General features: G+C 65.6%; 192 protein-coding genes and 1 pseudogene (2 of these 193 only partly in view). 85 read left to right on the top strand and 108 right to left on the bottom strand.

Features of this window, described 5'->3' with window-relative positions; translation table 11 throughout:
- Together N440_RS08840 and N440_RS08830 are read left to right on the top strand one after the other, a co-directional pair.
- A protein-coding gene (locus N440_RS08840; RefSeq protein WP_133934794.1) for an FdhF/YdeP family oxidoreductase crosses the window boundary here: on the top strand, positions 1-1,735 show its 3' portion. 551 nt of this gene lie to the left of the window's left edge; only the last 1,735 of its 2,286 coding nucleotides appear in the window; its start codon lies off the left edge, out of view; the stop codon is at positions 1,733-1,735.
- 476 nt (positions 1,736-2,211) lie between these two features.
- Positions 2,212-2,751 (top strand): DUF411 domain-containing protein, encoded by a 540-nt coding sequence (locus tag N440_RS08830; protein ID WP_133934792.1) that lies wholly within the window; start codon positions 2,212-2,214, stop codon positions 2,749-2,751.
- Between the two features lie 97 nt (positions 2,752-2,848).
- Here N440_RS08830 and blaL1 read toward each other — a convergent pair whose 3' ends face one another.
- The 4 genes from blaL1 to N440_RS08810 form a co-directional block, all read right to left on the bottom strand.
- On the bottom strand, positions 2,849-3,721 hold the full coding sequence (gene blaL1 / locus N440_RS08825; RefSeq protein ID WP_049457130.1) for a L1 family subclass B3 metallo-beta-lactamase: 873 nt from the start codon (positions 3,719-3,721) through the stop codon (positions 2,849-2,851).
- A gap of 95 nt (positions 3,722-3,816) precedes the next feature.
- Positions 3,817-6,240 carry a TonB-dependent receptor gene (locus N440_RS08820; RefSeq protein WP_133934791.1) on the bottom strand — a complete coding sequence of 808 codons (2,424 nt, stop codon included), beginning with the start codon at positions 6,238-6,240 and terminating at the stop codon, positions 3,817-3,819.
- An 80-nt stretch (positions 6,241-6,320) separates the two neighbouring features.
- Positions 6,321-7,172, bottom strand: coding sequence for a FecR domain-containing protein (locus N440_RS08815; protein ID WP_133934790.1), 852 nt, complete (start codon positions 7,170-7,172; stop codon positions 6,321-6,323).
- On the bottom strand, positions 7,169-7,693 hold the full coding sequence (locus N440_RS08810) for an RNA polymerase sigma factor (RefSeq protein WP_133934789.1): 525 nt from the start codon (positions 7,691-7,693) through the stop codon (positions 7,169-7,171). Before N440_RS08810 ends, N440_RS08815 begins: the two co-directional genes overlap by 4 nt.
- A gap of 202 nt (positions 7,694-7,895) precedes the next feature.
- Between N440_RS08810 and N440_RS08805 the strand changes: the two genes are divergently transcribed.
- Together N440_RS08805 and N440_RS08800 are read left to right on the top strand one after the other, a co-directional pair.
- On the top strand, positions 7,896-8,162 hold the full coding sequence (locus N440_RS08805; protein ID WP_133934788.1) for a hypothetical protein: 267 nt from the start codon (positions 7,896-7,898) through the stop codon (positions 8,160-8,162).
- A 9-nt stretch (positions 8,163-8,171) separates the two neighbouring features.
- Positions 8,172-9,350 (top strand): low temperature requirement protein A, encoded by a 1,179-nt coding sequence (locus N440_RS08800; RefSeq protein WP_133934787.1) that lies wholly within the window; start codon positions 8,172-8,174, stop codon positions 9,348-9,350.
- Here the strand turns inward: N440_RS08800 and N440_RS20345 are convergent.
- The 3 genes from N440_RS20345 to N440_RS08775 are packed head-to-tail and all read right to left on the bottom strand — an operon-like array spanning position 9,347 to position 13,506.
- Positions 9,347-10,792 carry a hypothetical protein gene (locus tag N440_RS20345; protein ID WP_166671548.1) on the bottom strand — a complete coding sequence of 482 codons (1,446 nt, stop codon included), beginning with the start codon at positions 10,790-10,792 and terminating at the stop codon, positions 9,347-9,349. The genes N440_RS08800 and N440_RS20345 overlap by 4 nt on opposite strands.
- A gap of 16 nt (positions 10,793-10,808) precedes the next feature.
- The gene (locus tag N440_RS08780; RefSeq protein WP_243831314.1) at positions 10,809-12,308 is read right to left on the bottom strand and encodes a DUF6384 family protein; all 1,500 of its coding nucleotides are present in this window, start codon (positions 12,306-12,308) and stop codon (positions 10,809-10,811) included.
- A gap of 1 nt (position 12,309) precedes the next feature.
- A complete protein-coding gene (locus N440_RS08775) occupies positions 12,310-13,506 on the bottom strand; it encodes a cell surface protein (RefSeq protein WP_133934783.1) in 1,197 nt (398 codons plus the stop codon).
- A 304-nt stretch (positions 13,507-13,810) separates the two neighbouring features.
- Between N440_RS08775 and N440_RS08770 the strand changes: the two genes are divergently transcribed.
- Entirely contained in the window at positions 13,811-14,245 is a 435-nt protein-coding gene (locus N440_RS08770; RefSeq protein WP_133934782.1) for an EamA family transporter, read from the top strand.
- 51 nt (positions 14,246-14,296) lie between these two features.
- On the opposite strand, the gene N440_RS08765 is transcribed toward N440_RS08770, so the two are convergent.
- The 6 genes from N440_RS08765 to N440_RS08740 form a co-directional block, all read right to left on the bottom strand.
- Positions 14,297-14,938 (bottom strand): response regulator, encoded by a 642-nt coding sequence (locus tag N440_RS08765; RefSeq protein WP_133934781.1) that lies wholly within the window; start codon positions 14,936-14,938, stop codon positions 14,297-14,299.
- Positions 14,931-15,986, bottom strand: coding sequence for an ATP-binding protein (locus N440_RS08760; protein ID WP_133934780.1), 1,056 nt, complete (start codon positions 15,984-15,986; stop codon positions 14,931-14,933). Before N440_RS08760 ends, N440_RS08765 begins: the two co-directional genes overlap by 8 nt.
- A 277-nt stretch (positions 15,987-16,263) precedes the next feature.
- Complete coding sequence (locus N440_RS08755) at positions 16,264-17,004, bottom strand: MgtC/SapB family protein (RefSeq protein WP_133934779.1); 741 nt, start codon at positions 17,002-17,004, stop codon at positions 16,264-16,266.
- Positions 17,005-17,034: 30 nt separating this feature from the next.
- Complete coding sequence (mgtA, locus tag N440_RS08750) at positions 17,035-19,794, bottom strand: magnesium-translocating P-type ATPase (protein ID WP_133934778.1); 2,760 nt, start codon at positions 19,792-19,794, stop codon at positions 17,035-17,037.
- A 63-nt stretch (positions 19,795-19,857) separates the two neighbouring features.
- A complete protein-coding gene (locus N440_RS08745; protein ID WP_006447714.1) occupies positions 19,858-20,157 on the bottom strand; it encodes a hypothetical protein in 300 nt (99 codons plus the stop codon).
- Positions 20,158-20,478: 321 nt separating this feature from the next.
- Positions 20,479-20,784 carry a hypothetical protein gene (locus tag N440_RS08740; protein ID WP_133934777.1) on the bottom strand — a complete coding sequence of 102 codons (306 nt, stop codon included), beginning with the start codon at positions 20,782-20,784 and terminating at the stop codon, positions 20,479-20,481.
- Between the two features lie 250 nt (positions 20,785-21,034).
- On the opposite strand from N440_RS08740, the gene N440_RS08735 reads away from it, so the two are divergent.
- The 4 genes from N440_RS08735 to N440_RS08720 are packed head-to-tail and all read left to right on the top strand — an operon-like array spanning position 21,035 to position 27,367.
- Positions 21,035-22,213, top strand: coding sequence for an efflux RND transporter periplasmic adaptor subunit (locus N440_RS08735; protein WP_243831313.1), 1,179 nt, complete (start codon positions 21,035-21,037; stop codon positions 22,211-22,213).
- Positions 22,210-25,323 (top strand): multidrug efflux RND transporter permease subunit, encoded by a 3,114-nt coding sequence (locus N440_RS08730; RefSeq protein WP_133934776.1) that lies wholly within the window; start codon positions 22,210-22,212, stop codon positions 25,321-25,323. The genes N440_RS08735 and N440_RS08730 overlap by 4 nt, the downstream gene beginning before the upstream one ends.
- Complete coding sequence (locus tag N440_RS08725) at positions 25,320-26,009, top strand: heavy metal response regulator transcription factor (RefSeq protein ID WP_014037326.1); 690 nt, start codon at positions 25,320-25,322, stop codon at positions 26,007-26,009. Before N440_RS08730 ends, N440_RS08725 begins: the two co-directional genes overlap by 4 nt.
- Positions 26,006-27,367 (top strand): heavy metal sensor histidine kinase, encoded by a 1,362-nt coding sequence (locus N440_RS08720; RefSeq protein WP_133934775.1) that lies wholly within the window; start codon positions 26,006-26,008, stop codon positions 27,365-27,367. Before N440_RS08725 ends, N440_RS08720 begins: the two co-directional genes overlap by 4 nt.
- A 9-nt stretch (positions 27,368-27,376) precedes the next feature.
- Here the strand turns inward: N440_RS08720 and pip are convergent, their stop codons facing one another.
- Positions 27,377-28,336, bottom strand: coding sequence for a prolyl aminopeptidase (gene pip / locus N440_RS08715; RefSeq protein ID WP_133934774.1), 960 nt, complete (start codon positions 28,334-28,336; stop codon positions 27,377-27,379).
- A gap of 114 nt (positions 28,337-28,450) precedes the next feature.
- On the opposite strand from pip, the gene N440_RS08710 reads away from it, so the two are divergent.
- Both N440_RS08710 and N440_RS08705 read left to right on the top strand, forming a co-directional pair.
- The gene (locus N440_RS08710) at positions 28,451-29,116 is read left to right on the top strand and encodes a TraX family protein (protein ID WP_133934773.1); all 666 of its coding nucleotides are present in this window, start codon (positions 28,451-28,453) and stop codon (positions 29,114-29,116) included.
- Positions 29,117-29,348: 232 nt separating this feature from the next.
- A complete protein-coding gene (locus tag N440_RS08705; protein ID WP_133934772.1) occupies positions 29,349-32,759 on the top strand; it encodes an ATP-binding protein in 3,411 nt (1,136 codons plus the stop codon).
- A 105-nt stretch (positions 32,760-32,864) separates the two neighbouring features.
- Here N440_RS08705 and N440_RS08700 read toward each other — a convergent pair whose 3' ends face one another.
- Positions 32,865-35,063 carry a TonB-dependent siderophore receptor gene (locus N440_RS08700; RefSeq protein ID WP_133934771.1) on the bottom strand — a complete coding sequence of 733 codons (2,199 nt, stop codon included), beginning with the start codon at positions 35,061-35,063 and terminating at the stop codon, positions 32,865-32,867.
- A 240-nt stretch (positions 35,064-35,303) separates the two neighbouring features.
- Between N440_RS08700 and N440_RS08695 the strand changes: the two genes are divergently transcribed.
- A complete protein-coding gene (locus tag N440_RS08695) occupies positions 35,304-35,888 on the top strand; it encodes a TetR/AcrR family transcriptional regulator (protein ID WP_133934770.1) in 585 nt (194 codons plus the stop codon).
- 53 nt (positions 35,889-35,941) lie between these two features.
- Complete coding sequence (locus N440_RS08690) at positions 35,942-37,054, top strand: crosslink repair DNA glycosylase YcaQ family protein (RefSeq protein WP_243831312.1); 1,113 nt, start codon at positions 35,942-35,944, stop codon at positions 37,052-37,054.
- 68 nt (positions 37,055-37,122) lie between these two features.
- Here N440_RS08690 and N440_RS08685 read toward each other — a convergent pair whose 3' ends face one another.
- The 5 genes from N440_RS08685 to N440_RS08665 form a co-directional block, all read right to left on the bottom strand.
- Positions 37,123-37,401 carry a DUF3325 domain-containing protein gene (locus N440_RS08685; protein ID WP_053449847.1) on the bottom strand — a complete coding sequence of 93 codons (279 nt, stop codon included), beginning with the start codon at positions 37,399-37,401 and terminating at the stop codon, positions 37,123-37,125.
- Positions 37,398-39,008, bottom strand: a complete 1,611-nt coding sequence (locus N440_RS08680) for a PepSY-associated TM helix domain-containing protein (RefSeq protein WP_133934768.1) — start codon at positions 39,006-39,008, stop codon at positions 37,398-37,400. Before N440_RS08680 ends, N440_RS08685 begins: the two co-directional genes overlap by 4 nt.
- The gene (locus N440_RS08675) at positions 39,005-39,304 is read right to left on the bottom strand and encodes a DUF3649 domain-containing protein (RefSeq protein ID WP_133934767.1); all 300 of its coding nucleotides are present in this window, start codon (positions 39,302-39,304) and stop codon (positions 39,005-39,007) included. The genes N440_RS08680 and N440_RS08675 overlap by 4 nt, the downstream gene beginning before the upstream one ends.
- Positions 39,305-39,356: 52 nt before the next feature.
- The gene (locus N440_RS08670; RefSeq protein WP_133934766.1) at positions 39,357-41,534 is read right to left on the bottom strand and encodes a TonB-dependent siderophore receptor; all 2,178 of its coding nucleotides are present in this window, start codon (positions 41,532-41,534) and stop codon (positions 39,357-39,359) included.
- Positions 41,535-41,729: 195 nt separating this feature from the next.
- Positions 41,730-42,566 carry a siderophore-interacting protein gene (locus tag N440_RS08665; protein ID WP_133934765.1) on the bottom strand — a complete coding sequence of 279 codons (837 nt, stop codon included), beginning with the start codon at positions 42,564-42,566 and terminating at the stop codon, positions 41,730-41,732.
- Between the two features lie 169 nt (positions 42,567-42,735).
- Between N440_RS08665 and N440_RS08660 the strand changes: the two genes are divergently transcribed.
- Complete coding sequence (locus N440_RS08660; RefSeq protein WP_133934764.1) at positions 42,736-43,350, top strand: TetR/AcrR family transcriptional regulator; 615 nt, start codon at positions 42,736-42,738, stop codon at positions 43,348-43,350.
- A 20-nt stretch (positions 43,351-43,370) separates the two neighbouring features.
- Here the strand turns inward: N440_RS08660 and N440_RS08655 are convergent, their stop codons facing one another.
- The 3 genes from N440_RS08655 to N440_RS08645 all read right to left on the bottom strand — a co-directional run bounded on the left by N440_RS08655 (position 43,371) and on the right by N440_RS08645 (position 46,267).
- Positions 43,371-44,291 (bottom strand): ABC transporter six-transmembrane domain-containing protein, encoded by a 921-nt coding sequence (locus N440_RS08655; RefSeq protein WP_133934763.1) that lies wholly within the window; start codon positions 44,289-44,291, stop codon positions 43,371-43,373.
- A 179-nt stretch (positions 44,292-44,470) separates the two neighbouring features.
- Positions 44,471-45,547: an ATP-binding protein gene (locus N440_RS08650; protein ID WP_133934762.1), complete on the bottom strand. Its 1,077-nt coding sequence runs from the start codon at positions 45,545-45,547 to the stop codon at positions 44,471-44,473.
- 3 nt (positions 45,548-45,550) lie between these two features.
- Complete coding sequence (locus tag N440_RS08645) at positions 45,551-46,267, bottom strand: response regulator (RefSeq protein ID WP_133934761.1); 717 nt, start codon at positions 46,265-46,267, stop codon at positions 45,551-45,553.
- A gap of 255 nt (positions 46,268-46,522) precedes the next feature.
- On the opposite strand from N440_RS08645, the gene N440_RS08640 reads away from it, so the two are divergent.
- Together N440_RS08640 and N440_RS08635 are read left to right on the top strand one after the other, a co-directional pair.
- The gene (locus N440_RS08640) at positions 46,523-47,704 is read left to right on the top strand and encodes an efflux RND transporter periplasmic adaptor subunit (protein ID WP_133934760.1); all 1,182 of its coding nucleotides are present in this window, start codon (positions 46,523-46,525) and stop codon (positions 47,702-47,704) included.
- Between the two features lie 2 nt (positions 47,705-47,706).
- Positions 47,707-49,650, top strand: coding sequence for a MacB family efflux pump subunit (locus tag N440_RS08635; protein ID WP_133934759.1), 1,944 nt, complete (start codon positions 47,707-47,709; stop codon positions 49,648-49,650).
- A gap of 48 nt (positions 49,651-49,698) precedes the next feature.
- Here N440_RS08635 and N440_RS08630 read toward each other — a convergent pair whose 3' ends face one another.
- From N440_RS08630 to N440_RS08605, 6 genes are all read right to left on the bottom strand, one after another.
- Positions 49,699-50,100, bottom strand: a complete 402-nt coding sequence (locus tag N440_RS08630) for a hypothetical protein (RefSeq protein WP_133934758.1) — start codon at positions 50,098-50,100, stop codon at positions 49,699-49,701.
- 405 nt (positions 50,101-50,505) lie between these two features.
- The gene (locus N440_RS08625; RefSeq protein ID WP_133934757.1) at positions 50,506-52,215 is read right to left on the bottom strand and encodes a diguanylate cyclase; all 1,710 of its coding nucleotides are present in this window, start codon (positions 52,213-52,215) and stop codon (positions 50,506-50,508) included.
- A 115-nt stretch (positions 52,216-52,330) separates the two neighbouring features.
- Positions 52,331-52,954: a DNA-3-methyladenine glycosylase gene (locus N440_RS08620; RefSeq protein ID WP_166671577.1), complete on the bottom strand. Its 624-nt coding sequence runs from the start codon at positions 52,952-52,954 to the stop codon at positions 52,331-52,333.
- A 74-nt stretch (positions 52,955-53,028) separates the two neighbouring features.
- Complete coding sequence (locus tag N440_RS08615) at positions 53,029-53,988, bottom strand: cation diffusion facilitator family transporter (RefSeq protein WP_133934755.1); 960 nt, start codon at positions 53,986-53,988, stop codon at positions 53,029-53,031.
- A gap of 73 nt (positions 53,989-54,061) precedes the next feature.
- Positions 54,062-54,664, bottom strand: coding sequence for an AprI/Inh family metalloprotease inhibitor (locus N440_RS08610; RefSeq protein ID WP_243831311.1), 603 nt, complete (start codon positions 54,662-54,664; stop codon positions 54,062-54,064).
- A 159-nt stretch (positions 54,665-54,823) separates the two neighbouring features.
- Positions 54,824-56,623, bottom strand: a complete 1,800-nt coding sequence (locus tag N440_RS08605) for a DUF262 domain-containing protein (protein ID WP_133934753.1) — start codon at positions 56,621-56,623, stop codon at positions 54,824-54,826.
- 157 nt (positions 56,624-56,780) lie between these two features.
- On the opposite strand from N440_RS08605, the gene N440_RS08600 reads away from it, so the two are divergent.
- On the top strand, positions 56,781-57,791 hold the full coding sequence (locus N440_RS08600; RefSeq protein ID WP_133934752.1) for a hypothetical protein: 1,011 nt from the start codon (positions 56,781-56,783) through the stop codon (positions 57,789-57,791).
- Positions 57,792-57,940: 149 nt separating this feature from the next.
- Here N440_RS08600 and N440_RS08595 read toward each other — a convergent pair whose 3' ends face one another.
- Positions 57,941-58,585 carry a TetR/AcrR family transcriptional regulator gene (locus tag N440_RS08595; RefSeq protein ID WP_049457117.1) on the bottom strand — a complete coding sequence of 215 codons (645 nt, stop codon included), beginning with the start codon at positions 58,583-58,585 and terminating at the stop codon, positions 57,941-57,943.
- A 123-nt stretch (positions 58,586-58,708) separates the two neighbouring features.
- Here N440_RS08595 and N440_RS08590 point away from each other — a divergent pair, with 123 nt between their 5' ends.
- Positions 58,709-61,003 carry a TonB-dependent receptor gene (locus tag N440_RS08590; protein WP_133934751.1) on the top strand — a complete coding sequence of 765 codons (2,295 nt, stop codon included), beginning with the start codon at positions 58,709-58,711 and terminating at the stop codon, positions 61,001-61,003.
- A 17-nt stretch (positions 61,004-61,020) separates the two neighbouring features.
- Complete coding sequence (locus N440_RS08585) at positions 61,021-61,917, top strand: tyrosine-protein phosphatase (RefSeq protein WP_133934750.1); 897 nt, start codon at positions 61,021-61,023, stop codon at positions 61,915-61,917.
- A gap of 99 nt (positions 61,918-62,016) precedes the next feature.
- On the opposite strand, the gene N440_RS08580 is transcribed toward N440_RS08585, so the two are convergent.
- The 4 genes from N440_RS08580 to N440_RS08565 all read right to left on the bottom strand — a co-directional run bounded on the left by N440_RS08580 (position 62,017) and on the right by N440_RS08565 (position 65,769).
- A complete protein-coding gene (locus N440_RS08580) occupies positions 62,017-62,274 on the bottom strand; it encodes a hypothetical protein (protein WP_133934749.1) in 258 nt (85 codons plus the stop codon).
- Positions 62,271-63,623 carry a TFIIB-type zinc ribbon-containing protein gene (locus N440_RS08575; protein ID WP_133934748.1) on the bottom strand — a complete coding sequence of 451 codons (1,353 nt, stop codon included), beginning with the start codon at positions 63,621-63,623 and terminating at the stop codon, positions 62,271-62,273. Before N440_RS08575 ends, N440_RS08580 begins: the two co-directional genes overlap by 4 nt.
- 20 nt (positions 63,624-63,643) lie before the next feature.
- Positions 63,644-64,783 (bottom strand): SPFH domain-containing protein, encoded by a 1,140-nt coding sequence (locus N440_RS08570; RefSeq protein ID WP_133934747.1) that lies wholly within the window; start codon positions 64,781-64,783, stop codon positions 63,644-63,646.
- A gap of 101 nt (positions 64,784-64,884) precedes the next feature.
- Positions 64,885-65,769, bottom strand: coding sequence for an NAD(P)-dependent oxidoreductase (locus N440_RS08565; RefSeq protein ID WP_133934746.1), 885 nt, complete (start codon positions 65,767-65,769; stop codon positions 64,885-64,887).
- Positions 65,770-66,201: 432 nt separating this feature from the next.
- On the opposite strand from N440_RS08565, the gene N440_RS08560 reads away from it, so the two are divergent.
- Positions 66,202-67,698 carry a helix-turn-helix domain-containing protein gene (locus N440_RS08560; protein WP_133934745.1) on the top strand — a complete coding sequence of 499 codons (1,497 nt, stop codon included), beginning with the start codon at positions 66,202-66,204 and terminating at the stop codon, positions 67,696-67,698.
- Between the two features lie 56 nt (positions 67,699-67,754).
- On the opposite strand, the gene N440_RS20455 is transcribed toward N440_RS08560, so the two are convergent.
- From N440_RS20455 to N440_RS08475, 17 genes are all read right to left on the bottom strand, one after another.
- Positions 67,755-68,168, bottom strand: a complete 414-nt coding sequence (locus N440_RS20455; RefSeq protein WP_243831309.1) for a hypothetical protein — start codon at positions 68,166-68,168, stop codon at positions 67,755-67,757.
- Between the two features lie 35 nt (positions 68,169-68,203).
- Complete coding sequence (locus N440_RS08550; protein WP_133934744.1) at positions 68,204-69,283, bottom strand: hypothetical protein; 1,080 nt, start codon at positions 69,281-69,283, stop codon at positions 68,204-68,206.
- Between the two features lie 20 nt (positions 69,284-69,303).
- Positions 69,304-69,651: a hypothetical protein gene (locus N440_RS08545; RefSeq protein WP_006479484.1), complete on the bottom strand. Its 348-nt coding sequence runs from the start codon at positions 69,649-69,651 to the stop codon at positions 69,304-69,306.
- A gap of 48 nt (positions 69,652-69,699) precedes the next feature.
- Positions 69,700-70,284 carry a RebB family R body protein gene (locus tag N440_RS08540; protein WP_133934743.1) on the bottom strand — a complete coding sequence of 195 codons (585 nt, stop codon included), beginning with the start codon at positions 70,282-70,284 and terminating at the stop codon, positions 69,700-69,702.
- Complete coding sequence (locus N440_RS08535) at positions 70,281-70,517, bottom strand: RebB family R body protein (protein WP_008265905.1); 237 nt, start codon at positions 70,515-70,517, stop codon at positions 70,281-70,283. Before N440_RS08535 ends, N440_RS08540 begins: the two co-directional genes overlap by 4 nt.
- 69 nt (positions 70,518-70,586) lie before the next feature.
- Entirely contained in the window at positions 70,587-70,859 is a 273-nt protein-coding gene (locus N440_RS08530; RefSeq protein ID WP_005416651.1) for a RebB family R body protein, read from the bottom strand.
- A 60-nt stretch (positions 70,860-70,919) separates the two neighbouring features.
- On the bottom strand, positions 70,920-71,186 hold the full coding sequence (locus N440_RS08525) for a RebB family R body protein (protein ID WP_006446865.1): 267 nt from the start codon (positions 71,184-71,186) through the stop codon (positions 70,920-70,922).
- Positions 71,187-71,212: 26 nt separating this feature from the next.
- The gene (locus N440_RS08520; protein ID WP_005416649.1) at positions 71,213-71,482 is read right to left on the bottom strand and encodes a RebB family R body protein; all 270 of its coding nucleotides are present in this window, start codon (positions 71,480-71,482) and stop codon (positions 71,213-71,215) included.
- A 43-nt stretch (positions 71,483-71,525) separates the two neighbouring features.
- Positions 71,526-71,816, bottom strand: coding sequence for a RebB family R body protein (locus N440_RS08515; protein WP_005416648.1), 291 nt, complete (start codon positions 71,814-71,816; stop codon positions 71,526-71,528).
- 244 nt (positions 71,817-72,060) lie between these two features.
- The gene (locus tag N440_RS08510; protein WP_133934742.1) at positions 72,061-73,017 is read right to left on the bottom strand and encodes an NUDIX domain-containing protein; all 957 of its coding nucleotides are present in this window, start codon (positions 73,015-73,017) and stop codon (positions 72,061-72,063) included.
- A gap of 30 nt (positions 73,018-73,047) precedes the next feature.
- Positions 73,048-74,727, bottom strand: coding sequence for a hypothetical protein (locus tag N440_RS08505; RefSeq protein WP_133934741.1), 1,680 nt, complete (start codon positions 74,725-74,727; stop codon positions 73,048-73,050).
- A 176-nt stretch (positions 74,728-74,903) separates the two neighbouring features.
- Entirely contained in the window at positions 74,904-76,241 is a 1,338-nt protein-coding gene (locus tag N440_RS08500) for a transporter (RefSeq protein WP_133934740.1), read from the bottom strand.
- 46 nt (positions 76,242-76,287) lie between these two features.
- Positions 76,288-77,037 (bottom strand): hypothetical protein, encoded by a 750-nt coding sequence (locus N440_RS08495; protein WP_133934739.1) that lies wholly within the window; start codon positions 77,035-77,037, stop codon positions 76,288-76,290.
- A gap of 13 nt (positions 77,038-77,050) precedes the next feature.
- Positions 77,051-77,755 (bottom strand): C39 family peptidase, encoded by a 705-nt coding sequence (locus N440_RS08490; protein ID WP_006446620.1) that lies wholly within the window; start codon positions 77,753-77,755, stop codon positions 77,051-77,053.
- 98 nt (positions 77,756-77,853) lie between these two features.
- The gene (locus N440_RS08485) at positions 77,854-79,170 is read right to left on the bottom strand and encodes an adhesin (protein ID WP_133934738.1); all 1,317 of its coding nucleotides are present in this window, start codon (positions 79,168-79,170) and stop codon (positions 77,854-77,856) included.
- A 42-nt stretch (positions 79,171-79,212) separates the two neighbouring features.
- Positions 79,213-79,830, bottom strand: a complete 618-nt coding sequence (locus tag N440_RS08480) for a hypothetical protein (protein WP_133934737.1) — start codon at positions 79,828-79,830, stop codon at positions 79,213-79,215.
- Positions 79,827-80,357, bottom strand: coding sequence for a hypothetical protein (locus N440_RS08475; protein ID WP_133934736.1), 531 nt, complete (start codon positions 80,355-80,357; stop codon positions 79,827-79,829). Before N440_RS08475 ends, N440_RS08480 begins: the two co-directional genes overlap by 4 nt.
- 395 nt (positions 80,358-80,752) lie before the next feature.
- Between N440_RS08475 and N440_RS08470 the strand changes: the two genes are divergently transcribed.
- The 4 genes from N440_RS08470 to N440_RS08455 all read left to right on the top strand — a co-directional run bounded on the left by N440_RS08470 (position 80,753) and on the right by N440_RS08455 (position 83,301).
- Positions 80,753-82,108: a sigma-54 dependent transcriptional regulator gene (locus N440_RS08470; protein ID WP_133934735.1), complete on the top strand. Its 1,356-nt coding sequence runs from the start codon at positions 80,753-80,755 to the stop codon at positions 82,106-82,108.
- Between the two features lie 68 nt (positions 82,109-82,176).
- Positions 82,177-82,638 (top strand): helix-turn-helix transcriptional regulator, encoded by a 462-nt coding sequence (locus N440_RS08465; protein WP_133934734.1) that lies wholly within the window; start codon positions 82,177-82,179, stop codon positions 82,636-82,638.
- Between the two features lie 10 nt (positions 82,639-82,648).
- Positions 82,649-83,074, top strand: a complete 426-nt coding sequence (locus N440_RS08460) for a VOC family protein (RefSeq protein WP_133934733.1) — start codon at positions 82,649-82,651, stop codon at positions 83,072-83,074.
- Positions 83,071-83,301 (top strand): hypothetical protein, encoded by a 231-nt coding sequence (locus tag N440_RS08455; RefSeq protein ID WP_133934732.1) that lies wholly within the window; start codon positions 83,071-83,073, stop codon positions 83,299-83,301. Before N440_RS08460 ends, N440_RS08455 begins: the two co-directional genes overlap by 4 nt.
- Positions 83,302-83,308: 7 nt before the next feature.
- Here the strand turns inward: N440_RS08455 and N440_RS08450 are convergent, their stop codons facing one another.
- The 9 genes from N440_RS08450 to N440_RS08410 all read right to left on the bottom strand — a co-directional run bounded on the left by N440_RS08450 (position 83,309) and on the right by N440_RS08410 (position 94,386).
- Positions 83,309-83,995 carry an HAD family phosphatase gene (locus N440_RS08450; protein WP_133934731.1) on the bottom strand — a complete coding sequence of 229 codons (687 nt, stop codon included), beginning with the start codon at positions 83,993-83,995 and terminating at the stop codon, positions 83,309-83,311.
- A gap of 54 nt (positions 83,996-84,049) precedes the next feature.
- Positions 84,050-85,294 (bottom strand): TolC family protein, encoded by a 1,245-nt coding sequence (locus N440_RS08445; protein WP_133934730.1) that lies wholly within the window; start codon positions 85,292-85,294, stop codon positions 84,050-84,052.
- Positions 85,291-85,596, bottom strand: coding sequence for a DUF3240 family protein (locus tag N440_RS08440; RefSeq protein WP_133934729.1), 306 nt, complete (start codon positions 85,594-85,596; stop codon positions 85,291-85,293). The genes N440_RS08445 and N440_RS08440 overlap by 4 nt, the downstream gene beginning before the upstream one ends.
- Positions 85,593-88,676 carry a CusA/CzcA family heavy metal efflux RND transporter gene (locus N440_RS08435; protein WP_133934728.1) on the bottom strand — a complete coding sequence of 1,028 codons (3,084 nt, stop codon included), beginning with the start codon at positions 88,674-88,676 and terminating at the stop codon, positions 85,593-85,595. The genes N440_RS08440 and N440_RS08435 overlap by 4 nt, the downstream gene beginning before the upstream one ends.
- Before the next feature lie 3 nt (positions 88,677-88,679).
- Entirely contained in the window at positions 88,680-89,789 is a 1,110-nt protein-coding gene (locus N440_RS08430) for an efflux RND transporter periplasmic adaptor subunit (RefSeq protein ID WP_243831308.1), read from the bottom strand.
- Between the two features lie 120 nt (positions 89,790-89,909).
- Positions 89,910-91,304, bottom strand: coding sequence for a histidine kinase dimerization/phospho-acceptor domain-containing protein (locus N440_RS08425; RefSeq protein WP_133934726.1), 1,395 nt, complete (start codon positions 91,302-91,304; stop codon positions 89,910-89,912).
- A complete protein-coding gene (locus N440_RS08420) occupies positions 91,301-91,966 on the bottom strand; it encodes a response regulator transcription factor (RefSeq protein WP_133934725.1) in 666 nt (221 codons plus the stop codon). The genes N440_RS08425 and N440_RS08420 overlap by 4 nt, the downstream gene beginning before the upstream one ends.
- An 84-nt stretch (positions 91,967-92,050) precedes the next feature.
- Complete coding sequence (locus N440_RS08415) at positions 92,051-92,791, bottom strand: DNA/RNA non-specific endonuclease (protein ID WP_133934724.1); 741 nt, start codon at positions 92,789-92,791, stop codon at positions 92,051-92,053.
- Between the two features lie 290 nt (positions 92,792-93,081).
- A complete protein-coding gene (locus N440_RS08410) occupies positions 93,082-94,386 on the bottom strand; it encodes a hypothetical protein (protein ID WP_133934723.1) in 1,305 nt (434 codons plus the stop codon).
- Between the two features lie 152 nt (positions 94,387-94,538).
- On the opposite strand from N440_RS08410, the gene N440_RS08405 reads away from it, so the two are divergent.
- The 3 genes from N440_RS08405 to N440_RS08395 all read left to right on the top strand — a co-directional run bounded on the left by N440_RS08405 (position 94,539) and on the right by N440_RS08395 (position 97,991).
- Positions 94,539-96,113 carry an alpha/beta fold hydrolase gene (locus N440_RS08405; protein WP_133934722.1) on the top strand — a complete coding sequence of 525 codons (1,575 nt, stop codon included), beginning with the start codon at positions 94,539-94,541 and terminating at the stop codon, positions 96,111-96,113.
- Between the two features lie 25 nt (positions 96,114-96,138).
- A complete protein-coding gene (locus N440_RS08400; RefSeq protein WP_133934721.1) occupies positions 96,139-97,626 on the top strand; it encodes a S41 family peptidase in 1,488 nt (495 codons plus the stop codon).
- 101 nt (positions 97,627-97,727) lie between these two features.
- Positions 97,728-97,991 (top strand): hypothetical protein, encoded by a 264-nt coding sequence (locus N440_RS08395; protein ID WP_166671547.1) that lies wholly within the window; start codon positions 97,728-97,730, stop codon positions 97,989-97,991.
- Here N440_RS08395 and N440_RS08390 read toward each other — a convergent pair whose 3' ends face one another.
- Positions 97,992-98,921: a DUF6708 domain-containing protein gene (locus N440_RS08390; RefSeq protein ID WP_133934719.1), complete on the bottom strand. Its 930-nt coding sequence runs from the start codon at positions 98,919-98,921 to the stop codon at positions 97,992-97,994. It abuts the gene before it with no gap.
- Positions 98,922-99,068: 147 nt separating this feature from the next.
- On the opposite strand from N440_RS08390, the gene N440_RS08385 reads away from it, so the two are divergent.
- Positions 99,069-100,316: a hypothetical protein gene (locus N440_RS08385; protein WP_133934718.1), complete on the top strand. Its 1,248-nt coding sequence runs from the start codon at positions 99,069-99,071 to the stop codon at positions 100,314-100,316.
- Positions 100,317-100,361: 45 nt separating this feature from the next.
- Here the strand turns inward: N440_RS08385 and N440_RS08380 are convergent, their stop codons facing one another.
- A complete protein-coding gene (locus N440_RS08380; protein WP_133934717.1) occupies positions 100,362-101,996 on the bottom strand; it encodes a fatty acid--CoA ligase in 1,635 nt (544 codons plus the stop codon).
- A 129-nt stretch (positions 101,997-102,125) separates the two neighbouring features.
- On the opposite strand from N440_RS08380, the gene N440_RS08375 reads away from it, so the two are divergent.
- On the top strand, positions 102,126-102,800 hold the full coding sequence (locus N440_RS08375) for a response regulator transcription factor (protein WP_053508519.1): 675 nt from the start codon (positions 102,126-102,128) through the stop codon (positions 102,798-102,800).
- 4 nt (positions 102,801-102,804) lie between these two features.
- Here the strand turns inward: N440_RS08375 and N440_RS08370 are convergent, their stop codons facing one another.
- Genes N440_RS08370 through N440_RS08355 form a run of 4 tightly spaced genes read right to left on the bottom strand, consistent with a single transcriptional unit; the run spans position 102,805 to position 109,733 of the window.
- The gene (locus tag N440_RS08370) at positions 102,805-106,140 is read right to left on the bottom strand and encodes a PAS-domain containing protein (RefSeq protein ID WP_133934716.1); all 3,336 of its coding nucleotides are present in this window, start codon (positions 106,138-106,140) and stop codon (positions 102,805-102,807) included.
- Positions 106,141-106,176: 36 nt separating this feature from the next.
- Positions 106,177-106,662, bottom strand: coding sequence for a MaoC family dehydratase (locus N440_RS08365; RefSeq protein WP_133934715.1), 486 nt, complete (start codon positions 106,660-106,662; stop codon positions 106,177-106,179).
- Complete coding sequence (locus tag N440_RS08360; RefSeq protein WP_133934714.1) at positions 106,659-107,537, bottom strand: alpha/beta hydrolase; 879 nt, start codon at positions 107,535-107,537, stop codon at positions 106,659-106,661. Before N440_RS08360 ends, N440_RS08365 begins: the two co-directional genes overlap by 4 nt.
- A gap of 33 nt (positions 107,538-107,570) precedes the next feature.
- A complete protein-coding gene (locus N440_RS08355) occupies positions 107,571-109,733 on the bottom strand; it encodes a TonB-dependent receptor (protein ID WP_133936004.1) in 2,163 nt (720 codons plus the stop codon).
- A gap of 221 nt (positions 109,734-109,954) precedes the next feature.
- Between N440_RS08355 and N440_RS08350 the strand changes: the two genes are divergently transcribed.
- Entirely contained in the window at positions 109,955-110,956 is a 1,002-nt protein-coding gene (locus tag N440_RS08350; RefSeq protein WP_133934713.1) for a PHB depolymerase family esterase, read from the top strand.
- Here the strand turns inward: N440_RS08350 and N440_RS08345 are convergent.
- The 6 genes from N440_RS08345 to msuE form a co-directional block, all read right to left on the bottom strand.
- Positions 110,944-111,786 (bottom strand): helix-turn-helix transcriptional regulator, encoded by an 843-nt coding sequence (locus N440_RS08345; protein WP_133934712.1) that lies wholly within the window; start codon positions 111,784-111,786, stop codon positions 110,944-110,946. The two genes, N440_RS08350 and N440_RS08345, sit on opposite strands and share 13 nt — an antisense overlap.
- Before the next feature lie 45 nt (positions 111,787-111,831).
- Entirely contained in the window at positions 111,832-111,954 is a 123-nt protein-coding gene (locus N440_RS20545) for a hypothetical protein (protein ID WP_279587426.1), read from the bottom strand.
- 156 nt (positions 111,955-112,110) lie between these two features.
- Positions 112,111-113,358 carry an arsenic transporter gene (locus tag N440_RS08340; protein ID WP_133934711.1) on the bottom strand — a complete coding sequence of 416 codons (1,248 nt, stop codon included), beginning with the start codon at positions 113,356-113,358 and terminating at the stop codon, positions 112,111-112,113.
- Positions 113,359-113,489: 131 nt separating this feature from the next.
- A complete protein-coding gene (locus N440_RS08335; protein WP_006446276.1) occupies positions 113,490-114,524 on the bottom strand; it encodes a methionine synthase in 1,035 nt (344 codons plus the stop codon).
- A 38-nt stretch (positions 114,525-114,562) separates the two neighbouring features.
- On the bottom strand, positions 114,563-115,540 hold the full coding sequence (locus N440_RS08330) for a DUF1852 domain-containing protein (RefSeq protein WP_049458583.1): 978 nt from the start codon (positions 115,538-115,540) through the stop codon (positions 114,563-114,565).
- Positions 115,541-115,597: 57 nt separating this feature from the next.
- Positions 115,598-116,179 carry an FMN reductase gene (msuE, locus tag N440_RS08325; protein ID WP_133934710.1) on the bottom strand — a complete coding sequence of 194 codons (582 nt, stop codon included), beginning with the start codon at positions 116,177-116,179 and terminating at the stop codon, positions 115,598-115,600.
- Between the two features lie 175 nt (positions 116,180-116,354).
- Here msuE and N440_RS08320 point away from each other — a divergent pair, with 175 nt between their 5' ends.
- The 3 genes from N440_RS08320 to N440_RS08310 all read left to right on the top strand — a co-directional run bounded on the left by N440_RS08320 (position 116,355) and on the right by N440_RS08310 (position 119,727).
- Positions 116,355-117,269 carry a LysR family transcriptional regulator gene (locus N440_RS08320; RefSeq protein ID WP_049458627.1) on the top strand — a complete coding sequence of 305 codons (915 nt, stop codon included), beginning with the start codon at positions 116,355-116,357 and terminating at the stop codon, positions 117,267-117,269.
- Entirely contained in the window at positions 117,269-118,141 is an 873-nt protein-coding gene (locus N440_RS08315) for a methylenetetrahydrofolate reductase (RefSeq protein WP_133934709.1), read from the top strand. Before N440_RS08320 ends, N440_RS08315 begins: the two co-directional genes overlap by 1 nt.
- A gap of 107 nt (positions 118,142-118,248) precedes the next feature.
- The gene (locus N440_RS08310; protein ID WP_166671546.1) at positions 118,249-119,727 is read left to right on the top strand and encodes a serine hydrolase; all 1,479 of its coding nucleotides are present in this window, start codon (positions 118,249-118,251) and stop codon (positions 119,725-119,727) included.
- Between the two features lie 10 nt (positions 119,728-119,737).
- Here the strand turns inward: N440_RS08310 and N440_RS08305 are convergent, their stop codons facing one another.
- On the bottom strand, positions 119,738-120,016 hold the full coding sequence (locus N440_RS08305; protein ID WP_133934707.1) for a hypothetical protein: 279 nt from the start codon (positions 120,014-120,016) through the stop codon (positions 119,738-119,740).
- Between the two features lie 202 nt (positions 120,017-120,218).
- Here N440_RS08305 and N440_RS08300 point away from each other — a divergent pair, with 202 nt between their 5' ends.
- The 4 genes from N440_RS08300 to N440_RS08285 all read left to right on the top strand — a co-directional run bounded on the left by N440_RS08300 (position 120,219) and on the right by N440_RS08285 (position 132,607).
- Positions 120,219-120,746, top strand: coding sequence for a DUF6622 family protein (locus N440_RS08300; RefSeq protein WP_133934706.1), 528 nt, complete (start codon positions 120,219-120,221; stop codon positions 120,744-120,746).
- A 160-nt stretch (positions 120,747-120,906) separates the two neighbouring features.
- Positions 120,907-123,069 carry a type I secretion system permease/ATPase gene (locus tag N440_RS08295; protein WP_133934705.1) on the top strand — a complete coding sequence of 721 codons (2,163 nt, stop codon included), beginning with the start codon at positions 120,907-120,909 and terminating at the stop codon, positions 123,067-123,069.
- On the top strand, positions 123,066-124,487 hold the full coding sequence (locus N440_RS08290) for an HlyD family type I secretion periplasmic adaptor subunit (RefSeq protein ID WP_133934704.1): 1,422 nt from the start codon (positions 123,066-123,068) through the stop codon (positions 124,485-124,487). Before N440_RS08295 ends, N440_RS08290 begins: the two co-directional genes overlap by 4 nt.
- A gap of 746 nt (positions 124,488-125,233) precedes the next feature.
- Complete coding sequence (locus N440_RS08285; RefSeq protein WP_243831307.1) at positions 125,234-132,607, top strand: calcium-binding protein; 7,374 nt, start codon at positions 125,234-125,236, stop codon at positions 132,605-132,607.
- A 75-nt stretch (positions 132,608-132,682) separates the two neighbouring features.
- On the opposite strand, the gene N440_RS08280 is transcribed toward N440_RS08285, so the two are convergent.
- Entirely contained in the window at positions 132,683-133,879 is a 1,197-nt protein-coding gene (locus N440_RS08280; RefSeq protein WP_133934703.1) for an MFS transporter, read from the bottom strand.
- 89 nt (positions 133,880-133,968) lie between these two features.
- Here N440_RS08280 and N440_RS08275 point away from each other — a divergent pair, with 89 nt between their 5' ends.
- The 9 genes from N440_RS08275 to N440_RS08235 all read left to right on the top strand — a co-directional run bounded on the left by N440_RS08275 (position 133,969) and on the right by N440_RS08235 (position 147,437).
- The gene (locus N440_RS08275; protein WP_133934702.1) at positions 133,969-134,649 is read left to right on the top strand and encodes a metalloregulator ArsR/SmtB family transcription factor; all 681 of its coding nucleotides are present in this window, start codon (positions 133,969-133,971) and stop codon (positions 134,647-134,649) included.
- A gap of 155 nt (positions 134,650-134,804) precedes the next feature.
- Positions 134,805-135,329: a sigma-70 family RNA polymerase sigma factor gene (locus N440_RS08270; protein ID WP_006445987.1), complete on the top strand. Its 525-nt coding sequence runs from the start codon at positions 134,805-134,807 to the stop codon at positions 135,327-135,329.
- Positions 135,330-135,331: 2 nt separating this feature from the next.
- A complete protein-coding gene (locus tag N440_RS08265; protein WP_166671545.1) occupies positions 135,332-136,372 on the top strand; it encodes a FecR domain-containing protein in 1,041 nt (346 codons plus the stop codon).
- 112 nt (positions 136,373-136,484) lie between these two features.
- Positions 136,485-139,553, top strand: coding sequence for a TonB-dependent receptor (locus N440_RS08260; protein WP_133934700.1), 3,069 nt, complete (start codon positions 136,485-136,487; stop codon positions 139,551-139,553).
- A gap of 77 nt (positions 139,554-139,630) precedes the next feature.
- Complete coding sequence (locus N440_RS08255) at positions 139,631-141,034, top strand: hypothetical protein (protein ID WP_243831306.1); 1,404 nt, start codon at positions 139,631-139,633, stop codon at positions 141,032-141,034.
- 187 nt (positions 141,035-141,221) lie between these two features.
- Positions 141,222-141,908, top strand: a complete 687-nt coding sequence (locus N440_RS08250; protein WP_133934699.1) for a sigma-70 family RNA polymerase sigma factor — start codon at positions 141,222-141,224, stop codon at positions 141,906-141,908.
- Complete coding sequence (locus N440_RS08245) at positions 141,905-142,942, top strand: FecR domain-containing protein (RefSeq protein ID WP_133934698.1); 1,038 nt, start codon at positions 141,905-141,907, stop codon at positions 142,940-142,942. The genes N440_RS08250 and N440_RS08245 overlap by 4 nt, the downstream gene beginning before the upstream one ends.
- Positions 142,943-143,050: 108 nt before the next feature.
- Positions 143,051-145,507, top strand: coding sequence for a TonB-dependent receptor (locus tag N440_RS08240; RefSeq protein ID WP_243831305.1), 2,457 nt, complete (start codon positions 143,051-143,053; stop codon positions 145,505-145,507).
- 46 nt (positions 145,508-145,553) lie between these two features.
- Positions 145,554-147,437 (top strand): PepSY-associated TM helix domain-containing protein, encoded by a 1,884-nt coding sequence (locus tag N440_RS08235; protein WP_133934696.1) that lies wholly within the window; start codon positions 145,554-145,556, stop codon positions 147,435-147,437.
- Positions 147,438-147,458: 21 nt separating this feature from the next.
- Here N440_RS08235 and N440_RS08230 read toward each other — a convergent pair whose 3' ends face one another.
- The 4 genes from N440_RS08230 to N440_RS08215 are packed head-to-tail and all read right to left on the bottom strand — an operon-like array spanning position 147,459 to position 151,222.
- Positions 147,459-148,496 (bottom strand): alpha/beta hydrolase, encoded by a 1,038-nt coding sequence (locus N440_RS08230; protein WP_133934695.1) that lies wholly within the window; start codon positions 148,494-148,496, stop codon positions 147,459-147,461.
- Entirely contained in the window at positions 148,493-148,939 is a 447-nt protein-coding gene (locus tag N440_RS08225) for a cupin domain-containing protein (protein ID WP_133936001.1), read from the bottom strand. Before N440_RS08225 ends, N440_RS08230 begins: the two co-directional genes overlap by 4 nt.
- 55 nt (positions 148,940-148,994) lie before the next feature.
- Positions 148,995-149,981 carry an aldo/keto reductase gene (locus N440_RS08220; RefSeq protein WP_133934694.1) on the bottom strand — a complete coding sequence of 329 codons (987 nt, stop codon included), beginning with the start codon at positions 149,979-149,981 and terminating at the stop codon, positions 148,995-148,997.
- A gap of 11 nt (positions 149,982-149,992) precedes the next feature.
- Positions 149,993-151,222 carry an MFS transporter gene (locus N440_RS08215; protein ID WP_133934693.1) on the bottom strand — a complete coding sequence of 410 codons (1,230 nt, stop codon included), beginning with the start codon at positions 151,220-151,222 and terminating at the stop codon, positions 149,993-149,995.
- A 169-nt stretch (positions 151,223-151,391) separates the two neighbouring features.
- On the opposite strand from N440_RS08215, the gene N440_RS08210 reads away from it, so the two are divergent.
- The 4 genes from N440_RS08210 (at position 151,392) to N440_RS08195 (ending at position 157,866) form a co-directional block, all read left to right on the top strand.
- Positions 151,392-152,279 (top strand): LysR family transcriptional regulator, encoded by an 888-nt coding sequence (locus N440_RS08210; RefSeq protein ID WP_053508457.1) that lies wholly within the window; start codon positions 151,392-151,394, stop codon positions 152,277-152,279.
- Positions 152,280-152,382: 103 nt separating this feature from the next.
- The gene (locus N440_RS08205; protein WP_133934692.1) at positions 152,383-155,031 is read left to right on the top strand and encodes an excinuclease ABC subunit UvrA; all 2,649 of its coding nucleotides are present in this window, start codon (positions 152,383-152,385) and stop codon (positions 155,029-155,031) included.
- A 280-nt stretch (positions 155,032-155,311) separates the two neighbouring features.
- Entirely contained in the window at positions 155,312-156,352 is a 1,041-nt protein-coding gene (locus tag N440_RS08200) for an alpha/beta hydrolase (protein WP_133934691.1), read from the top strand.
- Between the two features lie 32 nt (positions 156,353-156,384).
- Positions 156,385-157,866: a porin gene (locus N440_RS08195; protein WP_133934690.1), complete on the top strand. Its 1,482-nt coding sequence runs from the start codon at positions 156,385-156,387 to the stop codon at positions 157,864-157,866.
- A gap of 19 nt (positions 157,867-157,885) precedes the next feature.
- Here the strand turns inward: N440_RS08195 and N440_RS08190 are convergent, their stop codons facing one another.
- Positions 157,886-158,290 (bottom strand): helix-turn-helix domain-containing protein, encoded by a 405-nt coding sequence (locus N440_RS08190; protein ID WP_133934689.1) that lies wholly within the window; start codon positions 158,288-158,290, stop codon positions 157,886-157,888.
- Positions 158,291-158,375: 85 nt separating this feature from the next.
- Here N440_RS08190 and N440_RS08185 point away from each other — a divergent pair, with 85 nt between their 5' ends.
- Positions 158,376-159,005 carry a cation transporter gene (locus tag N440_RS08185; RefSeq protein WP_133934688.1) on the top strand — a complete coding sequence of 210 codons (630 nt, stop codon included), beginning with the start codon at positions 158,376-158,378 and terminating at the stop codon, positions 159,003-159,005.
- A gap of 44 nt (positions 159,006-159,049) precedes the next feature.
- Here N440_RS08185 and N440_RS08180 read toward each other — a convergent pair whose 3' ends face one another.
- Positions 159,050-160,003 (bottom strand): alpha/beta hydrolase, encoded by a 954-nt coding sequence (locus N440_RS08180; RefSeq protein ID WP_133934687.1) that lies wholly within the window; start codon positions 160,001-160,003, stop codon positions 159,050-159,052.
- A 168-nt stretch (positions 160,004-160,171) separates the two neighbouring features.
- Here N440_RS08180 and N440_RS08175 point away from each other — a divergent pair, with 168 nt between their 5' ends.
- The 3 genes from N440_RS08175 to N440_RS08165 all read left to right on the top strand — a co-directional run bounded on the left by N440_RS08175 (position 160,172) and on the right by N440_RS08165 (position 162,091).
- Positions 160,172-160,741 carry a TetR family transcriptional regulator gene (locus N440_RS08175; RefSeq protein WP_133934686.1) on the top strand — a complete coding sequence of 190 codons (570 nt, stop codon included), beginning with the start codon at positions 160,172-160,174 and terminating at the stop codon, positions 160,739-160,741.
- A gap of 61 nt (positions 160,742-160,802) precedes the next feature.
- The gene (locus N440_RS08170) at positions 160,803-161,279 is read left to right on the top strand and encodes a nuclear transport factor 2 family protein (RefSeq protein ID WP_049458548.1); all 477 of its coding nucleotides are present in this window, start codon (positions 160,803-160,805) and stop codon (positions 161,277-161,279) included.
- 80 nt (positions 161,280-161,359) lie between these two features.
- Positions 161,360-162,091: a hypothetical protein gene (locus N440_RS08165; protein ID WP_133934685.1), complete on the top strand. Its 732-nt coding sequence runs from the start codon at positions 161,360-161,362 to the stop codon at positions 162,089-162,091.
- A gap of 17 nt (positions 162,092-162,108) precedes the next feature.
- On the opposite strand, the gene N440_RS08160 is transcribed toward N440_RS08165, so the two are convergent.
- The 8 genes from N440_RS08160 to N440_RS08115 form a co-directional block, all read right to left on the bottom strand.
- Complete coding sequence (locus N440_RS08160) at positions 162,109-162,534, bottom strand: hypothetical protein (RefSeq protein ID WP_243831304.1); 426 nt, start codon at positions 162,532-162,534, stop codon at positions 162,109-162,111.
- Between the two features lie 45 nt (positions 162,535-162,579).
- Positions 162,580-162,936 (bottom strand): hypothetical protein, encoded by a 357-nt coding sequence (locus tag N440_RS08155; RefSeq protein WP_053449767.1) that lies wholly within the window; start codon positions 162,934-162,936, stop codon positions 162,580-162,582.
- Positions 162,937-163,502: 566 nt separating this feature from the next.
- On the bottom strand, positions 163,503-164,153 hold the full coding sequence (locus tag N440_RS08150) for a hypothetical protein (RefSeq protein WP_133934683.1): 651 nt from the start codon (positions 164,151-164,153) through the stop codon (positions 163,503-163,505).
- 1,577 nt (positions 164,154-165,730) lie between these two features.
- The gene (locus N440_RS08135; RefSeq protein WP_133934682.1) at positions 165,731-166,921 is read right to left on the bottom strand and encodes a hypothetical protein; all 1,191 of its coding nucleotides are present in this window, start codon (positions 166,919-166,921) and stop codon (positions 165,731-165,733) included.
- Between the two features lie 1,815 nt (positions 166,922-168,736).
- Positions 168,737-169,702, bottom strand: coding sequence for a hypothetical protein (locus tag N440_RS08130; RefSeq protein ID WP_133934681.1), 966 nt, complete (start codon positions 169,700-169,702; stop codon positions 168,737-168,739).
- Positions 169,699-171,588 carry a hypothetical protein gene (locus N440_RS08125; RefSeq protein WP_133934680.1) on the bottom strand — a complete coding sequence of 630 codons (1,890 nt, stop codon included), beginning with the start codon at positions 171,586-171,588 and terminating at the stop codon, positions 169,699-169,701. Before N440_RS08125 ends, N440_RS08130 begins: the two co-directional genes overlap by 4 nt.
- Complete coding sequence (locus N440_RS08120) at positions 171,585-172,157, bottom strand: hypothetical protein (protein WP_133934679.1); 573 nt, start codon at positions 172,155-172,157, stop codon at positions 171,585-171,587. The genes N440_RS08125 and N440_RS08120 overlap by 4 nt, the downstream gene beginning before the upstream one ends.
- Before the next feature lie 1,463 nt (positions 172,158-173,620).
- On the bottom strand, positions 173,621-174,547 hold the full coding sequence (locus tag N440_RS08115) for a hypothetical protein (RefSeq protein ID WP_133934678.1): 927 nt from the start codon (positions 174,545-174,547) through the stop codon (positions 173,621-173,623).
- A 191-nt stretch (positions 174,548-174,738) separates the two neighbouring features.
- Here N440_RS08115 and N440_RS20340 point away from each other — a divergent pair, with 191 nt between their 5' ends.
- From N440_RS20340 to N440_RS08105, 3 genes are all read left to right on the top strand, one after another.
- The gene (locus tag N440_RS20340; protein ID WP_162292569.1) at positions 174,739-174,891 is read left to right on the top strand and encodes a hypothetical protein; all 153 of its coding nucleotides are present in this window, start codon (positions 174,739-174,741) and stop codon (positions 174,889-174,891) included.
- Positions 174,892-174,974: 83 nt separating this feature from the next.
- A complete protein-coding gene (locus N440_RS08110; RefSeq protein ID WP_133934677.1) occupies positions 174,975-175,685 on the top strand; it encodes a lasso peptide biosynthesis B2 protein in 711 nt (236 codons plus the stop codon).
- Positions 175,686-175,688: 3 nt separating this feature from the next.
- Complete coding sequence (locus N440_RS08105) at positions 175,689-177,530, top strand: asparagine synthase-related protein (protein WP_133934676.1); 1,842 nt, start codon at positions 175,689-175,691, stop codon at positions 177,528-177,530.
- Here the strand turns inward: N440_RS08105 and N440_RS08100 are convergent.
- The 4 genes from N440_RS08100 to N440_RS08085 are packed head-to-tail and all read right to left on the bottom strand — an operon-like array spanning position 177,527 to position 183,462.
- Positions 177,527-178,237, bottom strand: coding sequence for an ATP-binding cassette domain-containing protein (locus N440_RS08100; RefSeq protein ID WP_053449737.1), 711 nt, complete (start codon positions 178,235-178,237; stop codon positions 177,527-177,529). The two genes, N440_RS08105 and N440_RS08100, sit on opposite strands and share 4 nt — an antisense overlap.
- A gap of 12 nt (positions 178,238-178,249) precedes the next feature.
- The gene (locus tag N440_RS08095) at positions 178,250-179,608 is read right to left on the bottom strand and encodes an ABC transporter permease subunit (RefSeq protein ID WP_133934675.1); all 1,359 of its coding nucleotides are present in this window, start codon (positions 179,606-179,608) and stop codon (positions 178,250-178,252) included.
- Positions 179,605-181,068 (bottom strand): DUF3526 domain-containing protein, encoded by a 1,464-nt coding sequence (locus tag N440_RS08090; protein ID WP_133934674.1) that lies wholly within the window; start codon positions 181,066-181,068, stop codon positions 179,605-179,607. Before N440_RS08090 ends, N440_RS08095 begins: the two co-directional genes overlap by 4 nt.
- Before the next feature lie 9 nt (positions 181,069-181,077).
- On the bottom strand, positions 181,078-183,462 hold the full coding sequence (locus tag N440_RS08085; protein ID WP_133934673.1) for a TonB-dependent receptor: 2,385 nt from the start codon (positions 183,460-183,462) through the stop codon (positions 181,078-181,080).
- Between the two features lie 172 nt (positions 183,463-183,634).
- Here N440_RS08085 and N440_RS08080 point away from each other — a divergent pair, with 172 nt between their 5' ends.
- From N440_RS08080 to N440_RS08060, 5 genes are all read left to right on the top strand, one after another.
- On the top strand, positions 183,635-185,338 hold the full coding sequence (locus tag N440_RS08080) for an ABC transporter ATP-binding protein (RefSeq protein WP_133934672.1): 1,704 nt from the start codon (positions 183,635-183,637) through the stop codon (positions 185,336-185,338).
- 415 nt (positions 185,339-185,753) lie between these two features.
- On the top strand, positions 185,754-187,928 hold the full coding sequence (locus tag N440_RS08075; protein WP_133934671.1) for a TonB-dependent siderophore receptor: 2,175 nt from the start codon (positions 185,754-185,756) through the stop codon (positions 187,926-187,928).
- Between the two features lie 58 nt (positions 187,929-187,986).
- Complete coding sequence (locus N440_RS08070; protein ID WP_133934670.1) at positions 187,987-188,280, top strand: hypothetical protein; 294 nt, start codon at positions 187,987-187,989, stop codon at positions 188,278-188,280.
- A complete protein-coding gene (locus N440_RS08065; protein WP_133934669.1) occupies positions 188,267-188,566 on the top strand; it encodes a hypothetical protein in 300 nt (99 codons plus the stop codon). The genes N440_RS08070 and N440_RS08065 overlap by 14 nt, the downstream gene beginning before the upstream one ends.
- Positions 188,567-188,577: 11 nt before the next feature.
- Positions 188,578-190,155: a PepSY-associated TM helix domain-containing protein gene (locus tag N440_RS08060; protein ID WP_133934668.1), complete on the top strand. Its 1,578-nt coding sequence runs from the start codon at positions 188,578-188,580 to the stop codon at positions 190,153-190,155.
- Between the two features lie 42 nt (positions 190,156-190,197).
- On the opposite strand, the gene N440_RS08055 is transcribed toward N440_RS08060, so the two are convergent.
- Positions 190,198-190,509, bottom strand: a complete 312-nt coding sequence (locus tag N440_RS08055) for a hypothetical protein (RefSeq protein ID WP_133934667.1) — start codon at positions 190,507-190,509, stop codon at positions 190,198-190,200.
- Positions 190,510-190,752: 243 nt separating this feature from the next.
- On the opposite strand from N440_RS08055, the gene N440_RS08050 reads away from it, so the two are divergent.
- Positions 190,753-191,184 (top strand): BLUF domain-containing protein, encoded by a 432-nt coding sequence (locus tag N440_RS08050; protein WP_133935999.1) that lies wholly within the window; start codon positions 190,753-190,755, stop codon positions 191,182-191,184.
- A gap of 172 nt (positions 191,185-191,356) precedes the next feature.
- Here N440_RS08050 and N440_RS08045 read toward each other — a convergent pair whose 3' ends face one another.
- Both N440_RS08045 and N440_RS08040 read right to left on the bottom strand, forming a co-directional pair.
- Positions 191,357-192,844 carry an EAL domain-containing protein gene (locus N440_RS08045; RefSeq protein WP_243831303.1) on the bottom strand — a complete coding sequence of 496 codons (1,488 nt, stop codon included), beginning with the start codon at positions 192,842-192,844 and terminating at the stop codon, positions 191,357-191,359.
- A gap of 345 nt (positions 192,845-193,189) precedes the next feature.
- The gene (locus N440_RS08040) at positions 193,190-193,555 is read right to left on the bottom strand and encodes a hypothetical protein (RefSeq protein ID WP_133934666.1); all 366 of its coding nucleotides are present in this window, start codon (positions 193,553-193,555) and stop codon (positions 193,190-193,192) included.
- A 211-nt stretch (positions 193,556-193,766) separates the two neighbouring features.
- Here N440_RS08040 and N440_RS08035 point away from each other — a divergent pair, with 211 nt between their 5' ends.
- Positions 193,767-194,201 (top strand): BLUF domain-containing protein, encoded by a 435-nt coding sequence (locus N440_RS08035; RefSeq protein WP_049458478.1) that lies wholly within the window; start codon positions 193,767-193,769, stop codon positions 194,199-194,201.
- Between the two features lie 617 nt (positions 194,202-194,818).
- On the opposite strand, the gene N440_RS08025 is transcribed toward N440_RS08035, so the two are convergent.
- The gene (locus N440_RS08025; protein ID WP_049458482.1) at positions 194,819-195,118 is read right to left on the bottom strand and encodes a hypothetical protein; all 300 of its coding nucleotides are present in this window, start codon (positions 195,116-195,118) and stop codon (positions 194,819-194,821) included.
- Positions 195,119-195,179: 61 nt separating this feature from the next.
- On the opposite strand from N440_RS08025, the gene N440_RS08020 reads away from it, so the two are divergent.
- The 3 genes from N440_RS08020 to N440_RS08010 all read left to right on the top strand — a co-directional run bounded on the left by N440_RS08020 (position 195,180) and on the right by N440_RS08010 (position 197,683).
- Entirely contained in the window at positions 195,180-195,794 is a 615-nt protein-coding gene (locus tag N440_RS08020) for a hypothetical protein (protein WP_133934665.1), read from the top strand.
- A 262-nt stretch (positions 195,795-196,056) separates the two neighbouring features.
- Positions 196,057-196,791, top strand: coding sequence for a hypothetical protein (locus N440_RS08015; protein WP_133934664.1), 735 nt, complete (start codon positions 196,057-196,059; stop codon positions 196,789-196,791).
- A 1-nt stretch (position 196,792) separates the two neighbouring features.
- Positions 196,793-197,683, top strand: coding sequence for a hypothetical protein (locus N440_RS08010; RefSeq protein ID WP_133934663.1), 891 nt, complete (start codon positions 196,793-196,795; stop codon positions 197,681-197,683).
- Between the two features lie 282 nt (positions 197,684-197,965).
- Here the strand turns inward: N440_RS08010 and N440_RS08005 are convergent.
- Positions 197,966-198,088, bottom strand: a pseudogene (locus tag N440_RS08005) (AcaB family transcriptional regulator); the annotation flags it as partial.
- A 208-nt stretch (positions 198,089-198,296) separates the two neighbouring features.
- Between N440_RS08005 and N440_RS08000 the strand changes: the two are divergent.
- A complete protein-coding gene (locus N440_RS08000) occupies positions 198,297-199,478 on the top strand; it encodes an HNH endonuclease (protein WP_133934662.1) in 1,182 nt (393 codons plus the stop codon).
- A gap of 533 nt (positions 199,479-200,011) precedes the next feature.
- Positions 200,012-204,100 (top strand): hypothetical protein, encoded by a 4,089-nt coding sequence (locus N440_RS07995; RefSeq protein ID WP_133934661.1) that lies wholly within the window; start codon positions 200,012-200,014, stop codon positions 204,098-204,100.
- Between the two features lie 75 nt (positions 204,101-204,175).
- On the opposite strand, the gene N440_RS07990 is transcribed toward N440_RS07995, so the two are convergent.
- Positions 204,176-205,255, bottom strand: coding sequence for a site-specific integrase (locus N440_RS07990; RefSeq protein WP_133934660.1), 1,080 nt, complete (start codon positions 205,253-205,255; stop codon positions 204,176-204,178).
- 103 nt (positions 205,256-205,358) lie between these two features.
- On the opposite strand from N440_RS07990, the gene N440_RS07985 reads away from it, so the two are divergent.
- The gene (locus N440_RS07985; protein ID WP_133934659.1) at positions 205,359-206,264 is read left to right on the top strand and encodes a DNA-binding protein; all 906 of its coding nucleotides are present in this window, start codon (positions 205,359-205,361) and stop codon (positions 206,262-206,264) included.
- Between the two features lie 683 nt (positions 206,265-206,947).
- Here N440_RS07985 and N440_RS20540 read toward each other — a convergent pair.
- The 3 genes from N440_RS20540 to N440_RS07975 all read right to left on the bottom strand — a co-directional run bounded on the left by N440_RS20540 (position 206,948) and on the right by N440_RS07975 (position 209,259).
- Positions 206,948-207,079: a hypothetical protein gene (locus tag N440_RS20540; protein ID WP_279587425.1), complete on the bottom strand. Its 132-nt coding sequence runs from the start codon at positions 207,077-207,079 to the stop codon at positions 206,948-206,950.
- Between the two features lie 270 nt (positions 207,080-207,349).
- Complete coding sequence (locus tag N440_RS07980) at positions 207,350-208,669, bottom strand: glycoside hydrolase family 2 (protein ID WP_243831302.1); 1,320 nt, start codon at positions 208,667-208,669, stop codon at positions 207,350-207,352.
- Between the two features lie 104 nt (positions 208,670-208,773).
- Positions 208,774-209,259: a DUF6265 family protein gene (locus tag N440_RS07975; protein WP_133934658.1), complete on the bottom strand. Its 486-nt coding sequence runs from the start codon at positions 209,257-209,259 to the stop codon at positions 208,774-208,776.
- A gap of 89 nt (positions 209,260-209,348) precedes the next feature.
- Between N440_RS07975 and N440_RS07970 the strand changes: the two genes are divergently transcribed.
- On the top strand, positions 209,349-210,197 hold the full coding sequence (locus N440_RS07970; protein WP_133934657.1) for an AraC family transcriptional regulator: 849 nt from the start codon (positions 209,349-209,351) through the stop codon (positions 210,195-210,197).
- Positions 210,198-210,243: 46 nt separating this feature from the next.
- Here N440_RS07970 and N440_RS07965 read toward each other — a convergent pair whose 3' ends face one another.
- From N440_RS07965 to N440_RS07955, 3 genes are all read right to left on the bottom strand, one after another.
- Positions 210,244-211,059: a hypothetical protein gene (locus N440_RS07965; RefSeq protein ID WP_133934656.1), complete on the bottom strand. Its 816-nt coding sequence runs from the start codon at positions 211,057-211,059 to the stop codon at positions 210,244-210,246.
- 79 nt (positions 211,060-211,138) lie between these two features.
- Positions 211,139-211,738 (bottom strand): hypothetical protein, encoded by a 600-nt coding sequence (locus tag N440_RS07960; protein ID WP_166671543.1) that lies wholly within the window; start codon positions 211,736-211,738, stop codon positions 211,139-211,141.
- A gap of 252 nt (positions 211,739-211,990) precedes the next feature.
- Positions 211,991-212,470: a GNAT family N-acetyltransferase gene (locus N440_RS07955; RefSeq protein WP_133934654.1), complete on the bottom strand. Its 480-nt coding sequence runs from the start codon at positions 212,468-212,470 to the stop codon at positions 211,991-211,993.
- Positions 212,471-212,603: 133 nt separating this feature from the next.
- Between N440_RS07955 and N440_RS07950 the strand changes: the two genes are divergently transcribed.
- Both N440_RS07950 and N440_RS07945 read left to right on the top strand, forming a co-directional pair.
- Positions 212,604-214,799, top strand: a complete 2,196-nt coding sequence (locus tag N440_RS07950; RefSeq protein WP_133934653.1) for a hypothetical protein — start codon at positions 212,604-212,606, stop codon at positions 214,797-214,799.
- Between the two features lie 72 nt (positions 214,800-214,871).
- Complete coding sequence (locus N440_RS07945; RefSeq protein WP_133934652.1) at positions 214,872-215,357, top strand: TspO/MBR family protein; 486 nt, start codon at positions 214,872-214,874, stop codon at positions 215,355-215,357.
- A gap of 16 nt (positions 215,358-215,373) precedes the next feature.
- Here N440_RS07945 and N440_RS07940 read toward each other — a convergent pair whose 3' ends face one another.
- Positions 215,374-215,667, bottom strand: coding sequence for a hypothetical protein (locus N440_RS07940; protein WP_049458084.1), 294 nt, complete (start codon positions 215,665-215,667; stop codon positions 215,374-215,376).
- 267 nt (positions 215,668-215,934) lie between these two features.
- On the opposite strand from N440_RS07940, the gene N440_RS07935 reads away from it, so the two are divergent.
- Genes N440_RS07935 through N440_RS07925 form a run of 3 tightly spaced genes read left to right on the top strand, consistent with a single transcriptional unit; the run spans position 215,935 to position 221,028 of the window.
- A complete protein-coding gene (locus N440_RS07935; RefSeq protein WP_133934651.1) occupies positions 215,935-218,172 on the top strand; it encodes an ATP-binding protein in 2,238 nt (745 codons plus the stop codon).
- Entirely contained in the window at positions 218,169-218,636 is a 468-nt protein-coding gene (locus N440_RS07930) for a response regulator (RefSeq protein ID WP_053449729.1), read from the top strand. Before N440_RS07935 ends, N440_RS07930 begins: the two co-directional genes overlap by 4 nt.
- The gene (locus N440_RS07925) at positions 218,629-221,028 is read left to right on the top strand and encodes a hybrid sensor histidine kinase/response regulator (RefSeq protein WP_133934650.1); all 2,400 of its coding nucleotides are present in this window, start codon (positions 218,629-218,631) and stop codon (positions 221,026-221,028) included. The genes N440_RS07930 and N440_RS07925 overlap by 8 nt, the downstream gene beginning before the upstream one ends.
- 2 nt (positions 221,029-221,030) lie before the next feature.
- On the opposite strand, the gene N440_RS07920 is transcribed toward N440_RS07925, so the two are convergent.
- The 3 genes from N440_RS07920 to N440_RS07910 are packed head-to-tail and all read right to left on the bottom strand — an operon-like array spanning position 221,031 to position 223,028.
- Positions 221,031-221,693: an NAD(P)H-binding protein gene (locus N440_RS07920; RefSeq protein WP_208322783.1), complete on the bottom strand. Its 663-nt coding sequence runs from the start codon at positions 221,691-221,693 to the stop codon at positions 221,031-221,033.
- A gap of 40 nt (positions 221,694-221,733) precedes the next feature.
- Entirely contained in the window at positions 221,734-222,408 is a 675-nt protein-coding gene (locus N440_RS07915) for a ChrR family anti-sigma-E factor (protein WP_133934648.1), read from the bottom strand.
- On the bottom strand, positions 222,405-223,028 hold the full coding sequence (locus tag N440_RS07910) for a sigma-70 family RNA polymerase sigma factor (protein ID WP_133934647.1): 624 nt from the start codon (positions 223,026-223,028) through the stop codon (positions 222,405-222,407). Before N440_RS07910 ends, N440_RS07915 begins: the two co-directional genes overlap by 4 nt.
- Before the next feature lie 134 nt (positions 223,029-223,162).
- On the opposite strand from N440_RS07910, the gene N440_RS07905 reads away from it, so the two are divergent.
- The 9 genes from N440_RS07905 to N440_RS07865 form a co-directional block, all read left to right on the top strand.
- A complete protein-coding gene (locus N440_RS07905; RefSeq protein WP_133934646.1) occupies positions 223,163-223,930 on the top strand; it encodes a hypothetical protein in 768 nt (255 codons plus the stop codon).
- Between the two features lie 81 nt (positions 223,931-224,011).
- A complete protein-coding gene (locus N440_RS07900) occupies positions 224,012-224,962 on the top strand; it encodes an acyl-CoA desaturase (protein WP_133934645.1) in 951 nt (316 codons plus the stop codon).
- Position 224,963: 1 nt separating this feature from the next.
- Positions 224,964-226,241 carry an FAD-dependent oxidoreductase gene (locus N440_RS07895; protein ID WP_133934644.1) on the top strand — a complete coding sequence of 426 codons (1,278 nt, stop codon included), beginning with the start codon at positions 224,964-224,966 and terminating at the stop codon, positions 226,239-226,241.
- Positions 226,238-227,005 carry a DUF1365 domain-containing protein gene (locus N440_RS07890; RefSeq protein ID WP_133934643.1) on the top strand — a complete coding sequence of 256 codons (768 nt, stop codon included), beginning with the start codon at positions 226,238-226,240 and terminating at the stop codon, positions 227,003-227,005. The genes N440_RS07895 and N440_RS07890 overlap by 4 nt, the downstream gene beginning before the upstream one ends.
- Positions 227,002-228,261: a cyclopropane-fatty-acyl-phospholipid synthase family protein gene (locus N440_RS07885; protein WP_133934642.1), complete on the top strand. Its 1,260-nt coding sequence runs from the start codon at positions 227,002-227,004 to the stop codon at positions 228,259-228,261. Before N440_RS07890 ends, N440_RS07885 begins: the two co-directional genes overlap by 4 nt.
- 1 nt (position 228,262) lies before the next feature.
- Positions 228,263-228,811, top strand: coding sequence for a DUF2878 domain-containing protein (locus N440_RS07880; RefSeq protein ID WP_133935995.1), 549 nt, complete (start codon positions 228,263-228,265; stop codon positions 228,809-228,811).
- Positions 228,808-229,593 (top strand): DUF1295 domain-containing protein, encoded by a 786-nt coding sequence (locus N440_RS07875; RefSeq protein ID WP_133934641.1) that lies wholly within the window; start codon positions 228,808-228,810, stop codon positions 229,591-229,593. The genes N440_RS07880 and N440_RS07875 overlap by 4 nt, the downstream gene beginning before the upstream one ends.
- On the top strand, positions 229,590-230,663 hold the full coding sequence (locus tag N440_RS07870; protein WP_133934640.1) for a cyclopropane-fatty-acyl-phospholipid synthase family protein: 1,074 nt from the start codon (positions 229,590-229,592) through the stop codon (positions 230,661-230,663). The genes N440_RS07875 and N440_RS07870 overlap by 4 nt, the downstream gene beginning before the upstream one ends.
- Before the next feature lie 8 nt (positions 230,664-230,671).
- On the top strand, positions 230,672-230,686 hold the 5' portion of the coding sequence (locus tag N440_RS07865; protein ID WP_133934639.1) for a lipocalin family protein. Its footprint extends 519 nt past the window's final position; the window shows 15 of its 534 coding nt (coding positions 1-15); its start codon is at positions 230,672-230,674; its stop codon lies off the right edge, out of view.

Here is a 230,686-nt window from a genome sequence, read left to right as displayed (position 1 = left end):
CATGTGCCACGAGCCGACCAGCCGTGGCCTGCCACCGGCCATCGGCGTGGGCAAGGGCACCATCGTGCTGCAGGACTTCGAGCATGCCGAGGCGATCTTCGTGATCGGCCAGAACACCGGCACCAATTCGCCGCGGATGATGAGCAACCTGGTCGAGGCGCGCAAACGTGGCATCCCGATCGTGGCGGTGAACCCGATGCCCGAGCGAGCGCTGATCCGCTTCGCCGAGCCGCAGGACGTGGTGCAGATGGCCACGCTGGGTTCCACCGAGATTTCCAGTGAGTTCGTGCACATCCGCATCGGCGGCGACCTGGCGCTGATCAAGGGCATGATGAGGGTGATGTTCGAACGCGAGGCGCAGGGCGAGCATGTGCTCGACCACGACTTCCTGGCCGAACACACCGTGGGGCTGGACGCGCTGCGCGACGATGTGATGGCGCAGGACTGGGACGATCTCGTTCGCGTCTCCGGCATCTCCGAAGCGCAGATCCGCCGCTGTGCGGAGATCTACATCCGCTCCAACGCCACCGTGATCTGCTACGGCATGGGCCTGACCCAGCACCAGTACGGCTCGCGCCTGCTGCAGCAGGTGGCCAACCTGCTGATGCTGCGCGGCAACTTCGGCAAGCCCGGCGCTGGCATCGGGCCGATCCGCGGCCACTCCAACGTGCAGGGCGATCGCACCGTCGGCATCGACGAGAAGCCCAAGCCGGCCTACCTGGACCGCGTGCAGCAGGTATTCGGCTTCGATCCGCCACGTGAGCACGGCCACCATGTGGTCGAGTCGATCGAAGCGATGCTGGATGGCAGCGCCAAGGTGTTCATAGGCCTGGGTGGCAATTTCATCCATGCCGTGCCCGATACGCCGCGCGCCTATGAGGCGATGCGCGGCCTCGAGCTGACCGTCGGCATCGCCACCAAACTCAATCGCGGGCATCTGGTGCATGGCCGCGATGCGTTGATCCTGCCGGTGGTGGCGCGCTCGGAACGTATCGTGACACCGGCCGGCGAGCAGTTCGTCACCATCGAGGATGCGATGTCGAACGTGACTGCTTCGCGCGGTGTGCTGGAACCGGTCAGTGCCGAGGTGCTGCCCGAGGTCGAGATTGTCTGCCGCATGGCGATGGCAACGCTGCCTGGCAGCAAGGTCGATTGGGCCGCGTGCATGCACGACTACACCCCCATCCGCGACCTGATCGCGGCGGTGTACCCGGAGATCTACACCGGCTTCAACCAGCGCATCCAGCAGCCGCATGGCTTCCACCTGGATATTCCGCCGCGCCGCCGGGTGTGGCCCACGCCCAATGGCAAGGCCAACATCCTGGTGATGCCCGGCCTGGACGTGGACGAGCCGGTGGATGACCCCGAGATGCTGCGGCTGGCCACGGTGCGCTCGCATGACCAGTACAACACCACCATCTACAGCTACAACGACCGCTACCGCGGCGTGTACAACGATCGCATGGTGCTGTTCATGAACATCGAGGATCGGCTGGCGCGTGGGCTGCAGAAGGAAGCGCAGGTCAGCCTGGAGACGATCACCCGCGATGGCGTGAGCCGGCGCATCGACGGCCTGACCGTGCTGGACTACCCGATGCCGCGCGGCGCGCTGGCCGGCTATTACCCCGAACTGAATCCACTGCTGCCGCTGGACTACTACGACCGGATCAGCGGCACCCCGGCGGCCAAGTCGATTCCGGTAAGGATGCGTGCGATGGCGGCGGCGATAGCGTAATGCGCGCATCGGCTATCATCGAGGCGTGAACCTGCCTGGCCTGCTGTTGCGATGGATGCTGCTCCTTGCCCTGGTGCTGAACGCACCGGCGCTGGCGCTTGCGTCGCTGCCGGATGCAGCCGTAGCTACAGCAGGGCATTGCGCCGCCCCGCATTCCACCGCCATGGACGGATGCTGCGACGAAGCGGCATCAACGCTCTGCCCGAGCGATGAGTGCGAATGCCCACCGGCCTGCCTGGGCATGCTGGCCACGTTGAATGGAACGCCCGCGTCGCCCTGGCGCGAGGCGCCTATGCCGTTCAACGCGGCGCAACGCGCGCCGCCGCCTTTGCCGGGCCCGTTGCGGCCACCCATCGGTTGATTCCTGCAGGCGCGCAAGCGCCTGCCATGGCTGCTCATTCGACTTACGACCCTACCTGCGCCATTGATGCGCCGGTGGCGGGCGGTACTGCCCGCATCTGCAAAGGAATCAACCCATGAACCGTTCTCTCTCCCTCGGCCTGCTGCTGGGCACCGTGCTTGCCACCGCCGCCTGCGCACGCGCTGCTGAAGACGCCACCGCTGCGTCGTCTGCAGGGCAGGCCCCGGCGGCACCCATCAAGGCCAGCCCGGCCTCGATCGATCCCGCATTGCCGATCGCTGTCGTGCACAAGACCGCCAGCTGCGGATGCTGCGGCATCTGGGTCGACCACCTGAAGGCCGAAGGCTTCCAGGTGGAGGTGCGCGATACCGATGACATGAACCCGATCAAGGTCCGGCTGGGTGTGCCGGCCGGCAAGGGCTCCTGCCATACCGCCGAGATCGGCGGCTACGTGGTCGAAGGGCATGTGCCCGCCGAGGACATCAAGCGCCTGCTGGCCGAGCGCCCGGCGGCGCGCGGTCTGGTGCTGCCGGGCATGCCGGCCGGTTCGCCGGGCATGGAGATGCCGGATGGCTACGTGCAGCCGTATACCGTCGAGCTGGTGCGTACCGATGGCAGCATCGAGGCGTTCGCCGAGCATGGGCAGGGCGGCTGACCTTGTAGAGCCGAGCCCACGCTCGGCTTGCTCTTTGTAGAGTCGAGCTGTGCTCGACTGTTCTTCGCTTCAGTCGAGCAAGCTCGACTCTACGGAATCAATGGGCGTGGGCTGTTTCCTTGGCCAGCTGCGCGTTGAACTTCGCCTCGGCGTCATCCGCGTAGGCCTTGCAGGTCAGTGCCTTGGCACCTGCCTTGCTGCCGGCGGCATAGTCCCAGTGGCTGGCGCCCGGGTGTGGCGTCAGCAGCAGGTCGCAGGGCAGCCCGCGCACGGTGGCGAAGCTGCGCGTGTAGTCCTCGATCAAACGCGGATAGCGGACGTTGCCACGCAGCTGGTAGCCCGGCGCGCTCAGGCTGTCGGCATAGGCAATGCGCACCGGCTTGCCCTCGCGCGTGTCGGTCCAGGTCCAGGCCGTGCTGCCGGGGGTGTGCCCGGGCATGAAGTGTGCGGTGAAGGCGATGCCACCCACGGTGACCACCTCGCCATCCATGACGATGCGGTCGGTGCTGGCCGGCGGATAGGTGATGTCATCACCGAAGTGCAGGTCATCACTGCCGCCGCGTGCCAGCAGGACCGCTGATTCCGCGTTGGCGACCACGCGCGCTCCGGTACGGCGCTTCAGTTCCGCCACCGGGCCGGCGTGGTCGGCATGCGCATGGCTGAGCAGGATCAGCCGCAGGTCCTGCGCTGCCACGCCGCGTGCCTTCAGGTTGTCGAGCAGGTGGCCGGCCATCTGTGGCATGCCGCCGTCCAGCAGCACCGCGCCTTCGCTGGTCTGTACCAGCAGCGCGGTCAGGTTATCGGTGCCGATCTGCCAGGTGTGGTCGGCAATCTGCAGCGGTGCCATTGGCTGCAGCCAGGACGCATCCACGGTGTATGCCCGCAGCTGTGGCAGCGGTGCTTCGGCGGCTGCCGCGTGGGCGACCGGCAGTGCAGCAGCCAGGGTGAGGGCGAGCAGGGAAGAGCGCATGGTCCAGGTCCGCTTGAAGGAGGCCCAGAAACTAGCATGGGCCTCCTTCATCGCGTTCCGCATAGTTTTCATGGCTCCCATAAGGGCGCCATGGATCAGTAGCGATACTGCCAGCCCAGGGTCAGCACCCGGCCACGGCCGGAGAAGTAGCTCGGGTTCGACGGCGTGGTCTGCGAGTAGTAGCTGATGTACTGCCTGTTGGCCAGGTTCTGCACGCCCAGGGTGAAGCTGTGCTTGTCCAGCGCGTAGCGCGCGACCAGGTCCACGGTGGTGTAGCCCTTGAACTCGGCTACCCGCGCGCCCTGCAGGTCGAAGTCGCGGTCGAATGCGCGGCTGGCCTGCAGCCGCGTGCTCAGCTGCGGTGTCCAGTTCTGCTCCCAGAACGCGGTCAGCCGGTTCGGCGCGATGTTGACGCCGGCCAGATCGCTGTCGAGGCGGCCATCGAGGTTGGCATCGTAGCGGCCGTTGGCGCGTGCGTAGCCCAGGCCGAGGCGGCTGTCGCCCAGGCGCAGGCGCAGGTTGGTCTCGAAGCCTTCCACCCGGGTGGCCTGGCGCTGCACCGCGTAGGCGTCGATGCCCGGGTCGTAGACCAGCACCGAGCCGAGCTTGGATTCGGAGGTGTAGTAGGCGATGTCGCCGCTGAAGCGGCCATCGTCGTACTCCAGCCCGATTTCGCGGTTGTCCGACACGACCGGGGACAGGTCGATCAGGCTGTCCACGCGCTGGCCGTCTCGGTTGATCGCGCGCAGCACCCGGCCGACGTCGGCCACCGTGTAACCCTCCGAGTAGGAGGCGTACGCATTGAGGCGATCATTGAGGTACCAGACCGCGCCGAAGTTGGGCAGGGTCTCGCTCATGGTCGGCTTGCCGCCGGCTACCTTGCGCGCGCCATAGCGGGGCAGGGTGGTGTAGTCGCCCACTTCCAGCTCGCCCTTTTCGTAGCGCAGGCCGCCGGACAGCATCAGGTGGTCGGTCGGCCACCAATGCAGCTGCAGCAGCGGTGACAGGCTCTGGTAAGTGGTCTGCGGCACCCAGTTCATGCCACTGGCCAGCAGCACCTGGTGGGTGCGGTCGCGCAGGCCGTCCAGGCCCAGGGTCACGTCCAGCGTGGTGTCGGCGATGCGGGTCCAGCTCTGGGTCAGCTTGAAACCGCGCTTGTCCGATTCGTTCTGGGTCTGGTCCCACGCGGCGTTGGCGCCGGTGTTGCCCCACGGGTCCCACTGGCTGGCGCCATAGCGGCCTTCGAAATCGACCGCGAAGGCCTGCGCCTGGAAGCGGCCACCGAGCAGATCGGCAGCGCTGTAGTCCAGGGTCAGCGAGCGCGAGCGGTTCATCGGCGGCTCCAGCGGCGTGTCACCGCGCACCGAAATCGTCGGCCGACCGGTGCGGTAGTCACCGTTCACCGCCAGGTAGTTGTCCAGCCCGCGCAGTTCGTAGCGGTTGGCCATCAGCTGCAGCCGATGGCCCTCGGCAATGGTCCAGCCCAGCTTGGCGAACACATTCGACGAGGTCGAATCCATCAGCTCGCCCTGCGCATTGGTGCCGATCGAACGGCCCTCGCCATCATGGAACAGGCCCTGCTTCTCATAGGCCAGGCCGGCGACCAGGTCGAACTGCTCACCGCGCACACCGACCAGCGCAGAACCGCGCTGGCCACTGTCATCGCGGCGGCTGGGCAGGGCGCTGCTGTAGCTGATGTGGGTGTCGAGCAGGAATGCACCGGGCTCGCTGGGCGCGCTGCGGGTGATGATGTTGACGATGCCGCCGGTGCCACCGATGCCCTGCAGCGCGTTGGCACCATGGATGACCTCGATGCGTTCGATCATCGCCGGGTCGATGGTGTGCGAGTCACGCGAGCCATCGCGCAGCGGCGTCGACTGCGGCACGCCATCGACCATGTACAGGATGCCGCGGCCGCGCATCGTTTCACCGTAGTTGGACATCTTCTCGCGCGCCGGCGCGAAGGCCGGGATCTGCGAGGAGAGTACGCGCGAGACGTCCGAGCCCAGCGCCAGCTGCTGCGCGATGTCTTCGCGGGTGAGCACGGTGATGGTGTTGGGCATGGCGGTCTCGCCCTGCGGCATTCGCGCGGTCGAGGCCGATACCGTGACGCGGGCCAGCGAGGTCGGTGCCGCAGCTGCAGGCGCCCGCGCCGGGGCGTTGGCCTTTGCCGGCGCTGGCGCTGCCGCGGCGCTGACCACGAAGACGCCCGGCGAACGTTCCTGCAAGGCCAGGCCCTGTCCCGCCAACAGCCGCTGCAGGGCGTCGCGTGGGGTGTAGCGGCCGTCCAGCGCCGGGGCCGTGCGGCCGCTCACGCTGTCGGCGGCGAACAGCAGCTGGATGCCACTCTGCCGCGCCAGTGTGTTGAGCGAGGCCTGCAGCGGGCCGGCGGGCAGATGCAGCTCCATCGGTGCAGGCGCAGCGGCCTGCGCGGCGGCGGGCAGGGCAGCGCAGAGGCAGGCGGCGAGCAGGGAGGGCGCCAGCCGACGCAGTGCGGCGGGCGAAACAGGGCGGGTCATGCGGGGTCCTTCGGAGGGGTTCAAGCACCTGCCGGATGGGATGGCGCGCAACCCACCCTTGCGGAGGCGATCAAGGGCGATCAATCGCGCCTGCGCAGGTGCAGGCTGCCATCGGCGGCGGTGTGCACCTGTACCGGCAGGATCTCCGGCAGCAGCGCCACGGCGGTGTCGGCGCGGTCGGCGTCGAACACACCGGACACCTGCAGCAGGCCCAGGCTGGGGTCATCCAGTACGATCGGGCGGTCGTGATAGCGCTGCAGGATCCGCAGCACCTCCGCCAGCGGCAGCCGATCGAACTGCAGCCGCCCGGTGGTCCAGTCGGCCGGGTCGGTGTCGATCGCCTCCGGTGGAGAGATCGCCCCCGGCTGCGCCAGCAGGCGCTGGCCGGGCTTCAGGCGCTGCTCGGCATCGCTGCCCTCGGCGCGTACCCCCACCTCGCCGCGCCACAGGGTCACTTCGCTCAGATCGCCCTGGCGATCCACATCGAACACGGTGCCGTAGTTGCGTACGCGCACCGGTCCGGCATCGACCTCGAAGCGTCGCCATGCGGAATGCTGCACCTGGAAGCGGACGCGCCCCTGGATCAACACCACCTGCCGTGAACGCAGGTGGCGACGCACCTGCAGGTGGGTGCCGGCATCGAGCAGCAGGCGGCTGCCGTCGGCCAGATCGAGTGCGCGACGCTCGCCTGCCGCGGTGCGATGGTCCTGCACCTGCCAGGCCGGATCGACCAGCAACAGCGCGCCGGCCATCAGTGCCAGTGCCGGCAGTACGACCTTGGCGGCGCGGCCGCCGCGACGACGCCGGAGCATTTTCGGGTCCGGCAGCGGAAAGCGTTCCTTCAGCGCATCGCGATGCTGGTCGAGCAGTTCATCGGTGGTGGGCGCCTGCGACGGCTGCGGCCGCGAGGGTGGCCCGGATGTGCGTCTCATCGCTGTGCGGCCTGCTGGCGGCAGTCGGCCATGGCCAGCCGCAGGTGGCGCTCCACCGCCTTCAGGCCGATACCCATCCGCTGCGCGACCTCGGCCTGGGGCAGTGCGTGGATCTTGTGCAGGATGAACACCTGCTGGCGCCGGCACGGCATGCGCTCGATGGTCGCGCTCAATTGCTGCAGCGCCTGCTGGCCCTGGGCCTGCTGCTCGGGCCCGGGTCGCGGGCAGGCGTCGTCAGGCAGTTCGGCATGTGCTTCCACCCAGTGCCGGCGCAGATCCTCGGCGCGGCAGCGATCAACCGCCGCGTCATGCGCGATCCGGCGCAGCAGCGCGATCGGTTGCCGTGCATCGTGCTGCGGCGGGCGCTCCAGCAGGCGCACGCAGACGTCGTGCACCACCTCGCGGGCCAGCCCGGGCGAACGGAAGCGGCGGCGCAGGTAGTCCACCAGTTCCTCGTAGTGGCGCACCAGCGAAGACACCAGCGGCAGCGCGGGTGGGTGAGGCGAGGGCAGCTGGGACATCCGGACCGGCAACAGGGGCGAAGGGCGGCTGCAGGGAGGGTATCCCTGCACGATGACGCAATACTAATGGGAACCGTTCGCGTTTGCCATGTCCCGGCTGCCATTGATTGTTCGCAGCGGCTGGAAGGTGAAACCACGATCATCGGCTGGAGCGCAGAATCGGCCCGGGCTAGCCTGCCTGCAGGCTCAAGGAGATCGTTGCATGCACGTGCTTCTGGTGATCACCGCCGGCGTCCTGCTGCTGGGCGTGTTCCTGCTGTTCGGCCGGCTCTGGAGCGTGGGCAGCTCGCAGCTGCCTGCCGCGCTGATCGCGTTCATCGCCACCTGGCTGCTGGTCTCGGTGGCCAACATGTGGATAGGGGTCAGCAAGGCCGGCTACAGCGTGCGCGAGGAACTGCCGATCCTGCTGCTGGTGTTCGCCGTGCCGGCACTGCTGGCGGGCCTGTTGTACTGGCGCCTGGCGCGCTGAAGGCCGGCCATGAGCACCCGACTGCGCCTGCCCGCGCTGCGCCATCGCGATGGCCACCATGCCCGCGTGACCTACGAAGAACTGTTCTTCGACCTGGTCTACGTGTTTGCGGTCACCCAGCTCAGCCACCACCTGCTGCACCACCTTGATCTGGCCGGCGTGCTGCAGACCCTGGTGCTCTGGTTCGCGGTCTGGCTGGGCTGGCAGTACGCCTGCTGGGTCAGCAACTGGTTCGACCCGCAGGCGCCGCGCATCCGCGGACTGCTGTTTGCCACCATGCTGCTGGCGCTGCTGATGTCGTCGTCCATTCCCGAGGCGTTTGCCGACCGGGCCTGGATGTTCGCCGGGGCCTACGCCACGATGCAGGTGGGGCGCACGGCATTCGTCCTGTTCGAGGTCGGCCGCAACCATCCGCTGGCCCCCAACTTCCGCCGCATGCTGGCCTGGGTCAGTGTTTCGGCGTGCTTCTGGCTGGCCGGTGCCGCGGCCGATGGCGCTCTGCGCCTGGCGTTGTGGGCGGTGGCGGTGGCCTGCGAGTACATCTCGCCGATGTTCGGTTTCGCGTTCCCGGGCATGGGCCGTTCGCACACCCGCGACTGGACCATCGAGGGCGGGCATCTGGCCGAGCGCTGCCAGCTGTTCGTCATCGTGGCGTTGGGCGAGACCCTGCTGGCCACCGGCGGCGTGCTCAGTGAAGTCGAGCACTGGAGCGGGGAAGTGGTCTCGGCGGTGCTGGCCACGTTCGCCGGCACGATCGCCATGTGGTGGCTGTACTTCGGCATCTCCAGCCGCGATGCCACCGAGGCCATCACCCATGCCGAAGACCCCGGGCGGATGGGCGCCAACTTCCATTACGTGCATGCCTTGCTGATCGCCGGCATCATCGCCACGGCGGTGGGCAACGATCTGGTCATGGACCAACCGCGTGCAGCCGTCAGCACGGTGTACGCCACGGTGCTGGTGGCCGGGCCGTTGATCTATCTGCTGGGCAGCGCGCTGTACAAGCGCGTGGTCTACGGGCACGCGCCGCGTTCGCATCTGCTGGGCGCCGCCGCGCTGCTGGTGCTGGGCCTGGCGTTGCCGCGGATGCACCTGCTGGCCGCCGGATGGCTGACCAGCCTGGTGCTGCTGGGCGTGGGACTGCTGGACACGCGGCTGAAGCGGCGCACCCGGCAGGTGGAGGGCTAGAACCCGCCGCCGGTCTTGAAGCCACCGCCACCGCTGATGCCGCCGCCGCTGCGGAAGCTGCTGCCGCTGGAACTGGAACTGGAACTGGAACTGGAGCTTGAACTCGAACTCGAGCTGGAGCTGGAGCTGGAACGAGAGCTTGAACTGCTGGATCCGCCCGCAAGCAGGTCGAACAGGCTGCCAGAGGAGCGGGTGGCGCTTCGGCTGCTGGTTGTGCTGAAGAAGGACGCGGCGACCGTGGACGAGGTGGCCGCCCGGTAGGTCGACGCCTTGTAGGCCTGGCGCTCGATGTCGGCAGCGGCCTGGTAGCTGCTGCGGGCGGCCTGCAGGTCGTCCAGGCGCTTCTTCAGTACAGCCATTTCGCGGGTGTGCTCACCGACCAGGCCTTCGATCTCGTCCAGGCGAAGACGAGTGCGGTGGATGCGTTCAAGCACGGCATCGTCTTCGCCGGAGGCGGTGACGCTCACGCGCCGGTACAGGTCGTCCATGCTGGTGGCCGACAGCCTGCGTGCCAGCGCGACGAGCAGGGCGCTGCCTTCGGCATCGGTCCAGCTGCGGAAGCCATCGATCTCTGCCTGCTTGGCATCCACGGCCTGCCGGTGCAGCTGCTCGGCCAGCAACGCCTGTGCCACCTCGCCCTGTGCCGCCTGCAACTGCTGCCGCAGCGGGTCGCCACCTGCGTGGGCAAGCGCGGCGTCGCGCGCCTGCTGCACCGGCTCACGCGCCGCAGCGACCTCGTCGCGGGCACGTCCGGCATGCAGCTGCAGGTAAGGCGGAAGCTCGACCAGCGTTGCGTACTCCCGACGCGCCCGGTCGAATCCGCACAGCTCGGCCAGCCAGCCATCGACGGTGCGTACCACTGGCCAGCCGCGATAGACCGTGCCGCCGAAGCCGCGGCCATGCAGGTACATGAAGATCGGGTCGGCCTGGTAGGCGCCGGCCTTGGCGTCATGTTCCGCCTGCGCCGAAGCGGCCATGCGCTCGACCGTATCGGCGCGCGCTTCGGCCAATTGCAGGTCGCTCTGCAGCGCCCGATAACCCGGCTCTGCGTCCAGTGTGGTGTCCACCTGCTCCTGCAGGGCCTGCAACCGCTCACCGGCCGCATTGCGTGTGGCAATGGCCTCTTGCGAACGCTGTTGCAGTGATTGTTCGATGTCCAGCAGTACGCGCAGCTCGTCGGCCAGCACCGTTGCTTTGCGATCGCGGCGCTTCAGGTCGGCGTTGGACTGTTGCAGCAGGTCGCGGGCCACCACCGGTGGCGAATCCACGGCCGCCTCGGCCTGCAGGCGCGCCAGTGCGTTGAACTCCTCGCGCACCTGCCCGTGCAGGGATTCCTGTTCCTCGATCAGGTTCCGGCACTGATCGCCACGCTCGGCCAGCCGTGCCTGGACCTGCCGGATATCGGCCACAACGTCGGCGATGGCGTCGTTCAAATCTCTCATGTCAGCTCCTTACCCATCACCATTGGGTGATGTAGCCGCCGGTGGTGGGCATGCGGAAACGCGGCGACAGGCTGCCGCGCGGCTTGCTGCCGATCTGGTCGTCCTCGATGATGCCGTTGTCCTGCTTGTCGGCTGCGACCCGGTTGTAGGTGGTCTCCGGCACGCGTACGGCGAACAGCGAGGCCCACTCATCCTTGCCGGTTTCCTCGTTGCGGATCAGCAGTTCGGTGGCGTTGCCGGCCTCGTCCAGTGCTTCGGTCACCAGGTAGTAGTTGCGGCTGCCATTGGCCTTTTCGCTGTAGCGCCAGACGCCGGTACGCTCACCGTCACGGTTGACGATGCGGTACACCAGGGTCTTGGACAGCAACGCAACCAGCTGGCCGACCTCGTCGATCGCCGGCCCGGCTTCGGCCAGTGTCTCGACGCGGACCCGCTGGGCGGCCTGGTCCAGCGCACGTTCCAGCCGTTTGCGGTCTTCGCCCGCAACGCCCGTGGCCAGGCCGTCGGCCTTGAGCTGGGCCAGCCGCTCGTTGAGTGCGACCAGCTTGTCGGCGCTGCCGATCAGCTCCTTCAGGGTGGTGACCGCCTGGGTGGCCGCGGCCATGTCGCCGGCGCGAAGTGCGACATCGCCGGCGGTGTAGGCGCGTGCGCGTACCTTCTCGGCGTCCGGCGTGAGGCGTGCCGCCCTTGCGGCGGTGTCGGTGGTGTCCAGCAGTTCGCTGGCATCGATGGCCTGGCCGAGCGTGGTCACCCGCTCGGTCAGTGCGGGCAGGGTTTCCCTGGCGCGCGCCAGCAGCGCTGCGGCGGCCTGCCGCTGCTGCTCCACCTGGGCGGCGGCCTGTTCGCCGGTGGCGCTGCCACCGCTGCTGATACGCGTGAGTTTGTCCTGGCGGATCAGGGTGGGCAGGCCCGCCATGGCGGCGTGCACGCCGGCGAAACGCCGTTGCGCTTCCGCCAGCGCTGACTGGGCGCGCTCGGTCAGGGACTGCAGGCGCTCCGCACTGGCGCTGGCGCGCGGCAGCAGCCCCTGCAGGGACTGTTCCTGCCGGGCCAGCAGGGCACGCGCTGCCGCGGCTTCCTGCTGCTGCGCTGCCACCTTGTCGTTCAACACCTGGACGTTCTTCTGCACGTTGCTTTCGTGCACGAACGCGCCGAAGCTGCGCGCCATCATCAGCAGCGCACCGAGCACCAGCAGCACCAACGCCGCTATCAGCGCCCACTTCAGCAGCCGACGGCGATCGATCCAGCGCCGGGCCAACCAGGCCTTCCAGCCGCGCGGCGCAGCATAGAGGTAACGCTGCTCACGCTGGGCCTGGATGCCGGCCTCGAGGATCTCGTCGGAGACCTCGATGCCCTGCGAGCGGTACAGTTCAAGCAGGCGCTGCTTGAGCCTCGCCTGGTCATGGCCGCTGTCGGCCAGTGCCTTCATTTCGGCATTGCGGTAGCGCAGCTGGTCGACCACGTCCATGGTCAGCAACGCATCCTGCAGCTCGGCAGGGGCCATCGTCGCACTCACGTCAGCGCGGCTCCGGGCTCGGCGGTGCCTGCAGCAGTGCGGCGAAACGCTGCTTGCCCTGTTCGACATACTCGGCAATCTCCGCCGAGTCGCGGGTGGCCTGGCTGCGCAGCTGCTCGATTTCCTGCAGCGACGTCTCCTGGAAGCGCACCACCGCATCGACCAGCCTGCGCACCGAATCGACGCCGATGGTGGCGCCGTAGCCGGCCTTCAGGCCCTCGTGCAGCACTTCATCGCCAATGTTGGCCACCGCTTCCAGCCCCTTGGAGGTGCCCTCGGTCATCGCATTGAGCGCCTGCGTGGACTCGTGCAGCCCCATCTGCGTGGTGAAGGCCAGGTTCAAGGCGGTGAAGCTGGTTTCGTTGGTAGAGAAGAACACCACCGAGCGCTCGTTGACGCGGCGCTTGACCTCGTGCGACTGGTGCACGCGCAGCATGATGGCCTCGGAGGTGGCGTAGTTCACCTGCAGGTTCTCGGCCAGATCCTTGGCCAGCTGGTAGCGCGACTCCTCGGCCTGGCTGCTGCGCAGCGCTTCATCGCGGGCCATCACCAGGCGACCGGTATCGGCGGCATCAGCGGCCGGGTCGGCCGATTCCACGCGCTGTTGCGCCTGCTTCAGCGCTTCGCGCGCTTCGGCCAGCCTCTGCTCCTGTAGCTTCAACAGCTCATGCGCCTGGATCTCGGCATCCTTGATCGACAGGCGGAAGTCGCCGTACATCTCCAGCACGCGCGATTCACGCTGCAGCTGCTCGGCCGAATCGCGGCTGACCTCCAGGAACGTACGGCGGATCTTCTCGAACCGGCTCGGGATATCGCCGCGCGTGACCTTCATCCACAGGTTCTGCAGGCGCTCGCCCATGTCGATCTTGCCGTCGCGGACCTGTTCGACCATGGTGCTGGCATCGTCACGGATGCTGTCGAAGGCGCGGACGATCTCGGTGTAGCGGTCGGACACCTTGGCCGAGCTGATTTCATCACGCATCACGGCATTGAAATGGCCGGACTGCTGCAGCACCCGGGCGATGGCCACCACGCGGCCCTGGTCAAGCGTGGACAGCTGCGAAACCAGCGCGATGGCCGGTGCGTTGTTGTCCTGCGGGGCGGCCAGGCCCAAGCGGCGCAGCGTAGCCATGGCGCGGTCGAGGTAGGTGATCGGCGCGGTAGCGGCCGGCGTGGCAAGCAGAGTGTTCTCGGGCATATCGACGGCTCCGGTCAGGGCGTGCTGGAAAGATCCTGCCGCGCAGAGCGGGCAGATCGCTGCGGATGGGTGGGGCGGCCGGGCAGGCGTCTCGCGCTGCATGGCAGGGCCGCCCTGGCCAGGGCAACGGACCCGTTGCGAATGAGAGTGGCGTCCTGTTCGAGCATCGATGAAGCGCTCCCTGCTGATCGCCCCCTGGCGATTCCAGGTCCATTGTAACGGGGGTGATGGTCAGGTGAAGCCCCACCGATGGCAGGGTGGAGTAGCGTTGGCGCACGTGCCGGCGCAGGCAAGCGAGGCCTTTGTGCAGAACCTACCGCAGTGGTTGATCTGGGCTGGACTGTCTGCCGTGTTCGCGGCGCTGACCGCGCTGTTCGCCAAGGTCGGCGTCAAGGGCGTCGACTCGGACCTGGCCATGGCCATCCGCACCCTGATCGTGGCGGCGGTGATCCTGCCGCTGGTGGTGGTGACCGGCAAGTGGTCCAACCCGCTGCTGCTGCCGGGGCGCACCCAGCTGTTCCTGGTGCTCTCCGCCCTGGCGACCGGCGCCTCATGGCTGTTCTACTTCCGCGCGCTGCAGAGTGGCGAACTGGCCAAGGTCGCGGTGGTCGACAAGTTCAGCGTCGTGCTGGTGATCGTGCTGGCCTATCTGCTGCTGGGTGAACGGCCCAACCTGCGCGAGTGGAGTGGCATCGGCCTGGTCGTGGCCGGGGTGATCGTGCTGGCCACCCGGAAATAGCGCAGGCGGAATGCGGTGCGACGCTGCCGACCGCTCTGCCTTGCTGCAGGGTCAGGGCGTGCCCGCCTGCAAGCGGTCGTACATCCGCACCAGATCGACCAGATTGCGTGCGCCCATCTTGCGCATCACCTGTGCGCGGCGCACCTTCACCGTGATCTCGCTGACCGCGAGGTCGCCGGCGATCTGCTTGTTGAGCCGCCCGCGTACCACCCCATCGACCACCTCGCGCTCACCGGCATTGAGCGTGTTCCAGCGTTGCTGCAGGGCATCGAGTGCCTCGCCGTCGCGGCGGCGCTGGCGGTCCAGCTCGATGCCCTTGTGGATCGCATCCAGCAGCTCCTGGTCACGGAACGGCTTGGTCAGGAATTCGATGGCGCCGTCCTTGATCGCGTTCACGCCCATCGCAATATCGCCGTGGCCAGTGATGAACACCACCGGCAGCTGCAGGCCATGCGTGCCCATGCTGCGATGGAACTCCAGCCCGCTCTGGCCCGGCATGCGCACATCCAGCACCAGGCAGGCCGGTGCATCGTCCAGTTCGTGGTCCAGGAACGCCTGGGTGGAGGCGAAGGCCCTTACCTGCAGTCCCATCGAAGCCAACAGATCCTCAAGCGCCGCGCGCACCGAGGGGTCGTCGTCGATCACGTAGACGATCGGTGCCGGATCGACAACCGGGGCAGTGGGCTTACGCATGAGGAACATCCGTGGCGATGGGCAGGTCGAAGACGAAGCAGGCCCCGCCGCCGCTCGGGCGTTCGGCGCGGATCCGGCCGTCGTTGGCTTCGATCATCGAACGGCTGAGGCTGAGGCCGAGGCCAAGACCATGTGACTTGGTGGTCCAGAACGCATCGAATACACGCTCGGGATGGTCGGCGGGGAGGCCGACACCGCGATCGCGCACGCTGAGGCTGATCCGCTGGCCGTCGCGCTGGGTCAGCAGCGACAGGCGCCTGTCAGCGGCAGGCACCGCTTCCATCGCGTCGACCGCATTGAGGATCAGGTTGCCGATCACCTGCTGCACCTGCACCCGGTCGGCCTGCACCGGTGGCAGGTCGGCATCCAGCAGCAGCGCCACCGCCACGCCATGCCGATCCAGCTCGCTGCGCGACAGTGCCAGCATTTCTTCCACCGCCTGGTTCAGATCGAAGGCGCGTCGCTCCGGCGCGGCACCCTGGGTCAGGCCGCGGATGCGCGCGATCACGTCGCCGGCGCGGTGCGCATCGGCCAGGATGCGGGCCACGGTCTGCCGCGCCTTGTCCACGTTCGGCGGGTCCTGTGCCAGCCAGCGCTGGCAGGCCTCGGCACTGCTGGCGATGGCCGCCAGCGGCTGGTTCACCTCGTGCGCGATGGAGGTGGTCAGCTCGCCCACGGTGGACGCGCGCGCGACCCGCAGCAAGCGCCCTTGGGCCTCCTGCACCGCCGCCTTGGCCGCTTCCATGTTCAGGGCCAGGTAGGTGGTGATGCCGATCACCAGCATGCCGATCACCGAATTGACCAGGCCGATGCGGTAGGTGCCGAAGCGGGTCAGGAAGAAGCTCAGAGCGGTCAGCGCGATGCAGGCAAGGGCCAGCGCGATCAGCCCACGTGCGCTCAGCACGCGCGAGGCGGCCAGGATGACCGCCGCGTAGAAACACGCCGCCGCAACGGCGTAGTCGGTGACGGTGTCGATCAGGAAGATCGCCGCCATCACGACGATCAGGGCCAGCAGCACCAGGGGGCGACGGGGCGACAGCGATGGCATCGGGGTGGCTCCCTGGCGTGGGTGGAAAGGATAGCAAAGCGGGCATGGGTCGGTTGCCGACCGGTAGTGCCGGCCGCTGGCCGGCATCTGCAGGATCTTCCCGGAGTTCATGAGGTTGCCGGCCAGCGGCCGGCACTACCGCAGCGGCAGGCATGGCATCTGATGGTTTGTGCCGACCAACGGTCGGCACCTACCGAGGCAGGGTGCGAAGGCAGGATGTGCTGGCTGCGGGTGGGTGCCGACCGTTGGTCGGCACGACCCCGAGTAGTCCGCCTCGCTACTCCTCCAGGCTGGCGTTCCAGAACCCCTGCAGTACGCCAGGCGTGGTCGCCAGCGTTGCCAGCACGGCATCCAGTTCGCCGGCATCGACCGTGGTGGCATACAGCACTGCTTCGATCTCCACATCGCGCTCGCCAAACGGCCGCTGGTCCACTGCGCGCACCGGGTACTGTGCCTGCTCCAGCAGCAGCAACAGCTGGTCGAGCACGTCGGCCTGCTGCTCGCGCTGGCAGACCACGTTGATCGCATAGGTCGCCTCGCTGAAGGCTTCCGGCAGCGGCTGCCGCTGGATGCGATTGACCACCGGCCGCAGCAGCGTATTGGCGGCCAGCACGAACAGCGCCGCCATCAGCGCCTCCGGCAGCAGCTTGATGCCGGCGCACGCTCCCACCGCCGCCGAGCCCCACAGGGTGGCAGCGGTGTTCAGGCCGGATACCTGCGCGCCGTCCTTCATGATCGCGCCGGCACCGAGAAAGCCGACGCCGGAAATCACATAGGCCACCACATGCAGCGGCGACGGCGGCCCGCCGTACAGGTCATGGAAGCGCACGGCCAGGTCGACGAACACCGCCGCGCCTACCGCCACCAGCGTGTTGGTACGCAGCCCGGCAGTGCGCTGGCGCAGTTGCCGTTCCAGGCCGATGGCCGTTCCCAGCACGAAGGCCACCGTCAGGCTGATCAGCGAGCTCAGGGTGGCGCCGGCGTTGAACGCCGGCAGGTTCGGATTGATGTCGAGCATCCATTTCTCCCTGGACAAGACGACCGGCGCTTACTGCCAGCCGTAGCGACGGATGTAGAACTTCTTCAGCGCGGTGGTCAGCACTGCATAGCCGAACAGGATCGCCACCAGGAACGGCCAGTAGCTGGCCGGCAGGGCCTGCAGCTTGAAGTAGCCAGCCAGCGGACTCATCGGCAGCGCCACGCCGATGGCCATGATCAGGCCGGTCATCAGCAGCAGCGGCGGCGCGGCGATGCTCTGCAGGAACGGCACCTTCGGCGTGCGGATCATGTGCACGATCAGGGTCTGGGTGAGCAGGCCGACCACGAACCAGCCGGACTGGAACAGGCTCTGGTCGGCCACGGTACGCGCGTCGAACACGTACCACATCAGGGCGAAGCAGGTCAGGTCGAAGATCGAGCTGATCGGCCCGAAGAACACCATGAAGCGGCCGATGTCCGCCGGGTTCCACTTCAGCGGCTTGCGCACCAGCTCCTCGTCCACGTTGTCGAACGGAATGGCGATCTGCGAGATATCGTACAGCAGGTTCTGCACCAGCAGCTGCAGCGGCAGCATCGGCAGGAACGGCAGGAAGGCCGACGCCACCAGCACCGAAAACACGTTGCCGAAGTTGGAACTGGCGGTCATGCGGATGTACTTGAGCATGTTGTTGAAGGTGCGCCGGCCCTCGATGACGCCTTCCTCCAGCACCATCAGGTTCTTTTCCAGCAGGATGATGTCGGCAGCCTCCTTGGCGATGTCCACGGCGCTGTCCACGCTGATGCCGATGTCGGCCGCACGCAGCGCGGGTGCATCGTTGATGCCGTCGCCGAGGAAGCCGACCACCTTGCCCTGTGCGCGCAGCTCGCGCACCAGGCGCTCCTTGTGCAGCGGCGTCAGCCGGGCGAACACGCGATGGTGGTGCAGCGCCCGCGACAGTGCGCCATCATCCATGCGCTCGATCTGCGGGCCGGTCAGGATCGTGTCCGCGTCCAGCCCGACCTGGGCGCAGACGCGGGCGGTGACCAGTTCGTTGTCGCCGGTGAATACCTTCACCTCCACGCCATGCGCGGCCAACGCCTGCAGTGCCTGCGCGGCCGACTCCTTCGGCGGGTCGAGGAAGGCCACGTAGCCGACCAGGGTCAGGTCGCACTCGTCGGCCTGCGAGTAGGCGGTCTGGCTGGCTGCGGTTTCCTTCATCGCCACCGCCACCACGCGCAGGCCCTGTTCGTTCAGTTCCTCGGTGGTCTGCCGCACGCGTGCCAGGCGGCGCTCGTCCAACGGCATGTCGTGGCCGTTCTCGCGCACGGTGCTGCACACCGCCAGCATCTCTTCCACCGCGCCCTTGCAGATCAGCTCATGATGATCCTCGCGCTCGGACACCACCACCGACATGCGGCGGCGCTCGAAGTCGAACGGGATTTCGTCCACCTTGTGGTAGTCCTGCGACAGCCGCAGCGAGCTCTGCAGCTCCACGTGCTCCAGCACCGCGCGGTCGAGCAGGTTGATCAGCCCGGTCTGGAAATGGCTGTTGAGGTAGGCGAAGGACAGCACGTCCTCCGAATCGTGACCGAACACGTCGGTGTGGCGTTCCAGAGCGATCTTGTCCTGGGTGAGGGTGCCGGTCTTGTCGGTGCACAGCACTTCCATCGCGCCGAAGTTCTGGATCGCATCCAGGCGCTTGACGATCACCTTGCGCCGCGACAGCAGCACCGCGCCCTTGGCCAGGGTGGAGGTGACGATCATCGGCAGCATTTCCGGGGTCAGCCCCACCGCCACCGACAGCGCGAACAGGAACGCCTCGGTCCAGTCGCCCTTGGTCCAGCCGTTGATCAGCAGCACGAACGGCACCATCACCAGCGCGAAGCGGATCAGCAGCCAGCTGACACTGTTGACGCCGGCCTGGAATGCGGTGGGCGCACGGTCGGTGGCGGTGCTGCGCTGGGCCAGGGTGCCGAAGTAGGTGCGGTTGCCGGTCGCCAGTACGATGGCGGTGGCGGTGCCGGACACCACGTTGGTGCCCATGAACAGCAGGTTGTGCTGCTCCAGCAGGCCGGCCAGGCCATCGCCCGGGTGCGCGAACTTCTCCACCGGCAGCGATTCACCGGTCATCGCCGCCTGCGCCACGAACAGATCCTTGGCGGTCAGCACGCGGCAGTCGGCTGGAATCATGTCGCCGGCCGACAGCACGATGTGGTCACCGGGCACCAGTTCGCGGATCGGCAGGTCCAGCAGGCGCGCCGGGCGGCGGCTGTGCAGGTGTGCACCGAAATACTGGTCGGCCACGTCGGCGGCCTCGGTACCCGGATTGCGGCGCAGCACCCGTGCGGTGTTGCCGACCAGGGCCTTCAGGCGTTCGGCCGCGCGGTTGGAACGGCCCTCCTGCACGAAACGGATCAGCGTGGACAGCAGCACCATCGCGCCGATCACGATCGTCGCCTTGAGGTCTTCGGTCAGCCAGGACACCGCCGCCAGCACGGTCAGCAGCAGGTTGAACGGATTGCGGTAGCACTGAAACAGGTGGCGCCACCACGGCAGTGGCTTTTCGTGATCGACCTCGTTGGGGCCGAGCGTGGCCAGCCGCTCCCCGGCTTCGTGCGGGCTGAGGCCATCGGCATGCGAATCCAGCGTGGCCAGCAGCTCGGCTTCCGGCTGCTGGGCCAGGGTGACCAGGCCGGTGGTAAGCGCGAACGGCGCCACTTCGGCACTGCCCGGGCCGAAGCCAGCCTCGGGCATCGCACGGCGGCGGAACAGGTTGCCTGCGCGACGGCTGCGCAGGAAGGCGTTGAACCAGGCGTTGAGCAGGCTCATGGGACTCTCCTCGAATGTCAGAGCCGGCCGGGGCCGGAACACGAACGGAACGGGTGGGACAGGTCAGGCGTGGCGCATCGCCAGCACCGCCGGCGACCACGGCTGCATGTGCAGGCGCTGGCTGCCGCCGATGCAAAGCGGCTTCATCGCATCGCGCAGGGGGTAGGGCAGGTGGCGCAGCACGTTGATGCGCTCGCTGATCGGCAGCAGTGACAGCGCGTCGGCCACCACGCGTGGCGAGCCGAGCGACAGCGAACGGGCGAACATGACCGGGCCGTGCTGCAGCAGCTGGCTGCGCAGGGCGGCAACATCGCGCTCACCGATCAGGCGGCGCAGGGTGATGTAGAGGATCTTGTAGGACATGGGGGCGATCTCCAGGCAGGCGGCACCTGGCGATCCCCCGTCACTCAGGCAGGCAGGGACCGGCGGGCAGGCGCCAGGAACAGGCAACAGGCAGGCATCCGGGGCGCGTCGCGCCCGGCAGGGTCGGGGTCCATCTGCGTCTCCATGAGGGGAGGGTGCCGGCCAGGGTTGCCCTGGCCAGTGGCGCTATTGTCCGCCCCTGAATGGGGCAGTCCTAGAGGCTCGTGGGTTAGCCCGGCTATACCTTGGTATAGCCACGGGCGGGAGAGCGTGCGCGGCCAACACGGCCAGGCGCGCGCACAGGCGCGCCGGCGCCGGGAATCAATGCGCGGCCGCAGGTGCGGTCTGCTTGCAGACGTCGTATTCGCCGCGGCTCAGTTTCTGGTCGCGGTCGGTATCGCAGGTGTGCAGGCGCTCGGCCCAGTCCGGTGCGACCGCATCCACTTCGGCCAGGGTGACGATGCCGTCCTTGTCCTTGTCCAGCGACTCGTAGGAGGGAAGCAGCTTCACCTGGGTGACGTCTTCGGCTGCGGTGGCCTTGCTGGCCTCCTGCGGCCTGGAGCAGGCGCCCAGCAGCAGGGTGCTGGCCATCACGAGGGCAGCGGGGAGGAAGCGGAAAGCGATCATTGGCGTTCTCCTGGGAGGGTGTGGATCGCCAGCGTGGCGCCCATGGCCGGATGATCGGCACCGCTCCGTAAGGGAGGCGCGAAGAAGGCCGGTGATCGCGCAGGTGGGTGGGCCATCGTTCACGCGACGCCCGATGGCCGTGCAGCTGACGGAATTGTCAGGCAGGCGACAGCCAGGCGCTGGAGGCCACTGGCCAGGATGGCATCAGGCCCGCGCAGCCCCCGCGCCGGCACCGGTATGGACTCCCCGCATGCGAATTCCTTTCCTGTCCGCTCGAATGCGTCGCCGCCACCTTGCAGTGGGTGCGCTGTTGCTGGTGGTGCTGTCGCTGGTGATGCTGTTCCATGGCGTATCGCGAGGTGACGCGCAGCCGGCCAGTACCCCACCACCGGTGCCGGTGGTCACCGGCCGCGTCGAGCAGCGCGATGTGGCGCATTGGCGCAGCGGCGTAGGCACGGTGCAGTCGCTGCAGAGCGCGGTGCTGCGGCCGCAGGTCGATGGCGTGCTCACCGAGGTGCTGTTCGAGGAAGGCCAGAAGGTGCGCAAGGGACAGCTGCTGGCACGCATCGATGATCGCGCGATCCGCGCCGATCTGGGCGGCGCGCAGGCCGCAGTAGTGCGTGACCGCGCCACGCTGGATGCCGCACGCTCGGACCTGGCCCGCCTGCAGCACCTGTCCAGCGACCAGCTGGTCTCCCGGCAGATGCTTGAACAACAGGCCGCGACGGTACAGCAGCTGCAGGCGACCGGGCACGGCAACCAGGCGGCGGTGGACGCCGCGCAGGTGCAGCTGTCGTACACCCGCATCCTGGCGCCGATGGACGGCCGCATCGGCCTGCGCCAGGTCGATCCAGGCAATCTGGTGCGCGCCACCGATACCCAGGGGCTGGTCACCGTGCAGCAGACCGACCCGATCTCGGTGGTGTTCGCGCTGCCGCAGGACGCATTGCCGCAGCTGCGGCAGGCATTGGCCTCCGGTGAAGTGGCGGTGCAGGCGCTGGACCGCGACGGCGGCCAGCTGCTGGCCGAAGGCCGCCTGCAGGTGATCGACAACCAGGTGGAGGAAACCTCCGGCACCGTGCGCCTGCGTGCGCGCTTTGCCAATGCCGATGATCGGTTGTGGCCCGGCCAGCTGGTCAGCGTGCGCGTGCGCACCGGCCAGAGCACCGGCGCCCTGGTGGTGCCGGCGGCGGCCATCCAGCGCGGTGTGGACGGCAGCTTCGTCTATCGCGTGCTCGGCGACGGCAGCGTGGAAGTCCTGCCGGTCACCGTCGGCGAGGCCGAGAACGGGCAGGTGGCGGTTCAGGGCGAACTGCGCGTGGGCGATGTGATCGTGCGCGACGGGCAGTCGCGCCTGCGCCCGGGTGTGGTCGTCGCTGAAGCCGCGGCAGCGGCCGTGCCGGTTGCCAAGGGCGGGGCCGCCCCATGAGTGCGCGTGTCTCGTTGTCCAGCTGGTTCGTCAGGCACCCGGTGGCGACCACGCTGCTCACCCTGGCGGTGGTGCTGCTCGGCGTGGCTGCACTGCCACGGCTGCCGGTGGCGCCGCTGCCGGAGGCAGAATTCCCGACCATCCGGGTCAATGCCAGTCTGCCCGGGGCCAGTGCCGACACCATGGCGTCGGCGGTGGCCACGCCGCTGGAAACGCAGCTGACCGGCGTGCCTGGCATCATCGAGATGACCTCCACCAGCGCGCTGGGCAGCACCTCGATCACGCTGCAGTTCGATCTGGAAAAGGACATCGATACCGCCGCACAGGAAGTGCAGGCGGCGATCAATGCCGCCGCCGGGCGCCTGCCCAGCGACCTGCCGAACCTGCCGACCTGGCGCAAGGTCAATCCGGCCGACAGCCCGATCCTGGTACTCAGCGTGGTGTCGGCGCAGATGTCGATGACCGAGCTGAGCGATCTGGCCGAAAGCCGGCTGGCGCGTTCGATCAGCCAGATCAGTGGCGTGTCCGAGGTCAACATCGTCGGCCAGCAGCGCCCGGCCATCCGCATCCAGGCCCAGCCGGAGCGCCTGGCGGCGATGGGCATGACCCTGTCCGATCTGCGCGGGGTGGCCCAGAACGCCAGCCTCAACCAGGCCAAGGGCGCGCTGATGGGCGAGCAGCGGACGTCCACCTTTGAAGCCAATGACCAGTTGTTCGATGCGCAGGACTACCGGCAGCTGGTGGTGGCCTACCGCGCGGGCTCGCCGGTGACGCTGGGCGACGTCGCGCAGGTGGTCGACGGTGCCGAGAACGCCTACGTGCAGGCGTGGCCGAACGGGCAGCCGGGCGTGGGCCTGATCATCAGCCGGCAGCCGGGCGCCAACATCGTGCGCACCACTGACGCAGTGCTGGCAGCACTGCCGGAGCTGCGTGCGAACCTGCCGGCCAGCGTCGATGTGGACGTGCTCAACGACCGCACGCGCACCATCCGCGCCTCGCTGCACGAGGTGGAAGTGACCCTGGTGCTGACCATCGTGCTGGTGGTGCTGGTGATGGGCCTGTTCCTGCGCCAGCTGTCGGCCACGCTCATCGTCGGCGCGGTGCTGGTGGTGGCGCTGGTGGCCACCTTCGCGGCGATGTATGTAGCCGGTTTCAGTCTCAACAACCTCACCCTGGTGGCACTGGTGGTGGCGGTCGGCTTCGTGGTGGACGATGCCATCGTGGTGGTGGAGAACATCCATCGTCATCGGGAGGCCGGATTGGGACCGATCGAGGCCGCCCTGAAGGGGGCCGAGGAGATTGGTTTCACCGTGGTTTCGATCAGCCTGTCATTGATCGCGGCGTTCATCCCGCTGCTGTTCATGGGCGGCGTGGTCGGGCGCTTGTTCGCCGAGTTCGCGCTGACCATCACCGTCGCCATCCTGATCTCCATCGTGGCCTCGCTGACACTGGCGCCGATGATGGCCGCGCACCTGATGAAGCGCATGCCGGCGCATCGGGACAGCCAGGACACACTGGCCGGGCGCCTGCTGGCCGGCTACGACCGCAGCCTGCAATGGGCGCTTGGCCATCCGCGGCTGATACTGCTCGGCTTCGGCGCCACCGTGGCGGTGGCCGTGGCGTCGTACGTGATGATTCCCAAGGGCTTCTTCCCCCTGCAGGACACCGCGTTCGTCATTGCCACCACCGAAGCGGCACAGGACATCGGCTTCGAGGAGATGGCGGCCAAGCACCAGCAACTGGCGAAGATCGCCGCCGAGGACCCGGCGTTGCTGGCCTACAACCATGCGGTGGGCGCAACCGGTGGCAGCCAGACGCTGTCCAACGGGCGCTTCTGGTTCATCCTCAAGGACCGTGGCGACCGCGACGTGGACGTGCACGCCTTCATCGACCGCCTCCGCGCGAAGATGGCCAGCGTGCCCGGCATCACCGTGTACATGCGCGCCGCGCAGGACATCAACCTCGGTGCCGGGCCGTCGCGCACCCAGTACCAGTACGCCCTGCGCGGGCAGGACAGCCGCGAACTGTCGCGCTGGGCCGAACAGCTGACCACGCGCCTGCGCGGCCTGCCGCAGCTGCGCGACGTGTCCAACGACCAGCAGGTGGGCGCCAGTGTCACCCGGCTGCAGATCGACCGCACCGCCGCAGCGCGCTTCGGCCTGACCGCCAACGATATCGACCAGGTGCTCTACGACGCCTTCGGCCAGCGCCAGATCAACGAGTTCCAGACCGACACCAACCAGTACCGGGTGATCCTGGAGATCGCACCGGGCCTGCTCGGCCAGGTCGATGCGCTGTCCTACTTCCACCTGCGCTCGCCGCTCACCGGGCAGATGGTGCCGTTGTCGGCGGTGGCGCAGGTGCAGCCGCCGGGCAACGGTCCGCTGTCGATCAGCCACAATGGCATGCTGCCGGCGGTGAACCTGTCGTTCAACCTGGCGCCGGGTGTCTCGCTGGGCGAGGCGGTCACCCTGGTCGGGCAGGCGCAGGCGCAGATCGGCATGCCCGCCAGCATCAGTGGCCGTTTCCAGGGCACCGCACAGGCGTTCCAGGAGTCGCTGGCCAGCCAGCCGATGCTGATCCTGGCCGCATTGCTGGCGGTCTACATCATCCTCGGCGTGCTCTACGAGAGCTTCGTGCATCCGCTCACCATCCTGTCCACCCTGCCTTCGGCCGGTATCGGTGCGGTGCTGATGCTGTGGCTGTGGGGCCTGGACTTCTCGATCATGGCGCTGATCGGCATCGTGCTGCTGATCGGCATCGTCAAGAAGAACGGCATCCTGATGGTCGACTTCGCCCTCGATGCGCAACGCAATCGTGGATTGACACCCATGCAGGCCATCCACGAGGCCTGCCTGACCCGTTTCCGCCCGATCATGATGACCACGCTGGCGGCACTGCTCGGCGCCATCCCGCTGATGATCGGCTTCGGTACCGGCTCGGAGCTGCGCCAGCCGCTGGGCGTGGCGGTGGTGGGTGGCCTGCTGATCAGCCAGGTGCTGACCCTGTACAGTACCCCGGTGATCTACCTGGCCCTGGACCGGCTGTTCCTGCAGCGCCGACGTGAGCGCAGGGCAGCGGCCGGCGCCGCGCTGACGGAGCCCGGATGAAACTGCTGATCGTCGAGGATGAGAGCAAGACCGCCCACTACCTGCGCACCGGCCTGGGCGAGCAGGGCTGGGCGGTGGACCTGGCCGCCGACGGCGTGACCGGCCTGCACCTGGCCCGCGAATTCGACTACGACGTGATCGTGCTGGACGTGATGCTGCCGGGCATGGATGGCTTCAACGTGCTGCGCGAACTGCGTCGCAGCAAGCAGACCCCGGTGATCATGCTGACCGCGCGTGACCGCGTGGATGATCGCGTGCATGGGCTGGGGCAGGGCGCCGACGACTATCTGGTCAAGCCGTTCTCGTTCATCGAACTGCTGGCGCGGCTGCAGGCGCTGGTGCGGCGCGGACGCCAGCAGGAGCCGACCGAGCTGCAGGTGGGCGACCTGCAGGTCAACCTGCTGGCGCGCCGTGCCTATCGTGACGGCGCGCGACTGGACCTGACCGGCAAGGAGTTCGCGCTTCTGGCGTTGCTGGCGCAGCGACGCGGCCAGATCCTGTCCAAGACGGTGATTGCCGCCCAGGTCTGGGACATCAACTTCGACAGCAATACCAACGTGGTGGAAGTGGCGATCAAGCGGCTGCGCAGCAAGCTCGATGGCCCGTACCCGAGCAAGCTGCTGCACACCGTGCGCGGCATGGGCTACGTACTGGAAGTGCGCGACGACGAGGACGATGGTCGATGAGGATGTCGATTGCGCAGCGCCTGTCGGCGATGTTCGCGCTGGCTGCGCTGCTGGTGTTCACCCTGCTGGGCCTCGGCGTGTACGGCGTGCTGGAGCGGCAGGTGGTGCGCTATCAGCATGCCGAGCTGCAGACCAAGCTGCACGCGGTCAGCGGCAGCGTGGCCATGTGTGATACCCGCGAACGCTGGAGCAAGGTGCGCGACAAGGTCGGCAACCTGATCTCCGGCGACCGCGACACGCTGGTCTGGGCCTGGAGTGACGATCCGACCTTCCGCATCGGGGCGGAGCGTCCCAAGGTGCGACCGCCAGCCAAGGGTGATGCCGGAATGGGGACGTTGCAGCGGGCAGGCGAGCACCCGTTGCGCACCCTCTACGAACACGTGCCGGGCAAGGGGGTGCGGCCGGCGGTGGACCTGTGGATCGGCATCGATTCGGAGCCGTACACCCACGCCTTGCAGCGCTTTGCCTGGGCGCTGTGGATCGCAGGTGCGCTGGGCGTGCTGCTGGTGGCCGGGCTTGGTTACTGGATCGCACGCCTGGGGCTGGCACCGCTGCGCGCGCTTTCCGACGAGGCGCGCTCGCTCAGTCCACAGCGGCTGTCGCAGCGCCTGGCGGCCGATGGCCTGCCTGCGGAACTCGGCCATCTGACCGGCGCGTTCAATGGCGCGCTGGACCGGCTGGAAGCGGCCTACACCCGCCTGGACGGCTTCAACGCCGACGTCGCCCACGAACTGCGCACGCCGCTGGCCAATCTGATGGGCCAGACCCAGGTGGCGCTGTCGCGGCCGCGCGACAACGCCGAACTGCAGGAGGTGATGCAGTCCAACCTGGAAGAGCTGGAGCGGCTGCGTGCCATCGTCAACGACATGCTGTTCCTGTCGCGGGCCGGGCAGGGTGACATCGCCATGGAGACGCGTGAGGTTGCGCTGGCCGAGGAAGTGGCGGCCGCGGGCGATTTCCTCGAGCTGTTGTTCGAGGATGCCGGGCTGACTCTGCACATCGAGGGTGACGCCACTGCCCGCATCGACCCGTCGCTGTTCCGGCGGGCCTTGACCAACCTGCTGCACAACGCCGTGCAGCATGCGACGCCGGGAAGCGAGGTGCGCGTGCAGCTACAGGCCGAAGGCGAGGGCGCGCGTATCGCGGTGATGAACGAGGGTGCGGGCATCGCCGCCGAGCACCTGCCGTTGCTGTTCGAGCGCTTCTACCGCGTAGACCAGGCCCGCGAGTACCGGGGCGAACGCCACCACGGCCTTGGGCTTTCGATCGTCAAGGCCATCGCCATGCTGCATGGCGGCGACGTGTTCGTGGCCAGCCGCAATGGGCTGACCACGGTGGGGTTCACGGTGATGTGCTGAGGCTGAGGCTCAGCTGCGGTGGCCGTACTGGTCGGCAAACGCATCGGTGGCCCGCACCAGCGCATCGACCGTGGCTGGCTCGTTCGCACTGTGGCCCGAGGTCACCATCTCCAGCTGCGCTTCCGGCCATGCCTTGGCCAGGTCCCAGGCGCTGCGCGGCGGGCAGATGATGTCGTAGCGGCCTTGCACGATCACCCCGGGCAGGTGGCGGATGCGGTCGATATCGCGCAGCAGCTGGTTGGGTTCAAGGAAGATGCCGTTGCGGAAGTAGTGCGCTTCGATGCGCGCCTTCGCCAGCGTGTCCAGCGGATCATCGGTGGATACGGCATCCACATCGTGCTGCAGGGTAGCGGCGTTGTCCTCCCAGCCCAGCCAGGCCTGCGCGGCTTCGATGCGGGTGGCCTCATCGGTGCTGTCCAGGCGCGTCCAGTAGGCGGCGATCATGTCGGCGCGCTCGCCCTCTGGAATGTAGGCCTCGTAGCGGTCCCAGCGTTCGGGGAAGATCCAGCGCGCACCGCCGCTGGCCTCTGCGAACCAGCGGTTTTCGATCTCGCGGCCGAGGAACACGCCGCGCACGATCAGGCCGGTCGCACGCCCGGGATGCGCCTGCGCATAGGCCAACGACAGCGTCGAGCCCCAGGAGCCGCCGTAGACCAGCCAGCGCTCGATGCCCAGATGCTCACGCACCTTCTCGATGTCGGCCACCAGCGCCTGCGTGGTGTTGTCGCGCAGCTCGCCGAACGGCGTGGAGCGCCCGCTGCCACGCTGGTCGATCAGCACGATGCGGTAGCGCGCCGGATCGAAGAAGCGGCGATGGGTCGGCGAAATGCCGGCGCCCGGCCCGCCGTGCAGGTAAACCACGGGTATTCCGTCCGGCGTACCGCACTCCTCGATGTGCAGGGTGTGCAGATCACTCACCGCGAGGGTGAACTCGCGGTAGGGCTCGATGGCCGGGTACAGGGTGCGCATGGCGGGCGTCTCACAGGCGGGGCCTGCCAGCATACCCCCCGCCGTGGTGCCCGGCGCCGTCGCCTGCTTGCGCGGTGATGGAAATGCACTTGCCGATGCGCATAAGCTTCGGCGATGCAGCAGACCAAGACAGGGAACCGTCCATTTGATCTCACCCTCGGCAGCGGCGCACGCGAGCTGCTGAAGTGGCTCGCGCTGCTGGCCATGACGGGCGACCATGTGGCCAAGGTGGTCTACGCGGGCTACCTGCCAGTGATCAGTGAACTGGGGCGCATCGCGTTTCCCCTGTTCGCGCTGGTGATGGCGTGCAATCTGGCCCAGCCGGGCGCCGATCTGCCCAGGTCGATCCGCCGCCTGGCCCTGTGGGGGCTGATCGCCCAGCCGCTGCATGCCTGGGCCTTTGGTTTCTGGCTGCCGCTCAACATTCTGCTCACCTTCGCGCTGGCTGCGGTGGCGGTGCACGCGCTGGCCAGCAATCGCCCGCTGTTGCTGCTGCTGGCGGCCGGCGTGCTGCCGATGCTGGTGGACTACCAATGGGCCGGCGTCGGCTTCGTGCTGCTGGGGTGGCTGGCGTTCCGCCATCGTGCGTGGTGGCTGCTGCTGGTCGGCCTCGCAGCGGTGTGCTGGGCCAACCACAATGGCTGGGCGCTGCTGGCCATTCCGGTGGTGCTGTTGCTTGCCCGCGTGCAATGGAAGGTGCCGCGCTGGCGCTGGGCCTTTTACGGGTATTACGTGGGGCATCTGGCGCTACTGGCCGGATACGCGTGGCTTCACGCCTGACAACAGGACGGCCGTCGCTGCTCAGGCAACGGCGGCGTGGCAGTCATGTGGCGATGCGCGGAGGAAGCGACGGGCGGATGGCGGCACGGGTCATGCCCGATCATTGATCGCCGGTGGCGATGCGGTCCGGAGCGCGGTGGCCATCGCAGGCCCTGCCGGCACCCGCCTCCAACCTGACAGCCCGTGCTGCAATCGGATAAATTGCAGGGGCACTCACATCAGGATCACGGTCATGTCAGGCTCAGACGCAGTGCATGGCCCCGGCAGGCGTGCGGCAGCCGAACGCTTGGACGACCTGCGTCGGCTGCGCCGCCGGCTGTTGTTCGGCGGTGGTGCGCTGATCACCGTATTGGTGATGCTGACCGCCATCGTCAGTTCCTTCGCCGATGTCGGGGAGTTCCATGACCGGGAGCGGCACTCGTTCAACGAGGCACGCGCTGCGGTCGAGTACTACCTGCTGCAGCGTGATCGTGCCTATGCCACTTCCATCAATGGAAATGACGTGTTGTGGCGCGACCAGCGCCCGGGGCTGATTGCCACCGGCACAGCGCTGGCCGGACGCTTCCACGCGCAGGGCGAAGCAGTGCTGGTGCGTGCCGAAGGACGCACTGCCGTGCCCTGGCTGGTGCTGGGGCTGAAAGACGATCCGTTGCCGGAACAGGAGCTGGCTGCGTACCTGGGCATGGTGGACATCTACTCGGCCTACACAGCCGATTCGATCACCTCGCAGAACGCCTCCGGGCCGCTGCTGGTCTATGCGTACGAGCCGCAGGGGCGGTTGCTGGCGGTGTCCAACATCGGTGACGAATCCCAGTTGCTGCAGACGCTGGGCGTGACCACCCGGCGGCAGGCGTTTGCACGGCTGCTGCAGGAAGAAGCACAGGCCCGCCAGGTACCGCCGCGGCCCGGCCCGATCCGTGAAGCCGCACGCGAGGGGCGCCTGCTGTCGCGCTATGGCATCAACCCGTTCACCGGCCAGCCGTCGCTGGTCGGCAGGGTCACCCTGGCAGAGGGCACCAGGCCCTACTTCCGTCGTGTGGTGTTCGAATCCATCGGCAACATCAAGGCCCAACTGGAAGCGCGTGAGCAGGGCCGCTACCTGGTCACCACGGCAGAGGGGCAGGTGGTGCTCAGTACCGGTGGCCTGTCCAGCCAGGAGCAGGACCTGCTGACGAGGCTTGAGCCAGGCTACATGGGGCGCGCAGGTGCGCAGCCGCCGCGCGGGTACAGCCAGGGTCGGTTCGTACTGGCCAGCGGGTTGCCGGGCGTAGACTGGACCCTGAGCCATGCATACGGCTGGGCCGATATCTGGCGCAGCCAGGGCGCCTATCTGTTGGCCCGCGCGCTCAGTGCGCTGGTGATCATTGGCCTGCTGTGGTGGCTGCTTCGGCGCATCGACCGGCGAGTGTTCACCCCGGCGCTGGTCGACGCATCACGCGTGTACGAAAGCGAGGCACTGAGCCGGGTCATCATCGGAACGGCACCGGTAGGGCTGGTCCTGCTGGCCAGGGGCAGTGGTGAGCCGCTGCTGCAGAACGACGCTGCGCGCCAGTTGGTCGAGAGCGTACACGCGGCCGGCGAAGTCGCTCCGCAGCCGCTGTACGTGCGCCTTGCCGAGTTGGGGCGCAACGCCAGCCTCGATGAAGTGCTGGAACTGCAATGGTCGCCCGCCGAATCCGGCACTGCCACCCAGCTTCAGATCAGCATGGCGCAGGCGACATATGACGAACAGCCGGTGTGGGTCTGCGCACTGCGCGATGTCACCGCGCAGGTGGAGCTGGAAGACAACCTGCGCCGCGCTCGCGAGGATTCCGAAGCGGCACGCCAGTCCGCCGAAGCGGCCAACCGGGCCAAGTCCGCCTTCGTAGCCACCATGAGCCACGAGATCCGCACACCGCTCAACGGCGTGCAGGGCCATCTGGAGCTGCTGGCCCGTTCGCCGCTGCAGCCAGGCCAGCGCGAGCGGTTGGACCGTATCCGCTTCTCGGCCGACGCGCTGATGCGCATCATCAGTGACGTGCTGGATTTCTCCAAGATCGAGGCCGGCCAGCTGGATGTGGAGCCCGTGCCCTTCGCGTTGCGGCCGCTGATCGAGGGCGTAGCACTGCTGTTCGCGCCCGACGCGTTGCGCAAGGGCGTGCGCCTTTACTTCACCGTGGACGCGGCGGCCGACCAGCTGTGCGTGGGCGATGCACACCGCATCCGCCAGATCCTCACCAACCTGGTGGGCAACGCGGTCAAGTTCACCGAGTCCGGGCGCATCCTGCTGCAGGCAGAACTGCACCACTCGGCGGGGCAGGGTGCTCAGCTGCGCGTGCAGGTCATCGACTCCGGCATCGGCATGAGCCCGGAACAGACCGCGCAGCTGTTCCAGCCGTTCCAGCAGGCCGACGCCAGCGTTTCGCGTCGCTACGGTGGCAGTGGGCTTGGCCTGGCGCTGTGCCAGCAGATCGCCCAGGCGATGGGCGGGCAGGTATCGGTGGAAAGTGCCGAAGGAGTTGGCAGCAGCTTCACCCTGCTGCTGCCGATGCAGGTACAGGCGTTGCAGCCACCGCCCACGCAACCGCTGCTCGGCCGGCGGGTGACCGTGTTGTCGAGCACACCCGAATGGCGCGCCGAGATGGAGCGCCTGCTGGTCGCGTGGGGGGCGACCGCCACCGTGTTCGACCGCCCGCAGAGCGACGACGAGGGCGGCGACGCGTTGCTGATCGTGGGCGACCACCGCGCGTGGAGCATCGATGAAGAGCAGCAGCTGATGCAGGGCTACGCGCGCACCGTGCATGCCCATGCGCAGGGCCCGCTCAGCGCGGAGGCGCGTGGCGACTGCATCGAGGTCAGCAGCTATGCCAGCGAGGCCGTGCTTGAGGCACTGGGGCCCGGCGAAAGAGCGGGTGGCCACGTGGCGGTGGTGAAGCCTGTACGAGCAACGGCCGCGCGCGGGCGCGTACTGCTGGTGGAGGACAACGAGGTGAACCGCGAGCTGATCCAGCAGCAGCTGGAGGAGATCGGTTTCGCCGTGGACGCTGCCGGCAATGGTGCGGAGGCGTTGGAACTGTGGAAGGACGGTCACTACCGTGCGGTGCTGACCGACATCAACATGCCGGTGATGGATGGCTATGCCCTGGCCCGTGACCTGCGTCAGCGCGGCCAGTCGCTGCCGATCCTGGCGATCACCGCCACGGCGCTGGCCAGTGAACGCGAGCGCTGCCTTGCTGCCGGCATCGATGATCTGTTGCTGAAGCCTTTCAACCTGGACCGGCTTGAGGTTGCCCTGGCCCGCACCAACGCTCCAGCGGACCACGTACGCGGCCAGCAGCGGGAGGCGGGGCCCGCTGCGGTGCCGGTGCCTCGCGACATTCCCGCAGGCATCCGCCGGATTTTTGTTGATACCGGCGACCAGGATCTTCAGGCCATCTTCGATGCACGCGCCAACGGGGACACTGCAGCGCTTCTGGAGCGTGTGCACGGATTCAAGGGGGCATTGCAGATGATGGGCGAGCAGGCGCTGGCCGAGCAGTGCGGCGAGATCGAGAGTGCGTTGCGCCAAGGTGCGAGCGCCAGCGATGGGGCATTGGATGCACTGCAGCTGGCTCTCAGCGCCCGCCTGGAGGACTATCGCCGCGATCTGGACGCATCCTTGTAAGATGCAGCGGCGAGGGCATGGCGTATCGATGCCGGTGGCCAGTTGCGAATCGGAGCCGAGCATGGCTCGGCTCCACAGTAGATCCACGCCATGCGTGGATGCCTTTCAGAAATCCATCGTCGCCGACAGCAACACGGTTCTCGGCGCGCCCAGCGCCAGGCTCGACAACAACGGCATGCCCCAGTACGCCTTGTTGGTCACGTTGTTCACGCTGGCCCGCAACGCCAGCGGGCGGCCGGCCATCGTGGTGCTGTAGCGCGCACCCACGTCAAACAAGGTACGCCCGGGCACCGACAGGCGGTTGTCGGCACTGATGTACTGCTTCGACATGGCGGTGGCATTGCCGGTCAGGGTCAAGCCGTCCAGCGCCGGCACATCCCATTCCACGCCCAGCTTGGCCTGGCGCTGTGCCACCGCAGTCGCAATGCGGCCTTCATTCACGCCGCCCGCGGTGCGGGTCAACTTGGGTTGCACGTAGGCCACGCCACCCATCAGGCGCAGACCCTCCCGTGGTGCACCGAAGAAGCCCCATTCCACGCCGCGGTTCCGCTGCTCGCCACCGAACGAGAAGATATTCGTGACCGGGTCGGTGTAGCTGCTCGGTCGCTTGATCTCATACACGGCGAAGGTGTGCGCGAAGCGGCCCAGGTCCAGTTTCAGGCCCAGCTCTTTCTGCTTGGTGCGGAACGGTGCGAACACATCGCCGGCATTGGCGGCGGTCATCGGCGCGGTGGCACCTTGGCTCAGGCCCTCGATGTAGTTGGTGTAGACCGAGACTTTGTCCGTGGCCTTCACCAGCAGGGCGAAGGCCGGGGTGGTGGCACTCTCGTCATAGCGCGAGGTGCGCGCACCGGTGGCCACGCTGAAGGTCTCGCTCAGCACCTGCTGGCGGCGCACGCCCGCGGTCAGCTGCACGCGGTCATCGGCGAAAGACAGGGTGTCGGCGAAGCCGATGCTGTCCAGCTTCAATTCGGTATGCGAGATGTGCGGTGCCACGAACGGCGCCGCCGGGCCCCACACCGGGTGGTACAGGTTGGTGGTCCAGTCCCAGCCGGGCACGCTGCGGCGTCCGTAGTCGTTCTGGGTGTGCTGGTAGTGGGTTACGTTCGCGGCCCACTGGTGGCCGACGCTTCCGGTGTGGAAGCGGCCGCGCAGGCCGGCATCACCGGACTGCTTCCTGATGTCGAACGCGAGCTGGCCGATCACCGTGGTGAAGTCGCCGGCCGGGTTCAGCACCTGCGCGCTGATCGAACCGTTGTAGCGGTAGTCGGTCTTGCTGGTGCCATAGGCCAGGTAGGCCATCAGGTTGTCGTTGATGTCCAGTTCGCCGCGCAGCATCGCGCCCTTGTCGCGGCTGTCGACGTAGGCCCAGTCCGGGTTGATCAGGGTGTCGCTACGCGGCGGCCGCGGAATGGCCACGCCCGGCGCCAGGCCAACGCCACGGGCCGGGCCATCGACGCGGTCGTCGGCACTGTACAGATCGGCGGAGATGCGCGCACGCTCGCCGCGCCAGTCCAGCGCCAGCGCGCCCAGCTGCACCTTCTTGCCCTGCTTGCCCACGGCGCCGTCGCCATCGCGGTAGCCACCGTTGAAGCGGATGCCGAACTGCTTGTCGGCGCCCAAGCGGCGGCCGAGATCAACGTGCGTGCCGAACTGCGCATCGGAGGCGAAGTTGGCGCTGACCCGCAGCAGCGGTTGCTCGCCCGCGCGCTTGGGCACCAGGTTGACGCTGCCACCGACCGAGCCGCCCGGCGGCATGCCGTTGAGCAGTGCAGACGGGCCCTTCAGCACCTCGATGCGCTCGAACATCTCCGGCGAGGTGCGGTAGTACGGCGCCATGCCGCTGAGCCCGTTGAAGGTGGTGTCGCTGGTGCTGGAGGCAAAACCGCGGATCGAATAGTTTTCGCTCCACGAACCGGTCACGCCGTTGCTGAACACCGTTGGGTCGGTTGCGGCGATGACATCGGTCAGGTCCCTGGCCTGGCGGTCGCGGATGAAGGCCTCGGTATAGCTGACGGTGCTGAACGGCGTGTCCATGAAGTCCTTGTCGCCGAGCAGGCCGACGCGGTTGCCGGAGGCCACCTGTCCGCCGGCATAGTCGCCGGTCACCCGGCGCTGTTCCTGCACCTGCACCGAGGGCAGGGTGGACGGCGCCGAGTCGGCCAGCGCAGCGAACGAGGCCAGCAGGCCCAGTGCCAGCACCGACACGCGGTAGCGCGGCGCCGTGCCGGGCGGATGCATCGGCACGCGGGAACCACCCACGGCTGGACGAAGGATCGAAGAGCGAACGAACTGCACGGTCATGCCAGATTCCTGTAAATCGCAGGTGCGAACGCGCCTGGCGCGCTGCCATCGGCAAGCACGGGGAGAGGGCGCAGCGCAGGGTTGTCGGCTGGGTGGGAACCTGGCGGGAAGTGAGCGACGGGCTCGAGTCCGGCGTGCATCGTGGTTGCGAACCAGACGCATTCCGAATTAGTTGAGTAAATTAAACTAAATTGCAGGAGGCGGACAAGAGGGTCCATTTGCTGGCACCCTCGCAACGGTATGAACATGCAACCCGAGATCCCGGCGCCGGCCCGTGGCCGCCCGCCCACCATCACCCCCGATCGCCTGGCCGATATCGGCATCAAGCTGGGCCTGCCGAACCTGACCATGGCCAACGTGGCTGCCGAACTGGCGGTGACCCAGGCCGCGCTCTACAAGCGTGTGGCCAACCTGGAGGCGCTGAAGCGGCTGGTGGCCGATACCGTGTTCCAGCGCTGGCAGATTCCGCGCGCCTCGGCCGACGCGCCGGGCGGGCTGGAGGGCTATCTGATGGGTTTCGTGGCGTCGCTGTGCGAGGTGGTGAAGGCCCACCCCGGGCTGCCGCCGTACCTGCTGCGGCGCGCGGTGGCGACCGCGCCGATGCTGGACAAGATCGCCTCGCACCAGGCGCATGTGGCCGAAGTGTTCGGCCTGCCGCTGGACAAGGCGCGCTGGCTGCTGGCCACCATCGCGTTCTACTGCATTGCCGGTGCCGACACGATCTACGCAATTGCCGATGACGAAGAGGGGCAGGTGATCACCGAGTTCAGGCAGGGCATGCGTGCGCTGGTGATCGGCTCGCTGGAGGTGCTGCAGCTTCGCTAGATCCACGCCATGCGTGGATGCCGTTCTACGGTTCGCCAAGGCCCCATCCACGCATGGCGTGGATCTACAATGCGACCATGCCTGCCACGCCCACCCTCGATGATCTGCGCCGCTACGCGGTAGCACGCACGCTGTTCAGACCCACCACGCTGCTGACCGCGATCCGCCGCCTGGGCTTCGTGCAGGCCGACCCGATCCGTGCGCCGGCGCGCGCGCAGGATCTGACCCTGCGCCATCGGGTGAAGGACTATCGCGCAGGGGATCTGGAGCGGCGCTATGCGCGCCTGCCGGTGGAAGAGGATTGCCTGGTGAATTACGGTTTCCTGCCACGCGAGCACCTGGCGCTGATGCATCCGCGCGTATCCAGGCGCGCGTGGGACGCCGAAACCCAGCGCCGCGCGGCGGACGTGCTGGCCTTCGTGCGCGAGCGCGGCAGCGTGCACCCGCGTGAGGTGGACCAGGCCTTCGCCCACGGTCGGGTGACCAACTACTGGGGCGGCACCAGCAATGCCAGCACCCATCTGCTCGATGGCATGCACTACCGCGGCCTGCTGCGTGTGCAGCGGCGTGACAGCGGCACGCGCATCTATGCGGTGGCTGAGCACACCGAAGCCGATGCCAGCGAACAGGCGCAGATCGAACGCGCCGCCGCCCTGATCGACCTGGTGGTGCGCAAGTACGCGCCGTTGCCCGCGGCCAGCCTGACCTATCTGGTGCGCCTGCTCGGCTACGGCGCACCGCATCTGGCCGAGCAGACCCGCAAGGCATTGGCGCTGGCCAGGCAGCACCTGGCCAGCTGCACGCTGGAGGGCACCACCTGGTACTGGCCGGCGGATGAGAACCCGCGCTCGCGCCGTCATGCGCCGGACGAACAGGTGCGCCTGCTGGCGCCGTTCGACCCGGTGGTCTGGGACCGCCGCCGCTTCGAGCTGCTGTGGCAGTGGGTCTACAAGTTCGAGGCGTACACGCCTGCGCCGAAGCGGCAGTACGGCTATTACGCACTGCCGGTGTTGTGGCACGACCAGGTGGTGGGCTGGGCCAATCTGAGCGTGCGCGACGGTGAGCTGGTATCGAGCGTGGGCTATGCCGGCAGGTCGCTGGCCCGCGACAAGGTGTTTCGTGGCGCGCTGGACGACGAGCTGCAGCGCATGGCCGCGTTCCTGTAGCGTCCGGGCATTCGTGCCCACCAAGGTGGGCACCTACCGAAGCAATTCCAAACTAGTCTGGTGGGCATCTACCGATATCGTCGTGCATGCGCCACCATCGCCAACACCACTACGCCGGCGGCCACGCTGGTGTGGCCGGATAGTGCGGCCAGACCAGATCCCACCCCCAGCCCGCGCATCGCGAATACGGTGCTGAACACCAGCAGCGCCCACCCCATGGCCCGCAGCTGCTGGGTCGCTTGCGCGCTCAGCACGCGACGCACCACGTCCCGCTGATGGCGTTCCATTGACAGTGCAAGGCAGGCGAACGCCGCCACTGACAACACGAATAGAATGAGGTGGATCATGCGCCGGCCTCCGGTACCGCATTGCGTGACGCTGCAGACGGCCGTGCGCGCTTCGCCTTTGGCGCATGCCGCCAGGTGCGCCAAGCCAACAATGAGTGCAGGGCGGCCAATGCCAGCAGGGTCAGGTCGGTCCCGGCAAACGCCCAATCGCCCATCGCCAGCGCGTGCCACAGTGGGTGCGAGGTGGTCATCGCAGTCAGTACTGGCAACAGCGCCAGCAGCAGTGCCGCCAGCAGGAACTGTTCGATCCACGCGCGCTTCGGTGTACGCAGCGTGGCGTGCACGAACATGGCCGCCCAGGCCAGGAAGAACAGATGCACCTCCCAGGCCGCGCGACTGTCCATGGTGACGGGCAGCAGGCGGTTGGCCCACAGGTAGGCGGCCATCGCCACCGACAGGCCGGCGACGGTGGCGATGTTGAGCCGCTCGACCAGGCGGAAACCGAAGTAGGGCCGTTGCGGATCGGGCAGCTGCGCGCGTCGCTTGACCGTCCACAGGACCAGCCCGGTGCCGACCATGGCGGTGCCGGCCAGGCTGACGATGAAGTACAGCCAGCGCAGGGCGGCATCGGCGAAGCGGCCCAGGTGCAGGCCATACAGCACGCCCTGGGTATCGGCGGCGACGCCTGAGTGTTCCTTGATCTGCAGCAGCTGCCCATCGCTGCCGTCGAACAGCAGGTAGTTCGGGGTGGTGGAAACACGGCTGGACTGCGCGCGCACCACGGCCACGCGTGCGTTCTCGTCGCCGGGATTCTGCACCTGCACGCTGCCTGCAGCGCCAGTGCACCAGCGCTGCTCGGCCTGTTGCACCAGCGCACCGACGTGGGTGAGCGGAGCAGGCTGGCCTGCTGCCTTCTGCGGCGGCAGGAACAGGCGCATCTCGCTGATCACTTCGGCCTGCTGGCGTTTGTCCGGCAGTTTGGCCAGGCCCCACGGCATGTACAGCACCGCCAGCATCACCAGCCCGCTCCAGGTGATCATGAAATGGAAGGGCAGCCCGAGCACCGAGACCGCGGCGTGACCGTCCAGCCACGAGCGCTGGCCCTTGCCCCAGCGAAAGGTGAAGAAGTCGGCGAAGATCTTCTTGTGGGTGATCACGCCGCTGACGATGGCCACCAGCATGAACATCGCACACAGGCCAACGATCCAGCGGCCCCACATGGCCGGCATGTAGTGCAGGTTGAAGTGGAAGGCGTAGAAGAAGTCGCCGCCACCCGTATCGCGGGCCTGCAGCGGTGCACCGGTGCTGGCATCGAACAGGCCCGAGTCGAAACCGTGGCGGCCGCGTCCGCCCGGGCTGGCCCACATCGCCGACACCCATGGCATGCGCTGGCTGGGCAGGCTGAGGTTGATCTGGCTGGCTGCAGGCGTGTCGGCCATGATCGCCGTGACGGTACGCTGCGCGACCGCAGCCGCGTCCGGCAACGTAGACGGTGTGGCGATCTCCGGGCGGGTGTAGCGCGAGAGCTCGTCGCGGAAGTAGCTGGCGGTGCCGGTGAGGAACATCGCGTACAGGATCCAGCCGGCCAGCAGCCCCACCCAGATATGCAGGTCGGACATGGTCTGGCGGATACCGCGTGGCTTCGGGGAGCGATCGACCTGGCTCATGCCCCGCCTCCGTCGCCAACCGTTTGTGCGATCAACCACAGCGGCAACGCGGTCATGACCAGGCCCAGCCACGCACGCCATGCCGAGCGCACTGCGAATACCCAGACCACGGCGCCGGCATACAGCAGGAAGCTGGCAAGCATGCCGCTGAACACGGCCTGGCGGCCATCGATGGGCAGCGCCAGTGCGGCGATGCTGCACAGCGCAGCCAAGGCATAGCCACCGAACAGCGCGGCGAGGATACGTGAGACCAGCGGCAGCCAGGCCAGCACGGAAGCGGTACGGGAAACGCTCACATCAGTTCTCCGGGGCGCCCTGCGCGATGGCGGGGCGCTCGTGTATCAGGCATCAGAAATCGACGGTGGCCGACAGCAGGGCGGTGCGCGGCGTGCCCAGCCCGGAGCCAAGGCTGCCGGCCCAGTACGCCTTGTTGGTGAGGTTCTGCACGGTGGCACGCAGCACCAGCGGGAGACCGGCGGCCTGCAGCGCGTAGCGGGCACCGAGGTCGAACACGGTGCGGCCCGCCACCCACTGGCTGTTGTCTGCGTTGATGTAGCCCTTGGACAGGCTGACTGCATTGCCGGTGAGGGTGAGGCCGGCCACGGCGGGCACATCCCATTCCACGCCCAGCTTGCCCTGCCACTGCGGGGTGGCGGTGGCCAGGCGGCCCTGGTTGATGCCGCCCTGGGTGCGGGTCAGCTTCGGCTGCAGCCAGCCGATGCCGCCGAGCACGCGCAGCTGTTCGGTGGCCTGGCCGAACACGGTCCATTCCACGCCACGGTTGCGTTGCTGGCCGCCGAACGAGAACACGTTGGTGGACGGGTCGGTGTAGGCGCCGGGCTTCTCGATCTCGTATACGCTCAGCACACTGGCCAGGCGACCGAAGTCAACCTTGGCGCCGACCTCGCGCTGGCGCGTCTTGTACGGCGGAAACACGTCGCCAGCGTTGGCGGCGGTGGCCGGGGCGGTGCTGCCTTGGCTCAGGCCTTCGATGTAGTTGGCATACAGCGACAGGCGATCGCTGGCCTTGAACAGCAGCGCACCGGCTGGAGTGTTGGCACTGGCGTCATAGCGTGCGGTGCGCTTGCCGGTGCTGCCATCGAAGGTATCGCTGAGTACGGTCTGGTGACGGACGCCCAGGGTCAGCTGTACGCGATCATCGATGAAGGACAGCGTATCGGCGATACCCACGCTGGTGGTGCGCACTTCCGCGGTCTTCGGCAGCGACGCGTCACTGAAGCTTCGATCAATGGCCGGGCCCCACTGCGGGTTGTAGATGTTGGTCACCCAATCCCTGGCCAGCAGGTTGCGTTTGAAGCCGAATTTCTGGTCGTGCTGGTACCACGCCGCACTGATCGCCACCGCGTGATCGACAGCACCGGTGTGGAACTGTGCCGAGAGGCCGGCTTCGGCGGTGTCCTTGCTGTAGATGAAGCGCTGGTGCGCGAAGTTGTTGCGGAAGTCGCCGGCTGTGTTGGTGATCAGCGTGGTGGCGCTGGCGATGGAGTCGAAATCGGTGTGGCCGTGGCCGTAACTGGCGTGCGCCTGCAGGTGGTCGTTGATGTCGAACGACCAGCGCAGCGCGGCGGCCTGGTCCTTGACGGTACTGAAGGTCCAGTCCGGTGCGAACAGGGTGCTGGCCTTCGGCGGGCGGGGCACGGCCAGGCCGGGCGACAGCGACACGCCACGGTTGAGGCCATCCACATGGTCGCGGCTGCTGAACAGGTCCAGCGACACCTGCGAGCGCTCACCACGCCAGTCCAGGCCGAGCGAGGCCAGCTGCGTCTTGTGCTGCTGGTGGTCGGTGGCGGTGTCGCCGTCGCGGTGCACGGCATTGAGGCGCACGCCGAACTGCTTGCCCGCGCCGAAGCGGCGGCCGACATCCAGATGACCGCCCCACTGCGCGTCGCTGCCGTAGCTGGCAGTGAAGCGGGCCAACGGCGTGTCGCCAGCGCGCTTGGGCACCAGGTTCACCGCACCGCCCACCGAGCCGCCCGGCGGCATGCCGTTGAGCAGCGCGGCGGGGCCCTTCAGCACCTCGATGCTCTCGGCCAGTTCCGGGGTGACGCGGTAGTAGGGAATCAGCCCGTAGAGGCCACCGAATCCGATATCCGACGAGGCGACACCGAAACCGCGGATGTTGAAGTAGTCGGTGATGCCACCACTGGAGCCACTGCTGTAGACGCTGGGGTCGGTCAGCGCGATGACCCGTACCAGGTCCGGCGCCTGGATGTTGTCGATGAATTCGGCGGTGTAGCGGGTGGTGTTGAACGGCGTGTCCATGAAGTCGAGCTCGCCGAGCAGGCCGACGCGGCTGCCGCGCGTGACCTGTCCACCCGCATAGGCATCGGTGGGTGCGGTCTTGTCGGCGCGCACGTTCACGGTGGGCAACTGGCGGGCGCCATCGGGTGCATCGTTGGCGTGGGCGGCGATGGCGATCAACAGGGTGGGCAGCAACGCTGCACGTGCGGCCACGGACAGCGCGGAGCGGCGTGGGAGGGGCAGGGTTCGCAGGGGGAGGGACATGGCGGTTCTCGTGTGGTGGGTCGTGCGATCGGCCAGCACGGCGCCGTCGGTGACCTGCAGGGGCAGGACGACGCGGGCTGTGGAATGGCTGGCAGAGGGCACGGCGCTGCCGCTGGGGCAGTGCTGCACGCGAGGTGCGTGGGCGATCTGTGGCTGGGTGGAACGAAGCGCGTGGCGCGGATGCTGTCGTGTGGATCAGATATCGTCGGCGAGGTCGTCGAGGTCCTGCAGGCCACCGCCGCGCGCCAGCACGCGCTCGTAGTTGCGGCGGCGACGCCGGTCGGTTTCGGTGGTGGTCTCGCCACGCTTCCAGTAGCCGGCAACGGCAACATCGGTGCGTGGCAGGCCGACCGTTTCGATGAAGTGGCGGCGCAGGGCGCGCATTTCCTCGCGCTCGCCGGCTGCCCAGACCGTGCTGCCAGGCTGCGGCTGCTGTTGGCGCGCGTGCTGCAGCAAGGGTGCGTCACCGGTGGCAAGGCGATGCACGCAGACACCGTCGGGGTGCGGCAGCTCGTCTACCGGGAAAGCATCCTCCGAGCTGACCCAGGCCTGCGCACGCTGACCGACAGGCCACTGCTGCAGCAGGGCAAACAGGGCTGGGATGGCGCTCTGGTCTGCGAACAGCAGCGCGCAGGTGCCTTCGCGCTGCGGCACCTGGAGATGGGGGCGCGGCCCGGTCAGATCGAAGGCATCACCGGGGCGCAGCGCACGTACCCACGCCAGCATCGGCCCCGGCGCCTCGTGCAGCACTATGTCCAGGGTGAACTGGCGAGTGGCGGCATCGACGCTGCGCACGGTATAGATCCGTGATACATCGCCGAACCCGGCGCCCAGCTGGATGCGCACCGCGGTGTTGGCACGCTGCCAAGGTGCAAGTTCTGCGTGTTCCGGTAGCTGGACCAGGAGGCGCAGCAGGCTGGCGCACGGCTGCACAACCGCGACCACCTGGACCTGCAGCGCCTGCAGGCCGCGATCATGGTCGGCGCTGCGCAGCGGCCCGGCGGGGGTGATTGAAGTGGGGGACGCGGACATCGACAACGATCCTGGACACTGCAGATGCGAATTAGTTACATCATAGTAAACTAAATTGATCGCACCGCAACCCGGGCCTGTCCGAACGACACGCGACGCGTTGACCACTGCGTGGCGGCGGACCACCATGACAGCCCTTGCCCGCGCATCACGCAGGAACCGTTACCGCATGGCTGCACCAAAAAAGACCGCTGCCCGTGGGCGACCGCCCAGCATCACCCGCGAGCGCATCGTCGACGCCGGCATTGCCATGACGCTGCCGGGGCTGAGCTTCGTCGGCGTGGCGGCGGCACTGGGTGTCAGCCATATCGCGCTGTACAAGCATGTGGCGAATCTGGCGGCACTGCGCGAGCTGGTGGCCGAGGCGATCTTCGAGCGTTGGCAGGCACCGGCGCTGTATGCCGCTGGGCAGCGCAGCATCGTGGATGATCTGCGTGCGTTCCAGCGCTCATTGCGGGCGCTGGTGGATGACAATCCGGGCCTGGCCCCGTTCCTGGTCAGCCACGGCGCGAAGACGCCGGAGATGCTGGCGCGTATCCAGCGCCACCATGCCGAATTCAGTCGCGTGCATGGCCTGCCGCTGGAACAGGCGGCATGGCTGCTGTCGACCGTGGCCTATCACGCCGTGGCTCTGGCCGACACCGTGTATTCCCGGCATGCGCTGGTGGATACCACGCGTCGGACCTTGGATCGGAAGGCACAGCAGGCCGAGTTCGACCGCAGCATGGAAGCATTGATCATCGGAGCATTGGCAATGTGCGGGCGCACGGTGGCCTCTGGGTAGCGCTCATTCCTGATGGGCAGCTACCGGTCGTGCTCCGCATCATCCATGCCCGGGCTGACCCGGCGGCCGATGTCCTTCAATCGCGCCAGCTGGTCCACCATCGACGGCGCATCATCCAGGCTGCCGACAAACGTCCACAGGTAGGTCATCACCGCGTACACATGGCCCGGGGTCACCCCGTCGGTGGTGGCGAGGCGGCCGATGGTCAGCGCGAACAGCACCGCGGCCGCTGCACCGACCACCACGAAGGCGCCGGCTTCGCGGTCGGACAGCAGGATGCGCAGTCGCGACAGCGTGGTGTAGTGGCGGCGCAGCACCGAGGGACTGACCCGGTCGACCAGGCGGATCTCATGTTCCAGCCGGTTGTTCAGGCGCCCATGCAGCTGCTCGTTGCGGCGCGCGAACGATGGCAGCAGCAACAGCGCGCCCAGCAGGGCGACCAGGCTGGCGGCGCCGACCAGGGGTTCGATCGCCAGCAGCATCGCGGCTGCGCCGAACATCGACACCAGCGCCGTGGCGATGATCGGCACGTGCTTCTCGAAGAAGTCGACGAACTCGCGCGCCAGCACCACGCGTGCGGCCGAGGTGGAGGTCGCTTGGCCGAGACGCCGCTGCGCCTGCACCACATTCACTGCCAGGTCGGCATAGATGCGGGTGAAGGTACGCGTATCCACCGCACGGCGGGCGGCACCGACCAGCCAGAACAACAGCACCACGCCGGCATAGGAGAGGGCGTGGCCGATGTCGCCGCGGATGATCGCGTCCACCGCGAAGCCGGCAAACAGGGGGTAGGCCAGCAGCAGCGCGTTCTCTAGCGCGACCAGCGAGAACGTACCGGTGAGCTGCCAGGGATAGGTGCGCAGGATCGCTTTCAGGGTAGCGGCCGCATTCTGCTGGCCGATGCTGCCGGCGGCGGCCGCCGGATCGTGGGGGTGTTTCATCGGGATGCCTGGAGGGGACGGAGACAGGGCAGGGGATGGATGCCGGCCATCTCCCCGGTCATGCCCAGTATCGGCAGCCGTTTGGAGCGGGCATGGAGGGACGATGGAGGTTGCGTGGAGAACATCGCGGTGTTCAGCGGAGGGCGTGGTGCCCACCAGGGTGGGCCGCTACCCGAGCTTCAACGCCGCGCGTGCACCGGCCAGCGCAGTTCGAACGAACTGCCGCCCCGCTCGGTGGCGCGGCAGCGCGCCGTTCCGTGATGGGCCACGGCAATCGCGCGCACCACCGCCAGGCCCAGCCCGGAGCCACCGCTCTGCCGTGAACGTGAGACGTCGGTGCGCTGGAACGCTTCGAAGATGCTGTCGCGCAGTTCATCTGGCACACCCGGTCCGCCGTCTTCCACGGCCACGGTGCAATGCCCTTCGGCCAGCATGACGCGTACCTGCAGCGGGCAGGGAATGGCATGGCGGCGTGCGTTCTCCAGCAACGCCAGCACCGCCTGGCGGATGCGCGCCGGATCGCAGTCGGCCAGTGCCGGGCGCGCCTCCAGCGTGACCGAGAAGCTGCTTTCGGTGAGTGCCTCGGACATGGCTTCGACCACCGCCGCCACCTGCACGCTGACATCGCTGCGTTGCAGCCGCAGGTCCAGGTGGCCGCTCTCGGCCAGGCTGACCACGCGCAGGTCCTCGATGATGCGGGTCAGGCCCTCCAGCTGGGTGAGCATGCTGTTGAACTGTTCCGGCCCTGGTTCGAACACGCCTTCGGCGATGCCCTGCAGGCGGCCGCGCAGGATGGTCATCGGCGTACGCAGTTCGTGCGCGATCGCCGCGTTCCAGAACACCCGGTTCTCGGACATGCGGCTGAGGCGCTCGGCCATCGAGTTGAAATCGCTGACCAGCGCGGCCGCTTCAGCCATCGTGGTGTCACCGCCGCGTGCACGCGCGTCCAGATCGCCGCTGGCCACCCTCCGCAGGCTCTCGGCCACCGAGTTCAACGGGGTGATGATGCGCCGGGTCAGGCGTGAGGCGACCAGCGTGGCGAAGATCACGACCACGCTGGCGGTCAGGCCGATCCACAGCCATTCCAGGCCGGACGGCATGATGGTTTCCGGCTGGTCATACCAGCGCGGATAGAACACCTCCATCAGGTAATAGAACAGGTAGAAGCCACCGATCGACAGCACCGTCGAGCACAGCGAGGCAACGGTGATGGACAGCGTGATCTGGCGTCCGATGCTCTTGCCTTTGGGGTTCATCATTCAGTCCAGGAAGCGGTAGCCGACGCCGCGGATGGTGGCGGGAATGCCGATCACACCCACCTCTTCCAGCTTGCGCCGCAGTTTGCTGACATGGCTGTCGACGGTGCGTTCCTGGGTATCGCCTTCGGGCAGGCAGGCATGCAGCAGGTCCACCCGCGCATGCACCTGCCGTGGCGCGCGGGCCATGTGCACCAGCAGGCGGAACTCGGTGAGGGTGAAGGCCAGTGCATGCGCCTGGTCGCCGCTGCGCACGGTCACGTCGTGGCTGCGCAGGTCGATCTCGAACGGCCCCTGCCGGATCAGCCCGTTGGGTTCTTCGGCCACCGTCCTGGCACTGCGGCGCAGCACCGCCTGGATGCGCGCCACGATCTCGGCCGGATTGAACGGCTTGGCCACATAGTCGTCGGCGCCCACGCGCAGGCCGGTCAGCTTGTCCACGTCCTGGTCCAGCGCGGTGAGCATGATCACCGGGGTGTTGCCACGCCGGCGCAGTTCGCTCAGTACCTGCCAGCCATCCAGCCGGGGCATCTGCACGTCCAGCAGCACCAGGTCCGGGCGCAGCTGGCGGTGGGCGGCGAGGGCGGCTTCGCCGTCGGCGGCACGGGCGCTGCGCAGGCCGGAACGGTGCAGGTAGGCACCCAGGATGTCGGCGATCTCGCCTTCATCCTCGGCAATCAGCACCAGCGGTGGCTGGCGGGTACGGAGGGCGTGTTTCATTGCGTGATGCGCAGCGTTGCGGTGGCGGCCAGTCGGCGAGGCCGACGAGGCTAGCGGCCGTTGATGGAGACTCGGTCGAGATTGTGTCGAGATTTCATGGACACGCGCCGCCACGTTCAGCTGCGGGCCGCCTGCCTGAACGGCGGCGCCCTCTCCACGCAATCTCCATGCTGGCTGCAGAAGACGTCCACACGCGGGCAGCAGACTGGGGGCTCGGCGGTCGCACCGGGCGACTGCGTGCAGCTGGGCGTTTCGATGAGCAACCGCAGGACCTGGATCAGTGTTGCCGCCGTGGCCGCGTTGGCTGCCGGCGCCGCCGCGTGGGTACTCGCCGAGGGCGACGAGGCCGCGTTGATCACTGCGCCGGCCCGGGTGGCCGATCTGGAAAAGACCGTGCAGGCGGTCGGCCGGGTCAATCCCAAGGAGCTGGTGGCGGTGGGTGCGCAGGTGTCCGGGCAGGTCAAGCGCCTGCATGTGGTGCTGGGCCAGCGCGTGCAGGCCGGCGACCTGATTGCCGAGGTCGATTCGCAGCCACAGCGCATCGCGCTGCGCAGCGCCGAGGCCGCCACCAGTACGCTGCGCGCCCAGCACACCGCCAGCCAGGCCCGCTACGTGCAGGCCAGCCGTGTGTTCGAGCGGCAGTCGCAGCTGGTGGCGTCGCGGCTGGTCTCGCAGGAAGGTTTTGAAACCGCACGGGTGGCCCGTGATGCCGCCCGTGCCGACGTGGCCGCGCTGCAGGCGCAGATCGACCAGGCGCTGACCCAGGTGGAAACCGCACGGATCAACCTGGGCTATACCCGCATCGTTTCGCCCACTGACGGGTACATCGTGGCGATTGTCACCAAGGCCGGGCAGACGTTGAACTCGATGCAGACCACCCCGACCATCGTGATGCTGGCGCAGATGGACACGATGACGGTGCGTGCCGAGATCGCCGAGGCCGATGTGGAACTGGTGGCGCCGGGGCAGCCGTTGTGGTTCTCGACACTGGGGCCGAGCGGACGCCGCTATGAATCCCACCTGCAGCAGCTGGAACCGGCGCCGTCCTCGATTGCCGAGGCGGCCACCGGCACTGCGGGCGGCGCTGCACAGACGCCGAAGGCGGTGTACTACGCCGGCCTGTTCGACGTGGCCAACCCGGGCCTGGCGTTGAAGCCGTCGATGACGGTGAAGGTGACCCTGCAGCTGGCGCGGGCGGCCAATGCGTTGCAGGTGCCACTCACCGCGCTGACCGAGTCGGACGACACACAGGGCCAGCGCGCCACCGTGCAGGTGGTCGATGCCAAGGGGCGCGTGCACGAACGTGCAGTGACCACCGGCCTGCGCACCGCCACTGCCGTGCAGATCCTGACCGGCCTGCGCGAGGGCGAGAACGTGGTGGTCGGCCAGGCGCCCAGCGGCGCCGACGCCGAGCCGACCAGCCTGCTGGGAATGTGAGCATGGCCGAGGCACTGCTGGAACTGCGCGGGGTGTCGCGCGCCTATCGCTCCGCCGCCGGTGAAGTGGTGGTGCTGAAGGACGTCTCGCTGCGCATCGATGCCGGTGAATTCATCGCCATCATCGGCCCGTCAGGATCGGGAAAATCCACGCTGATGAACATCCTCGGCTGCCTCGACCGGCCGACCGAGGGCAGCTACCGGGTGAACGGCGAGGCCACCGAGCAGATGGCGCCGGATGCGCTGGCACGGCTGCGCCGCGAGCATTTCGGTTTCATCTTCCAGCGTTACAACCTGATGGAGAACCTGAGCGCCACCGAGAACGTGGCGCTGCCGGCGGTGTATGCCGGCGTGGATGCCGATACGCGCACTGCCCGTGCGCGCACGCTGCTGGAAACGCTGGGCCTGGGCGAGCGCACCGCGAACCGGCCGAGCCAGCTGTCCGGCGGCCAGCAGCAGCGCGTGTCCATCGCGCGTTCGCTGATGAATGGCGGCGCCATCGTGCTGGCCGATGAGCCGACGGGCGCGCTGGACCATGCCAGTGGCCAGCAGGTGATGGCCGAGCTGAAGCGCCTGCACGCGCAGGGCCATACGGTGATCCTGGTGACGCACGACGCAGCGATTGCGGCAAACGCTGCACGGGTGATCGAGATCGCCGACGGCCGGGTGGTGGCCGACCGGGGCGAACGCAGGACGCAGGCCGCGCACTCCGCACGCGCACCCGAACACAGGCCTGCGCCGCTTGCCGAACGCCACGCCCGGATGGACGCAGTGCGCGAAGCGGCGCGGATGGCCGTGCGTTCGATGCTGGCCCATCGCCTGCGCACGTTGCTGACCATGCTCGGTATCATCATCGGCGTTGCTGCGGTGGTGACCGTGGTGGCGCTGGGCAAGGGTGCGCAGACGCAGGTGGAGTCGCAGATCAACGAGCTGGGCGCCAGCACGCTGGAGATCTACCCCGGCGCCGATTTCGGCGACCCGCGCTCGGCGGAGATCGAGACACTGGTGGTGGGCGACGCCGACCACCTGGCCGCATTGAGTTACGTGGACAGTGTCAGCCCCAACCTGAGCGGGTCGGTGACGGCGTTGCAGGGGAGCCGTCGCGCGAACACCCAGGTGCTGGGCGTAGGCGCGGATCTGCCGCGCGTGCGCGGGCTGCGGCTGAAGGCCGGGCGCTTCTTCAGCGCTGCAGAAGTGGACGCGCATCGCGCCGTGGGCGTGGTTGACCAGAAGGCAGCGAAGGCACTGTTCGCCGGCAGCCCGATCGGCAGCACGGTGCTGCTGGGCGGCATGCCGGTGGAGGTGATCGGGGTGGTGGGGGCGAATGCCTTTGCCGGCGGCGCAACGCCAACGGTCTACGTGCCGTACACCTCGGCCGCCTCGCGGCTGCTGGGCAGCCAGCGCCTGGAGAGCATTACCGTGCGCGTTCGCGACAATGTGCCCACCAACGCCGCCGAGGCCTCGCTGGGGGCCGAGCTGCAACGCCTGCATGGGCGCCGCGACTTCTTCATCTACAACGCCGACCAGATCCGCAAGGCGGTGATGAAGTCCAGCCAGACCATGGCCGCGCTGGTCTCCGCCATTGCGGCGGTGGCGCTGGTGGTGGGCGGGGTGGGGGTGATGAACATCATGCTGGTGTCGGTGAAGGAGCGCGTGCGCGAGATCGGCGTGCGGCTGGCGGTGGGTGCGCGCCAGGGCGACATCCTGCGCCAGTTCCTGATCGAGGCGGTGCTGATCTGCCTGTTCGGTGGCGTGCTGGGCGTGCTGTTCGCGCTCGCGGTGGGGGCGCTGTCCAGCCTGCTGTCTCTGGGCGTGCCGTTCCTGTTCACTGTTGGGCCGGTACTGGCCGCGCTGGCGTGCTCGTCGGCGATCGGGCTCGGCTTCGGCTACTTCCCGGCGCGCAGCGCGGCGCAGCTGGACCCGATCCAGGCACTGGCGGCGGAATGACGCCATGTGCGCCTGTGGGTAGCGCCGGGGAGCGCCCGGCGCCATCGCTCAGGCCGCGTAGACCTGCGTGTCCACATATTCCGACAGGCCCCTGCACGCCAGCAGCAGGCCCTCGCGCACGTCGTTGCCCACCTGCTGCGCCTCTTCGCCATCCACGCGCACGCGCTCGCTGGCATGCAGCAGTTCCAGCAGCACGGTGAGGCCGGCGTTGGCGCGGTTGATGCGCGCCAGTGCCACGCACTGCCCCGGTGCGCGCCCCTTGCGCTGCAATCGCTGGCCGTCGGCCGCTTCCACGTCGCGGATGCGTTGCAGGCAGTCCAGCAGGGTGATGCCGTTGGCGGCGGGATTGGCGGCGAGGGTGGTTTCCAACGGCCGGGCGAGGGTATCGGGCAACTGGCTGGCGACATCACCGAGGGTGGCGAACAGGTACGGGTAGCGGTCGGCGCTCATGGCGGTTTCCTTATGCGTTACGCGAAGGAGCCACCCTGCTTGACAGCAAGGGTGGCGGACGGTGCATGGTTCCAATACCGGTGACTAACGTTGCCAAAGCTCCGGCGGGCACGAGGCCCCCACGCACCGCCCGCCATAGATGCGCGGACAGAGTGCCTGCCGGCGCCTTCCAGAGGGATTGGACGACGCCGACAGGCAAGCGTAAACAACATTAGTCAAACGGGATTGGAAGCCCGTGCCACCCGTTGTCGGTGGCTGGATATGATTTGCATGCAGCGCTTGGGCTGCCAATGAGAATAGTTGAAAAGTTCGAAATTATTGGAATGTGGATGCAGCCGCGCAGCGGAGGATCGAGGCGTGCCAATCACGACATTGCGTGCGATGCCGCGTAGCGGGCGCGGCCTGTCAGGAAGCCGGCCGCGGATGCCTGCGCACGCGCGCGCGTTCGCGGTACAGCCGGCTGTCGGCACGCTGCAGGGTATCGCCCACCGATTCGCCGGGGGTGTGGTGCGTGGCACCGAGTGAGAACGGCGTCGGCGACTGCGCCGCATGCTGCAGATACCACTGTTCCAACACCGCCAGCCGCCCCGTGTCCGGGGTGATCAATACCACCATGAACTCGTCGCCGCCCATTCGCACCACGTTTTCCGCCGCACCCAGCGGCGAGCGCAGGAAGGCGGCGAACTCCACCAGCACGGTATCGCCGCGCGCATGGCCCTGGGTGTCGTTGATCTGCTTGAAGTGATCGAGGTCGAACATCAGGCAGGCCCAGGGCTGGTCGGCCAGCTCGTCCAGCCGTGGCAGGAAGCGGCGGTTGTAGCTCTGGGTGAGCGGATCCTTGAAGGACATCTCGCGCAGCTGCTGTTCCTGCATGCGCAGCGCGGTAACGTCCTGCGCGTGGCCCAGCACGTAGGGCGGACTGGCCTCGCTGTCGAGCACGTTGTGGTAGGCCCAGAAGTGGCGGGTGCCATCGGCGGCGATCAGTTCGATCACGCCGGCATCGGTGTGGTTGATCGCGATGCGTGCAAGATACGCCTTGAACGCGGCGTGCTTCTCCGGCGGCATCAGGTCGCACAGGCTGCGCCCGATCATGTAGCTCTCATCGAAGCCCAGCGATTGCACCGCGGCCGGATTCACCGAGGTCAGCACGCCTTCCAGCGTGTGCGTGCAGATCAGCCCCAGGCTGTAGTGGAACAAACGCCGGTAGCGGGTTTCGCTGGCCTCCAGCGCATCCAGTGCGGCGCGCTCTTCGGTGATGTCCTGGATGGCCCCGACCAGCCGCGGGCGTCCATCGACCTGCTGCCGGCCGCCGACCACGCGCGTCCAGATGTCGCGGCCGTCGGCGGTGGTCATGGGTAGCTGCACTTCCCAGGAGGTGCCTTCGTCGATGCAGCGCTGCACGGCGGTGCGGATGATGCTGCGGCTGTCTTCGCGATAGAACGACAGTGCGGTTTCCAGGGTGGGCTCGAAGGTGCTGCGCACGCCGTGGATCAGCTTGGTCTCGCGGGTCCAGCGCACCTCGTTGCTGGCCAGGTCCAGTTCCCAGCCGCCCACCCGCGCGGCGCGGTTGGTGCGTTCCAGGAAATCCTCGCTGCGCTTCAGTTCGCGGTGCAGGGCCTTGGCCTGGCCGACCTGCGCCATCAGCGTGCTGCGCTGCTCCAGCACCTGGGTAGTGACCCGGGCCAGGTGCACCATCAGTTCGCGCTGCGACGGCGACAGCACGCCGGGCATCGGGTCGAGCAGGCACAGCGTGCCAATGCGCGCACCATGCGCCGAGCCCAGCGAGATGCCGGCGTAGTGGCGGATGCGGGGGCCGCCGGTGACCAGCGGATTGCTGGCAAAGCGCGGGTCCTGGCGGGCGTCTGGAATCTCGAACAGCGCATCCTGCTGGATGGTGTGCGTGCAGAATGAGATTTCGCGTGCGGTCTCGCTGACCCCGTCCAGCCCGATGTTGGCCTTGAACCACTGGCGTTCGTCGGCCACTACCGAAATCAACGCCATGGTCATGCCGGTGGCGGCACGAGCGGCGGCCACGATGGCGTCAAACACGGGCTCCGGCGGGGTGTCCAGCAGGTGCAGCCGGTCAAGTTCAAGCAGTCGTTCGGCTTCGTCCATGGCGCTTTTCAGGGCTGGGTGGCGAGGGCGGCTTCGGCGGCTGTCAGGCGCTACGCTAGTGCGTACCGCGTTATGTAGCCCCATCACCGGGTGATGCCAACGTGAGGCAGCGCGGTCAGCGCTTGCGCGGCGAGCGGGCGGGGCGCACTGAAACGTGACGGTGGTCGCGAACGTGCCAGCGCCACGGAAACTCCACCGCGCGCGAGATGCCGATGCGCGGGCCGACCACCGGGTCGAGCGGGGGTGCGGTGCCATCGCTGGCGATGACGATGCCCTGGTTGCCGGTGACCAGATCGGCACCGTCGAAGCGGCGGTCCAGCCCGAACGCCTGGGAGAGTTTGCCTGGGCCGCTGGCCAGATCGTGGTCGCGCCTGGCAGCCGGGCGCAATTCGCGCATATGCTCCAGCCCGGCCAGCGGCTCGGCGGCACGCAGCAGCACGGCCACCCCTTCACCGATCTCGCCACACACCACATTGCTGCCCCAGTGCATGCCATAGGTGAAGTAGACGTACAGGTGCCCGGCTTCGCCGAACATGCTGGCGGTGCGCGGGGTCGGCCCGCGGTAGGAATGCGCGGCCGGGTCCACGCTGCCGGCGTAGGCTTCGACCTCGACGATGCGGGCCGCGCGTCCATCGTCGCGCACCAGCAGCTTGTTCAGCAGCTCCGGCGCAACCTCGGTGGGCGGGCGCTGGTAGAAGCGGCGGGGGAGAATCTTCCAGTGCGGCGGCAATCCATCCAGCACGGCAGGGGCGGGCTCTGCGGGAACACTGGGCAGTGTGAGCGCTGCCGGGTGAAGCCACTGCCGATGCCGGCTCACGGCTGATCGGTACGCGACGCCAACGCGGCGCGCCGGGCGGCGTAGACCTCCGGTGTCTGCGGCTTCACGAACAGGGCCACCAGCTCGGGGTACTCACGTTTCACTGCCGCCTCGATGCGGGTGATGCAGGCCTCGATCTGCGGGGTACGGCGGTCATCCTCGAACTCGGCGCTGAGCATCGCCACGACCTGCTGCGGGCCCATCTGCAGGGTGGTCACGCCGTTGGCACGGCGCAGGTCAGGATCGGTTTCGGCCACGGCCAGGATGCGCTCGGCCACTGCCGGATGCGCGGGCTCGCCCACCAGCAGCCCCTTGGTTTCCCGCGCCAGCAGGAAGGCCGTGACGGCCAGCACGGCGGCGATGCACAGCGAGGCCACGCCGTCGAGGGTCGGCATGTCCAGCCACTGCGCGGCGAGCAGGCCGATCAGGGCGAAGCCGAGGCCGAGCAGGGCGGCGCTGTCTTCCAGCAGCACAGTGAAGGTGGACGGGTCCTTGCTGCGGCGGAAGGCTTCGAAATAGCCGAGCGTGCCCTTGGTGCGCCGGAACTCGCGCAGCGCCACCCACCACGAGGCGCCCTCGAACAGGAAGGAGATGCCCAGCACGCTGTAGCTCAATGCGTAGTTGCTGGCGGGCTGTGGGTTGCGGATGTGCTGGATGCCTTCGTAGGCCGAAACGCCCGCGCCTGCAGCAAACACCAGCAGGGCGACGATGAAGCTCCAGAAGTAGAGTTCGCGCCCATACCCGAAGGGATGCACCGGGTCGGGGGCCTTGCCGGCACGCCGCAGGCCGTAGAGCAGCAGCAGTTCGTTGAGGGTGTCGACCAGCGAATGCACGCCCTCGCTGAGCATGGCCGAGCTGCCGGAGATGCCTGCGGCGATGAACTTGGCCACGGCGATGGCCAGGTTGCCGGCGAGGGCTGCATAGATGACAAGACGGGAACCGGTGGGAGCGGACATCGCGCAGGCGGTAGCGGGCGGAGCGGATCATCTTCCGCGCCCGCCCGTGCCCAAGGCGTGCAGGTACGAGGCGTCAGCGCCCGGCGGGGTTCAGATACAAGCGCGCGCCGTCGGATTCGCGCGACCCTGACCAGCGACCACCGCCGGAGAAGCTGAAGCGCCCGAACACGGTGTTGCTGGTGTCGGTCAGAAGCAGCTGGTCACCGGACAGCACCCAGCGATTGGCAGAGAAGAAGCCGTCCGGGCAGCCGGCGGGCACATAGGCGCTATAGCCACCGAACCATTCGCTGTTGCGCAGTTCGATGGTGCAGGTGCTGCCATTCTCCTGGCCCAGCGTCCAGCGTCCGAACAGGTCACTGTCGCGGATATCGCGGCTGCGACGGCGGTCATGCCCCCAATCATCGTCACGGTCGTTGCGGCCAACGCCGGCGTCTACATCAACCGCCCTGTTTTCACTGCGTATTTCGGACTGGGAGGTGTCGCCGGTGGTGGACTGTGTGGCCAGGCTCCCGATATCGCCGGAGGTGGACACTTCGCTGTTCCGGGTCTGGGTGCTGCTGGATTGTGTGGTCTGTTCGGTGCGGGTGGTCTGTTCGCCGAAGCGGAACGAGGCGTCCTGGGCCACCGCGGGCAGGGCCAGGCAGCACAGCGTGGACAGGCAGGTACGGGCAAGCACGGCAGCCGTCGCAGGAACCTCGGCAGGGTCGACCGGGCGAGTATCGAGCCGGTGAGGCGGGGACCGCGTGATGGTTACGCGGCCCGCGCCGGGTCAGCATCGGCGGCGTGGGCCCAGGCAGGCGGACTGCCGGGGGTGCCATCTACCCTCGGCCAGGCGTCAGACCTTCCACAGCACAACGGCGCGGCTTGCGAAGTGCTGGCAGCGCTCCTCCACCTGCTTGAACCTGAAATGCGGCAGCCCGGCGACATCCCGGGTCAACTGGATGTTGGAACTGGCGTACTCCTTCTTCTTGGATTGGAAGGGATTGTTTGACGCCACCACATTCAGCTCGTCCGCGATGAGCGTCATGTTGCCGATTCGATGCAGCATCCGGGAGTGCTTGGTTTTCCATCCATCGCCCAGATAGCTCGGCCAATCGCCAAGCTCCTTCTTGGTGCTCGCTTTGTCTGCAGCCTTGGGAATGATGTGTTCGAGTTCGAGCTCATCCGGATCGGCAAGGTAGTACTCGTTCTTGTGGCCGATCGCATCGTACTCGAGGACCTGCAGCGCATACCTGGCACGATTGATCACTGCGGGCACGAACGGGAATGCGGCGAAGGCGGCGCCGAACTCGTCGTCGTCGGGCGTGTGCTCGCGCAGGATGCCTATGGCGGTCTTCTCGTAGTCGACGTCATCCAGGCCTGTCAGCATTGCGAAGATCGTCTCAAGTTCGTTGGAGCGCTTCTCGCAGATATGCCTGCGCATCATGAAGGACTCCAGCGTTCTGAGCAGCCGGATCCTGGCCTTCTCGTCGAGGCTGTCCCTGCCGAACATGTCCAGCAGCCAGGTAAATGCCTGGAACGCCTTGATATCCCAGAGATTGCCGATATGCCGGTCCAGCTTTTCAAAGCCGGTCTCGCACCAGAGCAGCTTCGAATAGAGTTCGGCGGACTGCCGAAGGGCTTTCGCGAATGCGATCAGCTTGACCTTCCGGGCCTTGCCGGACTTGGGGCCCGCATCCGCTGTATCGTCCTCGTCCGACGCGACAAGGATTCCATCCTCCGTCTCGTCGTCGTCCTCTTCGTCCTTGATGACCGAAGAGAGAAACTCGGTCATGGATTCGGCCTCGACCACGCTGCGCAGGTAGTACCCCTTGAAGTCGCCCACCAGCTTGGTCTTTGAGACTTTGCGATGGAGCTTTCCAGCCAGCCACTGGCGGAAGAAGTCGTCGCTGTCCAGCCCGTCGAGGGCCACAATCAGCTTCCGCCAGTCATCCTTCACTTTGTCCAGCGTGGCCTGCGAAAGCGATGAGGCGTGGCCGAGCAGGAAATTCTTGATGATGTCGGTTGGCTTCAGGCGCAGCCCGCGGTTGTTGATGGTCTCGAAGAGCTTGTAGGCATCCTTTGCCGCGCCCACATCCAGCCGGATGATGGAGGCGTTGTTGAGCAGCTTGTGGAAGAACTCGTTGAGCTCATCGGTCTTCAGCTGTTCGACCCAGGCGGTGAAGTTGAGATGGGCGCCCTTCAGCCGTTCGTTATCAACTTCGGACACATCCATCGAATCCATGATGGCCGCGTAATCGGAGTGATCCAGGTCGCCAAGATGAAGCTTGGGCTGGGTCTTGCGATCGATGCCTCGACAATGCAGCAGCTTCTCAAGCTCCTGGGCGGCCTCCTTGTCACCGTCCTTTTCGTATCTGCGCGCAAGCACGCGCATCAGGATGGTGAGGGTGGTGACGCGCTGCTGGCCGTCCACCAGCTCAAGATGATTCACGCCGGGTTTGTGCGTATCCGACAACAGCAGCACGGTACCCAGCAGGTGTGCATCAGCGGCGGGCAGCAGGCGGATATCGTCGAACAGTTCCCGTTGCTGGCGCTGCCCCCAGGCGTACCGACGCTGATAGGCCGGTATCAGGAACTGTTCGTTTCCCACCGAGAAAAACTGCTGAAGCGTGAGTGTTGTCGGGGTGATCTTCATGATCTAGATTCTCCAAGCCTTCATGCGGCCGTTTCATCGAAAGTGGGTTTGAAGCGGGCCTGCCTGGGCAGGGTACGGGTTCCTATTATGCGTTCGCATGGATCGGGTTCGTGTCAGGTTTTTCCTGACACAGGGCTGTCCTTGCAGGAGTCGACTGTTGCAGAAACGAGATAATTCCAATGCACTCTGGCCCGGTCTTTTCAAGGGCCGCCGATCTGTGTTGAACCCCTACGAGTTTGGCCCGCTGCAGCAGCGTGATCGTGTGGCTGCCATCGCGACGCTGAAAGCGAATGGTTGCGCACCACTGAGCGCCACGAGCGTGCTTCCCCCGGTTTTCCTGGTGGAGGGCAAAGCGCAGGATGGGATGGAGATCGTCAAGGCCGCATTCGCTGCCGTGCGTCAGGGTTTCGGGGGCGCGATCCATGCCTTCCGGCCCGGAAGACTCTGCGGATTCGTGACGGATTCCCCGTACGCCAATGGCATGGCCTGGACCATACATCCGGGTGAGCCCGCCTATGGCCTGTCAGTCACGGCAGGCAGCCTTCTGGAAACCGTTGTCGCAGCCTATCGGGTGCTGAGTGTTCCGGGGCTGGACCCCGCGCTCCCCATGGAACGTACGCTGGAGGCGACGATGGAGTGGCCGCGTTCCGAAACCTTTCGCATTCCCGACAGCCAGCAGAGAAGGGATCGAGGCATCCGCTACGCGCATTGTGGATTCCTGGCGATTTTCATGCATGAGTTCGCGCATGTGGTGAGAGGCCATCTCGGGTATGAAACCGCCACTTGCGGCAGTCTCTACATGGATGAGCGTCCTCTGATGCCGGCGCCAGGCGATTCGAAGATGCGCCTGTACATGGAGTCGGACGCGGATGAAATGGCGGGGCGGCTGCTGGCGACCTGGCTGCTGAGATCCCGGCAGGACGGCAGCCCGATGGACGAGGCCAAGAAGCTCTCGATCGCATTTGATTTCCTGGTGGGTACTACGCTTGCCTTCTCGGCGTTTCCCAGGGTGCAGAACGCCTATCACACCGGGACGCTGCGTGCCCGGGCGCTGATCGGCGCGATGCTTCAGCATGCGGGGGATGGGCGGGTCGATGGCCAATCAGTGGATCGAGTCCAATATGCGCGAGGTCCTGCTGTGCATGCAGGCGGCGGGATATCCTGCTGAAAGCTACCTTTACTCCGCGGCGGAGGCGAAGGAGCTCATGACGACCACGTGGAGCGGCATGCGCAAGCACCAGCGGGACTGGTCGCAGTGCGCTCCGTTCCAACAGGGGAAGCCGAGCACCATGCGGCCCAGGTGACGTCGAGCGGCGCTCAGTCCGCCATCACCCGCCCAATCGCATCGGCCAGCAGGGCGCGCACGCGTGCCGGTGGCAGGTCCGGGTCGCGCACGGCGCGCATGGCCAGGCCTTCCACCAGCAGGCGCAGCAGCAGGGTGCGCCCGGCGATGGCCTCCTCGTCAATCGGCCGACCCAGGCGCGCATCGTGCTGGCGCAGCCAGTCATGGATGGCGGCGCTGGTCTGTTTGTCGTGGGTGCGCAGTACCTGGGCCAGCATCGGGTCGCGGTGCGCTTCGGCGTTGATTTCGGCATAAAGCGCCACGCTGGCGATGGCGTTGCCGTGGATCGGCAGCACCGCGCCGCGCGCCCACTGCCGGTAGCACTCCAGCAGGCCATCGACCAGATCGGATGCCGCCGGCATCTCGCTGATCGACGCCTGGTCGTGGCGCAGCTGGCGCTCGATCAGGGCCAGGATCAGGGTCCGCTTGTTGGCGAAATAGCGGTACATCAGCCCTTGGCTGATCTCGGCCTCGGCGGCGATATCACCGATGGAACCGGCGTGGAAGCCGCGGGTGATGAAGCACTTCTGGGCGGCATCGAGGATGCGCCGGCGCTGGGCCTCGGCGTGTGCGGCGGCGGCGTCATCAACGGGTGGGGCTACGGCGGGCTTTGGCGTCATTGCGGAAGGTCAGGGCGTCCAGAGACGGGATAGTACGTCACAAAAGGTGTGAATGAACGGTCATTCATTTGTAATTCCCGACTCCCAGACTGCGCCGGCCTTCTCCTTCCGCGAACGAGTCCGATGCGCTACGCCACGCTGCACCGCCCGCTGCTCACCCTCGCCATTGCCGCCGCGCTGCCGGCGATGGCCCATGCCGAAGACGGCCCCCATGCCGAAGCCGATGCCACTGCCTCCGCCGACGCGGCACGAACCGTGGTGGCGCTTGACCAGGTGGTGGTGACCGCGCAGAAACGCGCCACCAACCTGCAGGAGACGCCGATTTCTGTGTCGGTGGTCGACGCCGAGGCGTTGAAGGATCGCAGCGCGATTTCGCTGGGCAGCCTGTCCGATGGCTCGATTCCGTCGCTGCGGGTGACCCCGTTCGCAACCCGCAGTTCGGCGCTGAACATCGGCATCCGTGGCATCGGTGCGTCCGGCGATGCCAACCAGCCGGCGCGCGATGCCGGCGTTGGCATCTACGTCGATGGCGTGTTCATGGGCCGCGCGCAGGGCCTGGGCAGCATGCTCTACGACGTGGAGCGCATCGAAGTGTTGAAGGGTCCGCAGGGCACGCTGTTCGGCCGCAACACCGAAGGCGGTGCGGTCAGCATCGTGACCAAGGCGCCGACCGGCGAGTTCGGCGGCAGCGTCAGCGCCGGTGTGTCCAACTACAGCGGCTACAACAGCGCGCTGCACCTGGACCTGCCCAAGGTGGGTGATGTCAGCTTCAAGATCGACGCGGTGCAGGCCAAGCGTGGCGGCACCACCGACAACCCGATGCGTGGCGAGCGCGACTTCAACAGCTACGACAAGCGTGGTGCTCGGTTGAGCGCGCTGTGGCAGCCGCGCGATGATGTCTCGGTGCTGTATGCGTTCGATCGTTCCTACGATGCGACCACGCCGTACCACACCCAGGTGCTGGTGCCCGGCGCCTACCTCAGCCCGCTGCAGAAGGCCGGGGCCAGCCTCGACCGCCGCGACAGCGCCATCCTGGGCGGCCCGCAGGAAGACAACACCGGCCGCACCAGTGGCCATCTGTTGAACCTGTCGTGGACCTTGAGGGAAAACCTGGAGCTGAAGTCGATCAGTTCCTACCGTGAGCTGACCCAGGGCCAGTTCGACATGGGCCTGGTCGATGCGATCTCGGCCTACGGTGGCGCGGGTACGCCGTTCGGCCGCTACAGCCTGGCCCAGGTCTACCAGCACCAGTACAGCCAGGAGTTCCAGCTGATAGGTAACACCGCGCAGGTGCAGTTCCTCGGTGGCGCGTTCTACTACCACGAGACCGCGGGCGACAATGCACAGACGCCCAACATGCTGGTGTGGGGGCCGGGCGGGAACAGCTACACGCTGAACCCGGCCACGAACCCGCTGGACCTGTCGCGGGTGCGCATCGACCGCGCCAGCAAGGCGTGGACCGACAGCCTGGGCGTGTTCGGCCAGGCCACGTGGACCCCGGAGGCGATGCCGGGCCTGCACCTGACCGCCGGTGGCCGCTACACCCGCGATGACAAGAAGGGCAGCCTGTACATCGTCAACGGTGCGGCGACGAATCTTGCCTTCAAGGATCGCTGGAGCCGCTTCGACCCGATGGTCAACATCGCCTACGACCTGGGCGAGCACGCGATGGTCTACGCCAGGTACAGCACCGGCTTCAAGGCTGGTGGCGCCAACTCGCGCTCGACCCACTACACCGCGTTCGGCCCGGAAGAGGTGACCGCCTATGAGCTGGGCTTCAAATCGCAGTTCTGGGACAACCGTGCGCGGTTTAACCTGGCGGTGTTCGATTCGACCATCGCGCACAAGCAGATGGACTTTTCGCTGCCGTTCGACCCGAACAGCGGTGAAACCCGCACCACCATGGTCACCACCAACGCACTGAGTGATGGGAAGTCGCGCGGCGCGGAGCTGGAATTCAACGTGATGCCGGTGGACAACCTCACCCTCGGCCTCAACTACGCGTATACGAAGATCGATGCGCAGACGGCCACGGACCCGTTCGGTGCGGGTGTGCAGGTGACCGTGCAGCCGCTGCTGGCGCCGAAGAATGCGGGCAGCCTGTCGGCCGACTACCTGGTGCCGTTCGCCAACTTCTCGGCGCTGAAGTTCCATGTGGACGGCAACTGGTCCGATGGCTACTACACCAGCGAGTACGACCAGATGCTCACTGACAGCTCGTTCGTGGTGAACGCCCGCGTGGCGCTGGTGGATGTGCCGGTGAACAGCACCGGCACCACGATGTCGTTCTCGCTGTGGGCACGCAACCTGCTGGACGAACAGCACCTGTTCTACAAGCTCAACAGCCCGGCGCTGGGCCAGACCGGCATCTTCAACGATCCCCGCACCTTCGGCCTGGATGTGGCCGTCAACTTCTGATTCGAACGGAGACTCCCATGAAGCACCGCTCTACCGAACTTGCCCTGGCCGTGATGCTCAGCCTGCCGCTGGCGGCGACCGCCGTGGCCGCAGACGCAACCCAGGCCGTTGCCGCCAAGCCGGCTGCTGCCGCCAATGTGAAGCCGGTGGCCGCCGATGCGCAGCGCGTACTTCCGCTGCAGGGGGCGTGGAACGTGCGCACCTTTGCCGGCCTGCAGGGCCGCCACGGCCAGATTCCGGCTACGGCGTTCGTGCGTACCGCCGATCTCGGCCGGCTGACCGACGCCGATCGCGATGCCCTGGCCGCTGCCGGCGTGAAGCTGGACATCGACCTGCGTACCGCCGATGAGCAGGCGCAGTCGCCGGACCTGCTGGCCACGGATGACCGCTTCGACTACCAGCGCATCTCGCTGATGGGCACCGAGAAGATGGACCTGCAGAAGATGATGACCCGCTTCCCGGATTCACTGGGCGAAGCCTATGTGCAGTGGCTGGGCCACAGCCAGCCGCAGTTCAAGCAGGTGTTCCAGCGCATTGCCGCGCAGCAGGACGGCGCGGTGCTGTTCCATTGCACGGCGGGCAAGGACCGAACCGGCATCATCGCCGGCCTGCTGCTGGACCTGGCCGGGGTGCCGAAGGCCGAGATCGTGCACAACTACGCGATCTCCGCGCACTACCTGGAAGGCCAGCCGAAGGACAGCGCGATGAACGCGCAGATCATGGCGCTGATCAAGCAGAATCCGGAGATCGGCCGCAAGATGGCCGGCATGTCCGGTACCGCACCGGACAACATGGAGCAGTTCCTGGCGGCGCTGCACAGCCAGTACGGCGGTGCCGAAGGCTACCTGAAGTCGATCGGGGTGAGCGAGCAGGAGATCCAGCAGCTGAAGGTGCGACTGGGGCAGGCGGGCTGAGGGTCGTGCCGGCCGCTGGCCGGCTCCCCTGTGACGTCAGGCGAACGAGGGAATGCCGGCCAGCGGCCGGCACTCCCCGCAGCCAGGCATGGCCTGGCTCTACGGATCGGGTTTCACCCGGGCCACGCGTCGTCGATAGTCATACACATTGTCACCGCGGATGCGCTTCTCCTCGGTGCCGGTGATCCGGTCCACCTTCTGGTCCGAGCCGGTGACCGGTTGCGCCTGGATGTCGGTCTCGTGCTCGAAGGAATGCGATTTGTCGGTGTTGCGGTAATAGCGGTACAGCGCCCAGTACAGCGCGGTTGCGCCGGCCGGACCTGCCGCCAACAGCCAGAGGCCACTGTCGTCGCTCATGTCGATGCCACCAGGAAGGCAATTGCGAGGGCTTCAATGACGGTGCCGGTGGCCAGTGCCGCCAGCAGCATCTTCCATTGCTGCACGGGCACGCTGCCCATGGTTTCACCGGTACGCCCGTTCACCGCGATGTAGTGCAGCATGCCGCCGTTCTTTCCGGGCTGATGGTAGGAGTACAGCCAGACCGGCAGGTACATCGATACCCATCGGGTGCCATGCACCTCCAGCTGCTCCTGCTCCCAGCGCACGCCACGGTTGTAGCGCTTCACCGAACCCTCCACCTGCGCGCGGGCGATCGAGAGCAGCTGGTCTTCCAGCCGCGGACGCAGCTTTTCCACGTCCAGGTTGCGCTTTTCCGAGGTGAAGCCGGCCAGGTACGAGGCGTTCCACTTCACCGCGTTCTTGGTGTCGAACGGCAGGATGGTGTTGATGATGTTGTTGGTATTGGTGCGGATATCCAGGTTGCCGCGCTCGGCGGAGGACTCCAGCGGAAGGTCATCGACGGTGAAGTCGACCTGGCGCTCGACCCGGTAGACATCGGCATCGTAGAGGGTGCGCTTGTTCTTCTCGCTGCCCACTGTGTACTGCCGGGTCTGGATCTCGCCCTTGCCGGCCACGGCCGCACTGACATTGCTGTCCACGATCATGTAGGGCAGGAACACGCCCACCACGTTTTCCGGGGTGAACTCATCCTTGAACGCCTTCAGCGCGAACATCCTGCGCTTGTCGACGAACTGGCGGATGCGCGCGACCGCATCGTCCTTCCTGATATGGAAGGGAAGGACGGCATCGGGTACCGCGCCGTTGCTGATCTGCTCGTTGACGCCGAACACATGCCGGCACCAGTGACAGCGCGCCGTCATCGTGCTTTCGGTATTGACCGTGACTTCGGCGCCGCAGCCGGTGCACTTGAAGGTCATCAACGCCGAGGTGTCGGCGTCGATGTCACGCGCGCCGGAGGCGATGACGGTGCCACGCAGCTGGTCGATGGCTTCGCCCAGCCCGAACTCCTCCTCGACCCGCGCGCCATGCCATTCGTGACGGCAGTACAGGCAGACCAGGATGTCGGTGCCGGCCTTGGGCCGGATGTCGGTGGCGCCGCACTTCGGGCAGCGGTTGAGGCCATCCTTCAGCTCGCTGGCCGAGGTGTCGATGGCGACCGGGTCCGGGGCTTCCACTTCATCGCGGATGGCCTGTGGCAGCGTCGAGGTGTCCAGCGGGAAGCTGCCGGGCAGGGGAGGGACGTCCTGCGGCGAACCCGGTCCATTCAACGACGCCGCCGGCAAGGGCGGCGGCGTCGCGGGAGCGGATCCGGGCAGCGGCGGGGGGCCGTTTCGGGGATCGGACATGTTCGTTGCGCGTCCTGCCGTTACAGGCCCAGTGCCTTGGCCTTCAGGGCGTCGTAGTCGCTCTGGGTGATCAGGCCCAGGTCCAGCATTTCCTTGGCCTTCTTCAGCTTGGCCACCGGATCGTCCGCAGCCGGCGTCGCCGGCTGCTGCATGCCGCCGACACCGAACATGCCCGAGGCCATGCCGACGCCCACCAGGCCTGCCGCACCACCGTTCTCGCCGGCCGACTGGATGCCCTGGGCGACGCTGGCCTGCAGGTTGGAATTGCCACGCGAACCGGACAGCGCATCGGCGCGCTGCACGGTCTTCAGCAGTTCACGGGTGTTGGCGTCGTACTCGATGGAAACGATGGCGGTCTTGACGATGGCCAGGCCACGATCGCTCTGCCACTGATATGCCTGCTCGACCGCGGCCGACAGGCTCTGCGCGAAGCCGATCGAATCCTGCTGCAGCTTGGTGATGCGGTTGCCCTTGCCCGGATCGTTCGTATACAGGCTGAAGGCCGGGGCCAGCGAACCGACCACTTCATTGAACAGCTGGCTGGCGGCGGCGTTGTCCAGGTCGGTGAAATCGAACACCTGGCCCGGCTGCAGGTAGCTGGCCGGCACGAAGTTCTTCACGAACAGGATCGGGTCGACGATCTTCAGCGTGTACGAGCCACGGGTGACCGCGCCGACCTGGGTGTTGAGGAAACCGTCGTCCCAGTAGATCTCCGACTGGGTGCCGAAGCGGTTGTCCGGCAGTTCCTTCAGCGACACGAAGTAGGCGGCCTGCTGCGAGCCCGGCTGGCCGCCGAACTTGAAGCGTTCCCAGCTCTGCTTGATGAAGGTGCTGACTAGCCCATCACCGGCGAAGATCGACTGCGAGTTCAGATCGTCCGAGCGCCACTCATAGCCGCCCGCTTCGGCAACGAACGCGGTGATCGCGCCATCCTGGAACAGCAGCAGGCCGTAGCCTTCCGGCACAACGATCTTCGAACCGTTGCTGATGATGTTGGACGAGCCGCTGGTGTTGGAGCCGCGGCCGGCGTTGGTGCCGCGCGGCACCGCTGCGAACAGGGCCGCCGTGGACGGCAGGCCCGTGGGCACGGTGTAGAAATCCTTCCACTGGTCGGCCAGCACACCGCCTACCGCACCCTTCACCGCCTGTACCAGACCCATGTCCAACTCCCTGTGATTCGAGGGCAGGCACCGTGCCTGCCGAGCGTGGCTGAATATAGCAGCGGCCGGGGACGGCAGGAGTGCCGGAAGATGAATCCGGGTCAGCGCCGGCCGGCAGCGCCGGGCCCGGCGCGGACCACCTCCAGCACGGCGGCCATGTCCAGCGCGCCGAGCCCTGCGTGCTGTGCCTCTGCGAACAGGGCATCGCTGGCCTCGATCAGCGGTGCATGCATGCCGACCTCGCGCGCAGCGGCGGCCACCAGCGCGCTGTTCTTGTGCACGTCGGTGATCGATGCCTGCACGGCAAAGTCGCCACGGGCCATCTTGTCCAGCTTGATACGTGACACGTCACTGGCCATCGGCCCGGCATTGAGCACCTGCGCGAAGCGTTCCAGCTCGATGCCATGGGCTTCGGCGAAATGCACGGCTTCGGCCAGGCCGGTGACCAGCGTGATGAGGTACAGGTTCACCGCCAGCTTCATGCGCAACGCTGACGGCACGTTGCCACAGCACACCGTCTGCCGGCCCATCGGTGCCAGCAGTGGCGCCGCCACGGCGAGATCGGCATCGGTGCCGGCCAGCAGGATGACCAGCTGCGCCGCTTCGGCCTGCACCCGTGAGCCGGACACGGGCGCTTCCACGTAACGGCCGCCCGCGGCACGGATCTGTTCGCCCAGTGCCTGCGAATACGCCGCGGAACTGGTGCCCATGTTGATCAGCAGGCGGCCCCGCACGCGGTCGCCAAACGCGCCGCCCTGTCGATCGAGCACGCTGTCGATGGCTTCATCGTTGGCCAGCATCAGGATGACCGTGCCGCAGGCGGCAAACACGTCCTCCAGCTGCGCGGCCACCTTCACCCCGCCGCTGCGTGCGGCGGCGGCGGTGCGGCCGGAACGGGACCAGCCCAGCACCGGGTGGCCCGCCCGCGCGAGATGGCCCGCCATCGGCGTTCCCATGACACCCAGGCCGATGAATCCCAATGACATGGCAGGCTACCCGTGGTGGCAAGGCGCCCATCATGCCGCAGTTCCCTGCGCGCAGGCCGGTGCTGTGGCGCGGGCGGGGATCACTGGAAATGCGGCGTCACGATGTCATGCGCCGTTGGGCAGCGTATGGAAGCGGTATTCACGTGATTATCATCACGATTTTCTTGAAACTGCCTTTTGATAATCCGGATTCCGCGCGTGCCGTTGGTCGCGGACGAGGCCGGATCCGTCCAACGTCCGCATCGTCGACCTGCCGACGGCAATCCCTTGGGGGCATGGGAGCGGACTGCGTGCGCGTTCACCTGCGTGTCCGGCGGCTGGCATGAGACACGGCGAGGGCGTCGCAGCATCACGCAGTAAAACCGGGACGGTAGCCACTGCGCGATCGCCTGGTGCGTCTGCACCGGGTTGCCATTCGAAAGGGGAGTTTCAATGCACAGGCAAGTCAGTGAGATGTTGCAGCGCGCCTATCGACCCCACCGGTCCCTGACCGATCTGCTGGGCGCGTTCGTCAAGGAGTTTTCGCAACACCATGCCCTGCGTGGGGGCCGTGTCCATCTGCATGGACCAGACACCGCCCCTGGCCAGGACGCTTCGCTCGCCACGCGCAGCCATTCGGCGCAGGCCAGCCAGCGCCTGCCGATCCGCTACGGCGGCGAGGTACTCGGCGAGCTGCAGCTGGAAGGCGAGGCGGGTAGGCTGGACAGCAGTGCGCTGGCGCTGGGTGAAGCGTTTGCGCATCGATGCGCACACCTGATCAAACGCTATGAAGCGCAAGCCTGGGCCGAACAGGCCCTGAGCCGCCCGTTGCTGCTGGTCGGCGCCTGCGACGCGCTGAAGCGGATGGAGGAGTTCGTCGAGCGCGCTGCCGCCAGCCAGTTGCCGGTGCTGCTGCGCGGCGAGTTCGGCACCGAGAAGATGGAACTGGCCGCGGCCCTGCACAGCTGCGGTCCGCGGCGGCGGGGGCCGTTCGTCGAAGTCAACTGCGCCCACCCACAGGACACGCCTGCGGACTGGTTCGCACGCGCCCGCGGCGGCAGCCTGTACTTCCACGAGGTGGATGAGCTTCCGGTGCCCTTGCAGGCGCAGCTCTCGCATTGCATCCGCGACCTGGAGACCGCCACGGTCCAGTCCGGCCAGGCCCGCGCGATCCGAGTGATCGCCTCCACCAGTGCCGACCTTGAACAGCGTGTGCGCGAGCGGCAGTTCTCGCGGGCGTTGCTGGCCGGACTGGAGTTCCTCACCGTGGACATTCCTCCGCTGCGTGAGCGCATCGATGACATCGACGCACTGGTGGCGCGCTCGCTGCAGATGCATGGGTTCAACCCACAGGTCATCAGCGATGACGTGCTGGACGCGCTGCGGGGCCATGACTGGCCCGGCAACCTGCTGGAGATGGAGCGGGTGGTGGTGCGCCTGGCAGTGATGACCGGTGGACGCAGCATCCGTCGTGAGGACCTGCTGCGGCATGCACCTGGCCTGATGCTGGGCGAAGCGGCGGTGGACGCGGATCGTCCGCTGCCCGAGGCGGAGGCGCTGCAGGTGGTCGGGGCAGCAGCGCAGGCTGGGGCTTCGACGGCACCAGCGCCGTCGCACGACGGCCTGCACGATGGCCTCAAGCGTGCGCTTGCCTACCTGAAGGATCATGCGGCCGAGCCGGTCACGCTGGGCGATCTGGCGCGCCAGGCGCATGTGAGCCAGTCGCACCTGGGCTTCCTGTTCCGCAGCGAACTGGGCACCACCTTCAAGCTGCTGCTGCAGCAGCAGCGCATCGAACACGCCAAGCAGCTGCTGCGGGGCGGGCAACGCCTGCGCATCACCGATGTCGCGCTGCAGGTCGGCTTCGGCGATCTCAGTCATTTCGAAAAGAGCTTCCGGCGCCTGGTCGGGGTCAGCCCGCGCAGTTACCGTCGCATACCGGAACAATGAAAGACCCCGGCGCAGGTTCAGGCCTGCCCGGGGTGTGCGCATCACCGCAGCGGACGCTACCTGGCGTTCGCTTCGGCGGCCCTGCGTACCGCTTCCTCGGCAGCCTCATCGGCGCGCCGGGCGGCTTCGGCGGCGGCTTCGACGGCGTGCTGCGAGACCATCATCGCCTGGCGGATGCCTTCCTCGCTTGCCGCCATCGCGGCGTCGGCCAGTTCCTGCGCAATCTGCATGGGGGTTTTGCCGCCGGGACGGTCCGGCGTGGGGAACGGAGAGGGTGGGATCGGGAAGGTCATCGCAGGAACTCCTTCTGGGGCTGGGGAGGAGGAGCCGTCGTTGCGCTCCCCCAGGATGTGGCGTAATGCCGCCTGGGCATCGGCCAGGATCTTCTGCGCCTGCTGCCGCGCGGCCTGACGGCCGGCGGTCACGGCCACGCCGGCGGCAGACGCCAGCGCGGCCGTGGCGGCCTGCACGCCGTCATCCGGCGCGGGGGCGGGTGAGGGCGGGCTCACACCGCGTCTGCCTGGTATCCGATCTCGGCCTCATCCTCGGCGAAACGGCGCGTCCGGCGGTAGTCCAGCAGGGTGATGACATTGTCCTCCACCTGTATGCGCGCCTGTTCCTTGGAGCCATCGATGGCGAACAGCACGCTGGCACCGTCCTGGCCGAGCTGGCCGCGCGAGACCGGATGGTTGTCGAGGAACGCCTGTGCGCCGCGCAGTTGCCGACGCGCGGCCTCGCGCCATCGTTCGCCATCCAGCCGCAGCCCATCGCCATCGCCCAGGAACGTCGCGACCTGCTGCGCGGCCAGCGAAATGCGGGCGTAGCCGATGTGGCGGTTTGCCGCCAGTGTTTCGGCAATGGCGGCGCGCACCTGCTCGGGGGATGGAAGATGCGAAAGCTGAGGCCCGTCCAGATATCCGAACAGCATCGGCAGCAGGGTCTGCAATGCGTGCGTGGCGCGTTCCAGGCGCAGGTCGCTGTTGCCTCCCGGCCGATAGGCACGCAGGTAGAAGCGGAAATAGTCGGCGAATTCGATCGGCCTGCGTGCGTGCTGCAGGGCGAAACGGGCAGCTTCGGCCTGGGCCTCGCTGGGTGGGTTATGGCCGCCGTGCTCCTGGGCCAGCTGGTACAGCGCCAGCGATTCACGGAAGTCGAGCTGCTGCAGCAGCGGCGCGTCGCCGGCGCCAACGGCCGCGAGGAAGGGCCCGTATGCGCCCAGTTCCTTGTTGCTAAGCAGGCTGTGCCGGACCAGCACACTCTGCACTTCATTCGACAGCAGGTTGCTGGGCGGACTCGATTCCAGCTGGCGCAAGGCTTCAAGTTCGTCGGTGTGAAGGCTGAGCAGCTTGACCGGGCTCACCTGCAGGCCGGCATGGGGCAGCCAGGCCATGCGTGACCCATGCAGGCCCTGCTGCACGCCTTCAAGCATCGCACCTTCGTCTGCAAAGGCGTATCGATGCTCGTGTGAATCGATTGCCCACTGCAGCCAATGGTGGCCGCCATCGACGAACGGCAGCACGCGCTTGGTCCGCGAACTGAACTGGCCGGGATGGGGAACGGGGCGACCGTCGATGAAAACGCTCATGCGTGGCTCTCCTGGCGGCCTCACTGGGCCGGAAAATCCTTGAGGACGGTCGCAGCGGCGCTGCCGACGCGGGTGAAGTCGTCGGTGGCCCCCTGCATCATGGTCTGCGCCTGCGTGAGCACCCTCGCATACTTCTCGTCTCCGGTCGCCAGGTATTGGGCCATGGCCACACCGGCGGCGGTGGTTGCGATGGTGGAAACGTTGCGCAGCGCGTCGGCAGCGTCCTGCACGGCAATCGCCGCGGACTGGGCCACCGACTGGTAGGCCTTGCCGGCGCCACTGGTCTTCACCACGGTCGTGGCCATGGTGGCCGTCTGCACCTGGTTGATCACATCGATGACCTGGGCGTTGACGTTGCTCGGGTCCATACGGGCTCCTTGATGGGCGGGGGCGGCCGGAATGCAGCCGCAGCACGGTCACGGCGTGGCGTCGGTGCCGTCGGCGGCCGCGGTGGAGGGGGAGTCTGGCGCGGGGTCGTGGGCGGGACCCGCTGCCGGTTCCGGACCGGGCGTGGAGTCGGGCGCAGGGCCGGGCGCGGGCGCCGCGCCGTCGCCTGCAAGCTGTTCGAGCGTGTGCAGGCTGGCGGTGGCGGCCGCAGCGTCGGCAGTGGCACCGTGGGTCTGTGCCTGCAGGACGCTGATGGCGGTCTTTCCTTCTGCGGTAGCCGCGGCGATCACCGCCGCGGGCGAAGGCGGCGCCGGCACCGGTCCCGGCAGGGGAATGACCTGCGGCGGTGGCGGCGGCGGCGGAAGCGGAGGCGGCGGTGGTACCGGCCAGGGGGCATTGATCATCTTCGCGCAGGCGGCGGTGACCGCGGCGTTGCTGACCATGCCCGCACCCTGCTGGCGCGCAACCGCGTTGTGCATGGCCGTGCCCAGCGTCTCCAGCATCACCATGTCGAGCATGCTGAAGGACTGCGCCGGCCCCTGGGCCACCAGCAGGGTCGAGGCGGCACTGACGCTGTCGACGATCTGGCTGTTGACGGTGTTCTCACTGCTCATGATGGAACGGCTCCCTTCTGGATGATCAAGGCCAGGACCTGGGCCAGGCTGGCGCCGGCGGTGACCTGGCCGCGTTGCTGGTTGGCCACGGCGTTCTGCATGGCCAAGCCGAGGCTGTCGGCCATCGCCAGGTAAGTGGCGGACATCGCGAATGACGGGGCGAGGGCGATCGCCAGGCCCGAGCCGGCGCTGGCAGCGTCCAGCAGGTAGCCGGTGGCGGGCGATGCGGCCATCAAACAGGGGCCCGGCGTGACGCCACCCGGGCGGGGGCGCTGAGGGGGGCGTCACGCCGGGCCGACACGTCAGCGCAGACCCAGGATTTCGCGGGTGGCCACGCCGTTGGAGGCGGTGTCGATGGCATACAGCGTGGACACGCCCTGGGTGGTCGAGGCCTGCATGGTCACGTAGGACTGCTGCTGGTTGTTGGTGGCGTTGTGCGCGGCGTTGGACAGTGCCTGGCTGGTGGCCACGAACAGATTGCCCATTGCGATGGCCGGCGCATCACCAAGCACCTTGGTGTTGACCTGCGAAACCGAATCGGTGATCTGGCTGTTGACGGCGGTGGGAAATGCCATGGTGGAAACTCCTTGGGTGGACAGCACTACAGGAACGGAGACTGCCGGCACTTAGTGGAATCAGCCGAGAATCTTCCGGGTGGCGGCGCCGGTGGCGCCGGTATCGACGGCGTAGAGCAGCGCAACGCCCATCGTGGTCGCGGCCTGCGCCGTGACATACATCTGCTGCTGGGCGAGCGTTGCGTTGTGGGCCGCATTCGCCAGGGCCTGTGCCGTGGCCTGGTACAGCGTGCCCATCGCCGTGGCGGGGGCCACGCCCAGCACCTGCAGGTTGGCCTGGCTGACCGAATCGGTGATCTGGTCGTTGACGGCCGTGGGAAATGCCATGGCTCAGCTCCTTGCCTGTCGGCGCATCACGCGCCGAGGATCTGCTTGGTGGCCACGCCGGTGGTGGCGGTATCGATCGAGTACAGCGTGGCCACGCCCATGGTGGTGGCCGCCTGCGCGGTCACGTAGGACTGCTGCTGGGCATTGGTGGCGTTGTGGGCGGCGTTGGCCAGCGCCTGTGCGGTGGCCTGGTACAGGTTGCCCATGGCGACGGCGGGGGCGTCGCCCAGCACCTTGGTGTTGGCCTGGGTAACCGAATCGGTGATCTGGTCGTTTACAGCGGTCGGGAATGCCATGTCGAGCTCCTTGAGGTTGGCGGGTCAGCTACGGAACGACGGATCAGGAACCGAGGCCGCGGACGCGGGTGCTGAGGATTTCCTTGCTGGCCACGGCCGTGGTGGCGGTATCGATCGAGTACAGCGTGGCCACGCCCATGGTGGTGGCCGACTGTGCGGTCACATACGACTGCTGCTGGGCGTTGGTCGCGTTGTGGGCCGCATTGGCCAGCGCCTGTGCGGTGGCCTGGTACAGATTGCCCACCGCCACGGCGGGCGCATCGCCCAGCACCTTGGTGTTGGCCTGGGTGACCGAATCGGTGATCTGGTCGTTTACCGCGGTTGGAAATGCCATGTCCTGCTCCTGCGAAAAGGTGGAAGTGCGTGGTATCCAGTGTCACGGTGCGTGGTGCGTAACTGCGTGTGCTTCACCGTGGATGCAGAGTAGAAACAAGCGCTGCGGCTGGATTGGTGGAATCGACGGAGAATGCGGGGGAAATGGTGTGAAGAGCGGGGCCGCGATGCGGGCGGATTGCTGGTCGGCACGGAGTCTCGATGAATGTGCATCGGCGCCCGGCGCGGCCCCGTCATGCGCGGGCTCAGTCTGCGGGCAGGCCCTCGATGTAGCGCGCGATTGCGGCGTACCAGTCGATGCTCTGCCGGTGCGCGGGACCGCCCGGCGGCGGATCCACCGGCTGGCGTACGCCCAGCAGGGAGGAAATCTCGGCCTGTTCCACCCGCTGCATGCGCGACAGTTCCCAGTCCACGATCGAATCCGAGGCCGGGCGGCGCATCCAGGCCGGCCGTGGCGCCAACTGCTGGTTGAGCGTGGTCGCCAGGGTCGCCAGATCGACCTCTGCGGGCGCGGTAAAGCAGACCAGGTAGAACAGAACCTCACCGGGTTGACTGCTGAACGCGACCGTGTGCTCCATGACATAGCCTGCATCAAGGGCCATTCCGGTTTCCTCGGCAAACTCACGGCGGGCCGCCACCTCAGCCGCTTCGGCAGCGCCCTTGGCGCCACCGGGAAGCGCCCATTGTCCAGCCTGGTTGACGGTCACTGCCGGGCGCTCGGCGGTCCAGGTTTCCAGCGCTGCCTGTGCCCCTGCGATGCGTGCGCCGAGCCCTGCATCGGGCCACGCAGCGATGGGAGGTACGCTGAGCGCGACGCGGGCGGCGAACCCGGCGGCCAGCGAGGCACGATCGACGGCGGTCAGTACATACGGAATCGCGGCCTGCAGTGCCTCGACGGTGTTGAGCCCGCGGGCGGTCTGGACTTGCCCCGCCGCGGTGGCGACCGCCGCGATGGCCGGGGCATTGGCTACCACGGTACTCCAGGCGGTGCGGGCGGCAGTCTCGGCATTGGCCAGCAGCGCGATGGCGCTGTCGGTCTGGGCGGCACGGTCCGCGGACGTCAACGCAGCGTTCAACAGCGCTGCAGCCTCCATCACCAGAACCGGCGTGGCATAGGCGCTCCACCAGTTGTTGGTGGTGCGCTTCTGGGCGATCAGCCATTGAGTTCCGGATCTCACGGCGGCATAGACGGACTGGGGCATCGGTGTTCTCCTTCGTTTGGGTGGTTGGGATCAGTTGTTGCGGTGTTCGATGAGATAGCGCGCCGGCTGCACGGGTTTGCCTTTGGCGTCGGTCACGATCGGCCGGTACAGCGTGTCGTAGCGCGCTTCCCAGGCAGGCACGCCGTCGCGCTCAAGGAATCGGCGCTCGCTCTGTGGTGGCAGATCCACGTCGCCGGGCATCACTGGCTGGTCATGGCCCAGATCGAACAGGTACTCGGCCAACTGCTGCGAAGCGGCGTGAATGCGATCGCACAGCCTGGCGCGAGGGCCGCGGCGCCGGAAGTAGTCGAGGTCGTTCCAGTCCACGTCTGCACGGTCGCGCAGCGGCTCCAGAGCGTTGAGCACATCCCAGTTCTTGAACGCATCTCGCCAGATCGACTGATCCAGCAGCACGTTGGGCAGGTTCAACACCGCCCATTGATAGACGGCCAGATCCTGCGTGCGCAGCACATCCATCAGCGAGGCCTTCAACCAGATGCCGGTAAGGTCCTTCAGGCCGCTGTGATAAGGCGCCCAGTCGCGCTGGGCCTCGGTCATCGTGGCCCCCTGGTCGGCATCGATCGCCTGGGTGGAGCTGGCATCCCAGGCGGCGCGTTGCATCTCCAGCTGCAGCGGCTCGCTGATCGATGCCAAGGCGCCGGTCAGCAGCTTGCTCGACACCAGATAGAGCACCGCGCATCGCGGCAGGTTTACCGGGTTGAAGGCATCGTTCTGGTCCAGGTTGTCCACCCTGACGATGTAGAGGCAGCAGGCCCGCAGCAGGACGTGCCGCCAGTACCAGAGATTGAGCTTGCGGTTGTCGCGTTCGGTAATGCAGGGATGAGGGTCATGGCCGTTCACCAGTGCGGTGTACTGCGGCATGGCCGTCTTGCGCAGCATGTACAGGTAGTAGCCGGACAGGGTCATGGGCAGGTTCATCTGCGAGGAGAAGCCGCTGGACCAGAACTTGCTGTACTTGGCCAGGATGATCTGGCGCGTGTAGTCCGGCCAATCGGCGCGCTGCAGGCTATGCCGGTAGCGGCCCGCCGGAATGTTGATGCCGTCGTCGACGTTGTACACGTTGATCTCATCGCCTACGTCGCCCCAGCTGGCGTACTCCCAGGAAGGCGGCACCAGCGCCGGGCCGTTGTCGGGCAGCAGATCAAGTTCGAGCTTTCCGCTCTGGGCGGCTTCGCTGAGCAAGTTGTGAAGGCGCGGCCGGAAGCGCTCCTGCCAATCGCTGAACAGGCAGGCGACGATGGGGGGTGCGTCGTCGACCGCGACATCTTCCAGCTGCATGTCGACATTCTGCGGGGGCAGGGTGACGCTGACCGAGTCGCACAGCGCCTGGACAAGCTTGGCCTTGAATGCGTACGCGGACCTGATCGTATCGAAGCGCAGCGGCGGACTGACCAGCTCGAAGGTATTGTCCGAATCCGATTCGATCACCCACGCGCCGCTCTGCCCAAGGTTCACTTTCTCGTTGTTCTTCCGGAAGATCTGGCCGGGCTTGAAGCGGGCCGCCACCACATGGGTGAACGCGAAGACCTCGCTGTCATGCGTGCAGAATTCGATCTCCATGCCGTAGGTATTCGACGGGATGGCTTCGCCGCCGCTGTCAACGACGATGTGATTGATGGTCACGGCTTCTTTCGGACGCGTGTCTTTTACGGTCCAGCCGCTGACGGGGTCTGGGACGATGTTCAGCATGGAGCACCCTGCTTGTCGCGAGGCCCGGAATGGCCGGCTCAGGGGCATGCTAGAAACGGGGAGACTGCGGGAATCGGCCGAATCGACGCGCAATGCGGTGCCATTGCGCGGATCTTCGCCGATGCGGCGGAATCGACGACGGCGGGCCACAGCCACGCCGTCGCCGGCCACGGGGGCTAGAGCATGTACGGGATCTTGAAGGCCAGGGTGAAGTCCGGCGCATCCGGGGTCAGGCCGATGCCGAGCAGGGTCACCAGGGTGGTGTGCTGGTTCAGCGCGTAGGTCACACCGAGATTCAGTGACGCCGCATTGGCATCGCTGCCGATCACCTTCATCCACTGCCCGCCCTGGAAGCGGGTCGACGCGCGGGCGCTGATGCGGTCGCTGAAGGACAGGCTGAGGCTGGTGCGTTCGTTGAACGCGAACGCCACGCCAGCACCAAAGTACACCGAGCCGCCGAGCTTCACATCGCCGGGATTGACGGTGTCGGGGTTGCTGTCGATGTCGTTGAAGCCGCGCGGGAACGAATGCACGTAGCCCAGATTGGCGAACAGGATGGCCGGGTCGGCGGTCTTGACCATCGACAGGCCCACATTGGCCTGCCAGACGCCATTGCCGGTGGGCTGTTCTTTCGGCACGGCGAAGCGGATGTAGTCATCGTCGTCGCGCTCGATCACCTTCCAGTCCAGGCCGTAGGGCGCGCGCCCGGTGGGTGCGGTCACCCCGGCGGTAAGCACGGTTTCAGGCCGCCAGCCGCGCTCACCGAACAGGCGGTAATTCGCGCTCAGGCCGATATCGCCCAGGCCATTGCCATTGGTCTCTTCCTGGGCGATGGCGGCGGCCGCACCCCCGGCGCCGCCTTTCTGGTACACCGTGCGCCGTGCGAGGTACGGCACGTCCAGGTTGAGCGTCAGGTTGGGGCTGACACCCCAGCGTGCGGCCAGGTTGTAGGTGAGCGAATCGGACTCGACGTTCTCGATGGCGATGTTGCCGAGGAAGATCGCGTCCAGTGCCAGGAATCCGTTGAGGGTGAGCTGCTTGCGGTCATAGCGGGCGTAGGTGAGGCTGTTCTCGATGGTGAAGCGGCGCGAGAACAGGGCCGATTGCTGCTGCTTCACATCATCCACGCTGCGCCGTGATTCCTGCCTGGCCTGCTGCGCCTCGGCCGCGGTGCTGGCGTAGCCTTCGCCGCCCGGCGCTGCCTGTCCCGGCGCTGTCTGTAGAGTCGAGCCATGCTCGACTGCCGTGCCCGTGTCCGTGCCCGTGCCGGCTGCCGCCGCCGTTGCCGGCCCAGCGGGCCCCGTGCGCCCGCTCAATCGCGCCTGCATCGCCTGCACCTGCATGTCGAGTTCGCGCAGGCGTCGCACTTCCTGGGCATAGTTGCTCTTCAGCTGCTCCAGCTGGTTGGCCAGGGCCTGCACATCGGCGTTGTCGTCGGCCGTCGGCGGCGCGGCGAGGGCGGTGCCCGCCAGCGCCGCCAGCGCCAACGGGGTGATCCTCAGAAGGGTATGCATGTTCGTGTCCTGCGTTGTGGAACGCGTCCCCCAATGCCGCGCCGTACTACTGGCCCGGCCCCATGCCGCGGTTCAACGCAATCGCCTGGGCCACGTTCTGGCTCAACGGCAGGTTGCCACCCGCGGTGTTGCGTACCAGCTCCAGCCGCAACTGGTTGCTGGCTGCCTGGCCGTCACCGGCCAGGGCAATGCCCTGGCCGACGCTGCCATTGCGTATCCATTGCTGTACCAGGCCCTGACCATCCACCTGCAGCTGCAGGCGCGCCTGATTGCCATCGAGCACGGCGCTGGCGCTCACCCCGGCCTGCTGCGCGCTGGCCGAGTGCGTGCCATCGGACTGCATCGCGGGAACGTCGCCGTCACGCACCAGCAGCGTGGTGGTGTTGCGCGCGGCGTTGCCATCGCCGGCGATCTGCACGCTCTGCACCAGCCCGCTGACATTGGCCAGGCCGCTGCTGTCGATGCTGCGGCCCGCTGTGACAGGCAGCGGCGCATCGGCGGCGGTGACATGCACGCTGGGCTGGAAGCTGAGCTTCGGCGCACCACCGCCGCGGAAATCCATGCCCAGGGTCAACGTGCCCTGCAGGGTCGTGCCATTGCTGGCCTGCCACTGCGAAACCATCGTCACCCCGAACCAGGCCACGCTGTTGCCGCCCACCGTGTAGCGGCCACGCATCAGGTTCAGTTCGGGGTCCGGAATTTCCTTCAGGCCGCGACCCGGTGCGGCGTCCGCCGCCCGCACCGTCAGCGCGGGAAGCATCAGCAGCAGGGTCATCAACAGGGGAAGACGGATCATGGCGAAGCCTCCTTCAGAACAGGTCGGCATGGCTGAAGCCGAAGTCGACCAGCTCGGCATCGGTGATCGGTCCCTGCCGCGCGTAGAGCGCGCGGGCACTGGGCCGTTCGCTGGGTTGCAGCAGCACCGTGTTGCGGTCGAAATCACTGCCGATCACCACGAACACGGCGCGTGACGGCCAGGCGGCAAGAAAGTCCGGCAGTGCCAGGCTGCGGTTTCCGAGAATCGGATCGGCCACTTCGACGATGCCTTCGCGCACCTGCTTGAGCACCACGAAATGGCGGAAGCCGCGCACGTCCATCAGCACCAGCCCTGGCACGCGCAGGGTGCGCAGGCGGGCTTCGTCGATGCGGTAGCCGCGCCCGCGCATGCCCAGTGATTCCACGTAGCGCTTGATGTCCAGCAGCGAAAAGCCGCGCTCGGCCACCAGTGCCGGATCTGAAACCCCCATCATTCCCTGGATCACCGTCGCCTCGTCGGTGTCCAGGTGGTAGGCATGGCGCAGGATGGTGGCCAGTGCGGCCGCGCCACAGCTGTAATCGGTGTGCTGGCGCACCACGTTGCGGTAGCGCCGCTCCTGCATGCTCTCCACTTTCTGCTGCAGCAGGGCGCCATTGGGCAGTACCCCGCTGAAGCGCACCTCGCCCGCCCACGCGGGGTTGATGCCCAGCAGCAACAGGCACGCCAGCAGCCAGGTTGAAGGTCGGCAGCGGAACATCGCGTTCTCCGGCAGCAGGGGGGAGCCCCTGTTCCAAGGGGGAGGAGGAACAGGGGCTCCCGGAACCCGGTCATTGGCGGATGGCCGGGGTGTTGCGCTTACTCGCCGCTGCCAGCACCGCCGCCGGTGCTGGGCTGGGCGACTGCCAGGGCCAGGCTGTTGGCCTGCAGGTTGCCGGTGCCCGATGCCACGTTCACGCCGATGTTGCCGGAGGCGCCGGAGAAGGCACTGCCCGACAACGCCGAGGTGTTGGTGGCATCGACGTTCACCCAGCGCGTGGTGCTGACCGTGCCACTGAGGCTGGCATACAGATCGGCCACGCCCAGCTCGACGAACTGGCTGGTGCCGCTCTCACGCGTGTCGAAGCCGAGGCCGCCCACCCCCGGCCGGTTGGGGTTCATCGTGGCGTTCTGGATCTCGTTGTCCAGGTCGATGTGGCCGGTGCTGTTGCCACCCGGATGCGGCAGTGCGCCGTTCCATGTATCCAGGTAGTAGTTGGCCATCTGGTAGGCATTGCCGGTGCCGCGATAGGTGCCGGCGCCGTAGCCCAGGGTCAGGCCACTGACGCTGCCGCGCATGCCCACCTGTACGGTGTCGGTGTAGGACTGCACGAAGCCGGCGTTGCTGACGGTGTTGCCGGTGGAGACCTGGTTGGAGCTGATGCTGGATTGGGCAACGGCCGTGGTCGCCACCGAGGCGGCCAGCGCGTTCTTCTGCTCGTTGTTGTTGCCCGACGCGATGTTCACGCCGATGTTGCCCGAGGCACCGCCGAAGGCATTGCCGCCAAGCGTGGCCGCATTGGTGACGCCGGCGTTCTGGGTGACGTTGCCGAACCCGGCCTGGTTGACGAACACTTCGGCGTCGGCCATGCCGAAGCTGAAGGACGCATCCGCCGCCGACAGCGATGCGGCATTGTCCTGCGCGTTGTTGTCGCCGGACACCACGTTGAAGCCGAGGTTGCCCGACGCGCCTGCGCCTACGCTGTCGCCGATCGAGGCGCGGTTGGTGACCAGGCTGTTGCTGGTGGCGTTGTTGCTGATCGACTGGCGGTTGTCGATCACCGCGATGGCCGCCGAATCGAGGTCGATGTCGCCGGTGATGGTCGGATCACCGGAGAAATTGACGTCGGTGCTCAGGCGCAGGTCTTTTTCCAGGTTCACGTCGACGCCGTGATTGTTCTTTTCCTTGCGTTCGTCGGCCTGGATGGTGCTGTGCTTCTGCACATTGACGTTGACGGTGCGGTTGCGTACGTCGTTGTCGGTGTGATTGTGGGTGTCGTTGCGGGTTTCGCTGACGGTGTGGTTGTGGTTGATGTTCGCGTTGGCGTTCTGGTTGTCCCAGCCATTGGCCGCAGCGGCGGTCGAGGCAGTGGCAATCGCCATGGCGAGCATGGTCCGTTTGACGGTCGCTTTCATGGTGCCCTCTCTCTCATCGGATGGTGCATCGGTGGGTGGTTGTCACGGGCGGTCCTGCACGACCAGGCCCAGTACGTTGGCCGTGTCGTTGCCGCTGCCCGCGATCTGATTGAGTTGCAGGACCCCGTCGAATCCCCGCAGTGCGGTGCTGGCTACACCGGCGCTGCGGGTTCCCGTCGCAGCGCCGCGATCGACGCCGTCCCGCCCCCCTGCCAACGCGGAACCTTCGGCGGCCAGGGCCGTGTCGTCGGTTTCGCGTATGCCCTGTCGGGCCAGCGTCGCGCTGACGACGTTGAGCGTCGAGTTGGCGCTGCCGCTGGCCTGGTTGATCGAAGCAATGCCGCTGGCGCCTGCCAGCGCCTCACCGCCGATGTGCGCGGCGGCATGCAGCGGTGCGGACAGCACCCGGTTGCCGTTCTGCAGCTGTTGCGCGCTGATGGCCACATTGGCGCGTTCAGCGCGGGCGATGCCGCGCAGATTGGCCTGCAGATTGAAATCGCCTGCCGCCTGGTTCACCGCGATGGCGCCGCTGGCACCGGCCAGTGCGCGGCCCTCGATGCGGGTCAGGTCCAGGTAGGCGAGCATGCCGCTGTAGTCGTCGGCCGATGCGGACAGCGGCGCGGCAATCACCGCCAGCAGCGTCCAGGCCAGGGCCTTCATTTGCCACCTGCCGGGGCGGTGCCCTGCAGCGGGAACTGGCCCAGTGCGCCGCGCACCGTATCGGCGATGCCACGGGTGCTGTTGCCGACCGCGCCCAGCGGGCCACTCATTGCGCCGCCAAGACTGCTGCCGACCATGCCGTCGCCGTTGCGGCCCAGCGTGCCGCCCAGCGCCTGCTGGGTAACGCGTTCAACGGTGGTGCCGCCCGCTGCCGCCGGGGGCGTGCTATGGCCTGCACCCATCCCCGCGTAGTCGGCATCGCTGAGTTCATCCATTCCGGAAGCCGGGTCACCGCTTCCGAGCGCCGCGGCGATCTCGCGCTGCGGCTTCGGATCGGCGATCAGCGCGATGCCCGGTGGCGCCATGCGGTAGGCCGGCCGGGCCGCGACATCGCGCAACAGGACTATTTCGCCCGGTTGTGCCTTCACCCCCTGGCGGGCACCGGACGCGCCTGCAGCCGTGGCGACGGCCAGCAGGGCAAGGGCCAGCGATGCAGCCAGGCCACGAATCTGGGCGGTACCGTCCATGCCGATCTCCCGCGATGGGTGCGGCGGAACCACGCATCAACCGTGCCAACTGCCAAAGGCTGGTGCGGCAGCCGATGCCGGCGGTGTGGTGGGGTGGGGTGCTGCCGGGGCGTTACAGCGGCGTCGGGAAATTGTTGGGATTGCGCAACCCGCAGGCGCCACAGGGCAAGGGGACGGGCGACTGTCGCATTGTTGTTACAGGTGCCGTCGCGGACTGCAACGGTGCCGCTTCAGCCGGTGATTTCTTGACGCGCTGCTCATTGCGCCGCTGTTTAGCGCGGCGCTAGGATCCGCCCAACAAAGGCCGCCGAGGTGGCCGTGGAAGTCCCGGCGGAGGGCGGCACGCCGGCGATCGACTGACAGCCCGCCGACGGTGTCCGGATGCTGGGGGAAGCATGGCGGCGGTCCCGGAAGCTTCAAGCTCGCGCTGTGTGCTGTGGTTTGGCCAGCCGCTGCCGAACGAGCGCAGCGCGCTCGCGGCCGCAGGCTGGTACGTGCGCAGCATTCAACCTGACCCTGCCATGGCGATCGGGCTGCGTGGCCGTGATCGATTGCTGGCCGTGCTCGATCTTCGCCACCTGGACGCAGCGGCGCTGCAGCTGCTCGCGCCCTGGATCGAACAGCACCTGCATCTGCCCTGGCTGGCGGTGCTGCCGCCAGGCGCAGGCGCCACACCGTCGGCATGGTTGCCCGTGCTGCAGCACTGCCCTGCGCGGTTCACCCTGCCATTCGGCCTGCAGGACCTGGTCTGCGCGATGCGCCGCCAGTTCGAGGCGGATGATCCCCCCAGCGACGAGGCCTGCGCAGGGCAGGGGCCGCGCGCATTGATCGGCGAAAGCCCGGCGCTGCATGCGGTGCGCACGGTACTGCACAAGTTCGCGCCGGTGGAGCTGCCGGTGCTGGTCACCGGCGAAACCGGCACCGGCAAGGAGCTGGCCGCGCACGCGCTGCATGCGCTGTCCGGGCGCGCCGGCAAGCCGTTCATCGCAGTGAACTGTGGTGCGATTCCGGCCAACCTGGTGCAGTCGGAACTGTTCGGGCACGAGCGCGGTTCCTTTACCGGCGCCGACAAGCGCCAGATCGGCGTGTTCGAATCCGCCCACGGCGGCACCGTGTTCCTGGATGAAGTGGGCGATCTGCCCGCCGAGGCGCAGACCAGCCTGCTGCGGGTGTTGCAGGAGGGGACGTTCGAGCGTGTCGGCAGCAGCCAGTCGCTGCGTGCCGATGTCCGCGTACTGGCCGCGACCCACGTGGAACTGGAACAGGCCGTGGCGCAGGGGCGGTTCCGCAGCGATCTCTATTACCGGCTCAACGTGCTGCGCCTGCTGATGCCGCCGCTGCGCGAGCGCGGTACCGATGTGTTGCTGCTGGCCGAGCACTTCCTGCGTTGCTTCCGGCGGCGCCACACGGTGCGCGCACGCGGCTTCTCGCCCACAGCGAGCCAGGCGATGCGGCGCTTTGGCTGGCCCGGCAATGTGCGTGAACTGCTCAACCGCGTGCAGCGGGCGGCGATCATGGCCGAGGGCGAGCTGATCAGCGAGCGTGACCTTGAACTGGGCGAACCGGCAGAGGTACTGCCCAGCGCGATGCTGCATGATGCGCGCGGCCAGGCCGAACGCGATGTGCTGCTGCAGACGCTGCGCCACACCGGCTACAACGTGTCCGAGTGCGCGCGGCAGATGCAGATCTCGCGGGTGACGGTGTACCGGCTGTGCCGCAAGCACCGGCTGGAGCTGCCGGCGCAGCGTTGAGCCGGGTTGACGGCGCCGCCCGTACCACCCAGTCTGCGGCCAACGACCGCCGCCCTTGCCCTGTGCGAATGAACCAGAGCCCCGAACTACTGCGCCGCCTGCTGCGCGCCAAGGACCGGATGGACCGGGCCAGCCATGAAGACTGGCCGGTTGCCCGCCTGGCCGAGGTCAGCGCGGTTTCCCCCGCGCACTTCGCGCGCTCGTTCAAGCAGGCCTTCGGCCTGCCACCGCACCGCTACCTGCTCAGCCGGCGCATCGAACGGGCGGTGGCGCTGCTGCGCGACACCGAGCTGGCGATCACCGAGATCGCGGCGCAGACGGGCTGGACCAGCCTGGGCACCTTCGGCCGGATCTTCCGCGACATCACCGGCGACAGCCCGGGCAATGTGCGTGACCGCGAGCGCGCCGGGCACGCCGTGGCGGGGAGTGTGCCCGAATGCCATGCGCGAGCGGCGCAGCGGCCTGATCTCAACATGGCAGTTTTGGAGAAGCGCCGCCGCCAGGCCGTTGCTAACGTGGACCGCACCTGAGGGAGGTCCCATGACGAATACCGTGAACACGGTCGGCCTGTATGTACGCGACCAGGATGAAGCACTCGAGTTCTACGTCGGCACGCTCGGTTTCGAGGTGCACACCGACGTGCGCAATGGCGGCTACCGTTGGTTGACGGTGCGCAGCCCCGGCCAGGACGGTTTCCAGCTTGGCCTGTTCGTTCCCGGTCCGCCGACCCATGACGCGGCGACGGCGCTGGCGCTGCAGCAGCTGGTGGCCAAGGGGGCGATGCCACCGCTGGTACTGGCGGTGGATGACTGCCAGGCGCGCTATGCGCAATGGCAGGCAAACGGGGTGGAGTTCACCCAGGCGCCGGTCGAGCGCTTCGGCGCCATCGACGCCGGATTCCGTGATCCGTCCGGGAACGGCTGGAAGATGATTGAAGCCCGCTCTGAAGCGAGGCGTCGTCAATGAGTCGCGGTGGTTGGGCGCGGCCGGTGCACCGCTGGACCTCGATCGTGTTCACCCTGGCGGTGATCGCCAACTTCGTGGCGCGCGCGATGGGGCAGGGTGAACCTTCGGCGTGGATCACCTACTCACCGCTACCCCCGTTGTTCCTGCAGCTGTTCACCGGCCTGTACCTGTTCGCGCTGCATTACGCGGTAATGCGCCGCAGCGCCTCGCTGGGCGCTGCGGGCTGAGCGTGGATCAGGCGACCGCGTAGCCGGCAAGCAGGGCCGGCAGGTCTTCCATGCGCTGGAAGATGACCTGGGCGCCGGCCGCACGCAGCGCCTCCGGCGTGCTGTGGTGGGGGCCACCTTCGCTGAAGCCGAACACGGTGGCGCCGGCCGCCACGCCCGCGGTGGCGCCGGTCACGGTGTCTTCGATCACCGCGCAGCGCTTCGGGTCCACGCCCAGCGCGGCGGCGGCCGCCAGGTAGACGTCCGGGTGCGGCTTGGTGTTCGGCATGTCCTGGCCGCTGTAGACGTGGTCGCCGAAGGCATCGAGGATGCCGACCTTACCCAGCTGCAGCTGCACCTTGTGCAGGTCGGCACCGGAGGCACAGGCGATCCGGCCGCCGGTGGCCGCCGCGATCGCACGCACCGCGTCCGGCGCCCCCTGGATGGCCTGCAGGTCACGCTCCAGCGCGATGTTGCGCTGCAGGCGGAATTCCTCCAGCCATTCCTCGGTGAACGGCTTGCCGGTGCGTTCCTCGATCAGGCCGGCCAGATGGGCCACCGACTGGCCGAGGAAGACTTCACCCGCCTGCGCCGGGGTCAGCGCCCAGCCACGCTCGGTGAGCATCTCGGAGAGCACGCGGGCCACCAGCGGCTCGGAATCGACCAGAACGCCGTCACAATCGAACAGCACGGCATCGAAGGGGTAGGGGGACATCAACACTTCCTGGGGAACGACAAGCCCCCATTATCGCCCGCTACCCCCTGCCGGTCACGGCTGCAGGACGTCGCTCCACAGCTGGCCCGCCTGCAGCTGCAGCATCCGGGCTGCGGTGGCGGCGTGGGTACGTGCCTGTTGTTCCGCCAGTTCGCGGTCGAGCAGGGCGCGTTCGGCCAGCAGGTACTGGCCCATGCCCAGTTCGCCCAGCTCCCAGGCGCGGCGGCTGCGCTCGGCCGCGGAACGATGCGCGGCCAGCGCATCGCGCTCGGCCTTCCAACGGTCCTGCAACGCCTGCCCCTGGTGCAGTGCGTCCCAGACCTGCAGCTGGGCGTCGCGCTCCACGTCCTGCGCCTGCGCATGCAGCGCGGCCTCGCGGGCGGATTCCTGCTGTGCCTGCGCACGCCGGTAGCCGCCACTGAACGGCACGCTGATCACCACGCCAACGGCGTTCTCGGGATCGCGCCCCTCGCGCAGCCAGCGCACACCGACCGTCGGATCGGGGCGGCGATTGGCGCGTGCGCGCTCGGCCAGCAGCGACTGTTCGGCGGCCCTGCCGTGGGCCACCGCCCGTGCTGTACTGCGCTCCAGCAGCTGTGCCGACAGCGCTGCGGTGTCCAGCGGAAGCCGTTGCGGTTCGGCCACCGGCGGCGCGCGCTCGGGCACCGGCAGTTGTGGAAAGCGCAGGTGCAGCCGCTGCCGTGCCTGTGCCGCGGCCGACTGCGCACCGATCAGGCGCGCCTTGGCCGAGGCCAGATCGGCGTCGATCAGGTCCAGGTCCAACGTGGACAGGGCGCCCTTGTCGTGCATCTGGCGTGCCGCGTTGCGCTCACGGGCGAGCAGCTGTTGCTGTGCCGAGGTCAGCTGCAGGACCTGCTCCGCGTCCAGCCATTGCATCCAGCTCTCCAGCAGCAGTTCGCCCAGCGCCAGCTGCGCGCCGTGCTGCGTGCGGTCGGCCACCTCGCGCATCTGGGTGGCGATCTGGCGGTCCAGCCGGGCTTTGCCGGGTAGGCGGACAGTGCGGCCGAACTGGGCCTCCCACTCGTTGAAGCGACCTTCAGCGTCGCTGCGTCGCTGCTGCGGGATGACGCTGGCTTCGAATTCGTACGGCCCGCGTTGCACGGCCTCGGCACCGTAGCCGCTCGCCTCATGCTCGGCGCGCGCGGCCAGCAGTTGTGGATGCCCCTGCAGGGCCACCCGCACGATCTCGGGCGATGGAAGGTCGTCGCCGGCGGCGTGGACGTGGAACCCGGGCAGTGCCAGTGCGACGGCCAACAGCGCTGGGCGGAGCAGCTTCATGCCAGCCTCCCCATGCCCAGCACCGGCTCGGTCCACCAGCGTGCATCGCCGGAGGCGACGTCCTTGCGCAGTGCCATCAGCAGTTCGCCCACGCGCGCGGAGGGCAGCACCATCCACAGCACCCGCCGCTGCACCCGCCCACGCACCTGTTCGGGCACCTGCGCGCTGCTGAAGTCGCTGGTGTGGCCTTCGGCGTGCAGCAGGGTGAAGCCGGGCATGCCGGGTGCGGCGATCAGGCATTCGGTGATGGCGTCTTCCAGCACGGGCGGGAACACCAGGTTGAATCGAACCAGTTCAGTCATGGGGATACCTCACGCGCCACCGCCGGTTGGCCGTAGCGCTGGTAGAGCAGGGGAAGCAGCAGCAGGGTGAGCGCAGTGGACGTAACCAGTCCACCGATCACCACAATCGCCAGCGGACGCTGGATCTCCGAGCCAGGGCCGGTGGCCAGCAGCAGTGGCACCAGGCCGAATGCAGCAATGGTGGCGGTCATCATCACCGGGCGCAGGCGGCGCAAGGCACCTTCGCGCACCACGTAGTCCATCGAATGGCCCAGTGCATGCAGCTGGTTGAAGCAGGACACCAGCACCAGGCCGTTGAGTACCGCGATGCCGAGCAGGGCGATGAAGCCGACCGATGCCGGTACCGACAGGTACTGCCCGGACAGCCACAGCGCCAGCACGCCGCCGACCATCGCGAACGGCACGTTGCCAAGGATCAGCGCCGCCTGCCGGACCGAGCCGAAGGTCATGAACAGCACCACGAAGATCAGCGCGATTGCCGCCGGCACCACCACGCCGAGACGGGCGGCGGCACGCTGCTGGTTTTCGAACTGCCCGCCCCATTCCATGCTGTAGCCGGGTGGCAGCGGCACGTCGCGCGCAACCGCCGCGCGTGCTTCTTCGACGAAACCGACCAGATCGCGGCCGTTGACATTGGCCTGCAGCAGCACATAGCGCGACCCGGACTCACGGCGCACCATCACCGGGCCGCTGGTCTGCGCAACGCTGGCCAGCGCGGTCAACGGAATACTGCCCAGGTCCGGCGTGGCCAACGACTGCAGGCCGAAGCGCTGCACCGAGCCACGCACCTCGCCATCACCGCGTACCAACAGCGGAATGCGCCGGTCCGGCTCGATGATCTGTCCCGCCGACACGCCTTCCACCTGGGCGCGCAGCTCGTCCTGCACGTCGGTGACGGCGAGCCCGGCACGGCCGGCCGCCAAGGGGTCGACAGTCACCTGCAGATAGGCCACGTCATCGGCGGCCTGGGTCAGCACGTCCTCAGCACCGGACACCGCCTCCACCGTGGCCTGGGTGCGCTGCGCCAACGATGCGAGCACTTCCAGGTCCGGACCGAAGATCTTGATCGCCAGATCGCCACGACTGCCGGTCAGCATCTCCGCCACGCGCATTTCGATGGGCTGGGTGAAGCCGTACTCGACCCCGGGGAAGGCCTGCATCACCGTGCGCACTTCGCCGATCAACCATTCCTTGTCGGCGACGCGCCAGCGGTCGCGCGGCGCCAGCTCGATGAACAGGTCGCTCTCGTTCAGGCCCATCGGATCAAGCCCCAGCTCGTCCGAACCGACGCGCGTGACCACGTGGCGGATCTCCGGAATGCCGGCGATCAGGGCGCGTTCGATCGCACCGTCGATGGCCTGCGAGCGCTCCAGGTTGATCGAAGCCGGCTTCTGCACCTGCAGCAGCAGGTCACCTTCGTCCATCGACGGCATGAAGGTCTTGCCGGTGACCAGATAGGCCGCCGCGCCCAGCAGCAGCGCAAGTGCAGCGGCAGCATAGGCCAGCGCCGGCCGCCGCAGCACGGCCCCCAGCAGCGGCGTGTAGCCGCGCAGGATCTGCCGCATCAACCACGGCTCGTGATGCGCCTGCTCCTTCAGCAGCAGCGAGGACAGCACCGGTACCAGGGTCAGCGACAGCAACAGCGAGGATGCCAGTGCGAACACGATGGTCGCCGCCACCGGTGCGAACATCTTGCCCTCCAGGCCTTCCAGGGTCAGCAGCGGCATGAAGGTCAGGCAGATGATGAAGATGCCCGCGGCCACAGGTGTGGCCACCTCACGGGTCGCCACGAACACGCGGTGCAGGCGCGGCAGGCGTGCGCCAGGGCCTTCCGGGTCCAGCCGGCTGACCACGTTCTCCACCACCACCACCGCCGCATCCACCAGGATGCCGATGGCGATGGCCAGGCCCCCCAGGCTCATCAGGTTGGCGCTCATGCCGGTCAGGCGCATCAGCAGGAACGTGCCCAGTGCAGCGAACGGCAGCATCAACGCCACCACCAGCGCCGGGCGCAGGCCACCGAGGAAGGCCAGCAACAGCACCACGACCAGCACCGTGGCCTCCAGCAGCGCGTTCTGCACCGTGCTCACCGCGCGGGTAATCAACGAACTGCGGTCATAGAACGGCACGATGCGCACGCCCGGCGGCAGGCTTGAGCCCAGCGAATCGAGCTTGGCGCGGATATCGCGTACCAGCGCCGAGGCATCGGCGCCACGCAGGGCCACCACGATGCCCTGGACCGCTTCGCCCTTGCCGTCGCGCGATACCGCGCCATAGCGGGTGCGCGCCTCGGCGCGTACCGAGGCGACGTCGCTGATCCGCACCGGTGGCAGGCCCGGCTTGACCACCACGGCAGCGACGTCATCGAGCGTGCGCAACGCGCCTTCGATACGCACGATCAACGCTTCTTCGCCCGCGTCGAGGCGCCCAGCACCATCATTGCGGTTGTTGCGTTCCAGCGCCTCCACCAGATCACGGAAGTCCAGGCCGGCCGAGGCCAGCCGGGCCCGGTCCGGCACCACCACCACGCTGTGCGCATAGCCGCCCAGCACGTTGACGTCGGCGACGCCCGCCAGCGTGCGCAGCGCCGGGCGCAGCGTCCAGTCCATCAGCGAGCGCTTCTCGGCCAGGTCCAGGCCACCGCCTTCAAGGGTGAACATGTACACGTCGGACAGCGGCGTGGAGATCGGTGCGAGGCCACCGTTGACGTCGGGCGGCAGATCCGCGGCGACGTTGCCGAAGCGCTCGGCCACCTGCTGGCGTGCCCAGTAGATGTCGGTGCCTTCGGCGAAATCGATGGTGATGTCGGCAATCGCGTACTTGGCGGTAGAACGCAGCAGTGTGCCGCGCGGCACGCCCAGCAGCTCCATCTCCAGAGGCGTGATCACACGCGCTTCGACTTCCTCCGGCGTCATGCCGGGCGCCTTCAGGATCAGCTTGACCTGGGTTGGCGAGATGTCCGGATAGGCATCGATCGGCAGCTTCAGAAAGGCCATCGCCCCGGCCACCGCGATCGCGGCCGACAGCAACAGCACCAGCACCCGCTGCCGCAGCGAGAATTCAATCAATCGCGAGAGCATGGCTTACTCCCCCTGCGACGCGGCGGCCGGCACCATCGCCTTCAGCAGGGCGGTACCGCGGCTGACCACCGATTGCCCGGGCTGAAGCCCGGCGGCCTGGATCACGGCATGCTCGCCGTCACTGCCCAGCACGCGCTGCACCTCGACTGCGTCGATGCGCCCAGCGTCGATGCGATAGACCCTGTGACTGGCGCCAGCCGGCAGCACGGCCGAGCCCGGCACGCGCAGGCTGCCCTGCGGCGCCGGCACCTGCAGCGTCACTGCGAACTGCTGGCCGGCCACCACGCCGCCGGGCGACGCCAGCCGCGCGCGTACGCGCAGGCTCTGCGTGGCCGCATCAGTATCGGCACCGATGGCCTGCACCACCGCGTCTTCGCCGCTGGCCAAGTGCAGCGTCTGGCCCAGGGCAATCTCCGTGCGGTACTGCACCGGCAGGTTGAAACGCACATCCAGCGGCCCCGGACGGGCGATCAGGAACGCCGATGCAAGCGCGTCCACGGCCTGGCCGGTGTCGACGTCACGGCGCAGGACCTGGCCGGACATCGGCGCGGTCACGATGTATTCGCCGGGCATGCCGTCCTGGGCCATGCGCAGGTGCGCCATTGCGCCCTCGGCCTGTTGCAGTACGCCCTGTGCCGCCGCGGCGCGGGCGCGCGACTGTTCGTCGCGTGCGGCCGGCACCACGCCCGCCGCCAGCAGCTCACGGTCGCGGCGGGCCTGGCTGGCCGCCGCCAATGCATCGCTGCGTGCGCTGATCAGCGCGGCCTGCGCGGCCAGCGCCTCGCGGCTCTGGATGCTGGCCAGGGCCTGCCCGCGCTCGACCATCGCACCTTCATCAACCAGCAGGCGGGTGACCACACCGGCATACGGCACGACCACGCGCGCACTGGCGTCCAGAGGCGCGCTGGCCTCGGCCGCCAGCCCCGGCAGTGGATAGGTGTCGGCCGCGACCACTGCCTGACTGGCAATACCCTGCGCGGCCATCTGTTCAGCGGTGAGCACCAGTGGGCCGTTCGCCACGCTGGCAGCCGCTGTCGGCGGCGTGGTGGGCGTCGGCCACAGCCAGACGACCAGTACTGCGATCAACAGCAGGGGAACGGCAACCAGCAGCATGCGCCGCACCAGCAGAGGCCGGCCGGTCGCGGGAGAGGGGGAGGAGGGCATCGAAGCGGGTCCTGTGGAGCAACCCGGGCACGGTGCCAGCCGAACCTTTGGAAACGCTTTGGCAGGCCGCTACAGCGGCGCGAACGGTCCCAGCAGCACGTGCAGCCGAGCGTGGCGCACGTCGAACAACAACTGCACGCCGTGGGCCTGGGCCAGGCCCAGCGACAAGGCCAGGCCGAGCCCGGCGTGGCGCGCAGTGCCGCCCTGCGGGTCACGGCGCCAGAAGCGCTGTCCGAAGTGCTGCAGATCGTCCTTGCGCAGCATCTTGGCCGGGTTGCTGATGCGCACCCAGAGCCCATCAGCGGCGGTCTCGACAGCGCATTCGATGTCGCCTGTGCCGGTCGCATATTCCAGCGCGTTGGCCAGGAGATTGGCGAAGATGCGCTCCAGGATCGCGACATCGGCGGTGACCCAGCGAGCGCCCGCGGTGCCGAGCACGATGGCGCGCGCGTCGCTGGACGGCGTGCGTTGGGCGGCACGCACTGCCTGCGTCAGCAGGTCCTGCAGGTCAAGCGGATCACTCAGTGGCACGTCCTGCCCGGATTCCAGCCGGGCCAGCTGCAGCAACGCGTCCACGCTGCGCTGCATCCGCAGTGTCGCGTCCACGGTGCCCCGCAAGGCCTGCTGCGCCTGATCCGGCGCCTGGGCTGCCAGCGCCGACTCGGCACTGCTGCGGATTTCCGCCAGCGGGGTGCGCAGCTCATGTGCGACGTTGGAGGCAAAGCGGCGTTCGCGGTCGACCGCCTGGTACAGGCGCTGCACGCCGGTATTGAAGGCCTTCGCGAATGGGGCCAGCTCGGCCGGGAACTGCGCGCCGATGGGCTGCAGCGGCTCGTTCACGTCCAGTCGAGAGACCTGTGCGGAGGCGCGGTGCAGGAACGCGAATGCACGCCGGACGCGGCCGATCGCCATCAGCGAAACCAGCGCGGAAATCAGCAGAGTGGCGAACAGCAGCGCGCTGTGGATACGGGTTTCGGCCTTGTCCCAACCTTCGCGATCGTTGGCCACCACCAGCGTGGCTTCGCGCGCGCGGCCATCGGCGAATACCTGCACGGGTATTGCCACCGCGCGGCCGTGGCGGCCATCGGGCAGCGCCGCGTCGTAGAAACGTGGCTGGCGCGTTGCGGCCCCGGAGTAGGGCAGTGAGCGCCCCGCATTGCGCGTCGATTGGCGCAGCAAGCGGCCATCAGTGGCGTACAGGCTGAAGAACTCCACGTCCAGGTCGATGCTGCCGGCGTCGCTGCCGTGGCTGCCATCGCGCTGCCGTGCCATCGTCAGCGGCAGCAGGCCCTGCAGGGTCCGCGCGCGCTCCAGCAGCACGCGATCCAGGTGTGCATGCACTTCGCGGTCGACCCAGTAGTCCATGGTGAAGAACAGCGCACCGACCGCGGCGCCGATCGCCAACAGGGTGCTCAGCACCACGCTGCGGTAGATCGAGCCAGTGCCGCGCGTGCCCGCGCTCATGCGATGCAGTAGCCGAAGCCGCGGCGGGTCTCGATCAGGCCCGCTGCGCCGGCGCGCTCAAGCTTGGTCCGCAGGGTGCTGACAATCACCTCCACCACCTTGTCCGAGGCCTCGCTCTGGGTGTCGTACAGGCGTTCGAAGATCATCTGCCGCGACATCACACGGCCGCGATTGCGCAGCAGCAGCTCCAGCAGGCCATACTCCTTCGGTGTCAGTGACAGCGGCTGGCCGTCCACCAGCACCGAGCGGGTCCGCGGGTCCAGCAGCAACGGACCGATCTGCAGCTGCGCCGGCAGGGTCTGCGACGGCCGCCGGAACAGCGCCCGCACCCGCGCCATCAGTTCATCGCGGAAAAAGGGCTTGACCAGATAGTCATCGGCGCCGGCGTCGAGCGCCTGGATGCGGTCGGACACGTGGTCGCGCGCCGACAGCACCAGCACCGGGGCGCCACCGCCGTGCGCCCGGTAGCGTTGCAGCACCGTCACCCCATCCACGCGCGGTAGCATCAGGTCCAGCACCACCGCATCGTAGTCGTAGGCCAGCAGGTAGCCCAGGGCGGCGTCACCGTCCCGGGCCAGGTCGCAGACATGTCCCTCGGCCTGGAAATCGCGGCTGAGCGTCTGCGAAAGCACGTCGGAGTCTTCAACCAGGAGCAGGCGCATGCTGGGGCGGGGCGGTGGGGGGCTACGATTCTAGCGATACTTTGGCCACACGGCCGGCCCTACCCGCGCATGCGCTGCACCGTATCAGCTCAGGTCGCAGCCCGCCGGCTGCGGCCAGGTGGTGGCCGGCAGCATGTTCTTCAGCGAGGCCGGCGCATTGATGGCCACGTAGCTGGCACCCAGCAGCTCTTCCAGGTCGGCGATGGTGACCAGGTAGCTGTCCAGGCTGCCGAGGTTGGCTTCATTGGGGATGATCCAGCTGATCGCCTTGGCGGTGCCGGTGTTCGGGTCGCGGGTGATGATCGTCTTCCAGAAGAATTCCGGCGTCGGGATGCCGTGGCTGGACAGGAAGTAGTCGTTGGACGCATCGCCGTAGACCACGCCGCCGTAGACGTCCACCGGCGCGATATCGCGGTAGCACTCGGCCACGTTCTCGGCCTTCACCCATATGCCCTGGTTGAAGCTGGACACCTGCGGCACGATGTTGGTCATGTAGTTGGCGCGGCGGATGTAGGTCGCGTTGTAGTCCATGTGGTTGGAGGTCACCAGGTGGCCGCGGTCATAGCCGGACCGGATGCTGGCATACGAGGCGGTGCTGGTCTGGCCGAGGCAGCCGGCCGGCAGGTCCGGGTCCTTGTAGAAGCTGGACGGACGCGCGGCGGAGCCGGTGTCGGCGGTGAGCGTGTACTCGTAGCGGGTGGCGCTGTGGATGCTGCAGTCGTAGGTCAGCACGAAGCCGCCCTTGTTGAGGGTGACGACCTGGGCCTGGGCGGCGCCGGCGAAGGCGCTGAGGACGAACGCGAAGAAGAAGCTTGCAAGACGCATTGTGGTGCTCCAGCAGAAGATTCAGGGCGCAGCCGTCCGCCACGACCAGGCCGTTGCCAGGTCGGGGAAGGAGGGTGCGGAGAGGGGTGCTGCGGACTGCGGTGGAACGTGACCGCGATGACAGGGCCGCAGAGGCCGTGCGGTGTCGTAAGCGTCACAAGCGGTCGTCTTTCGGTCAATGACGAAACGACGGAGCTGTGACAGCGCGCAAGCACTGGAGATGTGTCAGATGGAGCCGGGCATGACTGAAACGCAGGCGTGCTAGGGCGTCGCGATGCCTGTGGCTGTCGTCAGGGGTTCGCCTGCAACAGGTAATCACCCTTGCGTGTTCCCGGCACCAGCGACCACCCCGGCTTCAGCGCCAACGACCATCCCGGACCCCGTAGCGGCAGGTCTGCGTTTGCAGGTGCCTGTACGAACACGGCCTTCCAGTCGCCCTGCATCAACGCGCCGTCAGAGACGTCCAGGCTGCCCCAGGTGTCGGTCAGCCGCATCGTTGGATACACCGTGCCGTGGCCCTGCAACGGTTGCATCGCGTTGGGATTGAACTGGATGCGCATGCTGTGCAGATCCAATCGCACCACCGGGCCTGTCACGAAGCGCGCACGGTTGTGTTCCAGCTGCGCAAGGCGATGTTGTTCGCGCAGCGTTTCGGCTTCGTGCAGTAACGGCCCGTCGTAACGCGCGGCAGCAGCGCGCAGCGCGGTCGCATCCACCTGCATGGGGATGCGTGCCGCTTCTGCCAGGTGCCTACCGAGATCCCGAGCGTTGCCGGCCAGATCGCGGCGCCAGCCAGGTGCGGCCTGGTCCAGCAGCAGGCCATACGCCGGGCCGGTGGCATAGGCGAAAGAGCGGACGAAGCTGCGATCGTCAACGTGTACGCGAAGGTCATGCAGCGCCGCCTGGATCCGTGCCGACGGCGTTGGATTGCCGACGAACACACCGGTGTACTCGGCCAGGCCCTCGTTCAATTCCAGCGCCGCTTCTTCCTGCGCGGCCGCAGGGAAATGGCGGTATCGCTCGGCGCGGAATGCCAGCGCATCCGTCATCGCGCTGCGCAGTGCCACCGCATCGGTGGCTTCGAGTGCGTGCGCAAGTGCGCGCCATTCCAGCTGCAGCCAGTAGCGCCCTTCAAGCGTGTCCAGGTGGTCGTTTCCGCCCTCGCTCGGCGCGATGATGGGCAACGCCGGTTGCAGGCGATGGAACATTTCGTGTGCTAGCAGCGTACTGCGACGGGACGCGTCCTGCGGCAAAGGCCAGAGCAGCTGGGTCCAGCGTGTACCCGACCAGTCCACGGCGGTGTTGGCGAGGATTGCATCCGCCGGAAGCTGGCCTTCGAATACGTTGCCACGTTCTTTCAGTGCGCCATGTGCGTCTGCATGCGAGGCGATGACCTGCCGGCGCTTTGGATCAACCAGCATCATCGGCCCGCACAGGGATTGCCCCCATAGCCGGCCCCGGTCTCCATCGCAGAGCTGTTCGGCGTGCTGGAAGACCCTGTGCGCCGCCGCGTCGGATAGTTCCTGTTCGCTGGCCATCGCGGTACGCAGGGGACATAGCGCCAGGGCGGCAGTAAGGACGAGGTGTGGCCTCATGACGTCGATCCATCCTTGGGATTCAGCGCTTCTAGCATCGATCCAAAGGGTGGGCAATGCAGCAAACGTCATGCTGCGTCGCAAGGTGCCAGCCACCATTCGCACTGGTACGGTCCGAGCCGTTGCACCACCACCGACGGGGAGAGACGACGATGCGCAAGGTTCTGCTGCTGTTGCTCCTGCTGACCGGGTTGGCCCCCAGCGCCTGGGCGGCCACGGTCAAGACCACCCACCGGACCATTCCCAGCTGGGATGGAACGCCTCTCGGGGCCTTCGTCATCGAACCGCAGGATGCGGGCAGCGGCCGGTATCCGCTGCTGGTGATGCCCAGCAGCTGGGCCGTGCCCAGCGTCGAGTACGTGGGCGTGGCGCAGGCGCTGGCACGGCGTGGCTATGTGGTCATCAGCTACAGCTCGCGTGGCTTCTGGGAATCCGGCGGCAGCATCGACATCGCCGGGCCGGCCACGGTCGAGGATGTCAGCGCCCTGATCGACTGGGCGCTGGACAACACCCGCGCCGATCCGGCCCGCATCGGCGTTTCGGGCATCTCCTACGGCGCCGGTACCAGCCTGCTGGCGGCGGCACGCGATCCCCGCATCAAGGCGGTGGCCGCGCTCAGCGGCTGGGCCGATCTGCAGGCCTCGCTGTACAGCAACGACACCCCCAGCGCGCAGGGGATCGCCCTGCTGGTGGCGGCCGGATTGGCGACCGGGCGGCCCGGTACGGAGCTGGCCACCATCAACCGCAATGTGCTGGTCGGCAATTACCAGGGCGCAGTGGACTCGCTGCTGCCGGTGGCGGCCCAGCGCAGCCCTGCGGCCAGCATTGACGAGATCAACGCCAACCAGCCGGCGGTGTTCCTGGCCAATGCGTTCAACGACAGCCTGTTCCCGCCGGGGCAGCTGGTGGACTTCTTCAACCGGCTGAAGGGCCCCAAGCAGCTGCAGCTGCGCCACGGCGACCATGCGCTCAACGAAGCGTTCGGGGCACTGGGCATTCCCAACGAGGTCTACGACCAGGTGGGTGACTGGTTCGATCACTACCTGAAGGCGGTGGCCAATGGCATCGACCGCCAACCGGCAGTGCAGCTGAAGTCACAGAAGGGCAGCTGGAGCCGCTATCCGGACTGGAAGGCGACCAGCGATGGCGCCGTCAGCTACGGGCTGACCGCACCCTCGGGCCTGCTGCTGCCGACCGGCGGCCTGGCCGAGAAGGGCGGCACGACCGGCTGGAACTACCGCATCGGCAGCGGGCTGCTGACCGCGGCCAACTCCGGCGTGGCGATGGCCTCCGGCGCGCTGCAGATGATCAACCTGCCGCCGGGTGCCTACGTGCCGTTTGTCGGGCGTACTGCTGCCGGGGTCTGGCAGGGGCCGGTGCAGTGGAGCGCGCGACGCCTGGACGGCGCGCCGGAAGTGCGCCTGACCGTCACCCCCAGCCGTGCCAACACCACGCTGTATGCCTACCTGTACGCCGAGGATGTGCTGGGCAATGGCCAGCTGATCAGCCACAAGCCGTACACGCTGCGTGGCGCCACGCCAGGGCAACCGAAGACGCTCGACCTGCGACTGGAAGCGAGCAGCTGGAACCTGCCGGCCGGCAGCCGACTGACTCTGGTGGTCGACACGGTGGACCTGCGCTACGCCGGCATCAGCCAGCTGGGAGGAACAGTGACCTTCAGCTCGCCGGCCAACGCGCCTTCGGTACTGAAGGTACCGTTGCATTGAAACGGGCCAGGGCAGGGATGGACCCATGACCATCGCGTGGCTGCTGCTGGCAGCGGGGCTCGTTGCGCCAGGCGCGGCAGGCGCAGCCACGGGTTGGCGAGGCACGCTGTTGACGGACCTGGCGGCTGCCGACGCGGCGATGCGCGGCAGTCATCCGGGCACGGTGGACCGGCAGAACCCGGGATTCGTCCTCCAGCTGCGGGATGCGCTGGCCGTTGCGCGGTCACGCGCGGACACGGTCGACAGCTTCGCCGGCTACTGGTGGGCCATGAAGGGTTACGCGGCCTCGTTCAATGATGGCCATGTCAGCCTCAATGCGCGTGCCGCTGCGCCGGAGCTGCCGACGCGGTGGCCGGGCTTCCTGACCGGCTTCGATGGCGACGCGCAGGTGGTGATGAGCGTGGACGATGGTCCAGGCCATCCGCCGTTGGGTGCACGCCTGCTGTCCTGTGACGGCGTCGATGCGGCGACGCTGGCCGCGCGCCGGGTGGGCGACTTCAGTGGGCGCTGGAACCTTCAGGCCAGCCGCATCCAGAGCGGTGGCGAAGTCCTGCTGGAGCAGGGCAACCCTTTCCTGCCCACGCCGCGCAGCTGCGTGTTCCGCACCGATGGACGCGAAAGCACCTACGCGTTGCAGTGGGCGCCACTCGATCCTGCGCAGCGCACGCAGCGGCTGGCCGATACCCGCCGCAGTTTCCGGCCGGCCAACGGCTGGCATGCCCTACCCGGGGGCGGCTACTGGATCACCACCAGCAGCTTCAATGCCGATCCGGCCGCGCAGAATTTCAAGGAACTGACAGCGTTGCTTGAAGCGCTTGCACGGGTGCCCGAACCGCTGCAACAGGCACCGCGGGTGGTGCTGGACGTGCGTGGCAACACCGGCGGCGCGTCGCAGTGGAGCATCGAGCTGGCGCGATTGATCTGGGGGCATGCCGCAGTCGACGCGCTGCCGGATCACAGCTGGGTGGAATGGCGGACGTCGGATGCCAACATCGCGCAGCTGCGCGGCTTCCTGCAGAAGCTGGAACAGGCGCCGGATGCATCGCCGGAACTGGTTCGCATGCTGGAAACCGTGACAGCGGGAATGGCGCAGGCTCGAGGGCGAGGTGAGGCGCTGTGGCGTGAGCCGTCGGAGGCCAAGGCGAGTACGGTATCGGCGCCGGCGCCCGCCGCACCCGTGCGCGCGGGCAGGGTGGTGATCGTGGCCGACGCCGCCTGTGGCTCGGCCTGCCTGGATGCGCTGGACCTGTGGAAGCGCCTGGGTGCGGTGCAGGTGGGTGTCGAGACCTCGGCCGACAGCCTGTACATGGATGTGAGGCCGGACATGCTGCCCAGCGGGCTGGCCCGGATCTCGGTACCGATGAAGGTGTTCCGTGGGCGGCTGCGCGGCTCGAACCAGCCTCACGCACCGGATCGCCGTTATGGCGGCGACATGCGGGATACGCCGGCGCTGGAAGCGTGGGTACTTTCGCTGCAGCAGCACAGTGGTACCGGGCCAGCGGGCCCTCCATAGGAGACCACCGTTTGAACACTCCAGGCCCTGATCCTGCAACCACGCCCTCCCAGGGCAGGGCGCTGCGTCGCTGGATGCTGACACTCGCCGCGTTGTTCGGCGTGGCCCTGCTGATCTACCTGGTCAGCGCCCTCCTGCCACTGGCCAGGCCCGGTGGGATATATGGCGGAATGGGGGTGATGATGATGCTGCCGATCCTGTTGGCGTGCGCGGCATTGGCGGGACTGCTGGGCAGCTCGGTGGTTGCGGCGATTGCATGGTGGGCCGGGGTGCGCCGGATCGGGTTCGTTCTGGTGATGCTGATTGCTGCGTGCCTCAGTGCAGTCAGCTTCATTGCGGGCTACGACTCGCCACTGGTCAGGTGATCAGCGCAGGTCCGGCGGATTCATCGACGCATCGCGCACATGGGCATCGCCGGGCTCAGGTTGCAATCGCGCTTCGGTGTCCGGCGGGAACATGGGAATCCTGCTGGTCCGCATCACCGCCCAGCGCATCATTGCGTGCAGGTGGTTGAACGGCAGCATGGTCAACCACATCACCGCGGGCATCTGCGCGTCGGCGGCGAAGATGCGTTCCTTGCAGAATGCAAGGCTCTCGCGCTTGCCGTCCACCGGCATGCAGTACTGCACCGCATCCAGCACCGCCGACGGCCCTTCCTCCATGTAGCGCCGCAGGAATTCCCAGTGCGCATGCGCATTTTCGATGCGGGAGGTGGCGATGCAGAAGGCGAATGTTTCCCTGACCGTCGCGCCGTCCGCGTCCAGGATCAGGCCGCGGACATCCCAGTTGCGCCCGCCGAAGGTTCCGGTTCCGCGACCCAGGGTGAAATAGATCTGGTCCCATCCCGCGCTGAGGATCGTCCCGTCCAACCGGAACACATGAACCTGGCGATGCTTGCGGTCGAGCACGATGGGGTAGTAGGTCCAGCGGAACAGTTCGCGGCACGCTACCCACGCACTTGCTGCAGTGAACGCCGCAAGCATCGCCATGCTGATGAACACGGCTGCCCAGAGGCCATTCTCGTTGGGCAGCTTCTCCACGACCAGCATCCACAGCAGCATCGACATGCCGCCAAATCCGAACGCCACGCCTATCGCACCCAGCAGGGCGAGAAAGCCGCGCGGGCCGTACCACCGATCGACTGAGACCAGGCAGTTCGAGTTGATCTTCACGACGCAGAGCTGGGCCAGCAGAGGCACGTCAAGACGCGTCTTCTGCCGCAGCCGATGCTCTCGATCGAACGCGGCGAGGGGACGGTTGCTGGGAAACCCCGAGGTGAAGCCGGTGAAGTCCATGGTCGCTCCTTGCTGCGTGGATTCTAACCAGTTCATCAGCGCGGCCGGGAAGCAAAGCGCAGTCCTCATCCAGCGGCTTGCGTTGAAGGGCGTATCCCGGGAGACTCAGTGCGTTGGCGTTCCCGAATCGATAACAAGGATGCTGTCATGGCGCTTCAGCAGGAACTTCGCGACCTGATCAATCTGTCTCATGCGTTGGCCTGGAAGGGCGCGGGAGAATCGCCCAGCGCATCCAACGTTCCCGACGAGCCCGGGCTGGTTTCGGCGTTTCTCGACGAATCCATACAGAATCAGCTCGAAGCCAGCCTTCAGAGCGCGCTCGGCAGCAGCGCAAGCGTACAGGTCAACAGTATTTTCACCCACAAGACCCCATTGGTGACGCCTGAAGGCCGCAGTGCGGTGGAGATCGGTGATCTGCTGCTGGTGCGGCAGCACTTCGTAACGACAACCGACTCCGTCGAGGGGCGGGCGCTGCTCCTGCAGGCCAAGAGGAACAAGCATCCGGACAGCGGCGACATCTCGGAAGGCAAGCCGCAGATCCAGTATCTCCTGTACAAGGACTGGCCGCGTTTTCACGGTGATGGTCGCCTCGGCCACTGTCCGGACCCGACGCCGACGGGAGGCGTCGAGCAACCCTGGGACTTCAGTCTTTCCAATCCACTGGGCAGGTTTGGCCAGTATGTGGCCATCTTTGATGGCCAGGCCCACCCGCATCCGGCGGTATTGCCGCTTGCTGCGCCCACGGCGGCTTTTGATGCATCACGTTATCCGCCTGATGGCGGGAAGGGGACGCCGAGGACAACATGGGCATGCGGACAGGTCCAGCCGACCCCGCCGGTCACGAACATTGCCTGCAACGATGACTTTGCCGAGGTACTGGAGCAATTCTTCCTTGGCTTCGTGGGTGAACACTTCACCCCCGGCACGGTGAGTGGCGACGACCATTGGTCGCGCTTTGTAACCACCATGCTGGGGGCGGCCACGCAATCCAGCTACACATTCCTGTCCTCCCGCACGAACGTGCTGAAACCCACTTCGCGCGGTGCGAAGATAAGTACGCTTCTGGGTATCCAGCCCCTGCTCAAACTGGCGATCATGAAGGAGATTGATCGCCACTTTCGCAGTGCGGCGTTCACTGCATCGTTTGACTACGACCGCGAGCCGCACTTCTTCCGCCGGGCGACTGAGCGTTCGGAATTCGTCAATCATCTCGCCCACATCCGGCAGAGGCTGCGCCGGGACCTCGATATCGAGTATGGCGGGTGGCTGCCGCCGGACGATATGCCCGGGCCGGACAGGAGTGGGGGAGGTCATGTTCCGATCCTCTCGATCGCCAGCAGTGGACCGAAACCGCTTCTGCCTGAGCCAAGAGAGCCCCGCTTCCGGGGCGAATAGCATCGGTGCCGGTACGCCGGCGGGGCGCGCTCCGGCCCTGCCCGGTCAGGGTCGCCCCGGATCATGCATGCCCCGCAGCTTCTTCTTGTTGATCTTGCCCACGCTGGTGCGCTCGATGGACTGCACGAAAGTGACGCGTTCCGGAATCGCATAGCGTGAGATGTCGCCCGAGCGGCTGCGCGCGGCGACGAGTTCAATGATCTCTGCTTCCGTGACGTCGCTGCCGGCCTTCCTGACCACTAGCGGCAGCGGCCGCTCGCCCCATTTCGTATCTGCGATTCCGATAACCGCCACTTCGCTGACCGCCGGGTGCAGGGCGATGATGTCCTCCAGGGCAAGCGAGGAGATCCACTCGCCGCCAGTCTTGATTACATCCTTGATGCGGTCGGTCACGCGCAGGTAGCCGCCTCCGTCGATGTTGCCGATATCCCCGGTATGCAGGTAGCCGCCCGCCCACAGCGCCTCGGACGCTGCCGGATCGTGCAGGTAGCCTTCGGTCAGCCAGGGCGCGCGCACCACTACCTCGCCGGTGGCGATGCCGTCGTGGGCTACGTCGTTCATGTCCGGGTCGACGATGCGCAGCTCGACCAGCGGCACCGGTATGCCGGCCTTGGTGCGCAGCGAGAGAACCTCATCCGCATCGGTCACGGCCTTGGCATCGATCTGGGCGACGGTCAGCAGCGGGCAGGTCTCCGACATGCCATAGCCACCGAAGATGTCGATGCCGCGCGCCAGTGCCCGTTGCGCCAGTGCACGCGGCAGGGCCGCCCCACCGATGATCACCTTCCAGTGGGCCAGATCGGTGTCCGCCGCAGCGGGATGCTCCAGCAGCATGTGCAGGATGGTCGGTACGCAGTGCGAGAAGGTCACCTTCTCGCGCGCGATCAGTGCCAGCAGGTTGGCAGGCAGGTAGCGACCCGGGTACACCTGCTTGATGCCCAGCAGTGTGGCCACGTAGGGCAGGCCCCAGGCATGCACGTGGAACATGGGGGTAATCGGCATGTAGACATCACCGCGATGCAGGCGCCCCTGGGTGGCTGCACTGCCCAGCGCGGCCATGCCGGTCAGCGAATGCAGGACCAGTTGCCGGTGGCTGAAATGGACGCCCTTGGGCAGGCCGGTGGTTCCGGTGGTGTAGAACACCGTGGCACGGGTGTTCTCATCGAAGTCCGGGAACTGCGTGACTGCAGGGGCGGCGCGCAGGCCAGCCTCGTATTCGGCCACGAAACCCTCCGGCAAGGGGCCGACGGCATCCTCCAGCAGGATGCGCGTGCGCAGATCCGGCAGCTGCTCGTCGATGCCATCCAGTATCGGCAGGAACTCGCGATGGGCGAGGAGTACCCGCGCGCCACTGTGGTTGAGCGTGTAGGCAATCTGTTCGGGGGCCAGGCGCACGTTCACCATCATCAGCACCGCGCCGATCATCGGTACGGCGAAGTAGGCCTCCAGGTAGCGGTTGCTGTCCCAGTCCATCACCGCCACGGTATCGCCGTGCCTGACGCCGAGCGAGGTCAACAGCCCGGCCAGTTGGCCGATGCGTGCCTGCAGCGTCCGGTAGTCGAAGCGGACCGAATCGCCATAGACAATCTCCTGGTTTGGATTCACCGCCAGTGGCGTGTGCAGCAGCTGCTTGATCAGCAGCGGACAGGTAGGGGCGCCGGCAGCAGCGGAGAATGACATGAGGTGTCCTCGTGGGCGACGTATCGGTGGCCGCCCTTCATACCGCCACACTAGCCGCACACCCACGCAGCGCCAGCGTACCTAGGTACGCCTCCCCGAGGCGGGGCGATTTGTTACTCTCGCCTGCACATGCCAACCCTGCTCATCGCCGACGATCACCCCTTGTTCCGCGCGGCCCTGCATCGTGCGGCCGAAGAGGCGGTGGCCGACCTGCAGATCAGTGAGGCCGATTCACTGGACGGCGTGCTTGACGTGCTCGAGCGCCAGCCGATCGACCTGATGCTGCTGGACCTGCACATGCCGGGCAACCACGGCCTGGCCGGACTGGCCACGCTGCGCGCGTTGCAGCCGGGGCTGGCGATCATCATCGTTTCGGCCAATGAAGAGCCGCAGGTGATCCGCCGTGCCATCGACCTCGGCGCCGCCGGCTATCTGCCCAAGAGTTCAGGCCTGAACGAACTGCAGTCTGCGCTGCAGTCCGTGCTGGAAGGCGAACGCTGGATACCTTCACTGCTGCGCGAACCGGTTGCACGGGTCGCAGCGTTCAGCAAGGACGCCGACCTGGCCGCGCGCCTGGCCAGCCTGTCGGCGCATCAGTACCGGGTATTGAGCCTGGTGGCCGAAGGCCTGCTCAACAAGCAGATTGCCGACCGGCTCGGGGTACAGCTGCGCACCGTCAAGGCGCACATGACTCGGATCATGGAACGGTTGGGGGTCCGCAATCGGGCGCAGGCGATCCGCGTGCTGCATGAAATGGGCCTGGCCGATCCGTCCCGGCAGATCGAAGACGCGGCAGAGCGCTGACCGCTCAGGGCGCTATCGCTGCGGGAGAGGCCAGCAGGTGGTTGATCGCCCAGCGCAGCGCCAGGAGCCTGAAGGGCTTGCTCAGCAGTGACAGCCCCGCGCCGCGCACCGCCTCACGGGTCCCGGCGCCGGTGTCGGCACTGAGGATCACCGTGGGCCGTGGCCCTTGCGCTGCAGCCAGGCGCGTGAACAATGCCACGCCGGTATCGCCGTCATCGAGGTGGTAGTCGAACAGCCACAGTGCCGCATCGTGCGCCGACGCATCGATGCCTTCGGCACCGCGCAGGGCGATGACATCGCAGCCCCAGGACAGCAGCAGCTGCTGCATGGCCGCCAGTGCGTCGGCATCGTTGTCGACCACCAGCACACGGGTGCCCCTGAGAGTGCTGCCGGCGTTGGCGGGCGGTTCGATCCGCGGAGCCGCCGGTGCAGCACTGCGCGCCACGCGGACCGAGAACACCGAACCGCGATTGACCACGCTGCGCAACTGCAACGGTGCGTGCAGCAGGGCCGCGATGCGGTACGCGATGGTCAGCCCCAGCCCCAGGCCCTGGCCATTGCTGCGGTCCACCCGATGGAATTCCTCGAACACCACCGCCTGCTGCTCGGCGGCGATGCCGGGCCCGGTGTCGTGTACGCCGATGGACAGGCATTGGCCGTGGCGACGCACGCCCAGCAGAACGCCACCGTGCCGGGTGTAGCGGATGGCATTGGCCAGGAAGTTCTGCAACACGCGGCGCAGCAGCAGCGGATCGCTGTGCACCCAGGCGTGGGTGCGCAGGTAGCGGAACTGCAGGCCACGCGCCGCTGCCAGCACCGCAAATTCCTGCGCCAGCGGGTCGAGCACGGTTGAAAGTGCGAACGGGCGCGGATCGGCCACCAGCCCGCCGGCTTCCAGCCGGGAGATGTCCAGCAGGCCGGACAGCAGGTCATCGGTGGAATCCAGCGCACCGCGGATCTGGCGCAGGAAACTGTCCAGGAACCCGGATTCGATGTGCTGCGACATGGCATCGGTCAGCAGCTGTGCCGCGTGCAGAGGTTGGATCAGATCGTGGCCGACGGCCGTCAGAAACCGGGTTTTGGCTGCGTTCGCGCGCTCGGCGTCCTGTACCGCCTGCTGCAGCCGGGCGGTACGGTCCTGCACGCGGCGCTCCAGTGTTTCGTTGCTGCGTCTAAGTGCATCCTCCGCGCGACGGAATGCGGTGACATCGGTGAAGGTGGCTACGTAGCCGCCACCGGGCATCGGGTTGCCGCGGATCTCGACGATGGTGTTGTCCGGGAAAACCCGCTCGGAGAGATGCGGGGTGCCGCGTTGCATGTGCGCGACGCGACGCTGCAGTGCCTTCTGCGGTGTGTCAGTTGGGCCCTCACCGATCTTCAGCTGCGCCAATGCCCAGGCGGTGAGGTTGATCACCGGCTGCCCCACCTGCAGCAGCTCCGGTGGAAAACGGAACAATGCAGCGTAACGGCTGTTCCAGGCCACCAGCTGCAGCTGCGCATCGACCACGCTGATGCCCTGGCTCATGTTTTCCAGCGCCGCTTCCAGCAGGCGCTGGTTGAAGCGCAGTACCTGGGTCGCTTCGCCGACGGCACGGGTCACCGCTTCCAGTGGCGCGGCGCCGCCGTCGCGTGCGGCCTCGACCAGCAGGCGTGCCATGCCGGCGCCGACCACAGCGGTCAGCTCACGTTCGACCGCAGTGACCCGGTCGTCATCCAGCAGCTGCCCGGCATCTCCTGCCATCAACTGGCGCGCACGCTCCTGGCCGAGGAAGCGGCCGGCGGTCTTCCGCAGCGAGGCCGCTGCCACCGCGTCGCGCCGACGTGGCAGTGAAGGACGCACCGCCCGCGATACCAGGGCGACGGTGAGCAGGTTGACCGCCAGGCTCGCGCCCATGCTGATGGCGATGTGGCCGGGCTGCATCCGCAGCGAGACCACCGTCAGCCAGTGCAGGCCCTCCGGGCTGGCGGCCGGTGCGGGGGCAGGGAGCACCATCGGCAGCAGTACCAGCCACAACCAGGCCAGTGATCCCAGCACGATGCCCGCGACGATGGCCGGCGAGGATGTACGTGGGCGGTACACCGCCAGCAGTACCGCTGGCGCCAACTGCGAGAGCGCGGTGAAGGACATCAGGCCGAAATCACTGAGCGCCTCGGTATCGCTCATCGCGCGGCTGTACAGCCACGACATCAGGAACACGGCAAGGATGCCGGCACGGCGGAACGCCAGCACGCGCGGACGCAGGTCGGCATGCGCCACGCCGCCCTCGAAGCCACTGATCAGGCGCGAACCGAAGCCGTGGTTGCCGAGCATGATCGACAGGGTCAGCCCGGACAGGATCATCATGCCGGTTGCCGCGCTCAGGCTGCCCAGGTAGGCCAGCAGCGCCAGCAGGTGGTGGCCACCGGCCTGCGGCAAGGCCAGCACGTACAGGTCGGGCGTCATCGTCGCCGGCAGCTGCGCGGCTCCGGACAGTGCCATCGGCACAGAGGGCAGGCCGATCAGCAGCAGATAGACCGGAAACATCCAGCGTGCGGTTTTCAGGTCCGAGCTCTGGCGCAGTTCCACTACCCCGACATGGAACTGGTGGGGCAGGGTGAAGGCGGAGATCGCGCCCAACGCGACCATGGTGAGGTAGTCCGGGACGATGGCCGGTGGCGGCAGCTGCGCCATCCTGTCCAGCAACGGCATGCCGGAGCGGTGCACCGACAATGCCGCATACAGGCCGATGGCCAGCAGCGCCGCCAGCTTCAACAGTGACTCCAGCCCCAGCGCGACCACGATGCCACGGTTCGGTTCGGTGGCCGACGCCTTGCGCGCGCCGAACAGCAGGGTGAAGGCCGCCATCGTCAACGCGAACCAGAACGACATGTCCAGGTGCGCGCCGGCCGGTGCGAAGCGATCGCCAAGCAATGCCCCCAGTCCCTGGCTGACGGCTTTCAGCTGCAGTGCGATGTAGGGAATGATGCCGAACAGTGCAACCAGGGTGATGGTGAAGCCGAGGCCGCGATCCGCGCGCAGCCGGGCCACCACCAGGTCGGCGATGGTGGCGCTGTTGTGCTGCTTGGCCAGGCGTCCCAGCCGCACCAGGAAGGGCAGGCCGAAGGCGAAGATCAGCGCCATCCCGGCCAGGGTCGGTGGAATCGGGAAGCGCCATTGCAGACCCTGCGAAGCGGCGCCGTAGTAGGTCCATGCGGTGCAGTGCACCGCCAGCGACAGCGCATAGATGGCCGGCCACGCGCGCGCCAACCGGTGCCCCTGGCGCTCGCCCCAGAGGGCCACGCCAAACAGCAGTACGGTCCACGCAATACAGGCGAACAGGACGACAGTAGGCGTCAACATCGCTCCAGTGTAGGCAGGGAGCCGGGCAGGCGGGTGCTACGGGGCAAGCACGATCAATGACAGCTGCTCAGCAACCAGTGCCAGCTCGCCATCGTCAACGCGTTCGACGGCCTTGCGCTGGGTCAGCAGCCACTGCCCTGGCTGGCGCGCCTCCAACGACACCAGCTGCGAGCGCACCCGTACGTCGGTGCCGCTGGGTACCGGCGCCAGGAAGCGGACCTTGTTCAGGCCATAGTTGAGGACATGGGCAATGCCGGGAAAGCCGGCCAGGGCAGCCACGTCGTCCTGCACGGTGAGCGAGAGCAGCAGGAAGCCATGCGCGATGGTGCATCCACCGGGCAGCGCCGCCTGTGCGCGCTGCGGATCGACGTGGATCCAGTTGTGGTCGCCGGTAGCGTCTGCGAAGGCGTCGATCGTTGCCTGCGCGATGTGCATGCCGGCGCCCACGCGTTCCTCTGCAGCCCACCGCTGCAGGGCCTGCAGGGCGCTGGGCAGCGCCTCCGCCACAGGCCCGGTGCTCATCGCACATGCTCCAGCAGGGCCAGGATTGCATTACGTGCTTCGGGCTCGGACAACATCGGCGCATGGCCGACGTCAGGTACTTCAACCAGGCGGGCACGCTCCGATGTCGCCGCCATCTGCCGGGCGACATCGGCCGGCAGGATATCGGACAGCGCACCGCGCACCACCAGCACCGGCACCCGCGCGGTCAGCCCGCGCACCGCGCGCCACAGCATGGGGCGCAGCAGCCACAACAACCAGGGCCGCGTGGTGCGGATCACCGCCGGGTCGTAGTCCAGTTCCAGCAGCCCATCGCTGCGCGGGCGGAAGGTGCGCACCGCCATCGCCCGCCAGTCCTCGGTGCTGAAGCGCGGGAACGCGGCCTTGCCGATCGACGCCACATAGGCCGTGGCCTGCTCCAGATCCATCGGCGGCACCGGCTTGCCGGCGTACTTGCCGATCCGCGCCAGCGCCTCGCGCGGGACCTTGGGGCCGGCATCGTTCAGCACCGCCGCGGAAATCAGCTGCGGTGCGCGCGAGGCGAGGGTGATGGTCACCAGCACGCCCAGCGAGGTACCGACGAACACCGCCTTGTCGATGTTCTGCGCGCGCAGCAGTGCCACCATGTCATCTGCATAGGTGCGCGGGTTGTAGCTGGACGGATCATGCGCACTTTCTGATCCGGCGCGGCCACGCAGGTCGACCGCGATCACGCGCCAGCCCACGGCAGTGAGGGTGCTGGCGAGCGCATCGAAATCGGCGCCATTGCGGGTCAGGCCGGGGATGCAGACCACCGTGCCGCGGGCCGCCTGCCCGGTATCCGGTGCATGGTCCCGCGCGTGCAGGCGCAGGCCATCGTCGCTGTTCCAGTACAGATCTACGTAGGACTGCATCATGCACGGGGCTTCCTGGAAATCGTATCGGATGCTCTAGAAATCGTAACGGACGCTGAGGCTATATTGGCGTGGCGGGCCGTAGAAGCCAATCAGCGTGCCGACCGCCGGGATGTTGTAGCCGGTGGTGCGGTACTCCTTGTCGGTCAGGTTGGTGCCCTGCAGCGAGAAGGTCCAGGCATCATCCAGCCGCCAGATCACACCGGCATTGAGCAGCCCGTAGCCGTCCTGGCGGATCGCCGGGCTCAGATCGGTGGTCGGCCACACTTCGCTCTGGTAGCTGTAGCTCACCCGTGCCGACAGGTTGCTGCCGTTGGCCAGCTCGGTGCGGTATTCCACGTTCAACGCGCCGGAAAATTCCGGCGCATTGGTGAACTTCATCTGCCGGGCCACGTTGATGCCGCGGTCCATGTACTCGTCGTACTTCGTGTCCAGCCAGGCCAGGTTGCCGGAAATCAGCCAGTGCTGGGTGGGCAGGTACTGGTATTCAACCTCCAGGCCCTTGACGGTGCCGGCGCCGGCATTGGTGAAGTCGCCGAAGAAGGAATCATCGATGCCATCGCCATTGGTATCCAGACCGGTGAACACCGACAGCTGGATGTCCTTGTACTTGTTGTAGAAGGCCGACAGGTTCAGGAACAGGCGCTGGTCGAGGAAGGCCATCTTGCTGCCGACCTCGTAGCTGTCCACGGTCTCGTCGTCGAACGGCTCGGCCGAGCGCGGCACCGCCACCGCGTTGGCACGGATGTTGTAGCCGCCGGACTTGAAGCCGCGCGTGGCCAGGCCGTAGACCATGATGTCCGGGGTGATCTGGTAGTCCAGCGAGACCTTGGGCGAGACATTCTTGAAGTTGGTCTTCTTGTCGAAATCCGCGGTCACCGCCACCGGCCGGCTGAAGCCCGGGTCGGCATAGAGCCGGTTGAGCACGATCGCGCGCTTGTCCTCGTCGGTGTAACGGGCGCCCACATCCAGCTTGAGCCTGCTGGTCAGGTCGAAGGTCCAGTCCGCGTACAGCGCAATGCTGTCGGTCAGCACCTTGCCCTGGTTGTCGGCGAACTGCGCGCTGAAGTAGTTGTTCTGGATCTGCCCGCCGGCCTCGCCACTGAACTGGTACAGGCCGACCACGCCGCGCAAGCGACCGCCCGCATCGTAGTTCAGCTGCACTTCGTTGCTGACCTGGTTGTCATTGTAGGTGCCGCTGACGTCGGCCAGCTTGACCGGCGTGGTATCGAAGTCGATGTTGGCCTCGCTGTCCGATTCGCGCTTGGCCACCACGTACTTCACTGCGATGTCTTCGTTCGGCCGCCAGTTCACCGTGGCCGACGCGCCCTTGGTTTCCACGTTGTTGAGATTGCGCATGCCCGAGCGGATGTCGTAGCGGCTGTCCATCGGCGGGTAGGGGCGCAGGAACGGGTTCGGCGCCAGCATCTTCGAACCACGCATGCCGGACTGGTCGTCGATCCAGTCCAGTGCGAACTGCACGTCGAAGTCGTCGCCCGCGTAGGCGCCGAGATTCAGGCGTGCCGCGTTGATCTGCTTGTCGCTGACCGGTTGGCCGTTGAAGGTGTTTTCGCCAAAGCCATCGTGATTCATGCTGGCCACCGCCACGCGCGCGCGCAGGCCGCTGTCGGCGCCGCCGATCGGGCCGCCGATGGCCGCCTTGGCATCGAGCTGGCTGTAGTTGCCCACGGTGATCTGGGCGAAGCCCTCGGTCTGGGTCGGCAGGCCACGCGAGATGTACTTGATCGCGCCGCCGATGGTGTTCTTGCCGTACAGCGTGCCCTGCGGGCCGCGCAGTACTTCAATGCGCGAGACATCGAACACGTCCAGCAAGGCGCCCTGGGGGCGCGCGATGTAGACGTCATCCAGATAGATGCCCACGCCCGGGTCGGCGCCCCAGGTCGGGTCGGACTGGCCGATGCCGCGGATATAGGCGGTGACCGTGCTGCTGGCGCCGCGCGCGGCGTAGATGGTGAGGTTGGGCACCTGCGCATCCAGGTCGCTGATGTCCTGGACATTCATCCTGTCCAGCGCTTCGGAAGTGAACGCAGTAACCGCCACTGGCACTTCCTGCAGGGTTTCCTCGCGCTTGCGGGCGGTGACCTTGATGCTGTCCAGGTTGGTCGGCGAGGCCGACCGGCCGGCCGGCGGCGCTTCCTGTGCCAGTGCCGGCACCGCGGCCAGCCACGCGCCGATCATGAGACTCAAACCATTCCGCTTCATCCGCTCCTCCCCCAGGCATGTCCGTATTGATGGCCCCTTGCCATCCCTGCAGCCAAGGCTAGCGGTGTCATCCGCCGCCAGCGAGTGGACCTAGGTCCAGTCGGCAGTGGCCATGGGATGCGGATACTGGGGGCGCCCCCAGCCGGGAACGCCCCCCGGTACGCCTTCATCCACGACCCACGCATGAGGATCTGGCCATGAACTCCACAATCGATTCGATCAAGCGGCTGCTGCTGATGCTGAGCTTCTGCCTGGCAGCAGGCAGTGCTTCCGCTGCAGGCCCGGCCGGCCATTGGGATATCGGCCTGTACGACAATCTGTTCGGCGCCCGCGAGTACCAGGTCTGGGTACCTGCCGGCTACGACGACGCCCAGCCGCTTCCGCTGCTGCTGGTGCTGCACGGCTGCGTGACCGGGCCGAACCTGATGGGCGAGGCCTCGGGTTTCAACGATGTGGCCGATACCGAGGGCTTCATCGTGGTGTACCCGCGACAGAACGTCACCGCCAATCCGGCGCGTTGCTGGAACTGGCAGCTGCCGATCAACCAGGCGCGCGACAGCGGCGAAGCAGCGATCCTGGCCGGCATCGTGGACAAGGTGAAGGCGGGCTACAGCGTTGATCCGCACCGCGTCTACGTCACCGGCATTTCCGCCGGCGGCGCGATGACCTCGATCATGCTGGCCTGCTACTCGGACGTGTTTGCCGCCGGCGCCATCCATTCCGGTGGCATGTTCAAGGGGGCGACCACGATTTCCGGCAGCGCCTATGCACTGCTGGCCGGCAGCATCTACTCGCCCGACAGCAACGGCCGGCTGGCCTGGCAGTGCTCCGGATCGCCGTCGCCGCGACCGCTGCCGGTACTGGTGTTCCATGGCAGCGCCGATCTCACCGTCAACCCGGTGAACGGACAGCAGGCCGTGCGCCAGTTCCTGCAGACCAACGATCTGGCCGATGACGGCCAGGACAATGACTCGGTGAAGCATGTGCCGACCAGCACCTATCACGGGCAGGTGCCGGGTGGCCGCGCCTATACGGTCGATACCTATGCCTACGGCGGCCGCACGCTGGTCCAGCATTATGTGGTGCAGGGCATGGGCCATGCGTGGAGCGGCAGCCAGTCGGGCCTGCCGTTCACCGACCCCAAGGGGCCGGATGCCACGCTGATCACCTGGTTGTTCCTGAAGGACTACCAGCGCTGAGCCTGGTCTTCAGCGCCGGGCCCGCGCAATCGGGTGCTCCGTTCGGCAAGGAAGCGCTTGGGCGGGGCACCCACGGTCTTGCGGAACATGGTCACGAATGCGCCCGCGCTGTCGTAGCCCAGCTCATCCGCAACAGCCTGGACGGTCTTGCCGCTGGCCAGCATCGGCAGCGCGACCACCACATGCATCTGCCGGCGCCAGCGCCTGACGCTCAGGCCGGTTTCACCGGAGAACAGCCGGGACATGTTGCGCTCGCTCATGCCGATCCGGCCGGCCCAGACGTCCAGCGTTGCCCGCTCGGCGGGCGCGGCCAACATCGCACTGGCCAGCCGGCGCAGCCTCGGCTCGGACGGCATCGGCAGGTGAATCCACTCCGGCGGCGCGGCAATGAGTTCGTCCAGGAGCACCGCCATCAGCCGCGCCTGTGCGCTGCCGTGCTCGTACTGTTGGGGGTGATCTGCCAGGCGTTCGAGCAGGGCGTGCATGAACGGGGTGATCGCCATCGTGCAGCACCGCGTGGGCAAACCCGGTACCGCTCCGGGTTCAACGAACACGACGAATCCATGCGGTTTCCCGCTGCTGCTGGCCCGATGGGTCAGCCCGCCCGGAATCCAGACCGCCCCCTGCGGCGGAACCACCCACAGGCCGGCATGGGTTTCCAGCGTGATCAGTCCACGCGTGGCGACCATCACCTGTGCCTTCCGGTGTTCATGGAAGGGCATTTCCCAGGCATCGGGAATGGGTTCCAGTCCAAGCACCATCACCGGCAGGTCGATCCGATCGGGGTAGTCAGGACCGACCTCGTCCTGCCCTGCAAGCGAAATCGTCACTTCGTTACCCGCCCGGTGTGCGTTGGGCGGGCCCTGTAGCGCCGTTCAGGCTCCGTCACGTGCCTGCTCCGGGTCGCGCCTGTGCCAGACGCAGATGAAACCCATCAGGACGTGGACGATGGGCGGGTCAGCACAGGGGGCGGCGACGGCCGCGGTGGTATCGCTCATGTGGGCATCCTCTGTAGTCGAGGATGGGAAGCGTATTCGGCAGCCGGAACGGGGTCATTCGACAGTTACGCCAGGTGATTCATCAATCCGGCCAGATGAGCGCAGCCAGATCCGATCGGGTTGTCCAGCGCGCTGTGGCCAACGCACAGCGCACGGCTACAGCAGCAACAGGGCGCCGATCAGTGCGGGTGGCATCACCAGCGCGCCAACGCGCAGGAAGTCGAGCGCGCTGACATGCTCGCCTTCGCGGCGCAGCGCCACCAGCCACAGCATCGTGGCCAACGAGCCGGTCACCGACAGGTTGGGGCCCAGGTCCACGCCCACCAGCAGCGCGGCCCGGGTCTGTGCCGGCAGATCGGCCATCTGGCCCAGCGATCCTGCTGCCAACCCCACTGGAAGATTGTTGGCCACGTTGCTCAGCAGCGCGGCAGCGCCCCCGGCCAGCCAGCTGGCCTGCCCGGGCGATGCCTGTGCCAGGGCCTGCAATGCGCTGGCCGTGCTCTGGATGGCGCCGGTCTGTGCCACGGCCTCCACCAGCACGAACAGGCCAGCCACCAGCGGCAGTACGCCCCACGACACGTGGCGCAGCATCGGCAGCGGGCTGCGGCGCTGCCGGATCGCCACCACGGCGACGCTGAGTGCCCCTGCACAGAACGTGGCCAGGCCCAGCGGGCCGTTCAGTGCCGAGGTCAGCAGCAGCACGCTGCCGGTGAACAGGACGCCCAGCGCGCTCAGCCGGCCGCCGTCGGTCAGCGGCCGATGCTCCGGTGCCGCCACCAGCGGCTGGGCGATCTCGTGCCGGTGCACCCAGCGCAGCACCAGGTAGGTGGCGCCGATCGCAGCCAGCGAGGGCAGTGCGAACTGCGCCAGCCACTGCAGCAGCGGCGGCATGTGCTGGCCGTACACGACCAGATTGGCCGGATTGGAAATGGGCAGCACGAAGCTGGCCGCATTGGCGATGAACGCGCAGACGAACAGGTAGGGCAGGGGGTTGGCACGCGCCGCCCTGCAGGCGGCGTAGACCGCGGGCGTCAGCACCACGGCCGTGGCATCGTTGGAGAGGAACACGGTCACCAGCGTGCCGACCAGGAACACCAGGTCGAACAGGCGCCGCCCCGAGCCGCCGGCATGGCGGACGGCATAGAGCGCCAGCCAGTCGAACAGGCCTTCGCGACGGGCAAGCTCGGCCAGCACCATCATGCCGACCAGGAACAGATAGACGTCACGGCCCTCGGCCACCGCACCCCAGGTCATGTCCAGCGATACCGCACCCAGCAGCGGCAGCAATGCGGCAGCCCCCAGCGCCCACACGTATTCCGGAATGCGGAACGGACGGAACAGCAGGCCGACCGTGGCCACGGCCACAGCCGCCCAGATCAGCAAGGGTGAGTAGGAAGCGGGCATCGGGCGGGGGATCTCGGCTGCGCCGGCACGCTACCAACAGCAGCGCGCCCGCTGCACCCACGGCAGTTCGGAGGGAGCGGCATCATACCCTGCGAACTGTGTTGCAGCGGGCAACCACGCCCGGGCCGGGGTCAGGCCGAGAGTTCCTCGCGCACGATCCTCGCCCCTTCGCTGAGCGCGCGCAGCTTGCCCCGGGCGACATCGCGGGCCAGCGGTGCCATGCCACAGTTGGTGCTCGGGTACAGCTTGTCGGCATCGACGAACTGCAGCGCCCTGCGCAGGGTGCTGGCCACTTCCTCGGCGGTTTCCACCGTGCTGGAGGCCACATCGATGGCGCCGACCATCACCTTCTTGCCGCGTACCAGTTCGATCAGATCGATCGGCACGTGCGAGTTGTGGCATTCCAGCGAGATGATGTCCAGGCTGGACGTCTGCAGTTTCGGGAACGACTCCTCGTACTGGCGCCATTCCGATCCCAGCGTCTGCTTCCAGTCGGTGTTGGCCTTGATGCCGTAGCCGTAGCAGATGTGCACGGCCGTTTCGCACTTCAGTCCTTCAACTGCGCGTTCCAGCGCGGCCACGCCCCAGTCGTTCACTTCGTCGAAGAACACATTGAAGGCCGGCTCATCGAACTGGATGATGTCCACGCCCGCGGCTTCCAGCTCCCTGGCTTCTTCGTTGAGGAGCTTCGCGAACTCCCACGCCAGCTTCTCGCGGCTCTTGTAGTGTGCGTCGTACAGCGTGTCGATCATGGTCATCGGGCCGGGCAGGGCCCACTTGATCGGCTGCGAGGTCTGCCGCCGCAGGAATTTCGCATCCTCCACGAACACCGGCTTCGGGCGGCTGACCGCGCCGACCACGGTAGGCACGCTGGCATCGTAGCGGTTGCGGATGCGCACGGTCTCGCGCTTCTCGAAATCAACGCCGCTGAGGTGCTCGATGAACGTCGTCACGAAGTGCTGCCGGGTCTGCTCACCGTCGCTGACGATATCGATGCCGGCATGCTGCTGTTCCTGCAGGGACAGGCGCAGCGCGTCCTGCTTGCCTTCGGTCAGGGCGTCGTCCTGCAGCTTCCAGGGCGACCAGAGCTTTTCGGGCTCTGCCAGCCAGGAGGGCTTGGGCAGGCTGCCGGCGGTGGAGGTGGGGAGCAGTTTCTTCGTCGACATTGCGTGTTGTTTCCTGGGGGCGAATGGAAATCGATGGATCAGCGGGCAGCCCACTGCTCAAGCACGGCGCGGTACGGCTTGATGAAGTGTTCTTCGGTGAACCGGCCCTGCTTGACCGCCAGCTGGCTGCGCTCTTCGCGGTCGTAGACGATGCGGGTGGAGGAGTAGTCCTGGTGCTTCAGGCTGGGCTGGTAGACCTTGCCGGCCACGGAATTGGCGTTGTAGATCTCCGGGCGGTAGATCTTCTGGAACGCTTCCATGGTGCTGATGGTGCCGATCAGTTCCAGGTTGGAGTAGTCGCCCAGCAGGTCACCGCGGAAGTAGAACGCCAGCGGCGCGACGCTGCCCGGCGGCATGAAGTAGCGCACCTGCAGGCCCATCTTGTCGAAGTACTGGTCGGTGGGGGAGAACTCGCCCTGCCGGTACTCCACGCCCAGGATCGGGTGATGGTTCTCGGTGCGGTGATAGGTCTTGCTGCTGGACACGCTGATGCAGATCACCGGCGCCTTGCTGAAGTTGGCGCGATAGGCGTCCGACGCCAGGAAGTGCCTGAACAGCTTGCCGTGCAGGTCGCCGAAGCCGTCCGGAATGCCGAAGGTGGCCTTGCCCTCGTTGCTGGCCGGCAGCACCACGCTGAAGTCGTAGTCGCGCACGTAGGACGAGAAGTTGTTGCCGACGATGCCTTCGGTGCGCGTGCCGGTCTGCGTGTCAACGATGGTCGGTCGCAGCACTTCGATCAGCGGGAACGGATCACTGCCATCGCCGCCGTCGATGTGCATCTCCACCGAGATGATGTCCAGCTCGACCGCGTAACGGTCGGCATTGGGGTTGTCCCAATGGGCCAGGTCGTTGAAGCGGTTGTTGATCATGCTGATCGTGTTGCGCAGGTTTTCCTGCCGCGACGCGCCACGGGCCAGGTTGGCGAAATTGGTGGTGATGCGCGTGCCGTCAGCGGGCTGGTAGTCCTCGTTGAAGGGGATGCGGGTGATGCTGAAGGTAAAGTGGTCGGTCGTCATGGGTGGCGTTCCGGGTTGCGGGGTGACATCCGAATGCAGGCCTGCGGCATTCGGCATTCAAAGGGCTGCTGCGATCTCGGCGGTGGCCGGCGCGGCGCGATGGGACAGGGCAAGCAGGGGCAGCGCCCGCTGTACCGCCAGCCGCGCCCGCTGCATCAGCGCCTCGTTGTGCACGCGGCCATCGGCGAAATCGCGGTCGGTGGCATAGACGCCCAGCGGCAGCGTGCGGGCCTGGAAGAAGCTGAAGAGCGGCCGCAGCTGGTGGTCGATCACCAGTGCATGGCGTTCGCTGCCGCCAGTGGCGGCCAGCAGGATGGGAGTGTCGACCAGTGCGTCCTGGTGGATGAAGTCGAAAAAGTGCTTGAACAGCCCGGTGTAGGAGCCGCGGTAGACCGGTGTGGCCACCACCAGCACGTCGGCCTGCTCGACCGCCGCCAGCTGCCGCTCCACCGCCTCGGGCAACTGCGAGCGCCACAGCGCACCGGCCAGCTGCGGCGCCAGTTCGCCCAGCTCGATCAGGTGCGGTTCGCAGGCAACGTCTTCGCCGATCAGGTCCAGCAGGTGCTCGGCCAGGGTTGCAGCCCGCGAGGGGCGCTGCAGTCCGCCGGAGACGGCGACGATACGGAGGGGGCGGGTCATCGGTTTGCTTTCAGCTGGGGAGGGGCTGCTTCGGGCGGTCTGCGCGGACGCAGTCCTGCAGGCCGGCGGGGTGACCGGGCGTACAGGCAACCGAAGGCATGACGCGATGCTAGCCATGCCCTTCCATGACGTAAAATGGTATTACTTCACCAATCCATGAGCGGGATTCATCATCATGCTGGAGCGGATCCATCTCAGCATCGTGCAGCAGGTCGAGCAGCAGGGCTCGTTGACCGCCGCTGCCGGCGTCCTCAACCTGACCCAGTCGGCGCTCAGCCACAGCATGAAGAAGCTGGAGCAGCAGCTGGGCACCGATGTCTGGTTGCGCGAAGGGCGCAGCCTGCGCCTGACCCAGGCCGGGCAGTACCTGCTGGCGGTGGCCAATCGCGTGCTGCCGCAGCTGGACCTGGCCGAGGAGCGATTGGGCCAGTTCGCACAGGGCGAGCGCGGCGCGCTGCGCATCGGCATGGAATGCCACCCCTGCTACCAGTGGCTGCTGAAGATCGTCTCGCCCTACCTGGCCGCGTGGCCGGACGTGGACGTGGACGTCAAGCAGAAGTTCCAGTTCGGCGGCATCGGCGCGCTGTTCGGCTACGAGATCGACCTGCTGGTCACGCCCGATCCGCTGCTCAAGCCCGGCCTGAAGTTCGTGCCTGTGTTCGACTACGAGCAGGTGCTGGTGGTGGCCAGCAGCCACGCCTTGGCCAAGGTAGACCACGTAAAGCCGCGCCAGCTCGGCCAGGAAGTGCTGATCAGCTACCCGGTGCCGTTCGAGCGCCTGGACATCTACAACCAGTTCCTGCTGCCGGCCGGCATCACGCCGCGTCGCCACAAGACCATTGAAACCACCGACATCATGATGCAGATGGTGGCCAGCGGCCGCGGCGTCGCCGCCATGCCGCGCTGGCTGGTGGAAGAGTACGCCGCGCGCATGGACGTGGTGCCCGTGCGACTAGGCGCGAAGGGCATACCCAAGCAGATCTACCTGGGGGCACGCGAGGCGGACACCGCCATCGACTACCTGCAGGCCTTCGTGGAACTGGCCCGCAACAGCACACCCATCGCCAGCAACGTGCGCGGGGGCGGGTGATGTCCGCACGTGCGCCTGCCCAGGCAGCGGCTTTCATCTACAGGTATTCACTGGAGGTCAGCGCGAAGGCCCTGCCTGCGTTGCGCGCAGAAGCAGATCGCATCGCGCCGGGCACGATCATCTCCATTCCCTACCTGGCCAGCGAAGACGACAACACGCGACTGGCGGCGGCACGCGCCGTGCGTGAGCTGGGTTTAGAGCCGATGCCACATCTGTCGGCGCGCCGCATCGAGTCGCGGGCTGCGCTTGAGCGTTTCATGCAGCGTGCCGCCAGTGAGGCCGGGGTGGAACGATGCCTGTTGATCGCGGGCGATCTGGCAGCGCCTGCCGGGCCGTTCGCCGACAGTGCCGCGATCATCGACACCGGCATTCTCGAAGGCTCCGGCATCAAGGTGGTCGCTATCGGCGGGCACCCGGAAGGCCATCCGGTGATGGGCAGTGGCGAAAGCTGGCAGGTGCTTGAACGCAAGTGCCAGGCCATCGAGGGACGGCGCATGGCGCCGCTGATCATCACCCAGTTCGCCTTTGATGCCGACATCGTCCTGGCCTGGCTGGACGCACTGCGTTCGCGCGACATCCGCGTTCCGGTGCTGGTCGGCGTGCCTGGGCCGGCCAGCATCACGCGGCTGGCGCGCTACGCCGCGATGTGTGGCGTGGGAGCCAGTGCCTCGATGCTGGCGCGCTACGGCATCTCGATCGGCCGGTTGTTGGGAACGGCCGGGCCGGAAGTGTTTGTCGACCGTCTCGTGCGGGGGCTGACCGACGCCCATGGCGCGGTCAGTCCGCACTTCTTCCCGTTTGGCGGCATCGCAGCATCGCTGGCGTGGATCGAGCGCTACCGGCGGCACGCACTGGCGTCCAGCCCCTCATAGGCCATCAGTCATGGTGGCCGGGCCGCGTTCGCGGCAGTCCGGCACCGCTACACTGCGGCATCGACTCGTGAGGTAGGTAGATGCCAAGCGCCATCCAGCAGTTCTCCATGGAATGGAAACGGTCAGTGCTGAGGGTGGTGTCCGCGGCGGCGGGTTCGCTGGTGTTGCTGGCCGGCATCGCCGGGCAGGCGAGGGCGGCCGCTGGCCCGGCCGAGATCGCGCAGCTGGTGGACAGCTATGCAGCAAATCGTGATTTCAACGGCGTCGTGCTTGTCGCCCAGCACGGGCGCATCCTGTATCGGGGCGCCCATGGGCTGGCCAACCGCGAATGGCAGGTGCCGAACGTCGAAGACGGCGTTTTCCGCATCGGCTCGCTGAGCAAGCCGATCACCGCCATCCTGGTGATGCAGCTGGTGCAGGAAAACACATTGCGGCTGGACGGCACGCTGGGCGAGTACCTGCCCGCGCTCTATGCCGGCACGCCTGCGGCTGCGGTCACGGTGGCGCAGCTGTTGAATCACACGTCCGGCATTGCCGACCTGCCGCGCAGTTACGAAGACCCGTGGTGGCAGACGCAGGCCCGGCTCTCCCTGGCACCCGATGACTTCGCCAAGACGTGGATTCCCGGCACGCTGCAGAGCGCGCCGGGGGCCGAGTGGCGCTACAACAACAATGGCTACTTCCTGCTCGGCCTGATCATCGAGAAGGCAACGGGCGCCAGCTACGAGGCCAACCTGCAGCGCCGGATCCTGGACAAGGCCGGCATGACCAACAGCGGGCTGTACCGCGCCAGCGCACTCATTCCGCGCCTGGCGACCGGCTACCAGACCCGGCCGGACTTCAGCCTGGCGCGCCCGATGCTGATCGATCCGAGCGTCTCTTTCTCGGCCGCCGGCCTGTACTCCACCGTTGACGATCTGCTGCGGCTGGACCAGGCCCTGCAGGATGATTCGCTGCTGAGCGCGCCTTCGCGGCAGGCCATGTGGACCAACCATCGCTCGGGCTATGGCTACGGCTGGGAGGTGGAGAACTGGCCCTTGCCTGCAGGTGGCACCTACCCGGTGGAATCGCATACGGGCAGCGTTCCGGGCTACCAGACCTACTGGCTCCGCGCCGGGCAGGATCGGTCGGTGGTGATCGTGCTGGACAACTATTGGCAGGGCGAAACCGCAGCGAGCCTGGGCAAGCAACTGATGGGCGTGCTGCACGGCATGCCGGTTACCCTGGCGCGGAAGAATCTGGGCACCCTGCTGGTACCGGCTGCACTTTCATCGGGTGTGCCGGGCATGACCCGCGCCTATGAGGCACTGGGGCCTGCGGCCAGCCAGTACGACACCTCCGAGCAGGCGCTGAACTCACTGGGCTATCGTCTGCTGAGGATGAAGCGCGTGCCGGAATCAGTGGCCGTGTTCCAGTGGAATGCCCGCGCGCACCCGCAATCGGCGAATGTGCATGACAGCCTGGGCGAAGCCTACCGGGCCAATGGCCAGCGCAAGCAGGCGATCAACAGCTACCGCACGGCGGCGGCGCTGGCGCCCGTCGATGCGCGCCTGCGCGCCGTATTGAGGGAGCTGGAACAGGAGTGAACGGGGCGCTTCAGCCCGGCAAGTCGCACTTCATCCGGCCGTCCACATAGTAGGGCTTGGGGACGTTGGGGTTCTCGCTGGTCTTCTCGAACACCACTTCGAACGAGGCGGTATCAGGCGCGCCCTTGCGATCGGTACACGCATCCTGCAGCTTCTTTTTCACCGCCGTGATGCCGGCCTCGCGGTTGGCGCCGTCGGCGCTGTTGGTCAGGTTCACGGTCTCGGCCGAGGCCAGCGGGCTCAGGGCGAGCAGGCCGCCGGTCAGCAGCAGGGTGTGCAGCTTGGTCATGGGTCGTGCCTCGTGGGTTTCCAATGGAGTCCCAGCATAGGGTTGGGCCGTTAACGGCATGTGGCCGCAGGGGCCTGAGTCGGTGCGCATCGCAGCGTAATCCGCGATTGCTGACAGCTGTCACTGGCCGCAACCGGCGTGGAAGCGAATAGTGAGCGCCAAGACGTAGACGCTCCGCCACCACTCAGCCGAGGGACGACCCATGAACATGCTCCAGCACCTTGCCTCGCAGACGCCGATCTGGGTCTGGCTGCTTCTGGCCTTCCTGGTCACGCGCGGTATTGCCGCCATGAAGCCGGGCGAAACCTCCCTGCAGAAGCTGGCCGTCGTGCCCGTGCTGTTCACCGTCTGGGGCGCCTGGTCGATCAGTCACCGCTACGGGATGTCCCTGGGTGCCTGGGGTGAGTGGCTGGCCGGCATCGGCTCGGGCGCGGCGCTGGGATGGCTGCTGCTGGGCCACGTGAAACTGACGTTCGACCGCGCCACCGGGAAGCTCTGGCGCAATGCGGACTACAGCGTGTTGCCGCTGCTGCTGGTCACGTTCCTGATGAAGTACGGCTTCGAAGTCGCCTTTGCGGTCTCGCCCGCATTGACCACCCATGCCGGCGCCAGCGCGGCGTACCTGCTGCTGTCGGGTGGGTTCACCGGCCTGTTCATCGGCAAGTACTGCCGCTACCTGGCCTCGTTGCGGCTGGACGCGGCGGGCAAGGGGCTGGGGATCGCGGGCTGAATCGGTCGGCCGTGATGCGTCACGTTAATGCCGGGTCACGGCGTCGCGCAGCACGGATCGGGTTGATCGTATGGCCTTCGGGAGCCCACTTGACAGGCCTGTGAACTGCCCCCAATCTCGGCGCGGGGTTGCGCACAATGGAAGCTGCGCAGGGAATGTTATGTCACAGGGAGACGCGGCACCTTCGGTGCTGGGGGGAGAGCGTGCGCAGGATCGACAGGATCTGGCGTTGCGTGGTCTGGTACTGCTTGCTCAATTTCATGGCATTGCGGCCGACGCCAGTCAGCTGGCGCATGACGCTGGCCTGGGCGATGGCCCGATGGACGAAACGACCCTGGTGCTGGCGGCCCGCAAGCTGGGCTTCAAGGCGCGGATGGTGTCGACGCCAGCTGCGCGCCTGGCGCTGTCCAACCTGCCCGCGCTGGCGCTCGGCGACGACGGTGATGCGTTCATCATCGCCCGCATCAGTGGCGATCAGGTACTGATCCACGACCTGGCCGGGAAACGTCCGCAGAGCATTGACATGGCCGCGCTCCGGCAACGCTACCGCGGGCGCCTGCTGCAGGTCGCATCGCGGGCCTCGGTTCTCGGTGAGCTGGCCCGGTTTGATTTCAGCTGGTTCATTCCGGCGGTGATCAAGTACCGGAAGATGCTGCTGGAAGTCTTCGTCGTCTCGTTCTTCATCCAGTTGTTCGCGCTGGTCACGCCCCTGTTCTACCAGGTGGTGATGGACAAGGTGCTGGTGCATCGAGGCCTGACAACGCTGGATGTGATTGCGATCGGCCTGGTGTCGATCGCCGTGTTCGACGTGGTGCTCAGCGGGTTGCGTACTTATGTGTTCGCCCATACCACCAGCAAGATCGACGTCGAGCTGGGTGCCCGGCTGTTCCGGCATGTACTGGCGTTGCCGCTGGCGTACTTCGAATCCCGGCGGGTTGGCGACACCATTGCACGCGTGCGCGAGCTGGAGAACATCCGCAACTTCCTCACCGGGCAGGCATTGACCTCGGTCCTGGACCTGCTGTTCACCGTCGTGTTCCTGGCCGTGATGTTCTACTACAGCGGCTGGCTGACCCTGATCGTGGTGATCTCGCTACCGCTCTATGCGCTTGTTTCGGCGGGCATCACCCCCGTTCTGCGCAAGCGGCTGGATGAGAAGTTCGCACGCGGCGCGGACAACCAGTCCTTCCTCGTTGAAACCATCAGTGGCATCGGTACGGTCAAGGCGAATGCCGTCGATCCGCGGGTGACGCGCACCTGGGACAGCCAGCTGGCCGGATATGTCAATGCGGGCTTCGGGGTCACCAAAATCGCGACCGTCGGCCAGCAGAGCGTGCAGCTCGTGCAGAAGCTGGTCAGCGTTGCCATCCTGTTCTGGGGGGCAAAGCTGGTCATTGATGGCGAGCTGTCACTGGGCCAGCTGATCGCCTTCAACATGCTGTCCGGGCAGGTCGCCGCGCCGATCATCCGCCTGGCCCAGCTATGGCAGGACTTCCAGCAGGTAGGCATTTCCGTCCAGCGTCTCGGCGATATCCTCAACACCCGCACGGAACTTCCCGGCAGCCGGATGGCATTGCCACCCATCCGTGGCGACATCACCTTCGAACAGGTCGGCTTCCGCTATCGCCCGGATACGCCGGAGATTCTGGCTGGCATCGATCTGCACGTACCGGCCGGGCAGGTGATCGGCATCGTCGGGCGTTCCGGCTCCGGCAAGAGCACACTGACCAAGCTGGTGCAGCGCCTGTACACGCCCGAACGTGGGCGGGTACTGGTGGACGGGCATGATCTGGCCCTGGCCGATCCCGCCTGGCTGCGGAGGCAGCTGGGCGTGGTACTGCAGGAGAACTTCCTGTTCAACCGCAGCGTGCGCGAGAACATCGCACTGAGCGATCCGGGCATGCCGCTGGAGCGGGTGATCAAGGCGGCAACCCTGGCCGGCGCCCACGAGTTCATCTCGGCGCTGCCTGAGGGCTATGACACCAAAGTGGGCGAGCACGGTGCAGGCCTGTCGGGTGGCCAGCGGCAGCGCGTGGCGATCGCGCGTGCGCTGATCACCGACCCGCGCATCCTGATCCTGGATGAGGCCACCAGCGCCCTGGACTACGAGTCGGAGCACGCGGTGATGTCCAACATGCGCGAGATCTGCAGGGGGCGCACCGTCATCATCATCGCGCACCGCCTTTCCACCGTGCGCAGGGCCAACCGCATCGTCGTCGTCGACCGTGGCCGCATCGTCGAGAGCGGAACGCACGATGAGCTGCTGGCACAGCCGGGCGGACACTACGCGCAGCTGCACCGCCTGCAGCAGGGGGCAGCATGAAGCACATCCGTGATGCAGTCGGCGCCTTCGCCGCGCGCTACCTTGCCGTATTCCGTAGCGCCTGGCAGGCCCGCCACGAGATGGACCCGCCGCCACGCAGGGCCGACGAGCGGTCCTTCCTGCCCGCACACCTGGAGCTGATTGAAACCCCTGCCTCGCCCACCGCGCGGTGGACATTGCGCATCATCATCGCGTTGTTCTGCGTGGCGGTGCTGTGGGCCAGTCTCGGCAAGCTCGATATCGTTGCGGTAGCACCCGGCAAGACCGTCGTGGACTCACGGACCAAGGTCGTGCAGCCGGCGGAAACCAGCGTGGTGCGACGCATCCTGGTGCGTGACGGGCAGGCGGTGAAAGCGGGGCAGGTGCTGATCGAACTTGATGCCACCGCCACGTCGGCCGACGTGGCCAAGGCAGGCGATGCATTGTTGAACGCGCGCATGTCCGCCCTGCGCCTGCGTGCCCTCGCCGAGGCCCTGGAGGATGGTGCAGCGCCGGTGTTCCATGTTGATCCGGACCTGCCCACAGACCGGGTACAGGCCGAGCAGGCGCTGGCGCGAAGCCAGTACGAGGCACTGCAGGCCAAGCGCCACAATCTGCAGGCCCTGATCGCGCAGCGCCACGCGGAACTGGAAACAACCCAGGACTCGGTGAAGCCCCTGGAGGAATCGGCGCGGATCTCCCGCCTGCGCGCCGACGACTATCGGCGCTTGCTGCAGGGCAACTACGTTGGGCGTCACGACTACCTGCTGCGCGAGCAGGAGCGGATAGCCGGCGAGCGCGATCTTGCTGCGCAGCGCAATCGCGTGCAGGAGATCCGGTCGGCCCAGCGCGCCGCCGAGGAAGAACTGAGGGTGCTGGTGGCCGACTTCCGGCAACAGACCCTGGATGGCCTGCGCGAGGCGCAGGAACAGATCGGGCAGATGACGCCTGAAGTGTCGCGGACGGGGCAGCGTGACCACCAGATGACCCTGCGGGCCCCGGTTGATGGCACCGTACAGCAGCTGGTCGTGCACACGGTGGGCGGCGTGGTTACGCCGGCGCAACCGCTGCTGGCCGTGGTCCCCAGCGAGGAAGCGCTGGAGGTCGAAGCCACCATCCTCAACAAGGACATCGGCTTTGTGCGCACCGGCCAGGCGGTAACCGTGAAGGTGGAAAGCTTTCCGTATACCCGCTACGGCTACCTGACGGGGAAAGTAGTAAGCGTCTCCCACGATGCCATGCAGGACGAGAATCTCGGCCTGGTCTTCCCGGTGCGGGTGAAGCTCGACAAGGCCACCCTGCAGATCGACGGGGTGCGTGTGCGGATGACTGCCGGCATGAGCCTGAGTGCCGAGATCAAGACCGGGAAACGGCGGGTCATCGATTACCTTCTGAGTCCATTGCGCCAGCATGCAGGCGAGTCGCTGCGCGAGCGTTGATCCACCTTGGCGCCTGAGACGGGCGTCCATGCCACTCTACAAATGAGGTCATTCGTGCGAATGCTTCGCTTGCTCCTGCTTCCGCTGCTGGCAATCCTGTCCGCGTGCCAGGACCCGCCACCCCAGCGCCCCGTACATGTGATGCTTCGACCCTACCTGCTGCGGCCCGGCGTTGACCCGGCTGGCAGCAACGCCGTGGTGGTCTACCTGAACCGCGACAACGGCCGCGTAAGGGAAGGGCCAGGCAGAGCGGCAGGGACGCCATGGACGACCGTCCGCCTGCTTGTGGGCGTCGGCGCCACGCTGCCTGCCTCAATGTCACTTCGAGGCGATGAGCGCGTCACTGATGAAGGCGATGGATTCCAGCGACTGGAACGCGACAGCGGGTCCCGGGTGCACAGCATGCTTCGCTTCATGGGTCCCTGCGGGCACGAGGTGCTTGCCACCGCATGGTCGAACGACTCACCGAGCAGGGGCATCTACCGTGCAGAAATGCAGATGGAGGGATTGTACCTGCAGTACTCCTATGGCGCGGAGAGCCACGCCGACCATCTGCGCTTCGCGGCTTGGGCATATGCCTGGTACATGGGGGAGCCTTGCTCGCAGCCGACGCAGGACACCGGGAGGGTGTCCAGCAGCAGAACGCGCATCGCGCCTGGCGGGCATACCCCCTGATGCATTTGCAGTGCACTTCGTAGTGGTCCTGTTATCCCCTCAACCTTCACCATGCCGCATCAAGGAAGAACATGTCCGGTATTCTCAATCTCGATTCGTCCCAGCGCACAACGCTGCAGAACTACAGCAACTCAGGCCAGCATGCCGAGGCCTATCGCTACCTGAGAGATCTTGCTGCATCCCAGGCCCGCACCTCGGACGCTGCCACGGCTGCCGAGCTCAACAGGATGTCCAACTGGTTCGATTCCGCTGGCAAGATCAATGCGAATGACGGCAGCCTGGTAAGCGACCTGGTCCGTGGTGCCACCATGTGGCAGGGCACCGTCAATGGACTCAACGCCAATGAGGCATGGTTCCAGCAGGGCTCTGATCTCCTTGCCAACACAGTGGTGAACGACGTCCTGGGCGGCCACGTGCAATCGCTCGGTGACATCATTGGCAAGGATGTGATGACCGCCGTGCAGGATATGCAGCTCGGCGAGGCTGACCGATGGGCAGGCACGCTGGGTGACCAGTTCGATCCGCCGCTGGGGCTGGGCGAGGATTTCGTCCAGGTACAGAGCGAGGACGGCACGGTCACCGGCTATGTGCAGGATCTTGCCGCTGCCATCCTGTCGAACATCAACGGCGTGCTGCGCGCGGCCGGCCTGGAAGCGCCGCTGAGCGAGGCGATGGGCTGGGTCATGGATCATGGGTTCGGTCGGTTCCTTGACCTGCTCGGCGAGGGAATGGGCTGGGCCATGGACAATGGCCTGGGCCGTTTCATCGATCGGTTCGAGGATCTGGCGCGGCGCATCCGCGGCGACAACACCTACCGGATCGAGCGCTACGACCCCCTGGCGCTGGATCTGGACGGAGACGGCCAGGTGCGCACGGTGACCGAACGCGGCTGGGCCGGCACCCTGTTCGACCATGATGGCGATGGGATCCGCACCGCCAGTGGCTGGGTGGATGCGCGCGATGGCCTGCTGGTCCGTGACCTGGATGGCAACGGGCGAATCGATTCGGGCCGCGAACTGTTCGGTGACCAGACGCGCCTGGCGAATGGCCAGCGGGCGGCCAATGGTTTCCAGGCACTGGCGGCGCTGGATGACAACGCCGACGGCCGTATCGATCTGAATGATGCGTCGTTCGCGTCGCTTTCGGTGTGGCGCGACGCCAATGGCAACGGCATTACGGATGCAGGAGAACTGCTGACCCTGCAGGAGCTGGGCATCACGTTCCTCGGAACCACCATGGGCGGGGCCAGTGGCGACGTGGAAGGTGGCGCGCTGCTGGGCTCGTCAACGTTCGGCCGCCGCGATGCGAACGGCATCGAGCAGACGCATCTGCTTCAGGACTTCAACTTCGACAACGACAGCCTGCGCTCCGACTATGCCGAGGATGTCGCGGTGCCAGAGGCCATCCGTGGGCTGGTCAACAGCCGCGGCATCGGCAACCTGCGCTCGCTGCACCAGGCCGCAGCGCTGTCCCCCGCGTTGCAGGCCCTGCTGGTCAGCTTCTCTGCGGGAGAGACACGCCAGGTACAGCGTGACCTGCTGGACGATCTGATCCTGGAATGGGCACGCACCAGCCCCTACTTCTCTTCGCAGGCCATCCGCATCAACAGTGGCGGCGGCGTAGAGGACCCCAACTCCACCAACGTGGTGCGGCTGCGCCCCAACGAAGTACTGGTGTGGCCGGAGCCGACCTGGCTGGATGACGTCCAGACCATGAAGATGCGCGTGGTTGAAGCGATCATGGGCTACGCGCCGATCACCGATGTCTGGTGGGGAACGCAGACCGTGCAGCAGTACGTGCAGGTCTACGACGCGATCTTCGAAGCGTTCTATGCAACGCTCAGCAGCAAGTCGCGCCTGAAGGGCTATACCGACCTGATCCAGCCCACCTGGGATGTGCAGGCGGGCCAGGTCAGCTTTGCCTTTGCCGCACTGGAAGCCAAGCTCAACACGCGCTTCGCCAGCAGCCAGGCCGATGCCATCATCGACCTGGCTGAGCTGCTGCGGGCGCAGGGGCGATTCCTGCTGGGCAACGGCTGGGCCGCGGGCGAGACCATGCTGCGCACCTGGCTGCTGCAGGCGGAGTCCCAGCCCGACCTTGGTGCGGCACTGGCCGCCGCAGGCCTGCAGCTGAGCAGCGTGGCGACGGACGGCTCGGTGGCAGGCAGCCTCGGCAGCAATGATGGAATCCTTGTCGGCCGCGACCAGGCCGCCGATGTGCGCGAGCAGTTGCGCGGTGGCGCGGGTGATGACCTCATCCTCGGCGGCGCCGGCGACGATCTGCTGGACGGCGGCCAGGGCAGCGACACCCTGTTCGGCGGCACAGGCAACGACACCCTGTCGGGCGGCGCAGGCGCCGACCTCCTGTCCGGGGGCCAGGGTGAAGACACTCTGGACGGCGGGGAGGGCGACGATCTGTTGTACGGCGACGCAGGCAACGACAGCCTGAGCGGCGGCGCCGGCACGGACCGTCTTGAAGGTGGGTTGGGTACCGATGCGCTCTATGGCGGTGCGGGCAACGATGTCCTTGACGGCGGCGCCGGAGACGACTACCTGCAGGGCGGAGAAGGCAGCGACCGCTATCTGTTCGGCCGTGGCAGCGGCCATGACCGCATCAACAACTACGACGCCTCCAATGGCCGTGTCGACACGCTCGAGATCGGCGCGGGCATCCTTCCTTCAGATCTGAAGGTATGGCGCAGCGGCGACTATCTGTGCCTCCAGATCATCAGTACCGGCGACCGTGTCGATATCCAGGACTACTTCCGCGCAGACGGCCAGAGCGACTATCGCCTGGATCGCATTCGTTTCTCCAACGGGGTGCAGTGGAGCATTGCCGATGTCAAGGCGCTGGTCCTCATTCCGGTGCCGGGGGTGGACGATCTCTACGGCTACGACAGCGACGACATCATCCATGGCGGAGACGGCAACGAGTGGTTGAGTGGCCGCGGCGGCAACGACACCCTGACCGGTGGAGGCGGTGCGGACACGCTGAACGGTGACGATGGCAACGACCAGCTGGACGGTGGCGAAGGCGACGACCGCCTCAATGGCGGTGACGGGCAGGATCTGCTGGTGGGCGGCAGCGGCAACGATACGCTCGATGGTGGGGCCGGCGACGACCAGCTGTGGGGTGGCGCCGGCAACGATCAGCTGCGCGGTGGCCAGGGCAATGACGTGTACGGGTTCGCCGCTGGATTCGGCCAGGATGTGATCGACAATCATGACGACAGTGCAGGACGCCTTGACGCGATTTCGTTCGCCGCGGACATCGCGCCGACGGACATCGTTGCCACCCGGGTTGGCGACGACCTGCTGCTGGTGCGTGCGGGCAGCACCGATCGGCTGACGGTGTCGCGCTACTTCCAGAACGATGGCAATGGTCCCTCGCGCGTGGACGAGATCCGCTTTGCCGACGGCACGATCTGGACCGTGGCCGCCGTGCGCCAGCGGGTGCAGGTGGCCACCGCTGGCGATGACCATCTGCAGGGCTATGAAGGCGACGATGTTCTTTCCGGCGAGGGCGGCCATGACACCCTGTCCGGCGGGCAAGGCAACGACCAGCTGTTCGGCGGCGAGGGCGATGACACGCTGCAGGGCGGCGACGGCAACGACCTGCTCGATGGCGGCCAGGGCAGCGATACGCTGGATGGCGGCGAAGGCGATGACCAGCTGTCCGGCGGGGCCGACATGGACGCGCTCTACGGCGGTGGCGGCAATGATGTGCTCGACGGTGGCGAGGGGCGCGATTGGCTGGCCGGGGAGCAGGGTAACGATGAGCTGCGCGGCGGTGCTGGCGACGACGAGCTGATGGGCGGGGAGGGCAATGACATCCTGCAGGGCGATGCGGGCAATGATCGTCTGGCCGGTGGCAGCGGGGATGACCAGTACCGGTTCGCCAGCGGTGACGGCCAGGACATGATCCTCGATACCGAGGGCGCAACCACCCTGCAGCTTGTCGACCGGGCGCTGGCCTCGGCCGTGCTGCGACGGGACAACGGCGATCTGGTCCTGACCTTCCTCGACGGCAGTGCCGACCAGATCCGTCTTGAGCGTTATTTCGACCCGATCACCGGCCTGGCGGCCCTGGGGCTGTCGCTGGTGGCGGGCGGCGTCACCCGCCTGCTCGATCCGGCGGCGCTGGATCTGGCGGTCCTGGAAGCCACTCCGCTGGCCGACGTCATCCACGGCAACGCCGGCCAGAACATCGTGCACGCCGGAGAGGGTGACGACACGGTTCATGGCCACGACGGCGATGACACGCTGTATGGCGAGGCCGGCGACGACCGCCTGTTTGGCGGGCAGGGTGCCGACCTGCTGGAGGGCGGCGCTGGCAACGACTGGCTCGACGGCGGCGAGGGGGTGGATGAAGCACGCGGAGGTACGGGTGACGACACCTATATCGTGGACAACAGCAACGACCGCATCGTCGAGCTTGCCGGCGGCGGTCGTGACCATGTCCTGAGCAGTGCCAGCTACGCACTGTCCGCGCAGCTGGAAACCCTGACGCTGACGGGCGCGGAGGACATCGACGGCACCGGCAACGAACTTGCCAACGTCCTGACCGGCAACGAGGGCGCCAACCGGCTCGACGGTGGCGCCGGCGATGATCAGTTGTTCGGCGGCCAAGGAAACGACCGCCTGCTGGGTGGCAGCGGTAACGACGTGCTTGATGGCCAGTCCGGGGACGATCACATGGAGGGCGGAGCCGGTGATGACATCTACCACGTGGACAGCCTGCTGGACAGCATCGTCGAACTCGCGGGCGAAGGGTTCGATGTCGTGCACGCCACCAGCGACTACACGCTGTCGGGCAACATCGAGCGGTTGGTGCTGGTGGAAGGGAGTGGCGCCATCACCGCCATTGGCAGCGCCGACAACAACGAACTGACAGGCAACAGCAACAGCAACCGCCTGGATGGCGGGGCTGGAGCCGACCGCATGGTGGGTGGCCTGGGCGACGACACCTATGTGGTCGACCAGGCCGGCGATGTCGTGGTTGAACTCGCCGGCGAAGGCCACGACACGGTGGAATCGAGCATCGATTATGTGCTCGGCGATACCCTGGAAGATCTGGTGCTGACCGGCAGCGGCAACATCAGTGGCACCGGCAACGGCGGCAACAACCAGCTGACCGGCAATGCAGGCAACAACCGCCTCGACGGCGGCGCCGGTGGCGACCGGATGCAGGGAGGCGAGGGGGACGATTACTACATCAACGACAGCAGCGGCGACTGGATCGTCGAGCATGCCGGGGAGGGCGTCGACACCGTCGAGCGCCGCTACGAGACAAACCTCGTGCTTGCCGATGAGGTCGAGAATCTGATCCTGGCCGTCGGCATCCAGACCGGTAATGGCAACGGGCTGGACAATGTGATCACTGGCAATGCCGGTGCCAATACGCTCGGCGGCTGGGACGGCGATGATCTGCTGTACGGCCTGGATGGCAATGATTCGCTGTTTGGTGGAAGCGGTAGCGACACCCTGTTCGGCGGCAACGGCAACGACTATCACGATGGCGGCGAGGGCATCGACCGCATGGAAGGTGGGGCCGGCGACGATGTCTACATTGTCGATGACAGCGCCGACGTGGTGGTCGAGGCGCTCGGTGCCGGCAAGGACCAGGTCCAGTCCAGCGCCTCGTACGTGCTGTCCGACAACATCGAGAACCTGTTCCTGACCGGTACGGGCGCCATCAATGGCAGTGGCAATGCGCTGGACAACTACCTGGCCGGCAATGCGGAAGCCAACACCATCCACGGGCTCGGTGGCAACGATACGATTGTCGGTGGCGGTGGCAACGACACGCTGATCGGTGGCAGCGGCGATGACAAATACGTCTTCGACACCAGCAGCGGCACTGACACGGTGGACAACACCGGCGGAGGCTTCGACGGCGTGTTCTTCACCGGCGGCATCGGCCGTGAGCGGATCTCGTTCAGCCGCGATGGCAACGATCTGCTGATCACGCTGGACAACGCTGCAACGCCGGCCGTCCGGGTCACCAACCACTTCCTCGGCGGCGACGCCGCGATCGACTACGTGCAGCCGGACGGCGGCTCCTACCTGACCACCGCGCAGATCAACCAGATCGTTGCCGGCGGCAGTACCGGCGGGCAGTTCGACCAGGTCATCCAGGGCACCGCAGCCGGCGAGCAGCTGGCGGGCAGCGCCGGCAAGGATCTGATCGAGGGCCTGGGCGGCGCCGACACCCTGTTCGGCATGGGCGGCAATGACACCCTGCGCGGTGGCGACGGAAACGACTACCTGTCCGGCGGCAATGGAAGCGGCACCGGCTCGGGGGATGATCGCCTCGAAGGCGGGCTGGGCAATGACACGTTGCGTGGCGAAGACGGGAGCAACGTGCTGATCGGTGGCGCAGGCGACGATCAGTACGTCTATGGCGGCGGCATCGATGTCATCGACAACACGGGGGGCGGTACGGACTGGTTGATCTTCCAGAACGACATTTCGCTGTCCAAGCTCGCCTTCGCCCGTGATGGCGACAACCTGGTGATCACCGTCAACGGCAATGGCAACCAGAAGGTCACCGTCACCAATCACTTCCTCGGCGGTGACATGGCGCTGGACTACCTGCAGCCGGCAGGTGGCTCGGCGCTGAACACGGCGGCCATCAATGCACTGGTGCCGGGTACCGGTGGCGGCAATCCGGGAGGCGGCAATGACGGCGACTATCCCTCACAGATCACCGGCACGGCGGCCGGCGAGCAGCTGGTGGGCACCAGTGGCCGTGATCGCATGCAGGGCCTCGGCGGCGACGACACCCTGTTCGGCATGGGCGGGGATGACAAGCTCGAGGGGGGCGATGGCAATGACTACCTGTCCGGTGGCAATGGCAGCTTCAGCGGCTCGGGCAACGACATCCTCATCGGTGGCGCGGGCGACGACCAGCTGGTGGGCGAAGACGGTAACGACCTGCTGTTCGGTGGCGTGGGCAACGACACGTACTTCTACCGCGCAGGCGGTGGCGTGGACACCGTGGACAACACCGGCGGCGGTACCGACTGGCTGTACTTCGACGGCATCGCGCGCAGCCGCCTGAGCTACTACCGCGATGGCGATGACCTGCTCGTGCGGGTGGACGCCGATGCGGGCCAGCAGATGCGGGTACTGAAGCATTTCCAGGGCGGGCAGTACGCCATCGCGTTCGTGCAGCCGGGGGACGGAGGCAACGCCATTTCGGCATCGGCCATCGCCGGGCAGCTCAAGCCACTTCCGGCCGCAACCACGCGTGTGTCGGCCCGCACGGCGGACGCGTCGGCCAATGCGGAAGTGCGGCAGCTGATCGAGGCCATCGGTGGGTTTGCCGGTGATGCCAGCACCGGCTGGAGCGAGGCGCAGGGCGTTGTGGCCGAGCCGCTGATGGGGCATGCCGGCTACGATCCAGGGCATGCCACGAGGACCGCGTTGCGCATCAGCGCCTGAGGAACGGGCTGTCGAGGCGCCGATGACGGCGCCTCGATGCCTGCCGGCGCCCCAGCACGTGCCTCGGCACCCCGTCTACACACCCGACGCCAGGGCGGCGCGCCGCCCTTTACGCCCAAGCCAGGCCAGTGCCGCTGCCGCGGCCAGCAGCCACGGAATCAGTACCAGGTTCATGCGCTGCCAGCCAAGCGCGTCCAACAGGCCTCCCGCACCAAACGAACAGCCCAGACCGACAACGAAGATGGTCATGTCGTTGATCGCCTGTGCCCGGGCGCGCTCGGCCTGCGTGTAGGTCGTGGTGAGCAGTGCCGTGCCTCCCACGTACATGAAGTTCCAGCCCACCCCGAGCATGACCAGCGCCGTCGCAAAGGAGCCGAATCCAGTCCCGGTGGTCGTCATCAGTACATGCCCGACGAAGATCACCGCACCGGCCAGCATGATGCGGACAGCGCCAAAACGAGCGATCAGCGATCCGGTAAAGAACGAGGGCAGGAACATGCCCAGCACATGGAGCTGGATCACCGTTGCGGCACTGCCAAGGGCGTGATGATGGTGAACCATGGCAATGGGCGTCGCCGTCATCGCCAGGATCATGATTCCATAGCCGGTCGCAGCGCCGAACAGCGCCACCAGGTACGCGGGCTGGAACACGATCTGCTGCCATGGGCGCCCAGCGGGCTCACCCGGCTCGGTTTTCGAGGTGGCCGGCATTCGCAATCCCGCCAGCACCCCGGTCGCCACCAGCGAGACAACGGCCAGGATGATGAAGGAGCCTTGATACTCCGCCTGCAACAGCGGCCCGCCCAGGCGGGCCAGCGATGGCCCGACCAGCGCCGCAATGATGCCGCCGGCCATCACCAGCGAAATCGCCCGGGGGCGGAACGCTTCGTCTGCCACCTCGCTGGCGGCGAAACGATAGAACTGCGCGAAGGCCTGGTATGCCCCCACCAGCAGCGTGCCGGCAGCCAGCAAGGCCATCGAATGGCGGGCTATTCCCAGTGCGGCAATGCCGCCGCCGGCCAGGCCCAGCAGCGAGCCGCAGATGAATCCGACCCGCCGCCCGGCCCTGGCCATCCACATCGCGGCGGGGAAGGTGGTCAATGCCGTTCCCAGGAACATCGTCGCGATGGGCAGGGTGGCCCACTGCGGGGCAGGGGCGAGGTGAGCACCCGCCAGCCCGCCGACGGTCATGACGATCACCGAAACAATCTGGAACAGCGCCTGGGCGCTGGCCAGCAGGAACACCTGCCGATGCATGGGGTTGCCGGGCATGGGGACGCTTCTTGGATAGGATGGGTGCCGTGACGCGGGTTCAGCCAATGACTGGACTAACATTCAATCAATATGCAGAATGTTTGAGTATGGATAAGGCAAAGTCAATCCCCCAGCCCAGGCAGGCGATCTATCACGCCCTGGCTGACGTCGCCCAGGCGATCGGCCATGTCCACCGCCTGGAGTTGCTGGAGGCGATTTCGCAGGGGCCGCGCAGCGTCGAGGCGCTGGCGGAGGCAACCGGGTTGAGCGTGGCCAATACCTCGCGGCACCTGCAGTTGCTGCGGCGGGCCCGACTGGTGGAGCCCGAGCGCCAAGGCAAACGCATCTACTACAGCCTGTCCGGCGAGGCCGAGGTCGTTGCGCTGCTGCGGGCGCTGGGCTGCTTCGGCGAGCGCAATGTTGCCGAAGTGCAGGGTGTCATGCGGGATTTCTTCGAACGGCGCGATGCCCTTGAACCCGTATCGCGCGAAGCGCTGCTGGAGCGCCTGGCGACGGATGGGGTAACCCTTCTGGATGTTCGGCCTTCGTCGGAGTACGCCCTGGGCCATCTTCCCGGTGCCTTGAACGTTCCAGCGTCGGAACTGGAAGCGGCATTGACCCGCCTGCCCCGGGACAGGGAGATCGTGGCCTACTGCCGAGGCCCGTATTGCGTGATGTCCTTCGAGGTCGTGGAAAAGCTGAGGGCGCTGGGCTTCACTGTGCGGCGCCTGGAGGATGGCTTTCCCGAATGGAAGGCGGCCGGTTTCGAAGTGGTCACAGGGCCGTAGCAGTCCAGTTGCGGCGTCGACAGGCCAGCGGGGATCACACCGATACATGGCCGGGTTGCAGAAGGAGCACCGTCACGGCCAATGTGAAGCCGTCATGAAGGCGTCACACCGCGCCCGTACCTTGCGGCGCACTTCAGGGGGCAGGGGCGACGCAGGTGGCCGAACAGGCAAGACGGCGCCTGGCGCGCATGTTCGAAGAGCACGCGCCGCTATTGCGTGGCTTCTTCGTGCGACGCGGTGCGCGGCAGGACGCCGAAGATCTGGTCCAGGAAACCTATCTGCGCCTGCTGCGCGCGCATGAAGGCAAGGGCGAGCCGATCGCCAACCCGGAAGCGTACCTGTTCACCGTCGCGCAGAATCTGGCACGCGAGCAGGCCGCGCGCCGGCGCTGGTCGACCCTGTCCATCGAAGAAATCGAAGGCCCGGGCCAAAGCCTGGCCAGCGGGGAATGCGTGGAAGATGCCGCCGAACGCGAGCAGCGCCGCCAGCGCCTGCAGACGCTGCTGCAGACCCTGCCCGAACACACCCGGGCGGTGCTGGTCATGCAGTACCGCGATGGATTGAGCTACAAGCAGATCGCCGAACGCATGGGCGTGTCAGCGCATATGGTGAAGAAGCACGTGGTACGCGGGCTTTCGGTGTGCCGTCGGGCGCTGGCCGAACCGGCAGGGAGGTCGTGAGCGTGGCCACTGAACATCCATCGGCGCTGACCCTGGCCGCCGCACAGTGGCACGCGTTGCAGCGCGAAGGCGACCTCAGCCCTTCGCAGCAGCAGGCCTTCATGCAGTGGCTGCTGGTCTCCCCCGAACACCTGCGCGAGTACATGGCCATCAGCGAGGTGGCCGGTGCGTTGGCCGATGCGCTGCGCGGCATGCCGGATGACGTCGACGCACTGTTGAAGGCTCCCGCGCCGACGCGCAATGATCACAACGTCGTGCGGTTGTCGCCACGCCCGTCCGCCGCATCGAACCAACGCCGGGCACGGCCCACACCCGGCTTGCCGCGCATCGCGGCCGCAGCGGCGCTGATGCTCGCTGTAGGCGTAGGTGCCACCATCGCCTGGCCGCGCACCGGGCACTATGTGGCCGCACATGGCATGCCGCGAGAGGTCACGCTGCCCGACAGCACCGTAGTGCGCCTGGACGCTGAAAGCGAGATATCGGTACGCATGACCCTGCTGGGGCGGCGCGTCGAGCTTGAACGTGGCCAGGCCAGCTTTGCCGTGGCCAAGGACCGGCGCCCGTTCGCGGTACACGCCGCCGGCCTGCAGGTGACGGACATCGGCACCACGTTCGATGTTTCGCTGCTGCGCGAGCAGGCCCGTATCGGCGTCAGCGAGGGGCGCGTGCACGTGCGCGGCGATGGTGGCCGCGGCCGCATGCTGGCCGACCTTGGCGCCGGGCAGGCGGCACAGGTCGACTACCGTGACCAGCGCGTGCGCATCCGCGAGGAAGACGCCGCCAGCATGACGGCATGGTGGACCGGGCGGGTGCTGTTCCGCGACGAGGCGCTGCGCGACGTGGCCGACCGCTTCAACCGGCGCAACACGCTGCGCCTGCACGTGAGCGATGACGCCGGTGCGCTGCGCCTGACCGGCAACCTGCGCGCGGATGACGTGGCGTCGCTGCGCGCATTCCTCGACCAGCAACCCACGCTGGTCACGCAGGTGGCAACGGACGGAATCCATGTACGGTTGCGCGCGGGAACGCCGCAGGCGCTGTAAGAAAAAATTCATCGAACAAGTGGTGCCCGATCGGCGCGCTGCGCCCTCGTAGATGGGGAATGCAGGAACACACCTGTTCCGCGACCACCGCCATTCCCTACTGGACCCTACGATGCGCCGCACCCTGTTCCTTTCCATTGCCCTTGCACTGCAGATCACCGCCACGGCCGGCGCCAACGCCGCAGAACCGGCCCGCGTCTCCAGCGAAGCGATCGCCTCGCAGCCGCTGGACGGGGCGCTCAATGCGCTGTCGCGCCAGACCGGCCTGCAGTTCGTCTACAACGCGCAGAATGCGGGCAATCCGCGCACCCCGGGCGTGCCGGCCGGCCTGAGCGCGGACGCAGCGCTCAGCCGCCTGCTGGCCGGCACCGGCCTGCGCTACCGCTATCTCAATGCCACCACGGTCACCATCGAGGCACAGGACGCCAGCGCGCCGGCCGCCACCTCCGCGCTGGCAGCACCCGAGGCGGTCGTGGGCGCAGTTGCGGCAACGGCACCGGCCGGCGCTGCGAACTCCGGTGCGCAGGCGGCCAACCTTGAAACCATCCAGGTCACCGGCAGCTACAGCCGCAGCCTGGAGAAGGCCGTGGACATCAAGCGCGCCACGGTGGGCTTTTCAGATTCGATCGTCGCGACCGACGTGGCCGATTTTCCCGAACAGAATCTCGCTGAAGCCCTGCAGCGCATGCCGGGCGTGACCATCGAGCGCAACAAGGGCCTGGGCACCAAGGTCAATGTGCGCGGCCTGCCTTCGGAGTACACCCACGTTTCGATCAACGATCTGGCGACCGCCTCGGGCAGCGGCGGTCGCGACGTGGAATTCGACATGTTCGCCTCGGAGATCATCCAGCAGGTGACCGTGCAGAAGTCGCCCACCGCCGCCGACGAAGAGGGCGGCATTGCCGGCTCGGTGAAGATCTCCACCGCACGCCCGTTCGACTACAACGAACGCAAGCTGGTGTTCTCCGCCGAAGGCGCGCACAACAGCATCTCGGAGGAGGTGGATCCGCGCTTTGCCTTCCTCGCCGCCGATACCTGGGGTGACTGGGGCGCGCTGGTCTCGTACTCGCAGTCCAAGCGCACCAACCGCACCGACTCCACCTCGGGCATCAACTTCCGGCCGTCCTCGCGCTTCCTCACTGCCTCGGGCACCCGCGGTACCCAGGCGCAGGCCGTGCTGCTGCGCGACGCGGGTGTCAACATCACCAATCGCAATGATGCCGAGCAGACCAACCGGGTCGTGTTCCAGGACAAGGTGGGTGATCGCGTCTACCTCAACGAGCAGGACAAGTGGGGCGCCACCGGGTCGTTGCAGTACAAGCCCAGCAACAACTTCAGCCTGACCTTCGACGCGATGGTCGGCGGCTATGACAGCACCGAGGACGAGTACGACGCAGCCGCCTATTCGGCCTCCAGCCGCAGTACGTTCGATACCATCCATGCCTACGATGCCAGTACGCTGTCCGAGTACGGCATGGTGGTGCTGCGCGATGTGTCCTACACCGCCACCCAGCACGAGATGCTGAGCAAGGAGCGGATCAACAAGACCGACTACAGCCAGTACAGCATGGCGATGGACTGGAAGGGCGACCGTTGGTACGTGGATGCGCTGGTGGGCTACTCCGGCGCGGAAAAGACCTCGGATTTCTCCAATCTCAAGCACGTGGCCTATGCGCCGTCGCGCACCCGCTGGACCGGCAGCAGCGGTGAAACCATCCCGACCGCCGCCGCCGGCAGCTTCGACATGTACAACGACCCGAGCCGGTACCTGTTCGAGGCCTACGAGACCACGCTGGAGAAGGTGAAGGACGACAAGTACGCCGCCCAGGTCAATGTCACCCGCCTGCTGGACATGGCCTTCCTGCCCGCGCTGCACACGGTCCGGTTCGGTGCGCGCTACACCGATCGCTCCAAGGAACGCCAGTACGGCGAGCTGAAGATCACCGGGCCGAGCGCGGGCAGCAGCGCCTGGGTCAACACCCGCACGATGGCCGACAGCCCGCTGCAGTACATCGACGACATCGTTCCCGGCGGCAGCTACTCCAACAAGGGGCTGGCCTGGCAGCAGATCTCCAACGACTACGCACGCAGCGCGTTCCGCTACGCGGGCTTCCAGACCCCGTTCGATCCTGGCCAGTTCTACCAGGTTGACGAGAAGGTGATGAGCTTCTACGCCATGGCCGACTTCGCCTTCGATATCGGCAGCGTTCCGTTCACCGTCAATGCGGGTGCGCGCTACGTGGACACGAAGGTCGATTCGTTCGGCTATCACCCGATCCAGCTGCCCAACGGCAGCACCGGCTACACCGACACTCCGGTGTCGAAGGACGGCAGCTACGACGATCTGCTGCCCAGCTTCAACATGACCGCCGAGCTGTCGCACGGCCTGCTGCTGCGCGCGGCGGCGTCCAAGGTGATGATGCGCCCGGCGCTGACCGACATCGCCTACAAGCGCACCGCCAGCTGGGGCTCCTACCGTTTCACCGATGGCAATCCTGAGCTGAAGCCCACCTATGCCAAGCAGTGGGAGATCGGCCTGGAGAAGTACCTGGACAACGGCGCGCTGTTCGCCGCCAGCTACTTCCGCAAGAACATCGATGGCGTGGTGATCAACTCGCTGACCGGCGTGGTTCAGAATGTGGCGGTATACAACGCCAACGGCAGCCTCAATGGCATCTACGATTTCGACGTCTACCAGCCGGTGAATGCCAAGGGTTCCTACCAGGTCGATGGCGTTGAACTGGTGGCACAGCTGCCGCTGAACATGTTCACGCCGTGGCTGGACGGGTTTGGCATCAATGCCAACTACACCATGCTGGACAGCTCGCTGGCCGGCGAATCCAGCCTGGGCATCCGCACCCCGATGCCGGGGCTGTCGGAGAAGACCTGGAACCTCACCGCCTACTACGAGAATTCGCGCTTCGACGCGCGCGTGTCCTACAACCACAAGGGCGCCTACGTCGAATCGATCGGTTACAACCTGTACCCGATCTGGCGCGATGCCTATGGCCAGATGGATGTGTCGATCGGTTACCGCATCACCGACAACATCAAGATCAGCCTGAAGGGCATCAACCTCACCAACGAGCGGACCAGCGGCTACACCATGGACCCGTCCTTCCCGACCATGGATGAGACCTCGGGCCGTCGCATCAGCCTGGGCCTGCGCGCGGACTTCTAAGCAGGCATTCACGCACCGGCAGCGTGCGGACCCGCAAGGGTCCGTGCGTTGTCCGTGCGCCTTTCTGAGGTGAACCCATGAAGAACCTTGTAATGCTGGCGCTGCTCGCAGCGGCGGCCCCGGCATTGTCCGCCCCGGCGGAGGCAACCCCGCCAGTCGACGCTTGCCGCCAATGGCTGGCCGGTGACCACCATGTGCACAGCGAATGGAGCGTGGACTGGGACCGCCGCACCACGCCGCCCACGCCGGTGCGTGGTGGCGACTCGCCCTACAGCCGCAGCCACAACGCAGCACAGGCCAGGGCCTTCGGCCTGCGCTGGATGGTCCACACCGACCACGGCGGCCCCGGCCACTCCGCGGTCACCCGCGACCATGCCTATCCGGCGCTGCTGCAGGCGCGCACCGATGTGCCCGAAGTGATCCAGTTCAATGGCATGGAATTCGATGTGCCCGCGGGCGAGCACGCCTCGCTGATCATCGCGCCGGGCCCGCAGGAACGGGAGCAGCTGGTCATCGCCGAGCGGGACTTCAGCCGCAGCGAACCACTGCACGGCAGCCGCGATAGCGAACAGCAGATGCAGGCGGCATTGGCCTACCTGCGCGGCCTGGCCCCTGCGCCACTGATGTTCATCAACCATCCTTCGCGTACCGCAACCGGCATCGGCGAGTGGGGCGAGGTAACCCCGGACGAGCTGCGCGGCTGGCATGCGGCCGCACCCCATGTGCTGGTGGGCATGGAGGGCGCCCCCGGTCACCAGGCCATCCGCAGCGAACGCGGGCTGTACCGCAACGCCGCCGCGCCGACACTTGGCGGCTACGACCAGATGACCGCGCAGGTCGGCGGCATCTGGGACCAGATGCTGGCCGATGGCATCCGCTTCTGGATCACCGCCAACTCCGACTCGCATGTGAACCTGCGCGATGGCGGGCGCGATTACGACCCGGGCGAGTACAGCAAGACGTACGCTTGGGCGCGGCCGGAGGCCGAAGACATCCTGGATGCCCTGCGCAACGGCCGCATGTTCACCGTCACCGGCGACCTGATCGACGCCTTGGAGCTGCGGGTGGCCGCCCGCGACTCCAGCGCCGGGATGGGCGGCACGCTGGTGCTGCCGGCAGTGCAGACGATGCAGGTGGAGGTGCGGGCACGGCAGCCGGCGCGCGCCAACGCGAACGGGCAGCACCCGGCGCTGAAGCGCATCGAGCTGATCGTGGGCAGCAGGGAGGAGGGCGGCGCGTTGCAGATGCAGCGGCGCGGATTCGATGCCGCAACGTGGCGGCGTGACGGCGACTGGATCGTGGCGCGCTGGTCACTGCCCGTGCCGCCGCGCGGTGGCTTCGTGCGGGTGCGGGGCAACAGCACCGGTGCGGTGGATGCACTGGCGGACGCGCCCGGCGAGGATCCGTGGGCGGATCTTTGGTTCTATTCCAACCCGGTCTTCGTCAGGGTTGCCGAGGGTGCTGGCCCGCCGCGCGAGTGACGTAGCACCGGCGCGCCTTTCGCGAGGGGGGGGGACGGGCAGGGCGGGGGAGTTCCAATTGCAAATGACTCTCACTACACTTGCAGGTCTCCACCCCTCTGTCGCCCAGTGCGGCCCATCCGCCGGCTATCCAAGTGAATGTCCCGCCCTACCTGTGCAGACCGCAGGCATCTGTCCTGAGGACGCCGTGTCCGCGCTAGGCCGGGGCACGGGCGGGGCCGCGAACCAGAGCGCATCAGCAGAGGCCGGCCTGGCCGAGAGCGGCTCATCCACGGGCGGCAGTCTGCTTTCCAAAGCCTATGCCCGTTGGCGGGCGCCCATCCTCCGCGGCCTTGCGCGCGTCAGAGGCGGAGACGCTGAGGACGCCCTGCACGACGGCGCAGTCAAATGGATTGCGGCAAACCCTTCGCTGGCGTCCAGCGATCAGCAGGGGGCCTACCTTCGCCGGACGGTAATGAACACCGTGGCCGACGAATACCGCGAGCGCAGCGCAGGCCGCCGCGTGCAGACCGTACCTCTGGCAGATGCGGAGGACGCCGGCCATCCCATGGCCAGCGATGAATCACAGTGCCCGCTGCAGCTCACCGCACAGCGCCAGCGCCTGCAGCGCCTGGCAGACGCGATGGCCGAACTGCCCGAGCGCCAACGCGAAGCATTCGTGCTCTGCCGCTTCGATGGCCTGACCCAGGAAGAGGTGGCCGCCCGCATGCAGATCTCCCGGCGCATGGTGGTCAAGCACCTGGCGCGCGCGGTTGCTTACTGCCAAGTGCGGGTACGCTATGCGTCGCTGGAACAGATGCAGGAACTGCATCGGTCCAGCGGGGCAGGCGAGGAGTTGGCGCCTGCCATTGATGCCGATCTTCCCTGCCGATGACCGATCTCCCTTCTGCCGCAGGTTCTGACCCGTTTGCCCTGCACGAGGCGGCGGCCACGTGGCTGCTGCGACGGCAGGATGTGGACTGGCGCCCGGATGACGAGGCGGCCCTGCAGCACTGGCTCGCCGAAAGCGAAGCGCACCAGCAGGCGTTCACCGACGTGGCCACGACCTGGCACGACCTCGGCCAGCTGCCGCGCCCCGCCTTGGCTTCGGACACTCAGGCCGCGCGTGCGCCAGCGGCACCTGCCGCCCTGCGACCGGAAGGCGTGACGCGCCGCGCGCGGTCGCGACGCCTTCCTCGCGTGGCGACCGCTGCGGCGGTGGCGCTCCTGGCCCTGGGTTGGGTCGGCTACGGGTGGTACACCACGCCCAGCTACGTACAGGACGTGAGCACCGGCGCTGGCGAGATCCGTGATCTGCAACTGCCCGACGGCTCACGGATTTCGATCAACGCGCGCAGCACGCTGGCCGTGCATTTCTATCGCTCCCGCCGCGAAGTCGTGCTCAGCCAGGGCGAGGCGTTCTTCGAGGTCGCCCCGGCGGCCGAGCGGCCCTTCAGCGTGGATGCCCAGCGCAGCCGGGTGACCGTGGTTGGCACTGCCTTCAATGTGCGTAACGGGCCGGGCGAAGTGCTGGTCAAGGTGCTGCATGGGCATGTGCGGGTACAGCCGGACCGCACCGAAGGCGCCGCGCCGGTCAGCCTGTACGCCGAACAAGGCCTGGCGGTGACCACTGCCACAGCCACATCTCGTCCCATTTCTGCCAGTGCAGACAGCATCGGCGGTTGGCGCAACGGGCGCCTGGTGTTCCGGCGCACTCCGCTGGACGAAGTGGCGCAGGAAGTCGCGCAGTATCTGGGCCACCCGGTCACGCTGGGCCAGCCAGGGCTGAAATTCCTGCCGGTTTCCGGCTACGCCGCCACCGACGCCCCGGCCAGCTTCGTCGAGGCGCTGCCGGATCTGTTGCCTGTGCGGGTGACCCGCACGGCGCAGGGCGGCTATCGCATCGACGAGCGGCCTGTCACGCGCTGACGCCGCAGGAAGAAATTGTTCCAGCACGGGTTCCCACCCCATCGCTGTTTTCCGTTTACCCCAGTGAGGCCAGTGGTGGCCAAGCATGATGGAGCGGTAATGGGGTACATGAAGATCAAGCGCGCACTTGTCGCCCGCGCGTTCTCTACGGGTGTACAGGCCACGCGGCTGCCGCTGCTGGCCGTGTGCATTTCCAGCGCACTGGCTGCGCCGGCCATCGCACAGGCGCAACCGGCGGCGCGCATGCCGTTCAATATTCCAGCGCAACCGCTGGATGCAGCACTGCGCCGATTCTCCGAACAGTCGCGGCAGCAGGTGTTGTTCAGTGAATCGGCGGTGGCCGGCCGCCGCGCGCCGGCGGTGACGGGCAGCTACACGCCGCAGGAAGCATTGGCGCGCCTGCTGGAGGGCAGTGGGGTGCGTGTCAACGCCACTCGCCCCGGCGTGTTCACGCTGGCGCAGGACGCAGCATCACCTGCGCGCAGCAAGGATGCCCAGACCACCCTGCAGACGGTGAATGTGACCGCCAATGGCCCAGGCGATGGCTCCTACACGACACGTGAGCTGAGCCTGGGCAAGCTGGGGCAGAGCATCCGCCAGACCCCGCAGTCGGTCAGCGTGATCACCCGCCAGCAGCTGGACGATCGCAACCTCACCACGCTGGACGAGGCACTGGCGCAGACCACGGGCGTGACCAAGACCGCCCGCAACTTCGGCAACCACAAGTTCTCGATCCGCAGCTTCACCGTGGACGACAGCAACTATCTGGTCGATGGCGTGGCCGGCATCGTCTATGCCCCGGTGGGCTGGCTGCCGATCGACACCGCCGTGCTGGAGCGGGTTGAAGTGCTGCGCGGTGCCGGTGGCATGATGCTCGGCGCGGCCGACCCCAGCGGGGCGATCAACATGGTGCGCAAGCGCCCGCGCGACCAGGCCCATCTGGATCTGGCGGCCACGCTGGGCTCGTGGGACAACTATCGCCTAGAGGTCGACGGTGGTGGCCCGCTCAATGCCGCTGGCACGGTACGTGGCCGACTCGTCGCCGCCTACCAGGACCGCGACTACTTCCAGCGCGGCACCTCATCGAAGACGCCGGTGGCCTACGGCGTGATCGATGCCGACCTGGGCCAGGACACCACGCTCACCTTTGGCCTGCGTCATCAGGCCAGTGACACCGACGGCTACTGGCTGTTCGGCCTGCCGCGCTACACCGATGGCGGGGCGCTGGACATCAAGCGTTCCACCTCGCTCATCCAGGACTGGAACCGCCAGGAAGGCTCCGTTGACGAAGCCTTCGCCGAAGCGGAGCACCGCTTCAACGAACGCTGGAAGGCGCGCCTGTCGGTGAACCGCACCGAATCGGACCTGGACCAGCGCGTTGCGGTTCCGGTGGGCGGGGTGGACCGGGCCACCGGCATCGGCTCGCGCTTCTATGACATCTACTTCAACCGATCGCGCGTGCGCAGCGATGGTATCGATCTGCACACCACCGGCAGTTTCGACGCCTTCGGCCGCACCCACCAGCTGCTGCTGGGGGCGATGTGGTCGCGCCAGCGCACCCGCCAGAGCTCGGCGGACCTGGCCATCGACGTGCCGATCGATGTCTACGCACCGGACCACAGCGCCATTGCACAACCACTGCAACCCGCGTGGGACTGGTCGGAAAACGCGCGTGCGCAGCAGAGCGGCGTGTACAGCAACCTGCGCCTGCAGCTGGCAGAACCGCTGCACCTCACGCTGGGTGGCCGGCTGAGCTGGGTGAAGTACCAGTCCAACGATGGCTTCACCGGCGCCAGGAGCCGCGAGTACGAACAGAAGCACGAATTCACCCCGTACGCCGGCCTCGTCTACGACCTGGGCCCGCAGTGGTCGGTCTACGCCAGCTACGCCGATACCTTCCAGCCGCAGAGCTCCTACGTCACCTCATCCGGTGCGGTGCTCGATCCCGCCATCGGCGCCAACTACGAGCTGGGCGTGAAGGGCGAACTGAACGATGGCCGCCTGAACGTCTCCGCTGCGGTGTTTTCCATCCGCAAGACCGGCAACGCCGTGGTGGACGCGTCCGACCCGGGCAGCTGCCCCGGCTCGCTGGCCTCGTCCGATTGCTACCGCAATGGTGGAAAGCTGCGCAGCAAGGGCTTTGAACTCGAAGCCAGCGGCGAACTGGCGCCCGGCTGGCAGATGATGGCGGGCTATACCCACGTCACCAGCCGCGACGATGAGGGCGCCACCATCAGCGCCGAAACGCCGCGCCATCTGCTGCGCCTGTCGACGTCCTACCAGCTGCCCGGCCGCTGGAATGCGTTCTCCGTGGGCGGTGGCGTCTCTGCACAGAGCAGCTATTCCTATCCGGCCTACGACGACCCGGACTGGCGCATGGGCGCAGCGGGACGTGCGGTGTGGGACCTGCGTGCCGGCTACCGGATCAATCCGCGCTGGAGCGTGGGCCTCAACGTGGCCAACCTGTTCGACACGCGCTATTACGCAATGATCAGCCAGATCCGCCGCGGCAACTTCTTTGGCGAACCCCGCAACGTGATGCTGACGCTGCGCGGCGCGCTGTGATCCTCCGCAACCGGCGGGGCAAGGGCCTGCCCGCCACGGGGATGGCATGAAGGCGGGCTTCCGGCAGAGCATGTCGTGGCTGCACACCTGGTGCGGCCTCACCTGCGGCTGGTTGTTGTGCGCGATCTTCCTCACCGGCACGCTCAGCGTGTTCCGCGAGCCGATCACGCGATGGATGGAGGCCGGCCCGGTGCCGGCCTCCCCGCAGGAAATGGATGCAGGTGCGCAGGCAGCGCGAGCGCAGCAGTGGTTGGCTGCAAACGCCGCCGATGCCCGGGCATGGCAGATCCGTTGGCCTGCCCAGCACGGCTGGCCGCTGCAGCTGTCATGGGAGGATGACGGCGGCACCGCGCACGAACGCTGGGTGGATGCCGGCACCGGCATGCCACACCCTCCACCTCGCCTTCGGGAAACCGAAGGCGGGCGCCACTTCATGTCGTTCCATTACACCTTGCACGGCGGCATGGCCGGCTACTGGCTGGTCGGCTGGATCACCGCCTGCATGCTGCTGGCGCTTGTGTCCGGCGTGGTGGTGCATAAACGCATCTTCAAGGACTTCTTCACCTTCCGCCCGGGCAAGGGGCAGCGCAGCTGGCTGGACGCGCACAACCTGAGTGCCGTGCTGACCCTGCCGTTCCTGTTCATGATCGGCTACACCGGGCTGACCTTCTTCTACAGCAGCTACCTGCCGTGGCCCGTGCAGGCAGCCTATGGCGATGCCGATGATGCCTATGCACGCTATGAAGCCGAACTGGCACCTGCGCGACCTGTCCCGGCCGGCATCCTGGTTGCGGGCGCGCAGTTGCCGAACCTGCCGGACCTGCTTGCGCGGGCGCAGGCCATCAGCGGTCAGCGGCCGGCACTGGTGGTGATCCAGGCGCCCGGCACCGTGCACAGCGTGGTGGAAGTGGAGGGCCGCAAGACAGCGGGGAACACCGGCAAGCACCTGTTGAGCGAGGCCAGCCGGGTGACCTTCGATGCGGCCAGTGGCAGGCTCCTGCAACAGCATGCAGCGCATCCGCCGCAGTTGGGTGCCGTGCAGGTACACGAAACCATCGAAGCCCTGCACAAGGCCGATTTCGGTGGCTGGCCGATGAAGTGGCTGTACTTCATCAGCGGCCTGCTGGGCACGGCAATGATCGCTATCGGCACGCTGCTGTTCTCGCTCAAGCGGCGCAAGCGCAGCGAGCACGAGTTCGGCGCCGCCACGGCAGGCATCTACCGTTGCGTGGAAGCCTTCAACGTGGCATCGCTGGCCGGGGTGGCACTGGCAAGCATCGTCTACCTGCACGGCAATCGGTTGCTGCCACTGGAAATGAGCGATCGCAGCGCATGGGAAATACGCATTTTCCTTCTAACCTGCGCGGCCTCGGTGCTGCACGCACTGTGCCGCCCACCGCGCGCAGCCTGGATCGAGCAGTTGTGGCTGGCCGCCGCGCTGTGCCTGGCACTGCCGCTGGTGAATCTGGCAACCACCGGGCAGGGACTGCTGATGTACCTGCAGCGGGGCGCATGGCAGCAGGCCGGCGTAGAGCTGGTCGCCCTGGCCTTCGGGCTGGTGCTGGCAAGAATGGCCCTGATGCTGCAGCGGCGCTGGCCACGGGCGCAGGAGGCCCCACGCAGCGCCAAGCCGGCGCCCGGGCAGGGCGCGGCCCATCGCTGGCAGGTGGCGAGCCGCGTGCTGGCTGCCTCGGTGGGGGCCTACGTGTTCACCGCGCTCACCGCCACGGCACTGGCGCTGTTGCTGCCCTCGCTGGTGAATGTACGCACGTCCGTTTCGGTCCTGACCAGTTCGCTGCTGGGGTTCGTGCTGTTGATCGCCGTTGCCGTGGGCATCTTCAGTACCCGTAGTGTAGGGAAGGCGTGGCTGGTCGTGGCGGCAGGGAGCGCCCTGATGGGAGGGTTGGTGGCGATGCTGCGGCCGGGGTGAGGGTAGGGGGGGGGCGGCCTATCACATGCTTCCATCCAGGCTCTTCCGGAAGAACGCCCCCAGCTCTGCAAAGGGAATCAGATCGGTCCGGTCATACAGATCCACATGGCCTGCACCCTTCACCCACAGCAGCCTCTTCGGTTGTCCCGCCAGCCGGTAGGCTTCCTCGCTGAATTCCCTTGAATGCGCCTGATCACCCGCGATGAACAGCATCGGACGCGGCGAAATGGTCTCGATGTCGTTGAACGGATAGAAGTTCATGAACTTCACATTGCTGGTCAGCGTCGGGTGCGTGGTGAGCTCCGGTGATGAGCCGGCCGGGGTGAACTCGCCGCGCGAAGTACGGTAGAAGTCGTAGAACTCGCGCTGGATCGGATGAGTGTCTGCCTCAAGCCTATGCACGGTGCCGGAGGTGTACTGCGTGGCGCCGCCCTCGGCTTCAACCCAGCGCTGGCGTGCGGCGGCAGCAATCACGGCCTTGCGCTGCTCTACACTCTGCGAGCGGTTGAGGGCACTGCGGTTCGCAGCACCCATGTCATACATGCTGACAGTGGCAATGGCTTTCATGCGCGGGTCGATCTTGGCCGCACTGATCACGAAACTGCCACTGCCACAAATGCCAAGCACGCCGATCCGTTCGCGATCCACCTGTGGCTGCGTGCCCAGGTAGTCGACGGCGGCGCTGAAGGCTTCGGCATAGATGTCCGGCGCAACCGCATTCCGCGGCTCACCCGCACTTTCGCCCCAGAACGACTGATCGATGGCCAACGTCACGAAGCCCTGTTCGGCAAGCTTCTGCGCGTAGAGATCCGCGCTCTGCTCCTTCACCGCGCCCATCGGGTGGCCCACGATGATGGCAGGCAGGGCGTGCCCGGGCTTTCCATTCTTCGGTACGTACAGATTGCCGGCGATCTGCATGTGGTACTGGTTGCTGAAGTGCACCTTTTCAGTGATGAGCTGGGTGCTTCGATAGAAATTGTCCGCGCCGTGGGTCATGTCCTGTCCAACTGCAATGAAGGGGAGGGTGGCGAGAGCCAGAGACAGCAGCAGCGTCTTCATTCGCTCATCTCCGAATACTGCTCGTCGCTTACCTTCTCCAGCCACGTCACCGGGCTGCCATCCACCGCCTCGGCAATCGCAATGTGGGTCATCGCTACCGCGGCACTCGCGCCATGCCAGTGCTTCACGCCCGGGGCGATCCACACGGTGTCACCCGGACGGATCTGCTGACGCGGCTGACCCCACTGCTGCACCCAGCCCACGCCTGCCGTCACGATGAGGGTCTGGCCCAGCGGGTGGGTGTGCCAGGCCGTGCGTGCGCCGGGCTCAAAGGTGACCGTTGCACCGCCTACGCGTGCCGGCGCGGGGCGTTGGAAGCCGCCATCGATGCGCACGTTGCCGGTGAAGTAGTCAGCGGAACCTGAAACGGACGAGGCGCTGCCCGCAGGCGTTACGTTCAGGCCGGCGCCGGTCGAGCCGCCGCCAGCCGCAGGCGCGGCCATGGACATCAAGGTGCCGAGAAGCATGGACATGGGGAGTGCTCCAGGAGTTGGGGGATTACCAGGCGTAGGCATTGGGTGCCTCGCCGCCAGGGCTGGGCCAGATCGCATCCAGCCGAGCCAATGACTCGCCTGAGAGCTTCAGGCGAGGGGCCTTCAGGTTCTGCAAAAGCTGGTCCACCGTGCGCGGCCCGCTCAGCACGGTGGTCACCACCGGGTTGTGCAGCAGCCAGGCCAGGGCCACATCGGCAGGTGCTTCGCCCAGTTGATCGCAGAACGCCTCATACGCTTCGAGCTGGGGTCGCAGGCGTTCAATGCGGTGCAGGATCTGCGGGGTGGCGCGACGTCCGGTGGCCACCTTCTTCAGCACGCCGCCCAGCAACCCCATGCCGATCGGGCTCCAGGGAATCAGGCCCAGCCCGTGGTAGCGCAGTGCCGGGATCACTTCCAGTTCCACGGTGCGCTGGGTCAGGTTGTACAGGCTCTGCTCGGCGACCAGGCCAAAGCTGTGCCGCGCGGAGGCCACGCCCTGTGCGGTGGCGATGTCCCAGCCGGCGAAGTTGCTGCTGCCCACGTAGGTGATCTTGCCTTCGCGGATCAGCTGTTCCATCGCCTGCCAGATCTCTTCCCAGGGCGTGGCTCGGTCCACGTGGTGCATCTGGTACAGATCGATATGGTCGGTCTGAAGCCGGCGCAGGCTGGCCTCGCAGGCGCGGCGGATGTGATACGCCGACAGACGACGATCATTCGGGCCCGGCCCCATCGGCTGGTACACCTTGGTCGCCAGTACCAGGCCGTCACGCTTGCCACTGCGCTTCAGCCAGCGCCCGATGATCTCTTCCGAGAGGCCGAAGCCCTGCGCCATGTCCGGTGACTGTGCCCCGCCGTAGACATCGGCGCTGTCAAACAGGTTGATGCCGGCGTCCACGGCAGCATCCATGATGGCAAAGCTGGTCGCCTCATCGGCAAGCTCGCCGAAGTTCATGGTGCCAAGGCCCAGCCGGCTGATCTTCAGTCCCGAGCGGCCCAGAGATGTGTAGTGCATGGGTAACTCCTTCAGGAATGAACAGGCACGCGTTGCCGCTGCGCCGAGCGCGCAGCGATGTACGAGGTGACCACCGAGCCCAGCAGCAGGAGGGCGCTGAACCAGAACGTGGCGCGGTAGCCCTGGTGGTCCAGCAGCAGGCCGCCCACGGTGGCACCGATGGCAATGGCCATCTGCACCACGGCTACCATCAGGCCGCCGCCGGCCTCTCCGTCATCGGGCAGGGTGCGGGCCAGCCACGACCACCAGGCCACGGGCGCCGACGTGCCAAGCAGGCCCCACAGCGCGAACAACACCGCCACCCTCGGCAGCGTGTTGCCGATGAGGATCATGCACGCAGCCACCAGGGCCATCAGCGCTGGCAGCAGCACCAGCGTGCGGAACATTGCCTTGTGCACGAAGGGCTCGATCAACACCGTGCCGGCCAGGCCCGCAGCGCCCATCAACAGCAGCAACAGCGACAACGTTGAAGGCGATACGTGGAGTGTGGCTTCCACGAACGGCCGCAGGTAGGTGAACAGCGAGAACTGGCCCATGAAGAACAGGCTCACGCCCACCATGCCCCACGCCACCGGCGGGCGCTTCAACAGCGCGAACACATTCCACGAAGCACGCCCGGCGGTCGCCTTCATCGGTGGCAACGCGGCGATCTTCCACAACAGGGCCACTACGGCCACCGGCACCAGCGAGAAGAATGCGCCGCGCCAGCCGATGATGGCGCCGAAGTAGCTGCCCATCGGTGCAGCAATGACCGTGGCAAGCGCGTTGCCGCCGTTGACGATCGCCAGTGCGCGGGGCACCTGGTGGGAGGGAACCAGGCGCATGGCGGTGGCCGCCGACATGGCCCAGAAGCCACCGATGGCCACGCCGATCAGTGCACGGCCCAGCATGAACACCGGGAAGCTGGGCGCCAGGGCCGCCAGCGTGCCCGAGAAGATCATCGCGGTGGTGAGGCCCAGCAGCAGCCATTTGCGGTCCAGCTGCCCGGCCAGTGGCGAGACCAGCAGGCTGGTAACAAGGGCGAACGCGCCGGACACCGCAATGGCCTGTCCGGCCTGGCCTTCACTGACCCGCAGGTCGGTGGCGATGGGTGTCAGCAGGCTGACCGGCATGAACTCGGAAGCAACCAAGGCGAACGCGCCGAGTGACAGGGCCAGCACGGCTCCCCATTCCCTGGGGGTTGCCGAGCGGGCAGGCGCGGCCACGCCCGCCCCGGCCGGGGGAGGATTGAGTGAACTCATGAAGGTTTCCAGGCCCAGAAGGGCGATGACGGCGGAAGGCTCCGGCTGCCGGAGCTCCCGTGGTTGGGGGAGGGGGCCAGTCTGGACCACGCACGGACACTTGATTAGATAATCAATTGCGAATAGGTCAATTAGTTGCACTAATTAATCCCTGTGACACACTGCGCCCATGGCACGACGCAACTTCAATGACCTCCTGGCTTTCGTGACCGTAGCGCGGGAGGGCAGCTTCACCCGCGCGGCGGGTGTGCTCGGAGTTACCCAGTCTGCACTGAGCCAGGCAATCAAGACCCTGGAAGAGAGCCTGGGAATCCGGCTGCTGACCCGCACGACGCGCAGCGTTTCGCCGACCACCGCCGGCGAGCGCCTGCTGCAGTCGATCGGCAACCACTTCGACGACATCGAAATGGAGCTCGAAGCCCTTACTGCGCTGAGAGACACGCCAGCCGGGCAGGTCAGGATCACCAGCGGCGACCACGTGCTGCGCACCGTTCTGCTCCCCAAGCTGATGCCGCTGCTGCATCGCTATCCGGACATCCGCATCGAGTTCGACGTCAGCTATGCATTGCGTGACATCGTTGCCGACCGCTTCGACGCCGGTGTTCGACTTGGCGAATCCATCGACAAGGACATGGTTGCCCTGCCCATCGGCCCACGCCTGCGCATGGCCACCGCAGGGACGCCGGGCTACTTCGCTGCACACGGAATTCCGAAGATGCCAGGTGATCTGACCGGCCACCGATGCATCAACATCCGCCTGCCCACCAGCGGTGGACTGTACGTGTGGGAGTACGAGAAGAAGGGTCGCGAGATCAATGTGCGCGTGGATGGCCCGCTGGTGTTCAGTACGTCACCGCACATGGTCGATGCCGCGCTTGACGGCCTGGGACTGGTGCATCTGCCTGTCGATGAGCTTGCGGCTCACCTTGAAAGCGGTCGGTTGGTGCGGGTGCTGGAAGACTGGTGCCCACTGTTCCCCGGCTATCACCTGTACTACCCCAGCCGACGGCAGCCTTCCCCGGCGTTCAGCCTGGTGCTGGAGGCATTGCGGGTTTAGATCGATACCGCGCTCACCCTCACCACATTCACCCCGCAGCAGCGAGAATGCATCCCTGGGCGCGCCCTGGCGCGCGCCGCTCACTGCCTGCAGGATCGTAACGATGTCCAACACCCCCTTTGGCGAGTCGTCATGCGCTGCCGCCGCCAGCGGTTGCGTCGAGGTGCGTGGTGCACGCGAGCACAACCTCAAGAACGTCGACGTCTCCATTCCGCGCAATGCACTGGTGGTGTTCTCCGGGGTCTCGGGGTCGGGCAAGTCATCGCTGGCCTTCGGCACCGTGTTCGCCGAAGCGCAGCGGCGCTACTTCGAGTCGGTGGCGCCGTATGCACGGCGCCTGATCGACCAGGTGGGCGTGCCCGATGTGGATGCCATCGACGGCCTGCCCCCGGCAGTGGCCCTGCAGCAGCAGCGCGGTGCCAGCAATGCGCGTTCATCGGTGGGCAGCGTGACCACGCTGTCCAGCCTGGTGCGCATGATGTACTCGCGCGCCGGGGCGTACCCGGCCCATCAGCCCATGCTGTATGCCGAAGACTTCTCGCCGAACATGCCGCAGGGCGCCTGCAGCACCTGCCATGGCCTGGGCCATGTCTACGAAGTGACCGAAGCGCTGATGGTGCCGGACCCATCGCTGACGATCCGTGAGCGCGCCATCGCCTCCTGGCCGCCGGCCTGGCATGGCCAGAACCTGCGCGACATCCTGGTCACGCTCGGCTACGACATCGACGTGCCGTGGAAGAAGCTGCCGAAGAAGCACCGCGACTGGATCCTGTTCACCGAAGAAACGCCCAGCGTGCCGGTCTACGCCGGATTCACCCCTGCCGAGACCCGCGCCGCGCTCAAGCGCAAGCTCGAACCCAGCTACATGGGCACCTATACCGGTGCGCGCCGCTATGTGCTGCACACCTTTGCCAACACCCAGAGCGCGCTGATGCGCAAGCGCGTGTCGCGCTACATGGAAGGCAAGCTGTGCCCGGCCTGCCACGGAAAGCGCCTGAAGCCGGAAGCGCTGTCGGTCACCTTTGCCGGCGTGGATATCGGCGAGTTCATGCGGCTGCCACTGGACCAGCTGGCGGAGCTGCTGGAGCCGGTGGCACAAGGTGATTTCAGCGCGCACAGCAAGGGCGCTCGCACCCGCAGGAGTGCGACACCCCGCGATCGCGCGCGTCGGGCCGCGAGTGGCCAAGCGACCCACGCCGGTGCCCCCGACGTGCGGCTGACCTCGGCCCTGTCCGAAGAGAAACGCCTGGCCGCACAGCGGCTGGCAGGCGGTGTGATGGCACGGGTACGCCAGCTGCGTGAACTGGGCCTGGGCTATCTCTCGCTGGATCGCGCCACACCCACACTGTCGGCCGGCGAACTGCAGCGCCTGCGGCTGGCCACGCAGCTCAGCTCGTTGCTGTTCGGCGTGCTGTACGTGCTCGACGAGCCCTCGGCGGGCCTGCATCCCGCCGACAGCCAGGCGCTGTACGACGCGCTCGACCGGCTGCGCGACGGCGGCAACTCGGTATTCGTGGTTGAGCACGATCTGGAACTGATGCGCCGCGCACAGTGGCTGGTGGATGTGGGCCCGGAGGCGGGGGAGCACGGCGGGCGCGTCCTCTACAGTGGCGAGCCGGATGGCCTGCGCCACGTCCAGGACTCACGCACGGCCCGGTATCTTTTCGACCAGGTGCCTGCGCCCGCCAGCCGCCAGCGCAGCGCCGGCAACTGGCTGCAGCTGCAAGGCATCCATCGGCACAACCTGCAGGGTGTGGACGCACAGGTACCGCTGGGATTGCTGACCGCCGTCACCGGCATTTCCGGCTCGGGCAAGTCCAGCCTGATGGCCCAGGCGCTGCCAGAGTTGATGCTGCTGCACCTGGGGCACGAGCCGGTGGACGAGGGCGCGGACGCCGAGCCCACCGACGGGCCGACCGTGATCGAAGCAACGCGAGGCCGCCTGGCCGGCGATGTGGATGCCATTCAACGCGTCGTGCAGGTCGACCAGAAGCCGATCGGGCGCACGCCACGCTCCAATCTGGCCACCTATACCGGCCTGTTCGATCACGTGCGCAAGCTGTTCGCCGCAACACCGGCCGCACGCCGCCGCCGTTTCGACGCCGGCCGTTTCTCGTTCAACGTGGCCAAGGGCCGGTGCGAAACCTGCGAAGGCGAAGGGTTTGTCAGCGTCGAACTGCTGTTCATGCCCAGCGTCTATGCGCCGTGCCCCACCTGCCACGGTGCGCGCTACAACGAAGCCACGCTGAAGGTGCAGTGGAATGAGCGCAACATCGCCGAAGTGCTGCAGATGACGGTGGACCAGGCGCGTGCGTTCTTCAGCGAAGAGGATGCCATTGCCCGCCCACTGCAGCTGCTGCAGGAAATCGGCCTGGGTTACCTGAGGCTGGGCCAGCCGGCCACCGAGCTTTCAGGCGGCGAGGCCCAGCGCATCAAGCTGGCCACCGAGCTGCAGCGCAGCCAGCGCGGGCGCACGCTGTACGTGCTGGACGAGCCCACCACCGGCCTGCATGCCTCCGACGCGGACCGGCTGCTGGTGCAGCTGCAGCGACTGGTGGACGCCGGGAATACCGTGGTGATGATCGAGCACGACATGCGCGCGGTCGCGCAGGCGGACTGGGTGATTGACGTAGGCCCCGGCGCTGGCGGGGCAGGGGGCACCATCGTCGCGAAGGGAACACCGCAACAGGTGGCGCGGGCCAAAGGCAGCAGGACGGCACCGTTCCTTGCGCGCGAGCTGGCTTCCCTGTAGAGCCGAGCCATGCTCGGCTGACCCTCGTGCCAGTCGCTTCCCATGGAAGCAGCGCCTCCTGCAGCAAAGCCGGTTGCTGGAGCGGGGAGGGGCGGGAAAACAAGAACGCCTGGCGAAGCGTGTAATGGCGAATCCCCTGGTGACGCTCCAGCCAAAAGCATCCACTTTGATGCTGCAGCGCACACAGAAAAGCACGGACCAGCTAGTCCCATCCGGCTATAGGACACCAGCGCGACTCGACGCACACTTCGCCCCGTAAAGGCCGACGGGAGGGCGTGATATGAGTCTGCATGTGGGAAAGCTGCGCGGGTTGGCGGTGCTTCTGTTCCTGCTGAACCCCTTGCTTGCCGGTGCGGTGCCGGCAGCGCCGCCTGCATCGGCGCCCGAGGTGATTCCGCTGTGGCCGCAGGACCACTGGCAGCAACGCGCGCGTGGCCCGGAACGGATCGGCGCCGAAGGCAGCGCGAAGGGCGCGGTCTCGGGAATCAGTAACGCGCGCATGGAGATCTACCGACCGCTGAAACCGAACGGAACAGCCGTGGTGATTTTCGGCGGCGGCGGCTACTTCCGCATCCAGATTGGCAGCGCCGCCAAGCCGACGGCGCAGTGGCTGCAATCGCTGGGCGTCACGGCCGCGGTGGTGTACTACCGGCTGCCTGCCGATGGATGGGCGCCGGTTTCGCCGTTCCAGGATGGCCAGCGCGCCATGCGGCTGCTGCGCGCGCAGGCCGCAAGCCTGGGGGTCGATCCGGAGCGCATCGGCGCATTGGGCTTTTCCGCCGGCGGCAATCTGGCCGGTATCGTCGCCACGCGCTTCGATGCCCCGTTGTATCCGCCGGTGGATGCAGCCGACCAGCTGTCAGCGCGCCCGGACTTTCTTGGCATGATCTATCCGGTCGTTTCAATGCGCCCGCCGCTGGACCACACCCGGTCGAAGCGGGAACTGGCCAGCCAGAACGACGCACAGCAGGCCTATTCGGTCGAACAACACGTCCGCAAGGACATGCCGCCGGTGTTCCTGGCCCAGGCCGTGGACGATCGCACCGTGGATGTCGGCCACAGCGTGGCGATGTACCAGGCCACGCATGCGGCAGGCATTCCGGTGGAGCTGCATCTGTTCGAAGCCGGAGGCCACAGCTGGGGGTTGGGCAAGCCCGGGACATTGGTGGCGCAGTGGCCGCGGCTTTTCGCCAACTGGGCACGCAGCCACGGCTACCTCGGGCCGCCGCCTGTGCGGCTGCCGCCGCACGATGCCAGCGCGATACCCGCCGCTGCTGCTCAGCCACCTCGCTCGCTGGACGATGATGGCGCGGGCGACTGAGCCGCACACTGTATTTCATTCGGGAGAACTGCATGAACTCACTGAAGCGTGCCGCGCTTGGCGCGGCTGCCGGCGGCTGCCTGTTGCTGGCTTCCCCCTCTGTGCTGGCCGCGGCTGGAGATACCGAAGCCGGATTGCGCGCGCAGGTGCAGCAGCAGGCAAAGCAACTGCGCGATCAGGCATCCCTGCTGGAGCAGCTGAGCGCACGCCTGGCTGCACTGGAGGGGGCCTCTCAAAGTACCGGCGCGGCACCCGGCAGCGATGCGGGCCTCGATGCACAGGTGGCTGCGGCCATCGCTGACACCCGCCAGGACGACATGGCCATTCTGCAGGCGCAGGTGGCACAGCTCGCCGCAACCGGGGGAGGCGGTGACGGCAATCTGCGCTGGCGCAAGGGTGGACCTGAGTTCCGCAGCAGTGATGGCCAGTTCACCTTCCACCCCCGCGGCCGGGTGATGGTCGATTTCAGCAGTACCCACGGTTCCGCATTCGACGCACGCAACATCACCGGCACCGACCTGGCCAGCGGCCGCCTCGGTGCCGAAGGTCGGATGGGACCACTGGGCTACAAGATCGATGCGGACTTTGCGGGCAACGATGTCTCGCTGAAGGATACCTATCTGTCCTGGGACACGCGGCTGGGTGGCCTGCCAACGGAAATCTACGTGGGCAACAAGCTCAAGGACCGTGGGATCGATGGTGGCACCAGCGGCGTCAATACACCTTTCATGCAGCGCAATGCGGTGGCGTCGGTCGGTGCCCAGCAGAGCGGGTACTACGGGCTGGGCGTCACCACCAAGGTGATCGGTGATGGCTGGCACGCCAGCGTGGCGGTGACCGGTGACGATATCGGCAATGACAGCACGGCCAGCGACACCATTGCGTATCTGCTGCGCGCGCACTGGAACCCATTGCGTGGCCAGGCAGGCTTCGTGCATCTGGGAGGCTGGTACTGGTACGAGGATCTCGGCCAGGATGTCGGCAGCATCAACAAGACCTCTCCGATCGCGCTGGGCTGGAACGGCAACGTGCGCGTGTCGGCCAGCTCCATCGCCAACGTCACCGACAACCACGCCTGGGGGCTTGAGCTGGGCGCAGTGTACGGCCCGGTGTGGGCCTTCGCCGAACACACCACCCGCACCATCGAGTCACGCACGGTCGACTCGGTCGACCAGCAGGCGACATCGGTCTACGCAGGCTGGCTGATCACCGGCGAGCGCCCCGGCTTCAGCAGCCGCTCTGGGGTCTGGGGTACCACGCGCGTATTGCGTCCGGTGCAGGAGGGTGGCGTTGGCGCCTTCGAGCTGGCCGCGCGCTATGACCGCTACGACTTTCTCGATGCGGCCCGGGGCGGCGAGGGCACGGCATGGACGCTCGGGGTGAACTGGTACCTCAACAACTGGTCGCGCCTGATGCTGAACTACGTTCACTGGAAGACCGACAACAAGGTTGGCAACGCCCAGGGGCCTGACTCCGGAAATACCGTGGGCGTGCGAGCGCAGGTTTCGTTCTGATGTGGATGGGGCAGCAGGGTCATGGCTGCAACTGAAGTGCTTCCAGCACCCTGCAATCGGCTACGCGCCCGCCCGGGCAATTGCCGATCATCCGCTGCAGTTCGCCCTGCAGCGCCTGCAGGTCGCGGACCCGGCGCGCGATGTCGGCGATATGCGCCTTCACCACGTCGTCCACCGAGCTGCATTCGTGCTCGCGCTGCTCACCCAAGGCGATCAGCTCGCGGATCTGCTCGATGGAAAAGCCCAGCTCCCGGGCCCGGCGCACGAATGACAGCCGCCGTTGGTCCTGTGCACTGAAGTAGCGGTAATTGCCGTCGGACCGCAGCGGTGGCTGGAGCAGGCCGATCTTTTCGTAATAGCGGATGGTCTCGGCCTTGGTGCCGGTCTGGCGGGCCAGCTGGCCGATGGTGAGGTGAGCGGGCATGGGCTTGACCTTGTAGGGGCTACAGGGTTGATAACGGCTGCCTCACCTCCTTTCAAGCCCAGGCCAGGCCTGGCCGGAGATACCCATGGATCACTGCTGTGGCCACAAGCGCCAGGAACTGGAAGCGCTGGCACTCCACAGTGCGCAACGGCGCGTGCTGGTGGCGGTACTGATCATCAACCTGGCGATGTTCCTCATCGAATTCGGCGCAGGCATCGTGGCGCGCTCAAGCGCGCTGCAGGCCGACGCTGTCGACATGCTGGGCGACGCCATCGTGTACGGCCCGAGCCTGTGGGCGGTGAACCGGGGTGCGCGCTGGGAAGCCGGTGCAGCCCTGGCCAAGGGAGTGCTGATCTTGGGCTTCTTTGTGTTCATCGTGCTGGAAGTCATCACCAAGCTGGCAAACGGCGTACCCCCTTCCAGTGGCGTGATGCTCGGCTTCGGCGCCATCGCGCTGGCGGCCAATCTGGTGTGCCTGGCGTTGCTGTGGCGGTTCCGCACGCTCAACATCAACATGAAAAGCACCTTTGCGTGCTCGCGCAACGACGTCGCCGCCAATATCGGCGTACTGGTGGCTGCCGGTGGCGTCGCGCTCACCGGTCGTGGCTGGCCGGATATCGTGGTAGGTGCGGTCATCGCGCTGCTGTTCCTGAAGTCCGCGGTGGGCGTCATCAGCGAAGCGTGGCCCGCATGGCGCGCGGCTGCGAGAACGTGAGGTGAGACAAGGGGCTCCGGCGAGATGCCAGAGCCCCAAGAGGCTTACTTTTCCTGCAGGAACGTCAGCAGGTCCTGGTTGACACGATCCTTGTGCGTGTCGGTCAGGCCATGCGGCGCGCCCGGGTACACGATCAGCCGGGCGTTCTTGATCAGCTTTGCCGACTGGCGGCCAGAGATGTCGATCGGCACGATCTGGTCGTCGTCGCCGTGGATGACCAGCGTGGGCACATCGAACTTCTTCAGGTCGGCGCGGAAGTCGGTGGCCGAGAACGCGGCGATCGAATCGTAGGTGTTCTTGTGGCCGCCCTGCATGCCCTGCGCCCACCACGCATCGATCAAGCCCTGGGACACCTTCGCGCCCGGGCGGTTGAAGCCGTAGAACGGGCCCGACGGGATGTCCTTGTACAGCTGTGCGCGGTTGTCCATCTGCGCCTTGCGGATGCCGTCGAACACTTCAATCGGCAGGCCGTTGGGGTTGTCGGCGGTCTTCAGCATGAACGGCGGCACCGAGCTGATCAGCACCGCCTTCTTCACCCGGCCGGTGCCATGGCGGCCGATGTAGCGCGCCACTTCGCCGCCGCCAGTGGAGAAGCCCACCAACGTCACGTCGTGCAGGTCGAGCGTGTTGATCACCGTGGCCAGGTCATCGGCGTAGTGATCCATGTCGTTGCCTTCCCACGGCTGGCTGGAACGGCCGTGGCCACGACGGTCATGCGCGATGACGCGGTAGCCGTGGTTGGCCAGGAAGATCATCTGCGATTCCCAGCTGTCCGAGTTCAGCGGCCAGCCGTGGCTGAAGGTCACCACCGGGCCGTCCTTCGGGCCCCAGTCCTTGTAGTAGAGCTGCACGCCATCGGCGGTGGTGATGTAGCTGGCGGTACGCGCGACGCTGGTGATCGGCGCCGGCTTGGCCGGTTCGGCGGCCTGCGCGGACAGGCCGGCCTGGACCGAGAGGGCGAGGGTGGCAACGGCCAGGGTGCGGGCGAAGGTGTTCATGCGCGAATTCTCATGGGTGGGTGGTGAGGCGTACTTTGCGCCTGCAATCAGGCGCCTGGGTGATGAACTGTCCTGATTTCTTGATAGATCGTCTTGCGTGGATGTGCACACCCGAGACGCTGCCCATCGCGCGTTGACAAGGTAGAACGTTCGTTCTACCTTACAGCCATGCACAAGACCGGCACCGACACCGCGCAGAAGATCCTGGCCACCGCCGAGGCGCTGATCTACCAGAACGGAATCCACGCCACCGGCATGGACCTGCTGGTGAAGACCTCAGGCGTGGCACGCAAAAGCATCTACCGGCACTTTGAAAACAAGGACCAGGTGGCCGCTGCGGCATTGAACGCGCGCGATGTGCGCTGGCTGGACTGGTTCCAGCAGGCGTGCGACAAGGCCGACAGCCCGGAAGCGCGCATCCTCGGCATGTTCACCGTGCTCAAGGGCTGGTTCGAGTCCGAGGGCTATCGCGGCTGCGCCTTCATCAATACCGCGGGCGAGGTGGGCGACCCCGACGATCCGATTCGCCACATCGCAAAACACCACAAGCAGAAGCTGCTGGATTACACGCTGGAACTCACCACGCAGCTGGATATCGAGCAGCCGGACGCATTGGCGCGGCAGCTGCTGGTTCTCATGGAAGGCGCCATCACCGTCTCGCGCGTGATGGGCGACTACAACGCCGCAGACACTGCCAGGGACGTTGCAAAGGTGTTGTTGGAACAGGCCAGGCGCTGACGCCTGAGTCGTCAAAACCCGTCGAAGCACCCCGTTCATCCACTTGATTGGAGGCCCCACCGTGTCCACTGAAGCACCCCGTCCGCCGCTGCCGCCGTTCACCCTTGAATCGGCCATCGAGAAGGTTCGCCTTGCCGAGGATGGCTGGAACTCCCGCGATGCCGACAAGGTCGCGCTGGCCTATTCGCTCGACACCCGCTGGCGCAACCGTGCCGAGTTCACCCACGGCCGCGAGGAAGCGAGGCAGTTCCTGGCCCGCAAATGGAAGAAGGAACTGGACTACCGCTTGATCAAGGAATTGTGGGCCTTCAGCGGCAACCGAATTGCCGTGCGCTACGCCTATGAATGGCATGACGACTCCGGCAACTGGTTCCGTTCTTATGGAAACGAGAACTGGGAATTCGGAGCCGATGGGTTGATGGAGCATCGGTTCTCGAGCATCAACGACATGCCGATCAAGGAGAGCGAGCGCAAGTTCCATTGGCCGCTGGGGCGTCGCCCGGATGATCACCCGGGGCTGTCTGACCTGGGCATGTGAGCGGCTGCGGCGGCGCCACCGGAAGTGCGCCTGGGCTACGATGAGGCGGCCGGCATCTGCCGGCCGGGGCAGGGGACGCAATGGACATGCAGGCAGGGGGCGAACTCGATTCGCCGGCAAAGGCCGATTCGCAGGAACTTACCTTCCACTGGCTTTACCAGCGGGTGCAGGGGCTGGTTGAGCACAGCATCTACCCGAAGGCGGGAAGGGTGGAGAGGTGGGCGTTCCGCGTTGGAGTATTGGCGGCCCTCGTCGGGGTTCTCAGCAGCCAGCTTCCGGAGCGATGGGTCGCGGTCACCTTTACCTCTCCGCTCGTCACGGCATGCCTCGTGGTGGAGATCGCCAGCTTCATCGTTGCCGGCGTCTTCGCAGCCCGTAGGGGTATCCGCCAGTTCAGCCAACCACGGCTGTCGCATGCGCAGGAGATGGATGGCGAGTTTTCCCAGTGGCAAGGGGTAATCGCCGAACTCCGAGGATTTCCCAGGGTCGAGCGTGAGCGTCGCCTCAAGTACGTCAGCCACCTGCGCACAAGCATGATCGAGCGGATGGGCCTGATGTACGGCGGGCTGCAACGTCTCGGGCCGTTTCCGCTGTTGATTGCCCTCTACCTGCAGGTCCGCGGATGGCAATGGGGTGATTGGGCCAGCGCCTTTGATGTCGGGGCGCTTGGTGCGTTCCTCATATACGGGCTGGTGCTGCTCTACCTTGCGGGATGGATGCTGATCGGCCTGCGCACCCGCCTGGACACCTACGTCGCCCTGCTCGAAGGCTCCATCCACGAACCCGAGCCCCCGCAGCCAGCGCCCCTGTAGAGCCGAGCCATGCTCGGCTATTGCGTGCCACATCGCACACCATCAGGCACCTCGCCAACCAACATCTGCAGCACCCGATCCATCAGAACAGGCTCCGGCACGCTCGCCAGCACCTGCTCCAGATAGTCCACGGGCTCCAGCTGCCATTGAAGCAGTGCACGCAACGGCACAACGGCGGGCGCCCGCTGATTCGCATCCAGTGAGACCTGCAACAGCACATGCTGCGGCCGCTTCTCCAGCCACAACACGGGCACGCCCCTGCAGTGAACCTGGAAAGAGGCGCCTTCATGCCGCTCCACGAACTGGAAGCCGTGCCCACGCCGAACCTCCACGAACTGCATCGCTTGCCGGCGCAGCTGTGAAAATCGTTCGTTGGAGATGCGCTGAAACGCGATAGGCGAGGGGACAGGTGGCTCAAACCACTGTGCCTGTGCCGCAATCATGATCCCGACGCATAGGGCCGTGGCCGCCCAGCTGCACCAGGCCACTCAACCCTCCGGGCGCACCCGCGTGCTGGCGTGCGCGGTGAGTCCCAGCCCGGCCATGATCAGCCCCTCCATGATCCGCGGACCGACGTCCTGCTCCAGCTCGCCGTTCTCGCGGGCGCGCTGCGCAGCCAACAGGATCTCCATCACCACGCGAAGGCCTGCCAGCGAGCAGTCGGTGTCGGCAAGGGCGATGCGCCGGCCCGGCATCAGGTGGCGCTCTGGCCAGGGCTGGCCATCGGACGTGGCGCCCGAACCGATGCTGTGCAGCAGGGCAACGAGGGTGTTCCGGTCCAGTGCGGGGCCGTTCGCGGGCTCTTCCTGGATCGGTTGCGGGGCAGGGGAGTAGCGCTTGGTCATGGCAGGGCTCCTTGCGGGCAGGCAGAAGCCGCCACCGATGAAGGTGGCGGACGGTGCGAGGTTCGAAACCCGGTCTACGCTAAACCGGCAGGCACGAGGCCTCCACGCACCGCCCGCCATAGCCGGCCGACGGATTGCCAGCCGGCACCACCTGACGGGTGATGCCGGCTGGCAAGCGTTTACTTCAGCGTAGAACCGGGGTTTCGAAGCCCGACCACCGGTACTCGGTGGCACGGAGAGGAATACGCCCGGTTGTGCGCGATGCCAATGCAGTAAGGCCGATCCCGTCACCACATTCAACATTTTCAGAATCGTTGTATATGGCGCGACGTGGCTGAGGCCTTGGGCTGCAAGGCTATTCGCCGAATCGAAGACGCAAACCTGTGTGCTGTCGGCTTCTGCCTAGTTGAACCACGGGCGAGGCGAATGCGACATGCGGGTGCATGACTACCAGTCGTCAGCACCCCTCCATTACTGCCTTGGACCACTCAAGCCAAGCGAAATTGTCGCTGCGTGGAAAAAAGAGAGGAGCACGGAAGATGCAACGGTCCATTTATAGTGGCAACTCATCGCCTTACCCTAACGCTTAGAGCGCAACGTTCAAACCTGACTGACGGAACCAATCCTCTGACCCGATCTTCAAGTGCGTCGCGGGTCGCCTCGGGCATCGCCGCACCCGTCGTTACCACCAGTCCATCGAAAGCATTTTCTGCTAATCGGAGATCGATGTGCCTCACATCAGGAGTGAATCCAGAGAAATTCGATGCTGCAGCTGCTCCAATGCTATCGAGCAGTTCGTCAATATAGCCGGCAGGATCTCTGGCGTAGTCAATCGCAGGCCCCTTGAATGCACTGAGAACGAAGCGATGCTCAGCCTGGTCCGCCCACGCCACACCTTTGACCCGTGCGACGTAGGTGCCATCTCCATCGATCGTAAGGCCGCTTGAGGTCACCTTCAGCCTGCGACTGACCTCCACCAAGGGATCGACTGAATAGAGAACGTCCGAGCCAAACTGAGATTTCATGTCGGCCCCAAATGGAATGGCTAGGTACCCATTTCCAAATAGTGTGTCGCGACCATAGGGCGTTTCCACGGAGAAGATCCTGAGGCCTTCCTGCTCAGGGGTGCCATCGACCCTCAGACGCCCTGTCGGCCGAGCGACCTCAACATCCAATGGTGACCAAGGGAAACGAACCTCTGGCAGTTCAATACGCACCCCTCGGTCACCATCTCCATAACGGGCCCACATCCCAGCCTCTCCATGCGAGCTGCGAGACCAAGAGCTGACAAAGAACAAACGCGGATCTATCAACGGGCTCGCGAATGGAACTTCGGACTCATCATCCAGAAGATCAGCGCGGGTAAAGCGCAAGGACTTGTTCTCTAGAATCAGTGGAAGTGTGTCAGCTTTGGTGTAATGGTGAAGCGGCACTGTTGATCTCCCAAACTGATCAAACTGACGAGCACAACAACGAGGGGACATGCAGTTCGGCTCCGATCCGGCGCAATACCGGTGGGCACTAGAACGGCTTGCCTGCTTTATAGGGACACGCGTATCGATGCCAGGCAGCATACTCAGCGTGGCTTCTGAAGACTTGAGTACATCTACACAGCCAGCACCGTGAAGCACTAGGTGTGCAAGGTATTTTCGCCGATTGGCGCGTCAGTTGCAAAAGGGTCTATCGTCGAATCAATAGAAAGATGGCATGGTTGCCCGCAAGATTGGGGAGTGTGCCCTTATGCCGAATGCCGCATCGATTACGACCATGGAAACCTTAGAGTTCCTGTACGACCCGTCCGCAGGCGTTAGTGCCGGCGTATTTGAAGGCGCCTACGGTTTTTGCTGGGCTCCGGAATCTCCCGCGATAGGATTGCTGGACTTGATGGCGTCCAAGCGAAACCAGCCGGCTTACAATGCATCTTGGATATGGCAGTTCAAGCCAGGGCGCGTCACGCCGGCTGGTACGGCCACCGCGATATTGCCGGGTTCCGGGCATTGGGCGGCGGCCAGGTGCTTGACCTGTTCACCACTGAGCAGCTTTGGGCCTTGGGCTGGTCTGTCAAACGGACGGAGTTCGGCATACTGCTGTCAGCGAAAGACCACGAAATCATCTCGAACACCTGGCCCGTTGATCCGTTCAGCGAACAATCGGATTCGACCACCGAGCGCATAAGGGCTGCGGCGGGGTCGCCTGTGACGAGCGCGAGTCACGGGCGACTACCGCCGCAGCGAACGGGAGCACCCTGATCGCAGCTGGCAAGCGCCCACTGGGCACGCTCCCCGAGACGCCATCATATCCGGCGACCCTCTAATTATCGTGACGCGTCACGAACATTTTGGGGTGGGATATCATGCTCCCGAACCTTGGGGGCGAAATGGACATTCGATCGGCACCAGTTCTCGCTGTATTACTGCTGGCAGCCCCGCTTCATGCGCAGCAAATACGATCGGCCACCGGCCCGCAGCCTTTACCCAGGCATGTAGCACTTGGGTCAAAGGCGAGCAACCTTGGTGCCGAGCCGTTGAATTGCCAGCAGCATAGCGATCCGCGCATACGGCTTTACTGCACCGATGTCGAGCGATCCTTGATCCAAAGTGAGGCACGCCGCCAAGGCATGCCAACGCCATCGAGCGAGATTGTTCGCATGCCAGCCTACGGAAGTGCAGAGGCAAAGCAGCTTGGCGCTGCATGCATGGGCGGCACTGCAATGCGGCGCCTCAGCAATGGCTGGGAGCAGTTGCGAAATGCTAGGGGTGAATGGCTCCGCTGCCGCGATCCGTGAGTCAGCGCCCTAGAAGGGGATATCGAGCGCAAATCGGAATCTACCTTGATACCTGGCCCGCTTGTTTAGGAGCTCCTTCACTGACTCAGATAGCTCGGCATCCTGATTCAACAGATCGATAGTGAAACGATCCTCATCTAATTCGATCTCCAGAAAATCGTCCTTATAACCTAGTTCGACTGAAGACACTTCGCCGTACACCCCAGTCAATCGGCGTAACGCCTCATTGATCCGCCATACCAGCATGCCGTTCATGGCCTTTGAAAAGTACGATCGGACATGCACATTCGAGATGATTGCCTCGTAGGACCGCCCAACCAGTTCGGTGAAGAATTTCGCTGAGGGTGCCGTAGATTCTGTTAGACACTTCAAGTACTGGGGCAGGGCGCTCGCCTGAACAAAGTGGACCAAGGCGGATAGTTCTCTTCGATTGACCATGTAGCGGGATAGATGTGTTATCCCATCAATTTCGGTCACAGTCGGTGAATTTCCCTTGTAGAAGACATCAACTAAGGGCGCATCCACAATGGAAAGTAAAGTGAAGTGATAGAGCCGCTTCTTGTTCTTTGCCCTGTTCGGCAAAGACTCCATCTCATGATCCAGCGCCTTCATCACGCTAACGATTGATCCAAAGATCTGGTCGTCGTTCTGCGATGTGACTGGCGCTGTAACCACAGGCCGCGGCACTGCAGCATCGTGACTCGCACCACCTTTCCTCTTGCCTTGATTCTGTTGAGTCACTCCAAGCTGCTGGAAAGCGAAGACGGACTTTGTTGCAGCGAAGAGGCCCTCGTAAGTGCCACCGAGAGCGCCATACAATTCTTTTCGCCAATCTTCAGTTTTGAGGTACGTGCGCAAAGGTTCAACGTCGGTCCAGAAGTGGACAGGATTCCAATCATAATTCGGATCCTGGCGGGGCTTTTCCTCAGTAAGGAAGGCCCAGGTACGCGCCTCATCCTTCTTGCAGCTTGCGAGCACTGCCGAGACCACTTCCAAGTCTCCATTTGTAACGGTCCTATAGGCAATTAGATCGAGCTCTCGGGCACGCCCGTCCACATCGTCGGCGTAGTAGCGGCTCCCTATGGTTGTCCAGCGGGCCTTCTTGAAGGCGCTCGCAACGACATGCTCAAGAATGAAGCCCGTCTTTTCCAGAGCTGCCGGTACTTGATCCAGGGGCACGACCTGGCGCTTGGGTAGCATTGCGAATTCTCCGAAGGCGGGTGTCCGAGTTTAGCGGGGTGTAGGGGCAGCGCCCCTACGGAAGCGCTTCACACGCGCTGGCGCGGCCTCGGTCCACGGCTCATGTAGATCACATTGGACGCCTCGGCGCTGGGGCCGGGATCACGGACGCCGAACCGTCGTTCTCGGCGAATTCTGAGGGCTTCGGGAAGGTAGATAACGCTGGATTTCGCTGTAGCCGAACATCTCCGGGCGGCCGTAGCCCTGGGGGCGGCCTTGTTCGTCGCAGAGATTTGACGGCAAGCTAAGTCAATGATTCTTTGGGGCATAACTCTACCGAAACGCCACGAACTCCACGATTCAACGCAGATCTTTCTGGGCCCAGGGGGCCAGTCGCAGACATTCTTTCCACTGGAAGGGCAGATGCCGACAATTGGCGCCTCCGGAGATTCGATGCAGACAATTCTGCATCTCAACCAACTTAGTGAGAGGCGGTCCAAGTTTGGCAGGGAAGGGCCATCCATCCACTACACCTGGCCGCGGTCTCTGTTTCGCTCCTTGCCGGCGCATCCCAGCCACGCCAGAGTCAGAATGCACGAGCTCCTTCTATGTCTGATCATGACCACTGGGCGGATCAGTGCGGCCTCATCATCAGTAACAGAGCCGTCAAGCCGGCCGAGCAAGTGAAGGGCGGAGCACGCGAAGCCGCGGCCCAGCACCCGCTCGTATGCTCGCGCGAAGGCTGCGATCGAAGGGTTGTCAGGGGAGAGGATGGACGTTGCCTGGGCGATCTCCCTTAGCACCGCCTGTGTGGGCCGACCTAGTACACGGCCGTCCAGGAACAGCTGCTCGCGGACCCTGTAGGCGGGGAGCAAGACAATCGAGGCGCGGGAGAATGGCCGCCCACCTTCAGAGGTCCCAGGCAAGCCTAGGCAGGCTCGCTCACGTGCCGAGAAGCTCGACTCGCGGAACTTTGCCGCAACTGAAGCCGTCACCCGCGCCATCGGTCTTTCAAACGCCTGAGGAAGCTCAAGAAAGAAGTCACGACCCGGTCCCATGGACGGGGCAAGGCGCGAGAACTCTGCCTTCTGAGAACGTGCTTCGACGGATTCGCCATGACGTACGGTAGACGTTCTGACGAGCACATCCGACGAGGCCTGGTGCGGTCGGTACCAGGGGTAGGCCCTGCCGCGGAACAGGACTGCCGCCTCCTCGGCGGACGCCAGATCATCCCCCACCCCGACAAGGGTTCGCCGAACTCGACTGGCCCCGGCCCAGCGCAGGTATCGCTTGATCCAGCTGGCACGAAGGGCCTCGATCTTACCTTCTTCGTCAATGGTGTTCCGGCTCGAAACCGGGTCATGCCCGCATGGACAAAGCAGGGGAGAGGCATCGGAGCGAAAGCCATGCCATAGGGGCCTGGAGCAATGCTCGCACTCGGATCTGAGGGGTTGCGAGTGCCACGGACACCGGTTGACCCAAGGCATCTGGAACAACATCGAGTGATACCCAGTTTTCATGCACTCAGTGCACCCTGACAGGTACGGACGCCAGTGCATCGCAGAACCGCTGAATACTTGCCAAGCAGTTGGCTGCCACAGTGGGGCGAGGATAGATGCAGCAGGAACTCTTGTCGCAATCGAAGTTCTGGCCTTTGCGGAGAGACAGAGCTGACGACACAAATCCTCGCTGTACCTTGGGCGGATGCCCAACGCAGCATGTCCATCACTGCAATAAAGGCTATTGAATCTCAGCGTCTGAACAACGAATCCGAACGGAGATATGCCAGTGATCCACGCTGGTGGTAGGTGGGCTACGGCTCTGACTTCGCTGCCGCTATCCATTGAAGCCTCCATCTGCTGTGAAAGTCAGCGCTCCCGATTCGCCATCAAAAGCAGCAAGATCTGAGAAGGCAACCGACATTTCAATGTCACTGGATGTGACCTCTTTGAAGCCACTTCTGCAGATCACTCTGGTCGCCAAGTAATACGCAATGAGGCGCATAGCCTTTAGAGGCCACTCATCTTGACCGGAGTGCCCGGCGGCAGCACGAAAGCTGCAGCCGGCATTCCAGATCTGCTCACTGAAATGCCGTAAGCGAAAGTCCCCGTCGTAGAGCTCTGGCGCGAGGCTCCTGGGCAAGGTAACCCCGGCCCCTGGGCTAACATCTACCTCGTCCTCGAAGCGCTCCAAGAACGTCTCAACGTCTAAGGCACCTCGGATGCCATGCAGGCGGTGGTAGCGGGTCAAGAAGCGTCCACGGACCTGAGGCGTGACCGTGGTTCTATTGATCTCCTCGCGCCGACTTGAGGTGTGATTGTCCTGAAACAAGAAGATGACAAAGAGTGAGATACCTTTCTTCTCCAGCGCGTTGTCTATCGTGATGAAGTGTTGAAAGGCGGCTTGCTCCAGCAGGTTTGCATCATCGGCAATAAAGAATAGCGATCCGCCGCCCGCCGACCTAAGCATCAGATCAACGGTATTCACGATCCTCTCGATCTTGCGATCAGCAGACTGGTGCGAAATCACCTGTGAACCAAGCTGTGAAATGAACCAGTCTAGGAATGCGGACTCTCCAGGACCAAGCACGCGGAGGTTTGCCTGCCTGGCCACGTACTTATACTCGGTCCATTCGGTATTAGCGCAGATGAATTGCGCGAGGGTACTTTTCCCAAACCGTGTGAGCGAATGAAAGCCGATACCGCGGTAGTCCACCTCAAGTGCAGAGATGATCTTGGTGAGCGCATCTTCCATACCTAGGGTCGGGATGATGGGCTCTCCTTTGTAGTTGAACGTGGTCATTTCTTTGCCCCTTTCCTTCCCAGGTTGACCCGGCCGGTGATGGGTACGAACAAGTCCTCTGCAGGCATTCGCTGTTGGGCGATCTCGGCCACAGACAGTGCCACTTCCTGAGCCACCGGAACGGCCTCACATGGCGCATCGAGATCCCGCCAGTGTCGCGTTGCTGCAAGCGCAGCGCCGTGCTCTGAGCTGAAGGTCTTTTTTACATGCTTCCTGTACGCGATAACCGCGTCTTCTGCACCGTTGATCTCGAAGCCATCTGTTTGGCTTCGGCGCTGGATCAAGCGTCTAAGCGCGATGCTATGCGGTGAGCGGCCCCAGGGCCGGAGCGCCCTGAGGACTACGAACAGCTCTCCTGACTCGGTGTATAGATACAAGAACCTTCCATCGTGGATGTCGACTTCTGCCGCGAAAGTCTGGCCTAACAAGTCCCACCTGTTCTTCATGGAGGCAGATCTATACCTAGCGTGTTCATATTGCGCATAGGGCTGACGCCCTTCACGCCGATCTCCCCGAATGGTTACGGTGAAATTGTGCTTGGAAAGTGACCGAGCCCGTTCTTCGTGATCCTTTGTAGCGAACAGCCATCCGCCAGAGGCGGCAAACGACTGTAGTGCCTGCACTGGCGCGCGATTCTGGAGCGTGTTAATCGGCGATATGTTCGAAGCCGAGATCGTGACATCCATGAGATCTTCGAGCGCCGTTGGCTGTAGTGGGAAGTCCTCGAACTTGTAGCCATTCGTTCTGGTCGCTTCTGATAGCTCACCCGCTGGCCGGAATCCACCCGGCAGCTTTCGAATCACCGCTTCTTCTATACGCTTGTTCCAAGCCTCCAGATGGCCACGTGTCTCAGGAACATGGCCATACCCAAAGTGGATAACACCCATCAGCTCGGATGCCATCCGCACCCTATTGACCCGCAACTTGTGAGCCATTGCATTGTCTACACTCGTAATTGCCCCCGTCGCGACAAATCCAATGGCGGACGAGGATCCGATGCACGCCCCTGGCTCATAGTTCATGGAGGGCGCAACAAGGTCACGAACGAGCCACTCCCTCAAGCTATCCGCGCATGCCGCGTTGAACTCGGTTCCGTTGTAATTGGTGGCGAACGAAAGCCTCCAGCTGCAGCAGAGCCTCAGTAACGCGAAGTAGCCGACTATCAGCCAGGTCTTTGGGACCGTTTGGAAGAACGGGTTTCCGTCAGCGTCCTCGCCTTCAACATTGAACTTCGTGTCCAGTGCGTGCCCATCGAACTGCACCCAATCCCCCATCTGAAGTGCAAACACCTCGTTCAGCTGGCTGGCGAGTGTTGCATCCTCTATATCGAAGCCATCATCTACAAACAGAGAACCTTGACGCAGTCGTTTCAGGTACTGCAGGATGCTTCTCCTCGCGCACGACTTATCGTTTGCTGGATAGCGATCAGCCGGAACCGACTTGTGCACAGTCTTCTTCAGTGATTTGAAGAAGCGATCAAACTTGGGGCTGCGCTCATTTCTCGAAGGCAGTGGGCCAGCGTAGCTGATGAGCAGCTCTTTGAACTCTGGGAGTTTTCTTAGGAACGCATTGAATGCTCCCGGTCCTGCGGCAACAGGAAAGTCTTCGGCAACCCTTTCGCTGGCATTCCGTACCTTGTAGGGTAAGCAGGCGCGCCAACCCCAAGGCCGCCCATCCGGCGAAGTTTGCTGTGCATTTCGAATTGTCAATGCAAGCGTCTTCGCGTTGAGTCCGTGACGTTTCGCAGCTGAGGCAATTGACGAACCGGCGGCGACGGAGTGAACTGCCTCAACGCGAGTCTCGTAGGACTTTAGCTGTCCTGCCGTCAACCCTTTGGGACTAACAGCATCCCAGGACAGTAAGTCTTCGCGACTTACCCCGCTCATTGGGCTGCTCCCAGCGAAACTGATGACGACGTCCGGAGCCTCTCATTGAAGTTGATCTCAAGATCGCCACGATGCACAAGAAGACATGTCGCACTGCGAATATCACGCCAGTCGAACGTTGTTCGAAGGCTTGTCTCGATTGCATGGAATGAGCTCACGGGATTCTTTCTCATGTGGGTCATCACCGCCTCAACAAAGACAGTGACTCCTCGCGATCGTCTCGCTGCCTGGACGTAGGGCAACAGTTCCAGTCGCGTTGCATTGGCCACCCGCGACGCCAAAATGGACTGGACCTTCCGAATCACCAGGTTCAGGCCCGCACGCTGTGAAGCTTCCAATAGCTCAGAGCAGAACTGCTGCTCGGCGCGAAGTGCCGGAACGCTCGCGACGGCCTGCCTTCGGAATACGATGAAGCTCTCGGCGCCAGATTTCCTGGAGACCCAGAAGCAGAGCTCAATCATGCGGTCACGCACCAGTAGAGTACGAGGGCGCTCGACATAAGCTGCGACGCTAGGGTCAAATTCCAGGTCCAGCGCCAAGGCCAAGCGACATGGCTCGACGACGGTCACTAGGCGGTGATCATTCCTTGGTGAGTGGTAGTTGTACGTGTCCAGTCTCGTGTATTCAGCACGTGCAAGCGGCCGGGGTGCATACGCCTGCGTGCTCAGTAAGGGCGAGCCACCCAACGCAGCAGTTGGCAGGCTGGGAGGGCTATTCATGACGCTCCTCCCGCTGAGTGGGCAGCTGGTGGTCAGCACGGGACCCAGCAGCCGAAGAAGCGACACAGGTTCGGCACCTTGACTGATCGTTAGTGGGCGCGCACTGGGCGCTGCGATGATTGCCATCGCTCGCGACAGTCACTACCGAATGTTGGCGCGAGATGCAGCTCGGAATGATCACGAGCCGATTTCGATGGCCACAGCAAGCAGTCCCAGAAGTGCTGGTGCGGCGTGGGCTGCGATAGTTGCCCCGGCTGGTGTCGAAAGCTCCCGGGTAGGTTGCTCCTAAGGACATTGTTTTCTCCGGCTGAAGTGCTCTTTGGAGCCATGCCGCGAAGAAAGGGGCCGATCAGGTCGAAACCTTCCCGCACGGCGGCAGCTGCCGCCGTGTGTGAAAGCAATGACCGTCTGGCCGTCCATCACTGGCGGCTTGACTTTGCGGAGGAAATGCCGGAGCCTAAACTCACTGACGTCTAGTGCTTTCAACCTCTCGCTCTATCGAGAGGCAAATGCCCCCGCTGGAACGGGGGCATTTCCATTTCCGGGGTTCAGAGAGGCGGTGTCAGCTCATATTTGGGTAAACCTGACGGGTTGAAGGGCAATTAGCCCCCGGATGATGCCTTCGCGGAACCGACGAAGGCCGCTACATCGACAGTGTCAGCGAACCATCCACGTCGCCTGGGCAACAGAAACATCTGGAAGGGCAGAGACCCCCGTGCACGCGCCTTAGCTAGGGACGCAGTGTTCTTGTAACCCAGAACCCGTGCCGTCTGAGCAGCAGAGAGGACGGCACCGAAGGTACGCAGGTATTTCGTCTCGAGCGAGTCTTCGGACATGTGCCGTGCTCAGTCGCGGTCAGGCGCGCACTGTCGCGCACCGCCGACTCTACCTGTGCGTGCCATCGCCTGCAATAGGCCTAAAGCATTGATTGCAATAGAATAAATTGCGAAAAATTTGCCACGTAGATACTTTGTAATTGCCCTTACACAGACTTAGAAATTGCACTAACTCGGCTTTCCGATGGCCCCGCTCAGCCATTGACCTCATCAAGTAGCGACCAACAGCCACAGCCTGCAGTGAGGGGGATGTCACGGCCGTGGGTGTTCCACGATGCCAGGGCGAACGCGCGTTTTTAGGACTGCGCCATCCTTCAACGTGCCGATAAGGGCGCGTTATCGTGGGAGCGCGGATAGCCGCCATCCTCTCGAGACTGAGGCTGGTGACGGGGACCATCCATTGGTTGACGCCCATCTTGGCAGGGGCATCAACCCCGCTTCTAACAGCATGGTTTCTTTGATCTGAAGCGGTAATCGCTAGAGAGAGGGAACCGTGATCCTCTGCAAATCCAGCTTGGCCCTGAGCGCATAGTGCTTGCGTGTGACCGGCACGGTGCAGGTCAGGCTCGGATCCAGGTAATCCTTAAACATCGGCGGTCGCGAAGCGCCCAGATAGAACTGCCGATCCTGCTTGACCGCTGCTGGCAACAGTACGTCGGACAGATCGCTGTCGGACGCATCGGTCACCAGGCAGGGGGCATAGCGGAAGCCGAGCCTGCGCAGCAGGTACAGACGGTGCGAGCCATTGGTCAGAATGATCCGGCGGCCAATGCGCGTTGCGCTGATGAGGTTGTCGCTGAAACCGAGATAGATGACAAGGGCGTGGCTGGCCGCGCCGAACGGCTCGTAATCGGCGATGCAGCGAGGGTCGATCGCCGCCACGTCCAGAAACCTCAGGTCGTTGGACGCAGAGGCGAATGTGTAGCTGCCATCGGACTGGGTAAAGCGCACATCCGGATGTGCATGGCGTCCACTTCGCGCCACCAGCTCCATGATCTCCCGTGCATCGGGTGACGCGGCCGTGGCCGCCGCCAGCTGATCGATGTGGCGCAGGTTGATGCACTCCTGGAAGACCACCAGCCGATCGATCTCCACCATCTGCCAGCAGCGGGACACCACGCTCGTCATGCGGTGCATCGAGGGCTGGCGGAGGGCCTGCTCCGCCAATGGCTGCATCTCTTCGGGCAGGGCAAGGGCGTCCATGGCATCGGCGGCGTCTGCTTCGTCCTGATGAAGGCGACGCACTAGGGCGCGGGCGTTCCGCCATTCCTCCACCAGCGTCGCTTCATCAAAGCGTCCTGGCGGGCAACGCTCCCTGACGAAGCGGATGAATTTCGGCAGCGGAAACAGGCCCTTCAGCAGAAGGGTGGGATCAAGGCCATCGTCATTGATGTCGGTGGGCATCCATCTCGCTCTCGTGGGAGTCGCTGCAGCGACGTCCGATCCGGTCGGCCGTCACACCAAAATAATATGTTATATCGTAACATTTGCGTGCCTTGGCGGCAATCGTGCTGAACAACGCAGGGCGACGCCGGCTTGGCCGCTGTGCATCCACTGCATTGCGTGGGTGCACCCACTAACTAGAGGAGATGTTCATGAACGAACTGATTGAGCTGGGCGTAGTGGCTGGAGAGCAGAATCACGAAGACCAGGGTGAACTGATCGAGCTGGGCTCGGTGGTTTCCGAAACGAAGGCGCACAACCACGGCACGTTGTGGGATGGCGTCTTCCCGACCACCTCACCCTGATCCATCGCACCATGCATGACCTGCGGTGCATGCCCCCGCATGCACCGCTCTGATGCCTGCAGCAGCATGAGATCACGCTCGCGATGGACCAGCCTGAAGCTCCATACTTCCTTTCGAAGCACGCGCATGTCTGTGTGACCGGTGACGCGATGGTCATTCTTGACCAGGCCTCCGGCAGCTATCTCTCCATCGATCGGCGCTGGGCGGCGGGGCTTGGCGGCGTGGTGCAGGACTGGCCCCTGGCCTCCGACGGAGTGCCCAGGCCGAGGATGCTCCAGTCGCTGATTGATCGGCGCCTGATCACCCAGGATCCGCTGCGCGGAAAATCCGCAGCAAGCGCCGCAATCGCGTTGCCCCGGCACTGGGTGCGCGAGGGCGAGTCCCGGGGATGTCCACCGATCACTGCCCGCGATGTGCGCCGCTTCTTAGCCTCGGTCACGCGTGCGGCATGCAGCAGGATGTTCCTGCCTTTCAGCTACACGGTTTCGGCAGCGCGCCGGCGTGGTCAGGCATCCACGCCGGGCGAGGTGGACCTGCAGCAGTTGGCCCTCCTGGTTCGGGTATTCGATTGGCTGCGACCGATCGCCTTCAGGAAGACCGATGAGTGCTTCCTGTACTGCCTGGCCATGCGCGAGTTCCTGGGGTCGTACGGCATCGTTCCCGCGTGGGTGTTCGCGGTGCGGACCCAGCCGTTTGCGGCGCATTGCTGGTTGCAGCACGGCGACCGTGTCCTGACCGACATCCCTTTCAACCTGCGCCGGATGACGCCCATCCTGGTGCTGCAGCCGGCCTGATCCATGTACCGATATGTCGCTGTGTTCTGGAACGATCATTCCGAATCTGCCCGTGCGCAGGCGCTGCAGGCCATGGAACGGATCGAGGTGGGCCGCCCCGGAATCGCATGCGTGATGAATGGCAGTGGCGGTGCCATCTATGCCCAGACTGACAATCCTGGCTACTTCGAGTACAGCCAGTCCGGCCCGCTGGTAGTACTCGGCAAGCTGTTCCACAAGGTGTTCGGCGCCGATACCGTTCCTGCCCAGGTAGTTCCCGATGCTGCGGCGGGCACGACCGCCTGCAGTACGCAGGGCAGGAGCCTAGTGGAGCAGTACTGGGGGCGCTACGTGGCCTTGGGCTACCAGCCGGATACCGCCAGCTGGTTCGTGCTGCGCGACCCGACGGCGGAGATTCCGTGCTACATGACCACGGTCGATCAGCTGACGGTGGTCTTTTCGAACATGGAAGACTGCCTGCTTCTGGGATTGGGTGACTTCAACGTCGACTGGTCGTTCCTGTCCTATTCGCTGCTGTTCCCGTTCCGTGATGGCCTTCAGACAGGATTCGAGGAGGTCGTCGCCCTGGAGGCGGGCGAGGCGGTGACTATCCGCGATGGCCAGCCGGTTGGCCGGCACTATCAATGGGACGTGGTGCGGCAGGCCAGTGAAGCGCCCATCGAAGATCTGGAGGAGGCCGTGCAGCTGGCACGTGCAACGTTGCTGGGCTGCATCGGTGCGCTGGCGAGCCAGCATCGATGCATCCAGCTTCAGCTGTCCGGCGGGCTGGACTCCTCCATTGTCCTCGCCGGCCTGCTGCATGCGCCCTCCGCACCGGAAGTGAAGTGCGTCCATCACTACGATGCCGGCATTGGTGCCGATGAGCGCATGTTCGCGCGCATGGCCATTGCCGGTGCCCGTGAATCCTCGGGACGAAGCTGCGAGTTCGTCGAGTACCAGCGGCAGCCGCACTGCTCGCTGGAAGAGATCATGGACTTCCCGCGAACCGCTCGTCCTGCACATTGCTCGGGCTACCTGCTGCATCGGCGCGACGTGGATTTCGACGCAGATACGGTGCAGTTCACCGGTGTCGGCGGCGATGCGGTCTTCCTGCGCTTCAAGGGCAATGCCGCTGCCATCGATTACGCGTGGCGACGGGGGATCGACCGCGACTTCTTCCGTGTTGCGTTCGAAACCGCGCAGTCGGGCGATTCGCTGTTCGGGGTATTCAAGGATGCCTTCGTCCATGGCGTGCTGAAGAGGCCAGGCAGCATCAATGGCCGCTGGGGCAACCCGTGCGAATGGGTGAAAGTGGATGCTTCTGAACAGGATGGCACGCCGCCTGCCTGGTGGCGGCATGCACGTGCACAGGGGCACAGGCTCTCCCCGCACAAGCTGGCTCACATCGGGCGCATGATCTTCCCGACCAGTGTGCTCGATCCGTTCGAGGGCGCAGGGCGCTGGCACGGGGTGTCACCGCTCAGCGCACAGCCTGTGGTCGAACTCTTTGCCCGTCTGCCGCTGCACCTGCTGATGGCCGGCGCGGAGGACAGGACGATCGCGCGTCGTGCACTGCAGGGCCTGCTGCCGCAGGCCCTGCTCTCGCGCAAGGTGAAGTGCTACCTGGACGATCACTCGGTCGCCGTCACCCAGCGGCATCAGCAGTTCATCAGGGGCCTGCTGGTGGACGGCCTGCTGGCGCGGCGCGGCTACATCGACAGCGCATCGGCCGACGCGGGTATCCGCAGGGTCAGCCCGGATCACTCATCCCAGGTGCTGGGTATCTTCGGCCCCCAGGTCAACATCGAAGCCTGGCTCAGGCGTTGGATGGGCCGACCCGGCGTGCCTGCGGTCGGCGTGGCCTAGGCGCTCCGGCTCATTTCCTCAAGGTATAGGCTCTCAAGATCATTGGCGGTGATCGTGCTGGCATCCAGCGTCCTGCGCAGCCTGCCGGCCTGCATCAATCCGATGGTCGTCGCCACTTCGCGGGCACGGAACAGATCGTGGGTGGCCATCAGGATCGCCGTGCCGCGGTCACGCTGGCGCACGATCAACTCATGGAACTCGGCCGAAGCGGTCGGGTCCAGGCCGGACGTCGGTTCATCAAGGAGCAACGCCCCGGCTTCCTTGATGATGGCCAGCGCGATGCCCACCTTCTGGCGCATGCCCTTGGAGTAGAACCCGACGCGCCGCCCGAATGCCTCCGGCGCCAGCCCGGCGGACCTGAGCGCGTCCTTCAGCCGTGCGGGCGAACGTTGCTCCACCGCAGCCAGCCGCGCGAAGTAATCCAGGTTTTCATAGCCGGTCAGTTCGTCATACAGCGCCACGTTCTCCGGGATGTACAACAGGCGCCGGCGCACCTGCTGTGGCCGCTGCCAGGCACTGAGCCCATCAACCTCGGCGGATCCGGAGGTAGGTTCAAGAAAGCCCAGGAACAGCTTGATCGTTGTCGACTTGCCGGCCCCGTTTGCGCCCAGCAGGCAGAAGATCTCGCCGGGGCGCACCGTGAAGCTCACATCATCCAGCGCCCGATGCGTGCCGTGTTCCTTGACCAGATGCGTTGCAGTCAGCATGTGTGATGTACCTCAGGGAGTGCCCAGCCGACGCCGCAGCAACCCGGCCGCGATCAGCAGTAGCAGGGTGGCCACGGCCAGCGCGGCCAGGTCGATCAGTACACCGCGTTGCAGGGCACCCGCTGTTTCCTGGAATTCGAAACGGGGCAGGGCGTCATACTCGGCCAGCGTCTGTGGCATGTCACGGTCCAGATAGTCCTTGTGCAGTTGCCGACGTGCCTGCCAGTAGGCGAGAACCTGCTGCTGGAACGCAAGCGCCCGGTCGGCGTCCGACCCGGCGAGGCGATCCAGTGCATCCTGCACTGCTACCGACGGCAGCAGCAGGCGCACCCGGTCCAGTGACTGGCGCCGCGCATCCTCTGCCTCTGCATGCGCGGCGATCAAGGGGGCGATGACCTGATCGGCCTGGACAAGATCGGCATAGGCCACGCGTGCGGCATCGGCAATGCGCGGCGCTGGCGAACGCGTGGCGGGCGGCTCTGCCGCGTGGCGCAGCTGCTGCTGGCGGGCAGTGTCGGCCAGCTGCGCCTTCAGCGCGGTTGCCAGCTGCATCTGTGAGGGCGGCGGAACCATCAGGTTCACCGCTGCCAGCACCAGCGACGGGGCCATGACCACGATCAGCAGCCACAGTGCGCCGGCGGCGATGGCGGCCTCGGTGGTGCGCCGGGCGAAACAGCCGATAAGCACTGCCAGCGCCAGCCAGAAGCTGCCGTAGGCGAGCACGATCAGGGCAAGCACGACCAGGCCGGAAGGGCTTGTTGCACCCGACCCAGCGGTAACGGCAACGATGATGGCCAGTGCAGGCAGCAGCACGATAGCGCCGCGGGCCGATGCCTTCACCGCGATCAGTCGCCCTGCCGCGATGGGCTGTGACAAGACCAACGCTGTGATGCCGCGTTCGCGTTCGCGCGACCAGAGGTCGAAGGTGGCCGCCAGGATGACCAAGGGCAGCAGGAACACAACGACGAAGGCCAGGTCGAATCGGCCAGCGGCCTGCACGGCGGGATTGCCGATGTCGGACCAAACATGCCTGAGCAGCCGGGTACGGTCACCCAGCGCAACCACGTCGGCGGTATAGGGGTAGGCTTCGGCCTGTCCAATCGACAATGCCGCCATCGGGGCGGGAGGGAGCACCGGCTGGACCCGGGGCAGTACCGACGGCGCCTTGCCAACGAACCCCCGGCTGCGCTCCCTGGCATCCTGTTCTTCCGCGTGGATCAAGCCGATGGCAGCCTCGCGCTGCCCCACCCATGCACTGCCATTCCAGGCTGCATAGGCCGCCAGCACCACCAGCAGGCCAAGCAGCACTGGCAAGGCCCGGTCACGCAGCAGACGACGGATCTCATGCCCTGCGATCGACAGGCTGCTCATGGGGCACTTCCGAGATGCCGCGCTGACGTAAGCACCAGCCCCAGCGCCAGCAGCACCCAGGTCAGCAGAATGGCGACGTTCACCAACTGTGCCGCGGCGATCTGGCCCAGCGACGGCTGCCGTGGGCTGTACACCACGGAGCGGGTAAGGGTCGCAATATCGGCTAGATGCTTGCTGCCGTTCACTGCCTTGTGCTGTTTCACTTCCAGGTTGAGTGCCTGGATCAGCCGGTAACGATAGTCTTCGACGCCCCGCAGGAAGGCCAGATGTGCAGGGAAATCGGTGCGGGCCAGTGCCCGTGACGCGGCCTGCAGCGCGAGGGTGGGGGACAACCCCGCGAAGGCGCGTTGCGTGGTTTCCTGCCGCTGGTAGGCGGTGTAGATGCGTTCGAAGTGGCGATTGTAAGTCTCGCTGGAATTCGCTTCAGCGAACTCCAGCGCCACACCGCGGAAATTGACCGGGAGATCGTCCACGTCGCTCACTTGGTAGCGTGCAAGCATCTCTGCTCTGAGCGCGTCCAGTCGCTTGTCCGCTGGGTCGTGGCCATCGGCGCCGTTCTCCGCGTCCTCGGTGACCGCCGCCCGGAACGCGGGTGCAGTAGGCGTGGGATCCAGCGATTCGGCCAGTGCGGGGGCCACCCGTGGCGCGAGCAGGGTGGCCACCACCCAGAAGCCGAGCAGCACCACCAGGGACGTGCGTGCTGCGCTGAAGCGCGCCGAGACGCCGATGGTGATGGCGCAGAACACCAGGAGATAAAGCGCGTACGCCGCGACCATCGCAACGAGCGCGATGATGTCGGCCGTGCCGAGGATGTGTCCGCCCATTCCCGGAAGGCTGACCGCCAGCAGGGCAAGGACCAGCAGCAGCGACGCCGTCGCCAACGCGATCAGCCGGCCACCGATCAGCACATGGGCCGATGCGCCACTGCCGAGCTCCTGGCGGAGGGTTTCGCGGGCAACATCGCCGGAGAGGCTGCCGAATCCGGCAAGGATGATCAGCAGGGGCGCCACGACCTGCAGCGTCCATGCTGCGGAAAAGCCATCGAAGCGGCTGAGCGCGGCGCCGGCGTCGATGGGGCGGTGCCGGGCCGGGTTCTGCGCATGGCCTTCAATGAATACCGACGTGCCAACGAAATCCGAGATGCCCGGGTCAAGCGCCGCCAGCGGCCGCACAGGCGCGGGAATGGCGCGGCCGACGTGCGCGGCGGCATGCGGATCGATCATGCCCTGGCTGTCCCACAGCCCTGCCTCCTGCTCCGCTACGATCTGGCGCTCCTGGGCCTGCTGGGCCAGCCGTGCTGCCCCCGTGGTAACCGACGCCCCCGCAAGCAGCAGCAGGGTCAGCGCGAGCCACAACAGGCGCCGCTCGCGCCACATCAGCTTCAGCTGGGTCGTGGCAACGGTCAGGGTCTGGCGCAGGGCCGATGCGGATCTGGAGAAGGCGGGGGAGGCATCGCTCATGGCGGGGTCCTACCAGCGATGGGTCAACGTCATGGACAGGAAGCGGCCAAGCGCCGTTGCATTGGTCGGGTCGAAACCGGTGTTGATGCTGTTGACGATGAACGGCGGGTTCCTGTCGAACAGGTTCTGCACGTTGAAGGCCAGCGAGGTGCCCTGTCCGGCGCCGGCAGAGTCGCTGAAGTCATACCTGAGATTGAGGTCGACCGTTGTCCACGAGCTGACGTGGGGGTCGGCCCGGTTGGCGGGATCGCGATAGCTGTCCACGTAGTTCACGAACAGCCCACCGGCGACCTGCCGGTGGCTCATGGCGAGGCCACCGCGCACCTTCAGGTCGACCGGGAAGTACACCGTGTTCACCGCGTCGACCTCGGGCGAGGTGGCGGTCACGCGGCGCTTGGAATCGATGATGTACTGGCCGGCAAGGTTCAACGCAAAGCGGGTCTGGCCAGCGTCGAAGTCGTAGGAGGCATTGAAATCGACGCCGCGTTGGGAAGTGAACGCGTTGTTGCGGAAGCGGTTGTCGAGGATGACCTCGCTGCTGGTTTCATCGGTACCTGGCGCCAGGGCATAAGGGCCTGCCCGCGATACGAACAGGCCCAGGCCGGAGGCGCCGAGCTGGCGTGCCTGCTGGATCTGCTGCGGCGTCGGGTTGACGGTCAGCAGGTCCGCATAGGGCGCGGTGGACTGCAGGAACAGCGACGGGAAGCTGCCACCGAAGCCGCTGCCGATCCGGTCGGCATACTCGATGTGATAGTAGTTCGCGTCAACCTTGAAGCCCGGCAGTGATGGGGGCGCGAACGAGAAGCCTCCCGTCCAGGTCTTGGCACGTTCAGGCCCCAGATCCGGGTTGCCGTTGGAGAGCATCATCAGCACCGTGCTTCCGCTGGCCGCGCTCGGGTTGGGTACCTTGGCCACCACCACGGTGTTGTTCAGCTGCATGTCCTGGTAGACCGGCGCACGATAGGAGCGGCCGTAGCTGGTGCGGAATGAAAGTCCTTCCGTCGCCTCCCACAGCAGGCCCAGCTTGGGATTGAGGGTGGAGCCGAAATCGCTGTAGTTGTCGTAGCGTGCGGCCGCAGTCAGTGACAAGCGACGAACGCCAGGCGTGTCTGCGAGCAGCGGAACATTGAGCTCAGCAAAGGCGGAGCGGATCGTGCGCTGCAGATCCACCGGCTTCTCGAGGCCGCGGTGGTCGAGCAGTTCATAGCCATCTCGGCGGTAGCCCGCACCGAATGCCGCGCGCACTCCGCCGGCCGGGAGATTGAACAGCTCGCCGTCGGCAATCACTTCCAGATAGCGCGATTCGGAATTCGTATCCGTCGGCGGTGCGGTGCTGACCGAACTGCCCGAGATGGTGGTTCTCTCGTAGGAGACGTCGCTCCTGCCGAATCCGGAATTCAGGCGTGCCTGCCACTGGCGCGGAAGCTCAAGGGTAAGGCCGGCGAACACATCGAACTGCCGCGTATGCGGGAACAGGCGGGTTTCGTCGGCGGTTCCGGAAATGGTGGTGTCCATCTCGCGCCTGGCAAAGGAGCCGGTCAGGTTGAGCGTCAGCACATCGCTGAGTTCCTGCTCGCCATCCAGGTACAGGCTGTGCCGCTTCGATCCGGGATAGATGTCGTAAGGCCTGACTGTAACGTTCCGGGAAAAGTCCTTGTCTACCGCAGCGAGGTGGGCCTGCTTCAGGAACTCGTAGCTGGCCATCAGATGGCCCCCCTCCCAGGACCAGCCGGCGGACTGTGATGCCTGGTACTCGTCCATGTTGCCGCGGGTGACGCTGCCATATCGGAGCGAGGTCTCATAGCCGGTGAAATCCCGGCGCAAAACGATGTTGACCACACCGCCGACGGCGTCGGTGCCGTAGATGGCAGAGGCACCATCGGTAAGGATCTCCACGCGCTCGATGGCACTCAGCGGAATCAGCGAGATGTCGACGTACTGATAGCGGTTCGAGGAGGTCACACGGTGGCCGTTGATCAGCGTCAGCGTGGTGCCCGTTCCGAGGCCGCGCAGGTTGATGGCAGTGCCCTGGCCGAAGTTGTTGCCGGTGTCGCGGTCGACGCCGAGGTTGCCGACATTGGCGCCGTTGGCGCCGCCACCGAAGTTCTGCGGCAGCTTCTCGAAGAGCTGCTGCAACGAGGGCACCCCGCTTCGATCAATGGCCTCCCGGTCGATCACGATGACCGGGGAGGCACCGCCGCCAATGGCGTCGCGGATGTTGCTGCCAATGACCATCACCTTGTCCAGCGTGGCGGTTTCGGATCGCCGGTCGACCTGGGCATGGCTGGCGGGAGCGCCGGCGTCCTGCGCCATTGCCGGAGCGTTGAGCTGGAGTGCGGCGGCCAAGCTGGCGACCACCAGCGCCGCCGGCCTGGCGGTGGATGCGTTGTTCATGCCCCGGTCCATCGATCTCATCGGATGTTGGTCTGCGGCACGAGCCATCGCGCCCTCAATGGCGATGTTATATCATATCATTCAGGGTGCGCGACGCTTCTTGCGGTGGCGAGAGGCGAGGGCAGGCGCACCGCCACACGGGAGTTACTGCACCAATGCCTGACCGACGCTGATGAGAACGTTCGCGCTGCCACCGCCGGTCACCGAGATCCTTGCCGCGTACTGGAAGGCTGACCGCAGGCTGCTACTGTTGATCGCCGCTACCGTCGTGCTTTCCAGCTTGGCCACGGTGGCAGCGCCGTATCTGTTCTCGCGCCTGATCGACCGCATCAGCGCGGAAGACCTGCGTGAACTGGCGGCATGGTTCCTGCTCTACGCGGTGATGCTCGGTGCCGCCAGCATCCTGCAGAACACCGTGCAGTACCTGTCGTTCCTCAGTGGCGAGAACCTGGGTTTCATCACCAGCACCCGCTATTTCGCGCGCCTGCTGAAGAAGACCCACAGCTTCTTCCTGGATTACAACGCAGCCGAACTGCAGGTGGCCGGCGAAAAGGGGCGCAATGCCCTGAAGATCGTGGTGCAGCTCGGCCTGGTGGTGTTCATTCCCAGTGCACTGCAGATCCTGCTGACCTTGGTCACATTGGGAGCGCTGATCAACCTGCAGGTGGTGGTCATCGTGCTGGGCTATGGTTCTGTTGCCATCACGCTTTCGGCCATCGCCACCCGCCGCGCGCGGATCCATCGTGAATCGGCGCTCGAGGCAGGCCAGCAGAATGCGCGCTTCGTAGGCAATGCGATGAACGCAATGGAGACGCTGCGGCAGTTCGGCGGCAGCACTTGGATGATCCAGCGCTTCGAGCAGAAGGCCCAGGAGGTCCGCGACAGCTGGCGCGCTTACGTGCTGCAGCGGATCGGCTTCATCGCGCTGCTGGGCATCTGCTTGGCGGTCGAGTTCATCGTCACCTTCGCACTGCTGCTCCCGCGCTACCAGAGCAGCCACCTGAGCGTCGGCGATATCGTGCTGTTCAACCTGCTCTTGCTGCAGCTCAACATGCCCTTTGAAATGATCGCGCGCTCGATCGATGACGTCGCCCGTTCCTGGACCCTGCTGACGCCGTTGTCGGCGCTGTGGGCGGCAGCCGAAGAACGGCAGGCCGAGAACGTCGGCCGATTCCACGGAGAATGCGGCCGGATCGAGTTCCAGCATGTCAGCCATCACTACGGCAATGGCCGCGGCGTCCATGATGCGTCCTTCCACGCCGGGCGCGGCGGCATCAACTTCCTGATGGGTGAGACCGGGGCAGGGAAGTCGACGCTGTTCAAGCTCGCACTGAAGTCGATCGAGCCCCAGGCCGGCCGGATCTTGATAGATGGCACCGACTTGGCCCAGATCGAACGTGCCGCCTGGCATGCCGCCGTCGCGGTGGTTCCCCAGGATGTCATCCTCCTCAACGAGAGCTTGGCTGACAATATTCTGCTGGGGCGCCCCCGCGACGATGCCCGGTTGCGCCTCGCCACCCACAGGGCATCGATCCTGGCGTTGATCGACGCGCTGCCCGAGGGCTTTGAAACCACGGTGGGCGAGCGCGGGCTGAAACTCTCCGGCGGCGAACGGCAGCGCATCGCCATCGCGCGTGCGCTCTATGGCGAGCCTGCGATCCTGCTTCTGGATGAAGCCAGTTCGGCGCTGGACGAGGCGACGGAGCGCGAGATCATTGCTTACATTCGCGAATTGGCCAAGGAGGTGACTGTGCTGGCCATCACCCATCGATGGAGCGTTGTGACCGCAGCCGATCAGGTCATCGACCTTGCCGGTGATCGAAACCAAACTTCGTCGGAGGATTGCGCCGTGAAGCAAAGCTCCAATCGCAAATGACTCTCTATACACCGTGTGACCGTGCCCTGCTGGTGGGTGTAAGGACGTCCCTTTCGGTCTTGGCAAGTTCACTGCTGGGGTTCGTGTTGTTGGTTGCCGTTGCAGTCGGCGTCTTCAGCAGCCCACTGTTGGGGCAGTGTTGGGAAGGTGTGGGCTGATTCTGGCGGCGGGGATTGCCCTGGTGGGATTGCCCTGGTGGGGTTGCTGGTGGCGGTGCTGCGGACAGCGCGAGGGCGCTCCCAAAGGAAAAGGCGCCTGCGGTTGCTAGTGCGAACGATTTGCATTTGCTATTATTTAACGCGAAATTAACGCCGCCGCAGCTGCCGCCTAGGGCGCACTTCCTACCGTAGGCCCACAAATGAACAAGATCGCCACTACTTCCCGCGCCCCGAAGCGCTCTCTGTTGTCCGTGTCCATGGCCCTGATGCTGGCCGTCCCGCTGGCCGGTCACGCTGAAGCACCACCCTCGCCAGAAGTCCCCGATGGCAGCGCCACCACACTCGATGCGGTGCGGGTCAACGCTTATCGCACAACTACCCACACTTCCGGCGCAACCAAGACCGACACGCCGGTTGCGGAGATGGCCAAGTCGGTCTCGGTCATTGCCCGCGAGGAGCTTGATGCCCGCGGTGTGCAGAACCTCAACGAGGCGATGCGCTACGTAGCTGGTGTTGTCCTGGAGAGCGGCGGCATCGACAACCGTGTGGACGACTTCCGTATCCGTGGCTTCGATGCCGGCAGCTGGAGCAACAATGTCACCATCGATGGCATGCGTGCGCCACAGGGCGGTCAGTGGAACCGCACCATGGTGGACAGCTGGAACCTGGACCGGGTCGAGGTTTTGAAAGGCCCCTCGGCCGTCATGTATGGACAGGTGGCTCCGGGTGGCATGGTCAACCAGGTCAGCAAGACCCCAACACCCGATCAGCAACAGGTGCTGCAATTGGGTCTGGATGGAAACGGTCAGTACAGCAGCGCGTTCGACCTGGGCGCGGCATCGGACGACAAGCGTCACCTCGGGCGCCTGGTAGGCCTGTATCGCGACGGTGACACCCAGATCAAGCACACCCAGCAGCAGCACTGGTTCCTGGCCCCCAGCTATACCTTCCAGATGGCCGAGCGCACGCGACTGACGGTACTGGGCCTCTATCAGCGCGATGACGGCGGCTCGACCTACCAGTTCCTGCCGATGGACGGCACGCTCAGGGCCACCCCCTATGGACGCATGAAGAACACGACCTTCATTGGCGAACCGAACTGGAACACTTACGACCGCACGATCTGGACGGCCGGCTGGCTGTTCGAACATGCCTTCAACGAGAACTGGACCCTGAGCCAGGGTGCCCGCCGCACCAACGTGGAATCGACCTTCCGCACCGTGGTGACCAATGGTGGCCTGAACCCGGATGGCCGCACGCAGAAGCGCCGTGCCACCTGGGGCGAGGGAGACTCTCAGGGCGACACCATCGACACCCGCGTTACCGGCAAGTTCCAGACCGGCTCGGCTGAACATACGCTGCTGGTGGGCGTGGACTGGCAGAAGGCCGATTGGGATGCGGCACGCGGGGCGATGCGTGATCCGGCGCCGATCGACATCTTCAATCCGGTCTACACCGGCTATGTCCCGGTCACCAACAGCATCAGCTACTCGGGAGGCGTCAACCGCCAGACCGGTGCCTACCTGCAGGATCAGATCGCGCTGGACAAGTGGCGATTCACCGTGGGTGGCCGTTACGACTGGACCAAGGACGACACCTGGACGCAGTCGTACACCGTGGCCACGGATCGCTACGGAGCACGCGCGCCGAGCCGCGTCAAGAACGAGGCCTTCAGCGGCAACGCGGGCATCCTGTTCGTGGCTGACAATGGCCTGACGCCGTATCTGAGCTATGCCGAGTCGTTCCAGCCGGCAGGCAGCACAGCTACACAGTCTTTCGACCGGACCCCGTTCGACCCGATCACCGGCAAGCAGTGGGAAGTGGGCGTGAAGTATCAGCCATCTGGATTCGATGGCCTGATCACGCTTTCGGCCTACGATCTGCGCCAGCAGAACATCCTGACCAACGACCCTGATCCCAGCCACAACACCTGCGGCACGACCGGCTCCAGCCAGTGCCAGGTGCAGGACGGCGAAGGCCGCGTGCGCGGCGTAGAGCTGGAAGGCCGCATCACCCCGCTCGATGGCTTCAGCGTGATCGGCGCCGCATCGTGGATGGACTCGGAAGTCACCAGGAGCAACAACGGCTATCAGGGCAAGCAGCTGGCGATGGTTCCGGACTGGACCGCTGCGCTGTGGGGTGACTACACCTTCCAGGGCGGGGCACTCGCAGGTCTGAGCCTTGCCGCAGGCGTCCGCTACAACGGCGAAAGCTACGGTGACAGCGCCAACGTCTACCTGATTCCGTCCTACACGATGTGGGATGCAGCTATCCGTTATGACGTCGGTGCGATCGGGAGTGTGGGCACGCAGTTCGCACTGAACGTCAGCAACCTGACCGACAAGCGATTCGTGACCACGTGCAGCGGTGTCTCCTCATGCTTCTTCGGCACAGGACGCACCGTCACGGCCACCGCCCGGTTCACCTGGTAACCCTTCTGCCCCGTGACCGGCCAGCCAGGTCACGGGGCCTCCAAATGAGACTTCCAGAATGTCGGTCGTGATGGCAGTGCTGGCTTCAGCCGCGGGTGTGGTCGGGGCGTGGCTGTTCTATCTGGCGTCACCGAAGCAGCAGTGGCGGCGCGCCGGACCCTGGCCTGTCCGTGGGAAATGGATTCCCGGCAGCACCTTGTCGCTGGTCTCGCTGGCCATGTTTCTGTCCTTGATGGGAAGCGGTGCGGCCTTCTTCACCTGGCTGACGATTCTGATGCTGGTCTGGTCGGCCGCGCCCTTCCTGGGCGTCTGGCGCGCTCGACAGCGTGGAGGTGCCCATGGCCGGCCCTGACAAGCTGCAGAGCCGACACTGGTTCGGGAAGACATGTGCCGGTGTACTGCTGGGCTTTGGGCTCTCCCTGGCCCTGTCCGGCGTGTTCGCGTGGTTCGGACCCGGCGGCATTGATGGCGGGGGCGGCAAGGCCCAGTTCAATATGTGGCTGGTCGCGCTGCTGTGGGCGCCGATCCTGTCATTTGTTTTCCTTTTTCGTAGCAGCGCAAGCGCCTGGCTGTGGCTCGGTGCTGCCAACGTGGTCGCCTTTGGCGCGCTCTGGCTGGCGCGCAGCCATCTGGGCTGACTGGACCTCACATGAAGATCCGCAACGACATCATCAAGGTCTACAAGGACGTGCACATCTGGGTCGGCATCTTTGCTGGCCTGATGCTGTTCGTTGCCTTCTATGCCGGCTCGATCACCATGTTCGAGAAGCCGTTGGAGCGATGGGCAACACCCCCGTCTGCGCTGTCTGCGCCGGTCCCAATGGAACGTGCACCTGAACTGCTGGCCGCGGTGCTCAAGGCGCATCCCGAGGCGGCGAAGAACTACAGCGTGATGGTGCAGACGTCGCCTGAAGCGCCTGCCCGCGTGATCTGGCGAGTACGTGGCGACAAGCCACGGCAGTTCACGGAGTTTGGCGCAAGCTTTGACGAGAAGGGCCACCTCCAGGTGGAGCAGCTGCGAAAGGCACCGGTGGCGCAGCTTGTCGACACCTTGCATCAGTTCGTCGGCCTGCCGTTCCCCGATGCGATTTCACGCCCCATCATGGGCATCATTGCGCTGATGTATGCCGTGGCACTGATCTCCGGCGTCATCGTGCTGTTGCCGACGTTGGTGAAAGACTTCTTCGCCGTGAGGGTAGGCAAGAACATCAAGCGCATGTGGCTGGATGTGCACAACGCGCTGGGCATTGTCAGCCTGCCGTTCCACCTGATCATGGCCGTAACCTGCGTGGTATTCGCGTTCCACGATCAGATCTACGACATCCAGGACAAGGTGGTTTATCCCAACGGCATCCAATGGGGCGAAGAGCACGATACCGAGCCCGCTCCGGACGCCCAGCCTCTGTCTGCTCCTGCACTACTGGAAAAGGTAAAGGCACAGCTGCCAGGTTTTGAGGTCTACAGCCTGGGTTTCCAGCAGAAGGGCAGTGTGGTCGAGGGGCGTGTCACCGGCCTGGATATCCGTTACGGGACCCGTGCCCGCACCTACATGAGTACCCACCTCAATCCGTACACTGGCGTAGTGGACACACATGACCTGCCAGGACACATGGGCGGCTGGGATACGGCGGTCAATGCCTTCTTCATGCTGCACTTCGGCAGCTTTGGCGGGAACCCCGTGCGCTGGATGTACCTGCTCCTGGGGCTTGGCGGTGCGATCGTGTTCTACACCGGCAACCTGCTGTGGATCGAGTCACGACGCAAGAAGCAGCGCGATGCCAACCTTCCCGAGCAGAAGCGATCCACCCGTGTACTGGGATCGCTGACCATCGGGGTGTCCCTGGGCTGTGTTATCGGCATATCGGCAACACTGGCAGCTACCAAGTGGCTGCCTGGGCTGGTTGCCAATGTCCCGGCATGGCACGAAGGCATCTACTATGCGGCCTTCCTGCTGGCAGTGGCCTGGGCATTCCTGCGTGGGGCCGCGCGCTCCGCTTATGAGCTGCTGTACGTTGGCGCAGTAGCGACGGCACTGATCCCGGTCGGCAGCCTTGCGGCGTTGGCTGGCGTCCCCGGCACCTGGAACCATTCAAGTGCCGGGGTGGCCGTGGACGCGACCGCAATTGTCGCTGCTGCCATTTTCTGGCAACTGGCGAGGCAATCCAGGAAGCGCGCAAAGGTCGGCCACAAGGACAGTGTCTGGGCCATCGAAGGGAATTCTCCCTAGGGCAGGGCATCAAGAAGCCGAGTATTAGATCGGCTTTCGGAACTACCTCCGAGGAGGGCAGGACCGTTCTGCGGCCGCTTCTATCTGCTCAGTGACGAACTTGAGGCCTTGGCGTAGACCATCGAGGTAGTCATTGGCCGCTTCTCCACGCTCGTCGGCATGGCTCTCCACGACCATCGGAATCAATTGCGCCCACGCGGCGCGCAAGGCCGAGGGATTAGAAGCACTGGCGACAATCGCCCGCATGGCGCATTCCAATGCCCTGGTTCGGCCATCGGACTTTGCAATACGGCGCTCGCACTCCCTTACACGCAGCTCCAGCACCAAGAACGCGTCTTCCCCTCGCTTGAACATGGCTCCACTCCCCGTGGCGGGGCCGACAGGCCCCTACACGATTGTCGCGCTAGGCGATGGGAAATGTGAACCACGTCTCGTTCAGTTTCGAGGATGACGGATATTTGATGGACAGCCAATCAGGCGGGCGTTGCTAATTGCTTGGCGCTTACCGTAGGCGCGGCAGGACAGCACGGCCCCACTTACATGCCGAGTGATAGAGTGTGAATAGGTGCCGACGTGGCCCTCTTCCAAGGCAAAGACATGCCCATCCGGGCCGTTGTATACGCAAGCGAAGCAGTCCAAGATCTTTCGATTGAGCAGCTAGAGGCACTTGTGGCGGATGCTGCCAGGTTCAACAAGATGGCAGGCGTAACGGGAGTTTTGCTGTACGACGGAGCAAGATTCGTGCAGTACTTTGAAGGCCCGGAAGATGGAGTCGCCAGCGTCTATGAGCGCGTGCTGCAATCGACGAGCCACACGGGCATCGTAGAACTGGCGAGAGGCCGCATATCTACGAGGCAGTTCCCCTATTGGTCAATGCATCGACTTCCGGCCGATCAGCTGCTCGTGGGCAAGCTGGCAAGGGTCGATTGGTCGCGCTTCAAGAAGAGTGAGCCTGAGGAAATTGCTGGATCGGCATGGGGAATTGATGTGCTGGCCGCAGCTGTAGCGCCCTACGTGCAAGCTGCATAGCTTCGACTCAGATCCGATCACGACGATGCCCTTTCGGGGCGTCAGCAGCGATGGGTGTGAACACCATCAACCGTTCGGTTGCACTGAGTGGGGAAGGCTCGTGCGTGTAACAGTCGTCTTTCGTCTTGCTACGCCATTCCTCGGCGCGAGTACATAGTGGAATAGATGCCATTCACGGATCAGTGAATGGCTCGTCGCCATTGTGTGATTTGGCCAGGACAGCGGCGGCATCAGCTTGCACAGGAGTGCCGTAGAGCCATCCTTGGCCTACAGCAGAAGGCGCGATCTGCTGCAGCAATGCATCCTGTTCCGCAGTCTCCACTCCTTCCACGATCACCTCCAGGCCGAGCTGGCGGGCGATCTGGTACATGCCCGGCAACACCGGGCGCAAGGGTGATTCCTCAGTGATGGCCGATACGAACATGCGGTCAATCTTGATACCGATGAAGGGAGACTGGGCAAAGTGTGAGAAGTTGGAGCTGCCAGTTCCGAAGTCATCAATGAGGAATCGGAATCCCAATGCTGCCAACGCTGCCATGTGTGCGGTTACGCCAGGGCAGACCAGTTCCTCACGTTCGGTGATCTCGATCCTGACCTGATCCGGTAGAACACCGGCCTGCTGCGTGACGCTTACGACGAAACGAACAGTATCCTCCGAAGCCATGTCAACGGGCTCAGCGTTTATGCTCAGGTATGGTGCATTCTCGCCTGCGAGGGCCGGTGCCATCTCTCTCAGCGCCTTCGACAGTACGTACCGGAAAAGATCTGAACTCAGGCCAAGTTGGCGGGCCATTGGTACGAAGATGCCAGGAGATATTTCGCCTTCGCCAGCTGGGCTCCAGCGGCTTAGCACTTCGAACCCGACAAGGCGCCTATCCACAACGGTGTATAGAGGCTGATACACCAACTCGATCTCGTTTCGGCGCATGGCAAGGCTGAAGCGCTGCTGGAGCGTCTGCCTTGCGGTCCTGTTTCGGCGAATTAGGAGGTACGAGAAGGTAATGCCAAGCGCGGCACCTATGCCGATGATGGTGTAGAGCAGAGATGGGGCAAGGTCCCAGATGCCCCGCCGGGGCCGTGATACGAATGCACAGACGTTTGCCTTGTTGCTGCATCGGCTCAGCCGTATGCGGGATGATGCGGCTTCACTGGCGTCCGTTGCAGGTTCCACACTCCGGAATACATAGGAGCGATCACGCGTTTCGACAGTGAATGTGCTGGTTCTCGCGGGGTCCAAGCCATCGAAGGACGAGGGCGATGACACCGTGAATGTCTGGCCCTGGGCGATCAGGTTGGTGCCTCCGTAAGGCGAGCCAACGAGATCGGACGTATTCCATAGCTTGGTCTCGCCCGATGAATAGTGCGGCGCAGGAAGCTTGAACGGAACGATCCTTCCCCAAAGCGCGCTGCACAGCAGGTGACCCTCCTGGATGCGCCCCACGTCGCTCATATAGCTCGAGTTGAACGCGATTTCCTTGAGTGCTCGAACGTCTTCGTCGGAGCAGGCAATGACAGCAGACTTCAGCGCTGCATCTGAAGCGACGCGTCGGGCTCGAGAGACAGTCTCTGCTCGAGCTACCACCGCTTCAGCGATGGTCTCTGTGGACTCACTATCCTCAACATACAAGACGGCTTGAGCAACTATCAGCATCGCCAGCATGGACAGCGCTGCAGAACCCAGAATCGTCGACAGAAATCGCACGCGGTTGCCAGAGACGGTCAATCAGTTCCCCCTGAAACGGATTTGCACCTAACTCAGAGTCAGAGTCGCATTGCTTGTCCCGCTTTTATCGGCATTTGGTCACACAACTGGAGTGATCGACTCCGCTTGCTGGATGGTTCAATATGAATGGCTTATCTGCGCGGCATTCGTCTGGACTGGCGGCCATCCACCCTTCGATCAGGCCATCCTGCAGCCCCCGACATGCTTTAGTGGAAGTTGGCGGACACTCCGCCCCCCCCTAGGACCACTGTCATAGCTCTGCAGAAAGACGTAGGAGGCTGCTCAGGATGGCATGTCCTGTATGTTGAGTGTGGCGATGATCTGCCCAGCAACCTCCGCATCTGCGCAGAGGAAGAAGACTGCATCCTTCTCAGCTGCCTGAGAAAGGAAATGGTGGACGGTGATCAGTGCCGCTGTGGTGTTTCGGACGAACACCTCGTGGCACTGCGAAAGCCTAACGTGCGCAAGCTGCGCAGCAAGTGCCTGCTTGGTTGCTCGGATTTCGGCAGTTTTGTCACTCTCAACCCGCCCAGGCAGGCCGACTCCGCAACCGGTATAGACACACTTGTCCTTGAACCTGGTCTTCCAGGCGAACTGAGGGGAGTTCGGTTCGAAGGCGGGCGCGTGCAGGGGATTGCTCTTGATCATTCAGGGGCGACGGTGTGTGGGCTGGTCGCTTCCTGCGAGGTGCGCGCGGCTGCTGATGCTGCTCACGGCCGCTCAGTCTTGAGTGGTGTACGGAGCGTAGTTCTGCGAGCGTGAAAGTCCCGCGACTGTGCACCGCTTGTTGCCTTGCTTCCTGCACGCGCTGAGCACATGGCTGTGCATACGATCACCGCTGAATTCGAGGTTGTGCCGCATGCTTAAGTGTTCAGTTGTGTTTGTAAGCTCCGCTGTCGAAGAAGTGGCTGAAAGCCGGCTTGCCGACCTAATGGCTGCTGGGGCTAGGTTCAACGATGCGTGCGGGTCGCGAGCGGTTGTGTGCTTCGATGGACGCCGCTTCTTTACCTACCTCGAGGGAACCGCTAGTTCGGTAGCTGCGACTTTGGTCTACATCGAGTCATTGGCCATCCACTCAGAGCTTGTGCAGCTCGCTCGAGGGACTGTTCAGCAGCTCCGCTTCCCGGAACAGCCGTTGCTATTCATGCGGGTGACCCCCTCTCAGCTTAAGTCCTTGGTCCGCGCCGACTGGACCAATTTCTCCCAGCGCCTGAAAGGCCGTTTTGATCCCGTTACGGGCATGGAGCAACTCGCCGATCTGGTTGCGCAATGCCGCGAGTCGGCGGCAGCCTGAATTGCTGCGGCTCCCCCGGAGATAGCACCTTGTGCCGTCCTCGGGTGTATAAGCGATCAAGGGCAGTAGGGAACAGATCGATGCGCTTTGAGTTCACGCATACCCACATCTATCCCGGGGCTACCGCCGATCTCTCTGGCAGCCTCCCGGCAACTGACGGTGAGACCACGTGCTTGGTGGAGTTGAGTGATGGCGTCGTCCTCTCGACCAGTTGCTCTGTGAGGGGGGAAGAGGTTCTCCTTTCAATGCCGGAGTACCTCACGGCTCGTGGCGCGAAGATACCCGCAAAGACGTGGGCGCTTCGCAGGGACGTTGAGACAGGAGCATGGCGGGCGAAATCTCGGGTCAACACCTAGAGTGCGGGTGTCACCTTGGATGATTCTCGCATCACGTGGCGGCAGTTATCCTGTGAGGCCCACACCGAGAAGTACAGATGCACGAGTTTCAAGATTGGATATTCAGCGCCAGGGGAAGAACCATAACGGCCAGGGTTCAGGTGGATGGGCGGGGGGGCGGCACCATTACGCGGTTTGAGGTCAGGCCCGGTCCGTCACAAATCGGCCTTTCAATCAAAGTGGGCTCCCAGCAGGAGGCCGCCGCCGAGCTTGAGCGAATCCTTACTGGTCTACTGGGCGCTGATTGGTAGCCCTTGGGTCGATCGAGGAAATCTGCTCGGTGAGCATGCGAAGAGACTGCTGAAGCGCAGCGGTGAAAACCGGGCCGTCGGTGCCGGCATGAACGTCCGCCGCTTCTACCAGCATAAGTTCCCACACGCGGGCCAGTGATCGCCGATCGTTGTGGGTGGCGATGGCAGCGCCAAGCGCGTATTCCATCGCCTTGAGGTAGGCCCGATGGGCTTCCAGATCGACCTCGCACGAGCGCAGTCGTTCAGCAATTTGCTCTAGGGTGAGTGTCATAGTGGGCTCGACTTGCGCATGAATAGGACGGATAGTCCGTGTGGGCCACTGGGCGTACACAATGAGCATCCTCAACGTTTTGCTGCGTGCTGACCAGCTCCTTGTTGCCGTTGACACCTTGGCGGAGGATGCCCAGACCGGCGCCCACTCATCTGGTGCAAAACTGCTCCTGATTCCGCAGCACAACCTTGTGCTGGCTGCGCGCGGGTCCACGCAGTTCTTCCTTCGCATCTACGAGCTGGCTCTGCAGGCGAGCTTCCGTGCTGATTTCACGATGGAGCAGCTCTCCGCCGAGTTGGGCCTGGTAGTGGATCAACTATGGCCGAATTACGTGAGGGCGGCAGCCGAGGCTCGCTTGCCGATCGAAAAGCTTGGGACCGAGCTGGTGCTGGGTGGCTGGTCGCCGAAGAGAGGCCGGATGGTGGCCACAGCGTATGCGAAGAGCGACAGCTCCAGGTCAACGATAGTGCAGCCCCTAGATGGGGGCTTGGCTTCACCTGGGGAACCGCTGGCCGGCAGGCCGGATAGCTTCGCTCCAGCCGACGTTCTTGCGGCTGGCAAGGTCCAGGCTACCTGGCTCAATGAACGCGTGGGGCGACAGGTCGCTGGAGGACGGCTGTTGGCTGGTTTCCTGGAGAAGGGGCAGGCCTTGATCAAGGATCTTGGAGAGATATAGGTCGTTGGCGTCAATCGGGCTAACGCCAAAGCGCGCCCGCACCTTATCTCTCATCTCCATGGGATCACAGTAGGCCCAAGGTCAGTCATGGATAAGGGATGTTTATCGTGGGTAGCGAATTAGTCCTAGCCCCCGATCTGGCGTCCGATCCGAGGGCTTGTACGCCTCATGGCGGGGGCGATGATCGCGATAGGTGCACTGACCTTCGTTTCCGCCGTTTGGTTTAAGCTAGTTGCCTGTCTGGGCTGGGGGAGGTCATCGGATGATTGTGCCGCGCTACGGGTACGGATATTGGCAGCGATATGGTTGGCTTCATCCGGAAGAACTCCGGTTCGTCGCCCATGACAGCGATCATTTCGTCTTTGTGGAAGAAGCCGTATCGGTCACGCCAGATGAGTTGCTTCGCCCTGACGGCGAGCCGATTTCCACCGAAATCGTCGTTGGCAAGTGCCCCTGGCGCTTCCGCTCCAGCGGGATCCAAACTCGCAAGTTCATCGAGGTCGTGGATCAATTCGAGGCACTGGATCATGACAATATCACCGAAGAGCAGCGGCGACGGCGGCGAACACAGCTGGTGGAGATGTTCGGCGACACCCCGCTTCCCCTGTTCGATCTCTATGCGGATGAGACGAGTGAAGACCTGCTGTTTCTGAGAGGCAGCCTCACGCCCGGTTCCTGGTATTGGATCGGGGTTCGCGAGCGCACGAAGGAAGACGACCGTCTGCCGGTCTTTGTAGGAGCGACCGAGCTTTCACCTGGTCCCTATCAGCCCGGGTCTCTCGAATTCATCGACCGAATTCCACCCTATCTCGAATATCGGCTTCGCGACATATTCTCGCTGGCCCATGTTTCCGATGCCGGATTCGAGGAGGGTGGCGGCGAAGCCGCCCCTCCGCCTGATAATCCGCGTGACGAGCCTGAAGACACGGATTGGCTCACGCTCAATACGAAGGCCGACTTTGGCCAGAGGCTATCTTCTCAAGAGTTCGAGGCTTGATATGGCTACCGTTCGAAACAGGAAAGCGATCGCGAGCCCGGATCTGGCCAATATCGCGGGGCTCTCGCCCTTGGCGAAGGCATCTCGGATTCTCGGCGTGCGCGTCTTCGACGTAGGTCAGGGTGATTCCATAGCGGTATTGGTCGATGTCGAGGGTAACGAGGAAGCGGCGCTGCAGCTCGACTATGGCGGGCGTGAACGCCATCCGTTCACGAAGAATAGCGACGTTGACCTTCGCATGCCGATTGCCGGTAACCGGCTCCTTATGCTCACGCATTGGGACGAGGATCATTGGTGCTCGGCGTCGAAGGGAACCACGGCCCAGAATGCTGTCTGGCTCGTCCCCCGCCAAGTGACGTCGCCTCGGGCGGCTCGCTTCTCCGCGACACTGGATGATATCCACTGCATCCCGGAGAGCTTCGTTGGACAGGCTCTGCGCTTCGATACCCAAAATGAAGATTATATTCTCTGGGAGAAGATCGGCTCGTTCCCTGGCGCCTTTGCCAAGGACGAGGATTGCAACAAGAGCGGGGTCGCACTCGCCATCGTGAGGAAGGGGCCGGACGGATTTGAAGCGATACTGCTCCCCGGCGATGCACCTTTCGAAAAGATCGGCTGTTTCCTGCAACTCAAGCAGCAGGGCGTAGCGCTGCGCGGAATTCTCGCGTTTCATCATGGTGCTGGGACCCATTGGACGCAGGCGACAGAAAGCCTTTTGCAGAATTGGACCAAGGCGAAGACTCTTGAAGTGGTTTTTTCCTGCTCGCAGCCGAACAGCTACAATCATCCTGACGAGGAGCGATACAGGGCGCTGCTGCCGAAAGCGACCGCGTTCCTGCGAACTGCGGATGCGCGCGCCAATAAAGATATCGCGATAGATCTTCGATTCTGAGTGCACCCGGCCCCAGACCGCTGGATATCTAATCCTAGGGGCAGTTGTAGACAAGACTAGATTCCAGTCCACTCCTCCACCGTTTTGAGTTGTTTTTTGTGGGTTCCGTATTTGAAGCGGAACTCGTACTTTAGAGTGACCTCTACCCCGAAGTGCTGCCGACCTAGAGCGGAAAATCCGGCGTATCGGGGGCTCGACCGACGTTCCCTCGATTTGAGTGGCACGATGATTTGGAAGATTTATCAGGGGTACGGGAGGGCAGCTGCCGACCCAGAGCAGTCATCGCGATTCAGCGGCGGCAGCACGGCCATGCCGGATCGTGGAGGCGTGATGGGTGTGCAGCGTCAGCGTCACTGCGCTGCGCAATGAGCCGAGGTTCAACCCCAAAGGCTCATCGATTGCCAGGGTGAGGGCTCTCTGTAGGGGAATGAGCCAGCAGCTTCCGGGCAAGCGGGGGGATGTCAGTCAAGAAACGGAACGGGGAAGGTTCCGGGTTGCGTTTGGTGCGGCAGCTGGCAGGGGTGTGGTCGGGGGATAGAGCCAAGGAAGGCCAGTGAAGGCTATTATTTCGCGCTACGAATGGGATTCACGCTTAACCTTTTTGGAGCCATAGATGGACAAGTGCCTGTTTTGCGATCGCGATCTTGACCCTGGTAGCGAGGAGCATGTTTTCTTATCAGCACTGGGCGGGCGTCTGGCGACTCGGAAAGCGACCTGTCTTGTCTGCAACAACGCTTTCGCGAATGAAGAGACGGGAAAGGTCGACGATGCCCTTGCCAAAGGGTTCGAAGAGATCCGCAATGGGCTGAAGATATGGTCGGGCCGGAACAAGGCCCCGCCAACGCTGCTACGCGCAGCAAAGCTAGATGTTGGGCTTGAATTTGATTTGGCACCGGGGTTCGTTCCTGTGGCAAGGCCGGGGAAGGTCCCCAGAGAAATGCTGTACGGGGTAGAGCAACAGATTAGGGCGAACAGTCAGGCCAATGCCGAGCAGATGCTCTCCATCCTTGCCAAGCGAGGGGCTTCCGTTGAAGTGTTGAGTGCAATTCGGGTTCAGGAGAAGGCGCCTACGGTACATCGGCAGATTTCGTTCGATGGGCCCAAGGTTTGGCGGTGTGCTGCGAAGTCGGCGGTGGTCGGATGTGTGGTTCTGTTCGGAAACGGACAGGCACGCAAGCTTCTCTCTGGGGATCTGCTTAAAGCAATTCGTTATGGAGAGCCTGCCATCAATCGCTTTGCGGGATGGGATTTCGTCAACGAATGGCCGAAGATCAACTCGCTCACTCCGCACGACAAGACTCCTGATGCGCAAAGCTCAGGATTCGAACACGTTCTGATCGTGGCCGACGTAGGTGACAAGTGGATCGCCTATATTTCCTTGTTCGGGGGGTGGCGACTCTCACTGGTTCTTGGGCCCAGCTCAGGTCTTCCGACGCGTGGCTTTGCGTTAAATCCACGATCAGCGAAGCCAGCACGTTTCACTGTAGAGGCCACTGCGCCGACCTTCTATTCCGAGCGAAGGGAAAACTCGTTCCAAACGGAGCATGCCCATGTGCGGGCGGGGATTTCAAGGGAGTTCGACCGAGCGCTGGCGCAATGGAGTATCGAGGCGCGGGAGGACTATGCAGAAGATCTAGTCCGGGAGTTGCAAGAAACCGTCGCACAGGCTGGTGAGGATGAAGCGCAACGAGTACTCGCCGTCAGTTCGTTTGCACAGAAGCTCGCTTGCATTGAGCTGGGTGACTCCTGGGAAACCGATCTCAAAACCCTGTTCGCCGACGACAAGGATCCCTGAGATATCACCCTCCAAGATTAGACCAAGGACCGACAGTGAAATCCAACAGCCGCGACTGCTCGACCTAGGCGCAAGACCCCAGTGCTCCAGGTCGATGAGCCTGGAAGGCTGAGCATCATCGATGCGAAAAGACCTAGATGACTGCTCTTGGCGTGTGGCGGGCATCGGCGAGGTAGGGGATTAGGAAGATCTATCGGAGCTAGGGCTTTGGTGTGCACCTTAGCCCGCTGCTCCGCGTACAGCGTCATGCAACCAATGACGATAGCCCTTTAATAGGACCGAAGGCCTAATCCGGGCGCCGGCCGGCTCAAGCGAGCGGCTGATCTGTTAACAGTCACACCCATGTTGCGGCCAGCCCCTGCTCAGGCGGGCCTTGTACGTGAATGCGTCTACACCAGGACTGAAATTCACTGCAAGAAGGGGCGGCCTAGGGACGCTTATACGCTCCTGGAAATAAGATCCACTGGTTCACGCGATTTCGACGTGCTATACGTCGGTCCAGCTTGGTGCGCTAAGCTCACGCTCAACCGCCGGTGATCGACGCCAATACTTTGGTTCATATGTCGTCCAACTTCAATGACCCGCAAATATCGCCGCCCGATCCAGGCGAACTGGCAGGAGACCCTGCACGGCAAGCCGTTGCCTCGATCCGAGGCATTGTTTATCAGATTTGGTGGTCGATCGACGCCTGGTTACGTCTGGGGTCGGCGGATGAGGTCATCTTCCTCGAGGGAGCGGAGGATCTCGACCGGATTGCTTCAGGGGGAGCAATCGCCGGTCAAGTCAAGCATGAGGTCGAGAAGATATCGCTAAACAACCAACGGTCCCACGAGGCGCTCGAGAACTACTGGACACTTAGCCAGCGTGAGACTACACGCCGGGTAGATCTTCACTACATCACGACCGCGTCCGCCGCAGTAGAGCGAGATGCACAGTTCGATGGCGTCGCAGGCATGGAAGCATGGCGCATTGCCCAGACCAATACTGACATGGCGTCACGGATTCAGGCATATCTACTGCCAAAGCTCTCTAGCACTAGTGCTCTAAGACGGTTCCTAAACACGGCTACGACGGAGCAGGTCAAAGACCAGCTCATCAGCCGTGTTCATTGGTTCCTAGAACAGCCGGGCCTCAATCAGGTGAAGCAGAGCGTCGAAGACCGGCTGGTGGTCCGCCTCAATGATGCGCACATTTCATTGTCCTATGTGGAATCAGTCCGCGACCGGCTTCACTCATTCGCGTGCGATGTATTGGTGCGGCCGGAGTCTACCAGCCGCCGCCTGACTCTAGCGGACCTTCTCAGGGAGATCGAAAGGGCGACGACAGAACATGTGCCAGTCCCAGCACTTCAGTTCAAGCAATTCCTTACAGCACTTCGAGCGGGCGCCTTCGACCCCGCCTCAGCGCTCCTGAAGGTAATGCTGCAACCTGTGCCACAAGCTCCGGCCGCACTTCTCACCAGAGCATCTCTTGTCGATCAAGTTCGGCTTAAAGTCTCGCAACGCAAGACTGTCTTACTGACGGGGACGATTCACAAGGGAAAAACAACATTAGCTCAAGTTATAGCGAGCGCCCTGTGCCCAGAGGCTTGGTGGTTCCTTGTAGAATCGCGGAGTGGCGTTGACACTGACAATCTTCTTAGAGCGATAGCAGCAAGCATCGGTGACGAATCTTCGCCATCACTCGTCGTAATCGACAATATCGATCTTTCCCCGGCAACATATGCGGTATACGGGCAAACCCTGGCCTTGCTACTAGGCCGCGCCGCACGCGCAGGTCGTGGCGTGCTTCTTACTGCTCGCGGCGAGTCCGTTGAACTGGCGCAGCTTTCTGATCTCGCAGGCATCGAAGTCGTCGACGTACCTGAGATGTCGGTCGAGGAGGTCGAGCACCACTGCCTCAACAATGGCTGTCCCGAAAGCGTTTCTCAAACATGGGCTGCTTTCATTTGCGGAACGACTGGGGGGCATCCAAAGCTAGTTCAGGTGCGTGTAATCGAACTCACCGCGAAAAGGTGGCCGCCGCCCACGCCAGCCGATGTCACAGCGAGTTCGCCCGCAATCACCAGTGCCAAACAGATTGCACGCAGGATGTTTAGCGGATCGGTCACCGCAGAGACGGCCGCATTTGTGTACACGGCTGCCGAGGCGACGTTTCCACTGACGCGTTCGATGCTGCTGAGCTTGGCGAACGCGGTGGGAGGCATCTCAAATGGGGGCGATGTCATTGATGCTCTGCATGGCAAATGGCTAGAGCAGACCTTGCCCGGGCGGCTGAGTGTGACGCCGCTGTTGAAGGGGGCTGCAGCTGAGGCGTGGTCAACGGAGCACCGGCAACTTGCCCACCGCCGGCTTTATGACGCAATTGCTAGAGTCGGGAGTCTGCACGTATCCGATGCTGCAGCACTCTTGTTCCACGCCTATCTCGCGCATGACGCGAGCCGTCTAGCGCACTGCGCACGTGTTTTGGAGACCATCGGCGAGGAAGCCATATCGGCCGCAGTCTTTCAGCATCTACGTTGGCTGCCGTACGTCGCGTTGTCCGAAGGCCAAAAATTCTTTGAAACCCAGGCATTTGTCAGCGTAATGTTGCGCCAGCTTCAATTCTCGGTGGCGAGCCAGATCGACGCTGAGACGGTTCCGACGATCCTTGCCCGCTGGTCCGATGAAGTTGAGAGCATTCGGGAGCCGGAACCGCGATCAGCACTGGAAGTGATGCGCTGCTTGAAGCTGTTGGTAAGCCGGAATCCACGAGTTCCATTGAGGTCGAAGCTGGCCGCCATTGGCACACTCAGTGGCCTTAGGGGCGAATCGGCCGACGTTGCTGAACAGTTTGGTCGTAAATTTATCGCTAGTTCCTTTGATTCATCCGATGGCATTCCGGGAAGCGCCACAAGCATCGAGCTCTACCTAGCACTTCAGGCGTCGTCCGTTCGAGACTTTGAGACGTTGGCACACGTTCTCGATTGGCTCGATCTAGACTCCAGTGCCGATCAAAGGCAAGCCTTCGAAGCCGTTCTTAGCTGGCCTCTGGTTAACTCCTGTGGAGCCTTCGTGCACGGCGCGTGGGCATCACTGAGCACCAGTGATGCCGCCTGGGAATCAACTTGCGTGATGCTGTCACGTGCTGCAGAAGTTGCGCGGCACTTCAATCTTGCTCAGTTCGGAAGTGAAGTCGCTAGAGCCATGTCAATTATCCGAGGCGAGTACCTTCATGACCATGCAGGTGCGTTACGGGTTTTGGCGGACGCCGCGTCATCATTCGGAGAGACCGTTACGATACGCGAACAGCGGGTCAACGCACTCTTCCAGGCCAATGATGACACTAACGCCCTCGCTGCTTGGGAGCAAGTTGTATCCGACCCTGAAGCTGTAGTGCGCCTAGATGCATTCGCCTACAGGCGGGCCGGAATTTGCGCCTGCCGTCTCGAGCGGTGGGTGCAGGCTGAACTCTATTTTGTCTCAGGCTCGGATGTAAGGGCTGACTACCGCCTCGAAATAACAAGACACGGGCTCTTGGTTGACGCTAGTCATGTCGCAGCCATGGGGGGTGAACCTCGGCGCGCCGCACGGATGCTTACCGACCTGCTGCCCGAATTGCCGGAGCAGGCTTATGAGGATGGGCGCGAAGATTGGGAGGCACTAGTTCGATTCACCAACGGCCTGTGCGATCTCATTTACGCAATTGCAACACACGCAGACATCTCAGCATTGAGGGTACCTTTTGGAAAAGCCTCCGAGCCCGGGCTGAGTTTTGGACCTTCGCAGCCTAATCAACGAATGCGGGTTGAACTCACCATTGCTAAAGCCGGACTTCTGGCTTCGCAACTCGGAGATGTGTCGCCCACGTATCGCACTCATCTAGAAGTACTGCGAACATCTAGCTTTCCGTTGGTCAGATTCTGCGCTGCGGAGTCTCTGCTCGCATTCGAGTTCAATTCCGGGACAGGTCCAGGGTTCGCGCTCTCTCTCGCCGCCTTCGAGCAGGCGTACAATGCTCTCCCGCTCTCCGTGCATCCACAGGAAGCGCAGAGTGACGATGGCGCGATGCCACTCGCAAGGTCAAGGATCAACGCTGAGGGGCTCTTTGCGGTGTTTGCTGCAGCCGCAATTTGCTGTGAGAAGCCAAGCCAAACCATTGCGTCTTGGCGTGACGATGCATTACGCATTTGGGGAGCCAGCAGTGAGATTGTCTCGTCGCTGTCCGATATGTCCCGCGGGCTCGCGCTGCGGAGGGATGCTGCCCTCGGAGTCGTAACGCGCCGAGTGGATCGCTCAATCGGCGAGACATTCGGGGCCGCACTTGGACTCATGGGCGACCCTTCTCTAGATCCTGAAGGAATGTTTCAGATACAGCGCCTCGCAGCGTCAGCTACCGTCTGCTTCCCTGAAGGCTTACTAGTTCAGAAAGCTTTCGGCAGGCCAGTGGCACGCCGACTCTCAATGAACTGGACACGCCTTGCTGCAAGCTGCCCTTTGTTCGAGTTTCCGGAGCGCGTTCCCTCGCTGGTCAAGACTGTTTCTTTGATCGAGGACGGTGAAGCTTCCATCGGCGCGCTCTTGGCGGCCGCAGCGCGGACCGTTGGGACAGCCTTGGGCGAGCTTGAAACAAGGCTCGAGTAGGGGCCAAGATCTGCTGGATGATTGGGAGCAGCTTTCAGGGTAGTCAGATCTTTGAAAGCAGCTCGTATGCCCCGACTATTTGAGCAGCCGGGCGGCCGGATTATCTACGGCTTCGCCGGCTTGAAAATAGCCAATCACGCTCGCGACCGAGCGATGCTCGGTCATTGCCATCACTGCGGGCAGTGGTACACCTTGCCTGCCGGCCTCGGTCACGAATCCCGATCGCAGGCTGTGAGCCCCGAAGTCTCCGTCTAGCCTCGCCATACGAGCTCGCCGTTTGACTATTGCAGCCACTGAACCAGGGAGTAGAGCAGGCCCCACCCGAGCCTTCCAGATTCGACGGAAGATCGCCCCCTCAATGATGCCCGCAGCATCCAGCCAAGCCGAAAGTGCCTCGGCGCTTCGCCCCAGGATCGGCTTGTCCGGCGACGAATCCGTCGTGACGCCCGCCTGTTGAGTCTTTGAATGCTCCAGTCGGTAGATGTAGCCTTCATCGTCAATCCTGCGCAGGTCGCGCATGTCGGCGGCCGCGATCTCGCTGCGCCGACGACCACCGCTAGCGAAACCGAAGCAGAGTAGGGCACGGTCACGCAGGCCCTCCAGGCTGTCATCGCAGGTCACAATCATGGCCTCGAGTTCGGCCCGAGTGATTGCGGTCTTCTTGGTTGGCCGCTCACCCCGTTTGACTGCAGCGCGCCGAGCCCGACTGAGCAGGGTGCGGACGCTGGGGAGCTCGCAGGGATTGGCCAGCCGCTTGAGCTTGTGGGCGGTTGAGAGTACTGCCACCCGCTGGACCACGGTCGAGAGCTTCAGCGGCCCGACCTTGGCCTTGAGCCCGGCGGCCACTAGCGTCTGATCCAGCGCCTCCGGCAGCTCACTCACTAGCTCGGCTCCACGTCGACGTTGAATATGGTCGACCAGAAACTGGATCACCACAGCCTCGCTGACCGGAAGCCCAAGCTCGATGCCATAGCGCCCCCGGTGCCAGCCGGCCCAGTAGCGCAGGGCGGTGGCATAGCTGCGGGTAGTATTGGCCGCAGCCGCTTCGGCCAGCAGCTCACGCACCGCTTCGCCGGCTTGTTCGGCCAGTTGTTCTGGCAAAACCAGGTGCGTGGCCGTCGTTGGCAAGGTCGAAGATGTGTAATTATTCTTCATAGTATGTAATGTACGCTATGAAATGGGGTGCCTACTCGTGATAATCATCACTTATCGTGAGTACGTTATCAGCAGAGTAGGGTGCCAGTACAGGAGACTTCGCATGGCCCGCGGCATCACTGAAACTGACGTCCATACCGCCGCCGACGAGTTGGTCGCCAAGGGCGAACGCCCAACCGTAGAACGGATCCGGGCTCACCTCGGGACAGGCTCGCCGAACACCGTGACCCGCTGGCTGGAGACGTGGTGGAACCGACTTGGCACGCGCCTGCAGCCAGCGCGTCAGGACCTAGAAGATGCACCGGCGGTGTTGGCGCAACTCGCCGGACAATGGTGGGAGCTAGCGTTGAGTCATGCCCGGGAGGCCGCCCATCGAGAGCTTGCAGAGGCTGAGCAGTCGCTGGCCGCCCGGCGTGATGCACTGGAGGCTAAGTCCCGATTTGTAGCTGACGAGCTGACGCAAATGCGCTCAGAGCGCGACGATGCTCTCACAGGAGAGAGAATTGCCGCTACGCAAGCTACAGAGCTCCAGCACTTAGTCGACCAACTCCGTATGCAGATCTCAGAGCTCACAGAGCAACGGGACACCGCGCTTCGGAGAGCCGACCGAAGTGAGGCAGCGAGACAGCAACTCGACGTCCGGCTTCAGGAGACCCTAGAGACGGCGAAATCTGAGAGGGAGGACTGGACCGAGTACGTCAGATCTGTCGAGAATCGGGCGCTCAGCGATGTTGATCGTGCCCGCCAGGAGGTGAAGGAACTCCAGGCGCAGCTAAGCAAGGCATCCGAACAACACAGGGCCCTTGAGAAGCAGCTGCGTCAGGATATCCAGGCCGCCCAATCAGCGGCCGCCACAGCCAGTCAGTCTGCCGATATCCTGCGCGGCAGATGTGACGCGCTAGAGGGGCAACTTTCAGGGCTTCGAGATTTGCCAGCTCAGCTGGAGGTGGCGCTCAAGCGATCCAAAGAAGTTCGTCCGCCTGCGGCTCGCAGACGCCCAAAACAATAGCGCTGTGCCGCGCTCCTAGTAGCTGACACGCAAAAGAACGGGGCGACTTCATTTGCCCCGGAGGCCAGTCCGCTGACTCCGCGCAAGGCGCGTTCTGCGAGCTAGCCAAGCAGCCCAACAGACGAATGAGACCGCAAATCCGACGATTGCCATGGCAACCAGCATGATCTCTCGATCAGTTTCGTTCATTGGGGGATTCTCGGAAGTTGAGCCTTAGCGTGTATGCCATGGTACCTGACGCTTCGGAGTGCAAGTGCGGGCGCGATGGCTGCATTCGAAAATATTCAAGGACAGCCTCAGCTTGATCCCCGAAGTGCAGACAGCATGGCTGCATGCTGCGCTAGAGCACCCGGGCATGCAAGATCCGCGCTGGAGCGTGCTTTGGCCAGCGGAAGCATCATGAAATGATGTGCAAGTAGCAGCCATGCCCGGCCCGATGACGCGTTACAAAAGGGAAGCTAGCTGTACGGGCTTCCCACGAACTTGAGGTGAATCCTCAGTGGTGATCAAGGGTGGAAACATCTGCAATACAGCAACTAAGGCGCAGAAATCTCTGCTCTCGATCAGCGTCCACCCAGAATGTCTGCCTGGACACCCAGAATCTCTGCTTCAGCGCGGCAGAAATGTCTGTCAACGAACAGCCTTGGCTATCATCACTCGCCATTCCCGGGCAATGTTGCAGGTCAGAAACCACTAGGCCATGTCGCAGGGCTCAGCTGGTGACGTTCGGGAGTGAACATGTGCCCAGCCTGGAAACCGAAGCCGGCCCTAATGCCGGCCAGGTCAATTCGTTCGTGCGGATCGATCTTGATCATGCTGCGAGCTCATCCTTGTCGGGGGTTCCAACAGGGAGGCAAGAGCCAAGCCAGAGCCGCAGCCATTGCCAGATCGAGCCGACGAACCGGATCACGCCCGATACATCATTTCGCATAATGTATATTATGTTACGGAGCTTAGGAGCCCACACGACCCCTGGCCAGCCCCAAGCTCCTGCTCTGACCTGGAGCCTGATTGGGCGTCATCGGAACCTGGCCAACCCTCGTGATCAATGCCGCCACACTACTGGCTCTGTCACCGGCGCCGTTTCACTGCCACCTACCAGGAACCGCTTTAGCCGTCGCTACCGTACGCACGATCAACACCGCCAGCAACGGGATGGCGATTCCATACACATACTGGGTCAGCGTCACGCCAATCCCGAACGGGAACCAGATCGTTGGAACCCCCAACGAACCGAGTTCGCTCGTGTACTGCGATATGGTAATCACAAGAAGCACGGTCAGTGCCATGCCGCGCATTGGCCCATTGCGGGCTATCCGCGCGGCGACAAGCACGAGCAGCGCGAGTGTGCCGAGGCGGAAGACCTGTGTGCCCCAAACCGCCCCCATAACGCCTCCGGCAATCCCGAGAGCCGCCAGAACAAGGGCGCCAGCATCGATCCCCCGCGAAGGTGGAAGCGCCCAGCGATTCCACGACAGCGCCCATGCCGCCAGGCTGAGCGGCATCCACAGCACATTGTTCAACCATGTGTAGGCAGGAAGGCTGAGCAGATCCGTCCAGGAGACGATCGCGTTGTCGAGCCGCTTCACGGCAGAGAGCAGAAGCGCGACACAAACGAAGGCGATGAACGACTGATGGCTGCTGAGCGGCCTTAGCGACAGCGCCAACACGATCACCATCGCCATCGCAAGCGGCTCGACCACTTCAACAATGTAGCCCGCGACGGTACGCCACCATTGCACGCGATATAGCTCACGGCTTTCTGGTTGCGGGGCAAGGGTTGGGGCTACGTGGATGCCGCCGCTCGCAGGGACGGCAACGCTGCCGGGCTGCATGAATGTTCTTATGGCAATCACGCCCTGCGTGCCTGCGGCATCGGCGGGCAGCGAAAAGATCATCGGCCGCGTACCCACGACACGAGGCGACTGCCCTAGCCTGCCTGAGCCCCCCAGGCGCTTGCCGTTCCAGTACAGCTCGTAGCCATCCTCCACGGCGGTGGGCCCGAGGATGTCCCACACGCGGTCGCCCTCTGGAATTACAAGCGAGCGCCGGTACCAGGCATATCCCTGATACCCGGAATGACCGTGTGCCATCCATCCGCCGACATAGTTGGGCAGCCCCACGTCGCCGTCGATGCTGCTGGCCGGTGCGCTCAGGTCGAGCGTTTCCCAGGACGAATCATCCGCCGCGATACCCGCCCAGCGCGGATCGTCACCGACATGAAATTTCCATGGCCCGTCAATCAGAGGTGCCACAGCGCGGAGCCTGGGTGGATCAGGCCGACCGCCGATGGCAAGGACGGCGGTAGTACACACCCAGGCCACCAAGGTGAGCGCCAGGATGCCTGTCACGAGCGTGCGTTGCGCCGATGGTGCGAGGAACTGGAATCTGGTCGCCGCAGTCATTACGGGTCCTCTGTGAGGTCGAACGCCTGCCGCCAACTGAGAGCAGGTTTGCGCTCCAGAGGATGGACCGACAGCGTCACCAGCACAATCGGGGGCCGGACCGCTCACCGCCCCTGCCCCGCCTCCCCCTGATCACCACAGCGCCGATAGTCGAACGGAATCCGCAGAATCTTCCCATCCTCCCCCGTCCCGGAAATGCTGGCTTTCAAGTCGGCGCCATCGCGCCGGTACTCAATGCGATTCGGGAAATCATGCTGCGGGTTCTCGAACACCACCCAGTTTTCGCCGTGGTCGGCAATGACGAATGTGGTCGGCGCAACGCCGTTGGGCTGCACATGCAAGCCGGCCGCCTTGCCTGCCGGCACCAGGCGCATGTACTCGAATGACGCCATGCTGCCCTGGCTCAACGTACGCGACATGCCAAGCAACGCGCCGCCGGCCTCGGGCAGCCACACCTCTTCAAGCCCGCGCTCCTCTGTACCGCCGCACCAGTGCCCGGCCAGCCAGTCAAACCTGGCTGGTGCGGCCGTGACGGCACTGCTTCCCAGCGCCAGCCCTGCGCCAAGCACCACCAACGTCGACTTCAACATGCCCTGACCTCCTGGATGGCTTGGACGCAGGCTAGCGCGCCAGCCCCGGAGGCGCTTGTAAAAACGCGCAGGATGGCGTCCGATGCCGCATGGACTACTTCGAGCACCCTGCCCCCGACGATCTGCGCCGGCATGTCCAATGCCTGTGGTGGCTGCGGGACGAGGCGCCCGGGAATGACGTACAGGTCATCTACCCGGATGGCCGTTGCGAGCTGATTGCCGAGCTTGGCGTGCCGCTGCATCTGCATGGGGCCGATGGCCGGATCCGTTCCGATCTGCCGTTCTGTTTTGCGGCTCAGCAATGTGGTCCGATCCGTCTGCAGGCCGTCGGCGCGGTGTTCTGCATCGGGGTGCGGCTGCAGCCGGCAGCGAGCGCTCTGGTTGCTGGCCCTCGGTTGCCCGGGCTTCGAGACCAGGCGCCGGACCTTTACACACTGGATGCTGCCTTTGCCGAAGTGTTCAGCACGGCCGCACGCGCCAGCGCAGCCAGTGGCTCGGCAGAGCCGCTCTGGCAGATCCTGCGCGAACGCTGCGCCAGCTTCGCCCTGGATCAGCGCGTTGAACAGGCGGTTGCGGCGTTGGATGCCATCGAGGGGGACCTGCGTATCGCCGAACTGGCACGCCGGATTGGCATCTCGTTGCGCGGCCTGCAGACGCGCTTTCTGGCCGCTGTGGGCATGACACCCAAAGAGTATGCCCGTGTCCGCCGCCTGCAGGCGCTGTTGCGCACGTTGGATGGCGAAGCGGCCAGCATCGCCTCGGCCGCCGCGCGTCACGGTTACAGCGACCAGGCCCATGCCACGCATGATTTGCTGCGCTGGACCGGCGTCACGCCCAGCCGACTGGTCCATGCACTGCGCGGCGATCGTGGCAGCAGCGATGCGGTGCAGCTGGCAGCGGCGTTTGTACGCGGAACCAGTGCCGGTCGCACGCCGTGAACCCCTTGCTCTACCACGCTCTTCAACCAGGACATCGGACGACCCATTACGATCCGTTCGGGCCGCGTTTGAAATCTGGCCGCGCTGTCACCTTCTGCAACTCGATGCAGCGCAGAGCGAGTGCTCTGCCGCCATCGTCGCTCGCCTTGATCGATCCATCGTGGGACAGCAGCACGGCTTCACGCCTTACCCGATACGCCGAATCTGAAGATGCCCGCGTTGGTTCATCCACACCCCCTTGAAGCGGGGCTCCTGGCAAGGCGGATTCGGGAATCGATCCAAGAACCGCGAGCTGAGCGCACAAGCCCGCGTAGTAGGCATAGTACTCATCCTGCCCACGGGCATCCCCGGCAATTCGACCGAGTATATGAAAGGTCTCATGCGCCACTAGATCAACAAGATTTCCCTCTCGTCTTTCTTGGTTACCGAATGCCGCCACCGCCAACGCAAGGTGCGCCGATCGATATCCGAAACTCCACCTGCTCACGGAAATGGATTGCCCTTCAGGCACGATGATGACCGAATAGCGGATGCTGCGCTTAGGGAACCATCGCTCCGCTTCGGTGGCGGAGGCGTCTATGTTCCGGCAGGTTCTTTCAACATCTGGCTCGACGCCCGGGTAGATCTCAAGTTGGATGCTGTGTGTGACAGACTCGCATACCTTGATCTCAGGGGTGCCGGACGCCAGATTCGATCCAGGTAGATGGCTCTCACTGCGCAGGTAGATCCAGCCTGCCAGAAGGGTCGAGCTGACCGATGTGTAACCTGCGGATGAGACCTGCGGCGGAATGCTCTTTGGCTGCAAGGCGCAGGCACCAATGAAAGAGCAGAATACAAAGACGCAGGATGTTCGCCAGATCATGCTCGCTCTACGTTGCTAGTGGCTTGAGGCTTGCGTTGCAGCGGGTCTGACTCGATTGAATCAGACCCGCTGAGCTAGTCTACTGGATGGGGCAAGGCTGGTTTGTGTTGTGTATGGAGCAGCTTCCACCGCTGAACTGCACGGTATAGCTTGCCTGGGTGGCTCCTTCGTATTTGGCCTGCCCGGCTATGACCTGTGGCCCAGCGCCGTATCTGGAGCGGAAAGGAACGAGATCGTAGGACAGCGCATCCCCTTCTCCCATGTTGGCGTAGAGCCAATTATTGGCGCTGTCGGCGTTGGCGAGTTTGATGACGGTACCAGTCTTGACCCACTGGAACTGCTGGGCTGCGACAATTGCGCCACTTGCGGAATTCTTCACCTGGAGAGTAACGGATCCGCTGCTGGGATAGGGAATCGTCGAGCCACTGGTGTCCAGCTGAAAACTCGCCGCATCTGGCAGGGCGTTGACCAGCTGAGCGAGGAAGTTCCTCTTTCCACCACCTTCCCAGATCACTTCTGCTCCCGCCTTGCATTCTCCTCCTGCCCCCGACTTTCCAGAGCATTCGCCGTACGCTCGAACGCTTTTTACATGAAGATTGCAGCCTGGCAAGAATAGCACCGAGGCTCCTACCACCATAATCGCAACGGCACGTCGACCCGATTTCACACTCATATTCATCTCCCTACGTTCTGAGGGCATCAGAAAATGGAAATGTCCGTTCCCTGCCCAGTTGGATAATGTGGGGTCAGGTGACCCTGGACTAATCCGACCTCCATCTATGTAGGGTTATTCCGATATATCTGTCGGGTAATGATTGCCCTCGTGACCGAAATCGCAGAAAGCGTGCCGAGAAATCACGGCGGCAGGAAATAGTGGGCGTCGCCTGCCGCACCATTCTTGGCAGTTTGTTGCCCCGGCCCTTCCAGGCCGCTACAGAAACCGGTGCATCACAAACACGTCCACCAACCCCAGCGTTCCATGCCGGAATGCCTCCGGTAGCGTTCCAACCACGGCAAACCCCAGCCTCCGGTACAGCTCAACCGCTGGCGCATTGGTGCTGACCACGTAATTGAACTGCATGGCCAGGAAGCCTTCCGCCCTCGCCCGGTCCAGGCTGTGCTCCACCAGCGCCCGCCCAATGCCGCGCCCCTGCACTGTCGGATCGACCACGTAGGTGGCGCTGGCCACGCGCGCCCCCAGATCGGGGAAGTTGGCGCCCATCTTGTACATTCCGACTACGCGGTCTTGCAGAAGCGCCACATAAGCCGGCTGCAGCCCAAACCAGTGGCTCTGGAAGGTGCTGGCCTCGAAGGTGCCGGCGAACGGCAGCGCATCCTCGGTCGCGATGGCAGCGCTGAAGATGGCCCACATGGCGTCGAAGTCACCTGCGGTGGCAGCCCGGATTTCCATGCGATTCCTCGCGGATCGGCGTAGTGGCCAAGGCCGACACTAGCAGAAACAAACCACGCGGCCGTAGCTGCTTCACGTACCGCCGCCATCGGTTCCGCAATAGTTGAGGCAATTCCGGCCTGCAGAGCAGTACATGCCCCCTACTTCCGCGCGCATCCCGCACCGTTTTCGCCGATGGCGCGTGGCGGGCGTTGTCCTGCTGGGCATCTACGCGCTGTACCTGCTGGCCGGCAACATCTTCCTCAACACCCCGCTGTTCGACCAGGTCACCAACCGCAAGCCGCACAAATTCGTGATGACCACCGGCCCGGCCATCACGCTGCTGCCCGGACATGTCATTGCTTGGAACGTGCACATGCGCGGCCACGTCAACCACACCGTCTACGTGCTGCACGCCGAGCGTGCCAGCGCCCGATTGGCCGTATTTCCCCTGTTCAAGCGGGAGGTCCGGGTGCCCCGGCTGCAGGCCACGGGAGTCTCCGCCGAAATCAGCCGTGTCGAGGAAGCCATTCCGCCGCCGCCGCGCAGCGACCAGGGCTGGACCCTGCGTTTCGACGCGATCCACAGCGACAGCATCCGCAGCGCACGATTCGGCAAGCTGTTGATCATCGGCAAGGGCCAGGGCACGGTCGGGTTCCTCAAGCAGCTGCGCGGCGGCCCGTCCGAACTGTTCGATTCCGAGGTCTCGTTCCGCGATGCGGACACCAGCTTTGACGGTGTGCAGCTGCTGGGCGACATGAACCTGACCGCGCGCTTCAGTTATCCACGCCACTACCGCGACCAGGCGCCCGGGTTGGCCAAGCTGAAGATCCTGCATGCCCAGCTGCACGTGGATGCACGCAGCCAGGGTCTGCGCATGGATACCGATGCGCAGCAGCCGCGCATTTCCAGCGCGCCGGTGCCCGGTCGCCTGCAGCTGGCCGCCCACCTGATCGACGGCCAGCTGCAGCCCGGCGATCGCGCGCGCTGGCAGGTTCCGCTCTATCTGGGCGATGGCGCGCCCGATCGTGGCCTGCTCGCGCTGCAGCTCGATGTGTCCAACGACCTGCGCCTGCAGGCGCGCCTGCCGCCTAAGCCGGGCTCGGGCAGCGAAGTCGATGCGGACATCCACATCACCGGGCGCGACATCCCGTTCCAGGCGCCGGCCCAGCTGCTGGAGCGCAGTTCCGGCACCGTGCGCGGCGAATGGACCTTTACTTCGCTCAACTGGATCCCTGCCCTGTTCGTGCGCAAGCCGTGGCTGCAGCTGGATGGCGGCGGCACGTTGAAGGCCGACCTGCGCCTGCGCCATGGCGAGCTGATCGAAGGCAGCACCGTGGACATTCCCTCAGCGGCCGCCGTGGCCGAAGTTGCCGGCGTGCGCCTGGCCGGCACCGCCAGCGCGCATGGCGAACTGAAGGCCGGCACGCCCAATCAAGCGCAGCTGGCGATCCGGCTGCCCCGCTTCAGTGCGCGCCCCAGCGATGCCAAGGACGTGCGCCTGTTCGACGGTCGCGACCTGGCCGTGGACCTGACCGGCGACGGACGCCTGCAGGAACTGCGTAAGGGTGTACGCGCCCGGCTGCGTTTCAGCGAAGCCACCATTCCGGATCTGGCCGCCTACAACCGCTACCTGGGGTCGTCGCAGCTGCGGCTGTTGCGTGGCACTGGCAGCCTCAGTGGCGATGCCACGCTCGACACCGATGGCCGCGTTGGCCATGGCACGGCGCGCCTGCTGGGTCGCAACGCCAGCGCCAAGGTCGCAGGCCTGGACATGGGCGGCGATGTGGACGTGAACGCAACCCTGCGCCGCGGCGATTTCAACCAGCGCCACTTCGACCTGTCCGGTACCACCGTCGAACTGCGCAACGTGCAGGTGGCCGGCACAGAGTCCAGCGCCGCATGGAAAGGCCGTGCTGCGTTCAAGCGGGGCCGCATCGACGCGCAGTCCCCATTCCAGGTGGACGCCACCACCGATCTGACCCTGAGTGATGCGCGCCCGTTGCTGGCGGTGTTCGCCACGCGCACCGACTATCCGCGCTGGACGCTGTCGCTGCTGGATTCCGGGCAGGTCGATGCGCAGGCCAGGCTGCGCTGGCGGCCGGGCCACCTGATGATCGACGGTCTGCAGGCCGAGAATGATCGCCTCTCGGTGCGCGCACGCCTGGATCTGCTGGAGCAGCGCAAGCGTGGCGATCTGTATCTGCGCTGGGGGCTGCTGGGTGCTGGCATCGAGCTCGATGGCGACCAGCGCCAGTGGCACCTGGCCAAGGCGCGCGAGTGGTTCGACCAGCGTCCTTCCCTGTTGCCTTCAAGCCAGGACGGAAGCGCGGCGGGCACTTCAGACTGATCGCCCCCGGCCTGCATCCATTTGCCGCCTCTGTTCGTATGAGGGGGCACAGGCATCATGGAGTTGTACGCGATGAAGCGGAGTTCACAGGCGCTGGGTCTTCTGGGATGGTTCGCGGTCACCTTTGCGGCGGCCGCATTGGGCGCGTGGGCGTCCAGGTCCGCTGCCAGCTTCTACGCCAGCCTCGCCCTGCCTGCCTGGGCACCGCCTGCCAGCGTATTTGGGCCGGTCTGGACCCTGCTTTACGCGATGATGGCGGTTGCCGCCTGGCTGGTGTGGCGGGAGCGCGGCTGGGGCGGTGCGCGTCCGGCGCTGACACTCCATCTATCGCAGCTCGCGGTCAACGCCTTGTGGAGTTGGCTGTTCTTCGGCTGGAAGCTGGGCGCACTCGCCTTCGCTGACATCCTTGTACTGATCGTGCTAGTGTGCGCGACGATCTTCGGCTTCCTGCGCATCCAGCGTGGCGCCGCAGTGCTGATGCTGCCCTACCTTGCCTGGATCTCGTTCGCCTCGGCACTCAATTTCGCCGTGTGGCGTGCCAACCCCGGGGTACTGTGAGCACCCATCAGCGTCCTCAAGCCTGTGCAGCCACCTGCGGCTGCCAGGCACGCAACAGCGACGGCTTGAATGCCTGCTGCCCGCAGCCGGCAGGGCAACGCACCACCCGCGATGCGGAGTGGCTGACCAGTCCCTGCCCTTCCTCTGCCTTGAACACCGTTTCGCACGACAGGCAGCGGGCCACCAGCGAGTACAGGTGCAGCAGGCGGCCACTGGCCGGGTCCTGCAACGCATCCACATCGAGCAGTTCGAACTGGCAGCTGTCGGGCAGCATGCGATACGGCATGGAAGGCAGGGTCTGCAGGTTCACGGTCGTGGTGGCTCAGGAAGGTTGGCCTACGGTAGGCAACCCGCTGTGCAGCGAGCGTGCAGCGCGCATGTACCTTCTGCGAAACACGCAAGGGGTCGCCGTACGGCGAAAATGAAGAATTCAGCTTTCAATGAAAGGCTCTTCACGCTTACGAAGTGGTATGCGAATGCACGCTTTTGCTTCACCATCACCGGATACCGGATGCAGTGCTGGGTTGTCCCCATCTGGGATGTTCCCGTCATCCATGAATCATGAGTGCCGCCTTTGATGCCTTCCGTTGAGTCCAAGCACGACGCTGCGCTGTCCCGTTGTGCACGCGAACCGATTCATACGCCGGGCGCAATCCAGCCATACGGTGTTCTTCTGGTACTGGAACCGCAGTCACTGCGGGTGCGTGAGCGCGCCATCAGCCAGCCCAGGCTGCTGCAGCAGTTCGGCGAGCCGCTGATGCAGCACGTCAGCGAGGTACTCGGCGGCGTGCTGGCGCCGTTCGAGGCGCTGTTCCAGCAGGCCGCGGTCGGCAGCAGCGCGCATGTCGGCGCCGTGCACCTGGACGGCCACGGCCGGCATCAACTGCTGGTGCACCGCTCCGCCACCGACCTGCTGGTCGAGCTGGAGTCGCCCGTTCCCGGCCAGCCGGGCTCGCTGGAGGAGCTCTACCCGGCCATCCGCGAGCTGATGACCGCCATCGAGTCGGCCACGACGGTGGAAGACCTGTGCCAGCTGGCCGCCGAACACATGCGCCGGCTCACCGGCTTCGATCGCACCCTGGTCTACCAGTTCGATGCGGGCTGGAACGGCATGGTGGTGGCCGAGGATGGCAACGGCCTGTTGCCGTCCTACCTGGACCTGCGCTTTCCCGAGTCGGATATTCCGGCCCAGGCCCGCGAACTGTATCGCCGCAACCGGGTACGGCTGATCGCAGACAACAACTACACCCCTGCCCCGCTGATGCGCGCCGAGGACCATCGCGACGCACCGCCCACCGACCTCAGCCTGGCGGTGTTGCGCAGCGTTTCGCCGGTGCACATGCAGTACATGCGCAACATGGGCACCGGTGCATCGATGTCGGTGTCGCTGGTGCATGAGGGCCAGCTGTGGGGTCTGGTGTCGTGCCACACGGTGCATCCGCGCCGGCTGCCCTACCACGTGCGCACTGCGTGCGAGTTCATGGGCCAGATTCTGTCCCTGCAGATTGCCCTGAAGGAACGTGCGCGGGCCATCGAGGAGCGCGTGGCGCGCCGCTCGGTGCTGGTCAAGCTGCTCGCCCGCATGGCCGGCGACGAGGACTTCATGGCCGCGCTGCGCCACGACGAAACCAGCCTGCTGTCGCTGACCGGCGCCGCTGGCGCGGCCATCGTGCACAAGGGCGACTGCATGCGCGTGGGCGTGTGCCCGCCCGCGACCGACGTGCTGGTCCTGGCCGACTGGCTGGCCGCACAGCAGGCCGGGCAGGAAACATACTGCACCGACCATCTGGCCGGCGACTGGTCGCCCGGGGTACGCCTGGCCGACGTGGCCAGCGGCGTGCTGGCGGTGTCCATCTCGCAGCTGCATGACAGCTACCTGATGTGGTTCCGCCCCGAGGTGGTGCGCACCGTGCGCTGGGGCGGCGATCCACGCAAGACCGCCGCACCGGACGTGGCGCTGTCCCCACGCAGCTCCTTCGAGGCCTGGAAGGAAACCGTGCAGCAGCGCAGCCTGCCGTGGAATGACGCCGACCGCGATGCCGCGCACGAGATGCGCACCGCCATCGTCGACATCGTGCTGCGCAAGGCCGAGGAAATGGCCGAGCTGAACGAACAGCTGATGCGCAGCAACAAGGAGCTGGAAGCCTTCTCGTACTCGGTCAGCCATGACCTGCGCGCGCCCTTCCGCCACATCGTCGGCTATTCGGAACTGCTGGGCAGCTCGGCCGGTGAACGCCTCAACGGCACCGAACGCCGCTTCCTCGACACCATCGTGGAATCGGCCAAGTCGGCCGGTACGCTGGTGGACGATCTGCTGAGCTTCTCGCAGATGGGCCGTTCCACCCTTGGCCGGGCGCGGTTGGACATGGCGGTGCTTGCCGAGGACGTGCGCAGTAGCCTGGCATTGGACTACGCCGGCCGCGACGTGCAATGGACGCTGGCGCCGCTGCCGGAAGTGCAGGCCGACCCGACGATGATGCGGCTGGTCTGGCAGAACCTGCTCTCCAACGCGGTCAAGTTCACCCGCGAGCGCGAGCATGCGGTGATCGAGGTCGGCCATGAGCGCAGCGAGGAGGAGGATCACTTCTTCGTGCGCGACAACGGCTGCGGCTTCGACATGCGCTATGTCGACAAGCTGTTCGGCGTGTTCCAGCGCCTGCATCACGTCGAGGAATTCGAAGGCACGGGCATCGGCCTGGCCAATGTACGCCGTATCATCAGCCGCCACGGCGGCAGGACCTGGGCCGAGGGTGAGCCCGGCAAGGGCGCCACGATCCACTTCACCTTACCCCGTTCCACAGGAGATCACCCATGAGGGACCTGCGGCCGATCCTCCTCGTCGAGGACAGCCCCAAGGATGCCGAGCTGACACTGGCTGCGCTGTCGCGCTGCCAGCTGCTGAACGATGTCATCCATGTACGCGACGGCGCCGAAGCGCTGGACTACCTGCGCTGCGAAGGCAAGTTCGCCGGCGCCAACCACGGTGGCCCGGTGGTGGTGCTGCTGGACCTGAAACTGCCCAAGGTGAACGGCCTGGAGGTGCTGGAGCAGGTGCGCGGTGACGCGCAGCTGAGCAGTACACCGGTGGTGATGCTGACCTCCTCGCGCGAAGAGCAGGATCTGGTGCGCAGCTACGAACTGGGCGTGAATGCTTTCGTGGTCAAGCCGGTCGATTTCAAGGAATTCTTCGATGCCATCCAGGGGCTGGGCATGTTCTGGGGCATCACCAATCAGCCACCGCCCCATCGCCCCAACGGATCGGGGCAGCACAATGCATGATGGATCGCGCCGCAGTGAGCGCCTGCGCATCCTCATGCTGGAGGACAGTGCGCTTGATGCGGAGCTGATCACCGCACAGCTGCAACGCGCCGGCCTGGATTTCGAGGTCGAGCGGGTGTGGTCACGCAACACCTTCATCGAGGCGATCGACCACCATCCGTTCGACGTGATCCTCGCCGACCACGTGCTGCCGGGCTTCGACGGCGATGCGGCGCTCGCGCTCGCACGCGAGCGGATTCCGCACACCCCCTTCATCTTCGTCTCCGGCACGCTTACCGAGGAACTGGCGGTGCAGGCGCTGACCCGCGGCGCACGCGACTACGTGGTCAAGCAGCGGCTGCAGCGCTTGCCGGATGCCATCCGGCGGGCACAGCAGGAAGCCCGCGAACGCACCCAGCTGGCCGATGCACAGGCCGCGCTGAACGACAGCCAGGCCCAGTTGCAGCAGGTGACCGATGCCGTGCCGGCGCTGATCGCCCAGCTCGACAAGGAACACCGCTACCGCTTCGCCAACAGGGCATTCCTGGACTGGCACGGCATCAGCCTGGCCGAACTGCTGGGCCGTAGCGCGCGCGATGTCAGCGGCATTTCCGCGTTCGAGCATGCCCTGCCCAGCCTGCAGCGTGTGCTGCAGGGCGAGCGCAGCAGCTTCCAGGTGGAGTTGGTGCACCGCAGTGGCGAGTCACGCTTCGTGCAGATGGACTGCGTACCCGAACGCGGCGCCGATGGAGAGGTGGTGGGTTACATCTGCCTGGGCAGCGACGTCTCCGGGTTGAAGCAGGCCGAACTGGCGTTGCGCGAGGACAACCAGCTGCTGGAACGACAGGTGCAGGCCCGCACCACAGAGCTGCGGGCCAGCAAGCGACGCCTGCAGGCGATCTTCGAATCCAGCTTCCAGCACCAGGTGCTGCTGGATCTCGCAGGCCAGGTGGTGGACGCCAATATCGCTTCGCTGGCCGCAGTGCTGGCCGACAAGCCCGAGGTGATGGGCCTGCGTTTCGGGCAGTCGCCCTGGTTCGCTGGCACCGATGACGTCGGCGCGACCGTTGACCGGGCCGTTGCCGATGCTGCCAAGGGGCACAGTTCGCTGCATGCGCTCGACCTGGAGTTGCCGACCGGCCGGCGCAGCTTCGATTTCTCGTTCCGCCCGCTGCTGGATGCCGAGGGCGCGGTCACCGCCGTGGTTTCGGAGGCGGTGGAAACCACCGCACGGCTGCACGCCGAGCATGCGCTGCGGCAGGCGCAGAAGATCGAGGCGGTGGGCCAGCTCACTGGCGGCATCGCCCACGATTTCAACAACATCCTCACGGTGATCTCCGGCAACGTCGAGCACGCCATGCTGCTCAGCGAGCGTGCCGGCGAGCCCGGAGCGATGGTCGGCCGTGCGCTGGACAATGCCCTCAAGGGCGTAGGCCGCGCCGCCAGCCTGACCCAGCGCCTGCTGGCGTTTGCCCGCCGCCAGCCCTTGCACAGCCAGGCCGCCAACCTCAACGACCGCCTGCTGGACATGCATGACATGCTGCAGCGTGCACTGGGCGAACTGGTGCAGCTGGACATCCGGGTCGCCGAGGACATCTGGTGCATCGAGATCGACGTCAGCCAGTTGGAGGCGTCCGTGCTCAATCTGGCCGTCAATGCACGCGATGCCATGCCGCACGGCGGTCGGCTGGTCATCGAAGTGGACAACAGCCATCTCGACCACGACTACGCCGCCCTGTTCCCTGATGCAGCACCGGGCGAGTACGTGATGCTGCGGGTCCGCGACAACGGCCACGGCATGGATGCGGCCACGCTGGCGCGGGTGTTCGAGCCCTTCTTCACCACCAAGCAGGTGGGCCGGGGCACCGGCCTGGGCCTGTCGATGGTGCACGGCTTCGTCAAGCAGTCCGGCGGGCATGTGCTGATCGATTCGGTGGAAGGCGGCGGCACCAGCATCACCATGATGTTCCCGCGCTCGACGCTGGCCCTGCCCTGTGAGGGAACGGCACCGCAGACCGGGCTGGCCGGCTATTCACCGCGCCAAGAGACCATCCTGGTGGCCGAGGACAACGACGATGTCCGTGCCCATACCGTGGACGCGCTGCGCATGCTGGGCTACCGCGTGCTGGAAGCGCACGACGGCCCTTCGGCCCTGCGCCTGCTGGAGCGCCCTGACACCACGGTGGACCTGCTGTTCTCCGACGTGGTGATGCCCGGCATGTCGGGCTGGGAACTGGTGCGCGAAGTGCGCGAACGCTGGCCGGACGTCGCGGTGCTGTTCACCTCGGGCTACCCGCGTGACCACGATGCGGTCGGCAGCCAGGGCCGTGCGGCCGCGCTGCTGCCCAAGCCGTTCACCCGCAGTGATCTGGCGCAGGCGGTACGCACCGCGCTCGAAGCCGCGCTGCACTGAGATCAAGCCACCGGATCGCGCACTCCCGCTGCGATCCGGTTGATGTCCGCGCACTCGACCGTGGCCGGCGGATGCTCCCGGCCGGCCAGCGCGATCATTGCCTGGCCCAACGCCAGATTGCTGGTCACCAGCGAGGGCGCGATCGCGCCCGCTAGTTTCATCAGCGGCGCGCCACCCCAGTACAACGGCTTCAGCAGGCCATGGCGGGTGCCGGTGCCTTCCACCGGGCGCACGCCACCTGGCCGCAACATCACCGTGCGAACCGGCAATGCCTGCAGTGCCTGCTCGGTTTCACCCTTGATGCGCAGCGGCATCAGCCGGCTGCCCGCATCTGCGCCTGCACCGGACACATACAGGAAGCACCCCTGCGGATTGGCCGCTGCCCACGCCCGGGCAACGGCCAGCGTGGTGTCCAGCGTGACGCGACGGTACTCGGCCTCGGCGGTGCCTACCGGTGGCGCACCGGCACAGTAGAAGCAGGCATCGAACCCTGCCAGCTCATCCTGCAGCGTTTCGATGTGCAGGAACTCCGGCACGATCAGTTCGCTCTCGGCACTGCGGAGGCTGCCCGGATGCCGGACCAGTGCAGTCAGCTGAGACACCTGGTGCGAGCGCTGGCAGGCCAGGGCCACCCCCTGCCCCACCAACCCGGTAGCGCCGGTCAACAGAACCCGCAATGCACCGGCAGCCGCCACTGTCTTCCCCCTAAAGCTTCACGAAACGCTGGATTTTCCGCGCCAGCCAGCCACTGAACACCAGCGGCGCATCCAGCGCGGACACGCAGATGCACGGCACGCCCGGTGCGGTGACGGGCTGGTGCTCCACTTCCTCATCCAGGTCTGCCACATCGCCCGGCGCGAACAGGCCCAGCGCGTCGTTGTACGAACCGTGAAGGATCTGGGTCAGTTCACTGCGTCCGTGGCTGTGCATCGGCAGGCACTTGCCCGGTGCGATCTTCAGCATGATCAGCGACGGCATCTGTTCGGCGCGGATGCAGTGCACCCCCGGCGCCATCCAGCGCCAGCGCAGGCCACTCAAGGTGCTGCCGAAATACGGATGCAACGACGCCGGGAGATGGTCCGGATTCGCCCCCGGTCGCTCCTGCAACAGCGGCCGCGCAGCGGAGGGGGGAGCGGTTTCCGTCTCCGTCGCCAGCTGCATCAGCATCGCTTCGCGCAGCTGCTCGCGGCGCGCATCGTTTGCAGCTGGCTGGGTCTGCTCCAGCAACATCGCGCCGATGGCTTCGGCCTCACGCAGGCGCTGCCGGCAATGCGGGCAGTGTTCAAGATGGGCGCCGGCCACGATGCTCAACGGCGCGGGCAGCGCACCGGCCGCATAGCTCATCAATGTGGATTCGTGCAGATGGTGGTGCGGATTCACAGCGCACCTCCCACTTTCGACTGCAGTTGCAGGAACGCACGTCGCAGATGCGATTTGACCGTGCCCAGCGGCATGCCCAGCGCCTCGGCAATCTCGCTGTGGCTCTTGGCTTCGAAATAGGACATCCGCACCAATCGCGCCTGCACGGCAGGCAGCTCGTTGATGCGCTGGCGCAGCCGCGCCTGGTCGGCGAACTGTTCGGCGCTGCTGCGTTCGACCACATCCAGGGTTGCCGCGTCCTCCACCGCCGCCTGCACCTGCAGCCAGCTGCGCTCGCGCCGCACCCGATCGATGTGCAGGTTGCGGGCAATCCGGTACAGCCAGGTACTCAGCGCCCCTTGGGCGGCATCGTAGTCGGCGGCGCGCAGCCACAACCGCAGCAGGCATTCCTGCGCCAGCTCTTCGGCCACCGCATCCGGCGCCCCCAGGCCGCGCAGATAGACGCACAGCCGTGGCATGAAGTGGTCGTAGATCCGCATGAAACAGTCGCGGTCGCGCAGGCGGGCGACCCTGTCCATGTCACCGGCCCAGTTCGTCGGCTCGCTGCTCGGCTGCTGGGAACTGGACACGATGCGTGCGGTATCGAAGGTGAGGAGAATGCTGGCGGCGTCAGGGTACATCTGCGTTCGCGGCGGGCAGGTGAAGGTCTGTCCTCTGTACGCGCACCGGTGGCGATTGGATGCAGGCGACCTGCTGCATCCGAGCGGCCACCGGCGCCGTATGCCTTCTGACCTCCCTCTCCGGATGAACCCCCATGCGTGCCGCCTGGCTGCTGCTCTGCCTGCCCCATGCCGCGCTGGCGGCCCCTTGGCTGCGCACCGAGGGCATTGCCACCTCCGCACAGGGGCCGGCGCTCTATCGCGAAGTGCACTGGCAGCGCGACGCGAGCGACGGTGCCGAACGCTGGGTGTTGTACCAGTGCCCGGATGGGCGCCCCTTCGCCCGCAAGCACCTGCCCGCGACATCCCGCCCGCAGGCGCGCGGCTACTCGCTGGACGATCTGCGCAGCGGCCAGAAGGTGCAGATCGAGGTGGCCGGCGGCAGTGTCCTGATCGACTGGAAGGAGGATGCCGATGCGCCATCGCGCCAGCGCCGCCTGGAACTGCCCGCTGATGCCGTGATCGATGCCGGCTTTGACGCCGCCGTGCGCCAGCATTGGCCGGCGCTGATGCGCGGCGAGCGCATCTCGCTGCCGTTCCTGGTTCCAGGCCGGCAGCGCTATTTCCCTGTACAGGTTCGCCGCACTGGCTCCCTGCGCTGGCAGGGGGTGGGCGCGCAGCAGATCGAGGTCAGCCTCGACACCTGGTATGGCGGCATCGCACCGCGCCTGCAGCTGGTCTATGCCGATACCGACCGACGACTGCTGCAGTTCCAGGGCACCAGCAACCTGCGCGACGCACGGGGCCACTATCCGCAGGTGGTGGTTCGATTCGCCAGCGCTGCGCGCGCAAGCAGCGCCAGCGAATGGCAGCAGGCCTGGGCGCAACGGCTCGTCGCCGGTTGCGGCGTGACGTCCGGGTGAAGCAAAACTAACAGCGGCAGCACGCATCCAGTGGGCATTGTGCTGCGTAGAGAGAACACACGACCCCCTTCGAGACCCCTCATGGCCTCTGCAGCGCCCCTCCCCCGTCGCCGTTGGCGCCTGCTGCGCACAGTGCAGCGCTGGGTCGACACCGGCAGCGCTGCAGACAGCGCCGTCGACCGCCCCGGGCGGATCGACTGGCTGCGCGCGGTACCGTTCGCACTGATGCATGTGGCGTGCCTGGCGGTGATCTGGGTGGGCGTGTCATGGACCGCAGTGATCGTTGCGGCGGCGCTCTATGCCGTGCGCATGTTCGCGATCACCGCGTTCTACCACCGCTACTTTTCGCATCGCACCTTCCAGGCGTCGCGACCGGTGCAGTTCGTATTCGCTGTCATCGGGGCCGCCAGCGTACAACGCGGACCACTGTGGTGGGCCGCGCATCACCGCCATCATCATCGACATGCCGATCAGCCGCTGGACCCGCACTCGCCGCGTGAAGGCGGCTTCTGGCGCAGCCACATGGGCTGGTTCCTGACCCGCGAGGCCTTCGCCACGGATCTGTCGCGCGTTCCCGACCTGGCGCGCTTCCCGGAACTGCGCTGGCTGGATCGCTTCGACACCGCGGTTCCCGTACTGCTGGCCGCAGCGCTGTATGCGCTCGGCGCCGCCCTGGAGCGCTGGACGCCGGGCCTGCACACCTCGGGGCCGCAGCTGCTGGTGTGGGGCTTCTTCATTTCCACCATCGTGCTGTTCCATGCCACCGTGACCATCAACTCGCTGGCGCATCGATTCGGCCGGCGCCGTTTCGAGACCCGCGATGACAGCCGCAACAACCTCTGGCTGGCCCTGCTTACCTTTGGCGAAGGCTGGCACAACAACCACCACTTCTTCCCGGGAACCGTCCGCCAGGGCTTCCGCTGGTGGGAGGTGGACCTGACCTGGTACGGCCTGCGCGTGATGGCGGCCCTTGGCCTGGTAAAGGGCCTCAAGCCGATTCCCGAGTGGGTGCTGGCCAAGGCGAGGTACTGACATGCGCATCGCGATCATCGGCTCCGGCATTGCGGGCCTGGCCAGCGCCTGGTGGCTGGACGGCGAACACGAGGTCACGCTGTTCGAGGCCAACGACTATCTGGGCGGCCACACCCACACCCACGACGTACAGGTGGATGGCCTGCAGATGGCGGTGGACACCGGCTTCATCGTCTTCAATCCGTTGCACTATCCGCTGCTGACGGCATTGTTCGACGAACTGGGCGTGGTGTCCCAACCGACGACGATGAGCTTCTCCCTGCACAGCGAGCGCAGCGGCGTGGAGTACAACGCCACCTCGCTGGACGGCCTCTTCTGCCAACGCCGCAACCTGCTGTCACCCCGGTTCTGGGGCATGCTGGCCGACCTGCGCCGGTTCTACCGGGACGCGCCCCTGCTGCTGGCCGAGGATGAAGGCCCCACCCTGGGCCAGTACCTGCATGCCCAGCGCTACGGCGAGGCATTCATCGAAGAGCATCTGCTGCCGATGGCATCGGCGCTGTGGTCCTCCCCTACCCGCTCGGTGATGGAGTTCCCGGCCCGTTACCTGGCCCTGTTCATGGCCAACCACCAGATGCTGCAGATGACCGGGCGCTCGCCCTGGCGCGTGGTGAGCGGCGGCTCGGCGCGCTATGTCGACGCGTTGCGCGCCCGCTGGCGCGTGCGTGAGCGGCTGCAGTGCCCGGTGCATTCGGTCGAGCGCATGCCGTGGGGTGCGCGCGTGCACAGTGCTGCCGGCGTGGAGGGTTTCGATGAGGTGATCCTGGCGTGTCACAGCGACCAGGCGCTGGCGCTGCTGGGTGACGCAGACCCTGTCGAACGCGAGGTGCTCGCTGCCATCCGCTACCAGCCCAACGAAGCGGTGCTGCACACTGACGCAACGCTGCTGCCACGCAACCGCAAGGCCTGGGCCGCATGGAACGCGCATGTGCCGCGTGACCCGTCTGCGCCCTGCACGGTCAGTTACTGCATGAACCTGCTGCAGGGCCTGCCCGGTGACACGCCGCTGGTGGTGACGCTCAACCGCAGCGAGGCGATCGACCCGGCCAAGGTCCTGCGCACGCTGCGCTACGCCCACCCGGTGCACGACCACGCAGCCGTCCGTGCCCAGCAGCGCTGGCCCGAGCTGCAGGGCCGTCGCCACACCTGGTTTGCGGGCGCGTACTGGGGCTGGGGCTTTCATGAGGATGGAATCCGCAGTGCGCGGCGCGTGGTCGATGCGCTGCGTGCCTGCGAGCCGCACCGGCTGCTGCCGGCGGCCGGCGAGGTCGCGGCATGAGCGCCAGCGCGCTATATTTCGGGCAGGTGATGCATCGGCGGCATCACCCGCACCCGCATGCGTTCCGTTACTCGATCGCACAGCTTCTGCTCGACCTGGACGAGCTCGATACGGTGTTCGCTGGCCGCTGGCTGTGGTCGATCAATCGGCGCAACCTGGCCGAATTCCGCCGCAGCGACTACTTCGGTGATTCCACGCGGCCCCTGGCCGATGCAGTACGCGACCACGCCGCGGCCACCCTCGGCTTCCGGCCTGCCGGCCCGGTGCGCCTTCTTACCCACCTGCGTTTCGCCGGGCACGTGTTCAATCCGGTCAGCTTCTATTACTGCTACCAGCCCGATGGCAGCACCCTGGACTGCATCGTGGCCGAGATCACCAACACCCCGTGGAAGGAACGGCATGCCTATGTGCTGCCGATCTCCACGGCCACCCATGAAGGCACCTCGCTGCGCTGGCAGTTCGACAAGCGCTTCCACGTCTCGCCCTTCATGCCGATGGACTGCCGCTATGACTGGCGCTTCAACGTGCCCGGCGATGACCTGCGCGTGCACATGCAGGTCTGGCGCGACGGTGTCCGCCAGTTCGATGCCACCCAGACCATGCAGCGCTGCGCACTGGACGGCCCCGGCCTGGCCCGGGTGCTTGCCTGCTATCCGCTGATGACGCTGCAGGTAGTGGGCGCGATCCACTGGCAGGCCTTGCGCCTGTGGCTGAAGCGCAACCCCGTCCACGACCACCCCAACCTTGCCGGGAAACCGCGATGAACTCGATGACTCCTTCGGTCGCGCTGCCGCGCCCTGGCGCACTGGATGCCTTCCTGCGCCGCCGCCTGCTGGCCCAGCTCGCCCCGCTGCACGAGGGCCGGCTGTGTGTGCGTGACGCGCTCGGCGAAGTCTGGCTTGGCGATGCCGGGGGCGAACTGCATGCCACCGTCACCATCGACGACCCGGCGTTCTATCGCAAGGTCGCCGCGCAAGGCAGCGTTGGCGCAGGTGAGAGCTACATCAATGGTGAATGGCGCTGCGACGATCTGGTCACGCTGATACGGCTGCTGGTACGCAATCGCGATCTTCTCGACAGCATGGAACACGGCCCGGCCCGCGTCGGCGGTTGGCTGCTGCGCGGCTGGAACCGCCTGCGCCGCAACAGCCGTGAAGGCAGCCGCCGCAACATCGCCGCGCACTACGATCTCGGCAACGACTTCTTCGCCCTGTTCCTGTCGCCGGACCTGATGTATTCGTCGGCGCTGTTCTCCGATGAAAGCGAATCGCTCGAATCGGCCTCGCGGCGCAAGCTGGACCGCATCTGCCAGCAGCTGCGGCTCAGCCCTGGCGATTGCGTGGTGGAGATCGGCACCGGCTGGGGCGGCTTCGCCGTGCATGCCGCTACGCACTATGGCTGCCACGTCACCACCACCACCATTTCCGCCGAACAGCATGCGCTGGCCGCCGCGCGCGTGCAGGCCGCCGGCCTGCAGGACCGGGTCACCCTGCTGATGCAGGACTACCGCGACCTGCAGGGCCAGTTCGACAAGCTGGTCTCGATCGAGATGATCGAAGCCATCGGCGCCGAGTACCTGGATACCTATATGGCCACGTTGCAGCGCCTGCTGAAGCCGGACGGCGTGGCCCTGCTGCAGGCGATCACCATCGAGGATCACCGCTACGAGCAGGCCCGGCGCAGCGTCGACTACATCAAGCGCTACGTCTTCCCGGGAAGTTTCATTCCATCGATCAACGCGATCATGGCGGCCAAGACCCGATCCAGCGACCTGCAGCTGACCGCCCAGCAGGACTTCGGGTACTCCTACGCGCTGACCCTGCGCGCCTGGCGCCAGCGCTTCCTGGCGCAGCTGCCGGCAGTGCACGCACAAGGCTTCGACGCGCGCTTCTGCCGGCTGTGGGAGTTCTACCTGGCGTACTGCGAGGGCGGCTTCCTCGAGCGCTCGATCGGTGTCTCGCACCTGCTGCTGGCGCGCCCCGGCCATCGGCCGATCCAGGATGCGGACGGTGGGCACTGAGATGCACCGCTTCTGGGCCAACCTGCTCGGCAACCAACTGGTCTGGCTGAGCGCCGTGGCCGGCGCCGGTCGCGGCTGGCAATGGCCCGCACTGCTGGCTGCGTCGCTGTACATCGGCAGCCAACTGCTCACGTCCCCACAGCCGAGGCTGGACCTCCGGCTGCTGGCATGGGCGCTGGCCTGTGCCTGGCTGGTCGACGCCAGCGCGGCGGCCAGCGGCACGGTGCGTTATGCCGCCGCCGCGTTCGGTTGGGCGCCGCCGCCGTGGATCATGGCGCTGTGGGCGGCGTTCGCGATGACGCTGACCACTTCGATGCGCTTCCTGCAGCGGCACGTCGCGCTGCCGATGCTGTTCGGCCTGCTGCTGGCGCCGCTGGCCTACCTCTCTGCTGCGCGCGGCTTCGACGCGGTGCAGTTCGCAGCGCCGGCATGGCACGGCCTGCTCGTGCTCGGCATTGGCTGGAGCATCGCGCTTTCCCTGCTGTGCAGCCGTGCCCGGCGCGGATCGCGCGGCGCGCCGCAGCCCCCCCTCGCTGGAGCGCCGTCATGATCGACCTGTTGTGGGTGCTGTTGTACGCCGTGCTGATAATGAGCTGGGGCTGGGCCTGGCAACGCCGCCACACAAACATCGGTGTAGTCGATGTGCTGTGGGCCAAGGGCGTCGGCGCATCTGCACTGTTGCTTGCGTTGCTCGGCGATGGCGCGCTGATGCCGCGGGTGGCGCTGGGCATGTTCGGCGGCCTGTGGGGCAGCCGCCTGGCACTGCATCTGTGGCACCGGGTCCGTCACGAGGCAGAGGACGGGCGCTATCGCTACCTGCGCGAGCACTGGCATGGCCACCAGGGAAAGATCTTCGGTTTCTTCATGGCCCAGGCCCTGCTGATCATCCTGTTCGCCCTGCCCTTCGTGGCGGTGGCGACCAACCCGCGGCCCGGGCTGTCGATCTGGATCGTGGCCGCTGCGGGGGCCTGGCTGCTCAGCGTGGGCGGTGAAGCGCTGGCCGACCGCCAGCTGGCCCGCTTCCGCGCCAACCCGGCCAACAAGGGCCGCACCTGCCGGGATGGCCTGTGGCGCTACTCACGGCACCCGAACTATTTCTTCGAATGGCTGCACTGGTTCACCTATGTGCTGTTGGCGGTCGGCTCGCCGCTGTGGTGGCTGGCCTGGGCCGGTCCGCTGCTGATGTATGTGTTCCTGTGCTACCTCAGCGGCATTCCGTTCACCGAAAAGCAGGCCCTGCGCAGTCGCGGCGATGACTACCGCGACTACCAGCGCACGACCCCGATGTTCTTCCCCTGGTTCCCACGCCCCTCCAAGGAGCACGCTGCATGAACGCGATCCCGTCACAGAACCCCACCGAAGCGGGTGAGAGCGGGCTGATCGCCTGGGCCGAGCGCGGCTGGGTTCCGGATGCAGCCTTGCGCGCTGGCATCCGGCGCCTGTGCGCGCAGCGCCTGCACGAGGAAGCCGAGGGCGGCATCGAGGGCCAGTCGGCCCGCTTCAACCGCCGCATCGCCGAACTGGCCGACAGCCCACTGGCGCTGCATACCGATGCCGCCAACCGCCAGCACTACGAGGTGCCCGCCGCCTTCTTCCAGGCTTGCCTGGGCAGGCAGCTGAAGTACAGCAGTTGCTACTACCCGACCGGCAACGAGACGCTGGACCAGGCCGAAGACGCGATGCTGGCCCTGTACGGTGAACGTGCCGGGCTGGCCGATGGCCAACACATCCTGGAGCTGGGTTGCGGCTGGGGCTCGCTGACCCTGTGGATGGCCGAGCGCTATCCGCTCGCCCGGATCACCGCCGTGTCCAACTCGAACAGCCAGCGCCAGCACATCCTGGCGCAGTGCGCGTCGCGAGGGCTGCATAACGTCGAGGTGCTCACCCGCGACGTCAACCAGCTGGAACTGCCACACGCGCAGTTCGACCGCTGCGTCTCGGTGGAGATGTTCGAGCACGTACGCAACTACCAGCGCCTGCTCGCGCGCATCGCGCAATGGCTGAAGCCGGACGGTGCACTGTTCGTGCATATCTTCGCGCATCGCACGCTGATGTATCCGTTCGAAACCGATGGCGGCGACAACTGGATGGGCCGGCATTTCTTCACCGGCGGGCTGATGCCGGCGGCCGATACCCTGCTGCATTTCCAGCACGACCTGCAGCTGGAGCAGCGTTGGCTGATCGATGGCACCCATTACCAGCGCACCGCCGATCATTGGCTGGCCAACCAGGATGCGGCCCGCGACCGCGTGATGCCGGTGCTCGTTGCTACCTACGGCGAAGCGGCCGCACGGATCTGGTGGCAGCGCTGGCGCATGTTCTGGATGGCCTGCGCCGAACTGTTCGGCTACGACGATGGCCAGCAGTGGCTGGTGGCCCATTACCTGTTCCGTCCCCGCTGAGGTGTCGCATGCGCATGTTCTCG

Origin of the sequence: Stenotrophomonas sp. CC22-02 (assembly GCF_004365115.1) — a bacterium.
GTDB lineage: Bacteria > Pseudomonadota > Gammaproteobacteria > Xanthomonadales > Xanthomonadaceae > Stenotrophomonas > Stenotrophomonas forensis.
This window is presented reverse-complemented; position numbering and strand designations above follow the sequence as displayed.

What these genes read in the sequence shown, in the direction of transcription:
- N440_RS08830 (WP_133934792.1), top strand. Translation starts at nt 2,212, where the DNA reads ATGAACCGTTCTCTCTCCCTCGGCCTGCTGCTGGGCACCGTGCTTGCC.
- blaL1 (WP_049457130.1), bottom strand. Translation starts at nt 3,721, where the DNA reads ATGCGCTCTTCCCTGCTCGCCCTCACCCTGGCTGCTGCACTGCCGGTC.
- N440_RS08820 (WP_133934791.1), bottom strand. Translation starts at nt 6,240, where the DNA reads ATGACCCGCCCTGTTTCGCCCGCCGCACTGCGTCGGCTGGCGCCCTCC.
- N440_RS08815 (WP_133934790.1), bottom strand. Translation starts at nt 7,172, where the DNA reads ATGAGACGCACATCCGGGCCACCCTCGCGGCCGCAGCCGTCGCAGGCG.
- N440_RS08810 (WP_133934789.1), bottom strand. Translation starts at nt 7,693, where the DNA reads ATGTCCCAGCTGCCCTCGCCTCACCCACCCGCGCTGCCGCTGGTGTCT.
- N440_RS08805 (WP_133934788.1), top strand. Translation starts at nt 7,896, where the DNA reads ATGCACGTGCTTCTGGTGATCACCGCCGGCGTCCTGCTGCTGGGCGTG.
- N440_RS08800 (WP_133934787.1), top strand. Translation starts at nt 8,172, where the DNA reads ATGAGCACCCGACTGCGCCTGCCCGCGCTGCGCCATCGCGATGGCCAC.
- N440_RS20345 (WP_166671548.1), bottom strand. Translation starts at nt 10,792, where the DNA reads ATGAGAGATTTGAACGACGCCATCGCCGACGTTGTGGCCGATATCCGG.
- N440_RS08775 (WP_133934783.1), bottom strand. Translation starts at nt 13,506, where the DNA reads ATGCCCGAGAACACTCTGCTTGCCACGCCGGCCGCTACCGCGCCGATC.
- N440_RS08765 (WP_133934781.1), bottom strand. Translation starts at nt 14,938, where the DNA reads ATGCGTAAGCCCACTGCCCCGGTTGTCGATCCGGCACCGATCGTCTAC.
- N440_RS08760 (WP_133934780.1), bottom strand. Translation starts at nt 15,986, where the DNA reads ATGCCATCGCTGTCGCCCCGTCGCCCCCTGGTGCTGCTGGCCCTGATC.
- N440_RS08755 (WP_133934779.1), bottom strand. Translation starts at nt 17,004, where the DNA reads ATGCTCGACATCAATCCGAACCTGCCGGCGTTCAACGCCGGCGCCACC.
- mgtA (WP_133934778.1), bottom strand. Translation starts at nt 19,794, where the DNA reads ATGAGCCTGCTCAACGCCTGGTTCAACGCCTTCCTGCGCAGCCGTCGC.
- N440_RS08745 (WP_006447714.1), bottom strand. Translation starts at nt 20,157, where the DNA reads ATGTCCTACAAGATCCTCTACATCACCCTGCGCCGCCTGATCGGTGAG.
- N440_RS08740 (WP_133934777.1), bottom strand. Translation starts at nt 20,784, where the DNA reads ATGATCGCTTTCCGCTTCCTCCCCGCTGCCCTCGTGATGGCCAGCACC.
- N440_RS08735 (WP_243831313.1), top strand. Translation starts at nt 21,035, where the DNA reads ATGCGAATTCCTTTCCTGTCCGCTCGAATGCGTCGCCGCCACCTTGCA.
- N440_RS08730 (WP_133934776.1), top strand. Translation starts at nt 22,210, where the DNA reads ATGAGTGCGCGTGTCTCGTTGTCCAGCTGGTTCGTCAGGCACCCGGTG.
- N440_RS08725 (WP_014037326.1), top strand. Translation starts at nt 25,320, where the DNA reads ATGAAACTGCTGATCGTCGAGGATGAGAGCAAGACCGCCCACTACCTG.
- N440_RS08720 (WP_133934775.1), top strand. Translation starts at nt 26,006, where the DNA reads ATGAGGATGTCGATTGCGCAGCGCCTGTCGGCGATGTTCGCGCTGGCT.
- pip (WP_133934774.1), bottom strand. Translation starts at nt 28,336, where the DNA reads ATGCGCACCCTGTACCCGGCCATCGAGCCCTACCGCGAGTTCACCCTC.
- N440_RS08710 (WP_133934773.1), top strand. Translation starts at nt 28,451, where the DNA reads ATGCAGCAGACCAAGACAGGGAACCGTCCATTTGATCTCACCCTCGGC.
- N440_RS08705 (WP_133934772.1), top strand. Translation starts at nt 29,349, where the DNA reads ATGTCAGGCTCAGACGCAGTGCATGGCCCCGGCAGGCGTGCGGCAGCC.
- N440_RS08700 (WP_133934771.1), bottom strand. Translation starts at nt 35,063, where the DNA reads ATGACCGTGCAGTTCGTTCGCTCTTCGATCCTTCGTCCAGCCGTGGGT.
- N440_RS08695 (WP_133934770.1), top strand. Translation starts at nt 35,304, where the DNA reads ATGAACATGCAACCCGAGATCCCGGCGCCGGCCCGTGGCCGCCCGCCC.
- N440_RS08690 (WP_243831312.1), top strand. Translation starts at nt 35,942, where the DNA reads ATGGCGTGGATCTACAATGCGACCATGCCTGCCACGCCCACCCTCGAT.
- N440_RS08685 (WP_053449847.1), bottom strand. Translation starts at nt 37,401, where the DNA reads ATGATCCACCTCATTCTATTCGTGTTGTCAGTGGCGGCGTTCGCCTGC.
- N440_RS08680 (WP_133934768.1), bottom strand. Translation starts at nt 39,008, where the DNA reads ATGAGCCAGGTCGATCGCTCCCCGAAGCCACGCGGTATCCGCCAGACC.
- N440_RS08670 (WP_133934766.1), bottom strand. Translation starts at nt 41,534, where the DNA reads ATGTCCCTCCCCCTGCGAACCCTGCCCCTCCCACGCCGCTCCGCGCTG.
- N440_RS08665 (WP_133934765.1), bottom strand. Translation starts at nt 42,566, where the DNA reads ATGTCCGCGTCCCCCACTTCAATCACCCCCGCCGGGCCGCTGCGCAGC.
- N440_RS08660 (WP_133934764.1), top strand. Translation starts at nt 42,736, where the DNA reads ATGGCTGCACCAAAAAAGACCGCTGCCCGTGGGCGACCGCCCAGCATC.
- N440_RS08655 (WP_133934763.1), bottom strand. Translation starts at nt 44,291, where the DNA reads ATGAAACACCCCCACGATCCGGCGGCCGCCGCCGGCAGCATCGGCCAG.
- N440_RS08650 (WP_133934762.1), bottom strand. Translation starts at nt 45,547, where the DNA reads ATGAACCCCAAAGGCAAGAGCATCGGACGCCAGATCACGCTGTCCATC.
- N440_RS08645 (WP_133934761.1), bottom strand. Translation starts at nt 46,267, where the DNA reads ATGAAACACGCCCTCCGTACCCGCCAGCCACCGCTGGTGCTGATTGCC.
- N440_RS08640 (WP_133934760.1), top strand. Translation starts at nt 46,523, where the DNA reads ATGAGCAACCGCAGGACCTGGATCAGTGTTGCCGCCGTGGCCGCGTTG.
- N440_RS08635 (WP_133934759.1), top strand. Translation starts at nt 47,707, where the DNA reads ATGGCCGAGGCACTGCTGGAACTGCGCGGGGTGTCGCGCGCCTATCGC.
- N440_RS08630 (WP_133934758.1), bottom strand. Translation starts at nt 50,100, where the DNA reads ATGAGCGCCGACCGCTACCCGTACCTGTTCGCCACCCTCGGTGATGTC.
- N440_RS08625 (WP_133934757.1), bottom strand. Translation starts at nt 52,215, where the DNA reads ATGGACGAAGCCGAACGACTGCTTGAACTTGACCGGCTGCACCTGCTG.
- N440_RS08615 (WP_133934755.1), bottom strand. Translation starts at nt 53,988, where the DNA reads ATGTCCGCTCCCACCGGTTCCCGTCTTGTCATCTATGCAGCCCTCGCC.
- N440_RS08605 (WP_133934753.1), bottom strand. Translation starts at nt 56,623, where the DNA reads ATGAAGATCACCCCGACAACACTCACGCTTCAGCAGTTTTTCTCGGTG.
- N440_RS08595 (WP_049457117.1), bottom strand. Translation starts at nt 58,585, where the DNA reads ATGACGCCAAAGCCCGCCGTAGCCCCACCCGTTGATGACGCCGCCGCC.
- N440_RS08590 (WP_133934751.1), top strand. Translation starts at nt 58,709, where the DNA reads ATGCGCTACGCCACGCTGCACCGCCCGCTGCTCACCCTCGCCATTGCC.
- N440_RS08585 (WP_133934750.1), top strand. Translation starts at nt 61,021, where the DNA reads ATGAAGCACCGCTCTACCGAACTTGCCCTGGCCGTGATGCTCAGCCTG.
- N440_RS08580 (WP_133934749.1), bottom strand. Translation starts at nt 62,274, where the DNA reads ATGAGCGACGACAGTGGCCTCTGGCTGTTGGCGGCAGGTCCGGCCGGC.
- N440_RS08575 (WP_133934748.1), bottom strand. Translation starts at nt 63,623, where the DNA reads ATGTCCGATCCCCGAAACGGCCCCCCGCCGCTGCCCGGATCCGCTCCC.
- N440_RS08570 (WP_133934747.1), bottom strand. Translation starts at nt 64,783, where the DNA reads ATGGGTCTGGTACAGGCGGTGAAGGGTGCGGTAGGCGGTGTGCTGGCC.
- N440_RS08565 (WP_133934746.1), bottom strand. Translation starts at nt 65,769, where the DNA reads ATGTCATTGGGATTCATCGGCCTGGGTGTCATGGGAACGCCGATGGCG.
- N440_RS08560 (WP_133934745.1), top strand. Translation starts at nt 66,202, where the DNA reads ATGCACAGGCAAGTCAGTGAGATGTTGCAGCGCGCCTATCGACCCCAC.
- N440_RS08550 (WP_133934744.1), bottom strand. Translation starts at nt 69,283, where the DNA reads ATGAGCGTTTTCATCGACGGTCGCCCCGTTCCCCATCCCGGCCAGTTC.
- N440_RS08545 (WP_006479484.1), bottom strand. Translation starts at nt 69,651, where the DNA reads ATGGACCCGAGCAACGTCAACGCCCAGGTCATCGATGTGATCAACCAG.
- N440_RS08540 (WP_133934743.1), bottom strand. Translation starts at nt 70,284, where the DNA reads ATGAGCAGTGAGAACACCGTCAACAGCCAGATCGTCGACAGCGTCAGT.
- N440_RS08535 (WP_008265905.1), bottom strand. Translation starts at nt 70,517, where the DNA reads ATGGCCGCATCGCCCGCCACCGGCTACCTGCTGGACGCTGCCAGCGCC.
- N440_RS08530 (WP_005416651.1), bottom strand. Translation starts at nt 70,859, where the DNA reads ATGGCATTTCCCACCGCCGTCAACAGCCAGATCACCGATTCGGTTTCG.
- N440_RS08525 (WP_006446865.1), bottom strand. Translation starts at nt 71,186, where the DNA reads ATGGCATTTCCCACGGCCGTCAACGACCAGATCACCGATTCGGTCAGC.
- N440_RS08520 (WP_005416649.1), bottom strand. Translation starts at nt 71,482, where the DNA reads ATGGCATTCCCGACCGCTGTAAACGACCAGATCACCGATTCGGTTACC.
- N440_RS08515 (WP_005416648.1), bottom strand. Translation starts at nt 71,816, where the DNA reads ATGGCATTTCCAACCGCGGTAAACGACCAGATCACCGATTCGGTCACC.
- N440_RS08510 (WP_133934742.1), bottom strand. Translation starts at nt 73,017, where the DNA reads ATGCCCCAGTCCGTCTATGCCGCCGTGAGATCCGGAACTCAATGGCTG.
- N440_RS08505 (WP_133934741.1), bottom strand. Translation starts at nt 74,727, where the DNA reads ATGCTGAACATCGTCCCAGACCCCGTCAGCGGCTGGACCGTAAAAGAC.
- N440_RS08500 (WP_133934740.1), bottom strand. Translation starts at nt 76,241, where the DNA reads ATGCATACCCTTCTGAGGATCACCCCGTTGGCGCTGGCGGCGCTGGCG.
- N440_RS08495 (WP_133934739.1), bottom strand. Translation starts at nt 77,037, where the DNA reads ATGATCCGTCTTCCCCTGTTGATGACCCTGCTGCTGATGCTTCCCGCG.
- N440_RS08490 (WP_006446620.1), bottom strand. Translation starts at nt 77,755, where the DNA reads ATGTTCCGCTGCCGACCTTCAACCTGGCTGCTGGCGTGCCTGTTGCTG.
- N440_RS08485 (WP_133934738.1), bottom strand. Translation starts at nt 79,170, where the DNA reads ATGAAAGCGACCGTCAAACGGACCATGCTCGCCATGGCGATTGCCACT.
- N440_RS08480 (WP_133934737.1), bottom strand. Translation starts at nt 79,830, where the DNA reads ATGAAGGCCCTGGCCTGGACGCTGCTGGCGGTGATTGCCGCGCCGCTG.
- N440_RS08475 (WP_133934736.1), bottom strand. Translation starts at nt 80,357, where the DNA reads ATGGACGGTACCGCCCAGATTCGTGGCCTGGCTGCATCGCTGGCCCTT.
- N440_RS08470 (WP_133934735.1), top strand. Translation starts at nt 80,753, where the DNA reads ATGGCGGCGGTCCCGGAAGCTTCAAGCTCGCGCTGTGTGCTGTGGTTT.
- N440_RS08465 (WP_133934734.1), top strand. Translation starts at nt 82,177, where the DNA reads ATGAACCAGAGCCCCGAACTACTGCGCCGCCTGCTGCGCGCCAAGGAC.
- N440_RS08460 (WP_133934733.1), top strand. Translation starts at nt 82,649, where the DNA reads ATGACGAATACCGTGAACACGGTCGGCCTGTATGTACGCGACCAGGAT.
- N440_RS08455 (WP_133934732.1), top strand. Translation starts at nt 83,071, where the DNA reads ATGAGTCGCGGTGGTTGGGCGCGGCCGGTGCACCGCTGGACCTCGATC.
- N440_RS08450 (WP_133934731.1), bottom strand. Translation starts at nt 83,995, where the DNA reads ATGTCCCCCTACCCCTTCGATGCCGTGCTGTTCGATTGTGACGGCGTT.
- N440_RS08445 (WP_133934730.1), bottom strand. Translation starts at nt 85,294, where the DNA reads ATGAAGCTGCTCCGCCCAGCGCTGTTGGCCGTCGCACTGGCACTGCCC.
- N440_RS08440 (WP_133934729.1), bottom strand. Translation starts at nt 85,596, where the DNA reads ATGACTGAACTGGTTCGATTCAACCTGGTGTTCCCGCCCGTGCTGGAA.
- N440_RS08435 (WP_133934728.1), bottom strand. Translation starts at nt 88,676, where the DNA reads ATGCTCTCGCGATTGATTGAATTCTCGCTGCGGCAGCGGGTGCTGGTG.
- N440_RS08430 (WP_243831308.1), bottom strand. Translation starts at nt 89,789, where the DNA reads ATGCTGCTGGTTGCCGTTCCCCTGCTGTTGATCGCAGTACTGGTCGTC.
- N440_RS08425 (WP_133934726.1), bottom strand. Translation starts at nt 91,304, where the DNA reads ATGAGCGCGGGCACGCGCGGCACTGGCTCGATCTACCGCAGCGTGGTG.
- N440_RS08420 (WP_133934725.1), bottom strand. Translation starts at nt 91,966, where the DNA reads ATGCGCCTGCTCCTGGTTGAAGACTCCGACGTGCTTTCGCAGACGCTC.
- N440_RS08415 (WP_133934724.1), bottom strand. Translation starts at nt 92,791, where the DNA reads ATGCGTCTTGCAAGCTTCTTCTTCGCGTTCGTCCTCAGCGCCTTCGCC.
- N440_RS08410 (WP_133934723.1), bottom strand. Translation starts at nt 94,386, where the DNA reads ATGAGGCCACACCTCGTCCTTACTGCCGCCCTGGCGCTATGTCCCCTG.
- N440_RS08405 (WP_133934722.1), top strand. Translation starts at nt 94,539, where the DNA reads ATGCGCAAGGTTCTGCTGCTGTTGCTCCTGCTGACCGGGTTGGCCCCC.
- N440_RS08400 (WP_133934721.1), top strand. Translation starts at nt 96,139, where the DNA reads ATGACCATCGCGTGGCTGCTGCTGGCAGCGGGGCTCGTTGCGCCAGGC.
- N440_RS08390 (WP_133934719.1), bottom strand. Translation starts at nt 98,921, where the DNA reads ATGGACTTCACCGGCTTCACCTCGGGGTTTCCCAGCAACCGTCCCCTC.
- N440_RS08385 (WP_133934718.1), top strand. Translation starts at nt 99,069, where the DNA reads ATGGCGCTTCAGCAGGAACTTCGCGACCTGATCAATCTGTCTCATGCG.
- N440_RS08380 (WP_133934717.1), bottom strand. Translation starts at nt 101,996, where the DNA reads ATGTCATTCTCCGCTGCTGCCGGCGCCCCTACCTGTCCGCTGCTGATC.
- N440_RS08375 (WP_053508519.1), top strand. Translation starts at nt 102,126, where the DNA reads ATGCCAACCCTGCTCATCGCCGACGATCACCCCTTGTTCCGCGCGGCC.
- N440_RS08370 (WP_133934716.1), bottom strand. Translation starts at nt 106,140, where the DNA reads ATGTTGACGCCTACTGTCGTCCTGTTCGCCTGTATTGCGTGGACCGTA.
- N440_RS08365 (WP_133934715.1), bottom strand. Translation starts at nt 106,662, where the DNA reads ATGAGCACCGGGCCTGTGGCGGAGGCGCTGCCCAGCGCCCTGCAGGCC.
- N440_RS08360 (WP_133934714.1), bottom strand. Translation starts at nt 107,537, where the DNA reads ATGATGCAGTCCTACGTAGATCTGTACTGGAACAGCGACGATGGCCTG.
- N440_RS08355 (WP_133936004.1), bottom strand. Translation starts at nt 109,733, where the DNA reads ATGATCGGCGCGTGGCTGGCCGCGGTGCCGGCACTGGCACAGGAAGCG.
- N440_RS08350 (WP_133934713.1), top strand. Translation starts at nt 109,955, where the DNA reads ATGAACTCCACAATCGATTCGATCAAGCGGCTGCTGCTGATGCTGAGC.
- N440_RS20545 (WP_279587426.1), bottom strand. Translation starts at nt 111,954, where the DNA reads ATGAGCGATACCACCGCGGCCGTCGCCGCCCCCTGTGCTGACCCGCCC.
- N440_RS08340 (WP_133934711.1), bottom strand. Translation starts at nt 113,358, where the DNA reads ATGCCCGCTTCCTACTCACCCTTGCTGATCTGGGCGGCTGTGGCCGTG.
- N440_RS08335 (WP_006446276.1), bottom strand. Translation starts at nt 114,524, where the DNA reads ATGTCGACGAAGAAACTGCTCCCCACCTCCACCGCCGGCAGCCTGCCC.
- N440_RS08330 (WP_049458583.1), bottom strand. Translation starts at nt 115,540, where the DNA reads ATGACGACCGACCACTTTACCTTCAGCATCACCCGCATCCCCTTCAAC.
- msuE (WP_133934710.1), bottom strand. Translation starts at nt 116,179, where the DNA reads ATGACCCGCCCCCTCCGTATCGTCGCCGTCTCCGGCGGACTGCAGCGC.
- N440_RS08320 (WP_049458627.1), top strand. Translation starts at nt 116,355, where the DNA reads ATGCTGGAGCGGATCCATCTCAGCATCGTGCAGCAGGTCGAGCAGCAG.
- N440_RS08315 (WP_133934709.1), top strand. Translation starts at nt 117,269, where the DNA reads ATGTCCGCACGTGCGCCTGCCCAGGCAGCGGCTTTCATCTACAGGTAT.
- N440_RS08310 (WP_166671546.1), top strand. Translation starts at nt 118,249, where the DNA reads ATGGAATGGAAACGGTCAGTGCTGAGGGTGGTGTCCGCGGCGGCGGGT.
- N440_RS08305 (WP_133934707.1), bottom strand. Translation starts at nt 120,016, where the DNA reads ATGACCAAGCTGCACACCCTGCTGCTGACCGGCGGCCTGCTCGCCCTG.
- N440_RS08300 (WP_133934706.1), top strand. Translation starts at nt 120,219, where the DNA reads ATGAACATGCTCCAGCACCTTGCCTCGCAGACGCCGATCTGGGTCTGG.
- N440_RS08295 (WP_133934705.1), top strand. Translation starts at nt 120,907, where the DNA reads ATGTCACAGGGAGACGCGGCACCTTCGGTGCTGGGGGGAGAGCGTGCG.
- N440_RS08290 (WP_133934704.1), top strand. Translation starts at nt 123,066, where the DNA reads ATGAAGCACATCCGTGATGCAGTCGGCGCCTTCGCCGCGCGCTACCTT.
- N440_RS08285 (WP_243831307.1), top strand. Translation starts at nt 125,234, where the DNA reads ATGTCCGGTATTCTCAATCTCGATTCGTCCCAGCGCACAACGCTGCAG.
- N440_RS08280 (WP_133934703.1), bottom strand. Translation starts at nt 133,879, where the DNA reads ATGCCCGGCAACCCCATGCATCGGCAGGTGTTCCTGCTGGCCAGCGCC.
- N440_RS08275 (WP_133934702.1), top strand. Translation starts at nt 133,969, where the DNA reads ATGGATAAGGCAAAGTCAATCCCCCAGCCCAGGCAGGCGATCTATCAC.
- N440_RS08260 (WP_133934700.1), top strand. Translation starts at nt 136,485, where the DNA reads ATGCGCCGCACCCTGTTCCTTTCCATTGCCCTTGCACTGCAGATCACC.
- N440_RS08255 (WP_243831306.1), top strand. Translation starts at nt 139,631, where the DNA reads ATGAAGAACCTTGTAATGCTGGCGCTGCTCGCAGCGGCGGCCCCGGCA.
- N440_RS08245 (WP_133934698.1), top strand. Translation starts at nt 141,905, where the DNA reads ATGACCGATCTCCCTTCTGCCGCAGGTTCTGACCCGTTTGCCCTGCAC.
- N440_RS08240 (WP_243831305.1), top strand. Translation starts at nt 143,051, where the DNA reads ATGAAGATCAAGCGCGCACTTGTCGCCCGCGCGTTCTCTACGGGTGTA.
- N440_RS08235 (WP_133934696.1), top strand. Translation starts at nt 145,554, where the DNA reads ATGAAGGCGGGCTTCCGGCAGAGCATGTCGTGGCTGCACACCTGGTGC.
- N440_RS08230 (WP_133934695.1), bottom strand. Translation starts at nt 148,496, where the DNA reads ATGAAGACGCTGCTGCTGTCTCTGGCTCTCGCCACCCTCCCCTTCATT.
- N440_RS08225 (WP_133936001.1), bottom strand. Translation starts at nt 148,939, where the DNA reads ATGGCCGCGCCTGCGGCTGGCGGCGGCTCGACCGGCGCCGGCCTGAAC.
- N440_RS08220 (WP_133934694.1), bottom strand. Translation starts at nt 149,981, where the DNA reads ATGCACTACACATCTCTGGGCCGCTCGGGACTGAAGATCAGCCGGCTG.
- N440_RS08215 (WP_133934693.1), bottom strand. Translation starts at nt 151,222, where the DNA reads ATGAGTTCACTCAATCCTCCCCCGGCCGGGGCGGGCGTGGCCGCGCCT.
- N440_RS08210 (WP_053508457.1), top strand. Translation starts at nt 151,392, where the DNA reads ATGGCACGACGCAACTTCAATGACCTCCTGGCTTTCGTGACCGTAGCG.
- N440_RS08205 (WP_133934692.1), top strand. Translation starts at nt 152,383, where the DNA reads ATGTCCAACACCCCCTTTGGCGAGTCGTCATGCGCTGCCGCCGCCAGC.
- N440_RS08200 (WP_133934691.1), top strand. Translation starts at nt 155,312, where the DNA reads ATGAGTCTGCATGTGGGAAAGCTGCGCGGGTTGGCGGTGCTTCTGTTC.
- N440_RS08195 (WP_133934690.1), top strand. Translation starts at nt 156,385, where the DNA reads ATGAACTCACTGAAGCGTGCCGCGCTTGGCGCGGCTGCCGGCGGCTGC.
- N440_RS08190 (WP_133934689.1), bottom strand. Translation starts at nt 158,290, where the DNA reads ATGCCCGCTCACCTCACCATCGGCCAGCTGGCCCGCCAGACCGGCACC.
- N440_RS08185 (WP_133934688.1), top strand. Translation starts at nt 158,376, where the DNA reads ATGGATCACTGCTGTGGCCACAAGCGCCAGGAACTGGAAGCGCTGGCA.
- N440_RS08180 (WP_133934687.1), bottom strand. Translation starts at nt 160,003, where the DNA reads ATGAACACCTTCGCCCGCACCCTGGCCGTTGCCACCCTCGCCCTCTCG.
- N440_RS08175 (WP_133934686.1), top strand. Translation starts at nt 160,172, where the DNA reads ATGCACAAGACCGGCACCGACACCGCGCAGAAGATCCTGGCCACCGCC.
- N440_RS08165 (WP_133934685.1), top strand. Translation starts at nt 161,360, where the DNA reads ATGGACATGCAGGCAGGGGGCGAACTCGATTCGCCGGCAAAGGCCGAT.
- N440_RS08160 (WP_243831304.1), bottom strand. Translation starts at nt 162,534, where the DNA reads ATGATTGCGGCACAGGCACAGTGGTTTGAGCCACCTGTCCCCTCGCCT.
- N440_RS08155 (WP_053449767.1), bottom strand. Translation starts at nt 162,936, where the DNA reads ATGACCAAGCGCTACTCCCCTGCCCCGCAACCGATCCAGGAAGAGCCC.
- N440_RS08135 (WP_133934682.1), bottom strand. Translation starts at nt 166,921, where the DNA reads ATGCTACCCAAGCGCCAGGTCGTGCCCCTGGATCAAGTACCGGCAGCT.
- N440_RS08130 (WP_133934681.1), bottom strand. Translation starts at nt 169,702, where the DNA reads ATGACCACGTTCAACTACAAAGGAGAGCCCATCATCCCGACCCTAGGT.
- N440_RS08125 (WP_133934680.1), bottom strand. Translation starts at nt 171,588, where the DNA reads ATGAGCGGGGTAAGTCGCGAAGACTTACTGTCCTGGGATGCTGTTAGT.
- N440_RS08115 (WP_133934678.1), bottom strand. Translation starts at nt 174,547, where the DNA reads ATGCCCACCGACATCAATGACGATGGCCTTGATCCCACCCTTCTGCTG.
- N440_RS20340 (WP_162292569.1), top strand. Translation starts at nt 174,739, where the DNA reads ATGAACGAACTGATTGAGCTGGGCGTAGTGGCTGGAGAGCAGAATCAC.
- N440_RS08110 (WP_133934677.1), top strand. Translation starts at nt 174,975, where the DNA reads ATGGACCAGCCTGAAGCTCCATACTTCCTTTCGAAGCACGCGCATGTC.
- N440_RS08105 (WP_133934676.1), top strand. Translation starts at nt 175,689, where the DNA reads ATGTACCGATATGTCGCTGTGTTCTGGAACGATCATTCCGAATCTGCC.
- N440_RS08100 (WP_053449737.1), bottom strand. Translation starts at nt 178,237, where the DNA reads ATGCTGACTGCAACGCATCTGGTCAAGGAACACGGCACGCATCGGGCG.
- N440_RS08095 (WP_133934675.1), bottom strand. Translation starts at nt 179,608, where the DNA reads ATGAGCAGCCTGTCGATCGCAGGGCATGAGATCCGTCGTCTGCTGCGT.
- N440_RS08090 (WP_133934674.1), bottom strand. Translation starts at nt 181,068, where the DNA reads ATGAGCGATGCCTCCCCCGCCTTCTCCAGATCCGCATCGGCCCTGCGC.
- N440_RS08085 (WP_133934673.1), bottom strand. Translation starts at nt 183,462, where the DNA reads ATGAACAACGCATCCACCGCCAGGCCGGCGGCGCTGGTGGTCGCCAGC.
- N440_RS08080 (WP_133934672.1), top strand. Translation starts at nt 183,635, where the DNA reads ATGAGAACGTTCGCGCTGCCACCGCCGGTCACCGAGATCCTTGCCGCG.
- N440_RS08075 (WP_133934671.1), top strand. Translation starts at nt 185,754, where the DNA reads ATGGCCCTGATGCTGGCCGTCCCGCTGGCCGGTCACGCTGAAGCACCA.
- N440_RS08070 (WP_133934670.1), top strand. Translation starts at nt 187,987, where the DNA reads ATGTCGGTCGTGATGGCAGTGCTGGCTTCAGCCGCGGGTGTGGTCGGG.
- N440_RS08065 (WP_133934669.1), top strand. Translation starts at nt 188,267, where the DNA reads ATGGCCGGCCCTGACAAGCTGCAGAGCCGACACTGGTTCGGGAAGACA.
- N440_RS08060 (WP_133934668.1), top strand. Translation starts at nt 188,578, where the DNA reads ATGAAGATCCGCAACGACATCATCAAGGTCTACAAGGACGTGCACATC.
- N440_RS08055 (WP_133934667.1), bottom strand. Translation starts at nt 190,509, where the DNA reads ATGTTCAAGCGAGGGGAAGACGCGTTCTTGGTGCTGGAGCTGCGTGTA.
- N440_RS08050 (WP_133935999.1), top strand. Translation starts at nt 190,753, where the DNA reads ATGCCCATCCGGGCCGTTGTATACGCAAGCGAAGCAGTCCAAGATCTT.
- N440_RS08045 (WP_243831303.1), bottom strand. Translation starts at nt 192,844, where the DNA reads ATGCTGGCGATGCTGATAGTTGCTCAAGCCGTCTTGTATGTTGAGGAT.
- N440_RS08040 (WP_133934666.1), bottom strand. Translation starts at nt 193,555, where the DNA reads ATGATCAAGAGCAATCCCCTGCACGCGCCCGCCTTCGAACCGAACTCC.
- N440_RS08035 (WP_049458478.1), top strand. Translation starts at nt 193,767, where the DNA reads ATGCTTAAGTGTTCAGTTGTGTTTGTAAGCTCCGCTGTCGAAGAAGTG.
- N440_RS08025 (WP_049458482.1), bottom strand. Translation starts at nt 195,118, where the DNA reads ATGACACTCACCCTAGAGCAAATTGCTGAACGACTGCGCTCGTGCGAG.
- N440_RS08020 (WP_133934665.1), top strand. Translation starts at nt 195,180, where the DNA reads ATGAGCATCCTCAACGTTTTGCTGCGTGCTGACCAGCTCCTTGTTGCC.
- N440_RS08015 (WP_133934664.1), top strand. Translation starts at nt 196,057, where the DNA reads ATGATTGTGCCGCGCTACGGGTACGGATATTGGCAGCGATATGGTTGG.
- N440_RS08010 (WP_133934663.1), top strand. Translation starts at nt 196,793, where the DNA reads ATGGCTACCGTTCGAAACAGGAAAGCGATCGCGAGCCCGGATCTGGCC.
- N440_RS08000 (WP_133934662.1), top strand. Translation starts at nt 198,297, where the DNA reads ATGGACAAGTGCCTGTTTTGCGATCGCGATCTTGACCCTGGTAGCGAG.
- N440_RS07990 (WP_133934660.1), bottom strand. Translation starts at nt 205,255, where the DNA reads ATGAAGAATAATTACACATCTTCGACCTTGCCAACGACGGCCACGCAC.
- N440_RS07985 (WP_133934659.1), top strand. Translation starts at nt 205,359, where the DNA reads ATGGCCCGCGGCATCACTGAAACTGACGTCCATACCGCCGCCGACGAG.
- N440_RS20540 (WP_279587425.1), bottom strand. Translation starts at nt 207,079, where the DNA reads ATGATCAAGATCGATCCGCACGAACGAATTGACCTGGCCGGCATTAGG.
- N440_RS07980 (WP_243831302.1), bottom strand. Translation starts at nt 208,669, where the DNA reads ATGACTGCGGCGACCAGATTCCAGTTCCTCGCACCATCGGCGCAACGC.
- N440_RS07975 (WP_133934658.1), bottom strand. Translation starts at nt 209,259, where the DNA reads ATGTTGAAGTCGACGTTGGTGGTGCTTGGCGCAGGGCTGGCGCTGGGA.
- N440_RS07970 (WP_133934657.1), top strand. Translation starts at nt 209,349, where the DNA reads ATGGACTACTTCGAGCACCCTGCCCCCGACGATCTGCGCCGGCATGTC.
- N440_RS07965 (WP_133934656.1), bottom strand. Translation starts at nt 211,059, where the DNA reads ATGATCTGGCGAACATCCTGCGTCTTTGTATTCTGCTCTTTCATTGGT.
- N440_RS07960 (WP_166671543.1), bottom strand. Translation starts at nt 211,738, where the DNA reads ATGAATATGAGTGTGAAATCGGGTCGACGTGCCGTTGCGATTATGGTG.
- N440_RS07955 (WP_133934654.1), bottom strand. Translation starts at nt 212,470, where the DNA reads ATGGAAATCCGGGCTGCCACCGCAGGTGACTTCGACGCCATGTGGGCC.
- N440_RS07950 (WP_133934653.1), top strand. Translation starts at nt 212,604, where the DNA reads ATGCCCCCTACTTCCGCGCGCATCCCGCACCGTTTTCGCCGATGGCGC.
- N440_RS07945 (WP_133934652.1), top strand. Translation starts at nt 214,872, where the DNA reads ATGAAGCGGAGTTCACAGGCGCTGGGTCTTCTGGGATGGTTCGCGGTC.
- N440_RS07935 (WP_133934651.1), top strand. Translation starts at nt 215,935, where the DNA reads ATGCCTTCCGTTGAGTCCAAGCACGACGCTGCGCTGTCCCGTTGTGCA.
- N440_RS07930 (WP_053449729.1), top strand. Translation starts at nt 218,169, where the DNA reads ATGAGGGACCTGCGGCCGATCCTCCTCGTCGAGGACAGCCCCAAGGAT.
- N440_RS07925 (WP_133934650.1), top strand. Translation starts at nt 218,629, where the DNA reads ATGCATGATGGATCGCGCCGCAGTGAGCGCCTGCGCATCCTCATGCTG.
- N440_RS07910 (WP_133934647.1), bottom strand. Translation starts at nt 223,028, where the DNA reads ATGTACCCTGACGCCGCCAGCATTCTCCTCACCTTCGATACCGCACGC.
- N440_RS07905 (WP_133934646.1), top strand. Translation starts at nt 223,163, where the DNA reads ATGCGTGCCGCCTGGCTGCTGCTCTGCCTGCCCCATGCCGCGCTGGCG.
- N440_RS07900 (WP_133934645.1), top strand. Translation starts at nt 224,012, where the DNA reads ATGGCCTCTGCAGCGCCCCTCCCCCGTCGCCGTTGGCGCCTGCTGCGC.
- N440_RS07895 (WP_133934644.1), top strand. Translation starts at nt 224,964, where the DNA reads ATGCGCATCGCGATCATCGGCTCCGGCATTGCGGGCCTGGCCAGCGCC.
- N440_RS07890 (WP_133934643.1), top strand. Translation starts at nt 226,238, where the DNA reads ATGAGCGCCAGCGCGCTATATTTCGGGCAGGTGATGCATCGGCGGCAT.
- N440_RS07885 (WP_133934642.1), top strand. Translation starts at nt 227,002, where the DNA reads ATGAACTCGATGACTCCTTCGGTCGCGCTGCCGCGCCCTGGCGCACTG.
- N440_RS07880 (WP_133935995.1), top strand. Translation starts at nt 228,263, where the DNA reads ATGCACCGCTTCTGGGCCAACCTGCTCGGCAACCAACTGGTCTGGCTG.
- N440_RS07875 (WP_133934641.1), top strand. Translation starts at nt 228,808, where the DNA reads ATGATCGACCTGTTGTGGGTGCTGTTGTACGCCGTGCTGATAATGAGC.
- N440_RS07870 (WP_133934640.1), top strand. Translation starts at nt 229,590, where the DNA reads ATGAACGCGATCCCGTCACAGAACCCCACCGAAGCGGGTGAGAGCGGG.